This window comes from Sphingomonas sp. JC676, assembly GCF_014489075.1.
GTDB lineage: Bacteria > Pseudomonadota > Alphaproteobacteria > Sphingomonadales > Sphingomonadaceae > Sphingomonas.
Genome location: NZ_JACTGR010000004.1, coordinates 57,672 through 277,577, shown reverse-complemented (window position 1 = coordinate 277,577; position 219,906 = coordinate 57,672). Strand labels below are relative to the sequence as shown.

242 protein-coding genes, 1 tRNA gene, 1 pseudogene and 1 riboswitch (2 of these 245 running past the window's edge) are annotated in these 219,906 nt (G+C 66.0%); of the genes and pseudogenes, 102 read left to right on the top strand and 142 right to left on the bottom strand.

Annotated elements, in window-relative coordinates; all coding sequences use genetic code 11:
* On the bottom strand, nt 1–1,369 hold the 5' portion of the coding sequence (locus IAG41_RS14850; RefSeq protein ID WP_187729433.1) for a M56 family metallopeptidase. It extends 185 nt beyond the left edge of the window; only the first 1,369 of its 1,554 coding nucleotides appear in the window; it begins with the start codon at nt 1,367–1,369; the stop codon falls past the left edge of the window.
* Nucleotides 1,366–1,734: a BlaI/MecI/CopY family transcriptional regulator gene (locus IAG41_RS14845; RefSeq protein WP_187729432.1), complete on the bottom strand. Its 369-nt coding sequence runs from the start codon at nt 1,732–1,734 to the stop codon at nt 1,366–1,368. The genes IAG41_RS14850 and IAG41_RS14845 overlap by 4 nt, the downstream gene beginning before the upstream one ends.
* Nucleotides 1,735–2,014: 280 nt before the next feature.
* Between IAG41_RS14845 and IAG41_RS14840 the strand changes: the two genes are divergently transcribed.
* Nucleotides 2,015–3,418 (top strand): N,N-dimethylformamidase beta subunit family domain-containing protein, encoded by a 1,404-nt coding sequence (locus tag IAG41_RS14840; RefSeq protein ID WP_187729431.1) that lies wholly within the window; start codon nt 2,015–2,017, stop codon nt 3,416–3,418.
* A 260-nt stretch (nt 3,419–3,678) separates the two neighbouring features.
* On the opposite strand, the gene grxD is transcribed toward IAG41_RS14840, so the two are convergent.
* The 15 genes from grxD to IAG41_RS14765 all read right to left on the bottom strand — a co-directional run bounded on the left by grxD (nt 3,679) and on the right by IAG41_RS14765 (nt 14,897).
* Nucleotides 3,679–4,011, bottom strand: coding sequence for a Grx4 family monothiol glutaredoxin (gene grxD, locus IAG41_RS14835; RefSeq protein WP_187729430.1), 333 nt, complete (start codon nt 4,009–4,011; stop codon nt 3,679–3,681).
* Between the two features lie 6 nt (nt 4,012–4,017).
* The gene (locus IAG41_RS14830; protein ID WP_187729429.1) at nt 4,018–4,257 is read right to left on the bottom strand and encodes a BolA family protein; all 240 of its coding nucleotides are present in this window, start codon (nt 4,255–4,257) and stop codon (nt 4,018–4,020) included.
* Nucleotides 4,257–4,580 carry a DUF1476 domain-containing protein gene (locus IAG41_RS14825; RefSeq protein WP_187729428.1) on the bottom strand — a complete coding sequence of 108 codons (324 nt, stop codon included), beginning with the start codon at nt 4,578–4,580 and terminating at the stop codon, nt 4,257–4,259. Before IAG41_RS14825 ends, IAG41_RS14830 begins: the two co-directional genes overlap by 1 nt.
* A gap of 171 nt (nt 4,581–4,751) precedes the next feature.
* The gene (locus IAG41_RS14820) at nt 4,752–5,747 is read right to left on the bottom strand and encodes an NADPH:quinone oxidoreductase family protein (RefSeq protein WP_187729427.1); all 996 of its coding nucleotides are present in this window, start codon (nt 5,745–5,747) and stop codon (nt 4,752–4,754) included.
* The gene (leuD, locus tag IAG41_RS14815; protein ID WP_187729426.1) at nt 5,710–6,339 is read right to left on the bottom strand and encodes a 3-isopropylmalate dehydratase small subunit; all 630 of its coding nucleotides are present in this window, start codon (nt 6,337–6,339) and stop codon (nt 5,710–5,712) included. The genes IAG41_RS14820 and leuD overlap by 38 nt, the downstream gene beginning before the upstream one ends.
* 106 nt (nt 6,340–6,445) lie before the next feature.
* On the bottom strand, nt 6,446–6,583 hold the full coding sequence (locus IAG41_RS14810; protein WP_187729425.1) for a hypothetical protein: 138 nt from the start codon (nt 6,581–6,583) through the stop codon (nt 6,446–6,448).
* 3 nt (nt 6,584–6,586) lie between these two features.
* Nucleotides 6,587–8,038: a 3-isopropylmalate dehydratase large subunit gene (gene leuC, locus IAG41_RS14805; RefSeq protein WP_187729424.1), complete on the bottom strand. Its 1,452-nt coding sequence runs from the start codon at nt 8,036–8,038 to the stop codon at nt 6,587–6,589.
* A 66-nt stretch (nt 8,039–8,104) separates the two neighbouring features.
* Complete coding sequence (locus tag IAG41_RS14800; protein WP_187729423.1) at nt 8,105–8,950, bottom strand: c-type cytochrome; 846 nt, start codon at nt 8,948–8,950, stop codon at nt 8,105–8,107.
* 63 nt (nt 8,951–9,013) lie between these two features.
* Complete coding sequence (locus tag IAG41_RS14795; RefSeq protein WP_187729422.1) at nt 9,014–9,856, bottom strand: c-type cytochrome; 843 nt, start codon at nt 9,854–9,856, stop codon at nt 9,014–9,016.
* A gap of 73 nt (nt 9,857–9,929) precedes the next feature.
* Nucleotides 9,930–10,889, bottom strand: coding sequence for an NAD-dependent epimerase/dehydratase family protein (locus IAG41_RS14790; RefSeq protein ID WP_187729421.1), 960 nt, complete (start codon nt 10,887–10,889; stop codon nt 9,930–9,932).
* A 110-nt stretch (nt 10,890–10,999) separates the two neighbouring features.
* Nucleotides 11,000–11,683, bottom strand: coding sequence for a ferritin-like domain-containing protein (locus IAG41_RS14785; RefSeq protein WP_187729420.1), 684 nt, complete (start codon nt 11,681–11,683; stop codon nt 11,000–11,002).
* 118 nt (nt 11,684–11,801) lie between these two features.
* Nucleotides 11,802–12,449 (bottom strand): CoA transferase subunit B, encoded by a 648-nt coding sequence (locus IAG41_RS14780; protein ID WP_187729419.1) that lies wholly within the window; start codon nt 12,447–12,449, stop codon nt 11,802–11,804.
* Entirely contained in the window at nt 12,449–12,985 is a 537-nt protein-coding gene (locus IAG41_RS14775) for a hypothetical protein (protein ID WP_187729418.1), read from the bottom strand. Before IAG41_RS14775 ends, IAG41_RS14780 begins: the two co-directional genes overlap by 1 nt.
* 77 nt (nt 12,986–13,062) lie before the next feature.
* Nucleotides 13,063–14,178, bottom strand: coding sequence for a 5'-nucleotidase, lipoprotein e(P4) family (locus IAG41_RS14770; RefSeq protein ID WP_262408675.1), 1,116 nt, complete (start codon nt 14,176–14,178; stop codon nt 13,063–13,065).
* Complete coding sequence (locus tag IAG41_RS14765) at nt 14,178–14,897, bottom strand: CoA transferase subunit A (RefSeq protein WP_187729417.1); 720 nt, start codon at nt 14,895–14,897, stop codon at nt 14,178–14,180. The genes IAG41_RS14770 and IAG41_RS14765 overlap by 1 nt, the downstream gene beginning before the upstream one ends.
* Before the next feature lie 243 nt (nt 14,898–15,140).
* Here IAG41_RS14765 and IAG41_RS14760 point away from each other — a divergent pair, with 243 nt between their 5' ends.
* Nucleotides 15,141–15,677 carry an outer membrane protein gene (locus IAG41_RS14760; RefSeq protein WP_187729416.1) on the top strand — a complete coding sequence of 179 codons (537 nt, stop codon included), beginning with the start codon at nt 15,141–15,143 and terminating at the stop codon, nt 15,675–15,677.
* Between the two features lie 122 nt (nt 15,678–15,799).
* Entirely contained in the window at nt 15,800–17,452 is a 1,653-nt protein-coding gene (locus IAG41_RS14755; RefSeq protein ID WP_187729415.1) for a thiamine pyrophosphate-binding protein, read from the top strand.
* On the opposite strand, the gene IAG41_RS14750 is transcribed toward IAG41_RS14755, so the two are convergent.
* A complete protein-coding gene (locus IAG41_RS14750; RefSeq protein WP_316251163.1) occupies nt 17,412–17,861 on the bottom strand; it encodes a helix-turn-helix domain-containing protein in 450 nt (149 codons plus the stop codon). The genes IAG41_RS14755 and IAG41_RS14750 overlap by 41 nt on opposite strands.
* Before the next feature lie 103 nt (nt 17,862–17,964).
* Between IAG41_RS14750 and IAG41_RS14745 the strand changes: the two genes are divergently transcribed.
* Both IAG41_RS14745 and IAG41_RS14740 read left to right on the top strand, forming a co-directional pair.
* Nucleotides 17,965–18,771 (top strand): SDR family NAD(P)-dependent oxidoreductase, encoded by an 807-nt coding sequence (locus IAG41_RS14745; protein ID WP_187729413.1) that lies wholly within the window; start codon nt 17,965–17,967, stop codon nt 18,769–18,771.
* 103 nt (nt 18,772–18,874) lie between these two features.
* Nucleotides 18,875–19,117 carry a hypothetical protein gene (locus IAG41_RS14740; protein ID WP_187729412.1) on the top strand — a complete coding sequence of 81 codons (243 nt, stop codon included), beginning with the start codon at nt 18,875–18,877 and terminating at the stop codon, nt 19,115–19,117.
* A gap of 73 nt (nt 19,118–19,190) precedes the next feature.
* On the opposite strand, the gene IAG41_RS14735 is transcribed toward IAG41_RS14740, so the two are convergent.
* Nucleotides 19,191–19,361, bottom strand: a complete 171-nt coding sequence (locus IAG41_RS14735; protein WP_187729411.1) for a CsbD family protein — start codon at nt 19,359–19,361, stop codon at nt 19,191–19,193.
* A gap of 89 nt (nt 19,362–19,450) precedes the next feature.
* Between IAG41_RS14735 and IAG41_RS14730 the strand changes: the two genes are divergently transcribed.
* Nucleotides 19,451–20,047, top strand: coding sequence for a class I SAM-dependent DNA methyltransferase (locus IAG41_RS14730; RefSeq protein ID WP_187729410.1), 597 nt, complete (start codon nt 19,451–19,453; stop codon nt 20,045–20,047).
* 143 nt (nt 20,048–20,190) lie between these two features.
* Here IAG41_RS14730 and IAG41_RS23495 read toward each other — a convergent pair whose 3' ends face one another.
* The 3 genes from IAG41_RS23495 to thiS form a co-directional block, all read right to left on the bottom strand.
* On the bottom strand, nt 20,191–20,901 hold the full coding sequence (locus IAG41_RS23495) for a PEPxxWA-CTERM sorting domain-containing protein (RefSeq protein ID WP_187729409.1): 711 nt from the start codon (nt 20,899–20,901) through the stop codon (nt 20,191–20,193).
* Nucleotides 20,902–21,165: 264 nt separating this feature from the next.
* Nucleotides 21,166–21,930: a serine aminopeptidase domain-containing protein gene (locus tag IAG41_RS14720; protein ID WP_187729408.1), complete on the bottom strand. Its 765-nt coding sequence runs from the start codon at nt 21,928–21,930 to the stop codon at nt 21,166–21,168.
* Nucleotides 21,930–22,934: a sulfur carrier protein ThiS gene (gene thiS, locus IAG41_RS14715; RefSeq protein WP_187729407.1), complete on the bottom strand. Its 1,005-nt coding sequence runs from the start codon at nt 22,932–22,934 to the stop codon at nt 21,930–21,932. The genes IAG41_RS14720 and thiS overlap by 1 nt, the downstream gene beginning before the upstream one ends.
* 81 nt (nt 22,935–23,015) lie before the next feature.
* On the opposite strand from thiS, the gene aroQ reads away from it, so the two are divergent.
* From aroQ to IAG41_RS14685, 6 genes are all read left to right on the top strand, one after another.
* Complete coding sequence (aroQ, locus tag IAG41_RS14710) at nt 23,016–23,450, top strand: type II 3-dehydroquinate dehydratase (protein ID WP_187729688.1); 435 nt, start codon at nt 23,016–23,018, stop codon at nt 23,448–23,450.
* A 34-nt stretch (nt 23,451–23,484) separates the two neighbouring features.
* Nucleotides 23,485–23,961 carry an acetyl-CoA carboxylase biotin carboxyl carrier protein gene (gene accB / locus IAG41_RS14705; protein WP_187729406.1) on the top strand — a complete coding sequence of 159 codons (477 nt, stop codon included), beginning with the start codon at nt 23,485–23,487 and terminating at the stop codon, nt 23,959–23,961.
* Nucleotides 23,962–23,967: 6 nt separating this feature from the next.
* Complete coding sequence (accC, locus tag IAG41_RS14700; protein WP_187729405.1) at nt 23,968–25,341, top strand: acetyl-CoA carboxylase biotin carboxylase subunit; 1,374 nt, start codon at nt 23,968–23,970, stop codon at nt 25,339–25,341.
* A 109-nt stretch (nt 25,342–25,450) separates the two neighbouring features.
* Entirely contained in the window at nt 25,451–27,394 is a 1,944-nt protein-coding gene (locus IAG41_RS14695) for an alpha/beta hydrolase family protein (RefSeq protein WP_187729404.1), read from the top strand.
* A gap of 25 nt (nt 27,395–27,419) precedes the next feature.
* Nucleotides 27,420–27,758, top strand: a complete 339-nt coding sequence (gene arsC / locus IAG41_RS14690; protein WP_187729403.1) for an arsenate reductase (glutaredoxin) — start codon at nt 27,420–27,422, stop codon at nt 27,756–27,758.
* Between the two features lie 104 nt (nt 27,759–27,862).
* On the top strand, nt 27,863–28,144 hold the full coding sequence (locus IAG41_RS14685; protein WP_187729402.1) for a hypothetical protein: 282 nt from the start codon (nt 27,863–27,865) through the stop codon (nt 28,142–28,144).
* Between the two features lie 40 nt (nt 28,145–28,184).
* Here the strand turns inward: IAG41_RS14685 and IAG41_RS14680 are convergent, their stop codons facing one another.
* Nucleotides 28,185–28,577, bottom strand: a complete 393-nt coding sequence (locus IAG41_RS14680; RefSeq protein ID WP_187729401.1) for a PAS domain-containing protein — start codon at nt 28,575–28,577, stop codon at nt 28,185–28,187.
* A gap of 34 nt (nt 28,578–28,611) precedes the next feature.
* Nucleotides 28,612–29,760: an alpha/beta fold hydrolase gene (locus tag IAG41_RS14675; protein WP_187729400.1), complete on the bottom strand. Its 1,149-nt coding sequence runs from the start codon at nt 29,758–29,760 to the stop codon at nt 28,612–28,614.
* 121 nt (nt 29,761–29,881) lie between these two features.
* On the opposite strand from IAG41_RS14675, the gene purL reads away from it, so the two are divergent.
* A complete protein-coding gene (purL, locus tag IAG41_RS14670) occupies nt 29,882–32,101 on the top strand; it encodes a phosphoribosylformylglycinamidine synthase subunit PurL (protein ID WP_187729399.1) in 2,220 nt (739 codons plus the stop codon).
* Between the two features lie 251 nt (nt 32,102–32,352).
* On the opposite strand, the gene IAG41_RS14665 is transcribed toward purL, so the two are convergent.
* Entirely contained in the window at nt 32,353–32,679 is a 327-nt protein-coding gene (locus IAG41_RS14665; RefSeq protein WP_187729398.1) for a hypothetical protein, read from the bottom strand.
* Nucleotides 32,680–32,763: 84 nt separating this feature from the next.
* On the opposite strand from IAG41_RS14665, the gene IAG41_RS14660 reads away from it, so the two are divergent.
* From IAG41_RS14660 to bfr, 5 genes are all read left to right on the top strand, one after another.
* Nucleotides 32,764–33,165 carry a DUF3052 family protein gene (locus IAG41_RS14660; RefSeq protein WP_187729397.1) on the top strand — a complete coding sequence of 134 codons (402 nt, stop codon included), beginning with the start codon at nt 32,764–32,766 and terminating at the stop codon, nt 33,163–33,165.
* 83 nt (nt 33,166–33,248) lie between these two features.
* Nucleotides 33,249–33,908: a nitroreductase family protein gene (locus IAG41_RS14655; RefSeq protein WP_316251162.1), complete on the top strand. Its 660-nt coding sequence runs from the start codon at nt 33,249–33,251 to the stop codon at nt 33,906–33,908.
* Nucleotides 33,909–33,975: 67 nt separating this feature from the next.
* A complete protein-coding gene (locus IAG41_RS14650; RefSeq protein WP_187729395.1) occupies nt 33,976–35,229 on the top strand; it encodes a DUF418 domain-containing protein in 1,254 nt (417 codons plus the stop codon).
* Between the two features lie 75 nt (nt 35,230–35,304).
* Nucleotides 35,305–35,475 carry a bacterioferritin-associated ferredoxin gene (locus IAG41_RS14645; RefSeq protein WP_187729394.1) on the top strand — a complete coding sequence of 57 codons (171 nt, stop codon included), beginning with the start codon at nt 35,305–35,307 and terminating at the stop codon, nt 35,473–35,475.
* Between the two features lie 89 nt (nt 35,476–35,564).
* Nucleotides 35,565–36,047 carry a bacterioferritin gene (bfr, locus tag IAG41_RS14640; protein WP_187729393.1) on the top strand — a complete coding sequence of 161 codons (483 nt, stop codon included), beginning with the start codon at nt 35,565–35,567 and terminating at the stop codon, nt 36,045–36,047.
* Between the two features lie 129 nt (nt 36,048–36,176).
* Here the strand turns inward: bfr and IAG41_RS14635 are convergent, their stop codons facing one another.
* From IAG41_RS14635 to panB, 5 genes are all read right to left on the bottom strand, one after another.
* Entirely contained in the window at nt 36,177–36,593 is a 417-nt protein-coding gene (locus IAG41_RS14635) for an Hpt domain-containing protein (protein ID WP_316251161.1), read from the bottom strand.
* 97 nt (nt 36,594–36,690) lie between these two features.
* Nucleotides 36,691–38,061 carry a ribosome biogenesis GTPase Der gene (gene der / locus IAG41_RS14630; protein ID WP_187729392.1) on the bottom strand — a complete coding sequence of 457 codons (1,371 nt, stop codon included), beginning with the start codon at nt 38,059–38,061 and terminating at the stop codon, nt 36,691–36,693.
* Nucleotides 38,062–38,240: 179 nt separating this feature from the next.
* Nucleotides 38,241–39,563, bottom strand: a complete 1,323-nt coding sequence (locus IAG41_RS14625; RefSeq protein WP_187729391.1) for a PQQ-like beta-propeller repeat protein — start codon at nt 39,561–39,563, stop codon at nt 38,241–38,243.
* A complete protein-coding gene (locus IAG41_RS14620; RefSeq protein ID WP_187729390.1) occupies nt 39,560–40,270 on the bottom strand; it encodes a tetratricopeptide repeat protein in 711 nt (236 codons plus the stop codon). The genes IAG41_RS14625 and IAG41_RS14620 overlap by 4 nt, the downstream gene beginning before the upstream one ends.
* A gap of 76 nt (nt 40,271–40,346) precedes the next feature.
* Nucleotides 40,347–41,204, bottom strand: a complete 858-nt coding sequence (panB, locus tag IAG41_RS14615) for a 3-methyl-2-oxobutanoate hydroxymethyltransferase (protein ID WP_187729389.1) — start codon at nt 41,202–41,204, stop codon at nt 40,347–40,349.
* A 123-nt stretch (nt 41,205–41,327) separates the two neighbouring features.
* Here panB and IAG41_RS14610 point away from each other — a divergent pair, with 123 nt between their 5' ends.
* From IAG41_RS14610 to IAG41_RS14600, 3 genes are read left to right on the top strand one after another with little or no spacing between them, the layout of a single operon-like run.
* Entirely contained in the window at nt 41,328–41,792 is a 465-nt protein-coding gene (locus IAG41_RS14610; protein WP_187729388.1) for a hypothetical protein, read from the top strand.
* 2 nt (nt 41,793–41,794) lie between these two features.
* Nucleotides 41,795–42,226 carry a hypothetical protein gene (locus IAG41_RS14605; RefSeq protein ID WP_187729387.1) on the top strand — a complete coding sequence of 144 codons (432 nt, stop codon included), beginning with the start codon at nt 41,795–41,797 and terminating at the stop codon, nt 42,224–42,226.
* Nucleotides 42,219–42,431: a helix-turn-helix transcriptional regulator gene (locus IAG41_RS14600; RefSeq protein WP_187729386.1), complete on the top strand. Its 213-nt coding sequence runs from the start codon at nt 42,219–42,221 to the stop codon at nt 42,429–42,431. The genes IAG41_RS14605 and IAG41_RS14600 overlap by 8 nt, the downstream gene beginning before the upstream one ends.
* 214 nt (nt 42,432–42,645) lie before the next feature.
* Here IAG41_RS14600 and IAG41_RS14595 read toward each other — a convergent pair whose 3' ends face one another.
* The 4 genes from IAG41_RS14595 to IAG41_RS14580 all read right to left on the bottom strand — a co-directional run bounded on the left by IAG41_RS14595 (nt 42,646) and on the right by IAG41_RS14580 (nt 44,337).
* Nucleotides 42,646–42,993, bottom strand: a complete 348-nt coding sequence (locus IAG41_RS14595) for a hypothetical protein (RefSeq protein WP_187729385.1) — start codon at nt 42,991–42,993, stop codon at nt 42,646–42,648.
* Nucleotides 42,994–43,044: 51 nt separating this feature from the next.
* The gene (locus IAG41_RS14590; protein WP_187729384.1) at nt 43,045–43,485 is read right to left on the bottom strand and encodes a hypothetical protein; all 441 of its coding nucleotides are present in this window, start codon (nt 43,483–43,485) and stop codon (nt 43,045–43,047) included.
* Nucleotides 43,486–43,575: 90 nt separating this feature from the next.
* On the bottom strand, nt 43,576–43,923 hold the full coding sequence (locus tag IAG41_RS14585) for an ArsC family reductase (protein ID WP_187729383.1): 348 nt from the start codon (nt 43,921–43,923) through the stop codon (nt 43,576–43,578).
* A 6-nt stretch (nt 43,924–43,929) separates the two neighbouring features.
* On the bottom strand, nt 43,930–44,337 hold the full coding sequence (locus tag IAG41_RS14580) for a GNAT family acetyltransferase (protein ID WP_187729382.1): 408 nt from the start codon (nt 44,335–44,337) through the stop codon (nt 43,930–43,932).
* Between the two features lie 71 nt (nt 44,338–44,408).
* Here IAG41_RS14580 and IAG41_RS14575 point away from each other — a divergent pair, with 71 nt between their 5' ends.
* Nucleotides 44,409–46,349 carry an ATP-binding protein gene (locus IAG41_RS14575; RefSeq protein WP_187729381.1) on the top strand — a complete coding sequence of 647 codons (1,941 nt, stop codon included), beginning with the start codon at nt 44,409–44,411 and terminating at the stop codon, nt 46,347–46,349.
* Between the two features lie 147 nt (nt 46,350–46,496).
* On the opposite strand, the gene IAG41_RS14570 is transcribed toward IAG41_RS14575, so the two are convergent.
* The 39 genes from IAG41_RS14570 to rpsL all read right to left on the bottom strand — a co-directional run bounded on the left by IAG41_RS14570 (nt 46,497) and on the right by rpsL (nt 74,788).
* On the bottom strand, nt 46,497–47,075 hold the full coding sequence (locus IAG41_RS14570) for a DNA-3-methyladenine glycosylase I (RefSeq protein WP_316251160.1): 579 nt from the start codon (nt 47,073–47,075) through the stop codon (nt 46,497–46,499).
* Nucleotides 47,072–48,256, bottom strand: coding sequence for a winged helix-turn-helix domain-containing protein (locus tag IAG41_RS14565; protein WP_187729379.1), 1,185 nt, complete (start codon nt 48,254–48,256; stop codon nt 47,072–47,074). The genes IAG41_RS14570 and IAG41_RS14565 overlap by 4 nt, the downstream gene beginning before the upstream one ends.
* Entirely contained in the window at nt 48,253–49,812 is a 1,560-nt protein-coding gene (gene guaA / locus IAG41_RS14560; protein ID WP_187729378.1) for a glutamine-hydrolyzing GMP synthase, read from the bottom strand. The genes IAG41_RS14565 and guaA overlap by 4 nt, the downstream gene beginning before the upstream one ends.
* Before the next feature lie 45 nt (nt 49,813–49,857).
* A complete protein-coding gene (locus IAG41_RS14555) occupies nt 49,858–50,442 on the bottom strand; it encodes a hypothetical protein (protein WP_187729377.1) in 585 nt (194 codons plus the stop codon).
* Nucleotides 50,443–50,522: 80 nt separating this feature from the next.
* On the bottom strand, nt 50,523–52,175 hold the full coding sequence (locus IAG41_RS14550; RefSeq protein WP_187729376.1) for a hypothetical protein: 1,653 nt from the start codon (nt 52,173–52,175) through the stop codon (nt 50,523–50,525).
* A 95-nt stretch (nt 52,176–52,270) separates the two neighbouring features.
* Nucleotides 52,271–54,334, bottom strand: coding sequence for a prolyl oligopeptidase family serine peptidase (locus IAG41_RS14545; RefSeq protein WP_187729375.1), 2,064 nt, complete (start codon nt 54,332–54,334; stop codon nt 52,271–52,273).
* A gap of 58 nt (nt 54,335–54,392) precedes the next feature.
* Complete coding sequence (locus tag IAG41_RS14540) at nt 54,393–54,653, bottom strand: hypothetical protein (protein ID WP_187729374.1); 261 nt, start codon at nt 54,651–54,653, stop codon at nt 54,393–54,395.
* A gap of 32 nt (nt 54,654–54,685) precedes the next feature.
* The gene (gene rplQ / locus IAG41_RS14535; protein ID WP_187729373.1) at nt 54,686–55,108 is read right to left on the bottom strand and encodes a 50S ribosomal protein L17; all 423 of its coding nucleotides are present in this window, start codon (nt 55,106–55,108) and stop codon (nt 54,686–54,688) included.
* A 141-nt stretch (nt 55,109–55,249) separates the two neighbouring features.
* Entirely contained in the window at nt 55,250–56,317 is a 1,068-nt protein-coding gene (locus tag IAG41_RS14530; protein ID WP_187729372.1) for a DNA-directed RNA polymerase subunit alpha, read from the bottom strand.
* 98 nt (nt 56,318–56,415) lie between these two features.
* On the bottom strand, nt 56,416–56,805 hold the full coding sequence (gene rpsK / locus IAG41_RS14525; protein ID WP_187729371.1) for a 30S ribosomal protein S11: 390 nt from the start codon (nt 56,803–56,805) through the stop codon (nt 56,416–56,418).
* A 14-nt stretch (nt 56,806–56,819) separates the two neighbouring features.
* Nucleotides 56,820–57,188, bottom strand: a complete 369-nt coding sequence (gene rpsM, locus IAG41_RS14520; RefSeq protein WP_187729370.1) for a 30S ribosomal protein S13 — start codon at nt 57,186–57,188, stop codon at nt 56,820–56,822.
* 259 nt (nt 57,189–57,447) lie between these two features.
* The gene (locus IAG41_RS14515) at nt 57,448–57,963 is read right to left on the bottom strand and encodes an SRPBCC family protein (protein WP_187729369.1); all 516 of its coding nucleotides are present in this window, start codon (nt 57,961–57,963) and stop codon (nt 57,448–57,450) included.
* 128 nt (nt 57,964–58,091) lie between these two features.
* Nucleotides 58,092–58,754 (bottom strand): adenylate kinase, encoded by a 663-nt coding sequence (locus IAG41_RS14510; RefSeq protein ID WP_187729368.1) that lies wholly within the window; start codon nt 58,752–58,754, stop codon nt 58,092–58,094.
* Nucleotides 58,755–58,780: 26 nt separating this feature from the next.
* A complete protein-coding gene (gene secY / locus IAG41_RS14505; protein WP_187729367.1) occupies nt 58,781–60,142 on the bottom strand; it encodes a preprotein translocase subunit SecY in 1,362 nt (453 codons plus the stop codon).
* Between the two features lie 103 nt (nt 60,143–60,245).
* Nucleotides 60,246–60,803: a 50S ribosomal protein L15 gene (gene rplO, locus IAG41_RS14500; RefSeq protein ID WP_187729366.1), complete on the bottom strand. Its 558-nt coding sequence runs from the start codon at nt 60,801–60,803 to the stop codon at nt 60,246–60,248.
* Nucleotides 60,804–60,902: 99 nt separating this feature from the next.
* Nucleotides 60,903–61,079 (bottom strand): 50S ribosomal protein L30, encoded by a 177-nt coding sequence (gene rpmD, locus IAG41_RS14495; protein ID WP_187729365.1) that lies wholly within the window; start codon nt 61,077–61,079, stop codon nt 60,903–60,905.
* Nucleotides 61,080–61,085: 6 nt separating this feature from the next.
* On the bottom strand, nt 61,086–61,814 hold the full coding sequence (rpsE, locus tag IAG41_RS14490) for a 30S ribosomal protein S5 (protein WP_262408674.1): 729 nt from the start codon (nt 61,812–61,814) through the stop codon (nt 61,086–61,088).
* A 2-nt stretch (nt 61,815–61,816) separates the two neighbouring features.
* Complete coding sequence (rplR, locus tag IAG41_RS14485) at nt 61,817–62,176, bottom strand: 50S ribosomal protein L18 (protein ID WP_187729685.1); 360 nt, start codon at nt 62,174–62,176, stop codon at nt 61,817–61,819.
* Nucleotides 62,176–62,709, bottom strand: a complete 534-nt coding sequence (gene rplF / locus IAG41_RS14480) for a 50S ribosomal protein L6 (RefSeq protein ID WP_187729364.1) — start codon at nt 62,707–62,709, stop codon at nt 62,176–62,178. The genes rplR and rplF overlap by 1 nt, the downstream gene beginning before the upstream one ends.
* The gene (rpsH, locus tag IAG41_RS14475; RefSeq protein ID WP_086128654.1) at nt 62,709–63,104 is read right to left on the bottom strand and encodes a 30S ribosomal protein S8; all 396 of its coding nucleotides are present in this window, start codon (nt 63,102–63,104) and stop codon (nt 62,709–62,711) included. Before rpsH ends, rplF begins: the two co-directional genes overlap by 1 nt.
* A gap of 11 nt (nt 63,105–63,115) precedes the next feature.
* A complete protein-coding gene (gene rpsN / locus IAG41_RS14470; protein WP_187729363.1) occupies nt 63,116–63,421 on the bottom strand; it encodes a 30S ribosomal protein S14 in 306 nt (101 codons plus the stop codon).
* A gap of 19 nt (nt 63,422–63,440) precedes the next feature.
* Nucleotides 63,441–64,025 carry a 50S ribosomal protein L5 gene (rplE, locus tag IAG41_RS14465; RefSeq protein WP_187729362.1) on the bottom strand — a complete coding sequence of 195 codons (585 nt, stop codon included), beginning with the start codon at nt 64,023–64,025 and terminating at the stop codon, nt 63,441–63,443.
* The gene (gene rplX, locus IAG41_RS14460; protein WP_187729361.1) at nt 64,018–64,335 is read right to left on the bottom strand and encodes a 50S ribosomal protein L24; all 318 of its coding nucleotides are present in this window, start codon (nt 64,333–64,335) and stop codon (nt 64,018–64,020) included. Before rplX ends, rplE begins: the two co-directional genes overlap by 8 nt.
* On the bottom strand, nt 64,335–64,703 hold the full coding sequence (rplN, locus tag IAG41_RS14455) for a 50S ribosomal protein L14 (protein WP_187729360.1): 369 nt from the start codon (nt 64,701–64,703) through the stop codon (nt 64,335–64,337). The genes rplX and rplN overlap by 1 nt, the downstream gene beginning before the upstream one ends.
* Before the next feature lie 62 nt (nt 64,704–64,765).
* Entirely contained in the window at nt 64,766–65,032 is a 267-nt protein-coding gene (rpsQ, locus tag IAG41_RS14450; protein ID WP_187729359.1) for a 30S ribosomal protein S17, read from the bottom strand.
* 11 nt (nt 65,033–65,043) lie between these two features.
* Nucleotides 65,044–65,250 (bottom strand): 50S ribosomal protein L29, encoded by a 207-nt coding sequence (gene rpmC, locus IAG41_RS14445; protein WP_187729358.1) that lies wholly within the window; start codon nt 65,248–65,250, stop codon nt 65,044–65,046.
* A gap of 5 nt (nt 65,251–65,255) precedes the next feature.
* The gene (gene rplP, locus IAG41_RS14440) at nt 65,256–65,687 is read right to left on the bottom strand and encodes a 50S ribosomal protein L16 (protein WP_187729357.1); all 432 of its coding nucleotides are present in this window, start codon (nt 65,685–65,687) and stop codon (nt 65,256–65,258) included.
* A 16-nt stretch (nt 65,688–65,703) separates the two neighbouring features.
* Entirely contained in the window at nt 65,704–66,411 is a 708-nt protein-coding gene (rpsC, locus tag IAG41_RS14435) for a 30S ribosomal protein S3 (RefSeq protein ID WP_187729356.1), read from the bottom strand.
* Entirely contained in the window at nt 66,411–66,788 is a 378-nt protein-coding gene (rplV, locus tag IAG41_RS14430; protein WP_187729355.1) for a 50S ribosomal protein L22, read from the bottom strand. The genes rpsC and rplV overlap by 1 nt, the downstream gene beginning before the upstream one ends.
* Nucleotides 66,788–67,063, bottom strand: coding sequence for a 30S ribosomal protein S19 (gene rpsS / locus IAG41_RS14425; RefSeq protein ID WP_029936458.1), 276 nt, complete (start codon nt 67,061–67,063; stop codon nt 66,788–66,790). Before rpsS ends, rplV begins: the two co-directional genes overlap by 1 nt.
* Nucleotides 67,064–67,068: 5 nt before the next feature.
* The gene (gene rplB, locus IAG41_RS14420) at nt 67,069–67,920 is read right to left on the bottom strand and encodes a 50S ribosomal protein L2 (protein ID WP_187729354.1); all 852 of its coding nucleotides are present in this window, start codon (nt 67,918–67,920) and stop codon (nt 67,069–67,071) included.
* 4 nt (nt 67,921–67,924) lie between these two features.
* Nucleotides 67,925–68,239 (bottom strand): 50S ribosomal protein L23, encoded by a 315-nt coding sequence (locus tag IAG41_RS14415; RefSeq protein WP_187729353.1) that lies wholly within the window; start codon nt 68,237–68,239, stop codon nt 67,925–67,927.
* Nucleotides 68,232–68,855, bottom strand: a complete 624-nt coding sequence (rplD, locus tag IAG41_RS14410) for a 50S ribosomal protein L4 (RefSeq protein WP_187729352.1) — start codon at nt 68,853–68,855, stop codon at nt 68,232–68,234. The genes IAG41_RS14415 and rplD overlap by 8 nt, the downstream gene beginning before the upstream one ends.
* Nucleotides 68,856–68,857: 2 nt before the next feature.
* A complete protein-coding gene (rplC, locus tag IAG41_RS14405; RefSeq protein ID WP_187729351.1) occupies nt 68,858–69,724 on the bottom strand; it encodes a 50S ribosomal protein L3 in 867 nt (288 codons plus the stop codon).
* A 272-nt stretch (nt 69,725–69,996) separates the two neighbouring features.
* Nucleotides 69,997–70,308 carry a 30S ribosomal protein S10 gene (gene rpsJ, locus IAG41_RS14400; protein ID WP_034161642.1) on the bottom strand — a complete coding sequence of 104 codons (312 nt, stop codon included), beginning with the start codon at nt 70,306–70,308 and terminating at the stop codon, nt 69,997–69,999.
* A 156-nt stretch (nt 70,309–70,464) separates the two neighbouring features.
* On the bottom strand, nt 70,465–71,655 hold the full coding sequence (gene tuf / locus IAG41_RS14395) for an elongation factor Tu (RefSeq protein ID WP_187729350.1): 1,191 nt from the start codon (nt 71,653–71,655) through the stop codon (nt 70,465–70,467).
* A gap of 78 nt (nt 71,656–71,733) precedes the next feature.
* Nucleotides 71,734–73,809, bottom strand: a complete 2,076-nt coding sequence (fusA, locus tag IAG41_RS14390) for an elongation factor G (RefSeq protein ID WP_187729349.1) — start codon at nt 73,807–73,809, stop codon at nt 71,734–71,736.
* Nucleotides 73,810–73,889: 80 nt separating this feature from the next.
* A complete protein-coding gene (gene rpsG / locus IAG41_RS14385) occupies nt 73,890–74,360 on the bottom strand; it encodes a 30S ribosomal protein S7 (RefSeq protein ID WP_187729348.1) in 471 nt (156 codons plus the stop codon).
* A 56-nt stretch (nt 74,361–74,416) separates the two neighbouring features.
* Entirely contained in the window at nt 74,417–74,788 is a 372-nt protein-coding gene (rpsL, locus tag IAG41_RS14380; protein ID WP_029936467.1) for a 30S ribosomal protein S12, read from the bottom strand.
* A 364-nt stretch (nt 74,789–75,152) separates the two neighbouring features.
* Here rpsL and IAG41_RS14375 point away from each other — a divergent pair, with 364 nt between their 5' ends.
* The gene (locus IAG41_RS14375; RefSeq protein ID WP_187729347.1) at nt 75,153–75,596 is read left to right on the top strand and encodes a polymer-forming cytoskeletal protein; all 444 of its coding nucleotides are present in this window, start codon (nt 75,153–75,155) and stop codon (nt 75,594–75,596) included.
* Between the two features lie 38 nt (nt 75,597–75,634).
* Here IAG41_RS14375 and IAG41_RS14370 read toward each other — a convergent pair whose 3' ends face one another.
* On the bottom strand, nt 75,635–76,228 hold the full coding sequence (locus IAG41_RS14370; RefSeq protein ID WP_187729346.1) for a DUF4142 domain-containing protein: 594 nt from the start codon (nt 76,226–76,228) through the stop codon (nt 75,635–75,637).
* A gap of 55 nt (nt 76,229–76,283) precedes the next feature.
* Complete coding sequence (locus IAG41_RS14365) at nt 76,284–76,709, bottom strand: MAPEG family protein (RefSeq protein ID WP_187729345.1); 426 nt, start codon at nt 76,707–76,709, stop codon at nt 76,284–76,286.
* A gap of 66 nt (nt 76,710–76,775) precedes the next feature.
* Here IAG41_RS14365 and IAG41_RS14360 point away from each other — a divergent pair, with 66 nt between their 5' ends.
* The 7 genes from IAG41_RS14360 to IAG41_RS14330 all read left to right on the top strand — a co-directional run bounded on the left by IAG41_RS14360 (nt 76,776) and on the right by IAG41_RS14330 (nt 83,984).
* The gene (locus IAG41_RS14360) at nt 76,776–77,240 is read left to right on the top strand and encodes a GFA family protein (protein WP_316251159.1); all 465 of its coding nucleotides are present in this window, start codon (nt 76,776–76,778) and stop codon (nt 77,238–77,240) included.
* A gap of 34 nt (nt 77,241–77,274) precedes the next feature.
* Nucleotides 77,275–77,466, top strand: a riboswitch (cobalamin riboswitch).
* A 115-nt stretch (nt 77,467–77,581) separates the two neighbouring features.
* A complete protein-coding gene (locus tag IAG41_RS14355) occupies nt 77,582–79,450 on the top strand; it encodes a TonB-dependent receptor plug domain-containing protein (RefSeq protein WP_187729344.1) in 1,869 nt (622 codons plus the stop codon).
* Nucleotides 79,450–80,271 carry an ABC transporter substrate-binding protein gene (locus IAG41_RS14350; RefSeq protein ID WP_187729343.1) on the top strand — a complete coding sequence of 274 codons (822 nt, stop codon included), beginning with the start codon at nt 79,450–79,452 and terminating at the stop codon, nt 80,269–80,271. The genes IAG41_RS14355 and IAG41_RS14350 overlap by 1 nt, the downstream gene beginning before the upstream one ends.
* Complete coding sequence (locus IAG41_RS14345) at nt 80,268–81,239, top strand: FecCD family ABC transporter permease (RefSeq protein ID WP_187729342.1); 972 nt, start codon at nt 80,268–80,270, stop codon at nt 81,237–81,239. The genes IAG41_RS14350 and IAG41_RS14345 overlap by 4 nt, the downstream gene beginning before the upstream one ends.
* Nucleotides 81,230–82,009 carry an ABC transporter ATP-binding protein gene (locus IAG41_RS14340; RefSeq protein ID WP_187729341.1) on the top strand — a complete coding sequence of 260 codons (780 nt, stop codon included), beginning with the start codon at nt 81,230–81,232 and terminating at the stop codon, nt 82,007–82,009. Before IAG41_RS14345 ends, IAG41_RS14340 begins: the two co-directional genes overlap by 10 nt.
* 84 nt (nt 82,010–82,093) lie before the next feature.
* On the top strand, nt 82,094–83,593 hold the full coding sequence (locus IAG41_RS14335) for a CoA-acylating methylmalonate-semialdehyde dehydrogenase (RefSeq protein WP_187729340.1): 1,500 nt from the start codon (nt 82,094–82,096) through the stop codon (nt 83,591–83,593).
* A gap of 4 nt (nt 83,594–83,597) precedes the next feature.
* Nucleotides 83,598–83,984 (top strand): RidA family protein, encoded by a 387-nt coding sequence (locus IAG41_RS14330; RefSeq protein ID WP_187729339.1) that lies wholly within the window; start codon nt 83,598–83,600, stop codon nt 83,982–83,984.
* Nucleotides 83,985–83,990: 6 nt separating this feature from the next.
* On the opposite strand, the gene IAG41_RS14325 is transcribed toward IAG41_RS14330, so the two are convergent.
* Both IAG41_RS14325 and IAG41_RS14320 read right to left on the bottom strand, forming a co-directional pair.
* On the bottom strand, nt 83,991–84,779 hold the full coding sequence (locus IAG41_RS14325; protein WP_262408673.1) for a sterol desaturase family protein: 789 nt from the start codon (nt 84,777–84,779) through the stop codon (nt 83,991–83,993).
* A 93-nt stretch (nt 84,780–84,872) separates the two neighbouring features.
* A complete protein-coding gene (locus tag IAG41_RS14320) occupies nt 84,873–85,925 on the bottom strand; it encodes an AraC family transcriptional regulator (RefSeq protein ID WP_262408672.1) in 1,053 nt (350 codons plus the stop codon).
* 70 nt (nt 85,926–85,995) lie between these two features.
* Between IAG41_RS14320 and IAG41_RS14315 the strand changes: the two genes are divergently transcribed.
* The 6 genes from IAG41_RS14315 (at nt 85,996) to IAG41_RS14290 (ending at nt 92,079) form a co-directional block, all read left to right on the top strand.
* Nucleotides 85,996–86,943, top strand: a complete 948-nt coding sequence (locus IAG41_RS14315; RefSeq protein ID WP_262408671.1) for a polysaccharide deacetylase family protein — start codon at nt 85,996–85,998, stop codon at nt 86,941–86,943.
* Nucleotides 86,940–88,082: an acyl-CoA dehydrogenase family protein gene (locus IAG41_RS14310; RefSeq protein WP_187729336.1), complete on the top strand. Its 1,143-nt coding sequence runs from the start codon at nt 86,940–86,942 to the stop codon at nt 88,080–88,082. The genes IAG41_RS14315 and IAG41_RS14310 overlap by 4 nt, the downstream gene beginning before the upstream one ends.
* Before the next feature lie 97 nt (nt 88,083–88,179).
* Nucleotides 88,180–89,223 carry an enoyl-CoA hydratase/isomerase family protein gene (locus IAG41_RS14305; protein ID WP_187729335.1) on the top strand — a complete coding sequence of 348 codons (1,044 nt, stop codon included), beginning with the start codon at nt 88,180–88,182 and terminating at the stop codon, nt 89,221–89,223.
* Entirely contained in the window at nt 89,220–89,993 is a 774-nt protein-coding gene (locus IAG41_RS14300; RefSeq protein ID WP_187729334.1) for an enoyl-CoA hydratase, read from the top strand. The genes IAG41_RS14305 and IAG41_RS14300 overlap by 4 nt, the downstream gene beginning before the upstream one ends.
* A gap of 108 nt (nt 89,994–90,101) precedes the next feature.
* On the top strand, nt 90,102–90,977 hold the full coding sequence (mmsB, locus tag IAG41_RS14295; RefSeq protein ID WP_187729333.1) for a 3-hydroxyisobutyrate dehydrogenase: 876 nt from the start codon (nt 90,102–90,104) through the stop codon (nt 90,975–90,977).
* A gap of 169 nt (nt 90,978–91,146) precedes the next feature.
* Entirely contained in the window at nt 91,147–92,079 is a 933-nt protein-coding gene (locus tag IAG41_RS14290) for a right-handed parallel beta-helix repeat-containing protein (protein ID WP_187729332.1), read from the top strand.
* A 104-nt stretch (nt 92,080–92,183) separates the two neighbouring features.
* Here the strand turns inward: IAG41_RS14290 and IAG41_RS14285 are convergent, their stop codons facing one another.
* Entirely contained in the window at nt 92,184–92,525 is a 342-nt protein-coding gene (locus IAG41_RS14285; protein WP_187729331.1) for a VOC family protein, read from the bottom strand.
* Between the two features lie 11 nt (nt 92,526–92,536).
* Nucleotides 92,537–94,174, bottom strand: coding sequence for an alkaline phosphatase family protein (locus IAG41_RS14280; protein ID WP_187729330.1), 1,638 nt, complete (start codon nt 94,172–94,174; stop codon nt 92,537–92,539).
* A 73-nt stretch (nt 94,175–94,247) separates the two neighbouring features.
* Between IAG41_RS14280 and IAG41_RS14275 the strand changes: the two genes are divergently transcribed.
* The 5 genes from IAG41_RS14275 to IAG41_RS14255 all read left to right on the top strand — a co-directional run bounded on the left by IAG41_RS14275 (nt 94,248) and on the right by IAG41_RS14255 (nt 100,361).
* The gene (locus tag IAG41_RS14275) at nt 94,248–96,275 is read left to right on the top strand and encodes a protein-disulfide reductase DsbD family protein (protein ID WP_187729329.1); all 2,028 of its coding nucleotides are present in this window, start codon (nt 94,248–94,250) and stop codon (nt 96,273–96,275) included.
* Nucleotides 96,276–96,290: 15 nt separating this feature from the next.
* On the top strand, nt 96,291–96,905 hold the full coding sequence (locus IAG41_RS14270) for a redoxin family protein (protein WP_262408670.1): 615 nt from the start codon (nt 96,291–96,293) through the stop codon (nt 96,903–96,905).
* An 81-nt stretch (nt 96,906–96,986) separates the two neighbouring features.
* Complete coding sequence (locus IAG41_RS14265) at nt 96,987–98,456, top strand: circularly permuted type 2 ATP-grasp protein (protein ID WP_187729328.1); 1,470 nt, start codon at nt 96,987–96,989, stop codon at nt 98,454–98,456.
* A 160-nt stretch (nt 98,457–98,616) separates the two neighbouring features.
* Complete coding sequence (locus IAG41_RS14260; protein WP_187729681.1) at nt 98,617–99,552, top strand: alpha-E domain-containing protein; 936 nt, start codon at nt 98,617–98,619, stop codon at nt 99,550–99,552.
* Complete coding sequence (locus tag IAG41_RS14255; RefSeq protein WP_187729327.1) at nt 99,552–100,361, top strand: transglutaminase N-terminal domain-containing protein; 810 nt, start codon at nt 99,552–99,554, stop codon at nt 100,359–100,361. The genes IAG41_RS14260 and IAG41_RS14255 overlap by 1 nt, the downstream gene beginning before the upstream one ends.
* Before the next feature lie 3 nt (nt 100,362–100,364).
* Here IAG41_RS14255 and IAG41_RS14250 read toward each other — a convergent pair whose 3' ends face one another.
* Together IAG41_RS14250 and IAG41_RS14245 are read right to left on the bottom strand one after the other, a co-directional pair.
* Entirely contained in the window at nt 100,365–101,150 is a 786-nt protein-coding gene (locus IAG41_RS14250; RefSeq protein WP_187729326.1) for an arginyltransferase, read from the bottom strand.
* A gap of 291 nt (nt 101,151–101,441) precedes the next feature.
* Complete coding sequence (locus IAG41_RS14245; protein WP_187729325.1) at nt 101,442–102,686, bottom strand: threonine ammonia-lyase; 1,245 nt, start codon at nt 102,684–102,686, stop codon at nt 101,442–101,444.
* A 59-nt stretch (nt 102,687–102,745) separates the two neighbouring features.
* On the opposite strand from IAG41_RS14245, the gene IAG41_RS14240 reads away from it, so the two are divergent.
* The gene (locus IAG41_RS14240; RefSeq protein WP_187729324.1) at nt 102,746–104,398 is read left to right on the top strand and encodes an amidohydrolase; all 1,653 of its coding nucleotides are present in this window, start codon (nt 102,746–102,748) and stop codon (nt 104,396–104,398) included.
* Nucleotides 104,399–104,402: 4 nt separating this feature from the next.
* A complete protein-coding gene (locus IAG41_RS14235) occupies nt 104,403–105,065 on the top strand; it encodes an HPP family protein (protein WP_187729323.1) in 663 nt (220 codons plus the stop codon).
* 38 nt (nt 105,066–105,103) lie between these two features.
* On the opposite strand, the gene IAG41_RS14230 is transcribed toward IAG41_RS14235, so the two are convergent.
* On the bottom strand, nt 105,104–105,667 hold the full coding sequence (locus IAG41_RS14230) for an OsmC family protein (RefSeq protein WP_262408669.1): 564 nt from the start codon (nt 105,665–105,667) through the stop codon (nt 105,104–105,106).
* A 31-nt stretch (nt 105,668–105,698) separates the two neighbouring features.
* Complete coding sequence (locus IAG41_RS14225; RefSeq protein WP_187729322.1) at nt 105,699–106,610, bottom strand: diiron oxygenase; 912 nt, start codon at nt 106,608–106,610, stop codon at nt 105,699–105,701.
* A gap of 331 nt (nt 106,611–106,941) precedes the next feature.
* Between IAG41_RS14225 and IAG41_RS14220 the strand changes: the two genes are divergently transcribed.
* Entirely contained in the window at nt 106,942–107,892 is a 951-nt protein-coding gene (locus IAG41_RS14220; protein WP_187729321.1) for an AraC family transcriptional regulator, read from the top strand.
* 60 nt (nt 107,893–107,952) lie between these two features.
* On the opposite strand, the gene ctrA is transcribed toward IAG41_RS14220, so the two are convergent.
* Entirely contained in the window at nt 107,953–108,660 is a 708-nt protein-coding gene (ctrA, locus tag IAG41_RS14215) for a response regulator transcription factor CtrA (RefSeq protein ID WP_187729320.1), read from the bottom strand.
* Between the two features lie 139 nt (nt 108,661–108,799).
* Nucleotides 108,800–109,705 (bottom strand): LysR family transcriptional regulator, encoded by a 906-nt coding sequence (locus IAG41_RS14210; protein ID WP_187729319.1) that lies wholly within the window; start codon nt 109,703–109,705, stop codon nt 108,800–108,802.
* A gap of 111 nt (nt 109,706–109,816) precedes the next feature.
* Here IAG41_RS14210 and IAG41_RS14205 point away from each other — a divergent pair, with 111 nt between their 5' ends.
* From IAG41_RS14205 to arfB, 4 genes are all read left to right on the top strand, one after another.
* Nucleotides 109,817–110,515, top strand: a complete 699-nt coding sequence (locus IAG41_RS14205) for a pirin family protein (RefSeq protein ID WP_187729318.1) — start codon at nt 109,817–109,819, stop codon at nt 110,513–110,515.
* Between the two features lie 60 nt (nt 110,516–110,575).
* Nucleotides 110,576–111,178, top strand: a complete 603-nt coding sequence (gene wrbA, locus IAG41_RS14200; RefSeq protein ID WP_187729317.1) for an NAD(P)H:quinone oxidoreductase — start codon at nt 110,576–110,578, stop codon at nt 111,176–111,178.
* A gap of 162 nt (nt 111,179–111,340) precedes the next feature.
* Nucleotides 111,341–112,003 (top strand): RluA family pseudouridine synthase, encoded by a 663-nt coding sequence (locus tag IAG41_RS14195; RefSeq protein ID WP_187729316.1) that lies wholly within the window; start codon nt 111,341–111,343, stop codon nt 112,001–112,003.
* A 14-nt stretch (nt 112,004–112,017) separates the two neighbouring features.
* The gene (gene arfB, locus IAG41_RS14190) at nt 112,018–112,443 is read left to right on the top strand and encodes an alternative ribosome rescue aminoacyl-tRNA hydrolase ArfB (RefSeq protein WP_187729315.1); all 426 of its coding nucleotides are present in this window, start codon (nt 112,018–112,020) and stop codon (nt 112,441–112,443) included.
* Between the two features lie 18 nt (nt 112,444–112,461).
* Here the strand turns inward: arfB and IAG41_RS14185 are convergent, their stop codons facing one another.
* A complete protein-coding gene (locus IAG41_RS14185) occupies nt 112,462–113,736 on the bottom strand; it encodes a PQQ-dependent sugar dehydrogenase (RefSeq protein WP_187729314.1) in 1,275 nt (424 codons plus the stop codon).
* A 231-nt stretch (nt 113,737–113,967) separates the two neighbouring features.
* Between IAG41_RS14185 and IAG41_RS14180 the strand changes: the two genes are divergently transcribed.
* From IAG41_RS14180 to IAG41_RS14170, 3 genes are all read left to right on the top strand, one after another.
* Nucleotides 113,968–115,038 carry a glycosyltransferase family 2 protein gene (locus IAG41_RS14180; protein WP_187729313.1) on the top strand — a complete coding sequence of 357 codons (1,071 nt, stop codon included), beginning with the start codon at nt 113,968–113,970 and terminating at the stop codon, nt 115,036–115,038.
* 40 nt (nt 115,039–115,078) lie between these two features.
* Entirely contained in the window at nt 115,079–115,561 is a 483-nt protein-coding gene (locus IAG41_RS14175; protein WP_187729312.1) for a GAF domain-containing protein, read from the top strand.
* A gap of 119 nt (nt 115,562–115,680) precedes the next feature.
* Entirely contained in the window at nt 115,681–116,601 is a 921-nt protein-coding gene (locus IAG41_RS14170) for an RcnB family protein (RefSeq protein WP_187729311.1), read from the top strand.
* 161 nt (nt 116,602–116,762) lie between these two features.
* On the opposite strand, the gene IAG41_RS14165 is transcribed toward IAG41_RS14170, so the two are convergent.
* Together IAG41_RS14165 and IAG41_RS14160 are read right to left on the bottom strand one after the other, a co-directional pair.
* Nucleotides 116,763–118,028, bottom strand: coding sequence for a M20/M25/M40 family metallo-hydrolase (locus IAG41_RS14165; protein WP_187729310.1), 1,266 nt, complete (start codon nt 118,026–118,028; stop codon nt 116,763–116,765).
* Nucleotides 118,028–118,483 carry a universal stress protein gene (locus tag IAG41_RS14160; RefSeq protein WP_187729309.1) on the bottom strand — a complete coding sequence of 152 codons (456 nt, stop codon included), beginning with the start codon at nt 118,481–118,483 and terminating at the stop codon, nt 118,028–118,030. Before IAG41_RS14160 ends, IAG41_RS14165 begins: the two co-directional genes overlap by 1 nt.
* Nucleotides 118,484–118,615: 132 nt before the next feature.
* On the opposite strand from IAG41_RS14160, the gene IAG41_RS14155 reads away from it, so the two are divergent.
* The 10 genes from IAG41_RS14155 to IAG41_RS14110 all read left to right on the top strand — a co-directional run bounded on the left by IAG41_RS14155 (nt 118,616) and on the right by IAG41_RS14110 (nt 128,609).
* Nucleotides 118,616–119,926: a pyruvate dehydrogenase complex dihydrolipoamide acetyltransferase gene (locus tag IAG41_RS14155; RefSeq protein WP_187729308.1), complete on the top strand. Its 1,311-nt coding sequence runs from the start codon at nt 118,616–118,618 to the stop codon at nt 119,924–119,926.
* Nucleotides 119,927–119,936: 10 nt separating this feature from the next.
* Nucleotides 119,937–120,164, top strand: coding sequence for a hypothetical protein (locus IAG41_RS14150; RefSeq protein ID WP_187729307.1), 228 nt, complete (start codon nt 119,937–119,939; stop codon nt 120,162–120,164).
* Nucleotides 120,157–120,543, top strand: coding sequence for an acyl-CoA thioesterase (locus tag IAG41_RS14145; protein WP_187729306.1), 387 nt, complete (start codon nt 120,157–120,159; stop codon nt 120,541–120,543). Before IAG41_RS14150 ends, IAG41_RS14145 begins: the two co-directional genes overlap by 8 nt.
* 42 nt (nt 120,544–120,585) lie before the next feature.
* Entirely contained in the window at nt 120,586–121,983 is a 1,398-nt protein-coding gene (lpdA, locus tag IAG41_RS14140; RefSeq protein ID WP_187729305.1) for a dihydrolipoyl dehydrogenase, read from the top strand.
* Between the two features lie 65 nt (nt 121,984–122,048).
* Entirely contained in the window at nt 122,049–122,450 is a 402-nt protein-coding gene (locus tag IAG41_RS14135) for a hypothetical protein (protein ID WP_187729304.1), read from the top strand.
* A gap of 66 nt (nt 122,451–122,516) precedes the next feature.
* Nucleotides 122,517–123,899 (top strand): hypothetical protein, encoded by a 1,383-nt coding sequence (locus IAG41_RS14130; RefSeq protein WP_262408668.1) that lies wholly within the window; start codon nt 122,517–122,519, stop codon nt 123,897–123,899.
* A 73-nt stretch (nt 123,900–123,972) separates the two neighbouring features.
* Complete coding sequence (locus IAG41_RS14125) at nt 123,973–124,317, top strand: DUF3140 domain-containing protein (protein ID WP_187729303.1); 345 nt, start codon at nt 123,973–123,975, stop codon at nt 124,315–124,317.
* Between the two features lie 142 nt (nt 124,318–124,459).
* A complete protein-coding gene (locus IAG41_RS14120) occupies nt 124,460–126,328 on the top strand; it encodes a TonB-dependent receptor plug domain-containing protein (RefSeq protein ID WP_187729302.1) in 1,869 nt (622 codons plus the stop codon).
* A complete protein-coding gene (locus tag IAG41_RS14115) occupies nt 126,328–126,879 on the top strand; it encodes a YfiR family protein (RefSeq protein WP_187729301.1) in 552 nt (183 codons plus the stop codon). The genes IAG41_RS14120 and IAG41_RS14115 overlap by 1 nt, the downstream gene beginning before the upstream one ends.
* Nucleotides 126,876–128,609 carry a response regulator gene (locus tag IAG41_RS14110; RefSeq protein WP_187729300.1) on the top strand — a complete coding sequence of 578 codons (1,734 nt, stop codon included), beginning with the start codon at nt 126,876–126,878 and terminating at the stop codon, nt 128,607–128,609. The genes IAG41_RS14115 and IAG41_RS14110 overlap by 4 nt, the downstream gene beginning before the upstream one ends.
* 168 nt (nt 128,610–128,777) lie before the next feature.
* Here the strand turns inward: IAG41_RS14110 and IAG41_RS14105 are convergent, their stop codons facing one another.
* The 6 genes from IAG41_RS14105 to IAG41_RS14080 all read right to left on the bottom strand — a co-directional run bounded on the left by IAG41_RS14105 (nt 128,778) and on the right by IAG41_RS14080 (nt 139,677).
* Nucleotides 128,778–130,040 (bottom strand): MFS transporter, encoded by a 1,263-nt coding sequence (locus tag IAG41_RS14105; RefSeq protein WP_187729299.1) that lies wholly within the window; start codon nt 130,038–130,040, stop codon nt 128,778–128,780.
* The gene (locus IAG41_RS14100; RefSeq protein WP_187729298.1) at nt 130,037–131,086 is read right to left on the bottom strand and encodes a LacI family DNA-binding transcriptional regulator; all 1,050 of its coding nucleotides are present in this window, start codon (nt 131,084–131,086) and stop codon (nt 130,037–130,039) included. Before IAG41_RS14100 ends, IAG41_RS14105 begins: the two co-directional genes overlap by 4 nt.
* Nucleotides 131,086–132,636 (bottom strand): tryptophan halogenase family protein, encoded by a 1,551-nt coding sequence (locus IAG41_RS14095; protein ID WP_187729297.1) that lies wholly within the window; start codon nt 132,634–132,636, stop codon nt 131,086–131,088. Before IAG41_RS14095 ends, IAG41_RS14100 begins: the two co-directional genes overlap by 1 nt.
* Nucleotides 132,633–134,171, bottom strand: coding sequence for a tryptophan halogenase family protein (locus IAG41_RS14090; RefSeq protein WP_187729296.1), 1,539 nt, complete (start codon nt 134,169–134,171; stop codon nt 132,633–132,635). Before IAG41_RS14090 ends, IAG41_RS14095 begins: the two co-directional genes overlap by 4 nt.
* A 120-nt stretch (nt 134,172–134,291) precedes the next feature.
* Nucleotides 134,292–137,405, bottom strand: a complete 3,114-nt coding sequence (locus IAG41_RS14085) for a TonB-dependent receptor (protein ID WP_222950709.1) — start codon at nt 137,403–137,405, stop codon at nt 134,292–134,294.
* Between the two features lie 49 nt (nt 137,406–137,454).
* Nucleotides 137,455–139,677, bottom strand: coding sequence for a beta-glucosidase (locus IAG41_RS14080; RefSeq protein ID WP_187729677.1), 2,223 nt, complete (start codon nt 139,675–139,677; stop codon nt 137,455–137,457).
* Nucleotides 139,678–140,033: 356 nt separating this feature from the next.
* Here IAG41_RS14080 and radC point away from each other — a divergent pair.
* Together radC and IAG41_RS14070 are read left to right on the top strand one after the other, a co-directional pair.
* Nucleotides 140,034–140,713, top strand: a pseudogene (gene radC, locus IAG41_RS14075) (RadC family protein).
* Nucleotides 140,713–140,805, top strand: coding sequence for a DUF2474 family protein (locus IAG41_RS14070; RefSeq protein ID WP_187729295.1), 93 nt, complete (start codon nt 140,713–140,715; stop codon nt 140,803–140,805). The pseudogene radC and the gene IAG41_RS14070 overlap by 1 nt, the downstream one beginning before the upstream one ends.
* Before the next feature lie 99 nt (nt 140,806–140,904).
* Here IAG41_RS14070 and IAG41_RS14065 read toward each other — a convergent pair whose 3' ends face one another.
* Complete coding sequence (locus tag IAG41_RS14065; RefSeq protein ID WP_187729294.1) at nt 140,905–141,432, bottom strand: calcium-binding protein; 528 nt, start codon at nt 141,430–141,432, stop codon at nt 140,905–140,907.
* A gap of 209 nt (nt 141,433–141,641) precedes the next feature.
* Between IAG41_RS14065 and purB the strand changes: the two genes are divergently transcribed.
* On the top strand, nt 141,642–142,952 hold the full coding sequence (gene purB, locus IAG41_RS14060) for an adenylosuccinate lyase (RefSeq protein WP_187729293.1): 1,311 nt from the start codon (nt 141,642–141,644) through the stop codon (nt 142,950–142,952).
* 115 nt (nt 142,953–143,067) lie between these two features.
* Here the strand turns inward: purB and IAG41_RS14055 are convergent, their stop codons facing one another.
* Nucleotides 143,068–143,628, bottom strand: coding sequence for a hypothetical protein (locus tag IAG41_RS14055; protein WP_187729292.1), 561 nt, complete (start codon nt 143,626–143,628; stop codon nt 143,068–143,070).
* A gap of 89 nt (nt 143,629–143,717) precedes the next feature.
* On the opposite strand from IAG41_RS14055, the gene IAG41_RS14050 reads away from it, so the two are divergent.
* Nucleotides 143,718–144,641: a LysR substrate-binding domain-containing protein gene (locus IAG41_RS14050; protein ID WP_187729291.1), complete on the top strand. Its 924-nt coding sequence runs from the start codon at nt 143,718–143,720 to the stop codon at nt 144,639–144,641.
* A 67-nt stretch (nt 144,642–144,708) separates the two neighbouring features.
* Complete coding sequence (locus IAG41_RS14045) at nt 144,709–145,515, top strand: hypothetical protein (protein WP_187729290.1); 807 nt, start codon at nt 144,709–144,711, stop codon at nt 145,513–145,515.
* Between the two features lie 218 nt (nt 145,516–145,733).
* Here the strand turns inward: IAG41_RS14045 and IAG41_RS14040 are convergent, their stop codons facing one another.
* Nucleotides 145,734–146,108 carry a winged helix-turn-helix transcriptional regulator gene (locus IAG41_RS14040; protein ID WP_262408667.1) on the bottom strand — a complete coding sequence of 125 codons (375 nt, stop codon included), beginning with the start codon at nt 146,106–146,108 and terminating at the stop codon, nt 145,734–145,736.
* Nucleotides 146,109–146,193: 85 nt separating this feature from the next.
* On the opposite strand from IAG41_RS14040, the gene IAG41_RS14035 reads away from it, so the two are divergent.
* Nucleotides 146,194–146,769 (top strand): NADPH-dependent FMN reductase, encoded by a 576-nt coding sequence (locus tag IAG41_RS14035; RefSeq protein WP_187729289.1) that lies wholly within the window; start codon nt 146,194–146,196, stop codon nt 146,767–146,769.
* 59 nt (nt 146,770–146,828) lie between these two features.
* On the opposite strand, the gene IAG41_RS14030 is transcribed toward IAG41_RS14035, so the two are convergent.
* The 3 genes from IAG41_RS14030 to dnaK form a co-directional block, all read right to left on the bottom strand.
* Nucleotides 146,829–147,464, bottom strand: a complete 636-nt coding sequence (locus IAG41_RS14030; protein WP_187729288.1) for a PEPxxWA-CTERM sorting domain-containing protein — start codon at nt 147,462–147,464, stop codon at nt 146,829–146,831.
* Between the two features lie 277 nt (nt 147,465–147,741).
* The gene (gene dnaJ, locus IAG41_RS14025) at nt 147,742–148,854 is read right to left on the bottom strand and encodes a molecular chaperone DnaJ (protein ID WP_187729287.1); all 1,113 of its coding nucleotides are present in this window, start codon (nt 148,852–148,854) and stop codon (nt 147,742–147,744) included.
* Nucleotides 148,855–148,989: 135 nt separating this feature from the next.
* The gene (dnaK, locus tag IAG41_RS14020; protein ID WP_187729286.1) at nt 148,990–150,903 is read right to left on the bottom strand and encodes a molecular chaperone DnaK; all 1,914 of its coding nucleotides are present in this window, start codon (nt 150,901–150,903) and stop codon (nt 148,990–148,992) included.
* A gap of 167 nt (nt 150,904–151,070) precedes the next feature.
* On the opposite strand from dnaK, the gene IAG41_RS14015 reads away from it, so the two are divergent.
* Entirely contained in the window at nt 151,071–151,505 is a 435-nt protein-coding gene (locus IAG41_RS14015) for a copper chaperone PCu(A)C (RefSeq protein ID WP_187729285.1), read from the top strand.
* A gap of 25 nt (nt 151,506–151,530) precedes the next feature.
* Here IAG41_RS14015 and IAG41_RS14010 read toward each other — a convergent pair whose 3' ends face one another.
* Complete coding sequence (locus IAG41_RS14010; RefSeq protein WP_187729284.1) at nt 151,531–152,616, bottom strand: serine hydrolase domain-containing protein; 1,086 nt, start codon at nt 152,614–152,616, stop codon at nt 151,531–151,533.
* A 101-nt stretch (nt 152,617–152,717) separates the two neighbouring features.
* Here IAG41_RS14010 and IAG41_RS14005 point away from each other — a divergent pair, with 101 nt between their 5' ends.
* Nucleotides 152,718–153,173, top strand: a complete 456-nt coding sequence (locus tag IAG41_RS14005) for a PH domain-containing protein (RefSeq protein WP_187729283.1) — start codon at nt 152,718–152,720, stop codon at nt 153,171–153,173.
* Nucleotides 153,170–153,571, top strand: coding sequence for a hypothetical protein (locus tag IAG41_RS14000; RefSeq protein WP_187729282.1), 402 nt, complete (start codon nt 153,170–153,172; stop codon nt 153,569–153,571). The genes IAG41_RS14005 and IAG41_RS14000 overlap by 4 nt, the downstream gene beginning before the upstream one ends.
* A gap of 37 nt (nt 153,572–153,608) precedes the next feature.
* Here IAG41_RS14000 and IAG41_RS13995 read toward each other — a convergent pair whose 3' ends face one another.
* The 4 genes from IAG41_RS13995 to IAG41_RS13980 all read right to left on the bottom strand — a co-directional run bounded on the left by IAG41_RS13995 (nt 153,609) and on the right by IAG41_RS13980 (nt 157,937).
* Nucleotides 153,609–154,433 (bottom strand): SDR family oxidoreductase, encoded by an 825-nt coding sequence (locus tag IAG41_RS13995; protein WP_187729281.1) that lies wholly within the window; start codon nt 154,431–154,433, stop codon nt 153,609–153,611.
* Between the two features lie 53 nt (nt 154,434–154,486).
* Nucleotides 154,487–155,029: a TetR/AcrR family transcriptional regulator gene (locus tag IAG41_RS13990; RefSeq protein ID WP_316251158.1), complete on the bottom strand. Its 543-nt coding sequence runs from the start codon at nt 155,027–155,029 to the stop codon at nt 154,487–154,489.
* Between the two features lie 55 nt (nt 155,030–155,084).
* On the bottom strand, nt 155,085–156,671 hold the full coding sequence (locus IAG41_RS13985; protein ID WP_187729280.1) for an ABC-F family ATP-binding cassette domain-containing protein: 1,587 nt from the start codon (nt 156,669–156,671) through the stop codon (nt 155,085–155,087).
* A 354-nt stretch (nt 156,672–157,025) separates the two neighbouring features.
* Nucleotides 157,026–157,937 carry a CPBP family intramembrane glutamic endopeptidase gene (locus tag IAG41_RS13980; protein WP_187729279.1) on the bottom strand — a complete coding sequence of 304 codons (912 nt, stop codon included), beginning with the start codon at nt 157,935–157,937 and terminating at the stop codon, nt 157,026–157,028.
* A 90-nt stretch (nt 157,938–158,027) separates the two neighbouring features.
* Between IAG41_RS13980 and IAG41_RS13975 the strand changes: the two genes are divergently transcribed.
* Nucleotides 158,028–158,486, top strand: coding sequence for a vgr related protein (locus IAG41_RS13975; protein ID WP_187729278.1), 459 nt, complete (start codon nt 158,028–158,030; stop codon nt 158,484–158,486).
* A 4-nt stretch (nt 158,487–158,490) separates the two neighbouring features.
* Here the strand turns inward: IAG41_RS13975 and IAG41_RS13970 are convergent, their stop codons facing one another.
* Nucleotides 158,491–159,870 carry a hypothetical protein gene (locus IAG41_RS13970; RefSeq protein WP_187729277.1) on the bottom strand — a complete coding sequence of 460 codons (1,380 nt, stop codon included), beginning with the start codon at nt 159,868–159,870 and terminating at the stop codon, nt 158,491–158,493.
* Nucleotides 159,871–160,075: 205 nt separating this feature from the next.
* Between IAG41_RS13970 and IAG41_RS13965 the strand changes: the two genes are divergently transcribed.
* The 3 genes from IAG41_RS13965 to IAG41_RS13955 all read left to right on the top strand — a co-directional run bounded on the left by IAG41_RS13965 (nt 160,076) and on the right by IAG41_RS13955 (nt 166,536).
* Nucleotides 160,076–161,920, top strand: a complete 1,845-nt coding sequence (locus tag IAG41_RS13965; RefSeq protein WP_187729276.1) for a transferrin-binding protein-like solute binding protein — start codon at nt 160,076–160,078, stop codon at nt 161,918–161,920.
* A gap of 28 nt (nt 161,921–161,948) precedes the next feature.
* On the top strand, nt 161,949–163,289 hold the full coding sequence (locus IAG41_RS13960) for a surface lipoprotein assembly modifier (RefSeq protein WP_316251157.1): 1,341 nt from the start codon (nt 161,949–161,951) through the stop codon (nt 163,287–163,289).
* A gap of 223 nt (nt 163,290–163,512) precedes the next feature.
* A complete protein-coding gene (locus tag IAG41_RS13955) occupies nt 163,513–166,536 on the top strand; it encodes a TonB-dependent receptor plug domain-containing protein (RefSeq protein WP_187729275.1) in 3,024 nt (1,007 codons plus the stop codon).
* 81 nt (nt 166,537–166,617) lie between these two features.
* Here IAG41_RS13955 and IAG41_RS13950 read toward each other — a convergent pair whose 3' ends face one another.
* The 6 genes from IAG41_RS13950 to IAG41_RS13925 all read right to left on the bottom strand — a co-directional run bounded on the left by IAG41_RS13950 (nt 166,618) and on the right by IAG41_RS13925 (nt 171,804).
* Entirely contained in the window at nt 166,618–167,007 is a 390-nt protein-coding gene (locus tag IAG41_RS13950; protein WP_187729274.1) for a cupin domain-containing protein, read from the bottom strand.
* A 118-nt stretch (nt 167,008–167,125) separates the two neighbouring features.
* Nucleotides 167,126–167,947 carry an energy transducer TonB gene (locus IAG41_RS13945; protein ID WP_187729273.1) on the bottom strand — a complete coding sequence of 274 codons (822 nt, stop codon included), beginning with the start codon at nt 167,945–167,947 and terminating at the stop codon, nt 167,126–167,128.
* A gap of 91 nt (nt 167,948–168,038) precedes the next feature.
* A complete protein-coding gene (locus tag IAG41_RS13940) occupies nt 168,039–168,716 on the bottom strand; it encodes a class I SAM-dependent methyltransferase (protein ID WP_187729272.1) in 678 nt (225 codons plus the stop codon).
* Complete coding sequence (locus tag IAG41_RS13935; RefSeq protein ID WP_187729271.1) at nt 168,713–169,492, bottom strand: class I SAM-dependent methyltransferase; 780 nt, start codon at nt 169,490–169,492, stop codon at nt 168,713–168,715. Before IAG41_RS13935 ends, IAG41_RS13940 begins: the two co-directional genes overlap by 4 nt.
* The gene (locus tag IAG41_RS13930) at nt 169,493–170,884 is read right to left on the bottom strand and encodes a B12-binding domain-containing radical SAM protein (RefSeq protein WP_187729270.1); all 1,392 of its coding nucleotides are present in this window, start codon (nt 170,882–170,884) and stop codon (nt 169,493–169,495) included.
* 383 nt (nt 170,885–171,267) lie between these two features.
* Nucleotides 171,268–171,804 carry a hypothetical protein gene (locus tag IAG41_RS13925; RefSeq protein WP_187729269.1) on the bottom strand — a complete coding sequence of 179 codons (537 nt, stop codon included), beginning with the start codon at nt 171,802–171,804 and terminating at the stop codon, nt 171,268–171,270.
* Nucleotides 171,805–172,127: 323 nt separating this feature from the next.
* Here IAG41_RS13925 and uvrA point away from each other — a divergent pair, with 323 nt between their 5' ends.
* The gene (uvrA, locus tag IAG41_RS13920; protein ID WP_187729268.1) at nt 172,128–175,082 is read left to right on the top strand and encodes an excinuclease ABC subunit UvrA; all 2,955 of its coding nucleotides are present in this window, start codon (nt 172,128–172,130) and stop codon (nt 175,080–175,082) included.
* 527 nt (nt 175,083–175,609) lie between these two features.
* On the opposite strand, the gene IAG41_RS13915 is transcribed toward uvrA, so the two are convergent.
* Nucleotides 175,610–176,278 carry an AAA family ATPase gene (locus IAG41_RS13915; RefSeq protein ID WP_187729267.1) on the bottom strand — a complete coding sequence of 223 codons (669 nt, stop codon included), beginning with the start codon at nt 176,276–176,278 and terminating at the stop codon, nt 175,610–175,612.
* Between the two features lie 94 nt (nt 176,279–176,372).
* On the opposite strand from IAG41_RS13915, the gene IAG41_RS13910 reads away from it, so the two are divergent.
* The 4 genes from IAG41_RS13910 to IAG41_RS13895 all read left to right on the top strand — a co-directional run bounded on the left by IAG41_RS13910 (nt 176,373) and on the right by IAG41_RS13895 (nt 178,663).
* Nucleotides 176,373–176,759 carry a hypothetical protein gene (locus IAG41_RS13910; RefSeq protein WP_187729266.1) on the top strand — a complete coding sequence of 129 codons (387 nt, stop codon included), beginning with the start codon at nt 176,373–176,375 and terminating at the stop codon, nt 176,757–176,759.
* Nucleotides 176,760–176,882: 123 nt separating this feature from the next.
* Nucleotides 176,883–177,581, top strand: a complete 699-nt coding sequence (locus IAG41_RS13905) for a hypothetical protein (protein WP_187729265.1) — start codon at nt 176,883–176,885, stop codon at nt 177,579–177,581.
* 178 nt (nt 177,582–177,759) lie between these two features.
* Nucleotides 177,760–178,170 (top strand): DUF3597 domain-containing protein, encoded by a 411-nt coding sequence (locus IAG41_RS13900; protein ID WP_187729264.1) that lies wholly within the window; start codon nt 177,760–177,762, stop codon nt 178,168–178,170.
* A 319-nt stretch (nt 178,171–178,489) separates the two neighbouring features.
* Complete coding sequence (locus IAG41_RS13895; protein ID WP_187729263.1) at nt 178,490–178,663, top strand: hypothetical protein; 174 nt, start codon at nt 178,490–178,492, stop codon at nt 178,661–178,663.
* A gap of 14 nt (nt 178,664–178,677) precedes the next feature.
* Here IAG41_RS13895 and IAG41_RS13890 read toward each other — a convergent pair whose 3' ends face one another.
* Nucleotides 178,678–179,244 (bottom strand): hypothetical protein, encoded by a 567-nt coding sequence (locus IAG41_RS13890; protein ID WP_187729262.1) that lies wholly within the window; start codon nt 179,242–179,244, stop codon nt 178,678–178,680.
* 226 nt (nt 179,245–179,470) lie between these two features.
* Between IAG41_RS13890 and IAG41_RS13885 the strand changes: the two genes are divergently transcribed.
* From IAG41_RS13885 to IAG41_RS13860, 6 genes are all read left to right on the top strand, one after another.
* Nucleotides 179,471–179,683, top strand: coding sequence for a cold-shock protein (locus tag IAG41_RS13885; protein WP_187729261.1), 213 nt, complete (start codon nt 179,471–179,473; stop codon nt 179,681–179,683).
* Nucleotides 179,684–179,768: 85 nt separating this feature from the next.
* Nucleotides 179,769–179,957 (top strand): hypothetical protein, encoded by a 189-nt coding sequence (locus tag IAG41_RS13880; RefSeq protein ID WP_187729260.1) that lies wholly within the window; start codon nt 179,769–179,771, stop codon nt 179,955–179,957.
* A gap of 129 nt (nt 179,958–180,086) precedes the next feature.
* On the top strand, nt 180,087–180,572 hold the full coding sequence (locus IAG41_RS13875) for a MarR family transcriptional regulator (RefSeq protein WP_187729259.1): 486 nt from the start codon (nt 180,087–180,089) through the stop codon (nt 180,570–180,572).
* A 66-nt stretch (nt 180,573–180,638) separates the two neighbouring features.
* Nucleotides 180,639–180,968: a hypothetical protein gene (locus tag IAG41_RS13870; protein ID WP_187729258.1), complete on the top strand. Its 330-nt coding sequence runs from the start codon at nt 180,639–180,641 to the stop codon at nt 180,966–180,968.
* Between the two features lie 59 nt (nt 180,969–181,027).
* On the top strand, nt 181,028–181,438 hold the full coding sequence (locus IAG41_RS13865) for a glycine zipper 2TM domain-containing protein (protein WP_187729257.1): 411 nt from the start codon (nt 181,028–181,030) through the stop codon (nt 181,436–181,438).
* 115 nt (nt 181,439–181,553) lie between these two features.
* Nucleotides 181,554–181,982 (top strand): OsmC family protein, encoded by a 429-nt coding sequence (locus IAG41_RS13860; protein WP_187729256.1) that lies wholly within the window; start codon nt 181,554–181,556, stop codon nt 181,980–181,982.
* Between the two features lie 34 nt (nt 181,983–182,016).
* On the opposite strand, the gene IAG41_RS13855 is transcribed toward IAG41_RS13860, so the two are convergent.
* Nucleotides 182,017–182,418 (bottom strand): low affinity iron permease family protein, encoded by a 402-nt coding sequence (locus IAG41_RS13855; protein WP_187729673.1) that lies wholly within the window; start codon nt 182,416–182,418, stop codon nt 182,017–182,019.
* A gap of 61 nt (nt 182,419–182,479) precedes the next feature.
* On the opposite strand from IAG41_RS13855, the gene IAG41_RS13850 reads away from it, so the two are divergent.
* Nucleotides 182,480–183,598 (top strand): DUF3089 domain-containing protein, encoded by a 1,119-nt coding sequence (locus IAG41_RS13850; RefSeq protein WP_187729255.1) that lies wholly within the window; start codon nt 182,480–182,482, stop codon nt 183,596–183,598.
* A gap of 1 nt (nt 183,599) precedes the next feature.
* On the opposite strand, the gene IAG41_RS13845 is transcribed toward IAG41_RS13850, so the two are convergent.
* The 5 genes from IAG41_RS13845 to IAG41_RS13825 are packed head-to-tail and all read right to left on the bottom strand — an operon-like array spanning nt 183,600 to nt 186,710.
* Nucleotides 183,600–184,232, bottom strand: a complete 633-nt coding sequence (locus IAG41_RS13845) for a TMEM175 family protein (RefSeq protein ID WP_187729254.1) — start codon at nt 184,230–184,232, stop codon at nt 183,600–183,602.
* Between the two features lie 42 nt (nt 184,233–184,274).
* Entirely contained in the window at nt 184,275–184,838 is a 564-nt protein-coding gene (locus IAG41_RS13840; RefSeq protein ID WP_187729253.1) for a hypothetical protein, read from the bottom strand.
* 40 nt (nt 184,839–184,878) lie between these two features.
* The gene (locus IAG41_RS13835) at nt 184,879–185,055 is read right to left on the bottom strand and encodes a hypothetical protein (RefSeq protein ID WP_187729252.1); all 177 of its coding nucleotides are present in this window, start codon (nt 185,053–185,055) and stop codon (nt 184,879–184,881) included.
* Nucleotides 185,056–185,114: 59 nt separating this feature from the next.
* Complete coding sequence (locus tag IAG41_RS13830; protein ID WP_187729251.1) at nt 185,115–186,299, bottom strand: glycosyltransferase; 1,185 nt, start codon at nt 186,297–186,299, stop codon at nt 185,115–185,117.
* A 57-nt stretch (nt 186,300–186,356) separates the two neighbouring features.
* Complete coding sequence (locus IAG41_RS13825) at nt 186,357–186,710, bottom strand: glycine zipper 2TM domain-containing protein (RefSeq protein WP_187729250.1); 354 nt, start codon at nt 186,708–186,710, stop codon at nt 186,357–186,359.
* Between the two features lie 114 nt (nt 186,711–186,824).
* On the opposite strand from IAG41_RS13825, the gene IAG41_RS13820 reads away from it, so the two are divergent.
* Nucleotides 186,825–187,256: a cupin domain-containing protein gene (locus IAG41_RS13820; RefSeq protein ID WP_187729249.1), complete on the top strand. Its 432-nt coding sequence runs from the start codon at nt 186,825–186,827 to the stop codon at nt 187,254–187,256.
* 779 nt (nt 187,257–188,035) lie between these two features.
* Nucleotides 188,036–189,316, top strand: a complete 1,281-nt coding sequence (locus IAG41_RS13815) for an NAD(P)/FAD-dependent oxidoreductase (protein ID WP_187729248.1) — start codon at nt 188,036–188,038, stop codon at nt 189,314–189,316.
* A gap of 24 nt (nt 189,317–189,340) precedes the next feature.
* On the opposite strand, the gene IAG41_RS13810 is transcribed toward IAG41_RS13815, so the two are convergent.
* The 4 genes from IAG41_RS13810 to yajC are packed head-to-tail and all read right to left on the bottom strand — an operon-like array spanning nt 189,341 to nt 192,640.
* Nucleotides 189,341–189,712: an Mth938-like domain-containing protein gene (locus IAG41_RS13810; protein WP_187729247.1), complete on the bottom strand. Its 372-nt coding sequence runs from the start codon at nt 189,710–189,712 to the stop codon at nt 189,341–189,343.
* Nucleotides 189,713–189,725: 13 nt separating this feature from the next.
* A complete protein-coding gene (gene secF, locus IAG41_RS13805; protein WP_187729246.1) occupies nt 189,726–190,697 on the bottom strand; it encodes a protein translocase subunit SecF in 972 nt (323 codons plus the stop codon).
* Between the two features lie 15 nt (nt 190,698–190,712).
* A complete protein-coding gene (gene secD, locus IAG41_RS13800; RefSeq protein ID WP_187729245.1) occupies nt 190,713–192,299 on the bottom strand; it encodes a protein translocase subunit SecD in 1,587 nt (528 codons plus the stop codon).
* Nucleotides 192,299–192,640, bottom strand: coding sequence for a preprotein translocase subunit YajC (gene yajC, locus IAG41_RS13795; RefSeq protein WP_187729244.1), 342 nt, complete (start codon nt 192,638–192,640; stop codon nt 192,299–192,301). Before yajC ends, secD begins: the two co-directional genes overlap by 1 nt.
* Before the next feature lie 143 nt (nt 192,641–192,783).
* Here yajC and IAG41_RS13790 point away from each other — a divergent pair.
* Nucleotides 192,784–192,860 (top strand) — tRNA-Pro (locus IAG41_RS13790).
* Nucleotides 192,861–192,921: 61 nt separating this feature from the next.
* Here the strand turns inward: IAG41_RS13790 and IAG41_RS13785 are convergent.
* Complete coding sequence (locus IAG41_RS13785) at nt 192,922–194,238, bottom strand: AAA-associated domain-containing protein (protein ID WP_187729243.1); 1,317 nt, start codon at nt 194,236–194,238, stop codon at nt 192,922–192,924.
* A 23-nt stretch (nt 194,239–194,261) separates the two neighbouring features.
* On the bottom strand, nt 194,262–196,013 hold the full coding sequence (locus IAG41_RS13780; RefSeq protein ID WP_187729242.1) for an ABC transporter permease: 1,752 nt from the start codon (nt 196,011–196,013) through the stop codon (nt 194,262–194,264).
* 288 nt (nt 196,014–196,301) lie between these two features.
* On the opposite strand from IAG41_RS13780, the gene IAG41_RS13775 reads away from it, so the two are divergent.
* Nucleotides 196,302–196,790 (top strand): PilZ domain-containing protein, encoded by a 489-nt coding sequence (locus IAG41_RS13775; RefSeq protein WP_187729241.1) that lies wholly within the window; start codon nt 196,302–196,304, stop codon nt 196,788–196,790.
* 54 nt (nt 196,791–196,844) lie between these two features.
* Here the strand turns inward: IAG41_RS13775 and IAG41_RS13770 are convergent, their stop codons facing one another.
* Nucleotides 196,845–198,038: a Yip1 family protein gene (locus IAG41_RS13770; RefSeq protein ID WP_187729240.1), complete on the bottom strand. Its 1,194-nt coding sequence runs from the start codon at nt 198,036–198,038 to the stop codon at nt 196,845–196,847.
* Nucleotides 198,039–198,289: 251 nt separating this feature from the next.
* On the opposite strand from IAG41_RS13770, the gene hslV reads away from it, so the two are divergent.
* Nucleotides 198,290–198,856: an ATP-dependent protease subunit HslV gene (hslV, locus tag IAG41_RS13765; protein ID WP_187729239.1), complete on the top strand. Its 567-nt coding sequence runs from the start codon at nt 198,290–198,292 to the stop codon at nt 198,854–198,856.
* 116 nt (nt 198,857–198,972) lie between these two features.
* Nucleotides 198,973–200,268: an ATP-dependent protease ATPase subunit HslU gene (gene hslU, locus IAG41_RS13760; RefSeq protein WP_187729238.1), complete on the top strand. Its 1,296-nt coding sequence runs from the start codon at nt 198,973–198,975 to the stop codon at nt 200,266–200,268.
* A gap of 40 nt (nt 200,269–200,308) precedes the next feature.
* Here hslU and IAG41_RS13755 read toward each other — a convergent pair whose 3' ends face one another.
* From IAG41_RS13755 to IAG41_RS13720, 8 genes are all read right to left on the bottom strand, one after another.
* On the bottom strand, nt 200,309–200,716 hold the full coding sequence (locus IAG41_RS13755) for a DUF6491 family protein (RefSeq protein WP_187729237.1): 408 nt from the start codon (nt 200,714–200,716) through the stop codon (nt 200,309–200,311).
* Between the two features lie 10 nt (nt 200,717–200,726).
* Nucleotides 200,727–201,116 (bottom strand): hypothetical protein, encoded by a 390-nt coding sequence (locus IAG41_RS13750; protein ID WP_187729236.1) that lies wholly within the window; start codon nt 201,114–201,116, stop codon nt 200,727–200,729.
* A 38-nt stretch (nt 201,117–201,154) separates the two neighbouring features.
* Nucleotides 201,155–201,889: a hydroxyacylglutathione hydrolase gene (gene gloB, locus IAG41_RS13745; protein WP_187729235.1), complete on the bottom strand. Its 735-nt coding sequence runs from the start codon at nt 201,887–201,889 to the stop codon at nt 201,155–201,157.
* On the bottom strand, nt 201,882–202,928 hold the full coding sequence (locus tag IAG41_RS13740; RefSeq protein WP_222950708.1) for an NAD(P)H-dependent flavin oxidoreductase: 1,047 nt from the start codon (nt 202,926–202,928) through the stop codon (nt 201,882–201,884). The genes gloB and IAG41_RS13740 overlap by 8 nt, the downstream gene beginning before the upstream one ends.
* Nucleotides 202,925–203,335 carry a VOC family protein gene (locus IAG41_RS13735; protein ID WP_187729234.1) on the bottom strand — a complete coding sequence of 137 codons (411 nt, stop codon included), beginning with the start codon at nt 203,333–203,335 and terminating at the stop codon, nt 202,925–202,927. The genes IAG41_RS13740 and IAG41_RS13735 overlap by 4 nt, the downstream gene beginning before the upstream one ends.
* 68 nt (nt 203,336–203,403) lie before the next feature.
* On the bottom strand, nt 203,404–204,189 hold the full coding sequence (locus IAG41_RS13730; RefSeq protein ID WP_187729233.1) for a tetratricopeptide repeat protein: 786 nt from the start codon (nt 204,187–204,189) through the stop codon (nt 203,404–203,406).
* Nucleotides 204,168–204,908 carry an alpha/beta fold hydrolase gene (locus tag IAG41_RS13725; RefSeq protein WP_410468090.1) on the bottom strand — a complete coding sequence of 247 codons (741 nt, stop codon included), beginning with the start codon at nt 204,906–204,908 and terminating at the stop codon, nt 204,168–204,170. Before IAG41_RS13725 ends, IAG41_RS13730 begins: the two co-directional genes overlap by 22 nt.
* A gap of 46 nt (nt 204,909–204,954) precedes the next feature.
* A complete protein-coding gene (locus tag IAG41_RS13720; protein ID WP_187729231.1) occupies nt 204,955–205,851 on the bottom strand; it encodes a neutral zinc metallopeptidase in 897 nt (298 codons plus the stop codon).
* 265 nt (nt 205,852–206,116) lie between these two features.
* On the opposite strand from IAG41_RS13720, the gene IAG41_RS13715 reads away from it, so the two are divergent.
* The 6 genes from IAG41_RS13715 (at nt 206,117) to IAG41_RS13690 (ending at nt 211,727) form a co-directional block, all read left to right on the top strand.
* Nucleotides 206,117–207,259: a patatin-like phospholipase family protein gene (locus tag IAG41_RS13715; protein WP_187729230.1), complete on the top strand. Its 1,143-nt coding sequence runs from the start codon at nt 206,117–206,119 to the stop codon at nt 207,257–207,259.
* 14 nt (nt 207,260–207,273) lie between these two features.
* Nucleotides 207,274–208,059: a 3-hydroxybutyrate dehydrogenase gene (locus tag IAG41_RS13710; RefSeq protein WP_187729229.1), complete on the top strand. Its 786-nt coding sequence runs from the start codon at nt 207,274–207,276 to the stop codon at nt 208,057–208,059.
* 28 nt (nt 208,060–208,087) lie between these two features.
* Nucleotides 208,088–208,711, top strand: a complete 624-nt coding sequence (locus tag IAG41_RS13705; RefSeq protein ID WP_187729228.1) for a DUF4893 domain-containing protein — start codon at nt 208,088–208,090, stop codon at nt 208,709–208,711.
* Between the two features lie 14 nt (nt 208,712–208,725).
* Nucleotides 208,726–208,902: a hypothetical protein gene (locus IAG41_RS13700; RefSeq protein WP_187729227.1), complete on the top strand. Its 177-nt coding sequence runs from the start codon at nt 208,726–208,728 to the stop codon at nt 208,900–208,902.
* Nucleotides 208,903–208,985: 83 nt separating this feature from the next.
* A complete protein-coding gene (locus IAG41_RS13695; RefSeq protein WP_187729226.1) occupies nt 208,986–210,293 on the top strand; it encodes an amidohydrolase in 1,308 nt (435 codons plus the stop codon).
* A 51-nt stretch (nt 210,294–210,344) separates the two neighbouring features.
* Nucleotides 210,345–211,727, top strand: coding sequence for an RNB domain-containing ribonuclease (locus IAG41_RS13690; RefSeq protein WP_187729225.1), 1,383 nt, complete (start codon nt 210,345–210,347; stop codon nt 211,725–211,727).
* Here IAG41_RS13690 and IAG41_RS13685 read toward each other — a convergent pair.
* From IAG41_RS13685 to IAG41_RS13675, 3 genes are all read right to left on the bottom strand, one after another.
* Nucleotides 211,724–212,674: a cation diffusion facilitator family transporter gene (locus IAG41_RS13685; RefSeq protein WP_187729224.1), complete on the bottom strand. Its 951-nt coding sequence runs from the start codon at nt 212,672–212,674 to the stop codon at nt 211,724–211,726. The genes IAG41_RS13690 and IAG41_RS13685 overlap by 4 nt on opposite strands.
* 13 nt (nt 212,675–212,687) lie before the next feature.
* A complete protein-coding gene (locus IAG41_RS13680) occupies nt 212,688–213,035 on the bottom strand; it encodes a hypothetical protein (RefSeq protein ID WP_187729223.1) in 348 nt (115 codons plus the stop codon).
* Nucleotides 213,036–213,176: 141 nt separating this feature from the next.
* The gene (locus tag IAG41_RS13675) at nt 213,177–213,944 is read right to left on the bottom strand and encodes a Bax inhibitor-1 family protein (protein ID WP_187729222.1); all 768 of its coding nucleotides are present in this window, start codon (nt 213,942–213,944) and stop codon (nt 213,177–213,179) included.
* A gap of 117 nt (nt 213,945–214,061) precedes the next feature.
* Between IAG41_RS13675 and thpR the strand changes: the two genes are divergently transcribed.
* Complete coding sequence (gene thpR, locus IAG41_RS13670; RefSeq protein ID WP_187729221.1) at nt 214,062–214,598, top strand: RNA 2',3'-cyclic phosphodiesterase; 537 nt, start codon at nt 214,062–214,064, stop codon at nt 214,596–214,598.
* Nucleotides 214,599–214,604: 6 nt separating this feature from the next.
* Here the strand turns inward: thpR and IAG41_RS13665 are convergent, their stop codons facing one another.
* On the bottom strand, nt 214,605–214,952 hold the full coding sequence (locus tag IAG41_RS13665; protein WP_187729671.1) for a VOC family protein: 348 nt from the start codon (nt 214,950–214,952) through the stop codon (nt 214,605–214,607).
* A 124-nt stretch (nt 214,953–215,076) separates the two neighbouring features.
* Here IAG41_RS13665 and IAG41_RS13660 point away from each other — a divergent pair, with 124 nt between their 5' ends.
* Nucleotides 215,077–215,634, top strand: coding sequence for a TetR/AcrR family transcriptional regulator (locus IAG41_RS13660; protein WP_187729220.1), 558 nt, complete (start codon nt 215,077–215,079; stop codon nt 215,632–215,634).
* Between the two features lie 21 nt (nt 215,635–215,655).
* The gene (locus IAG41_RS13655) at nt 215,656–216,501 is read left to right on the top strand and encodes a DUF2306 domain-containing protein (protein ID WP_187729219.1); all 846 of its coding nucleotides are present in this window, start codon (nt 215,656–215,658) and stop codon (nt 216,499–216,501) included.
* Here the strand turns inward: IAG41_RS13655 and IAG41_RS13650 are convergent.
* The 3 genes from IAG41_RS13650 to IAG41_RS13640 all read right to left on the bottom strand — a co-directional run bounded on the left by IAG41_RS13650 (nt 216,498) and on the right by IAG41_RS13640 (nt 219,493).
* A complete protein-coding gene (locus IAG41_RS13650; RefSeq protein ID WP_187729218.1) occupies nt 216,498–217,643 on the bottom strand; it encodes a hypothetical protein in 1,146 nt (381 codons plus the stop codon). The genes IAG41_RS13655 and IAG41_RS13650 overlap by 4 nt on opposite strands.
* The gene (locus IAG41_RS13645; RefSeq protein ID WP_187729217.1) at nt 217,640–218,737 is read right to left on the bottom strand and encodes a hypothetical protein; all 1,098 of its coding nucleotides are present in this window, start codon (nt 218,735–218,737) and stop codon (nt 217,640–217,642) included. The genes IAG41_RS13650 and IAG41_RS13645 overlap by 4 nt, the downstream gene beginning before the upstream one ends.
* Before the next feature lie 270 nt (nt 218,738–219,007).
* Nucleotides 219,008–219,493, bottom strand: a complete 486-nt coding sequence (locus IAG41_RS13640; RefSeq protein WP_187729216.1) for a low molecular weight protein-tyrosine-phosphatase — start codon at nt 219,491–219,493, stop codon at nt 219,008–219,010.
* A gap of 74 nt (nt 219,494–219,567) precedes the next feature.
* Between IAG41_RS13640 and IAG41_RS13635 the strand changes: the two genes are divergently transcribed.
* On the top strand, nt 219,568–219,906 hold the beginning of the coding sequence (locus IAG41_RS13635) for a spinster family MFS transporter (protein ID WP_187729215.1). Its footprint extends 1,230 nt past the window's final position; 339 of the gene's 1,569 nt are visible here — the first part of the coding sequence; it begins with the start codon at nt 219,568–219,570; the stop codon falls past the right edge of the window.

The window sequence follows — 219,906 nt, the reverse complement described above, 5'->3', positions numbered from 1 at the left end:
CCATGCGGTTGGCATCCGCGGTGACCATCGCGATCCGATCCGAGCAGACGATCATGATCTGCTTCTTGCCCTCGGTGCGATGCTCCACCGTCGGTTTGCCCTGGCCGCACTTGCCGTCGCGGACCTCGGGGATCGAAGCCTCGATCTCCGCCATGTCGGGCATGTCGACCTCTTCCCGGCCGCCGTCGGCGCGGACGATGACGATCTTCTTGACCTGCTTGCCGTCCTTCTTCTCGTCATGGACGTAGCGATAGACGTGCTTCTCGATCTTGTGCGGACCCGCGGCGGCTTCCGGCGCTTCGGGCGGCTCGGGAAGCTCGGGCGCGGCGACCGGTGCGACCGGCGCCGGCGGCGCCGGCACTTCCTGCAGGCCGATCGTCGCCTTGACGTCGTTCTTGATGCGCTCAGCCGCCTGGGTGCCCGAGGCAGTTAGCCCCAGCGCCGCCAGCGAGAGCGCGCTCACGCCCACCAGTCCCGTGGCGATCCGGGTGGGGGATAGTTTCCTGGTCTTCGAAAGCATGCGTAGCCTCCCTTTGACTTCGTTGATCGTGTGCAAGTGACATGCCGCCGAGACCGCACCCCCATGCGCGGACTTGACGATCGCACGGCCATAAGCATGGCGCAGTGCCTGGGCGCGGCCGGCGAGCACGAGGGCGTCGCAAGCCATTTCCTGATCGGCGCGGAAGGCGCGGAAGGCCCTCCAGGCGATCGGATTGAACCAGTGGATGGCGAGGACGATGAGCGCGACCCAGTTCGCGATCAGATCGCCGCGGACATGGTGGCCAAGCTCATGCGCCAGCGCCAGGTCGCGCTCGAGTTCGTCGTAGCGCTCGGAAAAGTCGCGCGGGAAGGCGACATATTTGCGGAAGATGCCGAAGGCGAGCGGACCATGCGCGGCATCGGTCTCGATCACCCGCACCCGGCCCTGCGCCACGGTACGGTCGACGCGCGCGCGGCTGAGCAGATTGTGGCAGAAGCGGCCGTGCGCGATCAGGTGATAGACGAGGAAGCTGAGCGCCCCCAGGCCCCAGACGATCCCGACGATCAGCAGCCAATCGATCGGCGCGGCGTGGACGACAGGGGCCGCCGAGGTTGCCGCAACTGCTACCGGAACCGCCGCCTCATGGCCGCCCGACATCGGCTCGACCACATAATAAGCAATGACCTCGCTCGCCCTGGCGACCGGCGTCACCGCCTGCTCGCGCCAGCTCTCGGGGAGCGGCGGCAGCAGCAGCCGGGCGACCGGCAGCAGCCAAAGCGCATAGGCCATATGCGGGCCAAACGCCTTGCGTACGGGTCCGCGGACGACCAGCACCAGCAGCATCAGCAGCGTGGTGGCGATCAGCGTCTCTACTGCCCAGCCGGTCATTGCTTGAGATCCTTCAGCAGAGCCTCGATCTCGGCGATGTCCTGGTCGGTGATTTCGTCGCGCTCGGCGAGATGCGCGACCAACGGCGTCAGCTTGCCGCCGAACAGCCGGTCCATCAACTTGCGCGATTCACCCGCGACATAGTCGCCGCGCTCGACGAGCGGGCGGTACAGATACCGCCGCCCTTCTTCCTGATGTCCGATGATCGCCTTGGCGAGCAGGCGCCCGAGCAGGGTCTTGACCGTGTTCGCGCTCCAGCCGCGTTCGGCAGGCACGCGCTCGGCGACTTCCTGCGCGGTAAGCGGGGACTCCTCCCAGAGCACCTCCATCACGGCGTGCTCGGCATCGCTGATCCGTTCGGTCATCTCGTCCCTCTTTGACTACTTATGTAATCGCTATGTTTACGTCTGTAGTCAATAGCGCTGAACGCTGGCTGAATGGATTCTGACAGATTGGAGTCGGACACGCCGCGGACGCCCGATGACAGGCTGGTACGGGTAGCGGGGGATGTTCGTGGATCGTCCGGATAATCGTCGGTGCGATAGACGCGACGCATACCGCAGCGAACCGTTACGCGGCATCCAAGGCGATGCCGTCGCCCTATGTAGGGAGAAATGACCATCGGGTGATCTACGGGGAGGATCGATGCAAGTTTATGCGATCGAGTCCAGCTTCGCCGCGGGCCAGGCCTTCACGATCGGCGTGCAACCGAATTCACGCTTTTCGGTGGCACTTTATGTCCAGGGTAGCGAGGCGATGCTGGGCAGGTTCAGCCGGATCTCGCCAATCTCGGCCAGCAACGTCACGCATGACCGGCGTGGCGACGGCTTCGTCTTCCAGTCGGGCGGAAGCAGCGCACCGATGGCGTATGACCAGGATTGGGCCTGGCCCACGATCACGCTTCGGCCGGATTGTCCGGCGGTCCCCAGCGGCGCCTATATCGCTATCGTCTATGAGGTCGATGCCGCCGGTCGGCCGACCACTCCGCTGGGACAGCTTTGCGCGGCCGGTGCGCCCGTCCATGGCTCTCCGCCCGACAGCGACAATATGGCGCTGGTCATGTGCCGCCCGGCGAGACCGGCCGCGCCGATCGCCTATGTGGTCCCCATCGCCACCTATCACGCCTACAACTCCACCGGCGGCGGCTGTTTCTATGACGATCATGTCCATGGGACGAGCCCGCAATGGAAGGTGAGCCTGTTGCGCCCCGGCGGCGGCCTCGGCGCGCAACTCGGCGAGCCGCCTGATCCCTATGATCCGGGCTCGCCGCGCCAGCAATTCACCCATTGGGACGCGAGGTTCATCCGCTGGCTGATCGCCCGGAATATCGATTGCGATTTCTACACCGACCTGGACCTGCACAGCGGCCAGCTCGATCTGACCGCGTACCAGTGCATGCTGAGCGTCGGGCATCACGAATATTGGAGCCACGGGATGCGCGACGCGGTCGCCCATTTCCTGAAGGGCGGCGGTAATGTCGCGGTGTTCAGCGGCAATACCTGTTTCCGGCCGGTCGATTTCGGCGCGCCCGGGACCCCCGAGCATCTGAAGGTCGTCAACAAGCTCGCGGAAAACTGGCCCGGCCATGACGAGTCCGACCTCCTCGGGCTGAGCTACGGCTTTGGCGGCGGCAAATGGGGCGACTGGGAGCCCGGCACCGGCTGGATCAACACCGCACGCGATCCGATCGGCTTCACCGTGCGCAATGCGAACCATTGGGCGTTCGCTGGCTGCGGGCTGGCGGATGGACAGACGTTCGGCGCCGAGGACCGGCTGATTGGCTATGAAGTCGATGGCGTGCCGAGTGCCCCCAATGGCTTCAACATCCTCGCCGATACCGGCAGGCTGGACGGATGGGACATGGGCGGCGCCGGCGCGATGGGGATATACGGCACCGAAAGCGCGTCCGACCCCAGGAAGGGATTGGTCTTCAACGGCGGAACGACCGATTGGGCGCGCGTCCTTACCGACGGTCACGCCTCGGCCCATAGGATCGTGTCGCGCGTCACCGCCGACGTGCTCGAAGCATTCACTGGCGGAAGCCGATGAGATCGCCCGAAGGTCGGAAAACTGTCGGATCGGCTTACAGGTGCGGAGGGTGGTTAATTCTCGCTAACCACTAAACCTGCGGAAAACCGCCACTCGGCAGAGTTGGCACGCCGCCTGCAAAGTAAGAGGCACCCGAGCGTTTCTACGCTTCATAGGGCGGGTCGATGCTTTAACCGGTCTCGCGTCGACCCGCCCGCACCGGGCTTCCCACAGAAAGCGAAACAAGCGGGACGCGCCGAAACGCGTCCAACTCGCACGGGTCACGCCGAGGCGGTGACGCCCTTGTCGGCCAGCAGTTGCGCCAGCTCGCCGCTCTCGTACATCTCCATCATGATGTCCGATCCGCCGACGAATTCGCCCTTCACATAGAGCTGCGGGATCGTCGGCCAGTCCGAAAAGGCCTTGATGCCCTGGCGCACGCCCTGGTCCTGGAGCACGTCGACGCTCTCGAACTCGACGCCGAGATGGTTGAGGATGGCGATCGCACGGCTGGAGAAGCCGCATTGCGGGAATAGCGGGCTGCCCTTCATGAACAGCAGCACATCACTCGCGTCGACCAGACCCTGGATACGGTCCTGCACTTCGTCGGTCACTTGGGTTCACTCCTCGACTGGCGCTTCGGTGGTCAGCTGGAGCGCGTGGAGCACGCCGCCCATCCGCCCACCCAGCGCCGCATATACTGCCTGATGCTGCCGCACGCGCGGCATCCCCCTGAACATGGGGGCGACGACCCGCGCTGCATAGTGGTCGCCGTCGCCGGCAAGGTCGGTAATCTCGACATGGGCATCGGGGATGCCCTCGCGGATCAGCGCCTCGATATCGGCCGCGGCCATCGGCATTATTTGGATTCCATGAGCTGGCGGCGCGCCTCGACCATCTGGTCGCGCAGCGCGTCGCGCACGGTGGCGTCGTCGACTTCGATCCCGGCGGCGAGCAGATCGCCCAGCAGCTTGCGGATCACATCCTCGTCGCCGGCTTCCTCGAAATCGGCCTGGACCACCGCCTTGGCATAGGCGTCGGTCTCTTCGGGGGTGAGGCCCATCTTGGCCGCCGCCCAATGGCCGACCAGCCGATTGCGGCGCGCGGTGACGCGGAACGCCATATCCTCGTCGCGCGCGTACTTCGCCTCGAACGCCTTCTCGCGATCGTCGAATGTGGTCATGTCGTCCTAGCCCCTCGGGTTGCGATACCCGCGAGATAGGTAAGCCGCGCCCCGCTGGCAACGCCTCTTGAGCCCCTCCCCTTCAGGGGAGGGGTTGGGGTGGGGCAGTGTCCACTGAGGTTGGCATCCATGACTCCTCCACCCCCAACCCCTCCCCTGAAGAGGAGGGGCTTAGATTTTTACCACCAGCTTTCCGATCGCGCCGCGCGCCGCCATCTTGGCGATCGCCTTGCCGCCGTCCGCGAGCGAAAACACCTCGGTCACCCTGGGCGCAATCCGCCCCTCGTCCCACAGGCGGAACAGCCGCTCGATATGTGCCTGGTTGGCCCCGGGATCGCGCGCCGCGAAGGCGCCCCAGAAGACGCCGCACACGTCGCAGCTCTTGAGCAGGGTCAGGTTAAGCGGCAGCCTGGGGATGCCCGCCGGGAAGCCGACGACCAGATAGCGCCCCTCCCAGCCGATCGCCCGGAGCGCCGGCTCGGCATAGTCGCCGCCCACCGGATCGTAGATCACATCGGCGCCTGCCGGCCCGACCGCGGTCTTGAACTGTTCGGCCAGCGCCTTGGACTGGTCCTTGTCGAACGGCGCGCGGCCATAGACGATCGTCCGGTCGGCGCCCGCGGCCTTCGCCGCCTCGGCCTTTTGCTCGGACGATACCGCCGCGACCACCGTCGCGCCGAACGCCTTGCCCAGCTCGATCGCCGCCAGCCCGACGCCGCCGGCAGCGCCCAGCACCAGCAGCGTGTGCCCCTCGCGCAGATGCCCGCGATCGAGCAATGCGTGGATCGTCGTGGCATAGGTCAGCAGCAGCGCCGCGCCTTCCTCGAAACTGCGCCCCTCGGGCAGGCGGAACAGCCGCGCCGCCTCGGTCACCAGTTTCTCGGCGAGCCCGCCATGGCCCGTCACCGCGACGACATGGTCCCCGGGCGCCCATTCGGTGACGCCCTCGCCCACCGCCGCGATCACGCCGGCGATCTCGCCACCGGGCGCGAACGGCCGCTGCGGCTTGAACTGGTATTTGTCCTCGATGATCAGCACGTCGGGATAGTTGATCGCGCAGGCCTTCACTGCGATCAGCACCTGGCCCTTGCCCGGTACGGGATCGGCCACTTCCTCGACGCTTAGAGTTTCAGGTCCGCCCGGCGCCTTCGAGAACAGTGCCTTCATTCCCGCCTCCTACAGCGATCCACGGGCGCGCATCGACAACCGCGGATTCATATTTAGAAATCGCGGTATCTCTTGCCAGCGTCATGCCGATCTCGTCCAGCCCTTCGAGCAGGCACTGGCGGCGGAACGGGTCGAGTTCGAAGGCGAAGCGATCCTGGAAGGGCGTTGTGACGGTCATCGTCTCGAGATCGACGGTAATCTCGTCGGTCTTCGCGACCTCGACCAGCCGGTCGACCGCCTCCTGCGGCAGTACCACGGTGACGATGCCGTTCTTGAAGGCGTTGCCCGAGAAGATGTCGGAGAAGCTCGGCGCGATCACGGCCCTGATGCCCAGATCGCCCAGCGCCCAGGCGGCGTGCTCGCGGCTGGAGCCGCAACCGAAATTCTCGCCCGCGATCAGCACCGGCGCGCCGGCATAGCGGGTGTCGTCAAAGATGTTGCCGGGCTGGGCGCGCACCGTCTCGAACGCGCCCTTGCCCATGCCCTCGCGCGTCGTGGTCTTCAGCCAGTGCGCGGGGATGATGATGTCGGTGTCGATATTCTTGGCGCCCCACGGATAGGCGCGCCCTTCCACCTGGCGGACCGGCTCCATCAGCGCGGACTCCCGTTCGAAATGGCGATCTGGACGGAAACAGCGCTCCCGCGGCGCGAAAACATCGCGCCCTTCCCGTCACCCCTCCCGAAGACAATCGCGGCGCTTAACGCGCCTTTGCGAGTATCTTGGCGGTCGGAGCGGTCTTGGCCGGTGCCTCGGCCCGCGGATATGCACTGGCATAAGCCGCCGCGAGCCCGCTCAGCACGGTCGCGGTAATCAACGCAACTAGCGCCCGTTTCATTCTTCATCCCCAGTGGCCGCCGCCGGTCATTAGATCTCTGACGTCGGTAAGCCGCCCGGTGACCGCCGCCGCCGCCGCCATTGCTGGCGATACGAGGTGCGTGCGGGCCCCAGGTCCTTGTCTTCCTACGAAATTTCTATTCGAAGTGGAAGCACAACGTTCACCGCTAGGTACTTTGTCGGGGTTCATGGCCAGGCACATCGAGCAGCCGGGCTCGCGCCATTCGAAGCCGGCCTCCAAAAAGATGCGGTCTAGGCCCTCGGCTTCGGCCTGGCGCTTGACCAGTCCGGAGCCCGGAACGACCAGCGCCTGGCGGATGCGGTCGGCGATGTGACGCCCTTCCACCACCGCCGCGGCGGCGCGCAGATCCTCGATCCGGCTGTTGGTGCACGAGCCGATAAAGACATGCTCGATGCCGATATCCTGCATCGCCGTGCCCGCCGCGAGCCCCATATAATCCAGCGAACGCCGCGCCGCCTCGCGCTTCGATGGGTCGGCGAAGCTGTCGGGATCGGGCACCGCGCCGGTGATCTGGACGACATCCTCGGGGCTGGTGCCCCAGGTCAGCGACGGCGCGATGTCGCTGGCCGAGAGCCTCACCACCGCGTCATAGGTCGCGCCGGCATCGGTCGGCAGCGTCTTCCAATAAGCGACGGCCTTGTCCCAGTCGGCGCCCTGCGGCGCCATCGGGCGGCCCTTGAGATAGGCGAAGGTCGTCTCGTCGGGCGCGATCAGGCCCGAGCGGGCGCCACCCTCGATCGACATGTTGGACACGGTCAGCCGCCCCTCGAGCGACATCGCGCGGATCACCTCGCCGGTGAACTCGATGACATGACCCGTGCCGCCGGCCGCGCCGATCTTGCCGATGATCGCAAGCACCACGTCCTTGGGGCTCACGCCGAAACCGAGCGCCCCGTCGACGCGGACCTCCATCGTCTTCGACGGGGCGAGCAGCAGGGTCTGCGTCGCCAGCACATGCTCGACCTCACTGGTGCCGATGCCGAACGCCAGCGCGCCCAGCGCGCCATGCGCCGAGGTATGGCTGTCGCCGCAGACGAGCGTGGTGCCGGGCAGCGTGAAGCCCTGTTCCGGGCCCACGACATGGACGATTCCCTGCCGCGCATCGAGCGCGTCGATATAGGGCACATGGAATTCGGCGACATTGGCCCGCAGTGCCGAAAGCTGCCCTGCGCTTGCCGGATCGGCGATCGGCAGCGCGTGCCCCTGGGCATCGACGCGCGCCGTGGTCGGCAGGTTGTGGTCGGGCACGGCGAGGGTAAGGTCGGGCCGGCGCACCGGGCGGCCGGCCGCGCGGAGGCCCGCAAACGCCTGGGGGCTGGTCACTTCATGGACGAGGTGACGATCGATATAGATCAGGCAGGTGCCGTCGTCCCGGCGCTCGACGACATGGTCGGCCCAGATCTTTTCATACAGGGTGAGGGGTTTGCTCGCCATGCTGGCGATCTAGGCGAATCTTGCTCAGGTGCAACCCGCTCCGCAATTTTGCGTCGCCAAGTTCGGCTATTGCGTAGCTGCTCGCGTCGCCTCGCCCTTCAGATAGGCCTGGAGCGCATCAACCTCCGCATCGGTAAAGGCATAGGCTCCCTCCACCGCGACATCCTTCATCACGCCCAGGTTGCGGCCGCCCGGCGGCACGCCGGTCTTGAGCAGCTTGTGGAACGTCGCAGAGTCGTAGCTCGCTGCCATCGGCGCCAGCGCTGGCGCTATCTGCTTGCCCCCTTCGAACGGCTTGGGCTTGTGCAGTTCGTGGCACTCCGAGCAGACCGCGTCGTAATAATAGCGGCCGATATCTGCCGGGCGATGCTCGGGCGCGACCTTCTCCACCTGTATACTCGGCGCCATTTCCCCGGTCAGCATCAGGAAGCGCCCCATCGGGCCCCAGCTGCTGCCGACGACCGAATCCTTCGGCGTGAACTTGAGCGTGCGGATCCACGCCGCGATCTTCAGCACGTCGTCGTCCGCGAGATTGCGGTGCGCGTCGGTCGGCATAATGAACAGCGAGCTGCCATCCTTGCGCACTCCGTGCTGGATCAGCCGCACCAGTTCCGGGTCCGAATAGTCCGCGGTCTTGCGCGCGATCGAGGGTGGCGCGGGATGGCCGATGAACCAGGGAATGTCGGTCCACACGGTGCCTTCGCCATTGGGGCCATGGCAGCCGCGGCAGCCGGCGAGCTTCGCCAGCCGCCCGCCTTCCTCGATCGACGCGGCGTCCTTGGGCAAGGTGACCGCGGTCAGCGGCACCGCATGGCTCCGCCGGATCAGCCATTCCGATCCGCCGTAGACCACCGCAGCGAACAGGAGCAAAAGTCCGACGAGCGCAGCGACTGCGCGCCTCACAAACCGCATCGATCATCCCCCCAGAAGTCGTGAAGGGCGTTTACCACAATCGATGCAGATGCGTCACGGCAACTATCGCGGCGGCATCTTCTCCGCCTCACCCTTCAGATAGGACTGGACCGCGGCGATCTCCTGGTCGGTCATCGCCGCGAACCCTGCCTTGGCAACCACGCTCATCAGCCCCAGGTCGCGCTTGCCCATGCCCTCACCGGTGCGCATCAAATGGCGGAACTTGTCGGCGTCGTAGGATGCCGCCATCGGCGCCAGCGCGGGGACCTTCATCTTGCCGTCCTCCATCACGCCTTCCTTGGTGAGCTTGTGGCAGGCGAGGCAGGCGATATCGACATAGTAGCGGCCGATATCGGCGGGACGCGTCTTCTGCGCCACCATCACCGAGGTCGCCATCGTCGGCAGCTTGTCGGCGAGCACCAGCGCGCGGCCCACCGGTCCGAACACAGTACGCGCCTTCGAATCCTCGGGACCTTGCCTGAGCGAGCGGATCCAGGCGATCACGCGGCCCAGATCGTCGTCGGAGATGTGCGACAGCGCATGGGTCGGCATGATGAACAACGAGCTGCCGTCCTTGTGCACGCCGTAGCGGACCGCGCGCGCCAGTTCGGCATCGGTCATGTCCAGGGCAGCCGCCGCGAGCGGCGGCGGCGCGACTCGCCCGACCATCGGCACTTCGAACAGCACTTTCCCTTCGCCGTTCGCGCCATGACATTCGCGGCAACTGGCGATGCGGGCGATACGGGCGCCCTCGGCGATCGACGCCGCGTCATGCGGCACCGTCACCGCCACCGTCGGCACCGTATGACTCTTGCGCAGGATCCATTCGGAGCCTGCATAGACGATCACGACCACCAGCAAGATGATGCCGACCAGCACGGCCAGCCCTCGAACGATCCAACGCATTCCGCTCTCCCTTAAGGAGTGCGCGACTAAAGGCGGGACCGGGAAATGCGCGGCGGCCGCGACGACAATTCGACTAAGCGACGAAACCGATCGCAGGCGAGACATAGTCCGCGTCATGCGCGAACGGCAGCTCGGCGCCTTCGGCAAGTGCGGTCAGCACCGCGGCGAAGTCGGTCTCGCAGCGAAAGCCCAGCATCCGTTCGGCCAGCCCAGCGTCGTAGACGCGCCCGATGCGCGCCGGCAATTGCCAGCCGCGTCGCGCGTAGAGCGCCGCGGCTTCAGGGAAATGCCGTGCGATCACCGCGGGCGCGTCATGCTTGAGCGCCGCGCATTCCTCACGCGCGAACGGTGTGGGCGCCGAGACGATGAACGTTCCGAACCCGACCTCCGGCGCCTTCTCCAGTGCCGCAATATGCGCTCGCGCCGCATCCTCCACCGTCAACCGGCGGTGGAGCAACTCGTTCGCCTTCATATTCTCGCCCGATAGCGTGCGATGCGTATCGTCATCCTCGGGGAAGAAGCGGCTGGTGCGCAGCACGACGCAGTTCAGCCCGTCGTTCAGATGCGCCAGCCGGCAGAGCTGCTCGGCGGCGAACTTGGTCACGCCATAGATGTTGCGCGGCTCGATGGGCCCGCTCGCCTCGTCGAGCCACACCGCCGCGTCGCCCGCCTCGTCGCGGATCGACTGGCTGATCATCAGCGAGGTGGTAGAGGTAAACACGAACCGGTCGTGCCCCCCCGCCAGAGCCGCTTCGAGCAGGTTGAGCGTGCCGCTCACATTGACGTCGACGAACGCCTGCGCGGGATAGCGGACGATGTCGGGCTTGTGCAGCGCGCCGCCATGGATCACCGCATCGATGCCGTGCTCGCCGAACAGGCGGTCGACCGTATCGCGGTCCGCCACCGATCCGATCACCTGAGTTTCCGCGCCCGGGGCGACGTCGAGCCCGACCACGACATGCCCCCGGTCCCGCAGCATCGGCACGAGGAACCGGCCCAGCCAGCCGGAAGAGCCCGTCAGAAGAATTCGCATGTCCGCGTCTATGCCTCAGTCGTCGCTCCGGCGAAAGCCGAGGTCCGGGAGTCGCAGCGCGGACCTTGAAGCCCTGGATCCCGGCTTTCGCCGGGATGACGGAGAAGGAATCAGGCTGCGGCGGCCACCGGCGAGGCGAGGCTCTCTGCCGGGTCGTGCGCGTCCTGCCATTCGGTCCGGCGCTTGACCCAGGGATTGAGGAACAATGCCGGCAGCTTGAGGAACAGCAGCTCCGAATGGATGAAGGTGTCGATCGCGTGCTCCCACCATTTGGGGTCGCGCTTGCCGTTCGCCTTCAGCCAGCCGTCATAGGGCGCCCAGTGGCTCGGCTCATCCTTCTCGATGATCTGGAAGATCTTGATCAGCGTCCGGTCGTGCTTCACCAGCGGATGCTTGAGCAGGATGTCGACCTGCTTGTAGCCGCGCTTCTCGGTGAGCGAAATCACCCGGCAGAGCTTCTCGAACTCGTTGTCCTCGGCGATGATCCTGTTCGTGTCGAGATTGTCGATGGTGCGCCGGAACATGATCTCGACGAAGCGGTCGATATGCCCGCAGGTGCGGTCGACCCGGAGCGGCATCTTGCCCTGCAGTTCGAACCAGCGTTTGAACATCACATAGTGCTTGCGCTCGTCGGCGCGGTGCTTCTCGATGTCGGCGATGAGCTGGTGATCGTCGGGCGCGCGGGCGCGCACCGCCTCCAGCACGCGGTCGATGCTCGTATACCCCCGGTGCTCGTTGTAGATGTAGATCGAACCCAGCAGGTCCAGATAGCGGGTACGAAACCAGGTCAACATTGCCGGACGCTACGCCTCGCTCGGAGTAGCGTCAACTTGCGGCACTGCAACACACCGGATACGCGGCGGAAATTCTCAGGCGTCATGCGGAGTTAGTGCCCGGATGACGCGTTTCGGTTCAAGCCGCGGCGCGCGCCTCGTACTTCGCCGTGGTCTTCGCCGCGACTTCCTCCTCGGTGACGCCCGGCGCCAGCTCGATCAGCCTGAACGGCGACTGGTGATCGGAGCGCTGGAACACCGCCAGATCGGTGATGATCATATCGACCACGTTCTTGCCGGTCAGCGGCAGCGTGCATTGCGGGATGAACTTCGGATCGCCGTTCTTGCTGGTATGCTCCATCACCACGATGATCTTCTTCACCCCGGCGACCAGATCCATCGCGCCGCCCATGCCCTTGATCATCTTGCCGGGGATCATCCAGTTGGCGATGTCGCCCTGCTCGCTGACCTCCATCGCGCCGAGCACGGTCAGGTCGATATGCCCGCCGCGGATCATCGCGAAGCTCTGCTCGGAGCCGAAATAGGCCGATTGGGGCAGTTCGCTGATCGTCTGCTTGCCGGCATTGATCAGGTCGGGATCGACCTCGTCGTCATAGGGAAACGGCCCGATGCCGAGCATGCCGTTCTCGGACTGAAGCGTCACTTCCACGCCGTCCGGGATATGGTTCGCCACCAGCGTCGGGATGCCGATACCCAGATTGACGTAATAGCCGTCCTCGAGCTCGCGCGCGGCACGCGCCGCCATTTCGTCACGGGTCCAGGGCATCAGTGCATTTCCTTGCGTTGATAGAATTGGTCGAAGGGCCGCTTGGCCATGACCGGATCCGAAAGCTGGTACAGCATGCAAGCGGTACGAACGGCGTTGGTCCTGGACAGGTCCCAATCCGCGAATATGTCCGCCCAGGACCCGGCAACGGCGGCTGCGATTGCGGTCTCACGTTGGAAACGGGTCAGGGCAAGCGCGCGAACGCCTTCATAGACCGGCGCTGCGTCGCGGAGCAGCGCATCCTCCACCCGCCCCCGATAGGCCGCCAGCGCGCCCTGCAACGAAAGCCAGCGCCTGGCATCGAAGCGGTCGGCGGGAATCTGGCTCCGCATCGCCGCGACCAGCGCCGGCCGGAAGGCATCGATACGATCGCTCACCGCCAGCTTTACCGCTTCGTTGGCGATGGCGCACGTCCTCGCCAGGCCGATCCGCTCGAGATGCGCGCGCATCACCGGCGATTCATAGATCGCTTGCTCCGCCCAATTGCTCAGCAGCAGCGTTCCGTCGCCGGCCTGGAACAGCCTCTCGTCGCTCAAGGGAGTACCCTGCGCCACGGCAGGCGCCGGCGGGAAAAGCGCCGCCGTGATACCGAAGGCCCAGATGCGCCATATGCTCACGGAGCGGCATCGATCGACAGCCGAGCCGGCGCCGCGGATGCGTCCCCCGGATCGTTCCAGCGCTTGTCCGCCGGGAAAACCTCGTCGAAGCTGCCCTTGAGGCCGCTGCCATAGACGGGATTGGGCAGCATGAACCAGCCCGCGCCCCATAGCGGCGCGATCATCGTCTCGGTCGCCGCGTTGCGCCGCATCACCGGGTTCGGGTCCTTGTTGAACAGATCGGTGAAGTCGCCGAGCTGGTCGCCAACCAGTGCGATCACGCAATAGCGCTCGGCGATCTGCCAGCGGCGTTCGTCCTTGGCGCTCGACGTCGTGCCGTCGTCGCCGCGCAGCCAGAGCGTCTTGCCATGCTCGGCCGGGCCCAGCCCCGCGCCGTTGAGCGCCGCCTCGGTCTGCGCGGCATTGGCCGCCAGCCGGTTGGAATTGAAGACCACCGTCACGCCCTCGCGCCGCGCCGCCTGGAGCGCATCGACCGCGCCCGGCACCGCGCTCACCTTGCCAGCGCCGGTCTGCTCCCAGCGATCCCAGCGTTTTTCGTCATAGGCGCCCTGGCGCTGTGCGTCGGAGGCCTCATAGCCCAGGTTGAGCAAGGCAGTCTCGTCCACGTCGAGCACAACGGCGAGCGGCTTCTGCTCACACGCCGTGAACTTCGGCGCCGCCAGCGTGCCGTCGCGCGAAAGCACGACCGACCAGGCGGAACTGCCTGTCTTCCGGTCGAGCGCCCGGTTGCGGACATAGGCCCACAACGCCTGATAAGCCTGCACGCTCAGCGCCGCCGCCTCGCCCGATCCGTAGAGATATTGCATCCCTGGCGGCACGGCGACGCCCGCGGCCGGCGTGGCTGTCACCGGCGGCTGGTCCGGTACACCGCTGGGCGACGGCAATTGCTTGAGCTGCGTGACCTGCCACTGTCCCTCCGGCGTCTGCACGGTCGCACTCGGCGCGGGCTGCGGGGCTTCCTGTCGCCCCCGGTTCCGCTTGCGCTTCTTCGCATCCTGCGACGACTTGTAGATTCCGCCCGCCGCCACGACCGGTACCGCCGCAGCGACACAGCCGGACAGCAGCGCCATCGCGACCGTCCCGCCCAGCAATCGCCCGGAGGCGCTCGGCATCATGCCGCCCCAACGACTTCTGGGCGCTGCCGCGTCGTGCGGAACTCGATCTTCTTGTCGTAGGGGCTGCCGATGATCATCCGCTTCACATAGATGCCAGGCAGATGGATGCAGTCCGGATCGAGGCTGCCAACCGGCACCACTTCCTCCACCTCGGCTACGCAGACGCGCCCCGCGGTCGCCATCGGCTGGTTGAAGTTGCGCGCGGTCTTGCGGAAGATGAGGTTGCCGCTCTCGTCGGCCTTCCAGCCCTTGATGATCGAGACGTCGCTGCGGATGCCGCGCTCGAGGATATAATCCTCGCCGTCAAAGGTCTTCACTTCCTTGCCCTCGGCCACCTGGGTGCCGACGCCGGTCTTGGTATAGAAGCCCGGTATCCCTGCCCCGCCCGCGCGGCAGCGCTCCGCGAGCGTGCCCTGGGGGCAGAATTCCACCTCGAGCTCGCCGGCGAGATATTGCCGCTCGAACTCCTTGTTCTCGCCGACATAGGAGGAAATCATCTTCTTCACCTGGCGGCTGCGCAGCAGCTTGCCCAGCCCCTCATTGTCGATGCCCGCATTGTTGGAGGCGATGGTGAGCCCGGTGACGCCCGAGGCCTGGATCGCGTCGATCAGCCGCTCAGGGATGCCGCACAGGCCGAAACCGCCGGCGCACAGAGTCATGCCGTCGAACAGCAGCCCTTCCAGCGCTGCTTCGGCGTTGGGATAGAGCTTGTTCATCGCTGCGATTCTCTCCTGATCTGGCGCGGCGATAATCCCCCGGCCAAGCCCCGGTCAAGCAAACCTGAACCGGCTTTCAACTTCGCGACCGTTCGCAATTGCACAAAGGTATAGGTGAGGCCGAAAGGCAACACCTACCAGTGTAGTTAATTTGCCATATTGCAGCTGCGAGATGGAGACCTACGTAGTCCCCCGGATGGCCATCCGAAGCTAGAGTACAAAGTCCAAAGAGTAGGAAAAACAATGCGAATTCTCGCAACGGCGGCGCTCGCCCTGACGGCAGCCGCAACCCCCGCTTTCGCCCAGGATGAAGCCAAGCCCTTCCAGGGCCCGCGCGCCGAAATCGTCGGCGGCTGGGACCGTGTGGAAACCAATAACGCAGGCGCGTCGGGCTTCACCTATGGCGGTGCGCTTGGCTACGACCTGCAGCGCGGCAAGGCCGTGTTCGGCGTCGAGGGTGAAGTCACCGGTTCGACCGCGAAGGAAACCGACGCGGGCGTCACCGTCAAGGCTGGCCGCGACCTCTATGCGGGCGTGCGCGCCGGCTATGTCGTCATCCCGAACACGCTGCTCTATGTGAAGGGCGGCTACACCAATGCGCGCGTGATCGGCGAGACCGCCAATGTCCGCGCCGCCGACAATCTCGACGGCTTCCGTCTGGGTGCCGGCGTGGAGCGCCAGTTCGGCCGCTTCTACGGCAAGGTCGAGTATCGCTACTCGAACTACAGCCAGGACGTGGAGCGCCATCAGGTGCTCGCCGGCCTCGGCGTTCGCTTCTGATCGCCTGACGATCATGAAGGGCCGCGCGGTTCGCCGCGCGGCCTTTTTCGTGCCCGGCGCATTCGGCCGCCGCACGGCAAGGGGGGTTACCCAAGCAGCCCTGCCCGGTCTAGACAGGCACGATGACCGCGAAACGAACCGGGGGCCGGATCCTCGTCGACAATCTGGTCGCACAGGGCTGCGACCGTATCTTCCACGTGCCGGGCGAGAGCTTCCTCGCCGTGCTCGACGCGCTGCACGACACGCCACAGATCGACTTGGTGACATGTCGCCAGGAGGGCGGCGTCGGCTTCATGGCGTGCGCGGACGGCGCGATGACTGGGCGGCCGGGCGTGGCCTTCGTGACGCGCGGGCCGGGCGCGACCAACGCTTCGATCGGCGTGCATGTCGCGATGCAGGATTCGCAGCCGATGATCCTGTTCATCGGCGATGTCGACCGCGGCATGCGCGACCGCGAAGGCTTCCAGGAAGTCGATTTCCCTGCAATGTTCGCCCCGCTCGCCAAATGGGCGACGCGGATCGAGGATGCGCGGCGGATTCCCGAATATGTCGCGCGGGCCTATGCGACCGCGATGAACGGACGGCCCGGCCCGGTGGTGATCGCGCTGCCCGAGGACATGTTGTGCGACGTGGTCGATGCGGTGGACCGGCCGCGCATCGAACGCGTGTGGCAAGCAGACAACAGCGAACAGGCTGATGCAGCGCTGACCCTGCTGCGCAACGCCAAGCGTCCCGTCGCGATCGTGGGCGGAGCGGGCTGGGACAAGGCGACGACCGGCGCATTCGATTGCTTCGCGAGCAACTGGGGTATCCCAGTCGCCGGAGCGTTCCGCCGGCAGGACGCGATTCCGAACTGGTCCAAGGCATGGGCCGGTAATCTGGGCTACGGCCCCAATCCGAAACTGGTCGCGCGGATCAAGGCGGCGGATGTGATCCTCGCAATCGGAGCGCGGCTCGGCGAAGCGACGACGGATGGCTACACCCTCATCACGCCGGATCACCCGGGCCAGTCGCTAATCCATGTCCATCCCGATCCCACCGAGCTCAACCGGGTCTATCGCGCTGACATCGCGGCCTGCTGCGACACCTTCTCCTTCGCGGATGCGCTAGCCAGCGCCGAATATCCACCGACACCGCACGCCTCCGGCGCCGAAGCCCATGCCGAATGGCTCGAATGGTCCACGCCCAAGCCCCGCGAGGGCGTAGCGCTCGATCTCGGCCAGTGCGTGCTGGCGATGCGCGAGGCGATGCCGGTGGACACGATCATCTGCAACGGCGCGGGCAACTTCTCGGGCTGGTGGCACCGTTACTGGCGCTATGGCCCGCAGCCTTCGCAGCTCGCCCCAACCGCCGGCGCGATGGGCTATGGCGTCCCCGCCGCGGTCGCTGCGGCGATCCGCTTCCCCGATCGCCAGGTCGTCGCGGTCGCCGGCGACGGCGATTTCCTGATGAACGGCCAGGAGCTCGCCACTGCGATCCAGCATGACGCGAACATGCTCGTCATCGTCGTAGACAACTCCACCTACGGCACGATCCGCATGCACCAGGAGCGCGAATATCCCGCGCGCCTCTCCGGGACCGCGCTCAGGAACCCCGATTTCGCCGCGCTCGGCCGCGCCTATGGCGCCTGGGCGGAGACGGTCGAGACGACCGAACAATTCGCCCCTGCGCTCGACCGCGCGCTGGAGCAGCCGGGTCTGAAGCTGCTCCACCTCAAGACCGAGGTGGAGTTCATCACTCCAGCAACCACGATCTCCGCGATCCGGAACCGCTGACCAAAGGATCGTCGGGCAGAGCGACGCGCAGCGCCCGGCCCTCCAACGGCACGCCGGTCAGCCGGTCGATCACCATCGGCTCGACCAGCTTGCCGGTCTCTTCGTCGACGAGCCGGCTCGTGCCGCCCTTGCCATTATACGTCCGGCCCCATTCGCCGATGACGTGCAGCACAGGCAGGAAATCGCGCCCCGCCGCCGTCAGCACATATTCGTCGCGCGGCGGCCGCTCGCTGTAGCGGCGCTTCTCCAGCACCCCCGCCTCAGTCAGCGCGCGCAGGCGCTGCGTGAGGATGTTCGGCGCGATCTTCAGGCTGGTGCGCAGCTGGTCGAACCGGGTCATCCCCAGGCTCACGTCGCGCAGGATCAGCATGCTCCAGGCGTCGCCGACCCGCGCCAATCCGCGGGCCACCGGGCAAGGAGTCAAATTTTCTTCTCTCGTATCCATTGCATAATGATAGTGAGTTACTATTAAAATGCAAGCGACTCGCTTCAGGGCCGCATGGAGACACGAAATGAGCAATTCTTCCCTCGGCACCGCCCTGATCACCGGCGCATCGACCGGCATCGGCGCGGTCTATGCCGATCGCCTGGCCCGCCGTGGCCATGACCTGATCCTCGTTGCCCGCGACGCCGCCCGCATGGGTGCGCTCGCCGAAAAGCTGCGCGCCGAAACCGGCCGCACGGTCGAAGTCCTCCCCGCCGACCTGACCGACGGCGACGATCTCGATCGCATCTCGAAGCGCCTCGAAAGCGACCCTGCGATCACCCTGCTGGTCAACAATGCCGGCATGTCGCTGAATGGTGGCCTGCTCGAAAACGAAGCGTCGCAGCTCGAGCGCATCATCACGCTCAACATCACCGCGCCGACCCTGCTCGCCTCGGCCGCCGGCAAGGCGTTCAAGGCACGCGACAAGGGCGCGATCATCAACATCGCCTCGGTGCTGGCGCTCGCTCCCGAAGCGTATGATGGCGTCTATAGTGGCACCAAGGCCTATCTGCTCAACCTGTCGCTCTCGCTGTCGCGGCAGTTCGCCGGGAGCGGCGTGCAGGTCCAGGCCGTCCTTCCCGGCGCCACGCGCACCGAGATCTGGGAGCGGTCGGGCAAGGATGTCGACAGCTTCCCCCCCGAGATAGTGATGGGCGTGGACGACTTGGTCGACGCATCGCTGCTCGGCTTCGATCGCGGCGAGGCCGTCACCATCCCGCCGCTCGCCGACGAAGGACTGTGGGAGACCTATCACCAGGCGCGCCTCGCGCTGGGGCCGAACCTTTCGCGCCGCGACGTCGCGCCGCGCTACCGCGAGACCGCCGACGCGTGAACCTATCGCGGCGAGGGAAGTTGGTTGCCGGGGTGGCGACCAATTTCCCGCGGGTGCAGCCGATTGCCCTTGGTTATATCATGCCGGGAGCAGGAGGAGCGCGGTGCCGCACTGGCGATCGGTACATCTCGGCAAGCGCGGAGATCGTCTCCGCATCGAAGGCGTGCATGTGTGGGAGGAGCCGTGGCGCTGGGTCGAGCGCCGCACCGTCTATCTCCCCCACCCGCTTCATACCACCGAGAGCTTCTCGTTCATGATCTGCGAGGTTGGCAGCACGCGCAATCCAGTGCGTTTCGCCGCCGGGCAGGTCGGCCCCGATCTCTGGGCATTCTACGTCGAAGACTGACCCTATCGCGCCAAATGGAAAGGGCCGCCCCGGTTTCCCGGAGCGGCCCTATTTCATTGTCGGACAGCTGGCGTCAGATGTCGTCGCCGAGCGCGCCCTTGACCTTGCCGATGGTCTGCTGGGCCTTGCCCTTGATCTCCTGGGCGGCACCTTCATCGCGGGTATCGGGGTTGTCGCTCTGCTGCTTTACCTTGCCGATCGCCTCGTTGACGTTGCCCTTGATCTTGTCGGTAAGCTCACCCATGACACTAGTCTCCTGGCCGCGAGCCGGTGCTTGGTCGCACCCGGTTCGTTCAATGAAAACAACGGTTCGCGCCGGGCGGGGTTCCACAAATGCCCGATATCATTGCCGAACATTATGAGCGCAACGCGCACGCATTCGATTCCGCACGGCGCGGACAGTTCACCGAAAAGCCGTGGCTCGACCGCTTCTTGCTGGGCGTTCCCAAGGGCAGCCGGATCCTCGATCTCGGCTGCGGCGGCGGCGAACCGATCGACCGATACCTGATCGATCGCGGCCATACGCTGACCGGCGTGGACGTGTCCGAAACCATGGCCGGTCTCGCCCGCACTCGATTCGCCAGGCACCATTGGCTGAAGGCGGATATGCGCGCGGTGGCGGTGGACGGCCCTTTCCAGGGCGTGCTCGCCTGGGACAGCCTGTTCCATCTTACGCATCCCGATCAGGCCGCAATGATCGCCCGCGCCGCCGCATGGCTCGCGCCCGGTGGCATGTTCCTGTTCAACACCGGCCCTGCGCACGGCGAAGTCACCAGCTGCCAGTTCGGCGAGCCGCTCTATCACGCGAGCCTCGACCCCGCCGAGTATCGCGAGCACTTTGCCGCATTCAAGCTGATGGAAATCGCCTTTGCGCCGGACGACCATATGACCGGCGGCCGCTCGGTCTGGCTGGCGCGCAAGGCGGATTAGTGTCGCATTCGTGAATCGAGACATCCGCTGTTGATGGAAAGCGGACGTCCCCACACCGCACCAAGCCGACCGCCATCTCCATGCGACGAAAAAGCCGCCGGCCTTTCGACCGGCGGCTTTCCGCTATTCGGTGCGGCGCCTGTTTAGGCGAAGCTGACCTTGGTGCTTCGACGGCGGCGCATCGCCGCGCCGGCAAGACCGAAGCCGCCGACCATCATCGCCCAGCTGACGGGCTCCGGAACCGGCGTCACGACGAGCGAGACATTGTCGAAATATTGCGAGGCAACGCCGCGCGCCGGTGCGAAGAGGCGCGTCGCCTGCAGCGTGATCGTGTGCTGGCCCGCCGCGAGGTTGGTGGTGAAACCCAGTACGCCGCGAAGCGTGGCCGGGCCGCTGTTCACGCCGCCGAAATCATAGGTGTCCATCACGACGCCGTCGAGCAGGACACTCATCAGGCCAAGGCCGGAAGCGCCGCTGGTGCGGGTGTAGAGCGCCGCGACATCGGCCGAGAAGCTCGCCAGACCGTCGGTCGTCGTCGTGAACATCTGGAAGACGCCGCCGCCTTCGCCCGGGTTCGAATTGTACGGGCCGTTTATCTTGCCCGCGTTGAGGAACAGCGCGTTCGAGGCGCCCGAGCCGGTCACGTTGAATGAGACCACCGATGCGCTCTGCGACGCCGGCGCGCCCGGCAAGCTCGGCAGCTCGGCGATCGTGCCGTTCGGCGTGGCATACGAAGTCCAGCCCGTCAGACCCGACTCGAAATTACCGTTGGTGAGAACTTCCTGTGCATGGGCCGAGAAAGCCGAGAAAGTAAATACTGCGGCGCACGCAAGCTTAGTGATAGTAGCGACCACTTGTGATTCCCCTCATTTTTGGACATCGACGCGCACATGCCAAGCCATCTACTCCGCCTCTCGGAGAAATAGGTACGGACCTCGCATGGCTGATCACCTAGACTTCGGCGATCGTCCCGATTTGGACTATTCGTCCAAAATGACAGGTTAATGATATTTTCATGTTTCTTGCGAGACGTCCCGTTCCGGGACATGCTGCGTCTGCAGAAACAACGCCAATTGGCTGGAATTACGAAGGAGAACAGGCAGCGTCGGCCGGTCCGATCAGCCCTTGGTCACGCCTGCCAGGAACGCCAGCACGGCCTTCCACGCATCCTCCGCACCGCCGGGATTCTTGGTCCGGAGCAATGTCGAGGAACCGTGGACGCCGCCCAGCTTGGGCACGAACTGCTCCTTGCCCGCCACCGGCACGGCCTTGAGGATGTCGCGCGCCGCGTCGATCTCCTCGCCGTCCTGCGCCGAAGTGACGAACACGGGCGCCTTCACGCCCGCGGCCGCCTTGGCGATCATCTGCTTGTCGTCGAAATATTCGCCCGGCGAGAAGGCGAGCACCGCCTTCACCGGATGCTCGGCGGCGAGGACGAACACCAACGACGAGGAATAGCTGCTGCCCCACAGGATGATCGGCAGCTTCTGCGCCCTGGCCCAGTCGAACGCCGCTTCAAGGTCCGGCTTAGCCGCCAAATAGTCGTCCGACTTGCCGAGCGCCTTGACCGTCTCGTTGACGCCGAACAATTCTCCGCCCGCGCGCTGGTCGATGCGCAGCGACGAATAGCCCGACTCCGCCAGCCGTGGGGCAATCAGCGCATATTCGTCCTTGCCCGATCCGGCCTGGTGGAAGAGCAGGATCAGCGCCTTCGGGTTCGCCGCGCGGGTATAGACGCCTGCGACCTTCACCCCGTCCTTCGCAGTGAGGCTCACCGGTTCGGCCGAGATCGGTCCCTCATTGACCAGGGGCTGGTGCGGCTGACGCGGATGGCACGCCACCAGCGTGAGGAACGCCGCCGCCACGAACAGGCCCGCGCGCATCAGATCAGTCCCGCGAGCGGGCTCGACGGATCGGCATACATCCGCTTGCCCATCCGCCCGGCGCGATAGGAGAGCCGCCCGGCCTCCACCGCCGCCTTCATCGCTGCAGCCATCAGGATCGGATCCTTGGCCTCGGCGATCGCGGTGTTCATCAGCACGCCGTCACAGCCCAGCTCCATCGCCACCGCCGCGTCCGATGCGCTGCCCACGCCGGCATCGACCAGCACCGGCACCCTGGCGCCCTCGACGATCAGGCGGATCGTCACGCGGTTCTGGATGCCCAGCCCCGAACCGATCGGCGCGCCCAGCGGCATGATCGCCACGGCGCCGACATCCTCCAGCCGCTTCGCCGCGATCGGATCGTCGACGCAATAGACCATCGGCTTGAAGCCATCCTTGGCAAGGATCTCGGTCGCGCGCAGCGTCTCCACCATGTCCGGATAGAGCGTCCGCGCCTCGCCCAGCACTTCGAGCTTCACCAGCTCCCAGCCGCCCGCCTCGCGCGCCAGGCGAAGCGTGCGGATCGCCGATTCGGCATCGAAGCAGCCCGCCGTGTTGGGGAGGTAGGTGATCTTCTTGGGGTCGATATAGTCCGTGAGCATCGGCGCATTGGGATCGCTGACGTTCACGCGACGCACCGCCACCGTGACGATCTCGGCGCCCGAGGCCGCGACCGCCGCGGCATTCTGCTCGAAATCCTTGTACTTGCCGGTGCCGACGATGAGCCGTGAGCGAAAGGTCTTGCCTGCGACGCTCCAGCTGTCGTCGTCGATCGGCCGACCATGATCGCCGCCGCCAACGAAATGGACGATCTCGAGCTCGTCGCCGTCATCGACGATCACCTGGCCCAAGCTCGAGCGCGGCACGACCTCCAGATTGCGCTCCACTGCGATCTTCTCGGGCACCAGGCCCAGCGTCTCGGCAAGCTGCGCGATGCTCAGCCCGGCGGAGACGCGCTTGTGCTCGCCGTTGACGGTGATGGAGACGGTGCCGTCGATATGCATAAGCCTGCCTTGGGAATTTGATCGGGGACGCGCGCTCATATAGGGAGGGCGGCGCTCCGCCCGCAACCGAAAGGCTTGGCTTTGGCCGACACGATCTACGTCCTGAACGGCCCGAACCTCAATCTGCTGGGCCTGCGCGAGCCCGAAATCTATGGGCACGACACACTGGACGACATTGCCGGCCAATTGGAAGACCGCGCCCGCGCGCTCGATCTGGAGATCGACATGCGCCAGTCGAATCACGAAGGGCATCTGATCGACTGGCTGCACGAAGCCCAGGCCTATGGCGCCAAGGCGGTGATTCTCAATCCGGGCGGCTACACCCACACCTCGGTCGCGTTGCACGATGCCGTGAAGAGCATCACGACGCCGGTGATCGAGGTCCATCTCTCCAACCCACACGCCCGCGAGGAATTCCGCCACACCTCCTTTGTGGGGCGTGCCGCGCGGGGCACCGTGGCCGGGTTCGGGGCGCTTTCCTATATGCTTGCGCTTGAAGCTGCCGCGCGCTTCTGACACAGGGCGCGGTTTCATCCAGAAGAAGGGTCGCATGGCCGACAAGAACGACAAGACGGGAGCGATGCAGGTCGATATCGACCTGGTGCGTCAGCTCGCCGCCGTACTCGACGATACGCAGCTCACCGAAATCGAAGTGGAGGACGGTGAGCGCCGCGTCCGCGTCGCGCGCACAGTGACGGCCGCGCCGATGCAGTACGCCACGCCCGCTTATTCCCAGGCGCCCGTCGCCGCGGCGCCCGCGGTCATCGAAGCCGCCCCCGCCGCGCCTTCGGCCGCAAACGCGGTCAAGTCGCCGATGGTCGGCACCGCCTATCTCGCCGCCAATCCCGAGGCGAAGAACTTCGTCGCGGTCGGCCAGAAGGTGGCTGCAGGCGATACGCTGCTGATCATCGAAGCGATGAAGGTGATGAATCCGATCCACGCGCCCGCTCCGGGCACGGTGAAGGCGATTCTCATCGAAAACGGGCAACCGGTCGAGTTCGACCAGCCACTCGTCGTGGTCGAGTAGAACCAAATGCCCGAGATCAAGAAGCTCCTGATCGCCAATCGCGGCGAAATAGCGTTGCGCATCCATCGCGCATGCCATGAGATGGGCATCAAGACGGTGGCGGTGCACTCCACGGCCGACAGCGATGCGATGCATGTGCGGCTGGCGGACGAGGCGATCTGCATCGGACCGCCAGCGGCGAGCGAGAGCTATCTCAACATCCCCAACATCATCTCGGCCGCCGAGATCTCGGGCGCGGACGCGATTCATCCCGGCTATGGCTTTCTCTCGGAGAACGCCCAGTTCGCCGAGATCGTCGAGGCGCACGGCATCATCTTCGTCGGGCCCAAGCCCGAGCATATCCGCACGATGGGCGACAAGGTCGAAGCCAAGCGCACCGCAGGCGCGCTTGGCCTGCCGCTCGTTCCGGGCTCGGACGGCGCGATCAGCGACGTGAACGAGGCCAAGGCGATCGCCAAGCGCATCGGCTATCCGGTGATCATCAAGGCGGCTTCGGGCGGCGGCGGCCGCGGCATGAAGGTCTGCGCTTCCGAGGATCAGCTTGAGACTTTGATGCAGCAGGCCGGCAGCGAGGCGAAGGCCGCATTCGGCGATGCCACCGTCTATCTCGAGAAATATCTCGGCAATCCGCGCCACATCGAGTTCCAGGTGTTCGGCGACGGCAACGGCCACGCCATCCATCTCGGCGAGCGCGACTGCTCGCTCCAGCGCCGCCACCAGAAAGTGCTCGAGGAAGCCCCCTCCCCCGTGCTCGGCCCCGAGGACCGCGCGCGGATGGGCGGAATTGTCAGCAAGGCGATGGCCGACATGGGCTATCGCGGCGCCGGCACGATCGAATTCCTGTGGGAAGATGGCGAGTTCTATTTCATCGAGATGAACACCCGCCTCCAGGTCGAGCATCCGGTGACCGAGATGATCACCGGCATCGATCTGGTCCGCGAGCAGATCCGCGTCGCCGAGGGCTGCGGCCTGTCATGCCGCCAGGAGGACGTCCAGTTCCGCGGCCACGCGATCGAATGCCGCATCAATGCCGAGGATCCGCGCACCTTCGCGCCCTCGCCAGGCACGGTGAAGCAGTTCCACGCGCCGGGCGGCATGCATGTGCGCGTCGATTCGGGGCTCTATGCCGGCTACAAGGTGCCGCCTTATTACGACAGCATGATCGCCAAGCTGATCGTCTATGGCTCGACCCGCGAACGCTGCATCATGCGCCTGCGCCGCGCGCTCGAAGAGTTCGTGATCGAGGGGATGAAGACCACAATTCCCCTGCACCAGGCATTGCTAGAGGACCCCGACTTCCAGGCCGGGAACTACACGATCAAGTGGCTGGAAGAGTGGCTGGCGAAGCAGGACGACACGGTCCTGATCGGCGGGCGCTGAGCCCCCTCTCCGTCGCTCCGGAACAAGTCCGGGGTGACGGGCGGGAGCGCGAACCTTCCCCAACCTCGCTCACTCTGGCAAGCTCCCCACACACAGGGGAGAAAATCACATGACGCGCTTGCTCGCCGCCACCGCCGTCGCGCTCGTCCTTGCCCTTCCGGTCACCGCGCAGGTCAAGACGCCGGACCGGCCGGCCACCGATCCCAAAAGCGTCACTTCCCCTGTCAATCCGGACGCCCGCGCCGTACCGATCGAGGATATCGGCGCGTCGCGCAGCCTGGGCAGCTCGGCCTGGAGCGTCGATGGCAAGCAGATCTTCGTCGCGACCAATCTCACCGGGCGCACCAATATCTGGCGCACCGATGCCGCGGGCAGTTGGCCGGTCCAGCTCACCCAGTCCGAAGACACGCAGAGCGGCCTCGCCGCCTCCGCCGACGGCAAATATGTTTATTTCCAGCAGGATGTCGGCGGTAATGAATATACCGACATCTATCGCGTGCCGGTGAACGGCGGCGCGGTAGAAAACCTCACCAACACGCCCGATCGCCGCGAGAACGGTATGCTCGTCGGCCCCAGCGGCGGGCTGGTCGCGCTTTCGACCAAGCTCAAGTCCGAGGGCCAGGCGAATATCGCGGTGATGGACGCGAACGGCCAGGTCCGTGTGCTGACCAAGGAGGCCGATCCGCAATATAGCTGGACCGCGGTCGCCTGGATCGACGGCGGCAAGGCGCTGATCGCCGACCGCGACCGAGTCGATTCGAAGGTGGGGGAGGTCTGGCGGATCGATGTCGCCACCGGCGCCGCGACCAAACTGATCGGTAAGGCCGACACCGTCTATGACGCCGTCGACATCACACCCGACGGCAAATGGCTTGCGGTCAACACCGATGAAGGCACCGGCCAGAGCCATGCCGGCCTGTACGAAATCGCGACCAAGCAGTGGAAATGGCTCAAGCCCACACCGTGGGAACAGATGGCGAGCAACTTCACCCGCGACGGCAAGACGCTGATCTTCGGCACCAACGCCGATACGCGCAGCACGCTGTACAAATATGATCTGGCGACCGGGGCGGAGACCGCTTTGTCGATCCCGCCCGGCGTCAACTATCTCACCGGCAACGATCCGCGCTCGCCCGACGGCCGCACATTGCTGGTCAACCATTCCGGGGCGGATTCGCCGACCAACCTCTATCTTTATGATCTCGCCACCGGCGCGGCGCGCCCGGCCACCCAGCTGGCGATCGCCAGCTTGACCCCCGCGGCGCTGCCCAAGTCCGACGTGGTGACCTATAAGAGCTTCGACGGCACGCTGATCAGCGCGATCGTCACCATGCCGGCCAATCTGAAGCGCGACGGCAGCAATCCAGCGATCGTCCTGCCGCATGGCGGACCCACCGGCCAGGCGCAGGACGGCTATAGCCGCTATGCCACCGCCTTCGCCAGCCGCGGCTATGTCGTGATCCAGCCCAATTTCCGCGGCTCGACCGGCTATGGCCGGGCCTTCCAGGACGCCAATTTCAAGGATCTCGGCGGCGGCGACCTCAAGGACACCGTCGCAGCCAAGGCCTTTCTCGTCGCCACCGGCTATGTCGATCCCAAGCGCGTCGGCATCTTCGGTGGCAGCTATGGCGGGTTCATGACGCTGATGGCGATCGGCCGCGCGCCCGACGAGTTCGCCGCCGCCGTCCAATGGTTCGGCATCATCAACTGGCGGACGATGTACCGCGATCAGGACGAGCTGCTGAAGGCCTATCAGCGCGGCCTGCTCGGCACGCCGGAGAGCGATCCCAAGGTCTATGACGCCGCCTCGCCGCTCACCTATATCCGCAACGCCAAGGCGCCTCTGCTGACGATCCAGGGCGAGAACGACATCCGCGTGCCGCGCGGCCAGGCGCAGGAGGTCAACGACATCCTCAAGGCCAAGGGCAATGTCGTCGAAACCGTCTTCTATCCGGCCGAAGGACATGGCTTTCAGAAGCGCGAGAACCAGCTCGATTCGCTCAAGCGGACCGTCGCCTGGTTCGACAAATATCTGAAGCCGGCGGCGAAGTGATGCCGGCCCCGCAAGGAACCGAAGCGTGAAGGCCATCATCTACCACAACCCGCGCTGTTCGAAATCGCGCGAGGCGCTGGCGATCTTGAACGAGACGCCCGGCGTCGAGGTTGAGATCGTCGAATATCTGAAGGCCCCGCCCAGTCGCGACAAGCTGGCCGAACTCTATGCCCGCGCCGGTATCACCCCGCGCGAGGGGCTGCGCAAAGCCGAGGATGGGGCCAAGGCGCTGAAGGACGCGTCCGACGATGCGATCCTCGACGCGATGGCAGCCGATCCAATCCTGATAGAACGCCCGCTGGTCGAGACCGAAAAGGGCGTGCGGCTGGGTCGGCCGCCGGAAAAAGTGCGTGAGATCCTCTAAAAACGCGGTCCGGCGATGCTTCCAACTTGGGACAAACAAGTAACTTCCCAACTGCGAGGACGATGCTACCATGCCACGTTCTGCGAACGGGGAGTCGAAATCTTATGTCATCGCCTTTACTTGCAGCCATTACCGCAGGATTTCTGATCGCGTCCACTGCCGAGGCGCAGGACACTGCTACGGTCACACCCGCGAGCGCTGCCGCGCCGGCGCAGCCGGTCAAGGAAAAGAAAATCTGCCGTGGCATCATCCCGACAGGGTCGATGATGGCCAAGCGCTTCTGCCTGACCAAGACGGAATGGGCGGAATTCAATCGGCTGAACGACGAAGATCAGGACAAGGCTTTGTCCAAGCGCATCAACGTCGTGCCGCCCACGACCCCCTGATCCTCCTCCCGGCAAGCTCCGCCGCGCGACGGAGGGTCGGTTAGCGCGCGATCTCGGCGGTGATATCCTGCTTGGTGCCGTAGAGCCGGACCGCTCGGCCATTCTGCGCCAGCACGTCGGCGGTCAGCCGCATCCAGCGCAGCTCGCCGTCGATCCGCCGGATCTGCGCGTCGAAGGTGAAGCTGCCGCAGGTCGCGATCGCATCGGCGCGCAGCCTATCGAGCAGCACCCGCGATTCGCCGACATACATCTCGACGATCTCGCGCCGGTCGAGCCGGGCGCCCAGGGGCAGGCCGAACAGCTCGAACACGCCGGGCGCCCAGCGCAGGCCGTCATTCGCAAGATCGCATTCCCAGGACGCGGCGAGCGGCGCGACGTCGCCCGTGCCCAATTGGCGTTCCTGAAACGCCTCGATCCATTGATGCGCAGCCATGATTCCCGTTTAGGCCCCGCAGGTTAACCAGGTGTTAGATCCGCCCGCAATCGACCGGTGCCGGTCTGCCAGCAAAGCGATCAGCCAGCCAATCCACGACTTCCGCCGACGCTCGCTTGCCAACGGAGACGTGATCGCCTTTCTCGATCGGCAGGAAACGCAGCGCAGCGCCGCGCGTGCACAGCCGGTCGACGAACGCGCGGGTCACCGCCGGCGCGACAATCGCATCGGCCGATCCTTGCGCGATGAAGAGCGGCATGGTGAGCCCCGAGGGCGTCACCGAATTCTGTTGCATCAATGCCGCCCAGCGCGGCGACGCGGCGAGATCCACCTTCCGCAATTGATAGGCCAGCCGCATCATGCCGATCTTGGTGCGCAGCGCGAACCCGTCCAGCGTCACGCAGTTGCGCGCGATGGCCCCGATCAGCTTGGCGGTGGCGGGCTTGACCACGCTGGTCAGCGGAACGCCGTAGACCTTGGACCAGCTTTCGGCGGCATAAGCGGTGAGGAAGGCGCGCACGGCGGCATTGGTGCCGCCGGTGAGGTTCGCCTTGAGATCGGTCGGGGGCGCGGCCGCCGCGACACCGGCCAGCCGCAGCTCGGGCGCATAGCGCGCCGCCAGCTTGCCTGCCCACAGCACCGAATAGGCCCCCTGCGATTCGCCCCATAGCGCATATCGGTTCGACGCCCGCGCCACTGACATGCTCCGCACCGCGCGCACCGAATCAAGCACGCTGTGCGCGCTCGCTGCGCCGACCAGGAACGGATGCGGTCCCGGAGTGCCGAGTCCCTGATAGTCCGGCGCGACGACGACATAGCCCGCCGCCAGCAGTGCGTTCAGCCCAGCGATCTGATTGTACAGCCCCGGCTTGTCGGAAAGCCCGCAGCCCTCGGCAATGCCCGAGGCGCCGTGCGCCCAGACCACCACCGGGCGTCCGCCCGCCGGCCCCGTCCCGATCGGCACGATCACCGCGCCGCTGACAATGATCGCCCGCCCGTCCTTGTCGGTGGAGCGATAGCGGATGCGGTACGCTGCGGAGCCATCCGGCGCTCCGCCGATCGGCATTGACGACACGACGTCCCCGGGCGCTGCGCGTGCGACGACCGGGTCCGCCAGCATCGCGACCATCATGACGGCGACGCAAGCCGCGACACGCCTTGCGAGAGTGAGAAGTCCGGCCATGTGGCTCTCCCTTGGTGGCGCCCCCGCCCGGCCGGCGCGATCCTATCCCAACGCCCGCGACGCGCAAACACGGCACGCGCCGGGGTGACGAAGCGCGTCACCCCCGCTAAGGGCTCGCCTCATGACTCAGATCACGCCCGAAGTCGTTGCCGAGCACGGCCTGTCGCCCGAAGAATATGCGCGCGTCCTGCACGCGATGGGTCGCGAGCCCAATATCACCGAGCTTGGCATCTTCTCGGTGATGTGGTCCGAGCATTGCAGCTACAAATCGAGCCGCATCCATCTGAAGAAGCTCCCCACCGAAGGCCCCCAGGTGATCTGCGGCCCCGGCGAGAATGCCGGTGTGATCGACATCGGCGACGGCCAGGCGGCGATCTTCAAGATGGAGAGCCACAACCACCCCTCGTACATCGAGCCCTATCAGGGCGCGGCGACAGGCGTGGGCGGCATCCTGCGCGACGTCTTCACCATGGGCGCGCGTCCGGTCGCGAACATGAACGCACTGCGCTTCGGCCGGCCCGATCATCCCAAGATGCGCCACCTCATCGCGGGCGTCGTCCACGGCATTGGCGGCTACGGCAATTGCGTCGGCGTTCCTACCGTCGGCGGCGAAGTCAATTTCCACCCGGCCTATGATGGCAACATCCTGGTCAACGCGATGACCGTCGGCGTCGCCGATCAGGACAAGATCTTCTATTCGGCCGCGAGCGGCGTGGGCAATTCGATCGTCTATGTCGGCTCCAAGACCGGCCGCGACGGCATCCACGGCGCTACCATGGCCTCGGCCGATTTCGGCGAGGATTCGGAGGAGAAGCGCCCCACCGTCCAGGTCGGCGATCCCTTCACCGAGAAATTGCTGATCGAGGCCTGCCTCGAGCTGATGGCATCCGACGCGATCGTCGCGATCCAGGACATGGGTGCGGCCGGTCTCACCTCCTCCTCGGTCGAGATGGCCAGCAAGGGCGGCGTCGGCATCGAACTGATCATGGACGACGTCCCCCAGCGCGAAACCGGCATGACGCCGTACGAGATGATGCTCTCGGAGAGCCAGGAGCGCATGCTTATGGTGCTAAAGCCAGGCCGCGAGGATTTCGCCCAGGCGATCTTCGAGAAGTGGGAGCTCGATTTCGCCGTCATCGGCCATGTCACCGACACCGGCCGCATGGTGCTCAAATGGAAGGGCGACACCGTCGCCGACATCCCGCTCGCGCCGCTGGCCGACGATGCGCCGCTCTACGATCGCCCGCACGTGCCGACGCCCAAGCGGCCCGAGCTGACCGACGTGCCCGAGAGCAGCGACATCGCCGCCGACCTGCTCAAGTTGATGGCATCGCCCGACATCGCGTCGCGCCGCTGGATCTGGGAACAATATGACCACATGGTCGGCGCCGATACGGTCCAGCGCCCCGGCGGCGATGCCGCGGTGGTCCGCGTCCACGGCACCGACAAGGGTCTGGCGATCACCACCGACTGCACGCCGCGCTATTGCTTCGCCGATCCCGTCGAGGGCGGGAAGCAGGCCATTGCAGAGGCCTGGCGCAATCTCTGCGCGGTCGGCGCGACACCGCTCGCGGTCACCAATTGCCTCAACTTCGCCAATCCGCAGCGCCCGGAGATCATGGGCCAGTTCGTCGGCTGCCTCGAGGGCATGGGCGAAGCCTGCCGCGCGCTCGACTTCCCGATCGTCTCGGGCAACGTCTCGCTCTACAATGAGAGCAAGGCCACTGGCGGCGGATCGGCGATCCTCCCCACCCCAGCGATCGGCGGCGTCGGCCTGCTCAAGGACTGGACCAAGAGCTGCACCATCGCCTTCAAGGGCACCGGCGACATCATCATTGCCCTGGGCGAACGCTCCGGGCACCTCGGCCAATCGATCTGGCTGCGCGAGGTTCATGGCCGCGAAGAGGGCCCGCCCCCGCCCGTCGACCTGATGATGGAGCGCCGCACCGGCGCCTTTGTCCGCTCGGCGATCTCGACCGGCTGCATCACTGCCTGCCATGACGTGGCAGATGGCGGCCTGGCCGTCGCGCTCGCCGAGATGGCGCTCGCCTCGAACATCGGCGCGATCATCGATCAGCCGCAGCCCTTCGGCGTCGCGGGCTCGTTCTTCGGTGAAGACCAGGGCTTGTACGTCGTCACCGTGAAGGACGAGGCGCTCGCCGACTTCCTCGTCGCCGCCGACAAGGCCGGCCTAGCCGCCGATCCGATCGGCCGCACCATCGCCGGCCGGCTGATCTTCGAGCTGGAGGACGGCGATTTCTGCGTCGGCCTGGACGACCTCAGGGCCGCGCACGAAGGCTTCTTCCCGGCGCTGATGGGCGAGGACGCGGCGCTGGCCTGAGCTCGGCGGGGAGGTCGACCGTCCGCTTTTGATTGGGAGCGGACATAGCCTTCCACCGTCACCCCGGCCTTGTGCCGGGGCCCGCTGCGCGACTTCGTGAGACACTCGAGGCTCTAGCGGTTCTCTCGCGGATGGGGGGACCCCGGCACAAGGCCGGGGTGACGGGTGGGTAAAAGGGCATCAGTTGGAGTCCGCAATTGGGTCGTTAGCGGCCATTCCGGCCCGCAGCCTCAACCGCAGTGCCCCTCCCCCTATTTCGCCCGATACGCCTGGAACGTGCAGTCGCGAATGTCCGCCAGCACATACACCGTGTCGCGCCTGGCACCGCCCGTCCCGGCAAAGACCGTCGCCGCGCCGAAGCGCGCGAACGCCTCCACCTCGACCGGCGACATCCCGCGCACGGAGCCGGATTTGACGTAGCGCCGCTTGCCGAGCGTCATCGGCGTTCCTCGCACGAACCACGCCTCTCCGCGCGCCTCGATACTCGCCGCGGTCATGCCCGCCGGCACCTCCACGCACTGCACCATCTGCGTCGGCGCGCTCGCCAACATGACCGCGATCAAGGTGCTGGCGAACATTTCGGTTTCTCCTGGATTCTGCGACTCGTTCGCCATGCTAGTCGATGCGCGGCGCATGCGTTACTCTGCAGCAGGGAGACCGCCATGACCGCAGGCTATTCGGGTACGCCGCTCGCCGACAAGCTCGGGCTCAAGCGCGGCATGCGCGTGTGGTTCCACAACATGCCCGCCAGCGTTCGCGACGAGATCGCCGATGCCGAGGTCGACGAACAGCCCGCTGCTTCCGACGGCCTCCAGGGCGCCCATCTTTTCGTCACCGAGCGCGCGCATCTCGAACGCGAGCTCGCTGCGCTCCGTCCGCTGCTCGCCACCAACGGCTTCATCTGGGTCTCCTGGCCCAAGAAAGCGGCGCGGGTGGAGACCGACATCACCGAGAATGTCGTGCGCGATGTGGCACTTCCGACGGGTCTTGTAGACATCAAGGTGTGCGCGGTGGATGAAATTTGGTCAGGTCTCAAGCTGATGATTCGCAAGGAGAACCGCTAAGGCACTACGCATAAACGCTAGGTATAATCCACTATGGACCTATGCGATGCAGGCATAGGACGAATATGCCACAGCATGACGCAGTGCCTTGGGACCCATATCCTGACCTCGCCGACGCGGAGCGGATCGAGCGCGCACGCGCCTTTTACGAGGTGATGCGTTCGCGCCGGAGCTGCCGCGCTTTCAGCGACGCCCCGGTTCCGCGCGAAGTGATCGAGTCGGCGCTGCTCGCCGCCGGATCGGCGCCCAACGGCGCCAATCGCCAGCCCTGGCATTTCTGCGCCATCGCCTCGCCCGAGGCCAAGGCGACGATCCGCGTGGCCGTGGAAGAGGAGGAGCGCGCTTTCTACGGCGGGAAGGCGGGCCGCCAATGGCTCGAGGCGGTGTGGCCGCTCGGCACCGATGCAAACAAGCCTTATCTCGAAGTCGCGCCCTGGCTGATCGTCGCCTTCGCCGAGCGCCCGGCGGGCGAGTTGCCCGACGATGACACGCAGCAAAACTATCATGTCACCGAAAGCGTCGGTATCGCCTGCGGCCTGCTGCTCGCGGCGCTCCACAAGGCCGGCATCGCCACCCTGGTGCACACCCCCGCGCCAATGGCCTTCCTCAATCGCGTGTGCCGCCGCCCGGCTTATGAAAGGCCGCTGATGCTGATCGTCGCCGGCCATGCCGCGCAGAACGCCACCGTCCCGGTCCATGCGCTGGCCAAGAAGTCGCTGGAGGAGATCACGACCTGGCTGTAACCTTCTCCCAACAGGGAGGGGTTTCCGTGACACGCGTGACAGAGCAGCGCCCGCGGTGCGGCGCAGAATGACCGCCCTTGGCGCATCGACGCGCGTCCAGTCGCTCGACATTGTCCGCGGCGTTGCGGTGCTAGGCATCTTGCTGCTCAACATCGTCAGTTTCAGCATGCCCGAGGCGGCTTATATGAATCCGCGTGCCTATGGCGGCGCGCACGGCGCCGATCTGGCCGTCTATCTGATCAACTTCGTGCTGTTCGACGGCAAGATGCGCGGGCTCTTCTCGTTCCTGTTCGGCGCGTCGATGCTGCTGGTGATCGAGCGCGCCGAGGCGAACGGAAGGAATCCGGTAAAGGTTCATTTCGCGCGGATGGGCTGGCTGCTCGGCTTCGGGCTCGCACATCTGTGGCTGGTGTGGCGCGGCGACATATTGGCGCACTACGCCCTTGTCGGCATGCTCGCCTTCACGCTGAGAGGAATGCGCCCCACGCAGATGCTGCCCCTCGCGGTGATGCTCGTCCTCGCCAACACGCTGGTCTTTACCGCGCTGCCGATGATGGTGCTCGACGTCCAGCAGCCCGCCGCGAACGCGGCCGAGACGGCGGACAATGCCCGGCAGCTCCACGATCTGGTCTCGGGCTTCGGCATCCCCGCTCCCGCCGACATCGCGCGCGAGCTCGCACTCTATCGCGGCGGCTATGGCGGAATCGTCCGCGAGCGCTTCGCCGAGATGGCCTACAGCCCGCTGGTGATCCTCGGCCTCTATGGCTGCGAGACGCTGGCGTACATGCTGTTCGGCATGGTCGCGTTCCGCACCGGCATGCTCACCGGGGCATGGGAGCGCCGCCGCTATCTGCGCTGGCTGCTCGTCTGCTGGGGCATCGCGCTGCCCGCCTACATCGCGCTCGCCGCTTATGTCGTACATGCCGATTTCGGCCTGTTCGCGGTCACGCTCGCGGTGATGGCGCTCGCCACGCCGATACGCCCGCTGATGATCGCCGGCTGGATTTGCCTGATCCTCCTGCTGGTCAGATCGGGCGGCGCGCTCACCGCGCGCCTCGCCGCCGCCGGCCGGATGGCGTTCACCAATTATTTGGCGACCAGCCTGATATGCTCGACCTTGTTCAACGGCTATGGCCTGGGCTGGTTCGGATATCTGTCACGCTGGCAGCTCTATCTGGTCGTAGTAGCCGTTTGGGTGCTGATCCTGCTCTGGTCGAAGCCCTGGCTCGCCCGGTTCCGCTATGGGCCGTTCGAATGGTTGTGGCGCAGCCTCGCCCGCGGGCGGCTCCAGCCGCTTCGCGGCGGCGCGGAAAATACCTAATGCGAACGCCTCGCATTACCCTTGCGAATCAGTCTCAATAACCGTACATCCGCTTCCAGAGAGCGTGAGGAAGCAATGGTCGTCTGCGTTTGCAATGCAATTCGGGAGCGGGAAGTGCGCGGAGCTGCGCGTGCTGGGGCGACCAGCGCCTGCCAGGCCTATCGTGCGCTCGGAAAGGCGGCCAAGTGCGGCCAGTGCGTTCCCTTCGCACGCGAAATCATCGCCGACGAACGCGCGGCTGCGTGACATTCGCAATTAGAAAACCGCGGATTTCTGCGGTTTTCGTGGCGTTCTTTTACCGCTAGAATAGCCCCTTCTTTACAGGGGTGCAGGCGATGAAGGGCGACGCAAAAGTTCTCGAGTATCTCAACGAGGTTCTCAAGAACGAGCTGACCGCGATCAACCAATATTGGTTGCACTACCGCATGTTCGATCACTGGGGGGTCAAGAAGCTCGCCGAGTTCGAACGCCACGAATCGATCGACGAGATGAAGCATGCCGACATGGTGTCGGAGCGCATCCTGTTCCTCGAAGGCCTGCCCAATTTCCAGCTGCTCGGCCGCCTGCGCATCGGCGAGACGGTGGAGGAAGCGCTACGCGCCGACCTGGCGCTGGAGATGGAGGCGCTCGTCGTGCTGCGCGACGCGATCCAGCATAGCGAGACGGTGCGCGACTATGTCAGCCGCGACCTGTTCCGTCGGATCCTGGATAGCGAAGAAGAGCATGTCGACACGCTCGAGCGCCAGTTCGACATGATCGAGCGGATGGGGCTGGAGAATTATATCCAACTCAATGCAAAGCCTGAAGAAGGCGAATAAGCGAGTTCTGTGAAACGTGGCTCGTGCTCCTGCGAAGGCAGGAGCCCAGAGTTACGGAAGGAAACGCTGTGGCCCTGGGCTCCTGCTTTCGCAGGAGCACGGACGTGCCTTTCTTTAGTCAGGCCCCGATCAGTTCGCGAACGCCCGGCGTCCGAAAGCGGCCGGCTTGCGCTCTACCAGCGGGTTGGCCTCGCGCTCGAGCAGCCCCAGCGTCGTCTCGAACAGCGGGCGAAGCTGCACGACAAATTCCAGCGCCTGGGTCGGCGTATCGTGCCGCTCGATACAGGCGCGCGCGGTCATCTCGATCGTCTCGGCAAGCTCGGCGAGCGGGTCGGCGCCGAACTGGCGCGCCTCGCCCTTTAGCGTGTGCGCCGGAATCACCATCGCCGTGGCATTGTGGGCCCGCATGGCTTCCTCGATCTGCGACACCGATTTCACGCCATCCTCGCGGAAATAGCCGAGAATGCGCACGAAATTGGCACCAAGCTCCGCTCGTGCCTGCGCGAAGGCATCCCAGTTTACCAGCGGATCGTTTGCGGTCGTCACGTCCATCCCCTGACTGTTCACCCAATGGGGCATGGCACCCGTTCTAGGGCGTCGGGGTAAACAGGCCGTTGATTTTCCGGAGCTTTGCGAACGGATTTCAGCGCTTGTCGTGGTCGAACGGGTTCTTGGGGGCACGCAAGGTGAGACGCACCGGCACCGCGCCGAAATCGAATTCGCGACGCAGGCTGTTGATCAGATAGCGCTGATAGCTGACCGGCAGCTGGTCGACTCGCGTGCCGAACAGCACGAAGCTGGGCGGGCGCGACTTGTTCTGCGTGACATAGCGCGGCTTGATTCGCTTGCCGCCGGGCGCGGGCGGCGGGTTCGCCTCGATCGCCTTTTCGAACCAGCGGTTGAGCTGGCCGGTCGAGATGCGGCGCGACCAAGCCTCGCGCGTCTCGAACGCTACCTTCATCAGCACGTCGAGCCCCTTGCCCGTCGCCGCCGATACAGTGAGCAAAGGCACGCCCTTCACCTGCGCCAGCCCCTCGTCCAGCGCGCCCTTGACGCCATTGAACAGGCTCGAGGCGTTCTCGGCGACATCCCATTTGTTGAGCGCGATGATCAGCGCGCGGCCCTCCTGGAGCACGCGGTCGGCGATCTTGAGGTCCTGCACTTCCAGCCCGCGCGTCGCGTCGAGCAGCAGCACTACCACCTCGGCGAAGTCGATCGCTCGCAGCGCATCGGCGACGGAGAGCTTCTCCAATTTCTCCTCGACCTTCGCCCTTTTGCGCATGCCGGCGGTGTCGATCAGCCGCACCGGGCGCTTGTTGCCCTCGAAATCCTCCCACTGCCAGTCGATCGCGATCGAATCGCGGGTGATCCCCGCCTCCGGTCCGGTGATCAGGCGATCCTCTTCCAGCAGCCGGTTGATCAATGTCGACTTGCCCGCGTTCGGCCGGCCGACGATCGCCAGCTTGAGTATCGCATCGGGGCAGTCCGGATCCTCCTCGTCCTCGTCCTCCTCCTCGCGATCGACATGCGGCAGCAGCGCCTCGAACAAGTCGACCTGACCGTCGCCATGCTCGGCCGAGAAGGGAATCGGATCGCCGAAGCCCAACGCCATCGCCTCGATCACGCCGGCCTCGCCCGCCTTGCCCTCGGCCTTGTTGGCCATGACGATCACGGGCTTGTCGGTGCTGCGCAGCCAGCGGGCGATCTCCTGGTCGAGCGGCACCACACCGGCGCGCGAATCGATCAGGAACAGCGAGACATCGGCATCGCGCACCGCCGCCTCGGTCTGCGCGCGCATGCGACCTGGGAGCGTCGCCGCGTCCTCGTCCTCATAGCCCGCGGTGTCGATCACGCGGAATTCGAGCCCGAGCAGGTTCGCGTCGCCCTCGCGCCGGTCGCGCGTCACGCCGGGCTGGTCGTCGACCAGCGCCAGGCGCTTGCCGACCAGCCGGTTGAACAGCGTCGATTTGCCGACATTGGGCCGTCCGATGATGGCAACGGTGGGAAGGGGCATCTGAAATTACCTCTCCCCTCCCTGGCAAGGGAGGGGCTGGGGGGTGGGTGCGCGCGTCTGCGCGCTCAATAGACTCAATACGGGGCAGGTACAAAAGGGACAGGCGGGGCATCGAGCCCCGCCTGTCCCTGAACCCACCCCTTGGATCCCCTCCCTGCAAGCAGGGAGGGGAGAAACAATCAACGATAGGCGGTCAGCCGCCCCTTGTCGTCGAGGATGAAGAGCATGTTGTTGGCGACCACCGGCTGCAGCGAGATCGGGCTCTTGGTCTCCACCGTCGAGAGCACCGCACCGTCCTTGGGTGACACCGAGACGATCTCACCCCGCGAATTACCCAGGATCAACCGGCCGCCGGCGAGCACTGGGCCTTCCCAGCTTATCGGGTTCTTGGGCTTTTTCGGGTTCTTGTAATGCTTGAGCTGCACGATCCAGCGCGCCTTGCCGTTACCCCGCGACAGGCACATCAGGCGGGCATCGTCGGTCACCACGAACAGCCACTCGCCCGCCGCCCAGGGCGACGAGATGCCGGCGATGTTCTGCTCCCAGATCGGATTGCCGGTGGCGATATCCATCGCGACCATGCGTCCGCCCTGGCCCACAGCATAGACGCGGCCCTGGTCGATCACTGGCTCGGCGTCGATGTCGGACAGCGACGAGACCGAGGTCGACATGCTGGAGCGGCTGAGGACATCGCCCCACAGCGAACGGCCATTCTCGTAGCGATAGGCATTGAGTTCACCCGAGGAGAAGCCGGCGATCACCGTTCCCTGCGCCGAAGCCGGCGCCGCGACGCCGAACACGCCCTGCGATTCCAGGCTGCCCGATACCGTCCACTTCACCTCGCCCTTGTCCTGCGACAGCGCGAAGAGCTGGTTGTCCTGCGTCACCACATAGACCTGCTCGTTGGCGAGCGTCGGCGATCCGCGCAGCGGGCCGCCCGGGCGCACGCGCCAGATTTGAGCACCGTCAGCGGCATTGAGCGCGACAACGTCGCCCAGCCCGTTGCTGGCGAACACGCGGTCGCCCTCAACGCTGACGCCGCCGCCGAACAAGGCAGGGGCATTCTTCTTCTCGGTCGAGGTCTTGGCGGTCCACAGCTCGGCGCCGGTATCGGCTGCCAGCGCATGCACGGCACCGTTGGTATCCATCACATAGAGCTTGTTGCCGTCGACCACGGGCGACGCGGCCAGCCGCTCGCGCTTGGACGACTTGGCGACATTCTTCGACCAGGCGCGGCTCAGCGTGTCCCCGAGCGCAAGATGGCCCATTGCCTTGGATGCGTTGCCGCCGGGCTGGCGCCAGCCGTCGTTCACCGCCGCTTCGGGCAGCAGCACGTCGACGCCGGCCAGGTTCTTGTCTGCCGCGATGTCGCTTTCGGAGACCAGGATCGGCACGCGCTCACCGAGCACCGGGGTCTTCTTGCCCCCGCCCTTAAATACTCCGCAACCGCTCACCAGCGCTAGCGCGCCAAGGGCGGCGACCACCCTCACCTTGTTGTTCATTGAACCTTGGCTTCCTTGGATTGAGCAGCGGCATCGACGCCCAACACGCCGGCCAGCTGCACCGCGCGCTGGCGGATCGATTCGGGAACAGAGGCGCCGCCCTGGGCGATCTGAGCGAAAAGCTTGCCGGCCGCGGCGCGGTTGCCCGCCTTGAGATAGGCAGCGGCGACCATCTCGCCCGCGGTGCCAAACCAAGGCGAATCGGGATTGGCCAGCGTGCCCAAGCGCTGGATCACCACTTCGGGCTTGAGCGCGTCGAATTCGGCGGCGGTCTGGCGAATGAGCGCGAGATCGCGATAGGGCTGGCCCACGGACTGGTCGTTCACCACCGCGGCGAATTTGGCCACCGCGCCCTTGGCGTCGTTGCGGTCGAGCATCAGATTGCCCTCGGAGATCCGCGCCAGCGCCGCATAGCCGTCGCTGTTGCCCCCGGCGACCTTGTCCAGCGCCGGCAGTGCCTGGGCCGGTTGGTTCTGCTGCAGAAACTGCAGCGCGGCGTCATATTCCTCGCCGCGCTTGCCCGCCATGCCCGCGGTGTGATTCTGGTAATAGAGCCAGCCGGCGAGCGCCAGCAGGCCGACCACGACCACGCCGATAATCACGCGGCCATAGCGCTGCCAGATGCTCAGCATCTGGTCGCGGCGATATTCCTCGTCGACTTCGCGAAGGAAAGCCTCGTCGGTGGTGCCGGAAGGAGGAAGCGCCAATATCTACTCCATGGGTGTCTTGCGGGCGCGGACCTTAGCCGCGGGCTGCAACAAGGGAAAGCCGCTCAAATCGTCCTTAGTCGCGTGCCGCATAGACCTGTTCCGCTCCGGGAAAAGCCCGGGACCGGACGTCGGCGGCATAGGTCTCAACCGCGGCGGAAATGCGGCCAGCCAGGTCGTCGAACTTCTTCACGAATCGCGGCGTGCGCTCGAACATGCCCAGCATGTCGTCGATCACCAGCACCTGGCCATCGCACTGCGCCGAAGCGCCGATGCCGATCACCGGCACCGAGACTGCGGCGGTGATTTCGTTGGCCAGCGTCTCGACAACGCCCTCGGCGACCATGCTGAACGCGCCTGCTTCGGCAATCGCGCGGGCATCGTCGATGATCTTGGCATGCTCGGCATTGCTGCGGCCGCGCGCACCATAGCCGCCCAGCGCGTTCACCGACTGCGGCGTCAGGCCAACATGGCCCATCACCGGGATGCCGCGCTGCGTGAGGAACTCGACCACGGGCGCCATCGTCTGCCCGCCCTCCAGCTTCACCGCCGCGGCACCCGTCTCCGATAGCACGCGCGAAGCCGATTCGAATGCCTGTGCCGGGCTCGCCTCGTAGCTGCCGAACGGCAGGTCGACGATCACTAGCGCGTGATGGCTGCCGCGCACCACCGCCGCGCCGTGCGCGATCATCATGTCCAGCGTCACCGGCAGGGTCGACGGCAGGCCGTAGATCACCTGCCCCAGACTGTCGCCGACCAGCAGCGCGTCGCAGTGCAGGTCGAGAAGCTGCGCCATCCGCGTCGTATAGGCGGTGAGCATCACGATCGGCTCCTGGCCCTTGCGATTGCGGATCGCAGGGATGGTGAGCCGCTTCATCGGCGCGGGGGTCGGGGTCGCGCGGCTGGTCGCGGTGTCGATCGTGACGTGAGACATGGCCGCCCCTTAGCGCCCTGCACTCGGCGGCGCCAGCAGACCGCACATTAATGGCAATGATATTTGACTCAATGTTATATATCTTTTACATGGAGTCGCATTGAGTTGACATGGAGGAGGCGTATGGCCTTTCGGGAAAAGATGCTGTGGGCGTCCGCTTCGGCGACGCTGCTGCTATGGGGATGGTATTTCGCGCGCTTCGTGACGCAGCTTCAGGCGGGGCGGTTCGATCAGGGCGTGGCGGTCGGCAATTTCATCACGACGATCGCACTGCTGGTCGCGGTCCAGATCGTCGCCGCGATCGTCCTCGCGATCATGTCCGGCCGCGAAGCGAGCGCTCCGGCCGACGATCGCGAAAGGGCGTTCGCGCTCGGCGGCTATCGCGTCGCCTATTTCGTGCTCGCCGCGCTGGTAGTGACGCTGATGCTCGCCGGCCCGATCCTGCTGCGCATCGCCAATGAATGGACCCCCGCCCCGCCCCCGGGCATGGCGCCGGTGCTGCTCGGCAACGCGTTGCTCTTCGCGCTCGTCGCCGCCGAGCTGGCCCATTCGGGCTATCAGCTCTTCCGCTATCGCCGGGGAGGTTGACCATGGCCTATCGTGAGAAGACCGCATGGCTGACGCTGGTGGCGATGCTGATCGCCTATGGCATCTATTTTGCGCTCATCGGCGTCGCATCGCGGCTCGGCGAGCCCGGGTTGGTCGAAATGCTCTGGTGGTTCGGCGGGATCACCATGGTCCAGTTGATCGTGGTGATCCTCGGCAGCGTCCTGATCGCGATGCAGGTCGGCGGCGAGGCGCGTATTCCCGCCGACGAGCGCGACCGTGCGATTGCCCGGCGCGGCGCGAACACCGCCTATTTTGTCCTGATGATCGGCGTGATCCTGGTCGGCGTGGTGATGCCGCTCGAGAACTTGCCCGCCTGGAGGATCGTCAACGCCGCATTGCTTGCGCTCGTCGTTGCCGAAACGGTCCGCTACACGATCATCGTCGTCAGCTATCGCCGAGGCTGGCATGGCTAAGTTTCATATCGCCAACCAGATCCGCACGCTGCGCTTCCTCGCCGGCGAGATGACCCAGGCCGAGCTGGGCTTGGCGGTAGGCGTCACGCGCCAGACGATCGCCGCGATCGAGGCGGGCAAATATTCGCCCACACTCGAGGCCGCCTTCCGCATCGCGCGTGTCTTCGGCAAGCCGCTGGAGGAGGTGTTCCAGTGGGAGGAGTGAACTTCCCTCCACCTTTCCGTCACCCCGGACTTGTTCCGGGGTGACGGTTTGGGAATGTAGCTGACCCTTCCAATGTAAGATTTGGCGTGCTTCCGTGCCGCGATACGCCAAACCCGCCTTTCCTCGTGCAAATTCAGCCCGGCAGCGGGAAGCGCGGGTCCTCGAGATACAGCTCGCCGCCGCCGCCCGGTGTCGCGACATAATAGACCGCAGCCTAGAGCACGCCGGGATGCGCGTGGCTCATGTTGAGCGCGCCCGGCGGCGAGACATTGGCCCACATCCTGACGTCCCACTCGACCGAGGCGGGATCGCGCCCGTCGAAATGCAACATCCGCTTGGCCAGCCGCACCGACAGATCGGAAAGCTTCGCCGCGGCCACGCCGCCCGAGTCCAGCATGTCGGTCTTCGAATGCCGTCCACCGACATTCGAGCGCTCGAGCCCGGCATCGCCGGCATGCCTGGCACGGATGGCTGCCTCCAGCGCCTGCGTCATCGGCTCGGCGTCCGAAAGCTTGCCGTGCAGCGCCATCGTCTCGAACAGCCCGAGCTGTTCGGCGCGCACGCGGATCTGGTCGAGTTCGGAAGCCGTGTACCGCGCCCTATGGCGGCGGCGTCAGGAAATCCAGCCGCGCCGCTCGGCGCGCTTCGCGAACCAGATCTGGAAGACAGCTATCGCCGCGATGACCACCGGGAACGGCACCGCGGTCGCCACGCCCTTGTGCGCGATCAGGTCGGTCCCGACGAAGAGATAGCCGAACTGCACGATGACCGCGATCAGCGACAGGATGTAGAGCAATGTCGCCTGCTTCGACCGCATCAGCAGCGCGATCGACCCGAGCAGGCCCGCGCCCACCGCTACGGCAAAGACGATGTTGAGCCAGCCCGGGAGCGCCGCGAAAAAGGCGCGATCCCAGTCGGTCGCCTTGGGATCCATGTCCGCACCATAGGCGACGTGGAAATAGAAGGAGGCGCACCCTGCCAGCCCCCACAAGATAAGCAAGATTGCGATTGCTACGAACCAGCTTGGCGGCTTCTGCCGAACATAGGATGCCATGCGACCCCTCTCCCGGGATTATCGTTGCCCGGAGGCAACTTATCGCAAAAGCATCGAATCCGCCACTATGCCGTGACAAGCCCGTCAAGCTCAGAGGAACGCGCGTGCGTACCGCTCCGGCGCAAAACCGATCAGCAGCCCGCCGGGATATTCGAGCACCGGCCGCTTGATCATCGAAGGCTGCTCGATCATCAGCGCCATCGCCTTGGCGGCATCCAGATCGGCTTTGGCCGCATCGGGCAATTTGCGGAAGGTCGTGCCCGCGCGATTGAGCACGGTTTCCCAGCCCACGCTCTCGACCCAGCGTGCCAGCCGCGCCGGATCGATGCCCTCCACCTTATAGTCGTGGAAGACAGTGGCCACGCCATTGGCATCCAGCCAGGCGCGCGCCTTCTTCATCGTGTCGCAGTTCTTTATGCCGTAGATCGCGGTGCTCATGCCGCCCTACTTAAGGAAACGGCCGAGCGTCACAACCTCTTGCCGGTCCAATCCGAGCGCTTCGTAGAATCCGATCGCGTCATGGTTGCTCGTCCGCACCATGAGCTGGATCTTGGGACAGCCGCGCGCGCGCAGCCATTCTTCCGCGGCTGTCATCAGTTTGCGGCCGAGCCCGGTTCCGCGCTGCGCCTCGGCAACCGCGACATAATAGACCCAGCCGCGATGCCCGTCGAAGCCGATCATGGCGCTGCCGGCCAGGACCTCCCCCGCCCGGGCAATCAGGATCGTCGAGCTTCCGCTCTCCAGCGCCAGGTGGAAATCGGCCATCGGATCGTTCCACGGCCGCACCAGCCCGCACGCGCGCCACAGCGCGATCGTTTCCCCGGCGTCCGCGATGCTGGCTTCGGCGATCATGGCCGTTCGTTAGGGCGGCGTGGACAAAGAAGTCCATCCAATTTAGTTCTATCTCCCGCGGGAGAAGCGCAATGACGCGGCTGCAGCAAGGTCTTGAAGCATTGCTACTCGGCGGCCCGGCCAGTGCGCCAGGTCGAGAGCGCGGGCTGTTTCTGGGATTTGCGGGCCTCGCCGCGCTTGCACTGGTCACCGCCGCAGCAGTTGCCGCGGACGTTGGCTATGGCACCGCGGTTCTCGGCTATCTGCTGGTCGTGCTGCTCTTTTCGCTGGCCGCCAATTTCCTGCTCTCCGCGTGCCTGTCCGCCGTCGCGCTGGCCTGCCTCGATTTCTTCTTCGTCGAGCCGCGTTTCACTTTCCAGATCGACTATGCCCGCGATCTCACCTCGCTGCTCTTCTTCGTCGCCGCGGCGCTGGTGGTGACCTCGCTCGTCAGCAGGATTCGCGCGCTCGCGCTCGCCCAGGCCGAGCAGGCGCGCCTGCTCGATCTCACCCATGACTGCATCCTGGTGCGCGACTGCGACGATACGATCACCTATTGGAACCCGGCCGCCGAGCAGCTTTATGGCTGGTCGCGCCAGGAGGCGCTGGGCCGAAAGACGCATGAGTTGCTCAAGACGCGCTTTCCCGCGCCGCTCAAGGACATTCAGGCGATCGTCCAGGAGACCGGGCGCTGGGAAGGCGAACTCGTCCATTTCCACCGCGACGGCACAGCACTCCACGTCGCAAGCCGCTGGTCGCTCCACCGCGATGCCACGGGCCGGATCGCGGGCACGCTCGAGACCAACAACAACATTACCGAGCGCCTGGCCGCCGAGCAGGCGCTCCGGCAGATCGAGGCCGCGCAATATGACGAGGCCCAGCGGCTGAGCGCGACGGGAAGTTTTGTCTGGCACGCGGGCACCGGTGAGACCTTCTGGTCTGACGAGGCGCGCCGCATCTACGGGATCGTCGGGTCGGCGAGCCCCGAAATGGCAACGTTGCTGATCGGCGTAGCGCCCGAAGATGTCACCGTGCTTCGAGAGTGGATCGAGCGCGCGGGCGTGTCGCGCGGCGCGATCGATTTCGAGTATCGCCGCCTCCCGTCGCAGCACCTTCACCTCGTCGCCCATGTGATCTCGGGCGACGACGCGCCGATCTTCGTTGGTGCACTGCGCGACGTCACCTGCTCCCGTCACGCAGAGCAGCAACTCGACCGGGCACGGTCGGAGCTCGCGCATGCCTCGCGCCTCTCGACCCTGGGTGAACTCTCCGCGTCGATCGCCCATGAGGTGAACCAGCCGATCACCGCCGTAATCAGCAGTGCCGCCGCGGGCGGGCGCTTCCTCAAGCTGGATCCGCCCGCGCTTGATGAAGTCGAAGCGATCCTGACCCGGATCGGCGCCGACGGCGCCCGCGCCGGCAACATCCTGCACGGTATCCGCGCGCTCGCCCGCAAGGTCGATCCGACTCCGGTTCCGCTCGACTTGAATTCGCTCGTCGAAGAAGCGCTGGCGATCCTGCGCGGCGAAATCGGTGCCGGCGAGGTCGCAGTCGAAGTCCAGCTGGCGCCACAGGCACTCGACGTGGTCGGCGACCGTGTCCAATTGCAGCAGGTGATCCTCAACCTGGCGATCAACGCCGCGCAGGCGATGGCCGGCATCGAGGGCCCCCGTCAGCTCCGCATCATATCGGCGATCGACGGCGAGTGCGCGACGCTAGCGGTCCGTGATTCGGGACCTGGCCTCGCGCCCGAGGCGCGCGAACGCGTGTTCGACGCCTTCTTCACCACCAAATCGAGCGGGATGGGAATGGGCCTGTCGGTCTGCCGCACGATCATCGAGGCACATGGCGGCCGCATCTGGGTCGATGATCAGCCCGGCCCCGGCGCCACCTTCATGTTCAGCCTGCCGCTCGCCGAGCAGCCCGGCCGTGACCGAGCGCCCGAAGACCCGCCACTATCGAACGGGATGGACACGCAAGCCGCCAATCAAGGCAATCCCGTCGGCGCGGCACCGCAGGCCCGCGCGGCCTAGAGCGGATCGCTATCCAACGCTCGCAAATGTAGGATTTCGGCTGCTTGGCTCTCACAGCCGCCTGGTACGCGGGAGCGCTTCAAGCGCCGCCTTGAGAGGTGGCAAAGTACACGAATAAGCCTCGACTCCGTGAACTTTGCCGGGAGCCTAGGCCAGCCGGGCTACTTCCTCTCGGCGGAAGCACTCCACAGAATGGTCATTCACGATCCCCACCGCCTGCATCCAGGCATAGACGATCGTCGGCCCGACGAACTTGAAGCCGCGCCGCTTCATTTCCTTGGAGATCTGCTCGGAAAGCGGCGTCGACGCCACCCAGCCATGGCCTTCGCCGGTCAGCACTTTGCCGCCGGTGAACGACCAACAGAAATCGGCGAAATCCTCGCCGTTCGCCGCCATCTCGCAATAGATTTGCGCGCCGCGGATCGTCGCCTCGATCTTGGCGCGGGCGCGGACGATGCCGGCATCGCCCATCAACCTTTCGACATCGGCTTCGCCGAACTTCGCGACCTTGGCTGGATCGAAGCCCGCGAATGCCTCTCGGAACGCCTCACGCTTGCGCAGGATGATGATCCAGGCGAGCCCTGCCTGGAAGCCCTCCAGCATCAGCATCTCCCACAGCATCCGCCCGTCGCGCTGGGGCGCGCCCCATTCGGCGTCGTGATAGGTCCGGTTGAGCGGATCACCCAGCGCCCAGCTGCACCGTGGCAGTGAAAGGTCGTCGCTCACTCCGGCTCTCCCGTCACGATTGTGCCGATCTTCACCTCGGCAAGCCCCAGCCATTCAGCCATCCGCGCCAATTCGCCCTCCAGCCGTTCGAGCGTCTCCGCCGGCGCGCCGGGCTCCAGCGTGACGCGATGCGCAAGCAACCGGCCCGCCTGGCGATCGGCCTTCAGATCGACCCGCGCAACCAGCGCATCGTCCATCAGGAACGGCAGGACATAATAGCCATGGGTGCGCTTGTCCTGCGGCACATAGATCTCGATGCGGTAGCGAAAGCCGAAAAGCCGCTCGGTCCGGGCGCGTTCCCATACCAGCGGATCGAAGGGCGCCAGCAGTGCCGCACCGGCGATCTTCCGTGGCCGCCGCGCGTCGCGGTGCAGCCAGGCGGGCTGGCGCCAGCCCTTCACTTCGGCCGGAACCAGCACGCCCTCCTCCGCCAGCGCCTCGATCGCCGCGCGACCTTCCTCGGGCTTTAGCCGGAAATAGTCGCGCAGATCGCTCGCGGTGGCGACACCGAGCGCCCGCGCGCTCCGCTCGACCAGCGCGCGCTGCGCCGTCATGGCGTCCAGGGTGGGCAGATCCAGCACGGCCGAGGGAATCACGCGTTCGGTGAGGTCATAGATGCGCTCGAAGCTGGCTCGGCGCGTCGCGGTGGTAATCCTGCCCGCCCAGAACAGATATTCGAGCGCGAGCTTGGTGTCGCTCCAGCCCCACCAGCCGCCCTGCCCCTTGCCGTTCTCGAAGTCCGATGCCGCCAGCGGCCCTTCCGCGCTGATCCGGTCGAGCACGGTCTGCGCCTCGGCCTGCCGATCGACCGCGAAGCGCCGCAGCGAGGTCCAGCCGGTCTCGCCGCGCTCGGCTCGCGCCATCCGCCAGCGCAGCAACGGGTGCAGCTCCAGCGGCAGCAGCGACGCCTCGTGCGCCCAATATTCGAAGAGTTTCCGGCCGGGCTTCGGGCCCCAGGCGTCGCGCTCGATCAATCCGCGATCGTAGCAGCCAAGCCGGGAAAAGGCCGGCAGATAGTGCGCGCGCACCAGCACATTGACGCTGTCGATCTGATGCAGCGCGAGCCGGTCGATAGTCCGCCGCAACTGCGCCGCGCGCACGGTGGCGGGATGCGCGGCACCAAAGCCCTGCGCCGCCAGCGCGATCCGCCGCGCCTCTCTAAGGGAGAGGCGCTCGGTCACTCCCACTCAATGGTGCCGGGTGGCTTCGAAGTATAGTCGTAGGTCACCCGGTTGACGCCGCGCACCTCGTTGACGATCCGCGTCGCACACCGCGCGAGGAAATCGCCCGGGAACTGGAAGGCGACCGCGGTCATGCCGTCGGTGGACGTCACCGCCCGGAGCGCCAAGACGTAATCATAGGTCCGCCCGTCACCCATCACGCCTACGGTGCGCACCGGCAGCAGCACCGCGAATGCCTGCCAGATCGCATCGTAGAGCCCCGCGTTGCGGATCTCCTCGAGATAGATCGCATCGGCCTTGCGCAATATGTCGCAGCGTTCCTTGGTGACTTCGCCGGGGATCCGGATCGCCAAGCCCGGGCCCGGAAACGGATGCCGGCCCACGAATATCTCGGGCAGCCCCAGCTCGCGGCCGAGCGCGCGGACCTCGTCCTTGAACAGCTCGCGCAGCGGTTCGACGAGCTTCATGTTCATCCGCTCGGGCAGCCCGCCGACATTGTGGTGGCTCTTGATCGTCACCGAAGGCCCGCCGGTGAAGCTGACGCTCTCGATCACGTCGGGATAGAGCGTGCCCTGCGCCAGGAACTCGGCGCCACCGATCTTGCGGGCCTCGTCCTCGAAGATGTCGATGAAGGTCTTGCCGATGAATTTGCGCTTGGCCTCGGGATCGGTGACCCCGGCCAGCCCGTTCAGGAACAAGGTCTCGGCGTTCACATGGACGAGCGGGATATTATAGTGGCCGCGGAACAGGCTGACGACCTGGTCGGCCTCGCCCGAGCGCATCAGCCCATGATCGACGAACACGCAGGTCAGCTGCTCGCCGATCGCCTCATGGATCAGCACCGCCGCCACCGCGGAATCGACGCCGCCCGAAAGCCCGCAGATCACCCGGCCGGTACCAACCTGCTCGCGGATTTCCTTGATCTTGGCGTTGCGGAACTCCGCCATCGTCCAGTCGCCCTGCAGCCCGCAGACGTGCCGCACGAAATTGGCGAGCAGCTTGGCGCCGTCGGGAGTGTGGACCACCTCCATGTGGAACTGGGTGGCGTAGTAGCGCCGCGCGTCGTCGGCGACGACCGCATAGGGCGAGCCGGGGCTAACCGCGACCGGGCGGAAGCCGGGGGCGAGCTCGGTCACCTTGTCGCCATGGCTCATCCACACCTGATGGCTCTCGCCTTCGTGCCAGACCCCGTCGAACAGCACGCAGCTATCCTCGATCTCGATGAAGGCGAGCCCGAACTCGCCCGAGTCGCCGAGCTGCACGGTGCCGCCCAGCTGGTGCATCATCACCTGCTGGCCATAGCAGATCCCCAGGATCGGCAGGCCCGAATCGAAGATCGCCTGCGGCACCCGCGGCGATCCCTCGTCCAGTACCGATGCCGGTGACCCAGAGAGGATGATCCCCTTGGGCTTCATCCGCTCGAATGCTTCGGCGGCGGTCGTGAAGGGTGCGATTTCGCTGTACACGCCGGCCTCGCGGACGCGGCGTGCGATGAGCTGGGTCACCTGGCTGCCGAAATCGACGATCAGGATGGATTCGTTGTGCTCGGTCGTCATGGCGGGGCGATACGGAGCCCGTCCCGCGCTGTAAAGCTCAGACCCCTAGGCGGCGGGCGCGAGGCCCGGGATCGACACTTCGGGCTCACTACCGGCCTTCAGTGCGCAGCGGAAGTTGAAGCTCCGCTTGGCCTCATCGCGATAGCTTTCAGCGAGCTCGACATTGCCCTTCACCACCCAGCTCTTGCCGTTCCAGACCGTGCTGGAGATCGACGTCACGCGCGAGAGCCGGGCGAACTTCTGAGCGTCGACTTCGGCGGCCACCGCGCAGCGGTCCGCCGCGGCGTCGGGATCATACAGGCCGTCATATTCGGCCGAGCCAGGCGCGGGGATGTCGGCTACCGGCGAGCTCGCCGACCGTGGGGGCGCGCTGCCCTCTTCGCCCTCTACCGGCGGGGCTTCATAGTCTTCCTGATAGACAGCCTCGCGCTCGCGACGTTTCTTCTCACCCGAAGCCAGCGCGGCGATTCCGCCAACGAACAGAGCGCCAAGGATGAAGCCGCCGACGCCGTCATTGTCGCCGCGATGATGATGGCGCGAGCCATGATAGCGCTGCGCCTCGGCGGGCACCGCCATCGACATTGCCGCGAACGTCGCCGCGGCGCCGCCCGCCAAACGAAGAAATCCCATATCCGCCTCCCATTCCACAAGCGAAACGAGTCTAGAAAATCCCGCCTGTCGGGCACCTGAACCACATCGCCGGCCGAACTTCAGTAGCCGGTCGGGAACTTGCCGTTCAGCGCCGCCTGCACGTCGCGCACCTTCACGATCCGCCAGCGCGACGATTCGAGGTCGGTGGCCGGCGCCGCGGTGTCGACCGGGCGAAGCAGCAGCCGCAACTCATATCCGCTCGGCGTCGAATAGTTGCCGATATACATGCCGCTCACATGCATGGTGCGCACGATGAGCTGGCTGGCCTCGATGATGAAGCCGTCCTTGCCCAGCGATGCGACATGATTGGCGGCCGCGAGGAATGCCGCTTCCTCGACCAGCGCGCTGCTGCCCACGGCATCACCAAAGCGGACATTGACCAGCGCCGGGTCGTCTGCCTTGCGGACTGCCCAGCCATTGAGGTTGCTCCGCAGGATGTTGCCGCCCTCGCGTTGCATCTTGGGCACCATCTGCGCGGTCTCGGGGCGCGGCAGCTGCTTGACCAACTGGTTGAAACTGATCGTCAGCGCCTTTTGCCGGAACTCTTCCTGGCGCTTGCGGAGCATGTCGATCACTTGGTTGAGCGTATCCGCCTGCTTGAAATCCGACGCCTTCACCTGTGCGAAGAAATCGGCGGCTACCATCAGGGCCTCGCCGGTGGGCCGATCCTTGAACTCCAGCAGCTCGGCCACCGTCATTCCCGACGCCTGGCGGCGCAGCGCGATCGCGCGGCCCCAGTCCTGCAGCGCGCTCCGCGCCTCGAGGCCGGAGGCCTTGCGCAGGTCATAGTCGCGCATCGCCTGCTTCCCGGGCGGGCGACCGCGCGCGTCGGGCGGCGGCGGCTGGGTCGCATCTTCGATTTCATCGAGCCCGCGCTGATATTCGCGCGCCGAAGCCTCAACCTTGCCGGTCGCGGCGAGCGCATAGGCCGTCGCCCCAGCGACCGAGGCGCGCTCGCGGATCAGCGCATAGGCACGAACCTCCGCACTCTCGGTCGACCATTCCCGGCGGGAGCGCGGAATGTCGAAGCTCAGCGCGTGTGCGTCGGCAACCGCCTCCTCGAACTCGCCGCGCGACATAGCGAGCCAGAAGAGCACGTGCAGCTTGCGTGGATCAATCCGCGCCTGCTCGTGAAGCACTGCCTTCTGCGTCTCATAGTCCCCCTCATAGGTGGTGCGGATGGCCGTCGTCATCTGGCGCAGGCTGACCGACCAGGGCCTGGCCTCGGTGACCGCCTTCAGCGCGGCGCGGGCGTCTTCCTTCCGGTCGAGCCGGTAATAGGCGATCGCGCGCAGCGCCAGATTGGCGAGCTTGATCGAATTGTTGAACTGCGGATCGGCGTGCGCTGCGCCAATCGCATCGGACTGGTCGAGCGTCGTCAGCGCCTCCTTGAACGCATTGCCCGACATCTGGTGCAGCGCCTTGGACTGCAGCAGATGCGCGCGGCGCACCCAGAAGGCATCGACAAGCAGCGGATCGACGAGCGCTGCGTCGCACGCGGCGATGCCGCGGGCGCCAACGATCACCGTTCCCCTGCGGAAATCGGCATTCGCGCTCGCCAGCCCCCAGAGCCAGGTGCCCTTGGTAATGCCGTCGGACTTCTTCTTCGGCGCCGAATAGCCGTCGCATGCGGTGAAGTCGGCCGCCGTCGCCTGCGCCGCAAGCGGCGTCATCATCAGCGGCAGCGCCGCCAACCATATCCTGGATCGCATATACCCCCTGCCCCCTTGGCGACCGAGCCGCCGGAGGTGATGCTAATGCGACGATATCGATTGGAAAAGTGTCAGAATCGACCCGTAACGGCACGTCAGCGCGGTACGATTTCCAGCCCCGTCCACTGTGCCGCGAAAGCCCAGATGTCGGCCGCCTCCTCGATGATCTTGTCGGTCGGCTTGCCCGAACCATGTCCTGCCCGGGTCTCGATACGGACGAGGTGCGGCTTGTCACCGATCTCGGCCGCCTGGATCGCCGCGGTATATTTGAAGGTGTGCCCAGGAACGACGCGATCGTCAGTGTCAGCGGTGGTCGCGAGGATCGCCGGATAATCCTGGCCGCTCTTCACATTGTGATAGGGCGAATAGGTCAGCAGGTTATGGAAATCGGCTTCCTTCGACGGATGGCCATAGTCGTCGACCCAATAGCGGCCCGCGGTCCAGCGATCGAAGCGCAGCATGTCCATCACGCCGACAGCCGGCAGCGCTGCCGTGAACAGGTCCGGCCGCTGATTGACCACCGCGCCGACCAGCAGCCCGCCGTTCGACCCGCCCTGGATCGCGAGTTGACCGGAACCGGTAATGCCCTCCTTGATGAGATACTCGCCGGCGGCGATGAAATCGTCGAAACTGTTCTGCTTGTTGGCGAGCCGCCCGCCGTCGTGCCACGCCTTGCCATATTCGCCGCCGCCGCGGATGTTGGCGAGGACGAACACCCCGCCCTGCTCCATCCAGGCGAGCCGTGAGGCCGAGAAGGCCGGTGTGTTCGAGATGTTGAACCCGCCATAGGCGTATAGCAGAGTCGGCGCCGGGCCGGTCACATCCTTGCGGCGGACGATGAACATCGGCACGCGCGTGCCGTCCTTCGACGCATAGAAGCGCTGCTCAACCTGATATTCGGACGGATCAAACAGCAGCTTCGGCACCGCCCAGGGCGTGCTCTCACCGGTGCTGACATTGTGGCGATAGATCGTCGTCGGTGCGTTGAAGCTGGTGAAGGCGAAGAAGGTCTCGGGATCATTCTGGCGACCGCCGAACCCCGCCGCGGTGCCGATCCCCGGCAGCGCAACCGGCTCCAGCACCGTGCCGTCCAGCGCATAGCGACGGATCTCGGTGCGCGCATCGACCAGATAGCTCGCGACCAGCGTCTCGCCGATGATCGCCGCACCCTCCAGCGTCGCCTTGTCCTCGGCCACCAGCGGATGCGCTTCGGGATGCTCGCCGATCACGTCCATCGTCACGATCCGCATCCGCGGCGCGTGGCTGTTGGTCGTCCAGAAGAAGCGCGTGCCGTGATTGCCCGCCAGCGACCAGTGATGGTTGAGGCCATGGATGATCGTCCGCGTCGGCCAGGCCGGATCGTTCAGATCGGCGAGCGTGATCTCGTAGCGGTCGTCGGTACCCTCGCTGGTGGTGATGACCAGCCAGTGCCCGTCATCGGTCACCTGGGGATAATGGCTGTGGGTGGGAGCCGCCGGCGTCTCGTAGACCAGCCGGTCCGCCGATTGCGGTGTGCCCAGCCGGTGGAAATAGATTTTGTGGTTCTGGTTGAGCGCCTGAAACTTCTCCTGCTCGGCGACCTTGGGGTAGCGCGAATAGTAAAAGCCGCTGCCGTCCTTGGCCCAGGATGCGGCGAGGGTGAACTTCATCCCCTCAATCACATCGTGGGTGTCCTTGCCGGTCGCGACGTCGAGCACCTTCGCCACGCGCCAGTCGCTGCCGCCGTCCTGGATCGAGTAAAGCAGGTACCGGCCATCGTCCGAGGGCGCCCATTCGGCGAGCGCCGTAGCACCATCAGCCGACCAGTCATTGGGGTCGATCAGCGCCCGCCCCTCGCCGCCCAGGCTCTCCCGGACGAACAGCACAGCCTGGTTCTGCAGGCCGCTATTGTGCATGTAGAAATAGCGGCTTCCCGCCTTTTGCGGCACGCCGAAGCGCTCATAATCGAAGAGCTGCTTGATCCGGGTGCGGAAAGTGTCGCGGCCCGGCAGCGTCGCCAGATAGGAGTCGGTGACCCGGTTCTGCGCCCCTACCCATGCCGCAACCTCGGCGTCGTTCCGGACGTCATTCTCGAGCCAGCGATAGGGATCGGCTATCCGTACCCCGAATTGCTCCTCGACCAGATCGGTGCGGCGCGTCTCGGGATAGGCAATGGTCATGGCTGGGCTCGTCCTGGCAGGAAACTGGAACAGCCTCCTACCAGTTGCACGGCCCGGCTCAAGCGATGCCGATGCCTGTCGTCTGAACAGCGTAGAACAGCGCCGAGAGCGGCGCCAAAGCCAACGCGGCAGCGATCCATGAACCGATCGGCGTAGACGGTGCGCCGCGGCGCGAATTCGAATGGGACCTCATCTCAACCTCCGGCACCGGCCAAGCCGATGCAATAACCTTGGTGCTGGAGTTGGGAGTTCGCCGCGCGATTTCACCCCATACCAATGGTTGAGTGGTTGAAACAAAAAGAGCGACGGGGCTATCCACCCTCGTCGCTCCTTTGCAGCTTGGTCGCCGGATCAGGCGGCTTCGTCGAAATCCTCGTCGGTCATGACCGGACCCGAGTCCTGGCCCTTGGCCGAAACGTCGCGGTCGACGAATTCGATGATCGCCATCGGCGAGGCGTCCGAGGCGCGAATACCGGCCTTGACGATGCGGGTATAGCCGCCGTTGCGATCGGCGTAGCGCACCGCCAGCACGTCGAACAGCTTCACCAGCTGTGCGTCGTCGAGCAGACGGCCGTGCGCCAGGCGGCGGTTCGAAAGGCCGCCCTTCTTGGCGAGCGTGATCAGCTTCTCGACATAGGGGCGAAGCTCCTTCGCCTTGGCGACGGTGGTGGTGATCTGCTCGTGCTTGATGAGCGCTGCCGACATGTTGCGGAACAGGGCAATGCGGTGGGCCGAGGTCCGCTGAAGCTTACGGCCGCCTACGCGATGGCGCATGATTTCTTCCTTCGTTCGTTAAGGGGCCGTCTGACGGAACCCCAGACCAGGCGGTGATAAGGGCCACCGCCAACAGCCCGTCAAAGGTAACAAAGGTAACGGCACTGCCCGCCGAATGCGGCGAACGGTGCCGTTATCCCTTTACCCCATGATTTCCTGCTCGAGCTTCTTGGCCATCTCTTCGATATTCTCAGGCGGCCAGCCCGGGATTTCCATGCCGAGGCGGAGACCCATCGACGACAGGACTTCCTTGATCTCGTTGAGCGACTTGCGGCCGAAGTTCGGCGTGCGCAGCATCTCGGCTTCGGTCTTCTGGACCAGATCGCCGATATAGATGATGTTGTCGTTCTTGAGGCAGTTGGCCGAACGCACCGACAGTTCGAGCTCGTCGACCTTCTTGAGAAGGTAACGATTGATCTGCGCGGTATCGCCGACAGCGCCTTCCGCGGGAGCGGAGGTCGCAGCCATGCCGACCGGAGCCTGACGGGTCACGGCCGAATCGTCGAAGTGGACGAACAGCGCGAGCTGGTCCTGGAGGATGCGTGCGGCATAGGCCACGGCGTCTTCCGGGGTGATCGTGCCGTCGGTCTCGATCGACAGCGTGAGCTTGTCGTAGTCGAGCTCCTGGCCGACGCGGGTGTTCTCGACCTTGTACGAAACCTGGCGGACCGGGCTGTACAGGGCATCGACCGGGATCAGGCCGATCGGCGCATCCGCCGGACGGTTCGACTGGGCGGGGACATAGCCCTTACCCGTGTCGGCGGTCAGCTCCATGTTGAGCGTCGCACCGTCGTCGAGATGGCAGATCACCAGCTCGGGGTTCATCACTTCGATGTCGCCCGAGACCGCGATGTCGCCAGCCTTCACCTCTGCCGGGCCGGTGGCCGAAAGCTGGAGACGCTTCGGGCCTTCGCCCTGCATCTTGAGCGCGATCTGCTTCACGTTCAGGACGATGTCCGTCACGTCTTCACGGACGCCGGCGAGCGACGAGAATTCGTGAAGGACGTTCTCGATCTTGATCGAGGTGACTGCCGCGCCCTGGAGCGACGAAAGCAGCACGCGACGCAGGGCATTGCCCAGCGTCAGACCGAAGCCACGCTCGAGCGGCTCGGCGACGAAGGTAAGCTTGCGCTTGGAGTCGCCGGTGGGCTTCTTCTCGAGGCCGTTGGGCTTTTTGAGTTCCTGCCAGTTCTTAGCGTTGACCGACACGGGCTTTCCTCATGTTGGGCAGAATGGAGCCATCCTGCCGAAGTAACCGGCCCGGCCCGAGGCGCTTCCGCGCCCCGCGACCAGGACAGAAGGTTAGATCAGACGCGACGACGCTTCGACGGACGAACGCCGTTGTGCGGGATCGGCGTCACGTCACGAATCGACGTGATCTGGAAACCGACCGCCTGCAGCGCACGAAGCGCCGATTCGCGGCCCGAACCGGGGCCCTTGACCTCGACTTCGAGCGTGCGCACGCCGTGCTCGGCAGCCTTGCGGCCTGCGTCCTCGGCGGCAACCTGGGCGGCGTACGGGGTCGACTTGCGCGATCCCTTGAAGCCCATCATGCCGGCCGACGACCACGAAATCGCGTTGCCCTGGGCATCGGTGATCGTGATCATCGTGTTGTTGAAGCTGGCGTTCACATGGGCGACGCCTGCGGTGATGTTCTTGCGTTCGCGCCGCTTAATGCGCTGTGGTTCACGTGCCATTGTTCAGCGCCCCCTTACTTCTTCTTGCCGGCGATGGGCTTGGCCTTGCCCTTGCGGGTGCGCGCATTGGTATGCGTGCGCTGGCCACGGACCGGGAGGCCCTTGCGATGGCGCAGACCGCGATAGCAGGCCAGGTCCATCAGGCGCTTGATGTTCATCGCCACCGTGCGGCGAAGATCGCCTTCAACGGTGTAGCTTGCGTCGATCGTCTCGCGGATCTGCAGCACTTCCTGGTCCGACAGGTCCTGCACGCGACGCTCGGGCGTGATGCCGAGCTTGGCGGTGATTTCCTTGGCCTTGGCTGGGCCGATACCGTGGATATACTGCAGCGCGATAACGACGCGCTTGTTGGTCGGGATATTTACACCCGCAATACGTGCCATGGAATTTATTCTCCCAGCTCCACGGGACATGGCATGGCAGCTCACGTCCCATCTCGTAGCGTTGCTCCGAAAATGCAGTGGCACGACAAGCGCATGGAGCGCCGCCGTGACAACCGTTGTTTCGGAAGATGCGCGACATATGCACCCGAAGGGACGCTGTCAAGCGCTCCTCGGTCAAGCCGTTGCCGGAATGCGGAGCATATACGATCGCGGGCGCCGCGCCAAGCGGGCTGGCAATGGCATGACCCTGCCCGTCCCGCTACGGCCGCTTCTCTGCCGCCGCCTTGAGCTGGGCCCATTGGAGGCCGAGCACGCCATCCACCGGCGCGGCGACCTGTGCGAGGCCGCCCGGCCCGGCGACCGCATAGGTCAGGGTCGCTTCGGTGCCTGCGCCCTGGGGCTTGAGCTCGATCGTCATCACGCCGGTTACCGGCATCGCCTGAAGAGGTCCGAGCGCCCCGGTCAGCCGGAGCATCGCGGGCGCCGCGACATAGACCACGCGCATATGCTCGACCCCGCCATTCACGGTCTTCTCGCACCAGCAGCCGCCGGCGCGGGGATCAAGACTGATATTGTTGGCGTCGCCACTATAGGTATGCCCGCCTTGCCACCAGAGGCTGGGCCGGATCACCGCCTGCCAGACCCGCTCAGGCGGTGCGGCGATGGTTAGCTTATGCGAGACGCTGAAGCTGGTGTCGGACGATTGGACGACTTCCGCGGCCGCCGGGGTGGCAAAGAGCGCCAGCAACAGCCCGAATGGGATCGCACGCTTCATCGCAACCACTCCCTTCGTCACCCCGGCCGAAGGGCCGGGGTCCACTCCACCGCTCGCAAGCCGCTAGAGGCTCGATCGCCTCTCGTTGCCGCACGGTGGTCCCCGGCACTTTGGCCGGGTGACGAATATTAGGCTTCGGCTTCGCTGCCGTCGAGGATCGCATCGATCTGCTCGCCCACCACGGCGATGTCCGCCATGCCGTCGACGCGGCGGACCAGGCCCTTGGCCTCGTAGATCGGCAGGATCGGCGCGGTCTTGGCGCGATATTCGGCCATGCGCGTCCGGACCGTCTCTTCATTGTCGTCGGGACGGCGCTTGAACTCGTGATGGCCGCACACGTCGCAAATGCCCTCGACCTTGGGCAGCTTGTAGCGGTCGTGATAGCCCGCGCCGCAATGGGCGCAGGTGAAGCGGCCGGTGATGCGATCGACCAGCGCGTCCTCGTCGACCACCAGCTCGATCACATAATCGAGCTTGCGGCCGCGGTCCGCCAGCAGCGAATCAAGCGATTCGGCCTGGGCCTGGGTGCGCGGATAGCCGTCGAAAATAGCGCCCGTCGCGGTGTCGCCCTGATCGAGCCGCTCGCCGATGATGCCCGAGACGATCTCGTCGGAGACGAGCTCGCCCGCTTCCATCACCGCCTTGGCCTTGAGACCCGTCGGCGTGCCCGCCTTCACCGCGGCACGCAGCATGTCGCCCGTAGAGAGCTGGACCATGCCGCGTTCCGCCTCGAGCCGGCTGGCCTGGGTGCCCTTGCCAGCCCCCGGCGGGCCCAACAGGATGATATTCAAAGCCGTCTCCCCGTTTCGCTGCGCATTCAGCGCATGCGGCCCTTCAGCTTCGCCTTCTTGATCAGGTCGCCATACTGGTGGGCCAGCAAATGCGACTGGATCTGCGTCACCGTGTCCATGGTTACGTTGACGACGATGAGAAGGCTAGTGCCGCCCATCAGGAACGGAATGCCCATCGACAGCACCAGATATTCCGGCACCAGGCAGATGACGGTCAGATACGCCGCACCGATCACGGTGATGCGCGTCAGCACATAGTCGAAATAATTCTCGGTGTTCTTGCCCGGGCGGATGCCGGGGATGAACCCGCCATAGCGCTTGAGATTGTCGGCAGTCTCCTCCGGATTGAACACCACGGCGGTGTAGAAGAAGGAGAAGAAGATGATGCCGGCGGCATAGAGCCCCATGTAGAGCGGCGAGCCGTGGCGCAGATAGGTGTTCAGCGTGATCACCAGATCGCCCCACCAGCTCTCGCCCACCGTCGCCTGGCCGGCGAACTGGGTGATCGTCAGCGGCAGCAGCAGCAGCGACGAGGCGAAGATCGGAGGGATCACGCCGGCGGTATTGAGCTTGAGCGGAAGATGGCTGCGCTCGGCCTGGACGCCGCGCGCGGTCTGGCGCTTGGGATACTGGATCAGGATCCGCCGCTGCGAGCGCTCCATGAAGCAGATGAACAGCACCAGGATCGCGACGCCGACGATGATCAGGATCAGGCGCAGCGGATCGATCGTGCCGGTGCGGCCGCTCTCGAACAGCTGGACGAGCGTGGTGGGCAGGCGGGCGACGATGCCGGCCATGATGATCAGCGAGATGCCGTTGCCGATACCGCGGCTGGTGATCTGCTCGCCGATCCACATCAGGAACAAGGTGCCGCCGACCAGGCTGATCACCGCGCCGACGCGGAACATCAGGCCCGGCTCGATCACCGCCTGGAGACCTTGCTGCGAGCCGAAACTCTCCAGCCCTACCGCGATGAAATAGCCCTGCACCGCGGTCAGCGCGACCGTGCCGTAGCGGGTGTACTGGTTCAGCCGCTTGCGGCCGCTTTCGCCTTCCTTCTTGATGGCGTTGAGCGTCGGGCTGAGCGACGTCGCCAGCTGGATGACGATCGAGGCGGTGATGTAGGGCATCACGCCCAGCGCCACGACCGACATGCGCTGCAGCGCGCCGCCGGTGAAGTTGTTGAAGAAATCCATCACGCCGCCCTGAGTCTGCTGAGCGAGCAGATTGAGCTGGGTGGGATCCACGCCGGGAAGCGGAACGTAGCTGAGCATCCGGAACACGATCAGCGCGCCGAGGGTGAACCACAGCCGCTTCTTGAGGTCGGTCGCCTGCGAGAATTTCGCTAGGCTGATGCTGGAGGCGAGTTGATCGGCTGCGCTAGCCATCGATTACCATGTCCCGAAAATTGAAAAGGCGGCGGGACCTATCCCTAGCCCCCGCCGCCCATATAGGTGCAACCGCGGGCTTGTCTAAGCCCCCCGGTACGATTCAGGCCTTAGCGGCCTTCGCAACCTTGTCGGCCTTGTCCGCCTTGCGGGCGTTCTGGGCAACGCGGTGCTTCGCCTTGTGCTTGTCGGCGGCGGGCACGAGCTCGGGGATCTCGATCGATCCGCCGGCCTTCTCGACCGCTTCCTTGGCGGTCTTCGACGCGCCGGCGACGTTGAAGCTCAGCTTCGCGGTCAGCTCGCCCTTGGCGAGCAGGCGGACGCCGTCCTTACCGCCACGGGTCAGACCCGCCGCGTTCAAGGCAGCCTGGTCGATCACGGCCTTGGCATCGAGCTTGCCGGCATCGACGGCCTTCTGGATCTGGCCGAGATTCACCTCGGCATAATCCTTGGCGAAGATGTTGTTGAAGCCACGCTTCGGCAGACGCATGTGGAGCGGCATCTGACCGCCCTCGAAGCCGTTGATCGAGACGCCTTCGCGGCTCTTCTGGCCCTTCTGGCCGCGACCCGAAGTCTTGCCCTTGCCCGAGCCGATGCCGCGACCGACGCGCATGCGGCGGTGGCGGGCGCCTTCGTTGTCGTTGAGTTCGTTGAGCTTCATGATGTGCACTCGCTTTCGCTTTTGTCGCGCTGAATAAAATCGGAAAGGGGGCGCTTAGCCCCCTCCCCTTTGTCTGTCACCTGGAAAAGGCGGAAGGGCTCAGCCCTGCACCTCGACCATGTGCTGCACCTTGCGGATCATGCCCCGAACCTCGGGGGTATCCTCGAGCTCGCTGACCCGGTGCATCTTGTTGAGCCCCAGGCCGATCAGCGTTGCGCGCTGATCGCTGGTGCGGCGGATCGGCGAGCCGGTCTGCTTGATCTTGATGGTTGCCATGATCGATTACTCCGCGATCGCGGCCGCATCGGCCTCGGCGGTGTTCGAACCGCCACGGCCGAGCAGGTCGGCGATCTTCTTGCCGCGCCGCTGAGCGACCGACTTCGGCGAAGTCTGCTCGTTCAGCGCCTCGAAGGTGGCGCGGATCATGTTGTAGGGGTTCGACGTGCCGACCGACTTGGTCACGACGTCCGCAACACCCAGCGACTCGAAGATGGCGCGCATCGGGCCACCTGCGATGATGCCGGTGCCCTGCGGCGCCGAACGCAGCGTCACGCGGCCTGCGCCGAAGTGACCGTTGCCGTCATGGTGCAGCGTGCGGCCTTCCTTGAGCGGAATGCGGACCATCGCCTTCTTGGCAGCCGCGGTCGCCTTCGAAATGGCTTCCGGCACTTCGCGCGCCTTGCCATGGCCGAAGCCGACACGGCCCTTGCCGTCGCCCACGACAACGAGTGCCGCGAAGCCGAAGCGCTTGCCGCCCTTCACCGTCTTCGAGACGCGGTTGATGTGAACCAGCTTCTCGATCAGCTCTTCGCCGCCGTCGTCCGGACCACCGCGACGATCGTCGCGACGGCCGCCACGGTTGCCGTCACGGCCGCCGCGGTTCTGACCGCCGCCGCCCGGGCCGCCACGGCCACGGCCGCCACGCGGACCACGACCCTGCTGCTCGGGAGCTGGCTGACCGGCGTCCTGCGCCTCGACCGGTGCGTCGGTCGTGTTGATTTCATCGGCCATTCTTAGAACTCCAATCCGCTCTCGCGCGCGGCATCCGCCAGCGCCTTGACGCGACCATGGTAGAGGAAGCCGCCGCGATCGAAGACGACCTGCGTGATGCCGGCGGCCTTGGCGGCCTCGGCGACGCGCTTGCCGACGTCCTGCGCGGCCTCGACGGTCGCGCCGGCCTTGCCGCGCACGTCCTTGTCGAGCGTGGAGGCGGCGGCGACGGTCTTGCCTGCGGCATCGTCGATCACCTGGGCATAGATATGCTTGCCCGAGCGATGGATCGAAAGACGCGGACGACCGGCGCCACGGCTACGCAGCGCAGTGCGGTTGCGGCGACGACGCTTCTCGAAAAGCGAGAGACCCTTGGTGCTGATCACTTCTTCTTCCCTTCCTTACGGAAGATGAACTCGCCGTCGTACTTGATACCCTTGCCCTTATAGGGCTCGGGCTTGCGCCAACGGCGAATTTCCGCGGCCACCTGGCCGACCTTCTGCTTGTCGATGCCCGAAATCTCGACCGTGGTCTGATCGGGCGTCTTGATTTCGATACCCTCGGGGATGTCGAAATTGACGTCGTGCGAATAGCCGAGCTGGAGCTTGAGCACCTTGCCCTGCGAGTTCGCGCGATAACCGACGCCGGTGATGAGCAGCTTCTTCGAGAAGCCCTCGGTCACGCCGGTGATCAGGTTCTGCACCATGGTGCGCTGCATGCCCCAAAAGGCACGCGCAGCCTTGGTCTCGTTGGCCGGCTGCACCGAAATGCCGCCGTCCTCAAGCGTGTAGCTGATCTCGCTGCGCAGCGGGAGCGAAAGGGCACCCTTCGGGCCCTTCACGTTCAGCACGCCGCCGTCGATCGTCGCGGTGACGCCGCTCGGAATCGACACTGGCTTTTTACCAATGCGGCTCATCAGAACACCTCCGCGAGCACTTCGCCGCCGACATTCTGCTCGCGCGCTTCCGCGTCGGACAGAACGCCGCGAGGCGTCGAGACGATCGTGATGCCCAGGCCGTTGCGGACCCGCGGCAGCTCCTGGCTGCCCGAATAAACGCGGCGGCCGGGCTTCGAGATGCGCGCGACATGCTTGATCGCAGGCTGGCCCTCGAAATATTTCAGCTCGATGCGGATGCCCGCGGCGGGGCCCATCTGCTCTTCGCTATAGCCACGGATATAGCCTTCGCGCTGGAGCACATCGAGAACACGGGCACGCAACTTCGAAGCGGGCGTGAGGACGGAGTCCTTGCGCGCACGCTGGCCGTTGCGGATGCGGGTGAGCATATCACCCAGGGGATCGGTCACTGCCATTGTCGTGATCCTTACCAGCTCGACTTCGTGAGACCCGGAATCAGGCCCTTGTTGGCCAGATCGCGCAGCATCACACGTGCGAGACGGAACTTGCGGTAATAGGCGCGCGGACGGCCGGTGAGCTCGCAACGATTGCGAATGCGGGTCGGGTTACCGTTCCGCGGGATCTCAGCCATCTTCAGACGCGCCATGAGACGCTCGGTCTCATCGACGCTCTCATCGTTCGCGATCGCCTTCAGCTTCGCATACTTGCCTGCATACTTCTTCGTAAGCAGCTTGCGACGCTCGTTCTTGTTGATCGAACTCAGTTTCGCCATGACTTAAGTTCTTCCTTCCTTACGCCGCCTGCTTCGCTTCGCCGTCCGCATCCTGCGGGAACGGGAAGCCGAAGAGACGGAGAAGCTCGCGAGCCTCGTCGTCGGTCTTTGCGGTGGTGGTCACAATGATGTCCATGCCGCGCACCTTATCGATGCGGTCATAGTTGATCTCGGGGAACACGATCTGTTCCTTGATGCCGCAGGCATAATTGCCACGGCCGTCGAAGGACTTCGGGTTCAGGCCACGAAAATCGCGGACGCGCGGGAGCGCGATAGTCACGAAGCGATCGAGGAACTCGTACATGCGCTCGCGGCGAAGGGTAACCTTGCAACCGATCGGCATGCCCTCGCGCAGCTTGAACTGTGCGATCGACTTCTTCGCCTTGGTGACGACAGGCTTCTGGCCGGCGATCAGCTCCATTTCCTGGGCTGCCTGCTCGACCTTCTTCTTGTCCTGGGTCGCTTCACCAACGCCCATGTTCAGCGTGATCTTGTCGATCCGCGGAATTTCCATCACGTTCTTGTAGCCGAACTTCTCGGTCATCGCCTTGGCGATTTCCGTGTCGTACTTCGACTTCATGCGCGGGATATAATTATCAGCCATTGATGACCTCCCCGGTCTTGACGGCGACGCGAACCTTCTTGCCGTCACGGGTCTCGAAACGAACGCGGGTCGCCTTGCCGTCCTTGGTCACGTGCGCGACCTTGGAGACATGCATCGGCGCTTCCGAACGCTCGAGGCCACCCTGCGGGTTGCCCTGGCTCGGCTTCTTGTGGCGGACCGCCACGTTCACGCCGGAGACGACGACCTTGTCGGCCTTCGGCAGCGACTGGATGACATCACCGGTCTTGCCCTTGTCCTTGCCGGACAGGACGACGACCCGGTCACCCTTCTTGATCTTCGCGGTAGCCATCACAGCACCTCGGGAGCGAGCGAAATGATCTTCATGAAGCCGCGCGTACGCAGCTCGCGAACCACCGGCCCGAAGATACGGGTGCCGATCGGCTCCTCGTTCTTGTTGACCAGCACGGCGGCATTGCCGTCGAAACGGATCACCGAGCCATCGGCGCGGCGAATGTCCTTGGCGGTGCGGACGATGACGGCACGATGGACGTCACCCTTCTTCACGCGGCCACGGGGAGCAGCTTCCTTGATGCTGACGACAATGACGTCGCCCACACCGGCAAAGCGGCGCTTCGAGCCGCCCAGCACCTTGATGCACTGCACCCGCTTCGCGCCGCTGTTGTCAGCGACGTCGAGATTGGACTGCATCTGGATCATCGATCCGGTTCCTTCTCGTTCGGCCTACCGGGACTTGTCGCCCGGCGGTTCCAGTTAAAAGTTCAGGCTTCCGCCTTCGCCGGCGTCGCGTGGGTGTTGACCCGCTCGACAACCTTCCAGGTCTTCAGCTTGGAAATCGGCGCAGTCTCTTCGATGCGCACGGTCTCGCCGGCCTTATACTCGTTGCCCTCGTCATGGGCGTGATACTTCTTCGAGCGACGGATGATCTTGCCATAGAGCGGGTGCTTAACCTTACGCTCCACGAGCACGACGACCGTCTTGTCGCCCTTGTCGGAAACCACGTTCCCGGTCAGCACGCGCTTCGGCATGGTCTCGTTCCTTACTTCGCAGCCGAGCGCGAGCGCTCGTTCTGCAGCGTCTTGATGCGGGCGATGTCGCGACGGACTTCCTTGACCCGGCTCGGCTTCTCAAGCTGGCTCGTGGCAGCCTGGAAACGCAGGTTGAACGCCTCGCGCTTCAGGTTGCCGAGCTGCTCGCCCAGCTGATCCTCGGTCTTCGTCCGTAGGTCTTCGATCTTCTTTGCCATGACCCTTAACCCTCCAGGTGCGAGGTATCGCCGAGGCGAGCCACGACCTTGACCTTGATCGGCAGCTTCATCGCCGCGCGGCTGAACGCTTCCGCCGCGAGCGGGCCGGGAACGCCGTCCAGCTCGAACAGGATGCGGCCGGGCTTGACGCGGGCTGCCCAATATTCCGGCGAACCCTTGCCCGAGCCCATGCGGACTTCGGCCGGCTTCGACGAGATCGGAACGTCCGGGAAGATGCGGATCCACAAGCGACCCTGGCGCTTGATGTGGCGCGTGATCGCGCGGCGAGCCGCTTCGATCTGGCGTGCGGTGATCCGCTCCGGCTCCATCGCCTTCAGGCCATAGGACCCGAAGTTCAGCGTAGTGCCACCCTTGGCGTCGCCATGGATGCGGCCCTTGAAGGCCTTGCGGAACTTGGTGCGCTTCGGTTGCAACATTGTTCTGTCCTAACCCTTAGCGGCGGTCGTCGCGCGCCGGGCGAACGCCCGAGGTCTGCGATTCCATATTGAGCCGGTCCTGCGACATCGGATCATGGCCGAGAATCTCGCCCTTGAAGATCCAGACCTTCACACCGCACACGCCATAGGCGGTGTGGGCTTCGGCCGTCGCGTGATCGATGTTCGCGCGCAGCGTGTGGAGCGGAACGCGGCCTTCGCGATACCATTCCGAGCGGGCGATCTCGGCGCCGCCGAGACGGCCGCCGCAGTTGATCCGGATGCCCTCGGCACCGAGGCGCATGGCCGACTGCACCGCGCGCTTCATGGCGCGGCGGAAGGCGATGCGGCGCTCCAGCTGATCGGCGATGCCCTGGGCGACGAGCTTGGCGTCGACTTCCGGCTTGCGGATCTCGACGATGTTCAGGCTCACATCCGAGCTGGTCATCGAAGCCAGCGTCTTGCGCAGCTTCTCGATGTCCGTGCCCTTCTTGCCGATGATCACGCCGGGGCGCGCGGCATAGATGGAGATGCGGCACAGCTTGGCCGGGCGCTCGATCACCACCTTCGAGATCGCAGCCTGGGGCAGCGTCTTGATGATGTACTGGCGGATCTTCAGATCCTCCAGCAGAAGGCGGCCATAGTCGGCGCCCTCGGCGTACCAGCGGCTGTCCCAGGTGCGGTTGATCTGCAGCCGAAGCCCGATCGCGTTGCTCTTGTGACCCATTATGCTTCTTCCTGCTCGCGGACGACGATGCGAAGACGGCTGAATGGCTTCAGAATGCGGGTGGACTTGCCACGGCCGCGGGTCGCGAAGCGCTTCATCGTGATCGACTTGCCGACCGACGCCTCGGCGACGACGAGCGCGTCGACATCGAGGTTGTGGTTGTTTTCCGCATTGGCGATGGCCGAAGCCAGAACCTTGCGCGCGTCCACAGCCATCGCCTTCTTCGAGAAAGCGAGGATGTTCATCGCGTCGCCGGCCTTCTTGCCGCGGATCAGGCCCGCGACGAGATTGAGCTTCTGCGCCGAACCGCGGATCTGCGTGCCGACCGAGAGAGCCTCGTTATCAGCGACGCGGCGGGGTGCCTTATCCTTCGACATTAGCGCTTACCCTTCTTGTCGGCAGCGTGGCCGGGGAAGAAGCGCGTGGGCGCGAACTCGCCGAGCTTCATGCCGACCATGTCCTCGTTGACCGACACCGGCACGAACTTGCGGCCGTTGTAGACGCTGAAAGTCAGGCCGACGAAGTCCGGCAGGATCGTCGAGCGGCGCGACCAGGTCTTGATCGGCGCACGCGCGTTGGTTTCCTGCGCGGTCTGCGCCTTCTTGAGCAGATGGAGGTCCACGAACGGACCCTTCCAGACGGAGCGAGCCATGGCGGTTAGCCCTTCTTCTTGGCGTGGCGCGAACGGATGATCATCTTGTCCGTCGCCTTGTTGTGGCGGGTGCGCGCACCCTTGGTCGGCTTGCCCCACGGGGTGACCGGATGACGGCCGCCCGAGGTCCGGCCTTCACCACCGCCGTGCGGATGGTCGACCGGGTTCTTGGCGACGCCGCGGGTCAGCGGACGCTTGCCCAGCCAGCGATTACGGCCGGCCTTTGCGAGGTTGGTGTTCTGGTTGTCCGGGTTGGACACCGCACCGATCGTCGCCATGCAGTTCGAGTGGATGTAGCGCTGCTCGCCCGAGTTCAGGCGGACGATCACCATGCCGCGATCGCGGCCGACGACCTGCACATAGGTGCCCGCCGAACGTGCGATCTGACCACCCTTGCCCGGCTTCATTTCCACATTGTGGACGATAGTGCCGACCGGCATCGAGCCCAGCTCCATGGCGTTGCCCGGCTTCACGTCGGTCTTCTTCGACGCGATCACCTTGTCGCCGACAGCAAGGCGCTGCGGCGCGATGATGTACGCGACGTTGGCCTTGCCCTCGGGGGTGTCGCCATAGTTGATCAGCGCGATGAACGCGGTGCGGTTGGGATCATATTCGATCCGCTCGACCGTGCCCTCGACATCCCACAGGCGGCGCTTGAAATCGACGATGCGATAGCGCTGCTTGTGGCCGCCGGCGATGCCGCGCGACGTCACATGACCCTTGTTGTTGCGGCCACCGGTCTTGCGCTTGCCTTCGGTAAGCGCCTTGACCGGACCGCCCTTGTGGAGGCCCGAACGGTCGACGAGGATCAGGCCGCGGCGGGCCGGAGACGTCGGATTATAATTCTTGAGTGCCATCGCCTCAGATTCCCGTCGTCACGTCGATCTGGTCGCCATCGGCGAGCGTCACGATCGCTTTCTTGATGTCCGAGCGCTTGTAGGGAGCACCCTTCCACTTCTTGGTCTTGCCCTTCTGGACGATCGTGTTGACGCCAGTGACCTTGACCGAGAACAGCGCCTCGACGGCGGCCTTGATCTCGGGCTTGGTGGCGTCGCCGGCGACCTTGAACACAACCGCGTTGTGCTCGGAGACGAGCGTCGACTTCTCGGTGATGTGCGGCGCGACGATCACGTCATAGTGACGGTTGTCGACTACCTTGGTGGGCTTCTTAGCCATTGAAGCGCGCCTCCAGCTTCTCGACGGCAGCGCGGGTGAGAACCAGCGTGTCGTGCTTCAGGATGTCGTAGACGTTGGCGCCCTGGGCCGGCAGCACGTTGATCGTGTGCAGGTTGCCGGCGGCCAATGCGAAGCTGTTCTCGACGGTGTCGCCGTCGATCACCAGGGTCTTGCCCAGGCCAAGCTTCTCGAAGTTGCCCTTCAGAGCCTTGGTCTTGGCGCCGTCGACCGTCAGATTGTCCATGACGATCAGCGAACCGGCCTTGGCATGGCTGCTGAGAGCCATCTTGAGGCCGAGCGCGCGGATCTTCTTGTTCAGCGACGGATTGAAGTCGCGGACGCGGGCACCGTGAGCCTTACCACCGCCGATGAAGACGGGAGCGCGGCGATCGCCGTGACGTGCGGTACCGCCGCCCTTCTGGCGACCGAACTTCTTGCCGGTGCGGGCGACATCGGCACGCTCGCGGGTGCCACGAGCGGTCTCGCGGCGCTTCTCGAGCTGCCACGTGACGACGCGGTGCAGGATATCGGCACGCGGCTCGACGGCGAAAACCGCGTCGTTGAGCTCGATGTCGCCGCTAGCCTTGGCGTCGAGGGTTTGAACCTTGATCTTCACGCTCAGCCCTCCTGGCCGGTTGCAGCGGCGTCGCCGTTCGTGGCGCCGCTGATTTCGGCATCGCTCTGACCGGCGCCGTGGGCGTCGGCTTCGGCAACGCCAGCTGCGACTTCTGCTGCGCTCGGCAGCGGAGCCAGCTCGTGCACTGCACCTTCCTCGACTTCAGCGATGTGATGCTCTTCGCCAGCATGCTTCGGATCGCGGATGCCGGCCGGGAACGGCGCATCGGCGGGACGATCGATCTTTATCGAGTCCTTGACGAACAGCCAGCCGCCCTTCGAGCCAGGGACCGAGCCCTTGACGAAGATCAGGCCGCGCTCGACGTCGGTGCCGACGATCTCGAGATTCTGCTGGGTGCGGAACTTGTCACCCATGTGACCGGCCATCTTCTTGTTCTTGAAGACCTTGCCCGGATCCTGGCGCTGACCGGTCGAACCGAGCGAACGGTGCGAGACCGAGACGCCGTGGGTGGCGCGCAGACCGCCGAAGCCCCAGCGCTTCATGCCGCCCTGGAAGCCCTTGCCCTGGGTCTTGCCCTGGATGTCGACATACTGGCCAGCGACATAATGCGCGGCCGAGATCTCGGCGCCCACTTCGAGCAGGCCGTCCGCGTCGACGCGGAATTCGTGCACCACGGCCTTGGGCTCCACTTCGGCCTTGCCGAAATGGCCGCGCTGCGGCTTGGCGACATTCTTGCTCTTCGCCGTGCCGGCGCCGAGCTGGACGGCAGTATAGCCGTCACGATCTTGTTCGCGGATGGAGACGACCTGCAGGCCTTCGAGGCTCAGGACTGTGACCGGCACGTGGCGGCCATCGTCCTGGAACAGGCGGGTCATCCCCAACTTCTTCGCGATCACGCCAGTGCGCATGATCAAATGCTCCCATACAGAGGCACCCTCGGGACTATTCCCTCGGGTGCGTGCCTCAGCCCAAAATATGATGCGAGCCCCCGTCTGGGCTGAACCCTGCCGAAGCGGGGTGACGGGGGACGCAGACCCGGTTCTCCGTGAGGAGGCCGGCGGTATCCCTATCTCGTGTGAGCCTCTGGCTCAGCGCCCTTGCGTTGGATCGGGATGATCCGGTCGAGGGACGATGCGAATCTCTTAGAAGAGCGTCGCGAATCTCGTGTGGAGGCGGCGCATTACGCCAGCTTTATCTCCACGTCAACGCCAGCAGCAAGGTCCAGCTTCATCAGCGCGTCGACCGTCTGCGGGGTCGGCTGAACGATATCCAGCATACGCTTGTACGTGCGGACCTCGAACTGCTCGCGCGACTTCTTGTCGATGTGCGGACCACGGTTGACCGTGAACTTCTCGATGCGCGTCGGCAACGGGATGGGACCACGGATCAGGGCGCCGGTACGTCGGGCGGTGTCGGCGATGTCGCCGGTCGCCTGATCGAGCACGCGGTGATCGAACGCCTTCAGGCGAATGCGGATATTCTGCGTTTCCATGGTACCTGCCGATGCGAAAGAGCGGGCCTCGTACGCGAGGCTCTTGCTGTTCAAACCCAAAACTGGAGGCGCGCCATTACAGGCGCCCTCATAAAAAAGCAACCGCCCGACACCCCTTTTTCTTCGGGGTGCCGGGCGGCTGTTTTCTTACTTAGCTTACTTGTCGATGCCGCTGACGACGCCGGCGCCGACGGTGCGGCCGCCTTCGCGGATCGTGAAGCGCTGGCCGACGTCCATGGCGATCGGCGCGATGAGCTTGATGCCCAGCGCGACGTTGTCGCCCGGCATCACCATCTCGGTGCCGGCCGGCAGCTCAACGGTGCCCGTCACGTCGGTCGTGCGGAAGTAGAACTGCGGACGATAGTTGGCGAAGAACGGCGTGTGACGGCCACCTTCGTCCTTCGACAGCACGTACACTTCCGACTGGAAGTCGGTGTGCGGCTTGATCGAGCCCGGCTTGCAGAGAACCTGGCCACGCTCGACTTCGTCGCGAGCGACGCCGCGGATCAGCGCGCCGACGTTATCGCCAGCCTGGCCCTGGTCGAGCAGCTTGCGGAACATCTCGACGCCCGTGACGGTCGTCTTGCGGGTGTCGTGGATGCCGACGATCTCGACTTCCTCGCCAACCTTGATGATGCCGGTCTCGACGCGGCCGGTGACGACCGTGCCGCGACCCGAGATCGAGAACACGTCTTCGATCGGCATCATGAACGGCTTGTCGAGCGGACGCTCGGGCTGCGGGATGTACTCGTCGACCGCCTTCATCAGCGCGAGCACCGATTCGGCGCCCAGCTTGGTGTCGGAGCCGTCAAGCGCCTTCACGGCCGAACCCTGGATGACGGGGATGTCGTCGCCCGGGAAGTCGTACGAGCTGAGCAGCTCGCGGATTTCCAGCTCAACGAGCTCGAGGATCTCGGCGTCGTCGACCAGATCGACCTTGTTCATGAACACAACCATCGCCGGCACGCCGACCTGACGGGCGAGCAGGATGTGCTCGCGAGTCTGCGGCATCGGGCCGTCGGTGGCCGAAACGACCAGGATCGCGCCGTCCATCTGGGCGGCACCGGTGATCATGTTCTTCACATAGTCGGCGTGGCCCGGGCAGTCGACGTGCGCATAGTGGCGGTTGACCGTCTCGTACTCGACGTGCGCGGTCGAGATCGTGATGCCGCGCTCGCGCTCTTCCGGAGCCTTGTCGATGTTGGCGAAGTCAACGGCGACACCGCCGCTGGTCTCGGCCAGAACCTTCGTGATGGCGGCCGTCAGCGACGTCTTGCCATGGTCGACGTGACCGATGGTGCCGATGTTGAGATGCGGCTTGTTCCGCTCGAATTTTGCCTTCGCCATTGTTTCCTACCTTCTAGATCAATTTCGCGGCCGGTCAGGGCGCCACGCGAACGCGGCCCCTTAGCGACTCATTTCGGATTACGCCAGCTTCGCCTTCACTTCGTCGGCCACATTCGCGGGCACTTCGTCGTAATGCGAAAACTGCATGCTGTACTGCGCGCGGCCCTGGGTGAACGAGCGGAGCTGGTTCACATAGCCGAACATGTTCGCCAACGGCACCATGGCTTCCACCGTCTGCGCATTGCCGCGCGTATCGGTGCCCTGGATCTGGCCACGACGGCTGTTCATGTCGCCGATGACGTCGCCCAGATAATCCTCCGGAGTGACGACCTCGACCTTCATGATCGGCTCGAGCAGCTTGATGCCGGCCTTCTGCGCCACTTCGCGCATGCAGCCACGGGCGCAGATTTCGAACGCGAGAGCGGACGAGTCGACGTCGTGGTACTTGCCGTCGACCAGCTCGACCGAGAAATCGATGATCGGGAAGCCGATCAGCGATCCGGTTTCCGCCGTCTCGCGCATGCCCTTCTCGACCGAAGGAATATATTCCTTCGGGACGTTGCCGCCCTTGACCGAATCGATGAACACGAAGCCCGAGCCACGCTCGCCCGGAGCCACCTTCACCTTGATTTCGGCGAACTGGCCCGAACCACCCGACTGCTTCTTGTGGGTGTAGGTGTGCTCGACCGGCTTGGCGAGATATTCGCGATACGCCACCTGCGGCGCGCCGACATTCGCCTCGACCTTGAACTCGCGCTTCATGCGATCGACCAGGATCTCGAGATGGAGCTCGCCCATGCCCTTGATGATGGTCTGGCCGCTTTCGGCGTCCGAAGACACGCGGAACGACGGATCCTCGCGCGCCAGGCGATTGAGCGCGACGCCCATCTTCTCCTGGTCGGCCTTGGTCTTCGGCTCCACCGACAGCTCGATCACAGGCTCGGGGAATTCCATCCGCTCGAGAATGATCGGCGCGTTGGCGGCGCAGAGCGTGTCACCGGTCGTGGTGTCCTTGAGGCCCGCCAGAGCGACGATGTCGCCGGCATAGGCTTCCTGGATGTCCTCGCGGCTGTTCGCATGCATCAGCAGCATGCGGCCGACCTTCTCCTTCTTGTCCTTCACCGAATTGGTGACGATCGAAGCGGCCTCGAGCTTGCCCGAATAGATGCGCGCGAAGGTCAGCGTGCCGACGAACGGATCGTTCATGATCTTGAACGCCAGCGCCGAGAACGGCGCTTCGTCCGAAGACGGGCGCTCGTCCGGGGTCACGCCATCGAGCTTGAGGCCCTGGATGGCGGGAACGTCGAGCGGGCTCGGCAGATAATCGACGACGGCATCGAGCAGGGGCTGGACGCCCTTGTTCTTGAACGCCGAGCCGCACAGCACGGGCACGAACGAGAAGTTCAGCGTACCCTTGCGGATCAGCTTCTTGAGGTCGGCCGAGCTCGGCTCGTTGCCCTCGAGATACGCTTCCATCAGGTCGTCGTCCTGCTCGACGGCCATTTCGATCAGTTCGGAACGCGCCTTCGCGGCCTTGTCGGCCAGCTCGGCGGGGATGTCCTGATATTCGAACTTCGCGCCCAGCGACTCTTCGAGCCAGATGATCGCGCGATTCTCGACCAGATCGACCAGGCCCTTGAAGCCGCCCTCGATGCCGATCGGGAGATACAGCACCGCCGGACGCGCACCGAGGCGGTCCTTGATCATGTCGACGCACATCTCGAAGTTCGCGCCGGTGCGGTCGAGCTTGTTGACGAAGCACATGCGCGGCACGTGATACTTCTCGGCCTGGCGCCACACGGTCTCGGACTGCGGCTCCACGCCGGCGACGCCGTCGAAGCACGCAACCGCGCCGTCGAGCACGCGCAGCGAACGCTCGACTTCGATGGTGAAGTCGACGTGGCCGGGGGTGTCGATGATGTTGATGCGGTGATCGTTCCAGAAGCACGTCGTGGCAGCCGACGTGATCGTGATCCCGCGCTCCTGCTCCTGCTCCATCCAGTCCATCGTCGCGGTGCCTTCATGCACTTCGCCGATCTTGTAGGACTTGCCGGTGTAATAGAGGATGCGCTCGGTCGTGGTCGTCTTACCGGCATCGATGTGGGCCATGATGCCGATGTTGCGATACATCGAGAGCGGATGGCTGCGGGCCATGACGTAGGTTCCTTAGCGATGTGGGGAGCCGTTTGCGGCGGCTCCCCAGGATATAGGTACGAAAGTTACCGGCGCCAGCGTTACCAGCGGTAGTGGCTGAATGCGCGGTTCGCTTCGGCCATGCGGTGCGTGTCTTCGCGCTTCTTCACGGCGTTGCCGCGATTGTTCGCCGCATCCATCAGCTCGCCCGAGAGGCGGGCCGACATGGTGTGCTCCGAGCGATTGCGCGCCGACGTGATCAGCCAGCGAATCGCCAGTGCCTGGGCGCGCTCCGGACGGACTTCGACCGGAACCTGGTAGGTCGCACCGCCGACGCGGCGGCTGCGGACCTCGATGCCCGGCTTGATGTTGTTCAGCGCATCGTGGAACACGCCGAGCGGTTCGCGCTTGGCGCGCTGCTCGACGGTTTCGAGAGCCGAGTAGACGATGCCTTCGGCGACGGACTTCTTGCCGTCCATCATGACCGAATTCATGAATTTGGTGAGAACCTCATCCCCGTAAACGGGATCAGGCAGGATTTCCCGCTTTTCGGGACGACGACGACGAGCCATTGGATCTTCCTTCTAAACTTCAGCCATTCGAGGGTCGGCTATGAAAGCCGACCGGCTTACTTCGGACGCTTAGCGCCGTACTTGGAACGCGACTGGCGGCGATCCTTGACACCCTGCGTATCGAGCACGCCGCGCAGGACGTGATAACGAACGCCGGGAAGATCGCGAACGCGGCCGCCGCGGATGAGCACAACCGAGTGCTCCTGCAGATTGTGGCCTTCGCCCGGAATATAGCTGATGACTTCGCGCTGGTTGGTCAGGCGGACCTTGGCAACCTTGCGCAGCGCCGAGTTCGGCTTCTTCGGGGTCGTGGTATAGACACGGGTGCAAACACCGCGCTTCTGCGGGTTCTGCTCCATCGCAGGGACCTTGGACTTGGCCTTCTGCGGTTCGCGGCCCTTGCGGACCAGCTGGTTAATCGTTGGCATGAAGCCCTTCACCTTATGTTACCGGAATTTTCCGGCGGTTACTTTGCTGGAGCCCAGACTCTACAGAATACGAAAAGGCCCCGGGTGTCTGCGACCCCCCGGGCCATTGCGTCTCCAGCAACGTTCAGCTCTTTGTTCCACAGGCGTTTTGCGGCCATAGGCCCGTCGCGGAACGGGGGCGCCTATAGCGTCGGGCCGGCCGCCGGTCAACCGCCCGGCAAGCGCATACGCCTCGACTCGGAACAGGCGTCCCGGACTTTCCCGCAATAGCAGTTGCGCACGGCTTTTTGGAGTCTGCCGCGGGCCTGCCCGCTATGCTAATCGGCGGTCAGGGATTCGGGACAGCCGATCGGGGAGCGCAACGATGTTCAACAGCAATCGCAGCCGCGACGACCGCAGCGCCGCGCCGGCGCCGCAAGCCGGGCCCAACGGCAAGCGCGGCATGTTCTCGGTGGTCGGCGCCGATGTGGTCGTCACCGGCAACGTTACCGCCACCGCGGACCTGCATATCGACGGGCGGATCGAAGGCGACGTCAATTGCGGCAACCTTGCCCAGGGCGCGGACAGCCAGATCTTCGGCAGCGTCACTGCCGAGACCGCGCGGATCGCCGGCACGATCGAGGGCGCAGTACGCGCCAAGCAGCTCACCGTCGAGCGGAGCGCGCGGATCATCGGCGACGTCGAGTATCAGTCGATCACGATCGAGAATGGCGGCCATGTCGAAGGCCGCATGAAGCATATCGGCGGCGGCGATTCGGCCACCGGCCCCCGCGCGGTTCCCACCGCCGCGAACGAAGAAGCCGCCTGAGACAATGAGGACGCCCCCGGACGGGCGCCCTCTCGCGGTCACATCGCCTTGATCTTGGCGAGGTGTGTCTCGACGACCTTCACGGTATCGCCGGCGAACTTGGCGAGCTCGAGCACGCCACCGTTGGCAGCATAGTCCTTCATCGCGGCCAGCGCCGTTTCGTGCGCGGCGATCTGCTGCGCCTTGTACTTGGCGTCGAAATCGGCGCCCTTGGCCTCCTTCAGCGCCGCAAGATTGGCTTCCTGTTCGGCGTTGAGCACCGGATTGGGCGTGACCGCCGGCTTTGCCTTGGCGGCCGCAGCCTTGAGCTTCGCCGTCGATTCGGTGTGGGCCGCGACCATCATCTTGCCGAAGTCCTTGAGGCCCTGGCTGGTCGCCTTGTCCTCGGCCAGCTTGCCGGCCTCGACCTCGTAATAGTCGCTGGCACCGGCGGCGTCGGCGAACTTCTGCGCGGGCGACGCCATAGTCATATGGTCCATCGCATTGTCGCTCACATTCTCGTCGGCGGGCATGTTCATCATGCTGTCGTCGGGCGTCGCATTGGTCACCGGACTTTCGGTGTTGTCGGCGCCACCGCATGCGGCGAGCGCGAGCGCTGGGGCCAGCCCCAACATCCATAAGTGCTTGTTCATGCAGGCATCCTCCTCGGGCCACTTGAACGCGCCGAGTCGCCCGCCGTTCCGCAGCTCACCGCGCGGCGGCAATATCCGCGGCGAAGCCGATCCACATCGCCATCAGCACCACGCAGGATCCGAGATAGAGCATGAAGCGCAGATTCACGTTCCGGACGACGATATGGATGAAGCTGTGCAGCGCCCGGAGCGCGACATAGATCCAGGCGAGCGTCACCTGGATATGGTTGCCGTGATGGGTAATCAGCAGCAGCGGCACCAGCGCGAAGAACAGCACCGGCATCTCGAACAGGTTGCGGAAATTATTCGCCGGCATCTCGACCGGCTGGAAATAGCGCAAGGCCGCCTCGCCGCTGGCGAAATCGCCCGCGCCCGGCGGGTTGCGCCGGATATGCCCGATCCGCTGGACGAACATCGTGAGCATCACCACCGCCACCAGCGCGACAAGCGCGAAGGTCGGCCACAATATATCGATCGGCATGACCCCTCCCCCGTTCTTGGCATTATGCTAGGCCGAGCGGCGATCATGTCCAGCGGGAGAGCGTAGGTGGAAGACTGGAAGCTGCCCTGGGAAGGCGGGTGCCGCTGTGGCGCGGTGCGCGTGCGGGTGACCCAGCCGCCGATGCTCACCTCCGCCTGCCATTGCACTGGCTGCCAGCGTATGACCGCGAGCGCCTTCTCGCTCACGCTCAACCTGCCCGCCCAGGGCTTCGAAGTGACCCAGGGCGAAACCGTGATCGGCGGGATCCACGGCGAACAGATCCACCACCATCATTGCGACAACTGCAAGAGCTGGGTGTTCACCCGCGTCGACGGGCTCGATTTCCTGGTGAACCTGCGCGCGACGATACTCGACGATGCCGGCTGGTTCAGGCCTTTCGCCGAATTCTGGACCAGCGAGAAGCTGCCTGGCGTCGAGACGGGCGCGGTGCACGGCCACCCGACCATACCGGAAATGGACGGATTCCAGCCCCTCATCGCTGCCTTTGCCGAGCATCCGATCCGTCCGTGAACCGTCGGGCTTGCCGCGGTGCGGCAAACGGGATTAGTGCGGACGCGTGATGGGTGTCCCCGCAAGGGGATGAAAAAGGGAACTCGGTTGAAACCCGAGGCTGCCCCCGCAACTGTAACCGGATAGCCGGCGTGCAACGATGCCACTGAAGCACCTGCTTCGGGAAGGCGGCACGTCCGGCAGCGACCCGGGAGCCAGGAGACCTGCCCGCCACAGTCGATTCCTTCGCGCGGGCGGGGTGCACCGGGCGGACGGGGAGAGGCGTGCCTTTTCCCGCGCGAGCGACACCAACCGGGTCGTCGCGCTTCCAGCATGGCGGCCCTTGAAAAGGGTGTCTTGCAATGAAGAAGCTGAAATTCCTCCTGATCGCGTCGGCAGCGTTGCTGCCGCCCACGATTGCCCATGCCCAGAACACATCCGAGCCGGTTGCGGCGAGTGACGACGATGACATCGTCGTGGTCGCCAGCGGCGTGCCCCAGCGGCTCGACCAGATCGCGCGCTCGGTTACCGTCTTCCAGCAAGCCGAGATCGAACAGCGCCAGACGGTCGTGCTCTCCGATCTCCTCGCCACCGTCCCCGGCGTAAACGTCGCGCGCAACGGCGGGCTGGGCACCACCACCGCGGTGCGCATCCGCGGCGCCGAGGCCGAGCAGACGCTCGTCCTGATCGACGGCGTGCGCGTCAACGATCCCTCCTCGCCCGGCGGCGCGTTCGACTTCGCCAATCTGCTCGCGGGATCGGCCGAGCGCGTCGAAGTGCTGCGCGGGCCGAACTCGGTGGTGTGGGGCAGCCAGGCGATCGGCGGCGTGGTCAACGTCGTGACGCAGGACGGCAGCGAGGGACTTCGCTTCCGCAGCAATGCCGAGGGCGGATCGTTCGGCACGTTCAACGGCACCGCGGGCGTTTCCGCGGGCAACGAGCGCATCTCGGGTGCGCTGACCGCGGGTTATCTCACCACCGACGGCATCTCGATCGCGGCGAACGGCACCGAGCCCGACGGCTATCGCCAGTTCGGCGCGACCGGGCGGCTGAACATCAAGCTGGTCGACAATGTCTCGCTCGACCTGCGCGGCTACTACGCCCATAGCAAGGTCGATCTCGATGGTTTCCCGCCGCCCGATTTCTCGCTGGCCGACACGCCCGAATATGCCAAGACGCAGGAGCTGTACGGCTATGCCGGCCTCATGGCCGATCTGCTGGGCGGCAAGTTCCGCAACCGGCTCGCCTTCACCATTGCCGACATCAACCGCGACAATTTCGACCCCACCCTCGCCAATCCGGTGACCTTTTTCGGGCGCGGGCGCAGCGAGCGCTACGAATATCAGGGCGATGCCCAGCTGGTGCAGGGCCTGCGCACCGTGTTCGGCGCGGAGCATGAGGAGAGCCGCTATTTCGACGGGGCGCTGCGCAAATCGACCGGCATCACCAGCTTCTACGGCCAGCTGATCGCCAATCCGGTTTCCTGGGCGAGCATCAATGCCGGCGTCCGCCACGACGATCACCGCGACTTCGGCAGCCGCACCACCTTTGGCGCGAGCGCGCTGATCGAGCCGATCGACGGCACACGCATCCATGGCAGCTATGGCGAGGGCTTCAAGGCACCGACGCTCTACCAGCTCTACAGCGATTTCGGCACGGCTACGCTGCACCCCGAAACCTCCAAGAGCTATGAGTTCGGCGCCGAGCAGCGCATCCTCCGGGGGGTGACCGCCAAGGCGACCTGGTTCCATCGCGATACGAACAACCAGATCGATTTCGACCTGGGCACCTTCACCTACGCCAATATCGCCAAGACCCGCGCCGAAGGCGTGGAGCTCGAATTGGTCGCCAATCCTGTCACCGGACTGTCGCTTCGCGGCGCCTATACGCACACCGATGCGCAGAACCGCTCGCCCGGCGCCAATTTCGGCAACGACCTCGCCCGGCGCCCACAAGACGCCGGCAGCTTCTCGGCCGACTATCGCTTCGGCTTCGGCCTGAGCCTGGGCGGCACCGTGCTGGCAGTGGGCGACAGCTTCGACGATGCGGGCAACTTCACCCGGCTGAAGGGCTATACGATCGTCGGCGTCCGCGCCTCGTATCCGGTCACCGACCAGATCGAGGTCTATGGCCGGGTCGAGAATCTGTTCGACAGGAAATACCAGACCGTCGCGAACTACGGCACGATGGGCCGCGCGGCCTATGGTGGCGTGCGGCTGAAGTTCGACTGATGCGGGGCGCCGCGCTCCTTTGCCTGATGGCCGCTGGATGCGCGGCGCCTCCGTCGCAGGGCGGCGGGGGCATCGTATCGATGAACCCCTGCGCCGACGCCGCTTTGATCGAGCTGGTGCCGCCGGCGCGGATCGCCTCGATCAGCCATTATTCGCAGGACCCGATGGCAACTTCGATCCCGCTCGATGTGGCCCGCCGCTTCCACGCCAATCGCGGCACCGCGGAGGAGATCATCGCGATGCAGCCCGATCTGGTTGTCGCCAGCAGCTTCACCTCGCCTTCGACCCGCGAGGCCTTCGCGCGGGCGGGTCTCAAGACGCTTTATCTCGACATGCCGGTGACTGCCGAACGCAGCAAGGAGCAGATGACCGAGCTTGCCGCCGCCGTGGGTGCGGTGGAGGCGGGCAAGGCAATCAACGCGCGGATCGACCAGGCGCTGGCCACCACGACCTGGCACGGCGCCAAGACCCCTGCCCTGCTGTGGATCGGCGGCAACCTGGTTTCGGGGAGCGGCACTCTGCTCGACGACATGATGACCCGCGCCGGCTTCTCCAACCATGCCGCGCACTACGGCCTCAAGTTCACCGGCTATCTCCCGATCGAGCATGTCGTCGCCGATCCGCCGCGGGCGATGCTCGTTCCCGACGAAGCCGGCCGCGACCAAAGCTCCCGCGCCAACCAGCTGCGGAGCGAGGCGCTCAAGCATATCGGCAGCAAGGTGACCCAGGCCGCCTTCCCACGCGCGCTGGTCAATTGCGGCGGACCGGTTATTCCAAGGGCGATGGCGCGCCTCGCCGCAATCCGCCGGAGCATCCAGTGAACCGCGCCCTTCTCCTTTCCGGCCTGACCCTGCTCGTCGCCTTGCTGTTCGCCGGGTCGCTGATGGCGGGCAAGGTGTGGGTGCCGTTCGATGCCTGGTTCTCGGACGATCCGCGCTGGTGGATCATCGCCGAATTGCGCCTGCCCCGTGCGATTCTCGGCCTCACCATCGGCGCCGGGCTCGGACTGACCGGCGCGGTACTCCAGGGCTATCTGCGCAATCCGCTTGCCGACCCTGCGGTAGTCGGCGTCTCAGCAAGCGCGGCGCTGGGCGCGGTGGCGGCGATCGTCCTGCTGGCCGCCAGCGCCCCGCTGGTGATCTTCGGCGCAGCAATGCTTGCCGCCGCCGGATCGATGCTTTTGCTGATCGGGCTCGCCTGGCGAGCCGAGAGCGCGGTGACCTTCATTCTCGCCGGGACGGTGCTCTCCAGCCTCGCGGCGGCGCTCACCGCCTTCCTGATCTCGATCGCGCCTAACCCGTTCGCCGTCGCCGAGATCATCGACTGGATCATGGGGGCGCTCACCGATCGCAGCTTCGCGGAGGCGAAACTCGCGGTGCCCTTCGTCGCGCTGGGATGTGTCATCCTGCTCTTCACCGGCCGCGCGCTCGACGCGCTGACATTGGGCGAAGACGCCGCGCGCTCGCTCGGCCTCAAGCTCCAGCGCACGCAACTGCTGATCGTGCTGGGCACCGGGCTGACCGTCGGTGCCAGCGTCGCGGTGACCGGCGTGGTCGGGTTCGTCGGGCTGATCGTGCCGCATCTGATGCGCCCGCTCACCGGCGCACGGCCTTCAGCGCTGCTGCTGCCGAGCGCGCTGGGCGGGGCGGCGCTGGTCCTTGCGGCCGACAGCCTGGTTCGCGTCGGCCCCGGCGCGACCGAGATCCGCCTCGGCGTCGCGATGGCGATGCTCGGCACGCCGTTCTTCTTCTTCCTTCTCCTCCGGATGCGGCGATCGGCATGGATCTGAGCTTTACCGATCTCGCCGTCAGCCTGGGCAACCGCGAGGTGCTGCAGGGCGTCAGCGCGGTCTTCCGGCCCGGCCGGGTGACCGCGATCCTGGGTCCCAATGGCTCGGGCAAGTCGACTTTGGTCAAGACGCTCGCGGGCCTGCTCGATCCGGATGCGGGAAAGGTCCAGCTCGGCACCCGGCTGCTCGGCCGCACCACGCCCGCCGAGCGCGCCCGCGCGATCGGTTATCTGCCGCAGGACCCGATGGTGCACTGGGACCTGCGCGTCGAGGATGTCGTCGCGCTGGGGCGGCTCCCGCACCGTGCGCCCTTTGCCGGCACGTCGGCAGCGGACCAGGAGGCGGTCGCCGCCGCGCTCGCCGCGACCGAGACGCAGAAGTTTCGGGATCGCACGATCACCCAGCTCTCGGGCGGCGAGCGCGCCCGCGTGCTGCTTGCCCGCGTGCTCGCCGGCCAGCCCGAATGGCTGCTGGCGGACGAACCGCTCGCCAGCCTCGATCCGGTCCACCAGCTCACTTTACTCGAGCAACTCCGCTTGCTCGCCGGCCAGGGCATGGGCGTGGTGATCGTGCTCCATGACCTCGTCCAGGCCGCCCGCGCCGCCGATGACGTGCTGCTCCTGAAGGACGGCAAGGTCGTCGCGTTCGGCCCCGCGAACGAGGCGCTGGCGCACCAGCCGCTGCGCGAGGCGTTCGGTGTCGAGGTGATGGTGATCGGCGACGATTCGGGCCGGCTGCTCCCCGTGCCGATCGGGCGCACCAAGGGCTGACAGCCGGCCACGGCTGTGCCATTGCGCAATTTAATTACAACGCGAGTCGGCGCCCGGGCGAGCGCCACCGCCAGGAGAGAGCGCATGCGTACCATCGATCATTTCATCGTCGGCCATTCGGGCGGCGGGGCGAGCCGGACCTCGGACGTGTTCGATCCGAACACCGGCCAGGTCCAGGCGCAGGTGCAGCTTGGCACCCAGGCCGAACTGGATCGCGCGGTGGCTGCCGCGCAGGCCGCGCAGCCGGCCTGGGCGGCGACCAACCCGCAGCGCCGCGCCCGCGTGATGTTCAACTTCAAGGCGCTGGTCGAGAAGAACATGGACGAGCTGGCGCACCTGCTGTCGTCCGAACATGGCAAGGTGATCGCGGACTCGAAGGGCGACATCCAGCGCGGCCTTGAGGTGATCGAATTCGCCTGCGGCATCCCGCACGTGCTGAAAGGCGAGTATACGCAAGGCGCGGGCCCCGGCATCGACGTCTATTCGATGCGCCAGCCGCTCGGCATCGGCGCGGGCATCACTCCGTTCAATTTCCCGGCGATGATCCCCTTGTGGATGTCGGGCGTCGCGATCGCCTGCGGCAACGCCTTCCTCCTCAAGCCCTCGGAGCGCGACCCCAGCGTACCCGTCCGCCTCGCCGAGCTGTTCCGCGAAGCCGGACTGCCGGAGGGCATCCTCCAGGTCGTGCACGGCGACAAGGAGATGGTCGACGCGATCCTCGATCATCCGGCGATCTCTGCGGTGAGCTTCGTCGGCTCGTCCGACATCGCGCATTATGTCTATCGCCGCGGCGTAGAGGCCGGAAAGCGCGTCCAGGCGATGGGCGGCGCCAAGAATCACGGCATCGTCATGCCCGATGCCGATCTCGACCAAGTGGTGGCCGATCTCTCGGGCGCCGCGTTCGGTTCGGCCGGCGAGCGCTGCATGGCGCTGCCGGTGGTGGTGCCGGTCGGCGACAAGACCGCCGATGCGCTCCGCGCAAAGCTGATCCCCGCGATCGAGAAGCTGCGGGTCGGCGTCTCGACGGACAATGATGCGCATTACGGCCCGGTGGTGAACGCCGCGCACAAGCAGCGGGTGGAGAACTGGATCCAGACTGGCGTCGACGAAGGCGCCGAGCTGGTGGTCGACGGACGCGGCTTCCAGCTCCAGGGCCATGAGCAGGGCTTCTTCATCGGGCCGAGCCTGTTCGACCGTGTCACCCCTGACATGCAGGCGTACAAGGAAGAGATTTTCGGGCCGGTCCTGCAGATCGTCCGCGCCCCCGATTTCGAGACCGCGCTGCGGCTTCCGAGCGAGCATCAGTACGGCAACGGCGTCGCGATCTTCACCCGCAATGGCCATGCCGCGCGCGAGTTCGCCGCGCGGGTCAATGTCGGGATGGTCGGCATCAACGTGCCGATCCCGGTGCCTGTCGCCTATCATACCTTTGGCGGCTGGAAGCGCTCGGCGTTCGGCGACACCAACCAGCACGGCATGGAAGGCGTGAAGTTCTGGACCAAGGTCAAGACCATCACCCAGCGCTGGCCCGACGGCGGAGTCGGCGATGCCGCCAACGCCTTCGTCATCCCGACCATGGGGTGAGCCGGTGGAGCTAATCCCGCGCAATCCGACCGAGGGCGTCTACGCCACCGATTCGGACTGGATCCATGCGATGGAGGTCCGTGGCGCCGAGCGCTGGCTGTTCGTCAGCGGCACCATGGGCCTCGATTCCGCCGGGGTGCCGGGCAAGACGATCGACGAGCAGCTCGAGCTGGTCTGGAACAATATCCGCGCGATCCTGGCGAGCGCGGGCATGACCACCGACAATATCGTCCGGCTGACCAGCTATATGCGCGACGCCGCTTATGCCGATGCCAATGCTCGGGCGCGGTGTTCCGCGTTGGGCGAGCGCCGCATCCCGACGATCGCGCTGGTGGCGCAGACGCTGGACCCGGACTGGCTGATCGAGATCGAACTGGTGGCCGCTGCCTGAGGTTGCTCAGGCCTTGGCGGGCCCACGTTCGCCCCGCCATGCCACCGCCGCCGTCTCGAACGCCTCGTGATAGCGCGGATGCTCGGTGCCCATCCACCGGTCCCACCAGGTGAAGTAGAGGCCGAAATTATAGCTGCCCTGGCTGTGATGCAGGTCGTGATGCGTGGTCGTGGTCAGCCAGCCGGTGAACGGGCTGCGGGTGAAGCCTGGCCAGGCCAGTTCGTGCCCCGAATGGCCGATCACGTTGCGCGCGATCTGGTGGATGAGGAAGGCGAGCACGACGATGCCGTGCATCGGTACGAAGAGCAGGAAGAGCGGCAGGAACATGCCTTCGAAGACCCCCTCGATCGGCGCGAAGCTGTACGCCGCCCAGGGCGTCGGCGTGCGCGAAAGATGGTGAGTCAGATGCGCCCGGCGGAACATCGCGCGGCTATGGAGCCCGCGATGCATCCAGTAGAAATAAGCGTCGTGGACCAGCACGATGCCGATGAACTCGAGCGCCGCCAACCAGAGCGGCGGCGCGGCAAAGGCGAGATGGATGATACCGGCCTTGTTGAGCGCCAGCGTCACCATGCCCCACACCGCGAAGATCGCGACGGACATCAGCGAATTAAGCATCTCGCGCCGGCGATCGGGCAGGCCAGGCTTGCGATTCTGGATACGGCGCGACGCGGTCCAGCGCGCGCCGGCCCACAGCACGAGCGTCATCACGCCGGCCGCGATCAGATAGCGCGACAATTCCATCGTGAAGGCATGCGCGCCATGCGCGGCCAGCATCTCGATCCAGTCCAGCATCTAGAATCCTCACTCGGTTGCGGGAGGAACTTCTTCGAGACCGCCCACGCCGTCTCGCCGCGCCTGCAAAACTCCAAGCGATTCCGGAATCGATCAGCCTTTTTCGGGATCGAGGATCGCGGAGCGGCGATATTCGCTAGGGGTCTGTCCCGTGGCGTCACGGAAGGCGCGGTTGAACGGCGCAAGGCTGCCATAGCCCAGATCCATCGCGATGGTGAGCACCGGCAGAGCGACCTTGGCGGGATCGCCCAGCCAGGCGCGCGCGTCGGCTATACGGTGTGCGTTGAGGAAGGCCGAGAAGTTGCGATAGCCCATCCGTTGGTTGATCAGCGCGCGCAGGCGATGCTCCGGCACGCCCAATTTCTCCGCCAGCACGCCGATAGTCAGGCCGGAACTGCGGTGCAGCCCGCCGGCCATCGCCGCATCGAGCTTGAGCTTGAGGACATGCTCGCCCGGAGACAGTCCCGATCTCGCGGCGGGCGAGGCCTGGGCATCGAACAGCAATTCGGCGTTGGCGGAGAGCATCACCGCGCCAAACGCCATCACCGTGATCAGCGTCGTCCCCGACTGCAGCAGCATCAGCCAAGTGAACCCGCGCTCCGCGCCGTACCAGGTCTCCGCCACGACGATTCCCAGCGTCTGGAAACCGACGAGCACGACGAATCCGGTGCGGAACATGCGTCGTTTCTCGAGCAGGTCGTCGCCACGCTCGGCAATGGCGATGACGATCGCGTGGCAGGCGAGCAACAGCGAGGTCAGGTGCATCGCGCCGTCGGCGATCGCCGGCCATGCATGGCTCACATATTGGGAATAGACGAACGCGCCCCAGCAGAGCAGCGAGACGGCCACCGCGGCCAGGCCCAACCGCCGGTCGATCGGCCGCTCGAAGATGCGGTGTGCGAACAGCCAGAGCGCCAGAGGCGCCGATTGCGAGGCGAGCTGAATCACCGGCCACAGCCGCGATTGCTGCATGTGCAGCGTCGGCGCGACATTGGCGAGATAGGCGGCGACGCAGACCAGCAGCAGCACCGTCGCGCTGCGGATTCTCGCCGGCGCCATGCTGCGCCCGACCACCAGCGCGATCAGCAGAAGCTGCCCCGCCGAGAGCAGGCGAAACGCCGTGTCGAATAGCAGCAGCCACGTCATCGTGCGCGGTTATGGCGCTCCGCCGCGCCAGCGTCTATTGGCGCGATCGAGAGGCCCCGAGGAGACAAACTTGTCCCGACTATTCTGGATCCTGGCGCGGCTGCTGCCGGCGCTGCTGCTGCTCGCGGTGCCCGTGGCGCAAGCGCAGAAGCGAATCGCGCTGACCTTCGACGATGTCCCGCGTAGCCGCGGTCCGTTCCTCACGCCCGACGAGCGCACCGAGAAGCTGATCGCGGGCCTGCAGAAGGCCGGGGTCAAACAGGCCGCCTTCTTCGTCAATCCGGGCCAGATCGGCAGCGGCGACGGCGTGAACGGGGTTGCGCACATCGATGCCTATGTCCGCGCGGGGCATGTGATCGGCGATCACAGCTATGCACACAAAGGCCTTGAGACGATCGACGCGAATGCGTTCGTCGCCGAGATCGACAAAGCGGAGACCTGGCTCAAGGGCCGGCCCGGATACCGCCCGTGGTTCCGCTATCCCTATCTGCACGAAGGCGGCACCGACGAGGTGAAGCGCGACGCGGTACGTGCCGCGCTCAAGGCGCGCGGGCTGCAGGACGGCTATGTCACCGCTTCGGGCTCCGACTGGAACACGGAGGACCTCGCGATCGCGGCGGTAAAGGCCGGCAAGGCGGTCGACATGGACGCGCTGCGCAAATTCTACATCATGACGCATCTGGAGGCCGCCGATTTCGCCGACGCGCTGATGGTCAAGGCGATCGGCCGCTCGCCGATCCATGTCATGCTGATGCACGAGACCGATCTCGCCTCTCTGTTCCTGCCCGATCTGGTCGAGGCGCTGCGCAAGGACGGCTGGGAGATCGTCACCGCCGACGAAGCCTTTGCCGATCCGATCCACACCGCCCAACCCGACACGCCTTCGGCCGACGGCACGCTCACCGAGCTGCTCGCCCAGGAAAAGCACGCCGACCCGCCCTTTTCCGATCCGCGCGGCAACCTGACTTACACCAACGCGCTCTTCGCCCAGCGCGTCCTCCACGAGAAGAATCGATGACCCAGTTCGAACTCACCGACGACCAGCTCGCCATCCAGGAGATGGCGCGCAAATTCACCGCGGATGCGATCACGCCTCATGCCGGCGAGTGGGACGAGAAGCACATCTTCCCGCGCGACACGATCCGCGCCGCGGCGGAGCTGGGCTTCGCCTCGATCTACGTCTCGGAAGAGAGTGGTGGCATCGGCCTGGGGCGGCTCGAATCGGCGCTGATCATGGAGGCGATGGCCTATGGCTGCCCGTCGACCAGCGCGTTCATCTCGATCCACAACATGGCGAGCTGGATGATCGACCGGTTCGGCAGCAAAGCAGTGAAGGACAAGTATCTGCCGTCGCTGATCACGATGGACCGGATCGCCAGCTATTGCCTCACCGAGCCTAGCTCCGGCTCGGACGCCGCCGCGCTCAAGACGCGCGCGATCAGGGACGGCGACCATTATGTTGTCACCGGCTCCAAGCAGTTTATCTCGGGCGGTGGCGAGAACGAAGTCTATGTCGTGATGGTCCGCACCGGCGAGGAAGGCCCCAAGGGCATTTCGTGCCTGGTGATCGAGAAGGACATGCCCGGGGTCAGCTTCGGCGCACAGGAGAAGAAGCTCGGCTGGCATTCGCAGCCGACCGCGGCAGTGATCCTCGAGGACGTACGCGTGCCGGTGGAGAATCTGGTGGGCGCCGAGGGCGAGGGCTTCCGCATCGCGATGATGGGTCTCGACGGCGGGCGGCTCAACATCGGCGCCTGCTCGCTGGGCGGCGCGCAGCGCTGCCTCGACGAGGCGATCCAATACACCAAGGACCGCAAACAGTTCGGCACCGCGATCGCCGATTTCCAGAACACTCAGTTCACGCTGGCCGACATGGATACCGAACTCCAGGCCGCGCGCGCTTTGCTCTATCTCGCCGCGGCCAAGGTGACCGCCAACGCGCCCGACAAGACGCGCTTCGCCGCAATGGCAAAGCGCTTCGCCACGGACACGGGATCGAAAGTGGTCGATCAGGCGCTCCAGCTCCATGGTGGCTATGGCTATCTGCAGGATTATCCAATCGAGCGCTTCTGGCGGGACCTGCGCGTCCATTCGATCCTAGAGGGCACCAACCAGGTGATGCGCATGATTGTCGGCCGGGAGCTGACCCGCCAGTGACCCTGAACCGTTTAAGCGTTCCTGCGAAAGCAGGAGCCCAGAGCCACAAGCGACGCGCCCGCGACCCTGGGCTCCTGCTTTCGCAGGAGCACGGCGCATGACGGACGACGTGCTGACTTTTGCGGAAGGTCGCGTGGGCCGCATCCGGCTCAACCGCCCCAAGGCCCTCCACGCGCTCAACACCGCCATGTGCGCGGCGATGCTCGACGCGCTCGGCAAATGGCGCGCCGATCCTGCAGTCGAAGCGGTGCTGATCGACCACGCCGAGGGTCGCGGCTTCTGCGCCGGCGGCGATATCCGCATGATCGCGGAAAGCGGCGCCACCGACGGCAAGGCCGCTCGGGAATTCTTCCGCGTCGAGTACCAGATGAACCACCGGCTGTTCACGTGTGCCAAGCCGGTGGTCGCGTTCATGGACGGCATCACGATGGGCGGCGGGGTCGGCATCTCGATGCCGGCGAAATGCCGCGTCGCGACCGAGAATACCCGCTTCGCCATGCCCGAGACGGGGATCGGCCTGTTCCCGGACGTCGGCGGCGGCTGGTACCTTTCACGCCTGCCCGGCCATCTCGGCGAATTTATCGCGCTCACCGGCGCGCGGCTCGATGGCGGCGAATGCCTGGCGCTCGGCCTCGCCACGCATTTCCTGTCGACAGAGAAACTCGACGAAGCCAAGGCGCGGATTGCCGCCCAGCCCCAGACGATCGAATCGATCCTCGTCTCGCTTTCCGCCCCTACGCCGGGCGCGAAGATCGCCGCGCATCGCGACGATATCGATCGCCTTTTCGCAGGCGACACGCTGGAGGAAATCCTTGCCGCGCTCGAAGCCGATGGCGGCGACTGGGCGAACGAGCAACGCGCAACGCTCCGCACCAAATCGCCCCAGGCGATGAAGGTATCGCTCCATCTCGTCCGCCAGGGCCGGCGCATGCCAAGCTTCGAGGACGAGATGCGCCAGGAGTTCGCCGTTGCCAGCCGCGTCGTCCAGCGCCCTGATTTCGCCGAGGGCGTCCGAGCGGTGATCGTCGACAAGGACAATGCGCCACGCTGGTCGCCCGCGGCACCCGAAAGCGTTACGGACCACGTGATCGACCAGATTTTCGCACCGCTGCCGGATGGCCAGCAATGGGAGCCAGCATGACCTACGAAACCATTCTCGTCGAACAGCGCGGTGCCGTCACGCTGGTAACGCTGAACCGGCCCCAGGCGCTCAACGCGCTCAACAGCCAGGTGCTGGGCGAACTGCTCGACGCGATGGCCGCGTTCGACGCCGATCCGAGCCAGGGCTGCGCGGTGCTGACCGGCAGCGAGAAGGCGTTCGCCGCCGGTGCCGACATCAAGGAGATGCAGGCGCAGGGCTTTGCCAGCATGTATGCCAGCAACTTCTTCGCCGGGTGGGAGCGGTTCACTGGGACGCGCAAGCCGATCATCGCCGCGGTCTCCGGCTATGCGCTGGGCGGCGGCTGCGAGCTGGCGATGATGTGCGACTTCATCCTGGCGGCGGACAGCGCCAAGTTCGGCCAACCCGAGATCAAGCTCGGCGTCTCGCCGGGCATGGGCGGTTCGCAGCGGCTTACCCGCGCGGTGGGCAAGGCCAAGGCGATGGAGATGTGCCTGACCGGCCGGATGATGGACGCCGAGGAAGCCGAGCGCGCCGGCCTGGTCAGCCGCATCGTTCCCGCCACCGATCTGGTCGAGGAAGCGATCAAGACGGCGACCCAGATCGCCGGCATGGCGCCGCTCGCGGTGCTGGCCAACAAGGAGATGGTCAACGCCGCCTTCGAGACCATGCTCGGGCAGGGCGTGACCTTCGAGCGGCGGCTGTTCCACGGCCTGTTTGGCACCGAGGACCAGAAGGAAGGCATGGCCGCCTTTGTCGAGAAACGCCCGGGAAACTGGACGGGCAAATAGTCTCGTCACCCCGGCGAAAGCCGGGGCCCAGGGTTTCTCGGCCGTGTCGCTTCGGACTCTGGATCCCGGCCTTCGCTGGGATGACGTATTTAGGAAGAGGACAGCACAGTGGCACGCGTAGCATTTATCGGGCTCGGCAATATGGGCGGCGGCATGGCCGCGAACCTGGCCAAGAATGGTCATGACGTCCGCGCCTTCGATCTGTCGGCCGAAGCGCTCGACAAGGCGAAGAAGGCCGGCTGCCTGCCCGCCGCCACCGCCGAAGAGGCGATCGCTGGCGCCGAGGCGATCGTGACAATGCTGCCCGCCGGCCGCCACGTCGAGGCGGTCTATACCGACAGCGTGTTCGACCATGCCGAGCCGGGTGCGATCCTGATCGACTGCTCGACGATCGACGTCGATACCGCGCGACGTGTCGCCGAGGCGGCCGCCGCGCGGGGGCTGATGGCGGTCGACGCGCCGGTCTCAGGCGGGATCGCTGCGGCCAATGCAGGCACGCTCACCTTCATGGTCGGCGGCAGCGTCGCAGCGTTCGAACGCGCCGAGCCTTTTCTGTCCGACATGGGCAAGACCGTGATCCATGCCGGCGCGGGCGGCGCGGGCCAGGCCGCGAAGATCTGCAACAACATGCTGCTCGGCGCCGAGATGATCGCGACCTGCGAGGCCTTCGTGCTCGCCGAGAAGCTCGGGCTCGATCTTCAGAAATTCTACGACATCTCCTCGGTCAGTTCGGGCCAGAGTTGGTCGATGACGAGCTATTGCCCGGTCCCCGGCGTGGGCCCCGAGACGCCGGCGGATCGCGACTATCAGGGCGGGTTCGCCGCGCCGCTGATGCTCAAGGACCTCAAGCTGGCGATGGAAGCGGCGGAGAGCGTCGGCGCCGACACGCCGATGGGCAAGCGCGCGGCCGAGCTCTATCAAGCGTTCGTCGATGGCGAGGGCGCCGGGCTCGATTTCTCGGGGATCATCAAGACGCTGCGCTGATCAATCCTTCCCCAGCTTGCTGGGGGAGGGGGACCATCCGAAGAATGGTGGAGAAGCCCGTCGCAGACGGCGGTGCTCCACCGCCGCCCCTCCACCACTCGCTTTGCGAGCGGTCTCCCCGAGACAAGCTCGGGGAGGATTTTTAACGCCGATCGTGCATATCCAAGCAATGCGCCTGCCCATCCTATTGATCGCCCTCGCCGCCACGCCCGCTGCCGCACAGCAGCGCGCTCCCTTCACCGTCGCCGAGACCGGTCAGACCTATGCCCATCTCGACGACGCGGTGACCGCGATCCGCGACGGCACCGCGACGATCCTGATCGCCCCGGGCGTCTATCACGACTGCACGGTCCAGACCGGGGGCAAGATCACCTACAAGGCGGTCCAGCCCGGCACCGCGGTGTTCGAGAAGGAGACCTGCGAGGGCAAGGCGGCGTTCGTGCTGCGCGGGCGCGGGTCGGTGGTCGACGGTATCGTCTTCCGCGGGATGCGCGTCGACGACGGCAACGGCGCGGGCATCCGCATCGAGATGGGCGACCTCACCGTCACCAACTCGATGTTCCTCGACAGCCAGGAAGGCATCCTCGGCGGCGGACATGAGACGGTGCGCAACATCACGATCGATCGATCGACCTTTGCCGGGCTCGGCCAGTGCGACGAGACGCCGGACTGCGCCCATTCGATCTATCTCGGGCTCGACGGCCAGGTGACGATCACCCGCTCGCGGTTCGAGCGCGGCAATGGCGGCCATTACGTCAAGCTGCGCGCGCCGCGCGTGACGATCACCGGCAACAGCTTCGACGACAGCAAGGGCCGCAAGACCAACTATATGATCGACCTGTCCGAGGGCGGCACCGGGCTGATCGCCCGCAACACCTTCGTCCAGGGCAAGGGCAAGGAGAATTATTCCGGCCTGATCGTGGTCGCAGCCGAGGGCCGTACCTATTCCGCCGAAGGGCTGCGAGTGGAGGACAATTCCGCCACCATGGGGCCCGGCGCGCCGGGCAATCCTGCGTTCGTCGCCGACCTGAGCGGCAGCAACATCGTGCTGTCGAACAACAAGCTGGGGCCCGGCATCCGCCCCTTCGAGCGCCGGCGCTGAACCAGCACCGTGCTCCTGCGAAAGCAGGAGCCTAGGATGGCGAGCGAACCGTTTGGGACCCTGGGCTCCTGCTTCCGCAGGAGCCCCCTAGGCGCTGCGGGCTTTCAGGGTCGATTCGACAGCTGGAACCAGTTGCCGTCGGGATCCTGCCCGTCGCACAGCTGCAAGTCGCCGAAGATGTGGATCTTGCCCATCGTCGTGACGCCCTTCGCGACAAGCGCTTCGCGCGCGGCGGCGACATCCTCCGCATAGAAGGCGATCTTGTGCGGCCCCTCGGCCGAGTCGATCCTTGCCTCGTGCAGCGCGAGACGGCATCCGCCCGCATCGAAATCGGCCCAGCCGTCGCTCTGCTCGCGCAGGGCGAGGCCCAGCCGGTCGCGGTAGAAGGCCAGCATCGGCTCAAAGTTGGGCGTGAACAGGATCACGCGCCGGATTGCGAGGTCCACCGGCCCGACCCTTACTTGCAGGTGTCGCCCGTGCCCGCGTCGAGATCGAGGCAGCGGCCGTCGATCTCCACTGGCACCGGCACATGGATCAGCGCCGCGAGCGTCGGCGCGATGTCGACCGTCTCCACCGACAGCGGCTGCTCGAACCCAGTCATGCCCTTCTGCCAGAACAGGATCGGCACGCGGCGGTCATAGTCCCAGAAGCTGCCATGCGTCGCGACCGTTCCCTTGGTGGGATCGGCGATCGGCGTGATGCGGGGCTTGAGCGCCGCAACCAGATCGCCCGAATGCTGCGGATCATAGGAAGCGCGCGCGCGCTCGAGCAAGGTCCAGGTCTCGGGCGGGGTTTTCGCGGGTGCAGTCGCCGCGATTTGGGCGCGGGTAAAGATCGCCTGCACCTGCGGGTGCGCCGAATAGCGCTTGATCACCTCGGCCTGCACCGCGTCGCGCTGCGCCTTGGTGAGCTTGGGATCGATATAGATGTCGCCCGCTGCGCTGCCGCCGAGCACCCGCCCGGGCAGCCCCATCTTCGCGCCGATATCCTTGCCCATCGCGAAAGGGTTGAGCGCCGGATCGATCCGCTCGGCCATCGGCGCGGCATGCTCGCGGTTGCGCTCGGGCAAATCGTGGCCGCCATGATCGGCGGTCAGCACAACCGCATAGTCCACCCCGGTCCTGTCGAGCACGGCGAACAGCCGGCCCAGGGTCTGGTCGAGCGAATACATCTGGAGGCACATCTCGCTGCCCTCGGTGCCATAGGTATGGCCAACATAGTCGGTGGCCGAGGCGCCGAGGATCAGCAGGTCGGTATGCGCGCCCTGGCCCAGCTTCATGTCGGTGGCGATGCCCGCGCCGAGCGCGAGGATGGCGTCGTCGAACTCGGGCGAAGCGCGGAACAGCCGCGTATCGCCGGCGGGACGCGCGAAGCGGCCGTCGCCCACGGTCTTGCCGCCGCCGATCGGAATCGCCCGGCTGCGCGCCTGGCAGAAGGCCGGGAGATCGAGCGGCTCCTGCGCCTCGGCGATGCGCGCCGTGGTGTTCGCGTTCATCTTGGTGACCATCGCCGGCTCGGCGCGGCCGGCATAGGAGACGAACGCCTTGCCGTTCCACCACCAGAGCTCGTCGACCTTGTGGCCGCCCATCATCACCGCAGCGCGGTCCTTGCCCGCGACCGAGACGACGCGCGACTGGGGATCGGCGAGCTTCATCCACTCACCCAACGTCGGCACCTTCAGATGCTTGTCGGAGACGGTGAAGTTGTTCGAGTCGCTGCCCGGGACGCTCTCGTCCTCGGCACAATAGACCGTCTTGTCGGTGCGCGCGGTGTTGAAGTCGGTCCAGTCATTGGCGATGATGCCGGTGCGCGAGGGATGGTCGCCGGTCAGGATCGTCGAATGGCCCGGGCAGGTCTCGGTCGCGGCATGGCTCTGATAGCCAGCCGGGAACACCGCGCCCGACAGCAGCCGCGCAAAGCCCTGGGTGTAGCGCGCGCGATATTCGGCGAAGAGATCGGCCGAGAACTGGTCGACCGAGATCACCACCACCAGCTTGGGCGCCGGGCGCGGGGCGGGCGGCGCGCTTTCCTGCGCGAACGACGGCGCGGCGGCGAACAGGGCGATTGCAGCGGCGAAAGTGGACGCGAACTTCATGGAGCCGGCTCCGGCGCGAGGAAAGAATGCACCCAGCTATTGTCCAACGACGCAAGCTGAGCAAGGAGGCCCCATGGCTTGGCTTCGTTTCGCTTTGATGTCGATTCTCCTCGCATTGGGGATCGCATCCGCCGCCGCACAACCGGTTGGACCGGGTCCGCACGTCCGCATCGCGCTGATCGCCGAGACCGATCACCCTGCGCCCGGCAGCGATGTCACGCTCGCCTTCGCCTCGGTGCCCGAAAAGGGCTGGCACGCCTATTGGCTCAATCCCGGCGATGCGGGCCTGCCCGCACGTGCCGCATGGACGCTGCCCCAAGGCGCGATCGCCGGGCCGCTGCGCTATCCCGTCCCGCAGCGGTTGCTGATCGCCGGCCTCATGAACTATGTCTATGAAGGTCCCTTCGCACCTTTGGTGACGCTCAAGGTGCCGACGGACGCGAAGGGCGCGCTGCCGGTCAGGGTGAAGCTCGACTATCTGGTCTGCACCGATGCGATCTGCGTGCCCGAAAAGGCCGAGCTCGCGCTCACGCTGCAGATCGGCGACGGGAGCGTCACCGCCACGCGCCGCGCGCAGTTCGACGGTTGGCGCTCTGCGCTGCCGAAACCGCTGGGGAGCCAGGGCACCTATCAGGTCGAGAACAAAAGCTTCCGCATCGCCGTGCCCTATCCGGCGAGCGCCGCCGCGGAAGGCGATGGCTATTTCTTCACCGCGACCGATGGCGTCCTCGACTATGCCGCGCCGCAAAAGGTGATGCGCGACGGCGATCGGGTGGTGATCGAGACCGTCGGCAAGCGCGCCGTAGGACCGATTGAGGGCGTGCTCGCCTTTGGCACGCGCGGCTTCTCGGTGAGCGCGGTTCCCGGCAAGGTGGCGGCCGCCAAGGAGGCGCCGGCGGGTGTTCCCTGGAGCGCGGCGCTGATCGCATTCGCGGGCGCCGTGCTCGGCGGGCTGATCCTCAACATCATGCCCTGCGTCTTCCCGATCCTGAGCCTCAAGGCACTCAGCCTCGCCAAGGCCAATCACGGCGAGGGCAATCCGCGCGGCGAGGCTTTGGCCTATACCGCCGGGGTCGTCGCAGTCTGCCTGGCGCTGGGCGGCATATTGCTGGCGGTGCGCGCGGGCGGCGCGACCGTCGGCTGGGCGTTCCAGCTCCAAGACCCGCGCGTGATCCTGATCCTGCTGCTGCTCGTCACCGCGATCGCGCTCAACCTCGCCGGACTGTTCGAGATCAACGCGCCCGGCTTCGTCAACCGTGCCGCATCGAAGGGCACCGGCGGCGCCTTCGCGACGGGTGCGCTCGCGGCATTCATCGCGACGCCGTGCACCGGCCCGTTCATGGCATCGGCGCTGGGCGCGGCGCTGATCCTGCCCTGGCCCGCCGCGCTGGCGGTGTTCGGAGGCCTGGGGCTGGGCATCGCCCTTCCCTTCCTGCTGCTCGGCTTCGTTCCCGCCTTCCGCCGCATGCTGCCCAAGCCCGGCGCGTGGATGGCGACGCTCCGCCGCGTGCTTTCGGTGCCGATGTTCCTGACCGCGCTGGCGCTCGCCTGGGTGCTCGGGCGCCAGGCCGGGGTCGACGGCATGGCGATCGGGCTCGCCGCATCGCTGCTCGCATCCTTCGGGCTGTGGTGGTGGGGCATGCGGCAGATGCGCGGCCTTGCGCGCGCGTGGCTGCCGGCCGTGCCGCTCGCCCTGATCGCGCTTGGCGCGACGGCGCTGGTCCACCCCGCTCCCGCCGACGCCGGGCCCAAGACCGTCTCGGGCGCGGAGCCGTTCAGCGAAGCCCGCCTCGCCGAACTCACGGCGCAGGGCCGCCCGGTCTTCGCCTATTTCACCGCCGACTGGTGCCTCACCTGCAAGGTCAACGAGAAGGGCGTAATCGAGACCGAGGCGGTGACGAAGGCGTTGGCCGACGGCAAGGTCGCGGTGCTCGTTGGCGACTGGACCAACGGCGATCCCGCGCTCGGCCGGTTCATCGAACGGCACAATCGTGCAGGCGTTCCGCTCTATCTATGGTACAAACCGGGCGAGGCGGCGCCGCGAGTCCTGCCCCAGATCCTGACCCAGGCGATGCTGCGCGACCTTGCTAACGGAGGCTGAGAAAGGAGACGTCGGATGAAGCGCTGGATGTTGGCCGGCCTGGCAACGGCCGCTGTAATCGCCGCCGCGGCATCGCTCGCCGCCGAGCCAGAGATCGCGAGCGCGGTCCCCAATTTCCGCGCGATGGACATGCACGGCAAGGTGGTCGACCTCTCGCAATATCGCGGCAAGACCGTCGTGCTCGAATGGAACAATCCCGGCTGCCCCTTCGTGCAGAAGCACTATAACAGCGGCAACATGCAGAAGACCCAGGCCGCCGCCGCCGCACAGGGCGTGGTATGGCTGACGGTCAACTCGGGCGCGCCGGGCAAGCAGGGCTACATGACCGGAGCCGAGGCGCAGAAGTTCGTCGCCGGCCAGAAGGCGAAGCCCGCGACCTATGTGCTCGATCCCAAGGGGCTGATCGGCAAGGTCTATGGCGCGAAGACCACGCCGCACATGTATATCATCGATGCGAGTGGCCGGCTGGTCTACAAGGGCGGGATCGACGACCGCGCGACGGCGGACACGGCCGATATCGCCAAGGCGCGCAATCATGTTCTCGCAGCGCTCGGCGAGATCAAAGCCGGCAAGCCCGTCTCGGTGACCGAAACGCGGCCCTATGGCTGCAGCGTAAAATACGCGAGCTGACACCTTAGCGCCCCCCTTGTGCGACGCAGCAAAGCGTTGCAGCATGGAACCAGCCGGGCACTCCGGCGCTTGGGAGCGTTGATGGCAGCAGGGGCGTTCGACGAGATCTGGGGACATGGCGGGCCCGAAGACCCCCGTCCCGAATTTGCGGCACTATCGCAGTGGGTGGCCGACACGCCTTCGGCCGAACTCCATCGCCGCCAGCAATCCGCCGAAGCCGCGTTCCGCCAATTGGGCATCACCTTCGCCGTCTATGGCGACAGCGACGCCGCCGAGCGCATCATCCCGTTCGACATCGTCCCGCGCATCTTCCTGCAAAGCGAATGGCAGCGGCTGAGCGAAGGGCTGGTCCAGCGCGTCGAGGCGATCAACGCCTTCCTCGAGGATATCTACGGCAAGCGCCGCATCCTCGCCGAGGGAATCATCCCTCCCGAGCTGGTCTACAACAACGACCAGTTCCGCCCCGAAGTCGACGGCATCCGCCCGCCGCACGGAGTGTGGGCGCATATCTGCGGCATCGACCTGGTCCGTGTCGGCCCCGACGAATTCTATGTGCTCGAGGACAATGCCCGCACGCCCTCCGGCGTGTCGTACATGCTCGAAAATCGCGAGGCGATGATCCGCCTGTGCCCCGAGCTGTTCCGCGATTTTCGGGTCGCGCCGGTGGACAGCTATCCGGACATGCTGCTGGCGACGATGCGGTCGGTAGCGCCGGGCAACAAGGCCAAGCCGGTCTGCGTCGTACTGACCCCCGGCCATTTCAACTCGGCCTATTACGAGCACAGCTTCCTCGCGGATTCGATGGGCGTCGAGCTGGTCGAGGCGGCCGACCTGGTCGTCGACGATGACATCGTCTGGATGCAGACGATCGGCGGGCGCGTCCGCGTCGACGTGATCTATCGCCGGATCGACGACGACTATCTGGATCCGCTCACCTTCCGCCCGGATTCGATGCTGGGCGTGCCCGGGCTGATCGCCGCCTATCGCGCCGGCAATGTCGCGATCCTCAACGCGCCGGGCAACGGCATTGCCGACGACAAGGCGATCTACAGCTATATGCCCGAGATCGTTCGCTTTTATTCGGGGGGCGAAGCCAAGCTACCCAATGTCGAGACCTTCCGCTGTCGCGAGCCGCAGTCGCTCAAATATGTGCTCGATCATCTGCCCGAGCTGGTGGTCAAGCTCGTCGACGGATCGGGCGGCTACGGCATGTTGGTCGGCCCCACCGCGACCCGACAGCAGATCGAGGATTTCCGCGCGGCGCTGATCGCCAAGCCGCATTGCTACATCGCTCAGCCGACGTTGGCGCTGTCCACCGTGCCGACGCTGACCGAGGCCGGGCTCGCCCCGCGCCATGTCGATTTCCGCCCGTTCGTGCTGACCGGCAGCGACGGTGTCCGCGTCGCCCCCGGCGGCCTGACCCGCGTCGCGCTCCAAGCGGGTTCGCTCGTGGTCAATTCCAGTCAGGGCGGCGGCACCAAGGACAGCTTCGTGCTGATGGACGACGGGACCGCCCAGTCCCAGTCCCAGAGCCAGGGAATGACGTCGTGATGGCGGTCCGCAAAAATCCTCCCCGAGCTCGCTCAGGTAGGGGGACCGACCGCACAGCGGACGGTGGCGGCCTTCGCCCGTCGTCCCTCCACCACCGCTTTCAGCGGCGATCCCCCTCCCCGAGCCAAGCTCGGGGAGGATTGGGAGTGCCGTCATGCTAATGCTCTCGCGCACCGCATCGGCGCTCTACTGGCTCGGCCGCTATGTCGAGCGTGCCGATTTCGTCGCCCGCCTGGTCGAAGCGACGATCCGCCTCGACGCGCTTTCCGCCCGCCCCGCCGGTGAGGCCGCGTGGCAGAGCGCGCTCGCGGTCAGCTATACAGAGGAAGCGTTCGCGGCGACCGGTCAGAGCGTCACCCAGCAGCATGTCGCGCGCTTCCTGACGCTCGACGCTACGAACCCGGGCTCGATCGTCCGCTGCCTTGAAAAGGCGCGCAACAACGCCCGCGCGGTGCGCACCGCGCTCACCCGCGAGGCCTGGACCGCGATCAACCGCGCCTGGTGGCTGTTCCAGAACCGCGCCTCGACCGGCGGCGCCACGCAGACGCTGAACCTGCTCGAACAGATCAAGGGCGAGACCCGCGGCTTCGAAGGCGCGACGCACCGGATGATGCGCAACGAGGCGACCCTGCTGATCCAGCTCGGCGCCGCGGTCGAGCGCGCGGACAACACCGCGCGGCTGGTCGACGTCAAATATCACTTGCTCCTCCCCGCGGGCGAGCCGGTGGGCGGCGTCGTCGATCGCGACCAGTGGACGACGATCCTCCAGACCGTCTCGGCGGTCACCGCCTATCGTTGGCTCTATTCGGAGGGCCTCCAGCCGGCCAATGTCATCGACCTGCTGATCAGCCGGTTCGAACTGCCGCGCAGCCTTGCCGCCTGTGTCGAGGAGGCCGTCGGTCTGCTCAGCCAGCTCGCCAAACGCACCGGGCTCCAGGGCGAGGCCGATCGCATGGCGCGGGCTCGCATGGCACGGATGCAGAAGACGCGGACGTCCGAAGTGATCGTCAGCGGGCTGCACGAATATCTGGAAGCATTCATCGCCGAGAACGAGATGCTCAACGACGCCGTCGCGCGCCAGTTCAGGTTTATCTGATGCGCATCGCGGTCGATCATCGCAGTCACTACCGCTTCAGCCAGCCCCAGGCACGGATCGTCCAGATGCTGCGGCTCACGCCGTGCGACACGCAGGATCAGACGGTAGTGAGCTGGATGGTCGGGGTCGATTGCGACGCGCGGCTGCGCGACGCGGTGGATGGCTTCGGCAATGCCGTGACGATGCTCTACGCCGAGGGGCCGATTGAGGCGCTCGACGTGACGGTAACGGGGGAAGTGCTGACCAACGACGCAAGCGGACTGGTGCGCGGATCGAGCGAACCACTGCCGCCGATGCTCTATTTGCGCACCACGCCGCGCACGCTGCCGAGCGAAGCGATCACCGCCTTCGCGCAGGAAAGCGCCGCCAATGCCCGCGACGCACTTGATCGGCTGCACCGGCTCAATGCCGCGCTCCACGTCCGCTTCCCGCGCGTCGACGATCTGCCGGACAGCGGCGCTACCGCCGCGGCGGCGTTCGTCGGCAAGGCCAAGACCTCGCGCGACGTCGCGCAGATTTTCATCGCCGCCGCGCGCAGCCTGGGCGCGCCGGCACGCTACATCTCGGGCTATCATGGCGACGGCACCACGCACCACGCGCCGCATGGCTGGGCGGAAGCGCATGTTGAGCGGATCGGCTGGGTCGGCTTCGATCCCGTCACTGGCCTTTCGCCGGACGAGAGTTATGTACGCGTCGCGGTGGGGCTGGATGCCGATGGCGCCGCGTCGATCGCGGGCACCCGGATCGGATCGGGCGAGGAAGAACTCGACATCGATCTCAGCGTCGAGCAGCTCGGCGGAGAAGAGTAAGCGTCAGGCCAATTCGCGGATACGAACGGGGCTCGGCATCGACACGTCCTGGTCGTCATCGGCGAGCAGCGCCCAGCCATGCGGGCCCAGCACTTCGATCGGCCGGAAGCGCGTCTTGTACGCCATCCGCTCGCTGCCCTTCACCCAATAGCCGAGATAGACATAGGGCAGGCCCGCGTTCCGCGCGCGCAGGATGTGATCCATGATGATGAAATTGCCCAGCCCCGGCCGGCCTTCCTCGTCGGCCAGGAAGAAGCTGTAGATCATCGAAAGACCATCGGCCTGCTGATCGGTGATGCACGCGCCGACCAGGCGGCCGGGCTTTCCGTCGACCGAAGGCTCGCGATATTCGATGACATAGGAGCTGACCGGCGACTGTTCGACCATGTCGGCATAGTCGTTCTCGTCCATCGCGGCCATGCCGCCGCCCGGGTGGCGGGCAGAGAGATAGCGGTGGAGCAGCGCATATTGCTCCTCGGTCGCCCAAGGCTTGCAGGCGGTCACTTCAAGGTCGGAATGGCGCTTGAGCAGCTTGCGCTGCGTGGCGTTGGGCTTGAATTCGTCGCCGACGACCCGGACCGAGACGCAGGCGGTGCAGCCCGCGCAGCTGGGGCGATACGCGACCGACTGGCTGCGGCGAAAGCCGATGCGGCCCAGCGCGTCGTTGAGCTCGCCCGCGTGCTGGCCCGAAAGCTCGGTGAAGATTTTCCGCTCCTGGCGCCCGGGCAGATACGGGCAAGGCGAGGGGCTGGTGACGAAGAATCTCGGGAAACGGGAAAGTGCAGTCACCGCTTGTCCATCCCTTGCTCGCAACTGGCCCGAACTGGCCTTCGAACACGACTATGAAGCGGTAATATGATGATGAAAAGCCGCTTTACCATGAAAGAGAGTTAACGGCCGGCTGGAAATATTCAGTGGCGCATGCAGCACTTAGCCGCGGCCGCAAGCGGCGCGCCGCGAGGAAAAATCCCTCGATCGGACAACAGTATAGGCGCTGGGCGCGAAAAGGTGAATCGCACGCTGACTCCGTTCGTCGCGCGTGCGATTCGCTTCGGCTCGCAACTGTGGAAAACTTAGGCCTCAGGCGAGTTCGACCTGGCTCACTTCATATTGCGCGCGCCTGAGCGCCGTGATCAGCCGGTCGAGATGATTGCGGTCGCGCGTCTCGCATTCGATGTCGGTGATCAGGCCCTTGGCCGGCAGCGTCGTAAAGACGCGCTGGTGATAGACCTCGATGATGTTGACGCCCTGTTCGTGGAAGATGCGTGCGACATTGTAGAGCGCGCCCGGCCGGTCCTGCAGCCGGATGCGCAGCCGCGCCAGCCGGCCCGACCGGGCGAGGTCGCGCAGCAGCACGTTGGCGAGCAGGCGCGTGTCGATATTGCCGCCGCACAGTACCGTGCCGACCACCTTGCCGCGGAAGCGCTCGGGCTCTGAGAGCAAGGCGGCCAGGCCGGCGGAGCCCGCGCCCTCGACCACGGTCTTCTCGATCTGCAGGAGCAAGCTCACCGCCTCCTCCAGCCGCCGCTCGCTCACCAGCACAATGTCGTCGACCAAAGCCTCGACCATCTTCGAGGTGATCGCACCGGGCTCCTTCACCGCGATGCCTTCGGCGAGCGTGTCGCCCGCGCACGGCATATTGGTATGGTGGATGCGGTTGTACATCGAGGGGAAGAGCTCCGCCTCGACCCCGACGATTTCGATCGGATGCCCGGCCGCCTTGGCGACAACCGCGCAGCCCGAGATCAGCCCGCCGCCGCCGATCGGGATCACCAGCGTGTCGATCTCCGGCACGTCCTCGAGCATCTCGAGCGCCGCGGTCCCCTGTCCCGCGATGATTCGCGGATCGTCGAACGGATGGACGAAGGTATAGCCATGCTCGGCCTCGAGCAGTCGCGAATGGGCATAGGCCGCGTCGAAGGTCTCGCCTTCGAGGATCACATTGGCGCCATGCCCTTCGGTCTGGGTGATCTTCACCGTCGGCGTGTTCTTCGGCATCACGATCGTGCTCGGGATGCCCAGCCGCGTCGCGTGATAGGCGAGGCCCTGTGCGTGATTGCCCGCCGATGCCGCGATGACGCCCTTCGAGCGCGCTTCCTGGTCGAGCTGGAGCAGGGTGTTGAGCGCGCCGCGCTCCTTATAGGCCGCGGTGAACTGGAGGTTCTCGAACTTGAGATAGACCGTCGCGCCGGTCAGCTCCGACAGCGTCTTGCTCACCAGCGTGGGGGTGCGGACCACCGCGCCTCTAATCCGCTTCGCAGCCTCGCGCACATCCTGGATGGACACGGGGAGCGGAGCGGTCGCTGGGACGGTCTTGGTAGCCATGGTGCGAGCGGCCTAGACTATCTGGCGCGGCGTTGGAACAGGCCCTATGCCCCAAATCCATGCTGAACCTCACCAAGCGGCTGCTGATCGCCGCCGCCTTGCTCCTCGCCCCTGCCGCATATGCCGATGGGCTGGTCGAAAACGTCAACGGCGAGACGCTGACCACGAGCGGCGAAGTGATCCGCTTCACCGGGCTGCTGATCGCCCGCGACGGCAAGGTGACGCAGTTGCTCAAGAGCGGCGAGAAGCGCCCCAAGAAGCTCGACTGGAAGATCGACATGGGCGGCAAGACGCTGCTGCCCGGCATGATCGACGCGCATGGCCATGTCATGGGCCTGGGCGAACAGCTCGAATTGCTCGATCTCAGCGCCACGACCTCGCTCCAGGAAGCACTGGGCAAGATCCGCGAATACGCCACCGCGTATCCAAACAAGTGGGTGATCGGTCGCGGCTGGAACCAGGAGAAATGGAAGCTCGGCCGCTTCCCAACCGCCGCCGAGCTCGATTCCGCCGTCGCAGATCGCCCAGTCTGGCTCGCGCGGGTCGACGGCCATGCCGGCTGGGCCAATAGCCGTGCGATCGAGCTGGCCGGCGTCACCGCCGCGACCAAGGATCCCGCAGGCGGGCGCATCGAACGCAGCGCGGGCGGCAAGCCCGAAGGCGTGTTCGTCGACGGCGCCACCAAGCTGATCGACAAGGTCGTCCCCGGCGCAACGCCGCGCGAGCGCAATGCCGCGTTCCTCGCCGCGCAGGACAGGCTGCTCTCGCTCGGTATCACCGCCACCACCGACATGGGCACCTCGGTCGACGACTGGAACACCTATCGCCGCATGGGCGACCTGGGTCTCCTGAAGGTCCGCATCATGAGCTATGCGAGCGGCGTCGAGACCGCGCTCGCCGTAGCCGGCCAGGGACCGACGCCGTGGCTGTATGGCGATCGCCTGCGGATGGGCGGGATCAAGCTCTATGACGACGGCGCGCTCGGCTCGCGCGGCGCATGGCTCAAGGCCGACTATGCCGACGCACCCGGGCAGAAGGGGCTGGGATTCCTTAGCGACGACCAGCTGCTCAACATGATGACGCGCGGGAGCATGGACGGCTTCCAGATCGCGGTCCATGCGATTGGCGACCGCGCCAACCAGCAGGTGCTCGACGCGATCGAGGTGCTGTCGGACACGTACAAGGACGATCGCCGCTGGCGGATCGAGCATGCCCAGATCGTCGATCCCAAGGATCTGCCACGCTTCGGCAAATACGGCATCATCGCCTCGATGCAGCCGGTCCACCAGACCAGCGACCGCCTGATGGCGGAGGCACGACTGGGTTCCGATCGCCTGGGCGGCGCCTATGCCTGGCGCTCGATGCTTCGCAACGGCGCCAAGCTCGCTTTCGGTTCGGACTATCCAGTCGAAAGCCCCGATCCCTGGGCCGGCTGGGCGGCGTCGTTCACCCGGCAGGACGCCGACATGCAGCCGTTCGGAGGCTGGCGCCCCGAAGAGGCGGTGACGCGCGAACAGGGCTGGGCCGGCTTCACCACCGGTGCCGCTTTTGCCGGGTTTGCCGAGGACAAGATCGGCCATCTCGCGCCGGGCATGCGCGCGGACTTCGTGATCGTCGATCGCGATCCGCTACTCGCTGGCCCCAGCGAGCTGCGCGGCACCCAGGTGATCGAGACCTGGGTCGGCGGCCAGCGGGCGTGGCAGAAGAAATAAAGTGATGCGCAACCCGTTCCGGCTCGCTCTGCTGGCGGGCGCAAACTGGCGCGAGCGCAGTATTGCCTCGATCGGCGCCCTGCTCGGCATCGGCCTGGCCGCATTAATCAGCACGATGGTCGCGGGCTCGCCCGGCACAGCCGCGCTGCTGGCCGCACCGATCGGCGCTTCGGCCGTGCTGCTGTTCGCGGTGCCGACCAGCCCGCTCGCGCAGCCCTGGCCGATCATCGGCGGCAATATCGTGTCGATGCTGGTGGGAGTCGCGGTGGCGCATGTGCTGGGGCATGGTGCCTTTGCGGCCGGAATGGCGGTCGGGCTCGCGATACTGGCGATGTCGGCGCTGCGCTGCCTGCATGCGCCCGGCGGCGGCACGGTGCTGTTACCGGTGCTGGGCGGGCCTGCGATCCTCGCCCATGGCTATGCCTTCGCGTTAGTGCCGGTCGGGCTAAACGCCGCGCTGCTCGTCCTGGTAGGACTGGTCTTCCACCGCTTCTCGGGCCACAGCTATCCACACCGCGCCGCGCAACTGACCGGCCGCCCGCGGCTGCTTGCCGAGGATATCGATGCCGCATTGGCCGAAACCGGCGAGGCGTTCGACGTCAGTGTCGAGGATTTGCAAGCGCTGCTCGAGCGCGCCGAGCGCCACGCCGAAGCGCGGCGCAAATAGGCGGCCACGGCCCTTTCGAACCGCGGCCGCCTTCTCGATCAAACCAGGGCGAGCTCGCCGTTCATGCGGATCGGGCGCGCCATGTTGAAGTAGTTGGGCGAAGTCGCCATCACAGTGCGGTGGATCTCCTCGAACTGGTCGGGCGTCCCATTGCCGGCGATCCGCACAACATAGTCGATCTGCTCGTACCCGGGCGGTACACCGTCATCGAGTCCCAGGAATCCGCGCAGGTCGAGCTGGCCGGTGGTCTCGATCTCGAGCGTGTCCAGCGTGATCCCGTGCAGTGCCGCACCGGCGACATAACCCACGGTCATGCAGGCATTGACCGCCGCCATCAGCAGTTCCTGCGGATTGGGTGCCTTGTTGAGACCGAGCAGTTCCTCGGGCTCGTCGGCGACGATCTCGAAGTCGCGGGCGATCTTCTCGCCGCCGAGCACGATCTCGGACACCTTGCTGCGGCTGCCGGTCTGGCCCGTCCAGCGGGTCGAGACCGCGAAGCGCACCAGCGCCTTGCTCGGATCGGCGCCGATCTCGCCGACGACCTGGCCAAGCGCATCGAGATCGATGCCGTTCACGACATTGCGGGTCATCACGTCTTGCATGTTCATTCTCCCATTATTGATTGGGTGTTGATCAGAAAAAGGCGGGGGCGACGGCGTCGATGCGGTCGCGCGCCGCGGGCGAGATCGCGCCGAGCGTGGCGCGGAACCTGGGGTGGACCATGCCGCTGCCGAGATAGGTCCAGCGCGCGGCCTGGTGCTGTGCGGCCAGGAACGCATCGCGCTCGTCGGGGCCCAGCGTACGCCCTGTGACGCGCTCGAACGCCGCCAGGTTAAGCTCGGTCTGGCTGGCGAGCCCGTTGTCGAGGAAGCTCCCGATCTCGAGATAGCCGTCGAGCGCAGCATCGATCTCCGCCGGGCTCCGGCCCTCGGCCAGCGCCTCGACGATCAGCGTGTCGAGCTTGGCGTGCTGCGCCTCCTCCATCCAGTGGTGCCGGAGCAGGCTCTTGAACAGCGGATCGAGGCCACGGTCGTCGCGGACGCTCTCGAGATAATGATCCTGAGTCATCCACTCGATCTGCAGGACCACCAGCGCCACGCTCAGCGGATCGTGGCGCAATATCTCGTTGGCGATCGCCTCACCCGGGCCGATCACCGCGCATTCCACCGGGAAGCCGCGCACGAACGCTTGGTGGAAGCGTTTGAACAGATGGATGTGCTTGGCTTCTTCCGACGCGAACTGGAGCAGCGCGCGAACGCGGTGATCATCGTCGCGCAACGAGGGCCGCGCATGATCGAGCAGGAACGGCAGGATCATCTCCTCGACCAGCCCGAAGATGCAGAGATATTCGTGCCCGCGAATCTGGTTGAGCAGCCGGCGTTCGTCGACGCTCAGTCCGGTCACCGCGCCGCTGCGGGCGAGCGCTTCGGGCATGAAGGGCCTGGTGAAGTCCAGCTCGGCGTCGACAGGCATGACGTCGTCGAGTTGCCAGGCGGCGCGGGCGGAGACCGCTAGCACGCCAGGATAAGTGAAATCATGATACATGGTTGGATGCCTCTCCTGTCACGCGATAGGAAGTAGAGTAATGGTCAGGGCCAACGTGGTACCCAAGCAGGCACCGGCAATCGATATGAGCTGCTGAGCTCGATAGGCTTTAGGTTCAGACATGGCTTCATCCTCAAATAACAAAGGCATGCGGCCCCACGTTCGCAACACAGGCCTTCAGTGTACTGGTTGATCGCCAGACGAATTATCTTTGGTCGATTCTTCGTCGTCGTTATGGCGATGCGACAACTGTGAAGTAGGATAGTGCCGCCTCGCACGATATGATCGAGCGAGTGAAAGACTTGATCGAGCGACCGGAAGGAGAGCGATCATGGATGTGTTGCAGGAAATGTTGACTGCGCTGCGCTTGTCGGGCGGCGTCTTCGTTGCGTCCGACTTCCGGGCGCCCTGGTCGGTCTTCTCCCATTTCGGGCCCGAGGATTGCGCGCGCTTCTTCCCCGTGCCGCGCCAGCTGATCGCCTATCACTATGTCCGCGAGGGTCGCATGACCTGCGACCTGGGCGACGGCATGACCATGGACGTGCACGAGGGCGAGATCGTGCTGCTCCCCCAGAATGTGCCGCATTATCTGCACGGCCCCTGGCCCCGGCCGGCGCCGATCGACGCGCACGAGATGCTGGTGCATATCGGCGACGACGGCATCATGCGGCTGCGCGGCGGCGGCAACGGCACGCGCGTGTCGCTCTATTGCGGCTATCTGGGCACGACCACGCCCGACAACATGCTGCTGCAGAGCCTGCCGCCGATGATGGTGATCAGCGCGGATGCGGCAGGCAGCGATTGGGTCGCCAAGACGCTCGACTTCGCCGCGCAGAGCGTCGCCACCAACTCGCCCGAGATGGTCGGCAAGCTTGCCGAAGGCCTGTTCGCCGAAGCCGTGCGGCGCTACGTCGCCGCGCTGCCCGACGATCATCGTGGCTGGCTGGCGGGCCTGCGCGATGCGGTAGTGGGTAAGTCGCTGGCGCTCATCCACCAGCGCTATGCCGAGAACTGGACGCTCGACAGTCTGGCACGCCAGGCCGCGGTATCGAAGTCGGTGCTGACCGACCGGTTCCGTGCCGTTATCGGCGAATCGCCGATGCAATATTGTGCGCGCTGGCGGATGAAGATCGCCGCCGACATGCTGCGCGACCAGCGGCAGAACGCCTGCAGCGTCGCCTATTCGGTGGGGTTCAGTTCGGAAGCCGCGTTCAATCGGGCGTTCAAGCGCGAATATGGCGCCCCCCCGGCGACCTGGGCGCGTGAGGCCCTGGCAGCCTGAAAGGAAAAGGCCGCGGTCCTTGCGAACCGCGGCCTATTCAGCCCCCGCTGTTTCCCCTGATCAGGCGACCTGCGTGTCCGCCGTGACGACTTCGTCGGCCTCGCGCAGCACATAGCCGCGACCCCAGACCGTCTCGATATAATTCTCGCCTTCGGTCGCCATGCTGAGCTTCTTGCGCAGCTTGCAGATGAAGACGTCGATGATCTTGAGCTCGGGTTCGTCCATGCCGCCATACAGGTGGTTGAGGAACATTTCCTTGGTGAGCGTCGTGCCCTTGCGGAGCGAAAGCAGCTCCAGCATCGCATATTCCTTGCCGGTCAGATGGACACGGGCGCCATCGACTTCGACCGTCTTCGCGTCGAGATTGACTGCCAGCTTGCCGGTGCGGATGACCGACTGCGAATGGCCCTTCGAACGGCGGACCACGGCGTGGATGCGCGCGACCAGCTCTTCGCGGTGGAACGGCTTGGTGACGTAATCGTCGGCACCGAAGCCGAACGAACGCACCTTCGAATCCATTTCGTTGATGCCCGACAGGATCAGCACCGGCGTTTGCACGCGGGCGACCCGGACCTTCTTCAGAACGTCGTACCCGTGCATGTCGGGCAGGTTCAGGTCGAGCAGGATGATGTCGTAGTCATAGAGCTTGGCGAGGTCCAAGCCCTCTTCGCCCAGATCGGTAGTATAGACGTTGAAGCCCTCGGTCGTGAGCATCAGCTCAATCGCCTTGGCAGTGCTAGGCTCGTCTTCGATCAACAGCACGCGCATCGCCGGTTCCCCTGTCTACAACACGCTCGGAGCCCCGTTGCCCGAACACGCTGGACGATTCATTAACCTAAGCTTGTCTGAAGGCAAAAGGTTAATTTCCCCCTAACCGGCCTGAATCCACGAGTCGTAGGGAATCTACCTAGGTTGGGCAGATGCTGCGGAATCGTACCGTCAAAAAGTCAATCAAAGCTTCCACGCGCGCGGGACGCAGCGTGCCAGGCGGCGTGAGCAGGTGCAGCGCTACCGGCGAGGCAGACCAGTCCTCCAGCACCGGCACCAGCAACCCGGCTTCCATATCCGCACCGACCAGGAATTCGGGCAGCCGTGAAATGCCCAGCCCTGCACGGAGCGCCGGCAGCATCGCATCGCCATTGTCGGTCATCAGCGGCCCGTCGATCCGCACCACCGCTTCCTCACCGCCGGCGCGGCGAAAGCGCCAGACGTCGGGATTAGCGGTATTGGTGTAGCCGAAGCAGGCGTGCGTCGCGAGATCGGCGGGATGGCGCGGCCGGCCATGTTTCTCGAAATAGGCGGGCGAACCGATCACGTGCGTCGGCACCGCGCCCAGCCGTCTCGCGCGCAGCGAGGAGTCCGGCAGGTCGGCGATGCGCAGCGCGATGTCGAACCCCTCGGCGACGATATCGACCCGCGCGTCCGACAGCCGCAGATCGATCTTGATCCCCGGATGCGCGGCCAGGAACTCGGCAATCACCGGCGCCACCTTGGTGGCCCCGAAAGTGAGCGGCGCTGCAACGCGGACCAGCCCCGCCGGCGCGCTCGCGGATTCCCGAGCCGCCTCCTCGGCACCCTCGCCCTCGGCCAGGATACGCTGGGCATTCTTGGACAGCGCGCGTCCGCTCTCGGTCAGCGTCAGCCGGCGTGAGGTGCGATGGAACAGCGTCGTGCCCAGCCGCGCCTCCAGCCGCGTGATCGCCTTGGATACCGTCGCCTTGGATACGCCCAGCGCCGCTGCCGCGCCACTGAACGAGCGATGCTCCACCACGCTGGCAAACACCGCCCAGGCTTCGAAATCGGGTAGTTTCATGCCCTGCTCCTGTTCGCCGCATCGCTAGCATAGGAAACAATCCGTTTCCAAGGTTTCCATTTACGCGCCAATCCGAACTCCTATCTTGGCGGCAACCAAGGGAGATCAGCGATGATCGAGAAACGCAGTTTTGAAAGCCTGGGCCATGCCGATCACGGCTGGCTCAATGCACGCCACCATTTCAGCTTCGCCAATTATTACGAGCCGGCCCGGATGGGCTGGGGCGCGATCCGGGTGTGGAACGACGACGAGATCGCCTCCAATTCGGGCTTCCCGCCGCATCCGCACGAGAACATGGAGATCATCACCTATGTTCGCCAGGGTGCGATCACGCACCAGGATTCGATGGGCAACAAGGGTCGCACCGAAGCGGGCGACGTCCAGGTGATGAGCGCCGGCAAGGGCATCCGCCACGCCGAATATAACCTCGAGCCGGAGATGACCCGGATCTTCCAGATCTGGATCATGCCGCGCGAGACCGGCGGCCAGCCGAGCTGGGGCGCCAAGCCTTTCCCCAAGGGCGATCGCTCGGGCAAGTTCGTGACGTTGGCTTCGGGCTTTGCCGAGGATGACGACGCGCTGCCGATCCGGGCCGATGCCCGGGTGCTCGGCGCGACGATCAAGGCCGGAGAGAGCGTCGAGCACAGCGTGGGCAATGGGCGTCACGCCTATCTCGTCCTCGCCGCCGGTACGGTCGAGATCGACGGCCAGCGCTTCGATGCCCGCGACGGTGCGGCCCTGACGGGCGGCCAGACGGTCACGATCAAGGCGCTTGAAGACGCCGAAATCGTCCTCGTCGACTCCGAATAACCCAACTCCCCCTCCCCAAACCCCTCCCCAGCCAGGAGGGGGACTTTGAAGGATAGTGAAATGTCGAAGATTCTCGTTCTCTATTACTCGTCTTATGGTCACCTCGCGAAGATGGCCGACGCCGTTGCCGAAGGCGCCCGCAGCGCCGGCGCCGAAGTTGATGTCCGCCGCGTTCCCGAGACCGCGCCGGCCGAAGTCGTCGCCGCTGCCGGCTTCGTCGCCGATCACAGCCATCCGGTGCTCGAGGACGTCAACGATCTCGCCAATTATGACGGCATCATCGTCGGCGCGCCGACCCGTTTCGGCCGCATGTCGAGCCAGATGGCGAGCTTCTGGGATCGGGCCGGCGGCCTGTGGTTCCAGGGCAAGCTGCACGGCAAGGTTGGCGGCGCGTTCACGTCTACCGCCACCCAGCATGGCGGTCAGGAGCAGACGCTCTTCTCGATCATCACCAATCTGATGCACTTTGGCCTGACCATCGTCGGCCTCGATTACGGCCATGCCGGCCAGATGGGCGTCGACGAAGTCCGGGGCGGCTCGCCTTATGGCGCGACGACGGTCGCCGACGGCGACGGCAGCCGCATGCCGAGCGAAATCGATCTCGACGGCGCCCGCTACCAGGGCCGTCGGATCGCCGAGGTGGCGAACAAGATCGCGGGCTAAGCTTGCGAAACGAGCTCCGCGGTTTTTCCCCTGAACCGCAGAGCCGAGACCGCGCGATCCCCTCCCCTGTCGCGGTCCCGAGGCGGCGGCTCATGGCACAAGCCATGGCCGCCGTTTTCGCATCCACTGGCGGCGGCGGCGCGTCCCTGTATATGCGGGTCCATGTTCAAGGACCGGGTTCTCTTCATCGACGGCGAAGCTCTGGTGATCGACAAGCCCGCGGGCCTGCCGGTCGATCGCCCGCGCGACCGCTCGCAGAGCCTGGAGGACATGCTCGGCGAACTGACCTTCGGCTTCCAGCGCCTGCCCTGGCCGGTCCACCGGCTCGACCGCGATACCAGCGGCTGCCTGCTGCTCGCGCGCAATCCCAAGTCGCTCAAGAAATTCGGCCAGGCATTCGAGGCGGGGATCGTCGCCAAGCGTTATGTCGCGATCCTCGATGGCATCCCCACGGAGACGAGCGGCACGATCGACCTGCCGCTGAGCAAGATATCGACCGCCGAGACCGGCTGGCGAATGGTCGGGGATCCCAAGGGCAAGTCGGCGCGCACCCGCTGGGAACTGATCGAGGTCGCCCGCGACAAGGCGCTGATCGCCTTCTTCCCCGAGACCGGCCGCACCCACCAGATCCGCGTCCACGCCGCCGAAGGCCTCGGCCTGCCGATCGTCGGCGACCCCGTCTATGGCAAGGGTGGCCCTGCCGTGATGCTCCATGCCGCGGAGCTCACCGTCCCGCGCGAGGGCAAGGACCCGGTCCATGCCGAGGCGCCGCTTCCGGTGCGCTTCCACAATGCCGGTTTCGGCCGCACGGCAAGCGAAAGCTAGATCTCGCGGGCACCATGGTCGCCATCCCCGTCACCCGCAGCATCAGCATCGATTCCGACGAGATCGAGGAATCCTTCACGCGAGCGGGCGGGCCAGGCGGCCAGGGCGTGAACACCACCGATTCGGCGGTGCTGCTCCGCTTCAATGTATGGCAATCGCCGAATTTGCCCGATCTGGTGAAACATCGCCTCATGGATCTCGCCGGGTCGCGGATGACGAAGGACGGCGTGCTCGTTCTCCGATCCGAGGGCGCGCGATCCCAGTTGCTCAACCGGCAGGAAGTCCGCGAACGCCTGATCGAGATGATCAAGGAAGCGACATTCGTCCCTCGCAAGCGCAAGCCGACCAAACCCTCCAAGGCGGCCAAGGCGCGCCGGGTCGATGGCAAGGTCAAGCGATCGACGGTAAAGGCCGGTCGCGGGCGGGTGAAGTTGGACTAGTCCCCGCCCGCTCCCGCCTTACTTCTTCGGGCTCAGCCGCATCAGCCAGCCGCCATCGCCCTTCGCGCCATCCTCCAGCAGCCACACCGATCCGTCCGGGCCCTGCGCCACGTCACGGATGCGCATTCCCATGTCCCATTGGTCCGCCTTGGTGGCGGCGGTGCCGTTCAGCGCGATCCGGATCAGCGCCTGGCCGGACATCGCGCCCATCAACAACGAACCCTTCCACTGCGGGAACTGGTCGCCGCTGTAATAGATCAGGCCCGCCGGGGAGATCGAGGGTACCCAATAGAGCTTGGGCATCTCATAGCCGTCGCCCTGCTTCGGCTTGGGAATCGGCTTGTCGTTGTAATTCTCGCCGAACGAGACGTTGGGCCAGCCGTAATTCTTGCCCGGCAGGATCAGGTTGAGCTCGTCGCCTCCCTGCGGCCCCATCTCATGCTCCCAAAGATTGCCGGCGGGGTCGAACACCAGGCCATAGGGATTGCGATGCCCAGTGCTCCACGTCTCGGCCGGCGTCAGGTTGGGGCCTTCGAAAGTGAAGTCGCGCGTCGGCGCGGTCCTGGCGGCGATCGTGTCCTCGGGCGGATCGGTGACCTTGACGGTGGCGGCGCCCGTCTTGCCGGCACTGGGATTGCCGGGGAACGGCTTGCCGTCGAGCGTCAGGTGGAGGATCTTGCCGACCGCCTGGTCGGGATCCTGCGCCGGTGTGAAGCGCTGGCGCTCGCCCGAGGAGAGGAACAGCGACTTGCCGTCGGGGGCGAAGGCGATGGTCGCGCCGAACTGGCCGCCATCGCCGTCCGATCCCGATCGGAACAGCACTTCGACATTGTCGAGCCGTGGTGCCATCGCCCGGCCGCGCGTCAGGGTGGCACGTGCCATGGCGAGCGCGCTGCCGGTCGGGCGCGGCTCGGAATAGGTGAAGTAGATCGTGCCGCTCGTCGCGAAATCGGGCGCGATCGCCACGTCGAGCAGGCCGCCCTGGCTGGGCGTCGCCACCTTGGGCACGCCGGTGACTTCGGCCACTTTCTGGTCGGTCTGCCAGAGCTGGAGATGTCCGGCCTTCTCGGTGATCAGCGCCGATCCATCGGGCAGGAAGGCCAGGCCGAAGGGCGAGTCGAAATCGGCGATGCGCGTGACGTTGAAGGGAAGGCCATCGGGGACCGGCGCGGGCGTGCCCGTCGGCACCGGGATCGGCACCGCCGTGGCGGCCTGAGACTGGCCGGACTTCGAATCCTGCGGCGAACAGGCGGCGGTGAGCAGGAGCACGACAAACAAGGGGGAGCGGGGCATCGGCAGATCTCCGGAACAGGCTGCGGGGCGCGCGCAACGCAGCTTCTTTTCGGGGCGGGTGCAAGCCTTTCTTGGCATCGGCCGCACAACCGTCCGTGCAAATCGATCCGCTCACCTCGACGCCCAGGACGGCGCCTCGCGTCCTATAATGCTCCTGAGGGAGCTTCGATCGCCGTGGTGCGGCTTCCCGCCCCGGAACGGCCGGCAACGTATAAGGTGGATGGTGTAGGAATGACCCGGCTGGCGCTTGTCATGATCGTGCGGGACGAGGCGCGGTGCCTCGCGCGCTGCCTCGAAAGCGTGCGGCCGCATGTCGACAAGATGATCGTCCTCGATACGGGCTCGACCGACGACACCGTCCAGATCGCAGAGCGATGCGGCGCGATCGTCCACCATTATACCTGGACCGACGATTTCGCCGCCGCGCGAAACGTCGCGCTCGGTCACTCGGACGCCGATTGGAATCTCGTTCTCGACGCCGACGACTGGCTTGTGGGCGATCCGGCGGCGCTCGGCAGCCGGACGCTTCCGCCCGCGGACGTGACGCCGCCGCGGTTCGTCGGCTGCGTGAAGATCACCAACCAAGGCACCGCCAGCGACGCGGTGGCGCGAAAGTTCATCCCGCGCATTCTACCACGCGGCGTGCGCTACGAGGGCAAGATCCACGAGCAGCCCGTCTCGTCGCTGCCGCTGGTCGTGCTTCCGCTGCAGCTCCACCATGATGGCTATGAGGAAGCGCAACTGCATCGCAAGGCCGGCCGCAACGAGGCACTGCTGCGTTCGGAGCTCGAGGCGAATCCCGGCGATTCCTATCTCTGGTACCAGCTCGGTCGCGAACAGCTCGTGCGCGGACATGCAAGCGCAGCCGCCGACTCCTTGATGATCGCCCATCGCGCCAGCGAGCCCGGCGCGCCCTTCCGGCACGGGATCGTCCTCTCCGCGATGCAGGCGCTCAAGCAGGCCGAGCGATTCCCCGAGGCGCTGTCGCTCGCCGATGCCGAGCACCGCAACTGGCCGGGTTCGCCGGACTTCTTCTTCGCTGTTGCCGATCTCTATCTCGAATGGGCCGGCCGCAATCCGGCGATCGCCATGGACGAGCTCCTGCCTGTCGTCGAAGGCGCCTGGAAGCGCTGCCTCCAGATCGGCGAGCGGCCGGACCTCGACGGATCGGTCGAGGGATGCGGCAGCTATCTCGCGGCGGGGAATCTGGCGATGTTCTACGAGAAGCTCGGCATCGCAGACGAGGCCGAGCGCTATGCGAAGGAAGAGGCCGAGATGCGGGCGCGTTACGCGGCGGCATAGCCCCCTCCCCATCCTCCCCGCCAGCGCCTACATGGCTTCCATGTACGACTTCGCCATCGCCGCCGATTCCAAGACCGAGCTCTATCGCGACCTTGCCGCCGCGCTCGATTCCCTCACCGCCGACGAGCCCGATCCGATCGCCAACATGGCGAATGTGTCGGCGCTGATCGGCCAGTATCTGCCCGATCTCAACTGGGCCGGCTTCTACCGCAACCTCGACGACGAGCTCGTGCTCGGCCCGTTCCAGGGCAAGGCGGCATGCATCCGCATCCCGTTCGGCAAGGGCGTGTGCGGCGCCGCCGCGGCGACGCGCGAAACGCAGCTGGTCGAGGACGTCCATGCCTTTCCCGGGCACATCGCCTGCGATGCCGCGAGCCGTTCCGAGCTGGTCGTGCCGATCGTCCACCAGGGCGAATTGCTCGGCGTGCTCGACCTCGACAGTCCGCTTCCCGGCCGTTTCGATTCGGGAGACGCGGCGGGCTGCGAGGCGCTGATGCGGATCCTCGCCCCGCGCCTGGCCTGAGGATAGCTGCCCCGCATTGGGACGGCCATTAAGCATCCTCTTCGATTTCATCGCCCGGCGGAGAGAGTTACTTTCCCGTTAAGAGTACGCGCATGCGTGCGGCAGGGAGTGATTCGAAAATGCGCAAGCTTTGGATAGCAGCGGCGACCGTGCTGGCGGGACTTTCGCTCGCAACGCCCGCCGCAGCCCAGCGCGTATGGCAGAATGGCCGCTGGGTGGTGATGCCGCACAGCCAGAACCGCCCGCAGATGCAGCCGCGCGCCAATCGCTGGGGTCCGGTGGTCAATGGCCGCTGGGATGCCGGCAATCGCGCGCCGGGCGGCTGGTCCTCCTATCGCCGCCCCGTCCGCGGCTGGACGCTCCCGGGCTATTGGCGCGATTCGCGCTTCCGCGTGAACGACTATCTGAACTTCGGCCTCTCGGCCCCGCCGCGCGGCTATTACTGGGTCCGCTATTATGACGACGCCGTGCTCGTCGACGATGGCGGCCGTGTGTGGGATTCGACGGGCGGCATCGGCTGGGGGACCAGCGCCGAGGCGTCGTACGGCGACAGCTATGCCTATGCGGAGAGCAGCTCCAGCGGCTCGGCCGGCGCGGACTATCCGCCGCCGCCGCGCCGCCCGATCGAAAGCGTCGATCCCAACGCCTATTATCGTGAGCCCGGCGCCTATCTCGCGCCCGAGCCTGGTTATGACGCGGAGCCGATCCCGGCACCGTATCCCAGCTATCCCGAGGGGGGGTACGCGCCGCCGGTGGTTCAGGGGCCGCCGGCGGTGCAAGTGCAGACCGTCCGGGCCCCGGGCTATGGTTATGGCATGCAGGGCGGCTACGGCGTCACCACCTATTCCAGCGGCGGCTATGCCTATGGCGGCGGCGCGACCACGACCGTGGTGGTAATCCCTGCGGTCGCGACAACGACCACCACGACGACCGAGACCTACACGACCACTTATGTCAGCAAAGCCAGGCGCGTCGTCCGCCGCGCGGCGGTCCGCAAATGGCGTCCGAAGCCCAAGTGCTGCGTCTGCGTCTGCCGCTGAACTAATCCAGGTCGTCACCCCGGACTTGTTCCGGGGTCCACGTCTGCGTCAGACACAGGTGTTTGCGGCGCTGCGCGGCGCCCACCTTATCGCATCATTTCATAGTCAGCGCTTCTTCGCACGGTGGGCCCCGGAACAAGTCCGGGGTGAGGCGTGGGGTCCTAACCCCCGCGCCCGCCAAAGGTGACCAGGCTTTCCGATCCGTCCGCCGCCAGCGCCGAGACGCCGATGAAATTGTCGTCGACCACCACGCCTTTCAGCACTGCTTCGGTACCCGTCACGTCGCGCTGGCCGGTCCAGTCCTGCGCGTCGGCGCGGCGCCAGCGGATGCGGTAGCCCGCCGCTCCGGGCACAGCAGCCCATTTGACCGAGGTGTCGGTCGAAAGCGCCCCGCCGATCGTCACCTGGGCCGGCGCCGCGGGCGCGCTGGCGAGCCGGCGGATCGTCGCGACGTTGATCGCGGTCACCTTGGCCAGATAGGGAAAGTCCATCTTATCGGGCGTGTCGCCATAGCCCTGACGCAGAGTCTGGTGCTGCGCGTCGTAATTCTCGATCCCCACTGTAAAACGCACCGCGGGATAGCCGAGCTTCAGGAAGGGCGAATGATCGCCGCCGCGCCCGAAACGGTCGGGCCGGCGCACCAGGAACACGTCGAGCCCGCCGGGCAATTTCGCCGCGACGCCGTCGATCACCTTGGCAAGCGCGCGCGACGGCCCGTCATCCTCGCTTCCGTCGTTGCGCTTCGCCATCTGCGCCTCGATCGAATCGGCTTCGCTCAGGCTCTCGGAGAAGACTCGCACCCGATCGGCGACACGCGTGCCGTCGGTTCCCACTGTATTACCGACAATGTCGTTGTTGAGCACCGCGCTCACCGTCCAGCCGCGCGCCTTAGCAGTCTCGGCAAGCAATTGCCCGCCGAACAGCCCCTGCTCCTCGCCCGAAAGCGCGGCGTAGACGATCGTCGCGGCGAACTTCTCCTTCGAGAGGATCCGTGCCGCCTCGAGCACCAGCGCGACACCCGATGCATCGTCATTGGCACCTGGCGCGTCCGACGTCGCGTCCATCACGTCGGTGACGCGGCTGTCGATATGCCCCATCACGATCACCACGCGCTTGGGATCGGTGCCCGCCTGGAAGCCTAGCACATCGACGATCTCGACACCGTTCGGCGCGCGCGGCCCCGTGAAGCCGCGCCCGATATTGGCGACTTCGATGCAGCCGCATTGGTCGCCCATCTTGGCCAGCTCGGCGCCGACCCAGCGCCGCGCCGCGCCGATCCCCCGCTTGGGATCGTCCGCCGACGAGAGCGTATGCCGCGTGCCGAAGCTCACCAGCTTCTCGACGCTGGCCTTCAATTTCTCCGGATCGGGCTTCTCCTGCGCGGCCGCGGGGACGGCGAGGAGGAGGAACGGCAGTGCGCGTAGCATCAGCTCAGCCGGTCGATCGCTTCGGCGTCGAGCGCGCCGGGGATGATCATCACCGGCACGCTCATCGATCCCGCGTCCGCCCCGGTGAAGTGCGTGACGAGCACCCCCGGCGCGCCGCTGGCAGCGGCACCCAGCACCAGCGCCGCGATCTCGCGATTGGCGGCGATCATCTCGCGGACGATGCGCGGTCCCTCACCCTGGCGCACCGTGATCGACGGGGTCAGACCCGATTCGGTGAGCAAGGTGCCCGCCGCGCGCGCCACCAGCGCCTCGGCGCGCTGCCGCGCTTCCTCCTCGATCGTCGCCATCACGCCGCCCCACTGGACGAATTCCTGGGGCGGAATCATCGCCAGTATCTCGACATTGCCGCCGGTCTTCGCGGCCCGCCGCGCAGCGAAGCGGAGTGCAATCTCGGCCTCGGGAGTCTCGTCGATCACCACCAGATAGGTGCGCATGGATGTTTTCCTCGGGTCATGCGTTAGGTGCCGTGCGATTGCCTGTCATGCAAGCTGGTCTTGACCGGGGCGCGGTCGGGCGCAAAGGAGGGGCCAATCCTCCCCCCAAGGGCTCCAACGACGGGAACCTCCATGTCGATCGAAATCAAGATGCCGGCGCTTTCTCCCACCATGGAAGAGGGCACCCTCGCCAAGTGGCTGGTCAAGGAAGGCGACACCGTGAAGTCCGGCGATCTGCTCGCCGAGATCGAGACCGACAAGGCGACGATGGAATTCGAAGCGGTCGACGAGGGCGTGATCGGCAAGATCCTGGTCGCCGAGGGCACCGACGGCGTGAAGGTCGGCACCGTCATCGCGACGATGGCCGGCGACGGCGAGGATGCCGCGGCACCGGCTCCGGCGCCCGCCGCCAAGGCAGAAGCTGCCCCTGCGCCGACTCCCGCACCCGCCGCTGCTCCGGCTCCCACGCCGGCCCCGACTCCGGCGCCTGCCCCCGCTAAGGCCGCCGATAGCGAGCGCGTGAAGGCCAGCCCTCTCGCCCGCCGCATCGCTGCCGAAAAGGGTGTTGACCTGTCCGGCGTCGCAGGCTCGGGCCCGAACGGCCGCATCGTCAAGGCGGACATCGACGGCGCCAAGCCCGGCGCCGCTCCCGCAGCCCAGCCGAGCGCGGCAGCGCCTGCCGCCGCCCCGGCAACTGCTCCGGCCGCCGCTGCGCCTGCCGCCGAGCACAAGCCCGTCTGGTTCGACGACACGATTCCGCACGAGGAAGAGAAGCTCTCCAACATCCGCAAGACCATCGCGCGCCGCCTCACCGAGTCGAAGCAGACGATCCCGCACATCTATCTCACGGTCGATATCCGCCTCGACGCGCTGCTCAAGCTGCGCGGCGAGCTCAACAAGGCACTCGAGCCGCGCGGCATCAAGCTCTCGGTCAACGATCTGCTGATCAAGGCGCTCGGCGTGGCGCTCATCCAGAGCCCCAAGTGCAATGTCACCTACACCGGCGACAAGCTGATCAAATATAGCCGCGCCGACGTTTCGGTGGCGGTCTCGACCCCCACCGGACTGATCACCCCGATCATCCGCGATGCCGCGGCCAAGAGCGTCTCCGCCATCTCGAATGAGATGAAGGACCTCGCCGGCCGCGCCCGCGAGGGCAAGCTCCAGCCACAGGAATACCAGGGCGGCACCGCCAGCCTGTCCAACATGGGCATGTACGGGATCAAGCAGTTCGAGGCGGTGATCAATCCGCCCCAAGGCATGATCATGGCGATCGGCGCGGGCGAGAAGCGCCCGTACATCATCGACGATGCGCTCGGCGTCGCGACGGTGATGAGCGCCACCGGCAGCTTCGACCACCGCGCGATCGACGGTGCCGACGGCGCCGCGCTGATGAAGCTGTTCAAGGAGCTGGTCGAATCGCCCATGGGCATGATCGCCTGAGGGCCGCGGCATGCGCGTCCTCATCGAGACCATCCATATCGCGGTCGGGCTGATCGCGGCGGCAGCGATCGCCTGGGCTGCCGCCTGGTCCTATCCGCGCGCGACCAACGACATCTGGCTGGTCGCCTATGCCTGCATGGTCGCGGTGGTGGCGATGGGGATCGGCCCGCTCCGCAAGGCCTATGCGATCGACCGCCGCCACATGACCCCCACGCCCGGCCCGCGCGACGATGGCTGAGGAGCCGCCCGACGCCAAGCCGGCGATCCGCGTCAGCGCGATGCCGGCCGATTCCAATGCCTATGGCGACATTTTCGGCGGTTGGCTGATGGGCCAGATGGATCTGGCCGCCGGGCTGGTCGCCGCCCGCCACGCCAAGGGCCGCGCCGTCACCATCGCGATGGATGGCATGAAGTTCCACGCGCCGGTGTTCATCGGCGACGAGGTCTCGGTCTATGCCAAGCTGGTCGAGGTCGGCCGCACCTCGATGCAGATCGAAGTCGAAGCCTGGCGCCGCGGCCGCCACGGCGACGAACGCCAGAAGGTCACCCAGGCCCGCTTCACCTTCGTCGCCATCGACGAGGCGCGAAGGCCACGGCCGGTGGGGATCGTCGCGTGACGCACTATCTATACCAAGACACAGACCAGAAGGATTCCTCCCTTGGCTGATACCTACGACCTCATCGTTCTCGGCTCGGGCCCCGGCGGCTACGTCGCCGCGATCCGCGCCGCGCAGCTTGGCCTCAAGACCGCGATCGTCGAGCGCGAGCTGCTGGGTGGCATCTGCCTCAACTGGGGCTGCATCCCCACCAAGGCGCTGCTCCGCTCGGCTGAGATCTTCCACTACATGCAGCATGCCAAGGATTACGGCCTGGCCGCGGAGAAGATCACCGCGGACATCGAAGCCGTGGTCAAGCGCTCGCGCGGCGTCGCCAAGCAGCTCAATCAGGGCGTCACGCACCTGATGAAGAAGAACAAGGTGACCGTCCACATGGGCACCGGTGTGCTGAGCGGAAAGAACAAGCTCACTGTCACCGGCTCCGACGGCAAGGCCGAGGAGCTCGGCTACAAGAACCTCATCGTCGCGACCGGCGCCCGCGCCCGCGACCTGCCCTTCGCCCAGACCGACGGCAAGCGGGTCTGGACCTATCGCCATGCGATGACTCCGCCTGAGGTGCCCACCAAGCTGCTCGTCATCGGTTCGGGCGCGATCGGCATCGAGTTCGCCAGCTTCTACAACGACATGGGCGCCGACGTGACCGTGGTCGAAATGCTCGACCGGGTCGTGCCGGTCGAGGACAAGGACATCTCCGCGCATCTCGAGAAAGCACTCAAGAAGCAGGGCATGACGATCCAGACCAGCGCCGGCGTCGACAAGCTCGACGTGTCGGGCACCGGTGTGAAGGCGGCGATCAAGGCGAAGGACGGCACGGTCACGACCAGCGAGTTCAGCCATGTCATCGTCGCGATCGGCATCGTCCCCAACACCGAGAATATCGGCCTAGAGGCGCTGGGCGTGAAGACCGAGCGCGGCCACATCGTCACCGATGCGGCGTGCAAGACCAATGTCGACGGCATCTACGCGATCGGCGACGTCACCGCGCCGCCCTGGCTCGCGCACAAGGCCAGCCATGAGGGCATCATCGCCGTCGAGGCGATCGCCGGCCTCCATCCGCATGCGATGGACGTGCGCAACATCCCGGGCTGCACCTATTGCCACCCCCAGATCGCGTCGGTCGGCCTGACCGAGGCCAAGGCCAAAGAGGCCGGCTACGAGGTTCGCGTCGGCAACTTCCCCTTCATCGGCAACGGCAAGGCGATCGCACTCGGCGAGCCCGAGGGCTTCGTGAAGACGGTGTTCGACGCCAAGACCGGCGAGCTGCTCGGCGCGCACATGATCGGCGCCGAGGTCACCGAGCTGATCCAGGGCTATACGATCGGCAAGACGCTGGAGACCACCGAGGCCGAACTGATCGAAACGGTCTTCCCGCATCCGACGATCAGCGAGACGATGCACGAAAGCGTGCTCGCCGCGTACGGCCGCGTGATTCACATCTAGCCAGGGCTTTTACCCTTTGGTGCCTATCTCCCGCCATGATGCACCATGTTGGCGGGAGAGTCGGCATGCGTGCATTCAAGTTGATCCTGGCGTTCCTGCCCGTGGTTTACTGCGGATGGCTGCTCTTTTATTTCCTCGATCAGCGCGGCGGGAACGATGGTCCGGTGGTGGAAGGCCTTGGTCCCACGGTGATCGGTCTGGGCGTTGTCGGGCTACTCTTCTGCATCCCGCTCGTCTTCAAGCTGATCCGGCTGGTCGTCACCCCGCGCGGGCCCGAGTCCGACGCGCGCCACCCGGACACAGCCGCGCCGAACGAGGAATCATCCTTCGACGCCGATGCCGCGCTCGCCCGCTATCTGGCGCGCAAGCAGGCAGAGGCGCAGGGCCCGTCATCCTCCCCTGCTTCGTTTTCCCCGCAGCAAGACGGCGCCCCGCAACGTCCGAGCTTCGGCCGCAAGATCGGGTGATCCATCGCTGAGGCTGCGCCAGCCGAGCCCGCGCGGCTGGTTTGGCGCGCCGGCGCAGCGGCGGTATTGCTCTGCGCGGCGACGCTGGCATTCTTCTGGCCCGGCGTCGCGATGTACGATAGCGTCGCGCAATATGGCCAGGTGCTGAGCGGCGCCTATGACGACTGGCACCCGCCGGTCATGGCGCGGCTCTGGGCGCTCATCCATCACGCTTGGGCAGGCCAGGCGCCGATGTTCGCGCTCCAGATCCTCCTCTATTGGGTCGGGCTCGGGCTGCTCGCGGCGGCGCTCGCGCGTCGCGGTGCGTGCCTTGCCGCAATCGCCGCGCTGGCGCTCGGGCTATGGCCACCCTTCGCCGGCTGGGAAGTCGCGGTCCTCAAGGACGGGCAGATGGCCGGCGCGCTGCTCGCGGCGACCGGGCTCGCTTCGTGGTGGCGGCTCGATGGGCGACGCCTGCCCTATTGGGCCGCGGCGCTGGTCGCGCTGCTCCTCGTCTATGCCACCTTGCTGCGCTTCAACGCGATGTTCGCGACCGTCCCGCTCGCGATCGGGCTATTTGGCGGCGCGCGCTGGCATCGCCCGGTGCCCCGCGTCGCCGCGATCTTGGTGGGGTTCGCGCTGGTCGTAGCGCTCGGCCCGGCGATCAACCACAGCCTGCTCGGCGCCACGCCCAGCGGAATCGAACGCGCGCTGCCGATCTACGATCTCGCCGGCATCGCCCGCCATGCCGGTCCCGAGGCCGTGCCCGTGCTCCCCGCGCAGGTCTGGCGTGAGGCAGAGAAGCGCCGCTGCATCACGCCGCTGCTATGGGATCCGCTCGCCGATTCCGATCATTGCGGCTTCGTCTCCGACGGGCTCGACGAGACCGCCCCCGGCCGCATGCTGTTTGCGGCCTGGGGCGGCGCGGTGCTGCATCATCCCTTCGCCTATGCCGCGCATCGGCTGGCGCATTGGAACAGTACGATGCGCTTCTGGGTGCCCTGGCATATGCCCTTCGCCGAGCCGCAATGGACATCGGAGCCCAACACGTTCGGCCTCGGCTCCCCGTCGCGGCGGATCGAGCCCTTCCAGAAGCTGGCCGGCTGGCTGACGCAAGGACCGTTCGGATCGCCGATGCTCTGGTTCTCCGGTGCGCTCGCCATACTCACCCTCGCCCGGCCGAGCGCCGGGCCGCGTCACCAGCTCGCCAACACGCTCGCGCTCTCCGCGGTGGCAACCGAGCTCGGCTTCCTGCTCGTCAGCATCGCGTCGGACATCCGCTACCATCTCTGGGCGATGCTCGCGGCGGGGCTCGCCGGGCTGCTGCTCGTCGGCACGCCCCTCCCCCGGCGGCGCGCCCAGGCGGCGCTCGCGGCGATGCTGCTGGTGCTCGGCACCTGCCTGCTCGCCCGTGCGATCCTGCCCGCGGTCGGCGATACCTACGCCGCAGCGCTCGGCCCGAACGGCTGACCGCGCGCCGTGCAACCTTCTCTGGTCGCGGTGATTGTCGGCAGCAGGCGAACGTCGATCTGGAGAGCTGCTGATGCCCGCCCGCGACGACCCTGACGAGATCTACGCCCGCTTCCACGACGCGGTGAACATGGCGCCGGCCGAAATCGAAGCGTGGCTCGAAACCTCGGAAAGCCGCAAGGTCGGCGTCAAGCGCGATGGGGGCGAGAGCGTCGGCCATGCCTCGGGCCGCCGCATCGTCGGGATCCTGCGTACGAAGCGGGCCGATCTCGACGGCGGCGACTATGCCCATATGCGCAAGGTCGTCGGCTTCGTCCGTCGCCATTTGGCGCAGGGCCCGCACGAGGAACACCGCATCCCGGGCTCCCGCTGGCGTTACTCGTTAATGAATTGGGGGCACGATCCGCTCAAGGATTGACGCACCGTCGCGGAACCGTCGCCGCCATTGATCGTTACGCGGCCGTTGCGGGATTTCCTTTGCATGCTAGGCGCTTGACCGGAAGCGCTGGAAGAACAACAAAGCCGTCGTGCCCGGGGTGACGGACGCATATCGGAGGACCATGCCGAGCCACTGGTGGGTACTTCCACTCCTGCTGACGCCCTGCGCCGCGGCTGCCTCGGATCAGGAGCCCCAGGACCTTTCGAACCTGTCGATCGAGGAACTGGCGCAGATCCCGGTGCGCTCCGCCTCGAAGCAGGAGGAGCCGCTGAGTGGCGTGCCCACCGCGCTCTATGTGATCACCAGCGACGATATCGCGCGCTCGGCCGCGCTTTCGCTGCCCGAAGTGCTGCGCGAGGCGCCCAATCTCCAGGTCGAGCGCATCAACGCCAGCCAATATGCGATCACCGCGCGCGGCTTCAACGGCTATGAGAGTGCCAACAAGCTGCTCGTCCTGATCGACGGGCGCAGCATCTATTCGACGATCCACTCGGGCGTGTTCTGGGATCTCCACGCGCCTTTGCTCGAAGATGTCGACCAGATCGAAGTGATCAGCGGCCCCGGTGGCACGCTCTACGGCCCCAACGCGGTCAACGGCGTAATCAACATCTCGAGCAAAGACGCGTTCGACGCGCAAGGCCTGCTCGTGCGCGGCACCGCCGGCGATAGGGACCGCACCGCCGGCGCGCGCTATGGCTTCAAGCTCGGCGATAACGCGGCGATGCGCGTCTATGCCAATTGGTACGATCGCGAGGACATGCCGAATGCCAGCTTCGGCCCCGCGGCCGATGACGGCATCCGCGGCTGGCAGGCGGGCTTCCGCGCCGATGCACATCAGGAAGCCGACAAACTCACCGTCCAGGGCGACATCTTCGGCAGCGACCGTTTCCTGGTGCCAGGCGACGGCGATCGCGGGCAGAATCTGCTCGCACGCTGGCAGCACGAACTCACCCCCGGCAGCTCCTTCCAGCTCCAGGCCTATTACGACTATTTCCAGCGGCGCGAGCTGCTGACAGTCGATCGGCTCGAAACCGTGGATGTCGAGGCGCAATACAATCTCAAAGCCGGCGCGCACAATCTGGTGGCGGGTGCCGGGGTGCGCACGACGCGCGATCAGTTCATCAACAATCTCAACATCTTCCAGCTCGACCCCCAGCGAGCGCGGCTCTGGGTCGGCAACGGCTTCGTCCAGGATCGCTTTGCCATCTCCCGCCGACTGTCGGTGATCGCGGGCGTCAAGCTGGAGGGCTCGACCTTCTCCGGCGTCCAGGTGCTGCCCAATCTCCGGATCGCCTGGCAGCCGAGCAACCGCGCGACATTGTGGGCTGCCATCTCGCGCGCGGTGCGCACGCCTTCGCGGATCGACCGCGATCTGACGGCGCCCGGCCTCCTCGCCGCTGCGCCCGATTTCACTTCGGAAAAGCTGACCGCGTTCGAAGCCGGCTATCGCGGCCAGCCGACGTCGACGACGACCTTGTCGCTCTCTACCTATTACAACGTCTATCGCGACCTCCGCTCGGCAACGATCCTGCTCAACCCGCTGGCCGTGCAATTGGGCAACGATCTGCGCGGGCACACTTATGGGGCCGAGGCCTGGGCGACGCAGCAGGTTACGCCCTGGTGGCGGCTGAGTGCCGGCGCGTCCTGGATCGGCAAGAAGTTCGAGGTGCGCCCGGGCGGTACCGATCTTACCGCCGGCGCGTCGCTGGGCCACGATCCGGACTATCAATTGTCGCTTCGCTCGCAGGTCTCGCTGCCGGGGAGCGTGCGTTTCGACATGGGGTTGCGCGCGGTCGACGGGCTCGAGGGCCCCAATATCCAGGGCTATGCCGAAGCCGATGCCCGGATCGGCTGGGACGTCAGCAAGCGCGTCGAGCTCTATCTCGCGGGCGAGAACCTACTCCACGACAGCCATCTGGAGAGCAACGACGTCCAGCGCGCCCAGCGCGTCCCACGCACGATCTACGCCGGGTCGCGGCTGCGCTTTTGATGCCCATCCGCGTCCTCAGGCTCGCGATTTGCGCGGCAGCGGCAGCCTTGGCGCTTGCCGCCGGGACGGCGCATGCCCAGGCGAGCGAGGACGCGGTCAAGGCGGCGTTCCTGCCCAAGTTCGCGCGCTATATCGCGCTGCCCGCCGCGGCGCAGCCTGCGGAAGGCCAGCCTTATTATCTCTGCGTGATCGGGCGCGATCCGTTCGGCGCGCTGATTGATCAGGCGGCGGCAAGCGAGACGATCGACGGCCATGCCGTCGCGGTCCGCCGCTTCCCCAGCGCGGACATACCCGCCGTGGCCGGCTGCCATCTCGCGTTTTTGGCAGGCACCGAGCAGCAGACGACGCTGATGCTGACGGCGCTGCGGCGCCAACCGACGCTGACCATCACCGATGCCCGTTGGGGCACGCCGCGCGGGATGATCCATTTCGTCGTCGATGGCGGGCGGGTGCGTTTCCATATCGACCAGGCGGCGGCGTCCGATCGCGGCATCACGATCAGCTCGCGGTTGCTCGCGCTCGCCGTCGATGTCAGGCAGGGGGGACGATGACGCCACTGGATCGCATCACCGGACGCTGGCGCCACTTCCCGCTCGCCATCGCGGCGGTGCTGGTCGCGCTGCTGCTGATCGGCGGCATCGCCGTCATCGTCCAGGGCGAATCGAGCTATATCGCGCAGAAGCGCCAGGAAACCCGCGCCCAGGCCGAGATCCTGGGCGCCAGCGTCGTCGCCGCGCTCGATTTCGGCGATGCCGCGGCGGCGCACGAGTCGGTCGATGCGCTGCGCGTCAATCGTCAGTTCCGGTTGGTCGCGATCTATGATCGCGGCGGCGCGCTGATCACAGGCTATGCACGGGGCGGCGGCCCCTTGCCCGCCCGAATCGCCGACGCACCGAAGCAAGGCAGCGAGGCGACGGTCGCCGCGGTGCCGGTGATGCGCTCAGGCCAGCAGATCGGCACGGCCTATATCGCCGCCGATCCGCAGCCGCTCGCCACGCGCCTGCGCCGCTATCTGCTGATCGCGCTGCTCGTGACGATGGCCGCACTCGCCGCAGCGGTGCTCGGCATGGCGCAGGCGGCGCTCAGCCGCGCCAATCGCGAGCTCGAGCTACGCGCCGCCGCGCTCGCCGAAACCAATGCCGAGCTCACCCATCAGATCGCCGAGCGCGCCAAGGCCGAAGACCAGCTCCGCCAGGCACAGAAGATGCAGGCGCTCGGCCAGCTGACCGGCGGCATCGCGCATGATTTCAACAATCTGCTGACCGTGATCCAGGGCTCGGCCGACATGCTGATGCGGCCCAACCTGTCCGAGGACCGTCGCCATCGCTATGCCGATGCGATCGTCCAGGCCGGCTCGCGCGCGGCGGCGCTCACCGGCCAGCTCCTCGCCTTTGCGCGCCGCCAGCCGCTCCGGCCCGAAGCGATCGACGTCAACGCGATGATCCGCGGCATGACCGAGCTGCTCGATCGCACGCTGGGCGAACGCGTCGCGATCGAGACCGATCTCTCCGACGACGCATGCACGGTCGAGGCGGATCGCGCGCAGCTGGTTTCCGCCGTGCTCAACATTGCCGTCAACGGCCGCGACGCTATGCCGGACGGCGGCACGCTCCGCATCGGCACCGCGATCACGGATACCGACGACGGCCCGATGGTCGCGGTCTGCGTCTCGGACAGCGGCACCGGCATGGACGCCGAGACGATCGAACGCGCGATGGAGCCCTTCTTCACCACCAAGGATGCCGGCAAGGGCACCGGCCTCGGCCTCAGCCAGGTCTATGGCTTTGCGACCCAGTCGGGCGGCGACTTGCACATCATGAGCCAGCCCGGACAGGGCACGCGTGTAACCATCCTCCTGCCCTGTAGTCACCGCGAACCGGCCGTCGCGACCGACACGATCGCGCCATCGGGCGAGGGCCGCACCGGCGCGGTGCTGCTCGTCGAGGATAATGAGGAAGTCGGCGAATTCGCCGAGGCGCTGCTGCGCGAGATGGGCCATCACGTCACCCGCGCGCGCTCGGGCGCCGAGGCGCTCGACATCGCCGGGGCGCGGACCTTCGACGTCGTGCTCACCGATGTCGTCATGCCGGAGATGAGCGGGCTCGAACTCGCCGAGAAGCTCACCGAGCGCTATCCGAGCCTGCCGATCGTGCTCACTACCGGCTATAGCGGCGAGATCGCGCGCTCGGGCGCAGGCGGCCGCCCGGTACTGCTCAAGCCTTATCGGCTGGAGACTTTGGCGACGTTCCTAGACGACGCACTGCGCGACGGCGCGCGCTGAGCAGCTCCCAATACTTCGTCACCCCGGACTTGTTCCGGGGTCCACCGGGCGTCCGGACGAAGCGGTCCAGCCTCGTGACCAGCGCTGGCGGCAGCCTGGACTCCGGAACAAGTCCGAGGTGACAATGAGGAGGCGCGATTGACCGTAGGCCGTAAATCTCGATCCGCCCTAGTCCTGCGTCCGTACCGCCATCGCGATCCCGCCGCCGGCCAGCGTCCCCAGCGCGAGCGCGATCAGCCACACCGTGTATCCCGTCTTCTCGGGCGCGAGCGCGAGCGCCAGCAGCGGCGCGACCATCGCCGGCAGCGTGTTGGTCAGGTTGAGGATGCCCAGGTCACGCCCGCGATGCTCGGGCGAAGGGAGCAGCTGCATCGCCAGTGCCGAATGCATCGCCAGGAATACCGATAGGCCTGAAAGCGCCGCGGCATGGCCGAGTGCCGCCACGCCCCAGGAGTGCGCGAACGCCATCGTCACCAGTCCCCCCGCCATCACGCATGCCGCCGCGGCGAGGAAAGGCTTGCGCCGCATCACCCGGTCGGAAAGCCGCCCGGCGACGAGGGTCAGTACCACCGCGACCAAGGTCGACACCGTCATTGTCGCGACGATCGGGTTGGCCTCGACGCTACTCTTGCTCAGGTCCTCGCGGTCGAGCACCCACAGGAAATAGAAGAAGCCATAGGTGGCGATGCCGTTGCCAGCGACCTGGAGCAGCATTCGCGAGGTCCAGGCCAGCGCGAAGTCGCGGCGGCGGCGTTCCTGCAGCGGCTCGGGCGGCGGCGGCGGAAGCGGCGCGGCCTCGCGCATCAGCGGCGCGGCCTCGCGCATCAGCGCCGCGAACGGCGCGATCATCCCGACGAACAACAAGCAGAGCAAGGCATAGCGGGTGCCCTCCCCGCCCAGTCCGGGCGCTGTCAGTAATACCGCCGAGAACGCCCCGATCGGATGCGCCACGCCCAGCAGTCCGGCGACCACACCCTTCTGCGCATCGGGCACTTCGTCGGCCATGATCGTGGTCAGCGGTGCGAAGCTCATGTTGATGCCCACCTGGATCAGCGCCACCGCCGCGAGCAAGGTCACCGAGCTCGAGCTGAAATGCAGCGCGGCATAGCCGAGCGCGAGCACACCCAGCCCGCCAATGATCCAGCCCCGGCGCGATCCGCCCCGCCGATAGCTGCGGTCGCTCAGCGCGCCGAACAGGATATTGGCGACGCTCGCCACCGCAGCGCCGCCCAGCGCACCGGCGCTCAGCAGTGCGACCGCGTTCTCGCCGCCCACCGCCGTCACCTTGAGCGGCAGCAGCACCATGATGAAGGGCATGAAGCTGACGAACATCCCCGCATATGCCAGCGCATAAAGCAGCACGAAGCCGCGGCTGGGCGAGGAAAAGCGCATCGAGGACGCGAGCATCGCCCTGGCCGGTGCCCGCGTCAACGCGGTCGCGCAGTCGATTCCCGGGCGACAAAATCGAACGGCAACAGATGGCCGCGATCGGGCTGCACGCCGGTCGCCTTGGCCTTGATCAGCAGGTCGGCGGCCTTGGCGGTCATCGCCGCAATCGGCTGGCGGATCGCAGTCAGCGCGGGCACCGCCATGCGCACCGTCGGCGTGTCGTCGAAGCTGACCACGGAGAGGTCGCCCGGCACGCTCAGTCCGAGCTTGCCGGCGGTATGGAGCACGCCCAGCGCCATCTCGTCGCTGCTCGCCAGCACGGCGGTGGGCGGCGGATCGAGCTTGGACAGCGCGATCATCGCCGCCTGCCCCGCCTCATAAGTGAAGTCGCCGGGCTGGAGATAGCGCTCGTCCACCGCGACGCCCCGCGCTTCGATCGCCTCGCGAAAGCCGCGTAGCCGGTCGGGGCTCATCGCATATTCGGGATGCCCCTGGACATACGCGATGCGGGTATGGCCCAGGTCCAGCAGGTGCTCGGTCGCGCTGCGCGCCGCCGCCTCGTCGTCCATATAGACCGCGAAGCCGTCGCCCGGCCGCCGCGATCCGAGCCGCGCGAAGGTCAGCCCGTTGCGCTGGAGCAATTGGGTGATCGTGTCGTTCTCGCTGTGCGGCGGGGTCAGGATCACGCCGTCGGGATGCAGCGCCGAAAGCGCCGCCTGCACCTGGCTCTCGAGCCGGTCCGAATGCGAATCGACCAGCTCGAACAGCATGCGATAGCCATGCTCGGCGCATTTGAGCATGCCGCCATAGAGCATCTGGTCGACCCAATCGTTGCCGCGCCGCGACTGCCAGCCCTCCAGCGTCGGCCGCTCGTCGTTGAACGCCAGGATCAGATAGGAGCGCGATCCGCCCAGCCGCCGCGCGGCTAGGCTGGGGACATAGCCGAGCTTCTCAATCGCCGCAGTCACGCGCTGGTACATGCCCGGCGTGACGTTCGGCCCCTTGTTGATCACCCGCGACACGGTCTGGAACGACACGCCCGCCTCGGCGGCGACGTCCTTGATCGTGATCGCCCGCTTGCGCTGCATCAGCGGCCCGCCATTTCTGGGACGGCTGGCCGCGCGAGATCGACTGCTTCGGCCCGGCAATGCGCGTCGATGAATTCCTGGTGCGTCGGCAACCGCCGCACGATATCGACGAGCTGGCCGCGCGCGCGGTCCATCGCCGAGAACAGCTTGGCCTCGTCGATCCGGTCGACCAGCGGATGATAGGTGCCCGGATGGACGCCCATGCCCTCCAGCACCGAGAACCAGCTCGCGCTGCGGAACAATTCGTCCAGCCCTTCCCTGAGCGTGCCGTTGACGCGGAACAGTTCGATGCGCGCGTTCAGGCTGTCGGGCAGTACCATGTCGCGGCAGCGCCGCCAGAACTCGGTGTCGTCGCGCGCGGTGGCGCAATAATGGAGCACGATGAAATCGCGGATCTCGGCATAGTCCGCGGTCATCCGCCGGTTATACTCCGCCGCCAGCCGCGGATCGCAGTTCCGGTCGGGCAGGAAGCGGAAGAAGAAGTCCATGCCGCGATAGATGAGATGGATCGCGGTCGATTCCAGCGGCTCGATAAAGCCCGAGGACAGCCCGATCGCCAGCACGTTCTTGTACCAGATCTGCTGGCGCACCCCGGTCTTGAACGGCACCACCATCGGTCCGGCGACCACCTTGCCCTCCACTTGCGCGAGCAGGCTGTCGGTCGCCTCCTGGTCGGTCAGGTGATCGCTGCAGAAGACATGGCCATTGCCGGTGCGGTGCTGGAGCGGAATCCGCCAGCGCCATCCGGCGTCCTGCGCATGCGCCAGAGTGTATGGTCGCGGCGGTCCGACATTCTCGGTCTGCGCGGCGATCGCCCGATCACAGAACAGCCACTGCGACCAATCCTCATAGCCGACACCCAGCGCCTTCTCGCTCAGCAGCGCGCGGAAGCCTGAGCAATCGATGAAGAAATCGGCGGTGACTTCGCGCCCATCCTTCAAGGTCAGCCGCTCGACGAACCCCCGATCGTCCACGCCCACGTCGGAAACGATCCCCTCGGTCCGCTTGACCCCGCGCGCCTCGGCATGGCCGCGCAGATATTGCGCGACGCGCTTGGCATCGACATGAAGCGCATAGGAAGAGGACGCGATCGGCGTGTTCTGCGCCTTGAACGGCAGCATGAACCGTCCCTCGCGCGCCATCACGCTGGCCGGCGCATAGTCCTGCAGCCCACCCGCCTGGGCCGCCATCCGCGCCTTCAGCCAGCATTGGTAGAATTCGCTCAGCTCGATCCGCGCACCGATCTCGCCGAACGGGTGGAAATAGCTCTCGTCCTTCCGGTGCCAGTCCTTGAACTCGATGCCGAGCTTGAAGCTCGCCTGGACCGATTTGATGAATTCCTGTTCGTTGATGTCGAGCTTGGCGATCAGCTCCAGGAAAGGGGGGATCGTGCTCTCGCCCACCCCAATCGTACCGATATCGTCGCTCTCGACCAATTCGATCTCGAACAACTTGCCCTTGAAATGGTGCGCCATCAGCGCCGCCGCGATCCAGCCCGCGGTACCGCCGCCGACAATGCAGACTTTCCGGAGCGCGTCGGGCGCGTTCATGCGCGCGCTCCCGCCGGCATCTTCGCCGCGTCGTCGATCATCGCGAGGAATTCCGCATGGCTGGGCGTGTCCGCCACCGTCTCGCGGATCGATCCGCGCATCTTCCCCAGCACCGTCACCAACTCGCTGCCGTCCACCGCGGCCAGCCCCGGATCGATCGTGCCGGGCAATTCCTCGAAGCCGCCATAGATCGCCAGCCAGGATGCGGGGGAGAACATTTCCCACCGATAGCGAAGGAATGCGCCGCGCGCACGCCATAGCGCGATCTTGGCATCCAGCGTCTCGGGCAGTTCCATGTCACGACATTCCTGCCAGAACGCGCCCTCGCGGCGGTTGAGCCGATAGTGCAGCAGGATGAAGTCGCGGACGCGCTCCATCTCCTCGGCGCTCTGCTCGTTATATTCGGCGATCACCGCAGGATCGAAGGCCTTGGTCGGGAAGAGCTGCTTCAGCCGCTCGATTCCGGTCTCGATCAGCGCGATGCTCGTCGATTCGAGCGGCTCAAGGAAGCCCGAGGCGAGGCCCAGCGCCACGCAGTTCTTCGCCCAGGCCGCTTCGCGTCGCCCCGGCGTGAAGCGCAGCCGCCGCGGCTCCATCATCGGCTTGCCAGGAACATTCGCCATCAATTCTTCACGCGCTTCGTCGTCGCTCTGAAAGCGGCTGGAAAAGACCAGGCCGTTGCCCTCGCGGGTGCGCAGCGGAATGCGCCACTGCCATCCGGCGCTCCGCGCCGTCACCGTGGTGCACGAAGGGGGATCGCCCGCCAGCTCGCTCTGCACCGCGAAGGCACCGTCACACAGCAGCCAGTGCGACCAGTCGCGATAGCCCACGCCCAGCGCCTCGCCGATCAACAGCCCGCGAAACCCCGAGCAATCGACGAACAGGTCGCCGTCCACCGTCATGCCGCTGTCCAGCGTCACGCTCTCGATAAAGCCGTCCTCGCCGCGCAGCGTCACGTCGACGATCTTGGCGTCGATCCGCCGCACGCCCATTCGTTCGGCAAAGCCGCGCATATGGGCAGCGAACAGCGCCGCATCGAAATGCAGCGCCCAGTCGAACACCGAAAGCTGCGACGGCGGGTTGGGCACTGGGATCGACGCATGCCCCTCGCGCGCCAACATCGCGCCCAGCGAGAAACGATCGAGCGGCACGTTCAGCCCGGCCGTCCGCGCCTTCAGCCAGTAATGATGGAAGTCGATCCCGCGCTGGGCCTGTCCGAACAGCCCAAAGGGATGGATGAAGTCGCTGTCCACGCCGCCCCAGCCGAGGAAACGGATGCCCAGCTTGGCGGTCGCCTGGCACGCCTGCATCACCTGCGCGTCGGTCATGCCGAGCTGCGCATAGAAGCGGCGGATCGTCGGGATCGTCGCCTCGCCCACGCCGATCGTGCCGATCTCGGAGCTTTCGATCAGCGTGATCCCCACGCCCGTCCCGCGCAGATAGGCGCTCAGCGCCGCGGCGGCCATCCAGCCGGCGGTGCCTCCGCCGACGATCACCACCCGCTCGATCGCCGTTGCCGTGCCTCCGTCCGCCATATCGATATCTGATCTGCTCAAATCCGGCGCCGCAAGCAAAACATGGTGCGCCGAAGGAATCCGAAAGAAAAATGAGCCGGCAGCCTCATGCGAGACCACCGGCCCAGGAGGGTTGGCTCTTTAGAAGCGGACCCGCACGCCCGCCGAATACCGCGGCTCGAAACGGTTCTGCGAATGGTACTGCTTCGAATCGTCGTCGAACTGGAAGTAGTAACGCTCCCTTTCGCCCAACACGTTCGATCCGTTCACGTAGAACGCGAACATATCGTTGATGTTGTACGTCAGGTTCGCGTCGACATACTGGGCGGTATCCTGGAAGATCGCGATCCCGCCAAAGGTAGAGGACAGGCGCGGCGTGCGGTAATTATACGCCACGCGAAGCTGCAGGTGATCGTCCTGGTACCAGCCGACCAGGTTGACTTGGCTCTTGGAGTTGTCCGGGAACGGGAGGCGGCTGCCGTCCAGCGCCAGGCTGTTCTGCTTGCTGTCCGAATAGGTGTAGTTCGCGTCGATACCGAAGTTGCGGAAGAAGCCGTCAGAGAGGAAATCGCTGAACGCGATCTTCGCTCCCACTTCCGCGCCCTGCAGCGAGCCGCCCGTGCCCTGTTCGGGCTGCGAGATCGGCACGCAGCGCCGGATGACGCCGTCGCCATCCGGGAAGCGCCCGGCGCACGGCGTCGTCTTGTTCTGGACGAAGCTGTTGATGTCGAGCTTGAACAGGCCGACGTTGAACAAGGTCGCCCGGCCCACATAATATTCCAGGCTCAGATCGTAATTGTTCGAACGCCACGGGTTCAGGTTCGGGTTGCCGCTCGAGCTTGCGCCCGTCACCTGGCGCACGCCGCATGGCGCGTCCGTCGGTCCGGGCGTGCCGGAGCAGGGCGAGTCCGCGGTCGAGATCGTCAGGCCGCCCCCATAATTGCCGAGATCCAACGGGATCATCGTCTTGGCGAAAGCCGCACGCGCGCGAAGATTGGGCGTGATGTCGTACGACAAAGTCACCGTCGGCAACCAATCCAGATAGGAGCGGCGCGAGACCACGTCGCCGATATCCAGGTTGGTATCGCCATAGGCACGCGTGGCGCCGGTCAGGTTCTGCTTCACCGTAAGCTTGGTGTTGATCACCTTGAGCCCCAGATTCGCCTTGAACCCGCCGGTGGCGAACGCGGTGTTGAAGTACGCGCTCTCCTCGATCAGATCGACGTCATAGGTGTTGCCCGGAATGGTCACTTCGGTCGACGGACCGAACACCTTCTCCTGGAACGCCTTCACATCGTCGAAGTCCTTGGGATCGACCACCCAGAGCCCTGGCATGCCGTTCACCACGCCGCCCCAGTTGGTCTGGAACTTGACGTTGTTATAGGCATTGAGCTTGGTCGGCCGGTTGACCGTATAGCCTTGGAACACGGTTTGCGGATTGGTCGCGCTCACCGGCTGGGTGGGATCGAACGCCGCGTTCGGCACCATTTCGCCGGCCGAGCACTGCGCCGCGTCCATGACGACGTCGATCGCCTTCCACTGCGCCAGGCAGCCATCCGCCTCGCTCGCGCCGTTGCCGGCGTAGAAGTTCGAAAACAGATGGAAGTTGCGGATCTGGGTCGACCGGTCCGAACGCCGCACACCCGCATCGACGCGGCTGAGCAGGCCGAACAGCCCATCGCCCTCGAACTCGTAGCTGCCATCGGCACGGAAGACGCCCAGGTCGGAAGTATTCTCCTGGTCGCCTTCGGACGAGAAGGCCGCGACAGCATAGCTGTCGAGATTGGCCATATAGTCCTTGAGCGTCTTGCCGGCGCCCAGCCCGCCCGAGATCGGACGGTCGAATCCGCTGATCACCGGATTGCCGCCACGCAGGTCGAGATGGAGCAGCGGATCCTCGCCGTAACCCAGCGGGTTCGGGTTGATGTAGCGCCCGCCGTTCGAGCCGACGACATTGTTCGAATATTGCGACGCCGGATATTGCGACGCGATGCTCGCCGGGAAGAATGGCCCGCGCGTGCGGTCCGCGGGATTGCGGAACAGCGTGAAGGCACGGTCCGGCCCATACTGCCAATTGCTCAGATCGCCCTGGACCTGGCCGTTCATGCTGCGCAGCTTGGCGTTCGAGCGCAGCGCCCGCGCGGTGAACTTGAAGTTCTCCTTGTTGTCGTAATCCATCTGCAAATTGTAGTTGGTCGAATGCTCGTGCGCGGTGCGGTTCACCGAGAACGAGTTGAACCACCACACGTCGAGATCGTACTGCGTCACGTCGAGCCAGGGCTGGCCATTGCCCGCGGTCTGGCCCGAGGGCGTCGACTCGGTCGGCGTGGTCCAGCCCAGGCCATTCCAGCGGTTCGAGATGTTGATGCCGGAGGCGCGGTTATGCTCGACCAGTTCGGTGTGGAACACCTCGCCGGTCAGCATCCAGTCCTCGTCGATCTTGAGCTGGACGGCGCCGTTGATGCCGAAACGGTCGCGCTCGACCTCGCGGTTGAAGAATTCATAGCCGTGTGGGCTAATCCAGTTGGCGCCCGAGCCGCCCCAGTCGTTGTTGCCGAACACGCCGCCGCCGATGCCCGAATAGCTGTTGCCCAGCACGGCCCGGCTCTTGGTCGCGCCCACCATCACGCCGATCGTGTCGTTGCGCCAGCTCACCAGTCCGCTGAACAGATAGTCGTTGTTCTTGGTGTTGTTGCCGCGCGAATATTCGCCCTGCGCCGAGACGACGAGACCATGCGCGAGATCGAACGGACGCCGCGTGCGCAGGTCGATCGTGCCCGAGATGCCCGAAAGCGCGTTGCGCAGGTCCTGCGACTTGTAGACGACCACGGCGTTCATCAATTGCGCCGGAATGTCGTTCAGGTTCGGCTGCGCGGTGCCCAGATTGCCGGCGCTCAGATATTGCTCGCCGTTGAGCAAGGTGATCACCTGCGGCAGGCCGCGGATATTGACGGTCGAACCCTCGCCCGCGCTGCGCTGGATCTGCACCCCCGAGATGCGCTGGAGCGCGTCGACGATGGTGACGTCGGGCAGCTTGCCGATGTCTTCCGCCGAGATCGCGTCGACGATCGAAATGCTGTCGCGCTTGATGTCGATCGACTTGGCCTGCGACACGCGGATGCCGGTGACGACGATGTCCTGGCTGTCGTCCGCCGCGACCTGATCTGGCGCCGGTGATGTGTCCTGCGCCAATGCCGGTACGACCAGACAGGTCGTCGCCAGCAGGCCGGCCATCACGCTTGAAATACCCCTCATGCTCTTCCTCCCATTCTACCCTTGCGACGCATGTGCCCGCGTCCTTCCTTCAGGGCGCCAGTCGGCGTTCCTGCAGCTCTGTCTGTCCCGTGAGCACCGGCTGGGCGGCGTCCCGCGAGATTGAAATCCGATAGGTTCCGCCCGCGACCCGGAATCCGGGCTGGGCGAGGTCGTAATCCGCGACGATGCGCGGTTCGGCGGTGATGGTGACGCGGCGTTTCTCGCCGGGCTTGAGCGTCACGCGCTCCCAGCCCGCCAGCCGCAGCGGCCGCGTGCCCGAAGCGGGTGTCACGTAAAGCTGCGGTACGTCGCTTCCGGCGCGCTCGCCGCGATTGACCACGTCGAAGCTCACCTTGAGCTGGGCGCCGCCCTCGACCTTGAGGCTCGAATAGCCGAAGCGCGTATAGGAAAGCCCGTATCCGAACGGGAACAGGGGCGCCTGCCCCTGCCGCGCATACCAGCGATAGCCGACGTCGGAGCCTTCCCTGTACTCGACCGTGAACGGCTTGATCGCCCGCGCGTCGGTGCCCCGGTCGGGGCTGGCGCGGATCTGGTCATAGCCCGGCACCTGCGCGCGCGGTGCCTGGTCGATGCTCTTCGGGAAGGTGATCGGCAGGCGACCCGAGGGATTCACCTCCCCGAAGAGCACGCGCGCGATCGCCTCGCCACCGCGCTGCCCGGGATACCAAGCGGCGACCACCACCGGCACCTTGGAAAGCCACGGCATCAGCACCGGCCCGCCCGTGTTCAGCACCACCGCGGTCTTCGGATTTGCCGCGGCAACCGCGTCGATCAGCGCATCCTGCCCGCCGGGCAGCGCGATCGTCTCGACATCCTCGGCCTCGGTCGTCCACTGGGTCGCAAAGACGATCGCCATGTCCGCGCCTTTCGCGGCTGCGGCGGCCGCGACGCGATCGTTCCCATCGACGAACTTCACCTTCGCCTCGGGCGCCAGCGCGCGGATCGCGGCGAGCGGCGAGGAGGCATGCCAGGTCTTGCGCACGAACGACACCGCCGGCCCGTCCTTGAGCGGAATCTCCACCGGTGCGCCGCCCACCGAGCGGACTTGGCTCGATCCGCCACCCGAAAGCACGCCAACATCGGCATGGCCGCCGATCACAACGATGCGCTTCGCCGACTTGGCCAGCGGCAGCGCCTGCCCCTCGTTCTTTAGCAGCACGATCCCGGCTTCCGCCGCGCGCTGCGCGACTTCGGCATTCTTCGCATAGTCGATCGGCTGCGCGGTGGTGACCACCGGTGCATCCATCACCCCGGCGGCAAACATGCCGTGCAGCACGCGGCGCGCCATGTCGTCGAGCCGCGCCATCGGCAGCGCGCTGCTTTCGAACGCCTTGCGCAGATCCTCGCGGTAGAAGGGATGCGTATCCAGCTCGCCGCCCGATTGCTGGTCGAGCCCATTGCGCGCCGCCTTCACCGTGGAATGCACCGCGCCCCAGTCGGACATCACCCAGCCGCGATAGCCCCAATCGCCCTTCAGCACCGTATTCAGCAGGAAGGCATTCTCGCAGGCGAAGTCGCCGTTGATGCTGTTGTACGCGCACATCACCGAGCCCGGCTGGCCGCGCTCGATCGCGATCTCGAAGGCCAGCAGGTCGCTCTCCCTGAGCGCCGCCTCACCGATCCGCGCGTCCATCACGAAGCGCCCGGTCTCCTGCGCGTTGAGCGCGTAATGCTTGATCGTCGACACGATCTTGTTCGACTGGACGCCGCGGATCGATTCGCCCGCCATCGTCCCGGCGAGCAGCGGATCCTCGCCCAGATATTCGAAGTTGCGCCCGCCCCAGGGATCGCGGGTCAGGTTGATGCCGCCTGAAAGCAGCACGTTGAAGGTCTTGGCCCGCGCCTCGCCGCCGATCATCGCGCCGGTCTCATAGGCAAGCTCGGGGTCGAAGGTGGCGGCCAGCGCCAGCCCCGAAGGCAGTGCGGTGGCAACATCGCCCTTGCGCTGCTCGACCTGGTTGGCAACGCCCAGGCTGGCATCGGATTCGCGGAGCGCCGGGATGCCCAGCCGCGGTATGGCGGGCACCTGCCCGGCCGAAGGGATCATGTCGGTGGGAACGCCCTCGCCCTTGGCTAGCGGCGGGAAGAAGCCGTAAACCAGCGCCAGCTTCTCCCGGGGAGTCATCGCGGCGAGCAGCAGGTCCGCGCGCTTCGCAACGGGAAGCGACGCGTCCTTCCACGGCTGCGATGCCGGGGCGGCGGTCTCGGGATCATTGGCAGGGGAAGCCGGCTCACACGCCTGCACGGCCATAGCCGCCGCACTTGCGACGAAGGCCAGCGGCCAAGCCACCTGATTCAGACGAGAAACCACTCCCCTACGTCTCCCTGCACGGCACGCCCATGCCGTCGTGCCGAAGCACCAGTTCGTAGCTCAGGGGAACGATCGGTACTGACAACGCTGTCCAGTCGATCGAAAACAGAATCGGCACGGCGCTTCAGCGCTCGAAAACCGGCCCTTCCAACCACCCCTGATCCCGGAGTCTATCGCTCCATGATCTGCGTATAAGCATAGATTGAGAGCGTTCTCAAGAACGTTCTCAACTGTTAGCGCTCCCATTCGAAATTAGGCACTTTGCGTCCCCCCGCGCGCCACGCTACGCCATCTCCATGTCCACCTCGCCCGACAACAACGGACACCGCGCGCGCTTGCGCCAGCGCCGGTTCGAGGGCGGACCCGACGCATTGCTCGATCACGAGCTGATCGAATATCTCCTCGCGCTCGCCATCCCCCGCCGCGACACCAAGCCGCTGGCCAACGCGCTGCTCACCGAATTCGGCGGCATCGCCGGCCTCCTCACCGCCGATGCCGAGGCACTCGCCCGCGTCCCCGGCATGGGCGAGACCAGCGCCGCGGCGCTCAAGACCGCGCACGCCGCCGCACTGCGGCTGCTGCGCGCCCAGGTCGCCGAGCGCCGATCCTTGCCAACTGGCAGGCGCTGCTCGACTATCTACGTGCCGACATGGCGCACCACGCGATCGAGCGCGTTCGCGTGCTCCACCTCAACGCGCGCAACATGCTGATCCGCGACGAGCTCATGTCGGAAGGCTCGGTCGACGAAGCCGCGCTCTATGTCCGCGAGGTCATCCGCCGCGCGATCGATCTGGGATCCGCCGCGATCATCCTCGTCCACAACCATCCCTCGGGCGATCCCTCGCCCAGCCGCGCCGATATCGAGATCACCCGCGCGGTTGCCGAGGCCGGCAAGCGCCTCGGCATCACCGTCCATGATCACATCATCCTGGGAACCGACGGCCACACCAGCCTTCGCGCGCAGGGGCTGATCTGATGGCGAAGCAATGGGCCTGGTTCATCGGCATCTGGATCGCCAGCGTGCTGGCGCTGGCCGCGGTCGCCTACGCGATCAGGTCGTTCTTCTAACTTCGTGCTCCTGCGAAAGCGCGAAACGTCGAACGCCCGCCGGAGGGAGAGCCGGCGGGCGTCGGAGTCGCGCCATGCGTAGTGGCGCAGAGGGGCCTTTTACGACGCCTTGGGCGTCAGGAAGCTCGTCAGCTCGGTCTTGTCGACGGTCTTGTTCTTGTCGACGTCCGTGGCGGCAAACGCCTGGCCGACCCATTTGTTGGCGTCCGGGCTGCCCGGCGTGAAGGTCGGTTCGGCCGCCTTGCGGAGCGTGCTGATCCAGCTGCCGAATTCGGCCTGGCTCAACGTGCCATTGGCATCCTTGTCATAGGTGCCGAAGTCGCGGTTGACGGCCTGGGCGACCTGGTCCTGGGTTGCGGCCGGCTGTGCTGCGGGCTGCGCCGAAGCCTGGGCCGCAGGCTGCGACGGAGTCGGCTGTGCGGTCTCGGTTGCGGGCGCCGGAGTCGCCTGGGCGGTCGTTGCCGGATCGGCCGGCGTAGCGGCTGCCGGATCGGCAGGTGCCGGCGCGGTCTGGTCGGGAGTGGCGGCCTGCGGCTGATTCTGAGTAGTATCTGCTGCCGGCTTGTCCTGCGCAAAGGCAGGTGCAGCAACAAGAACAGACGTTGCTAAAAGGATAGCTTTCAACATTTTATCAATCTCCTGTGTTTTGCTTCACCTGTTCTTCAACGGCGAAGCATGAAATCTTTGCTTGTTCACGGCTATTAACCACCTATCTGGGTATCTTGTTCCACATTTCACCCGTTGCAGCCTCGGCTCACCCCTGCTAGGTGGCGCCTCATCGCATTTCGTTTGCCGTGTGGCCCCTGCGCAACGCGGCCCCAGTCTCGAGGAAGCCCATGGTCCCCCGCTATTCCCGCCCCGAAATGACCGCGATCTGGTCGCCCGAGACGCGCTTCCGCATCTGGTTCGAGATCGAGGCGCACGCCACCGAGGCGCTGGCCGAGCTCGGCGTGGTGCCCAAGGCGGCCGCCAAGGCCCTGTGGGACTGGTGGGCGACCAACCCGGCGATCGACGTCGCCGCGATCGACGCGATCGAGGCGGTGACCAAGCACGACGTCATCGCCTTCCTCACCTGGGTTGCCGAAAATGTCGGCGATGAGGCCCGCTTCATGCACCAGGGCATGACCAGCTCGGATGTGCTCGACACCTGCCTCGCGGTCCAGCTCGCCCGCGCCTCGGACATATTGCTCGCCGACATCGATCAGCTGCTGCTCGTGCTCAAGCGCCGCGCTTTTGAGCACAAGCTCACCCCGACGATCGGCCGCAGCCACGGCATCCATGCCGAGCCGGTCACGTTCGGCCTCAAGATGGCCGAGGCCTATGCCGAGTTCAAAAGGAACCGGGAACGCCTGGTCGCCGCCCGCGCCGATATCGCCACCTGCGCCATCTCAGGCGCGGTCGGCACCTTCGCCAATATCGACCCCCGCGTCGAAGCGCATGTCGCCGAGAAGCTCGGCCTCGCGATCGAGCCCGTCTCGACCCAGGTCATCCCGCGCGATCGCCACGCGATGTTCTTCGCGACCCTCGGCGTTGTCGCCAGCTCGATCGAGCGCCTCGCGGTCGAGGTCCGCCACCTCCAGCGCACCGAAGTCCTGGAAGCCGAGGAATATTTCTCGCCCGGCCAGAAGGGCTCGTCGGCCATGCCGCACAAGCGCAACCCGGTGCTGACCGAGAACCTCACCGGCCTCGCCCGCATGGTCCGCAGCGCCGTGACCCCCGCGATGGAGAATGTCGCTTTGTGGCACGAGCGCGACATCTCGCACTCCTCGGTCGAGCGTTATATCGGGCCCGACGCGACGATCACCCTCGATTTCGCCCTGGCGCGCCTCACCGGCGTGATGGACAAATTGCTCGTCTATCCCGAGCGCATGCAGAAGAATCTCGATCGCATGGGCGGCCTCGTCCATTCGCAGCGCGTCCTCCTCGCGCTCACCCAGGCGGGCGTCAGCCGCGAAGACAGCTATCGCATGGTCCAGCGCAACGCGATGAAGGTCTGGCAATCGGACGGCCAGCTCTCGCTGCTCGATCTGCTCAAGGCCGATCCGGAGGTCACTGCTGCGCTTTCCGTGCAGGAGCTCGAGGATAAGTTCGACCTCGGCTATCACTTCAAGCAGGTCGACACGATCTTCGAACGCGTGTTCGGGTAGGCTCATTTTTTCCGTCCCCCGGCGAAAGCCGGGGCCCAGGGTCACGGGCGATGCCCTGCTTGGCTCTGGGTCCCGGCTTTCGCCAGGATGACGAACAAATGAAAGCCGTCCGCCGCTACCGGCTCAACTCGCAGATCCAGTTCACTTCCCAGGTCTTGCCGCCATCGTCGGAAAAGGCCTGCTCCATCCGCGCCGATTTGGGCGAGATGTTGAGCCACATATAGCGGACCAGGATCGCGCGGCCCTTCCAGACCTCCTGGTCGTAGAATTCACCGCGATTGCCAGTGAAGCCGCCTACGACCGGCGGCAGGCCCAGCGTCCCCTTGTCGAGATCGACCAGATAGATCGACCATTGCCGCGATTCCGGATTGTAGAGCCGGAGTGTCTGCGCCTTCAGATGCCCGGCGGCGCCACGCACCTCGAACTCCTCGAAGTTCGCATTGCTGTCGAGTAGCTTCTTGTGGTTCGAGATACCGTCATATTCGACCCACACCTTCGATCCGACCAGCCGCTCGGGCAGCCGCCGGACATGCGCCTTCCAGTCACCGATCAGGAAATCGAAGTCGTGCGCGCCATCGCGCTCCTCGCTCGCCGCAACCGCGCCTGATGGCGTCGCCACGGTCGAAATCGGCGTTGCCGCCAGCAGCAGCGCCATGCCTAGATAAGGTCCGAACATCCCGCCTCTCCCTAAATTACATCGCGATGGTGACGGGCCCTAGGCATTTTGAGGACGCGACAAAGCACGCTAGAGGCTAAGCCAGCCTTATGCTCGAGCCCGCGTCCCTCCCCTCGCTGCCCGCGATCCGCGCGTTCGAAGCTGCGGCGCGCACCGGCAGTTTCGCCGGCGCCGCGCGCGAGCTCGGCACCACCGCCGCCTCGGTCAGCTATCATGTCCGCCAGCTCGAGCGTCAGACCGGCGTCGCCTTGTTCCACCGTCATCCGCACCGCGTCGAGCTCACTGCCGCGGGCCAGATCGTCGCGGCGGAAGCCAGCCAGGCCTTCGCCGCGCTCCGCGCCAGTTTCGCGCGCGCGGTCGAGCTCGACGAGACCCGCCTCTCGATCACTGCGCTGCCCACCTTCGGCACCAGCTGGCTCACGCCACGCCTCGGCGATTTCCGCGCCCGCCATCCGCGCATCCAGCTCGACATCGACCTCTCCCACGATGCGCGCGACCTGGCAGGCGGCGGCTTCGACGCGGCGATCCGCAACGGCCATGGCCGCTGGCCCGGGCTGCGCACCGTCTTGCTCTTCCCGAGCTGCTTCACCCCGCTCTGCGCGCCCGTACTGGCCGAGCGCGCCGCGAAGAGCCTGACCGATCTTCCCCTGCTCGGCCGGCAGGACTGGTGGCGTCTCTGGTTCGCCGCGCGCGGCGACCCACACATGCCGTCCCCCGAGCAGTTCGGCATCCACCTCGCCGACGAGTATCTCGACGCCGCTGCCGCCGCTGCTGGGCATGGCGTGACGATCGGCTCCCCAATCCTCTTCGCCCGCGAGATCGAGGCGGGGCGGCTCGTCCGCATCGACGATCTCGTGGTGAGCGACTGCCGCGCCTTCTGGCTCGCCTGGCCGGTCGCCCGCCAGCACAGCGCGAAGATCAAGCTTCTGCGCGACTGGCTCGACGCCGAAGCCTCGGCCGAGCGCGCCCGGCTGCAAGCCATGCTCGACGGCATCGTCATCGTCGCCGCCTAGTCGCGGGCCCCTTGCGATGTCGGATTTCGCCCGACACGGTCACGTCGGGCATTCGGGAGAGCGGGCCATGGGCATCGGCGCATCGGTGGGGAAAGGCGGAGTCAACGATCTCGCCGACGTGCTCGTCGTCCAGCATCTGCTCAACGCCTGGCTCGGCGCCACCGGCCAGTCGCTCCTCCCCACCAGCGGCAGCTGCGGCACGCTGACCATCGCCGCCATCACCGCCTATCAGGGCAAGGCGCTGAGCATGCCCAAGCCTAACGGCCTCATCACGCCCGGCGGCAAGACCTGGACCGCGCTCGCCGCCGGCCAGGGCATCCCGCCCCTCCTCTCCGGCGCCGCCTGGTGGAACGCCAACCAGGCCCGGTCCCCGAACAGCGCTGCGGTCGCCGATCTGGTCCAGCCATTCCGCGGCAACGTCACCGCCTTCCTCAAGGCGATGAAGGACGCCGGCGCCAGCGTCACCATCTCGGCCACCCGCCGCAACGCCACCCGCGCCCATCTGATGCACTACAGCTGGTGCGTCGCGAACGGCGCGGTCGCGCCCAACAAGGTCCCCGCCCTTCCCGGCCTCAGGATCCAATGGGACCATGGCGACCTCGCCAGATCGCGAAAGGGCGCGCAGGAAATGGTCGATCTCTTCCAGATCGCCTTCGAGCCCTCGCTCACCTCGCGCCATATCGAGGGCCGCGCGATCGACATGACGATCGGCTGGAACGGCACCCTCAAGATCCAGGACAAGGCCGGCAAGACCCGCAAGCTCGACGCGCCCCGCACCGGCGACGCCAATCGCGATCTCCACGCAGTCGGCGCGACCTATGGGGTAATCAAGCTGCTTAGCGACCCACCGCACTGGAGCGACGACGGGCGCTAGGATCTCTAGGGAAATGTCCGCTAACGACCCAATTGCGGACTCCAACTGATACCCTTTTACCTACCTGTCACCCCGGCCTTGTGCCGGGGTCCACCCATCCGCGAGAGAGCCGCTAGAGCCTTGGGTGTCTCACGAAGTCGCGCAGTGGATCCCGGCACAAGGCCGGGGTGACGGAAGGCTATGTCCGCTCCCCACCAATCTCGGACACCAAGACTCCCCTAATCCCCCGTATCCTCCGCCGCCGCATCGAACCGCCGCCGCGCCGCGTCGATCTCGGGCAGGTTCTGCACGATCCACCCGCCGAGCGCGTTGACCGGCTCGCGCATCGATTGGCCGAGCGGGGTCAGCGTATATTCCACCCGCGGCGGGATCGTCGGGAATATCTCGCGCGTCACCAGCCCGTCGCGCTCCAGCCCACGCAAGGTCAGCGTCAGCATCCGCTGCGAGATGCCCTCGATCCCGCGCTGCAATTCGCTGAACCTTTTGGTGCCGTCGCTGAGCGTCATGATCGTCAGCAGGCTCCACTTGTCCGCGATCCGCGCCATGACGGTGCGGACCGGCGTGCAGCTATCATCGGTGTGCGTCGGTACCAAAAAAGTGCCTCCTTGCGGGCGGTCTGCCACCGCATCATTTGAGCGTCGGTTACGCTTAGTAACTGAATATAGGATCTATACCGTAATGCTCAAGCTTGCACTCATCATCGGCAGCACCCGCCCCCAGCGTTTCGCCGATACGCCCGCAAACTGGATTGTCGAAGGCGCCGCCGCGCGCGACGATTTCAGCCTCGAAGTCCTCGATCTGCGCGACCAGAACCTGCCTTTCTTCGAAGAACCTATGTCGCCTTTGTTCACCGGCGGCGCCTTTTCCCATCCCGCCGCCGAAGCCTGGCGCCACAAGCTGGCCAAGTATGACGGCTTCATCGTCACCGCCGCCGAATATAATCACGGCCCCACCGCGGCGCTCAAGAATGCATTCGATTCCGCGTTCAACGAGTGGCGGCGCAAGCCGGTCGCGTTCGTCGGCTATGGCGGCGTCGGCGGCGCCCGCGCGATCGAGCAGCTCCGCGGCACCGCGATCGAGCTCCACATGGCCCCGATCAAGGCCGAAGTGAACATCTCGATGGAGCCGTTCCTCGGCATCCTGATGCAGGGCAAGAAGCTCGACGATTACGACTATCTGGTCGCGTCGCGCGGTACGCTGTTCGACGAGATCGCCTGGTGGGCCAACGCGCTGAAGGCCGCACGGGAGGCCTGAAAAGCAACCAGCCCGGGCGTTTGCACGCCCGGGCTGCCGCAATTCGAAATGTCGAACGCTTAAACGAAGGCAACCTTGCGCGCGCGGACGCGCATCGCGCCGCCGATCGCACCGAAGCCCAGGATGAACATGCCCCAGGCCGCGGGCTCGGGAACCGCGCCGGCGCCGGTCGCATAGGTGATCGAGCCGTTGAAGTTGCGCGGCTGGAAGGTCGACGCGAACTGATAGTCCTTGCCGTAGCCGGTCAGGATCGAGAGGTTCGCGTCGCTGGCGATCACGTCGCCCACGGCGTTGCCGTTGGTGTAGTTCATCGGGAAGCCGCCGGCGCCGGTCAGGTAGATGCCCAACGTGCTGTTGGCGTTCACCAGGAAATCGCTGATGTCGAAGCTGGTGAGGTTGTTGAGGCCCGCGCCCGCGACATTCGAGAAGCTGTTACGCAGCGTCCAGCCGGTCATATCCTGGTCATGGCCGACGACCGTGCCGTCGCGCGTCCAGAACTCGAAATTGTAGGTGCCGCCGCTGATATTCGCGGCGATCGACTGGAAGGTCAGCGCGCTGCCGGCAGTCTGCACGTCGAACATGATGCCGTTCTGGTTGTTGTTCGCGCCGATCGGCGTGGTCAGCGTCTGCGCGCCGGCGATGCCGGGAGCCAGGAAGAGCGCGGCCGCGGCCACGGTCGAAAGAAACTTGGACATGAAGACCCCTCTAAGATCACACTTCGTCGAATAGCGGTATGCGCTGTCCGGCCGCCGGCACCGTGCCGGTCACGAAGCGGCTAACAAGCACCTGTTGGGGCAGCAACGTCCTGTAGTCGTAGTTAACGTCTCAATCCTGGAATTTAACCAATTAAGCCGCGCCGGCGACGCGTATTCACTATAATGCATCAGGAATCGCACCAAATAAACAAGGGCCTCGCAAGATGACTTGCGAGGCCCTTGTTTATTTCACCGCGTGATCGCGATTGAGGCTATATCAGCCCAGCGCGGACTTGATCTTCGCGAAGAAGCCCTGGCTCTGCGGGCATTCGTCACCCGTCTCCAGGCAGCGGAATTCCTCGAGCAGTTCCTTCTGTTTCGCCGAAAGCCGGGTCGGCGTCTCCACCGTCAACTGCACGACCAGGTCGCCGCGCCCGCGCCCCTGCAGCACCGGCATGCCCGCGCCGCGCTGGCGCACCTCGCGGCCCGATTGGGTGCCCGGCGTGATGCGGATGACGTGATGGTCGCCGTCGAGACCGGGCAGCGTGATCTCGCCGCCCAAGGCCGCAGTGGTGAAGCTGATCGGCGCGGTCGCGTAGAGCGTCGTGCCCTGCCGCTCGAAGATCTGATGCTTGGTCACGTGCAGGAAGATGTAGAGGTCGCCCGCCGGCGCCCCGCGCGCGCCCGCCTCGCCTTCGCCGGCCAGGCGGATCCGCGTGCCTTCGTCCACGCCGGGCGGCACGTTGATCGAGAGCGTCTTGGTCTTGTCGGTGCGGCCCTCGCCCCGGCAATGCTTGCACGGCTCGGCGATCACTTCGCCCGCGCCGTGGCAGACCGGGCAGGTCCGCTCGACCATGAAGAAGCCTTGCTGCGCGCGCACCTTGCCCTGGCCACCGCACTGGGCGCAGGTCTTGGCCTGGGTGCCCGGGGTCGCGCCGCTGCCATGGCAGGGATCGCACACGCCCGATACGTCGACGGTGATCTCGCTCACCCGCCCGTGGAACGCATCCTCCAGGCTGATCTCCATGTCGTAGCGCAAGTCAGCGCCGCGGCGCTGCGGCCGGCCACCGCCGCGTCCGCCCATGAACTCGCCGAACACGCTTTCGAAGATGTCGCTGAACGCGCCGAAATCGGGACCCTGCTGCCCGCCGCCCATCCCGCCCTTGAATGCGGCATGGCCGAACCGGTCATAGGCCGCGCGCTTCTGCGGATCCTTCAGGCAGTCATAGGCCTCGCTGATCGCCTTGAACTTGGCTTCGGAGTCCTTGCACCCGTCATTCTTGTCCGGATGGTATTTGATCGCGAGCTTGCGATACGCCGCCTTCAGCGTTGCGTCGTCGGCGGTGCGCTCGACCTCGAGCAGCTCGTAAAAATCGACTTCGGTGGTCATCTAAAAAGCCCTCTCCCCTCCGGGGGAGAGGGTTGGGAGAGGGGCTGACATTTCCATGCGAAAAGCCACCACCATCACCCCAAGCCCCCTCTCCCCGACCCTCTCCCCGCAAGCGGGGAGGGAGGGAAGTTTCAGTTACGCCTTGTTGTCGTCCACTTCCGAGAACTCGGCGTCGACCACTTCCTCGCCACCGGCCTCGGAGCCCGCCGCTGCGCCATCGGCGCTGGGCGAAGCCTCGGCCGCGGCCTGCTTCTCGTAGATCGCCTGACCCAGCTTCATCGCCACCTGGGCAAGATTCTGCGCCTTGGCCTGCATGTCGTCGGCGTCGCCGCCCTCGACTGCAGCCTTGGTCTCGGCAACCGCGGCCTCGATCTCGGCCTTCAGCGATGCATCGACCTTGTCGCCATTCTCCTGGAGCTGGCGCTCGGTCGTGTGGATCAGGCTCTCGGCGTTGTTCTTCGCCTCGGCGCCCGCACGCCTTTTCTTGTCCTCGTCGGCGAACTGCTCGGCGTCACGGACCATCTGGTCGATATCGGCGTCCGAGAGACCACCCGAGGCCTGGATGCGGATCTGCTGCTCCTTGCCGGTGCCCTTGTCCTTGGCGGACACGTTGACGATGCCGTTGGCGTCGATGTCGAAGGTGACCTCGATCTGCGGCACGCCGCGCGGCGCCGGCGGGATGCCGACCAGGTCGAACTGGCCGAGGATCTTGTTGTCCGCCGCCATTTCGCGCTCGCCCTGGAAGACGCGGATCGTCACGGCCTGCTGATTGTCGTCAGCGGTCGAATAGGTCTGCGACTTCTTGGTCGGGATCGTCGTGTTGCGGTCGATCATCCGGGTGAACACGCCACCCAGCGTCTCGATGCCCAGCGACAGCGGGGTCACGTCGAGCAGCAGCACGTCCTTGACGTCGCCCTGCAGCACGCCCGCCTGGATGGCGGCACCGATCGCAACCACCTCATCGGGGTTCACGCCGGTGTGCGGCTCCTTGCCGAAGAAATCCTTCACGACCTGGCGGACGCGCGGCATGCGGGTCATGCCGCCGACCAGCACGACCTCGTCGATCGCGCTCGCCTTGACGCCGGCATCGGCCAGCGCCTTGCGGCACGGCTCCAGCGTGCGCTGGATCAGGTCGTCGACCAGACGCTCCAGTTCGGCGCGGTTGATCGTCTTCACCAAATGCTTCGGGCCGTTCTGGTCCGCGGTGATGAAGGGCAGATTGACTTCGGTCTGCTGGGCCGAGCTCAGCTCGATCTTGGCCTTCTCGGCGGCTTCCTTCAGCCGCTGGAGGGCCAGCTTGTCCTTGGTCAGGTCGATGCCCTCGGCCTTTTTGAACTCGTCGGCCAGGAACTGGACGATCTTGGAGTCGAAGTCCTCGCCGCCCAGGAAGGTGTCACCGTTGGTGGCCTTCACCTCGAACACGCCGTCGCCGATCTCGAGCACCGAGATGTCGAAAGTGCCGCCGCCAAGGTCATAGACCGCGATCGTCTTGCCGTCGTTCTTCTCCAGCCCGTAAGCAAGAGCAGCCGCCGTCGGCTCGTTGATGATGCGGAGAACCTCAAGACCCGCGATCTTGCCGGCGTCCTTGGTCGCCTGGCGCTGCGCGTCGTTGAAGTAAGCCGGCACGGTGATGACGGCCTGCGAGACGGTCTCGCCGAGATAGGATTCGGCAGTTTCCTTCATCTTCTGCAGGATGAAAGCCGAGATCTGCGAAGGCGAATAATCCTCGCCGCCCGCCTTGACCCACGCGTCGCCATTCGAACCGCGAACGATCGAATAGGGCACCAGCTCGGTGTCCTTCTTGGTGACGGGATCGTCGAAGCGGCGGCCGATCAGGCGCTTCACCGCGAAGATCGTGTTGTCGCCGTTGGTCACCGCCTGGCGCTTGGCGGGCTGACCGATCAGGCGCTCGCCATCCTTGGCGAAGGCGACGATCGAAGGGGTGGTGCGCGCACCTTCCGCATTCTCGATCACCTTGGGCTTGCCACCTTCCATCACAGCGACGCAGCTGTTGGTGGTGCCCAGATCAATTCCGATAACTTTAGCCATGGTCCCTCGTTGGCCCCCAGATTCAAAACAGTTTCAACAATTTGCCCGCCCGAAGCCCCAGCATAGGCGACTTGGGTTCGGGCTCACCTCCGGGCATATAGGTGCGCTTCCGCTTGCCGCAAGAAGCTGCGGTTCCTAGGGGATTTCCCGAAACGGGAGTCTGTGGAATGCGCATAGTTGCAGGGATCGTTGCGGTGGCGTTTCTTTCCGCCTGCCAGCCGGCCGAAACCACGGTCGACGGCGCATGGGTCCGCCTGCCCGCGGTGACCGGCCAGCCCGGCGCCGCTTATTTCAAGGTCCAGGGCGGCAAGCAGGCCGACACGCTGGTCGCGGTCTCGGCCCCCTTCGCGATTCGGGCCGAGATGCACGAGAGCATGAAGGGCGATCACGGCATGATTTCGATGGCCCCGGTCGAGGATATCCCCGTCCCCGCCGGCGGCGCCGTGGCCTTCGAGCCCGGCGGCAAGCACGTCATGCTCTTCTCGGTCGGCCCCAATGTGAAGCCGGGCGACACCGTGCCGGTCACCCTCGCCTTCGCCAGCGGGAAGAAGATCGAGGCGCCGGCGAAAGTGGTCGGCGCAGGCGATCCGGCGCCCAAATAATTACGGCCGTCCCAACGGCGTCCGCTCACTTCCCCTCGGCCGCCAGCGCGTCCGCCAGTTGCGTCGCGATCCCGCTAAGCTTGTCCTGCGCGGTATCGCTCGCATTGTTCGCCATCAGCACCACGCCCAGCTTGCGCTCGGGATAGAGCATCATCACGCTGGCAAAGCCCCAGGTGCCGCCCGAATAGCGCAGCTGACGACCGCCGCCGGGCAGTTCGCTTACGATCCAGGTGAGCCCGACATAGGTCTTGCGGTCGAGCGTGAACCAGGTCCCCTTGTGGCTGAGCGCAACGGCGGCGTCGGCTTCGTTCAGCTGCAGCGCGGCGTAGCGCAGCATGTCCGCGGTCGAATAACGATAGCCGAACTTGTCGCGCGGCAGCACCGCCGCTGCTGCCCCGCTCGCTTCATACCCCATCGCTTCACCGCGCGCCGCGAAGCCCAGCGGCCCCTCGATCTCGCGCTTCAGGATCGCGTCGTAGGGCGCGCCATAGATCCGCTCGAGGACATGGGTCAGCAGCTGCGCCGCGACGTTCGAATGCGCCACATTCTCTCCTGGCTTCGCGCTCGGGGCGACGCCGCGCAGATCCTCCAGGAACCGGTCCTTGCCATAGGCGGCAAGCGCCGCCGCATGCTCGATATGCCCGGGATCGGGATCGAGCCCGGACAGGTCCGGCAGATTGTCGGGCAGCGCCGAGGTCATGTTGGCAAGGTGCAGCAGCCGGATCGGCGCGCCCTCGTAGGCGAGCTTGGGATAGGCGCCGTCCAGATATTTGCGGACATCGTCGTCCAGGCTCGCCTTGCCGGCGATCACCGCCCGCGCCAGCAGCAGCCCGCTGATCGTCTTCGATATCGACCCGATCTCATAGGCTGTATCGCGCGTCGACGCAGCACCGCCCTTCGTCGCCGTTCCAAAATCATAGTAATGGGATCGGCCGTCACGGAGGACGCCGATTGACAGGCCGACACCCTTTTCAGCCGCGAGATAGGTCTCGCCCGCGGCGCGGACCTTCGCCTCGAAGCCCGCGTCCTGCGCGAGCGCCGGCAGAGGCAAGAGGAAGAACCCAACGATCGACAGCGCCCCGCACTTCAGCATCAGCAAGCCTCGCGTCATGACCGTTGCTCGCTATCATCAACTCGACAATCGCCGCAACGAGGCTGGCGCCCTCGCGCGGCTGCGCTATCCTGCCCGCGTTATCGGCGGGAGACAGCATAGTGACCCAAGTGATCGACCGTTTCCGTTCCTCCACCTGGGGTTGGCTGCGCGGCACGCTCGCCGGCTGGGGCACGCTGCTGCTCTGCCTGGTCGGGGTGGGGCTGATCATCATCCTGGTCAAATGGATCGCCAATCTCGCGACCACCTATGAGGTCACCAGCGACCGGCTGATCCTCCACAAGGGCATATTCTCCAAGTCGATCGACGAGATCGAGCTCTACCGGGTCAAGGATGTCCGGATCGACTTCACCATCATCAACCAGATGGCGGACATCGGCACGATCACCATCACCTCGTCCGACGAGACGACGCGCGACGCCCCGCTGATCATCCGCGACGTCGACCACGCCCGCGCCCGCCGCGAAAACCTGCGCGACCTCGTCAACACCGCCCGCCGCGCGCGCGGCGTCCGCGAGTTCGACATGGTGCACGAGGATTTCGGCGAGCCGGCATGAGCTATGCCGACGCGCCGAAGTTCGATGCGCGGATAGCCATTTGGTTAGCCGCAGGTCTGCCTTTGCTCGGCCTCTTACTTCTGTTGCCGCTTCCGTCGAAGCCGACCACGATCGTGCATACACCGAAGAATCCCGATGAGGTCGCGGCATGCCTGGTGGGTGAGCCGGAGGGCAAATTGCCCCATATGGCGGCTTCCGCCGACGCCGACTGGCACGGCATGGCGATCGAGACACTGGGCGATGGCGGTATCCGCGTGCTCGTTCGGAATGGCCGGCGGGCCATTCTTCAGACGCTTACCGTCCTGCCCGAGGGGACGGGGAGTCTGGTGGAAGACAGGAGCAAGGGCGGCATTCTCGGCACCGACACCTGGAAAAGGTGTGCCCCCTCAGGCCCCTAGTCGATCTCCACCGCCACTCGCCGCCCGACAGCTCGGCCTACAGCCCGAACTGCGCCGCGATCGTGTCGAGATAGTCCTCGATCGGCATCGAATTCCGCATCGCCATCAGCGCATTCCCGTCCGCGCCAATTACCGTGCGGAACCTGGCATCCTCGCGCGTCGCGGCGGCGTGGATCGCATCGACGATCGTCTGCGCGTCATCGAGGCGCGTCTCGTCGACCTCCGCGAACCTGCGCTCCACATTCGTGATCACCGCGGCATAGTCGCCGCCGTCGCCGGCGCGGCTGAACACCATGTTGTCGAGGAAGCTGTTGCCCTTGAACCCGCCGGACTCGATCAGCCGCAACCGGATGCCGAACGGGCGCAGCTCGTAGCTCAGCCCCTCGGTCAGGCCCTCCAGCGCGAATTTGGACATGTTGTAGAGCGATCCGGTCGGCACCGCGCTGGTCAGGCCCATATAGGAGCTGACATTGACGAATGTCCCGGCGCGGTTGGCGCGGAAATGCGGAAGCATCGCCCGGATCACGTTGATCGGGCCCCGCACATTGACCGCGAACTGCCAGTCGATCGTCGCCTCTTCGGCCAGCTCGAGCGGACCATAGGCGCCGACCCCGGCATTGTTCACCACCACGTCGATCCGGCCGAAGCGCTCGATCGCTGCCGCCACCCCGGCCCGCACCGAATCCACATCGGTAACGTCAAGAGGAATCACTGCGATGCGGTCATGCCCCCGCAGCATGGTATCGCGCTCCGGCGTGCGCATCGTCGCGGCGACGTTCCAACCCTGCTCGGCGAAATGGAGCGCGGTCTTCTGGCCCAAGCCGCTGCTGGTGCCGGTGATGAGAATGGTCGGATTCGACATCGGATTGGGTCCTTAGGTTATTTGAACGATCGTTCCATTAAAGGGCAAAAAACTCAGCGCAGGGCGCGCATTGCGAGATCGCCGAGCATACGAAGCTGCGCCGGATCGCCGCCGCCCCGAGCGGCGATGCGGATGCCTGAGAAGCTGGCCTCCAGGAACGCGGCAACGGACTCGGGGACGAGATCGGCAGAAACGTCTCCTTGGGCCTGTGCCTCGCGCACCCGTTCGCAGATCGCGCCGTGCAGCACGCGCCCTGCAGCGACCTTGATCTCTTCGAGATCCGGGCGGCTCGCCCCGAACTCGCACGTCGAATTGACGCCGAGACAGGCATTGCCGGCATCATCGATCACGCGGTCGATCATCGCGCGGATGCCGTCCAGCGCCCGCTCCCGGCTGCGCAGCGCGATGACATGGGCATGGGTTTCGACAGTCGCGTACCGGCGCAGCGCATCGCGGTAGAGCTGCCATTTGTCGCCGAACGTATCGTAGAGGCTCTGCCGGCCGATACCCATTGCCCGCACCAGCATTTCGGCTGACGTGCCTTCGAAGCCGTGTTCGCGGAACACGTCCACGGCGTTGTCCAGCGCCAGGTCCACATCGAATGCCTTTGGTCTCGCCATGGCCAGCAAATAGGAATTATGGAATGATCAGTCAATAACCCGATGAGCCGCCGACCACCACATCCCGCGTCACTCCGATCGCCTCCAGAAACGCCGCGTCGTGGCTCACCACCAGCAGCGCGCCATCATACCCCGCCAGCGCCGCCTCCAGCACCTCCACCGACTCCATGTCGAGATGGTTGGTCGGTTCGTCGAGCAGCAGCAGTTGCGGCGGCGCCGAGCCCGCCAGCACGCAGGCCAGTCCGGCGCGCAGCCTCTCGCCTCCACTCAAATCGTGCACCAGCTTGAGCGCATCCCGATTGCGGAACGCGAAGCGCGCGCACGCCGCATAAGCCTCGCGTTCGCCGAGCTCGGCATGCAGCCGCCGGAAATTGTCGAGGATCGACAGCGCCGGATCGAGCAGCCCGACATGCTGGTCCAGCATCGCCAACCGTCCCTCGGCACGCCGTACCGTCCCGCCGCTAGGCGCCGTCCAGCCCATCGCGATCCGCAACAGGCTGGTCTTGCCCGCGCCGTTCGGCCCCGCCACCGCCACCCGCTCGGGCCCGATAATCTCGAACCGCCACGGCCCGAGCACCCGTCCGCCCAGCGCCAGCGTGACCTCCTCGAACGCAAGCAGGCGCCGGTGGACCGGCAGCCCCGTCGCCGGCAGCTCGATCGTCAGCGGCGTCACCACCTCGATCTGCGCCTTTGCCGCGCCCAGCCGCTCGCCCGCCTCGCCTAGCACGCGCTCGGCGAGCCGCTCGCCGCGCCCGCCCGAATTCTCGGCGCGCTCGGCCTGGCGCCCCAGCAATATCTTCGGCTCGGATCGCTTGGCGGCGAAGGCCCGTCCCGCTCTGTCGCGCCGCGCCTGGCGCTCGCGCTGCTGCCGCGCCGCCGTCTCCACCCCGCGCAGGTCGCCGCGCGCGCGCTCCAGCTCCGCCTCGGCTCGCGCCCGCTCCCCCGTGCGCGCCTCGGCAAAGGCCGACCAGCCGCCGCCGAACACCCGCGTGCCCAGCCGCGTAAGCTCGACGATCCGGTCCATAAGCTCGAGCAGCGTCCGGTCATGGCTCGCGACCAGCACGCCGCCCTTCCACCCGGCCACCAGCGCGCCGATCGCCGCGCGCCCCTCGACGTCGAGATTGTTGGTCGGCTCGTCGAGCAGCAGCAAGTCGGGCGCCTCGATCCGGAGCCGGGCGATGCCGATCCGCGTCCGTTCGCCGCCCGAGAAGGTCGCCAGCTTCCGGTCGAGCGCCACGCCGCCCAGCCCCGTCTCGGCCAGTGCCTCCGCGATCCGCGCCTCCAGCGTCCAGTCCGCTTCCGCAAAGTCGGTCTCGTCGCCCGCACCCGCCGCGATCCGCGCCAGCCGATCGAGCGCGTCGCGCACGCCCAGCGCCTCGTCGGCGCGCCAGTCTTCAGGCCAGTCCTGCCGCAGCACGCCGAGGCTGCCCCCCAGCGTCACGCTGCCGCCCGCGAGCACGGCCTCGCCCGCGACGATACGCAGCAAGGTCGACTTGCCCGATCCGTTGCGCCCCACCAGCCCGACGCGCTCGCGCCCGACCGACAGGGTCAGAGTGTCGAAGAGCCGGACGCCCTCAGGCGTTGCGGCGGAAAGCGAGTCCAGGGTGAGAAGAGACATGAGGCACCAGCGCGCGGGAGGAGAGGATCGTTCGAGCGATGTCCTGTCCGTTCCGCATGATGCCGCACTCCTTGCCTGGGCCGTTGAAGCCCGCCTAACTGGCCGCGGATGCGCCGAATGGCAAGCCCGTCCTATGCTCGGACGGGCCGCTTACGTCTCACTGGCGGGCAGTAATGGAGCCTTTGCACCCACCCGTCACCGCGGCCTTGTGTCGGGGTCCACTGCGCAATTTGGTGAGACGCCCAAGGCGCTAGCGACTCGCTTGCGGATAGGTGGACCCCGGCACAAGACCCGGGTGACGGTGAGGAGAATGGCCGCTTTCCACCAACAGCAGACGCTGAACTTCGGTAGCCCCTAGTCCGCCGGCACCGTCTTCCCCCGGCGCCACGCCAGCCACAGCACGCCAGCGCCCGCGCCGGTGCAGATCAGCAAGGCCGGCAGCGAACCCTCGGGCCCGAACGCGCCGCCCGAGAATATCGCCGGCACGCCCGCCACCGGCTGCGTCGCCAGCGGTCCGCCCGAAAAGCCGCCCGGCGATCCCGAGACCGCCGCGCCGAAGATCCAGCCCTGGGTGAAGTTCCACGCCGCATGCACGCCGATCGGCGCCCATGCCCGCCCGGTTAGCACGTAGAAGGCCGCAAGCAGGATCCCCGCCTCGAACGCGATGCAGATCGCCGCGAAGATCGTCGCGTTGGGGTTGCCCAGGTGCAGCCCGCCGAACAAGGCCGCCGAAAGCGCCAATGCCCACCACACGCCGAACGCGCGCCACAGCAGCCGGAACGCCACCAGCCGGAACAGCAATTCCTCGAGCACGCCCGACTGGAACATCTCGCGCACCGCTGGCATCAAGCGCGTCACCGGCTGCGGATGGATCGTCACCCAGCCCGTTGCCCAGAGCGTCCCCAAAGTCGCCGCCATCAGCGCGCCGCCCACCGCAAGCCCCGCGGGCAACTCGATCGGCAATGCCCGCATCGCCAGTTCCACCGGCCGCCTTTTCTCGCCCAGCCGGACGGCGAGCACATAGAGCGCGATCACGATCGCCAGTCCGGCGAGGATCATCGCCAGCTTGATATCCTGCGGCGCCGCTTTCGGCGTCGTGAAGGTGCCTCCCGTCGCCTCGACAGCGGGCTTCAACCCGAAATTCGTAAAGAGGGCGAACACCGCGGTCAGCCCGACGAACAGCAGCAGCATCCATCCGATCGCGCGCAGCCAGCGCAGCTTGCCCGGACGCAACACGCCCGCATTGCCCAATTCGATACCGCCCATGTGCACTCCCCGTTCCAGGCGGCACCCTAGCAGTGTATTACACATATGCAACACTGGCGGTCCCGGGAGCGATCCGCCATAGTCGCCGCAATGGCTGCGCGCTCCCTCACCGAAGGCGAAACCCGGCTCTGTGCCTCGGTGTTCGGCGCCGCGATCGACTATGCGCGCGCGCGCATCGCCAATTCGAAGTTCATCTTCTTCCAGCCCTCGAACACCACGATGGCACCGCTCGGCACGATCCATTTCCATCCGAAGAGCGGCATCTATTTCGACGATTTCAGCACCGCGCCGCTCGGCGTCCAGGGGCTGTTCGTCCATGAGATGGTGCATATCTGGCAGCACCAGAAGGGCATCTTCCTGCCGCTGAAGCGCCACCCCTTCTGCCGCTACGACTATGCGCTCAAGCCCGGACAGGCGTTCGAGAAATATGGGCTCGAGCAGCAGGCGGAGATTGTCCGCCACGCTTTCCTGCTGCGCCACGGCGCGGCGATCTCCGCCGCGCCGCCGCTCGCGCAATATCAATCGCTGCTCCCCTTTCGCCCGGCCTGAGGCGTCAGGGCTTGTCGGTATCGCCGCGGTCGAGCTTGGCCGGCCGCGGCGGCGGCGCGGACCGGGGCGCCGGAGGCCGCGGCGCGGGCGCCGACGCCGGCCGCTGCTGCGGCGGGGGCGTATAAGCGGGCCGCTGCGGTGACGCTGCGGCCGGCGCCGCCGAAACCGGCCGTTCGCGCGGTGTGAACGCCGGACGCGGCGGACGCTGGAACCCCGCGCCCTGCGCGTCCGTCGACGGGCGCGGGCGGAACGCGGGCCGCGGCACCGGCACCGGCCGTGTGGCAGGTGCTGCCGGCGCCACCACGGGCGTCGGAGCGGCAGCTACCGGCTGCGCGCCATCGCCACGATCGCGTCCCGGGCGTCCATCGCCACCGCGCCACTTGCCGCGCCCGGGCCGCGTCGGAGGCGCCCCGGTCACGGCTTCGGCGGGCCCGTCCGAAAGCTTGCCGCGCGGAAGCGGGCCACGCACCGGCCGCTCACCTGTCTCGCGCGGCACATCGTTCGCGGGCCGGGCAGCGGCGATCGGCCCCGAATCCGGGCCGGTGATGGGAACTGCGGGGCGATGCGGCCGCCCGCCCGGGCGGCCCGGCTGTCCGTCGGCGCGGCCAGGCCCATGCGGTCCGTGCGCCCAGCCGCCCGGGCGTCCCGGCGGCTTGCCCTGATACCCGCCCTCGCGCCAGCGGCGGAAGCGCTCGGATGCGTCGGCCCGGCGGCGATGCTCGCTGTCCCAGCGGTTATGCCAGGCGATCACGTTCGGCAGGTCGCGGTGCCGCCGCCAGCCCGGATGCCGCCGCCGTCCCTCGTCCCATTGGTTCTGCAGCCCGATCAGCACCAGGCTCACATCCACCCAGGCGGTGGTGTCGACCGGCTGCCAGTTCCGCTGGCGTACCGCGCGGCGCAGCGCCACGCCGCGGTCGTACAGCGCCTCGCCCTCGTCGAAATGGGCCGCGCCCTCAGCCCGCGGCAGCGCGCCGCCGCCGGCGTCATAGACCATCGCGATTTCGCCATCGTCATAGCCGAAGCTGTAGTCCGCCTCGCGCGCTAGGAACGGGCCCTCGGCGTTCGGCTCGAAATAATAGCTGCGCATGCCCTCGGGCGTATCCTCGACGACGATCCAGTATCCGTCGGCGGTCTCCCAGGCCCAGGGCTCGCCCCGGGATTCGCCATCATCGAAGGCGAAGGAATAATCGGGCGGGGCATCGCCGATCGCGTCCCACAGGGCGTCGGCACGGTCGATCCAGCCATAATCCTCAGGCGCCTCGCGGTCGTCCGGCGACACTTGCTGGGCGTCCTGCGGCACCGGCGCCGCGATCGCCGCGCCCGCCCATAGCACCATCGCCGCGCCCGCAGCGCCGCTTCGTATCGCTCGCATCATGCGCGCCATGAACACCCTCCCATTGTTATTGCACGCAGCATCGCCCCGATCCCGTGAACGCCGCATGACCAGGTCTGCCGCCCGCCCGGTGCGGAAATTGACCTCCGCGATCGACCGAACGTCAGATGGTAAGCGCCGCATTAACGATGTTTTATTGGTCCAGAGGCCATGGTTCTCGCAACTGGTGCAAGCGCATTTCTGCGAGGGATTTGTAATGAAGCGACGGTTCATCCTCCCGACCATGGCGTCGAGCCTGGCACTGCTGGCCTCGTGCGGCGGTGGTGGCGGCGGCGTTGCGAGCACGCCCACGCCTCCGCCCGCCCCGGCTCCGTCGCCCAGCCCGTCTCCATCGCCGAGCCCCACACCGACACCGACACCGACGCCGACGCCGACGCCGACCCCAACGCCGACCCCAACGCCAACGCCGACCCCAACTCCAACTCCGACGCCAACCCCGACGCCGACGCCGACGCCCACACCGGGCCCCACGCCGACCCCGGCGCCGGCCAACGCGTCGCTACTCAATCTCACCCAGAGCGAAAGCTTCACTAACGATGCTGCGGGCTTCGCCGGCAGTTTCTACCAGTTTCCCTTCCAGTGCAGTTGCACTGGCGGCAGCGTGGGTCTGCAGGTCTATTTCGACGTGGCGAGCCATGGCTATACGGTCACCAGCGACGGGGTCAGCCAGACCTTCCTGCCCGGCGATCTCGATCCCTCGAAGAGCTCGGCGGCGATAAGCGTCTATCTGAAATCCGACGCCACCCACCTGGACACGCTTTCGCTCACCAATCCCGGCACCAGCGGCGCGCTGACCTATCAATATGTCGGCGCCGGCTTCTGGCAGCGCCAGACGTTGGTCAGCGATCCGCTCGTCCCGGCCAACGATCATTTCGATCTCGACAACCGCGCCTTCACCTATGGCGTGGAGACCCCCGATTCGGCGCTCCCGCGCACCGGCAGCGCGGGCTACGCGGTCGATCTGATCGGCGCCCTGAATGGTGAGGTTCCATCGATCCTCACCGGCGACGGCACGTTAAGCGTCAATTTCGGATCCGGCGCGATCACCACCACTGGCACGCTGACCGAATATTCGGTCGACACGACGCCGCTGGTCCTGTCGACGGGGACGTTCGACGGCCAGGCCCAGCTCTCGAGCAGCACCAACGCGTTCGGCGGCACCTTCGACCTGACTGCGAGCAGCGCGTTCAACGGCGGACTGCATGGGCGCTTCTACGGCCCGCTCGCCGAGGAAGTCGGCGCCGTCTGGAGCGTCACCAATCCCGATGGCAGCGCCGGCACCGGCACGATCACCGGGCGCGTCGACGACAGCATCAACGCCTCACTGGCAAGCAGCAAGACGCCCGTTGGCGACGATGCCCTCGCGATCAGCTACAACGCCGCCTCGCAGAGCTACACGCTCACCAGCGCCGGCCGCACCGTGTCACTGGACGGCGCCGATCGCGACCTTGCCGGCAGCAGCGCGACCTTTGACCTGTTCCGCAAGACGCTGGCCGATGGCAGCACGCTCGACGCCCGCATCTACAACGCCGCCGGCAGCCCGCTCGCGCTCAGCTATACCAGCTTCGCCGAGATCGTCTTCCGCAAGCCCGACGGCGTGGCCGACACCGGCTACCAGCTTCTCGGCCAGCGCACCGCCGCCAGCCAGATGCCGCGCACCGGCTCGGCCAGCTACAATGGCGCGATCTATGGCCAGGGCTCGGTCCAGGGCGCCGCTTCCAGCGCCTTCTATGCGCTAGGCGGCACCAGCAGGCTGAATGTCGATTTCGGGAGCAACCGCGCCAGCGGCAGCCTCGCGATCACCGGCACCAATGCCGACGGCACCCGCGATTTCGGCAGCTTCGGCTTCCAGTCCTACGCGATGAGCGGGGGCCAATTCTCGGCGACGGCCGGCGGCGCGAACGCCACCGGCTCGGTCAACGGCGCCTTTTTCGGTCCAAATGCGCAGGAATTCGGTGCCGGCTTCACGATCAACCAGGGTTATGCCAATGGCGATGCCGGCACGCTCACCGGCGTGACCATCGGCAAGAAGGCGCCCTAAGGGTCTGTACTCAATACCAGAGGTGGTCGTGACGGTTCGCGCGTTTTCCTTGGCCGCGGCGCTGGCGGTGGCAGCGCTGCACGGCGTACCCGCGCTTGCTCAGCAGCAGGACGGACAGCGGGCCGAGCGGGTCGACAATCTCAAGGCGACCCAGGTCTTCGCGCTCGCCGCGCAGGCCGAGGCCGCCGGCCGGCCGGGCGATGCCGAGACGCTGTATCGCGCGCTCGCCCACGATCCTGATATCGAGATCCGCAGCGAGGCGCGCTTTCGCCTCGGCATGATGCTCTCCCGCCTCGGCCGCAACCGCGACGCCGCGATCGAATTCCGCGCCTTGCTCGACGAGAAGCCCGATGCGGCGCGCGTCCGGCTCGAACTCGCCCGCGTCCTCGCGACGATCGGCGACGAGGCCGCCGCGCGGCGCGAGCTGCGCCAGGCTCAGGCCGGCGGCCTGCCGCCGCAGGTGGCCCAGGTCGTCGATCAGTTCGCCCAGGCGCTGCGCTCACGCAAGCCCTGGGGCGCCAGCGTCGAGTTCGCGCTGGTGCCCGACAGCAACATCAACCGTTCTACCGATGCCGAGACGCTCGACACGATCATCGCCCCGCTCGAGCTCTCGAAGGATGCCCGCCAGAAATCGGGGCTGGGCGCCCGCGCCGCGGGCCAGGTCTATGCGCGCATTCCCGTCGCCACCGATCTTTCGGTCCTGCCGCGCATTTCCGGCCAGGGCGAATTCTATCGCGAGGGCCAGTTCAACGACGTCTCCGCCTCCGCGCTGATCGGCCTCGAATGGTCGCCGGGCCGCGAACGGATCCGCCCTTCGATCGGCGGCACCTTCCGCTGGTATGGCGGCGCGCTCTACGCCGGCACCGCCACCGCGAGCGTCGACTGGCAGCATCCGCTCGGCCGCAAGGCGCAGCTCACCACCAATTTCACGATCGCCGACACCGATTATCGCCAGAACGACCTGCAGGACGGCCTGCTCCTCAACGGCAGCGTCGGCTATGAGCGCGCGTTCAGCGCCCGCGCGGGCGGCAGCGTCACCTTCTCCGCCACCCGCCAGACCGCGCGCGATCCCGGCTATGCTACCGCCGCCGGCGGCGCGAGCCTGCTCTACTGGCGCGAAATGGGCCGCACCACCGCTTACGCCAATGCCGGAATCCGCCGGCTCGAGGCCGATGCGCGGCTGTTCCTCTTCCCCGAACGCCGCCGCGACTGGAACTTCACGCTGGGCGTCGGCGCCACCTTCCGCGCCTTGCAGCTCCAGGGTTTCGCGCCGCTCGTCCGTTTTGAGTATGAGCGCAACAGCTCGACCGTCGGCATCTACGACTATCGCCGCACCGCCGCGACCTTCGGGATCACCCGGGCGTTCTGACACGTCACTCTTCATGATGAAGCGCATTTGTCGCCGGTCGGCGATGCGCTTCCATGATTCCGGAATGACCATGGTGTGACAAGGCAGCAACACACTCTCGGGATTCAATGTTTCTGGTTCTTTACAAAACATGTCCGAACGGACATCCCTCTGCCGGGTGAGCACCGGGGGGTGCTCTGCCTCCAAGCCAAAATGGCCAGGCGTTCAGGGAGAACCTATTCCAATGAGTATTTCGCACCGCAGCAATGTGTCCGGCCTGTTTCGAAGCGCCGCGCCGCTTGCGCTGATCCTCGGCTCGATCGCGAGCCCCGCTTTCGCGCAGGACGCCACGCCGCAGGCCGCGACGCCGCAGGACCAGACCGCGCCTGCGGCCGAAGAGGATCAGGGCATCGTCGTCACCGGCTCGCTGTTCCGCCGCACCGATACCGAGACGCCTTCGCCCGTCACCGTGCTGACCGCGGATTCGCTCCAGAAGTCCGGCATCACCACCATCTCCGAAGCCGTCCGCTCGATCTCGGCCGACAGCGCCGGCTCGATCGGCACCGGCTTCCAGACCGGCTTCTCGGCCGGCGGCTCGGCGGTCTCGCTGCGCGGCCTCGGCGTCTCGTCGACGCTGGTGCTGGTCGATGGCCTGCGTTCGACCAATTTCCCGATCAACGACGACGGCCACAACGCCTATGTCGATCTGAACTCGATTCCGTTCAGCCTGGTCGACCGCGTCGAAGTGCTCAAGGACGGCGCCTCGTCCACCTATGGCGCCGATGCGATCGGCGGCGTGGTCAACCTCATCCTCAAGAAGCAGTTCACCGGCATCGAAGGCCAGGTCGAGGGCGGCGCCGCCGAGCGCGGCGATGCGGGCCATCTGCGCGCCCAGCTCACCGCCGGCTATGGCGACTATGACACTACGGGCTTCAACATCTACATCAACGGCGAGTATCAGCGCGACGACCGCGTCCTCAGCCATGATCGCGGTTTCCCCTACAACACGCAGGACCTGACGCCGATCGGCGGCATCGACAATAACTCGGCCGATCAGTCGCTTACCGTCAACGTCCCGACCGCCTATGTCACCCGCGTCAGCCAGGGCGATCTCAACAATCCGTTGACCGGCCAGACCGGCGCGCCCGCCACAACCCAGTATACCGCACTCGGCCTCGCCAACTGCGCCCGCGGCACCTTCTCGGTGACCACCGGCGCCGCGCAGGGCACCGGCTGCAAATACGACCTGACCGACCTGTACCGGCAGCTCCAGCCCTATCAGGAGCGCTATTCGGTCAATGGCCGCCTCAGCGTCCGCATCGCCGACAATATCGAAGGCTATGTGACCGGCAGCTACAGCCGCTCCTATGTCAGCATCCACGGCCTGCCCTCGGCGATCCGCCAGACCCAGCCGTTCGGCGCCAGCCCGCTGACCGCGACGAGCAACCCCGGCATCGTCCTGCCGGTGTGGATCTGCCCGTCGGGCAATAATTGCGCGAACCCCGCCACGCCGGGCCGCACGCTCAATCCGAACAATCCCTATGCCGCTGCCTATGCGGCCGATCCCGCCAACGGCGCGGCGCGCATCTACTATTTGTTCGGCGACATCGCCGGCGGCAGCGAGCGCACCAACGAGGTCTATCGCTTCACCGGCGGCCTGAACGGCAGCTTTGGCGGCGACTGGAATTGGCGCGTCGAGGGCGTCTATGCCCGTGACGATCTCAGCATCACCCAGCACGGCCTGATCAACATCGCGGCGCTGCGCACGGCGATCAACACCGGCTCGTACAATTTCGTGAACCCGTCGGCGAACAGCGCGGCGGTGCGCTCGGCGCTCGCGCCCGACAAGACCACGCCGTCCTTCTCGGAGATGTACGGGATCGACGCGTCGGTCACCAAGACGTTGTTCGCGCTGCCCGGCGGCGACCTGCAGCTCGCCGTCGGCGGCCAGGTCCGCCACGAGGAGCTGGAGAACAACAACCAGAACGCCGCGCTCGACACCTATGGCCTCACCACCGCCTCGGCGTTCGGCAAGCACACCGTGTCGGCCGCCTATTTCGAGGTCGACGCGCCGATCCTCACCAGCCTCGATGTCAACGTATCGGGCCGCTACGATCATTATTCGGAGGGCTTCAGCCACTTCTCGCCAAAGGTCGGCGTCAAGTTCACCCCGATCAAGCAGCTCGCGGTCCGCGGCACCTTCTCGAAGGGCTTCCGCGCCCCGACCTTCGCCGAATCGGGCCCGCGCAGCCAATATGCCGGCTTCGTCACCACGACGCCGCCCTGCCCCTTCCAGCTCGCCCATGGCGGCACCGGTACCCCCGCCTCGTGCGGCGCCGGCGGCAACCCGTACAACCTGGCCTATTCGCTCGGCCGCGGCGTCGCGGGTAATCCGGACCTCAAGCCGGAAACCTCGCGCAGCTTCACCGGCGGCGTGATCTTCCAGCCGGTCAAGTGGCTGAGCCTCACCGCCGACTATTACAACGTCAAGAAGTCGGACCTGATCGTCGCCGGCCCGGACATCGGCCGCGCGGTGAGCGCCTATTTCGGCGCGGCGAACCTCGCCGCGGCGCAGGCGGCGGTCGCGGCGGTCGGCCCTGGCTATTCGGTCAACACCGTGGACGGCGCCGATCCGCTGTTCCCGAACGCGCTGCCCCGCGTGCTGATCATCAACGTGCCTTATGTGAACGCCAACTACGCGATCACTTCGGGCGTGGACGTGTCGGCGACGGCGACGATCCCGATCGCGCCGGACGTGACCTTCACCAGCCGAATCGAAGGCACGCACACCTTCAAGTACGACCTGCACACCGCAACCGGCGTGCAGCATTATGCCGGCACGTTCGGTCCGTACGACCTGTCGTCGGGCAACGGCACGCCCGATTGGCGGGGCAACTGGCAGAACACGCTCGACTTCGGTGATTTCTCGGTCAGCCTGACCACCTACTATGTCGGCAAGATCAAGGCGGTCGCCACCGATCAGGGCAATCTGTCGACCGATTGCTCGGCATCGCTCTACAAGGCGGCGGGCGACGGCCCGGGCTTCACCAAGTTCTGCTATGTGAAGTCGTTCATCACCAACGACCTCAACATGACGGCGCGGGTGAATGACAGCTTCACCTTCTTCATCAACGTCAAGAACCTGCTCGATGCGCGCGCGCCGGTCGCCCCGGCGGCCTATGCCAGCGCACCGAACTTCCTGACGACCTGGCACTATGCCGGCCTGATCGGCCGCCAGTTCCGCGCAGGCGCGTCGTTCAAGTTCTGACCTGATCCAAAGCTCCCTCGCAGGAGAACGGCGGCTTCCACCCTCTGCGGAAGCCGCCGTTTTTTTGCCCGTCGCCTGCGGTCAGGGCGCCGCGACGACCAGCGGCTTTCCCTTCTCGACGACATAGGTGGCAAGCTCGCTCGCAACTCCCTGCCCGACATTCCTCGCGCGGTGCACGATTCCTGCTGGCACGAACAACACCCCGCCGGCCTTGAGCGTTACCGGAGCGTCGTTCCCCACCTGATATTCGAACGTGCCGGCGAGCACATAGATGATCTCTTCGCCGGGGTGTGAATGGCCGGGAGCCACCGCCCCAGGAGCCAGGTCGACGCGCACCTGGATCGCTTCGCGTCCGGGGATGCCCAGATCGTGACGCTGCAGATCGGTGCGGGTAACGCCGGACTGCTGCGCGTGCGCGCCCGGCAGCGCGGCAAGGCTCGCGGCGAGCCCAAGGGCAATCATCGTCTTCATGGCGGTTCCTTCCGGTCTTCGAACCGGTTCACGATAGGCCGGACCGGCGATCGCCCGTATCGGACGATCGTATTAGGCTGCACATATGTGCGGCGGCGTCCGGCAAGCCAGCCGAAGCCTAGGGTATCTCGAAGCGGAAGCTGCTCGCGAAGATCGATTTGACCGGCTTGCCGTCGGTACCGAGTCCGGGATTGAACCGCGCGCGCTTGGTCAACAGGAAGCAGGCGCGGTGGTCCAGATCGGCCGAGCCGCTGGTCTGCGTCACCGTGCAGGTCTCGACCAGTCCGTTGGTGCCCACCAGCAGCCGGAACCCCACTTCGCCGCCGTCGCTTCGACGCATGGCCTCGGTCGGGTAATCGTCGTTCGTCACCCAGGTCCGGGGCTCGACGCTCGGCTCGGGCGGCTTGACGATCGTTCCCGGCTCGATGCCCCAGCTCTTCATCAGCAGCGACTCGCACTGGTCGAGCGTCTTGCGTGCTCGGTCGAGCCCGGGGACCGAAAGCTCGAATGCCGGTTGATCCTCCAAGCGGAACGCGATCGCCTGGGCGCCATCCAGCGGCGCCAGTTCCTCGCGCTTGAGCCGGATCTGGGTGATCCGCCGGGTCTTGTCGGCGTCGAGCACGGTCTCGAAGTCATGAGACAGCTTGGCGCCGGTCGTCGCATTCACCAGCGTCGCGCCGCCGCGTCGCTCGCGCTTGGCGAGATCCTGCGTCACCAGGATCAGCCGCGTGCCGCTCCCGCCGGTCAGCGGGCGGATCGCAAGCGATACCGTGCCGCCCGGACCGAAGCTGCGCGAGAGCAGGCACCCGCCATCGCTGGAGGAGACCGCCCATTTGCCCGCGGGCGCGAGCGGCGCGGTGTCCGCTTGCTGCGCCGCCGCGGGCATGCCCAGCCCGGCCATGGACAATAGGAAGGTGCTGCGCCAAGTCCCCGAATGCATTGGATGTCCCCTCAGGGCCAATCTATCCGGCGCCGCCCGACGCGGTCAATCGACGACCGCTCCGGAACAGCTGCTTCGATCCGCGCCCGCCTCAGCCCTCCTTCGTGAACGCCAGCGCGAGCACGAACGGCAGGCCGAGCTGTGCCTCGTACCACGCCAGCTTGCCCGCCCGCTCGTAGCTGGGGCGAACCTGCGGACCGACGCGCGCCTCTCGGACCTGGTCGCAGCGAAGGCCGGCCTGTGTCGCCGCGTACCGGTGGATCGCGACGTTGTGGAGATAATGCTCGACCTCGTGCACCTCGCCGTCGTGGCGAAACGTCCTGCGAAAGTCGGCGAGATGGGCATCGGGATGGAAGTCGCTGACGATCACCCGTCCGCCCGGCCTGCAGACACGGGAGAGTTCGGCATAGACGGCCTCGCATTCGGGCACATGGCCGATGGCGAGGCGGCACCAGACGACGTCGAAGGCGCGATCCGCGACCGGCAACGCACGGAGATCGCCGACAAGGGTCGGGATGGTGTCGGGCAGTCCGGCCGCCCGTCCGGCCGCGAGCATCTCGGGAGAGAGATCGATCCCGATCGCGGTAGCCGCGCCGCAATCGCGCAAGCGCCGCCCCGTGCCGCAGCCGGCATCGAGCAGATCGAGGCCGGCGAGCGGCGGCGTCATGTCCGCGACCAGTTCGTCGTCGAGCAAGGTGACGACGGTCTCCTCGGCATAGCTGGGCGCCCAGAGCCGATAGGCTTCGCGCGCGGCCAGTGGCGCGCTCATGGCTTTCGCTCCAGCTCGATCAGGTAATGATCCGCCAGCGACGGCAGCGGAGGGAAGGTCTCGACACGACGTTCCCAGCGGTCCAGCGTCGCCAGGACGCGCGGGTGACGCATGGCCCAGGCTTCGGCGTAGGACGGCGGGACGAGCGCACCGATCGCCGCGACGCGCCGTTCCGCGAAGTACGGAGCGAACGCCCGCCGCACTGCGCCGATCGACGGGTAGCGGATCGTCAGCCCGCGCCAGCGGGTGCCGCCGCGGCGCAGCCGGCGCAGCGCCTTGCGCGGCTGTCCATGGGCCAAATACCAGCCCCACTCCCACGGCACCGCGGGCCCCATCACGCACAACAGCGCCGGCGCGCCGGTGCGCAACATTTCCGCCAGCCCGCGCGCCACGGCGGGCAGGTCGTCCACGCAGTTCAGGCCGCCGAAATTCGAGATCGCCCCATCGAACCAGCGGGGTGCGGAGAGCGGAAGCTCCTCGATCGCGACCCGCGCCAGGTCGACCATTCCCGTCAGCCCCGCGCGCTCGACCCGCGCGCGCGCCACATCGAGCATGGTCTCCGAGATATCGGTGGCGAGCACATGCACCCCGCGCCCGCCCAGATGGATCGCGTCCTCGCCGGTGCCGCAGTTCAGCTCCAGGATCCTTTCGCCGGGCTGGAATGCCGCGTCGAACCGTCGCCAGACCGCCGCGCGCAAGTGCCGGCCGATGGCGCTCGTGGTGAACGTGCGGTCATAGTCGACTGCCATGCCGTCGAAGGGCGTCGCCTGGTCCATCTACGCCTCGACCTCGTGCGAGGTCGCGAGCAGCGACTGGCGCGCGCGTACCGCCTCCGCGCGGCGCACCGCCGCTTCGGCGGGATCTTGCTGCGCGAGCCGGAACGCCGCCATCTCGCTGTTCAGCCAGGTGTCGGCGTGCTTGTAATAGGTGCGCGAGTGCCGGTCCCTGATCACGAAGTCGCGATCCGTAGCGGCGCTCCACTCCTTCGTCAGGATCGTCTTGTCCGCAACCCGCTCGAAATAGGGCGTGTTCTTGATCGGGTAGGCGACGGTCGTCAGGAAGATGTCGGGGCTCCATTTCTTGAGCTGCTCGATGGTCGCCTCGATGTCCTCCAACTCCTCGCCATCATATCCCCACATCAGGAACATGCCGACCTGGATGCCGTGGCGCTGCGCCGCCTTGGTCGCCCATTCGACCTGCTCGACGGTCACGCCGCGCTGCATCGAATCGAGGATGCGCTGGCTGCCGCTCTCGGCGCCGATCCAGATGCGGTAGCACCCCATCTCCGCCAGCGTCGCGAGCACGTCCTCCTTCATCATCCGGTCGGCGCGCGAGATCGTCTCGAACGGCAGCTTGAGGTCGCGGCGCTTGAGCTCGGCCGCATAGCCGTAAAGCCAGCGATGGTTGATCGTGAAGACGTCGTCGGAATACCAGACCTGGTCGGGCCGATAGATCTCGCGGATATGCTGCAGCTCATCGGCGCAGTCGACGAAGCTGCGGCGGCGATAAGAGTAGCCGAACACCGCGTGCGAGCACCATTTGCACTTGTAGGGGCAGCCGCGGGCGGTGATCATGTTGACGCTGCCCATGCCGTGGTGGGTGCGCCATGCTTCGACATATTTGGGCAGGTCGATCCGCTCGCGGTCCGGCCATGGCAGGCTGTCGAGATCGGCGATCTGTGGGCGCGGCATGTTGACGACCAGCTGCCCGGCCTCATCACGGAAGGTCGTGCCGGCGATGCCGTGCAGCCGGTGCGTTCCCTTGCTCGCCAGCTCGGACAGCAGCTCGGCGAGCGTCTCCTCGCCCTCGCCGACCACGACGACATCCGCGCCGTGCGCGATATATTGCTCGGCGTGGTTGGCGCTCTCCGGCCCGCCCAGCAGCACGGTCCAGCCGTGGCGCTTGGCCTCGGCGATGATCGCGAGCACGTTTCCGCGCGTGATGAGGTTGGTGTAGAGTCCCAGCACGCCGCCTGGCTCACTGGCGAGGCGTCCAAACAGCCCCGGCTTGCTGCCCCAGGTGCTGTCATAGATCTCGACGTCGAAGCCGGCGCGGCGGAGATAGCCCGAGATATAGAGCAGCCCGAGCGGCGGGTAGGGCTTCATGATCTGCCGCTCTTTCTCGTCTTCCTCGAGAAAGTAGCCGTGCGCCAGGAGAATATCCGGCACCTCAGGCGCCCGGTTCGACGGAGGCCGCCGCAGCGAGCGGGTGCAGCAATGCCATCACCGCCGGCCCGGCCCGGTCCGATTGGCCGTTGCGCCGCGGGAGGAAGGCCCGGCGCGGGAAGGACGAATGCGCATGCAGAATCAGGGGCACCCTTTTCATTGTCCGGTTAGTGCCGGCCTCCGGGGCCCCGGTTCAAAGCGAACGCCAATTTGCGCTGGGCGGAAGGCGTTGAACCCTCTCGCGCGCGGCGCCTGTCGCGCGGACGGGACTAGGCGCGCTCCTTGCGATCCCTACCTTCGCAGACTGACCGTGGGCGACTTGACGGATCAAGCAGTGGCGGTGCTGTTGCCGGGCCTGCGCAACGCGCCGGTCGGCGCCCTACCTCTCAGCCGCGCTCCAATTCCGCATATAGCGCCATCCAGCGCGGCTCGATCGCGCCCAGCCTTGCCTGGTCCGCGGGCGTGATCGGGTGCTCCACCCCCGGCTCGCCATAGCCGTTCAGGATCGCCGCGCGCGCGCGCGCCAGTTCGACATATTCCGCCGCCACGGCGCTGCCCGCCTCCGCGCCCAACAGGTTCGGCCGGTAGCGCCCAGGATCGAACACCGCCTGCGGATCGCTCAAGAACAGAATCCGCGTCTGGCCATAGAGCATCGGCGTTACGTCGAGCAGCTTCCTCTCGGGGCTGCGCCAGATGCCATGATGCTCGGCCTCGAAATAGCGGCCCGGCCAGCGCCAGATCGCCCAGCCATAGGCGATCGATCCGCCCGCGCGCGCCACCTGCGCCGCCGCATTGTCGAAGCAATAAGCGATCCCCGCGCCCTCGCCGGGCACCACGTCGACATATTCGGGCATCCCCGGCGCGATGGTCGCGCAGAATGCCAGCACCGCCTCGTCGATTTCGGCTGGCGTATCCGTACCCATATCGAAACTATTTCCCGCTGAAATGAAATACGTGGGCGCCGAAACAGATCGCGCGCCCCAACGGTTGCAACCCCGCAGCCCGCCGAGCCGGAACCGCCCTAAATTCGGACGATAGCAGCCGGCGGAGCGCAGGTCGCTGGGGAATCCGGGGGCGGAATCGCCGTGAGGACCTTCAGGCAGCATGAAATCATTGGGCCGGGGAAGCGTGGTTGTCCGCGCCGACCTCTGCAACACCTTCCGAATGGCAGCAACTGGCAGGAGTGTTCGCCCGTTCCTATCTCTAGCTCTGGAATCCAATTCAGAACAAAGCTAGAACCACCGGCATGGCACTTACCACCATTTCCGTCCGCGGCGCGCGTGAGCACAACCTCAAGGGGGTCGATATCGACATTCCGCGTGACACCCTGACGGTGATCACCGGCCTGTCCGGCTCAGGCAAATCCTCGCTCGCCTTCGACACCATCTATGCCGAGGGTCAGCGCCGCTATGTCGAGTCGCTCTCGGCCTATGCCCGCCAGTTCCTCGAGCTGATGCAGAAGCCTGACGTCGATCATATCGACGGCCTCTCGCCCGCCATCTCGATCGAGCAGAAGACGACTTCGCGCAATCCGCGCTCTACGGTCGCCACCGTCACCGAGATCTACGATTATATGCGCCTGCTCTGGGCGCGTGTCGGCATTCCCTATTCGCCCGCCACCGGCCTGCCGATCAGCGCGCAGACCGTGTCGCAGATGGTCGACCGCGTCCTCGCGCTGCCCCAGGGCACGCGCCTGCTCCTCCTCGCTCCCGTCGTGCGCGGCCGCAAGGGCGAGTACCGGAAAGAGCTCGCCGAGTGGCAGAAGGCCGGTTTCCAGCGCGTCCGCATCGACGGCGAGACCTATCTGATCGAGGACGCCCCGGCGCTCGACAAGAAGTACAAGCATGACATCGAAGTGGTGGTCGACCGCCTCGTCGTCGGCGGCGACATCGCCACGCGGCTGGCCGAAAGCTTCGAGACCGCGCTCAAGCTCGCCGAGGGCCTGGCCTATATCGACCTGGTCGACACGACGGTCGCCGAGTTGGCCGCGGACCGCGTCAACGAGGCGCGCCAGGAGTTCGTCGCCGAGGGCGGCGCGATGAAGGGCGCCGGCCTGCCCGAGAACCGCATCGTCTTCTCCGAAAAGTTCGCCTGCCCGGTCAGCGGCTTCACCATCGCAGAGATCGAACCCCGCCTGTTCAGCTTCAACGCCCCCCAGGGCGCCTGCCCGGCCTGCGACGGGCTGGGCGAGAAGCTCGTGTTCGACGAGGATCTCGTCGTCCCCAACCACGATCTCACGATCAAGAAGGGGGCTATAGTCCCCTGGGCCAAGTCCAACCCGCCCTCGCCTTATTACATGCAGGTCCTCGGCAGCCTCGCACGCGAGCTCGGCTTCAGCCTCGAGACCGCCTGGAAGGACCTCCCCGAGGAGATCCACTACGCGATTCTCCACGGCACCCGCGGCAAGCCCGTCACCCTCACCTTCGTCGACGGCCGCAAGTCGTACGACGTCCGCAAACCGTTCGAGGGCGTGATCGGCAATCTCAACCGCCGCATGCTCCAGACGGAGTCCGCCTGGATGCGCGAGGAGCTCTCCAAGTACCAGGCGTCGCACCCCTGCGAGGTCTGCCACGGCGCCCGCCTCAAGCCCGAGGCGCTGGCGGTCAAGATCGCCGGCGAGAACATCTCCCACGCCACCCATCTCTCGGTGGTCGACGCGCTCGCCTGGTTCACCGCCCTTCCCGACCAGCTTACCGGCCAGCAGCGCGAGATCGCCGAGCGCATCCTCAAGGAGATCCTCGAGCGGCTCGGCTTCCTCAACAATGTCGGGCTCGACTATCTCAACCTCGACCGCACCTCGGGCACGCTCTCGGGCGGCGAGAGCCAGCGCATCCGCCTCGCCTCGCAGATCGGCTCGGGCCTGTCGGGCGTGCTCTACGTCCTCGACGAGCCCAGCATCGGCCTCCACCAGCGCGACAACGAGATGCTGCTGAAGACGCTCCGCCGTCTCCGCGATCTCGGCAACACCGTCCTCGTCGTCGAGCATGACGAGGATGCGATCCGCACCGCCGATTATGTCATCGACATGGGCCCCGGCGCCGGCGTCCATGGCGGCGAAATCGTCGCCCAGGGCACGCTCGACCAGGTCCTCAGCACCCCCGGCAGCATCACCGCCGACTATCTCAACGGCACGCGCGAGGTCCCCGTGCCGGCCAAGCGCCGCAAGGGCACCGGCAAGAAGCTCACCGTCCACAATGCCACCGCCAACAACCTCCGCGGCGTCACCGCCAGCATCCCGCTCGGCACCTTCACCTGCATCACCGGCGTCTCGGGCTCGGGCAAGTCGAGCTTCACGATCGACACGCTCTATGCCGCCGCCGCGCGCCAGCTCAACGGCGCCCGCATCCTCGCCGGCAAGCATGACAGCATCACGGGCCTGCAATATCTCGACAAGGTGATCGACATCGATCAGTCGCCGATCGGCCGCACCCCGCGCTCGAACCCCGCGACCTATACCGGCGCCTTCACCCAGATCCGCGACTGGTTCGCCGGCCTGCCCGAGAGCCAGGCGCGCGGCTACAAGCCCGGCCGCTTCAGCTTCAACGTCAAGGGCGGCCGCTGCGAGGCGTGCACCGGCGACGGCCTGCTCAAGATCGAGATGCACTTCCTCCCCGACGTCTACGTCACCTGCGACGTCTGCCACGGCCAGCGCTACAATCGCGAGACCTTGGAGGTGAAGTTCAAGGGCCGCAGCATCGCCGACGTGCTCGACATGACGGTCGAGGACGCGCACGAATTCTTCAAGGCCGTCCCCCCGATCCGCGAGAAGATGGCGATGTTGGCGGAGGTCGGCCTAGGCTATGTCAAGGTCGGCCAGCAGGCGACGACGCTCTCGGGCGGCGAGGCCCAGCGCGTCAAGCTCGCCAAGGAGCTCGCCCGCCGCGCCACCGGCCAGACGCTCTACATCCTCGACGAGCCCACCACCGGCCTCCATTTCGAGGACGTCCGCAAGCTACTGGAAGTGCTCCACGCGCTGGTCGAGCAGGGCAATACCGTGGTGGTGATCGAGCATAATCTCGACGTCATCAAGACTGCCGACTGGATCCTCGACCTGGGCCCCGAGGGCGGCGTCAAGGGCGGCGAGATCGTCGCCGAGGGCACCCCCGAGCAGGTGGCGAAGGAGCCGCGGAGCTTCACGGGGCATTACCTTGCGCCGCTGCTGGAGAAGCGGAAGGTTCGGGAGAGCGTGGCGGCGGAGTAGCTAGGTACTACAAAGCCGATCCATCGCTTGCTTATGCTTTGGAACGACAGCTTCTATTAGCTCCAAAAGGCAACTTGCCGCATCATTCACCTGCGTTAATGTGTAAGCTGAGAAAGTGACAACGTCTCCGATACTCTCAAAATGTGACTCTAGATGCGCCAAGCGCTCCATGGCCTTAATGCGTGCGCCATCTAGGCCATCGTAATCTTTGATTATTTTATCTACTTTCGGCTCTAGACCGGAACCGCCTGGGTCTTTAAAATGCTAAAAATATATCTAGTACTTTGCGGATAGCGTTTGGCATTAAGTACGCAAATCTCTCGGAACTACTCTTATTATCCGCGGGAGATTTCACCAAGCTATAAAGGTAATGATATTCTGATTCGTGTCCGCGAATAAGTTTAGGCATCTTACAATTGTTGATGACCTGTCTCCATTTGAAGATATTGCAGTATTGATAAATAAGAACTCTGCCGCTCCTTTTTCATATTTTTTTGAAAGCCATTTCTTGATTTCTCGCATAAAATCTAAGTTGTGAGTGAGAATAAAAATCTGAATGGGATTTTGAAAAGCCTTCTGATTGTACCGACAACATGAGTCATCGCACGAGCATCCAAGCTCGAAATTGGATCATCTAAGACGACTATCGTATCATCGATATTTCTGCCTTCCGCTGCGAGCGAAGTCAGAAAATAACAAAAGGCAACTGCGGTCTTTTCTCCCTCACCTAGTGGTTTAATCGATTCTTGTTTGTTTCTGCAAACTTTATAACCATTCTCGACGGGTTCGAACGATATATGCGAATGACCCAAGTAGCCTTTTAAAAGCCGATTAAGTTCGGTCGCGGCTGGTCCATGCGTGCGCAATTGCGCGCGAACGTCAGTGATCTGTTCACGAATGCGTTGTAGACTGTTTTGAGACGAAACTAATGCATCCTTGTTTGTCGCCTCCAGAGCCACGGCCGACAAGTGACCACTTTGTTGATCAGTCAGGTAATGTCGCTTCAGTTTATCCCGAGCCGACGCTTGCTCCGATGCAAAGTTATCGATCGCCGCGTTATTTAGGTCGATTTGCGAATTTAGCGCATCTACGTGCGCTTCAAGGTTTCGATCCGCTGGGTCACCGCAAGAAAAAGTGACAGCGCATTGAAGTAAGTCAAGAAATTCCGGAAGCGCAACGAACACGCGTTTCCGCAAGCCTGGCTTCGCCTGCCTGCGCCCACCCCGCTTGACCCCACCCCACCCCCAGGCGCACTCTCTTCCCGCACCGCTATCGGGGGAGGGCCGTCTCATGCGTCGCCTCGTGCTTGCCGTGTTGCCTTGCGTATTGCTCGCTTCACCCGCCGCCGCCCAGTCGCAGACGGAGGCGCTGATCAATGGCCAGGAGCCCGCCGGAGCTTCCGACCAGCTCGTTTCCAACGCCACGCTCGAAGCCTTGAACCGCAACACCGAGGAAGCACTGCTCCGCGAGCTGGATTTGCGCACGCGCGCCGAGCTCGAGGCCGCCCGCCAGGAGCATCCGATGCCGGACAAGCGCGGCTGGTGGCAGCGGCTATGGGACGCGATCCATGATTTCGACGGACCCGCGCTCTGGAACCTGTTCGTCCAGCCGGTGCCGATGCTGTTCGTCCTCGCCGCGATCCTCCTGCTGATCTGGCGCACGCGCCGCCGCGGCTGATCCGCGTCGAGGAGACATAACCATATTGGCACATGATCCGTTCTATAATATTCCAATGTAGGAAATTATGCGATAGCTGGTCCGTCCACCCGCGCGCGCCGCGCGCTCATGAGGAGGACGAAGATGCCACGCGCATGGAGGGCCAGGACGCCCGAGGAATATAGGGCATATATGGAGCGGCAGGAGCGCATCGCCGCCTCCACCGATGCCGCGATCACCGCCTTTTGCGATGCGATCGACCGCGGCGAGGATGAAGAGGCCGCCGTGCGTGCGTTACGCGCCGCATCCGAGCGCACCTTCCCATCGCCGCGTGCCGCGCCGCCGGTCCTCGCTCCCGACGCGATGCCGCGCATCGCCGGAGAGGGCTGGACGGCGGAGAAGCAGCGCGGCTTCCTCGTCCATCTCGCGCAGACAGGCTGCGTCAGCCAGGCCTGTGACACGGTCGGCCTGTCGCGCCAGAGCGCCTATGTGCTCCGGCGCCGCGCACCCAATTCGGTGTTCGCGATCGGCTGGGACGTCGCGATCCACATGGCGCGCCAGGCTTTGCTCGACGAGGCGACCGAGCGCGCCTTTCAGGGGCGCGAGGTGCCGGTCTGGTATCATGGCGAACAGGTCGGCACGCGCATCGTCCACAACGATCGGCTGCTGATGTTCCTGATTGCCCAACGGCATGAGCCGCTCCACCCCGCGCTCGACGCGCGCGAGCTGACCCATCTCTTCCCGGCGATGCTCAAGATGGTCGATACGATCCTGCCCCCCGCGTTCAGCGCGGAGCGCATCGCCGAGCTGACCGGCGGCGAAAAACCCGATGACGATTGGTGAGAAGTTTTTTTCACATAGCAGGTGTCAACCGTGTCAACTGAAAGCCGCGTCATCCCCCTGCAACCCGCGGCGCGCACACTGGCCCCGCCAGGCGCACGGACGTGCCCGAACCCGTTGGCCCGTCCGCGCGTTTGCATGTGCAGCGGCGCACCCCGCGCCGCTTTTCGGGAGAGTCTCCATGGGCATTTTCAGCAGCATCCGTGACGCGATCTTCGGCCATCCCAAGGCCGCCGCCCCCGCCCCCCAGGCAGCGCCGCAGCCCGTGCCGGCCGCAGCCGCCGCCGCTCCCCAGCCCGCGCCCCAGCCCCAGCCCACCGCGCCTGCCCAGCCGGTCGATGTCGAGGCGGTGCTCACCGCGATCGTCGCGGAGAAGGGCAATCCCGATCTCAACTGGCAGACCTCGATCGTCGACCTGATGAAGCTGCTCGGGCTCGATTCCAGCCTCGACAACCGCAAGGAACTCGCCACCGAGCTTGGCTATACCGGCGAGAAGGACGGCAGCGCGGAGATGAACATCTGGCTGCACAAGGCGGTGATGGCCGAGCTCGAGAAGAATGGCGGCAAGGTCCCGGCGAGCATGAAGGACTGATGCACCTTTCCCTTCTTCCTCGTCACCCGGACGCGGTCCGGGGTCCACGGCGCGTCATGGCGATGCGCCCGGAGCCTCTTGCCCAGCGCGGGCGGCACGGTGGATCCCGGACCAGGTCCGGGGTGACGGGAAGAGGGCCCACTCTTGCAACCCGCGACCTACACCCCATATTAACCACCAGGCGCTATCCGCCATATCGGCCGTTCCCTCGGGACCTTGGCGCCTTTCAGCCCTTCCAAAGAAGCACAAGCCGCGCCCCTGGCGCGCCTTTCGTGCATCCCACAGGGCTCTTCAACCAGAACAGAAACAGGAAATAGAATTGAATTTTTTCGACAAGATCCACGAAACGCAGATCACCCGTAAGGCCCGTCAGCCCCGCGCGAACCAGCGCCCCGTGCCGCTCCACCGCCGGCTTTTCCCGGTGGAATTCTGGTCGGCAGGCATGTCTCAGCAAGACATCGCCCGCGCCGCGGTCCGCGAAGTGCTCGGCTGATCTGCTGAGCTGAACTAGGCCGGCAGGTGCATCACCAGGTCGGCCGCATATTCGAGTATCGCCAGGGCCAGCACCAATGTGGTGGCCCGCGTACCCCGCACGAACGCTATGGCGAGCAGCAGTGCGAAATAGAGTGCCAGCATCCAGGCCTCGGTCGAAGCGACCGGCCAGCTGCCGGGCACGAAGCGCATCGTCGCCGCGACGCTCAGTGCGTTGCAGGCGAAGATGCTGAACAGGATGCGGCGCTTGTGCGCGAGCATCCAGCCATTGCCGTCCGCCCAGCCGTCCGAATCCTCGGGCTCGGGCCAGAGCTGGGTGGCGGCGAAGAAATAGAGTCCGGTGATCAGCATACCGAGCGCGATCGCCGGCGTGGTCACCGGCACCACCGCCCGGGCGGTCCAGGCCGAGGCCCAGAAGGTGGCGATGTCGTAGAGCAGGAACAGGCCGAGCATCGGGCTCAGCCAGCCGATCCTCTTGGGGCCGGGGCGCTTGATGCCCCTGCCGAAGCCGCGGAGGATCTCGACGATGGCCAGTCCCAGCACGACGCTGAAAGTGCCGAAAACGAACTCGAAACCGGTCATTGCCGCCCCCCGCTGCCGGTCCGGACCCTCCATGCCGGCAACCGGCCGGTCAAGGCCGCCACGGCGTCCAATTTGCTATTTCGGCCACAATCGCCCATATGCGGTGCCGCTACAGTCGCAAATTGAACGGTCACTGGCGCTTTGCGGCTCCTCTTTCCTTCTATTCGCCCCTCGCAGCACGAGGGCTCCCGACGCTCGGGGTCCCGATCATAGAAGGAAGGCTCGCATGAGCATCACCGGTACCGTAAAATTCTTCAATGCCGACAAGGGCTATGGCTTCATCGCTCCCGACACCGGCGGCCAGGACGCGTTCGTCCACATCACTGCGGTCGAGCGCGCCGGCATGGCGACCCTCAACCAGAACCAGCGCGTCTCGTACGAGCTCGAGCAGGACAAGCGCGGCAAGACCAGCGCCGTCAATCTGCAGGCTGTCGACTAAGCTACCTTAGGCGTCACCGATCGGCTGCCCTCCGCTCCCGCTTTGCGCAGAGTGGGGGGCGCCACTTCCCCCAGGAGACCGCCACATGGCCCAGGCCCCCAATTTCCGCGCCAACGCCGCCCAGTGCCGCGCCGACGCCAATGCCGCCACTCTCGCCAATGTCCGTGACCGGTGCCTCCGCGCCGAAGCCGCCTGGCTCGACATGGCCGAGCGCCAGGAACGCGTCGAAACCGCCCGTGCGGTACGCGAAAACCGCGAACCCGCCGTGGCGTAAGCTCCCCCCGGTGCGCATCATACTCTAGTTTATACTGTAGTAGTACGTAGCCTGCCTCTTCTTGCAATGTAGGAAGCGGGGGCCCAACTGCGCTCAAGTCCCCTGTGTTAACCATATGAGTATGAGTCGATGGGCGAGGAAGTCGCTCTAACTCCCGATCAAATCTCGAGATTACGAGAACTTGTAGAGACGACAGCCGATCGCCTGGGTACCACCCCCGATGCTGCCATCGCCTTTGTCGAGACTGCCGCAACCGATGTCGGAGGCAATAAGACGCCTCACACGCTTGCCCAGTTTGCCGCGCGCTGGCGTGCGCTCCGCATGCGCCGCAACGAGGCTCTCGGCATTCCCGTGTTCCGCGATCCCGCCTGGGACATGCTTCTCGATCTGCTGGTGGCGTCCGAGGAAGGGCGCCGCGTCTCGGTCACCAGCCTGTGCCACGCCTCGGGCGTGCCGACCACCACGGCGCTGCGCCATGTCGAGCGGCTCGACGAACTCGGGCTGATCGACCGCACCGCGGATCCGTCCGACAAGCGCCGCTTCTGGGTCACCGCCCGCCCCGATACGCTGAGACGCGTCCGCGAACTGGTAGCACGGCTTCGCGCGGTGATTTGAGCGGAACACGCCGGGTGTCCGCCCGTTTGAGGCCACGAAACCCCTGACCTCGAACGGAAAACCACCATGGTCACCACCGCCAAGTCGAAGAAACCAAGCACGCCGGCCCGTCGTCGCGCGGCGCCTACCGCCAAGCCCCAACCATCGACGGCGTCGCGGGTCCTCAACGCCTTCTCGATCGGCGCGCTTGCCGTCGCGGCCGGCGCCGTCCTGTACGAGGGTTTCCGCCGCTTCACTCGCCCGGGCGACGCCGAGCATCCGGCACCCGATCTCGCGCTCGAGGCACCCCGCCTCGGCAGCGATGGCGAGCGCGCGCCCGTGGATTTCCGCCCCGATCCCACCGCGTCCGTGCCGGCAAGCGAGCGCGATGCCTTCCGCCCCGCCTTGGTGCCCTGAAGCAACCTTTCTCCGTTCCCAAGCATTGCTCCGTAATCAACAGGGAATGGGAGAGAAGAATGCGCCTTTTCGCAGTCGGCCTCGTCGCCGTGGCAAGCCTCGTCTCGGGTTGCACCGACACTTACGGCACGGAATCGGCCAGCTATTCGGGCTATCGCCAGTATGACTATAACCGGCCAGATCCGTCCTATGGCGGCTATTATGCCGACCGTTATTATCGCGAGGATGGACGCCGCTATCGCGAACGGCGCCTGGCCCGCAACGACCGGGTCTATCGCGGCCAGGACGGCCGCTATTATTGCCGCCGTTCGGACGGCACGACCGGGCTGATCGTCGGCGGCGTCGCAGGCGGCCTGCTCGGCAATCTGATCGCCCCGGGTGGATCCGAGACGCTCGGCACCCTGCTCGGTGCCGCGGCCGGTGCTGCGGTCGGTTCATCGGTGGAGAAGAACGAGGCCCGCTGCCGCTGACCTGGAGCGCGGCGGCGGAGCGTTCCGCCGCCGCGCCAGCTACCCGATGGTATGACTTCGCGGCACCGCCAGGCTGCGCTAGACGCGGGCGCTCAACCCCCGGAGGAGCAAGCCGATGACCACGCGCACCGCAACCGCCCGCTACGAAGGCTTCGGCAAGGAAGGCAAAGGCCAGATCAGCTCAGCCTCCGGCGTGCTAGACGCGACGCCCTACAGCTTCAACACCCGCTTCGGGGACGAGAAGGGCACCAACCCCGAGGAACTAGTCGCCGCTGCACATGCCGGCTGCTTCACCATGGCGCTGAGCTTCGCGCTCGCCCGCGCCGGCTTCAACGAGGGCAGCCTCGAGACCACGGCTGCGGTAAAGCTGGATTCCGATGGCGAGGGCGGCTTCAGCATCACCCGCTCGGATCTCACGCTCAAGGCCAATGTCCCTGGCATCTCCGAGGAACAGTTCGAAGCACTGGCCAAGGGCGCCGAGGCCAACTGCCCGGTCTCCAAGCTGCTCAAGGCCGAGATCACGCTGACCTTCGAGCTCGCCTGAACGATCGCGGCGGGGGCCGTACAGATGGCCCCCGCTAGCGCCGGCCGATGAGCCGCGCGACAGCTTCGTGTCGGCCAGGATCGTCCCGACCGCAATCCCTTTCAAGCTGGTTCCGAATCCCGACCAGCTCCATCTCGCCGAGATGCTCGATGCCGATGAACTCGTTGCGGGCAAGGTCGATCGAACGGATCACCTCGTCGAGCTTTGCCTGGATCGCCGCCGCGTCGCGGTTTTGAGCGTTCTGGATCAGGAACACCATCAGGAAGGTCACGATCGTCGTGCCGGTGTTGATGACCAGCTGCCAGGTATCGGACCATTTGAAGATCGGGCCACTGAGCCCCCACAGGACAATGATCAGAAACGCGATGGCGAAAGCCGGTGGCCTGCCCGCCCAACCGGCGACCGCCTGCGCTAGACGTTCGAACAGACGTCCCATCCCCAATCTCCCCTTTTGCCGAACGGTTTGCTCGTTAGGGTAGCATATAAGGAGATGGACCATGCTCGCTCTTGTTGCGCTCACGCTCGCCACGACTTCGCCGGACTATCGCGACCAAGCCAATTGGCTCTGCCGACCCGATCGCGAGGATGCCTGCACGCAGGAACTTACCACCACGGTGATCGCCGCCAACGGCACGCGGACCGTCGAGAAGTTCGTGCGGGCCAAGAATCCCAAGTTTGACTGTTTCTACGTCTATCCCACCATCTCGCTCGACCAGACCCCAAACAGCGATATGATCGCCGGACCCGAGGAGCGCAGCGTCGTCAAGTTCCAAGCCGAGCGCTTCGCCTCGCAGTGTCGCGTCTTCGCGCCGATCTACCGTCAGGTGACGCTCACCGCACTCCGCCAGCTGATGAGCGGCCAGGCGCCCGCGATCGACCGCGACCTGGCCTATGTCGACGTGAAGGCTGCGTGGGACGATTATCTGGCGCACGACAATCACGGCCGCGGCGTCGTGCTGATCGGGCATAGCCAGGGTTCGTTGATCCTCACCCAGCTCGTCGGCCGCGAGATCGACGGCAAGCCCGTTGCCGATCGCCTGATCTCGGCGATGCTGATTGGCAGCAGCGTGCCCGTGCCGATCGGCAAGGATGTGGGCGGTGTGTTCCAGTCGACACCGCTCTGCCGCAGCGCCCAACAGACCGGCTGCGTGGTCACCTATGCCAGCTTCCGCGCAGATTCGCCGCCACCACCCGACACGCGCTTCGGCAAGGGCGACCGGCCCGGCGTCGAGGCCGGATGCACCAATCCGGCCGCGCTCGGCGGCGGCAAGGCCGTGACCGCGCCCTATCTCGCCGCGGCCGGTACGATCCTGGGCGGCGGCGATGCGCCGCGCTGGACCGCCGACACCGCCCCCGTCACCACGCCGTTCGTGCGCCCGCCCGGGCTGCTCTCCGCGCAGTGCGTCAATGCGAACGGGTTCAACTATTTCGCGGTCACCGTGAACGCCGATCCGGCCGATCCGCGCGCCGATCAGATCGGCGGCGACGTGAAGATCGGCGATGTCGTGCTCAAGCAATGGGGCCTGCACTTGATCGACATGAACCTGGCGCAGGGCGACCTGGTCGCGCTCGCCGCCAGTCAGGCCAAGGCGTGGCGCGCCAGGCACGCGCATTAGATCAACGTGGCGGCGCGATCCTGTTGAGCGCCAGCCGCCACAGCGGGATCGTCGCCAGCGCCATCTGGCCCGCAAAGGGCTGGATCAGGCTGACCACGAACGCACTGCCCGCGCCAAGCAGCACCGCCAGCCCGCGCTGACGGATCATGCCGCGGTGCTGCGAACTTATCCTCTCGCCTACCACCGGCGGCGCGGTAGCGATGCGCTGCACCCAGATGTTGAGCACAGCGATCACCGTCATCCAGCCGGTATAGAAGGCAACCGGCACGCGCTGCCCGTAATATTCGGACGAGAAGGCCGTAAAGAACGGCATCGCCGCGATAGCGCTCAACATGAAGAGGTTGGGCATGATCAGCCTGGGCGACCAGTGCCGCGCGCAATCGAAGGCGCGGTGATGGCCCGCCCAGAAGGCGCCGATCACAAAGAAGGAAATGAAGAAGCTGACGAAATCGGGCGTCAGCCGCGCCAGCGCCGAAAGATAGTCCAAGTCGCTGGCCGGCTGGTGGACCTCCGGCACGTGGATCTCGATGATCAACAGCGTGATCGCAATCGCGAACACGGCGTCGGAAAAGAAGATCAGCCGCTCAAGCGCGTGCCCCGGCCCATGCGCTTCCGGCGCGTGCGTGCTTTCCATCTTTTCCCCCTCGATGCCGCCGGGGCGCAGGCTAGCAGAGGATCAGGCGCTCGTCTTGGGGGCTCGTGGTGCGCGCGGCTTTGCGGTCGCGGCGGTAGGCTTGCGCTTCGCCGCGGGCTTCACGGCGGTTGCAGGCTTTGCCGCAGCGGCTGGCTTGGCCGCGGCGGCGGGCTTAGCCGTAGCGGCCGGCTTGCGCTTCACTAAGGGCTTGGCGGCAACGGTCGACTTTGTCGCAACAGGCTTGCCGGTTGCCGCGGCGGCAGCCGGCTTGCGTACGCGCTTTACCACAGGCTTGGCAGCAGCAGCCGCACCATCAGGGGCAGACTTCACCGCCACGCTGGGCTTGTCGTCCGCCTTGGCGGCCGCGGGCTTCGCTTCGGGTTCGTTCTTGAGCTTGGCGGCCAGCGCGACCAGACCCGCGGCGAGCAGATCGGCGACTATCGGATGCTTGGCCAGGTCGCTCAGCTTGCGCCGCACTTCCTTTGGCAGCTTAATGCCCGCGATGCTTTTCGGAAGCAGCGATCCCTCCGCGCCGTCCTTCTTTTCTTTCTTGCCGGCCATTTGATTTTCTCCACACTTTGTCACGCCAGTGTCATGGAGGATCACCCCTCCTGTCAACGCGTGATGCGAAGATGGGCGCAAGGCCTTAATGTAGGGTCTCTTCGGGCTCTTCGCTTTCGAATTCGATTACCAGTTCGCCGCTCTCGAGCCTTTCGCGAATATTGTCCCGATCTGTCGGGCGCCTCGTGCCGGTGCGGCCGGACGCGGCATCGGCGCCGCGGCCGATGATCGACTCGTCCTTGTCGGTTTTCCGGCTCGTCATGCTCAATCTCCTGCGCCACCCCAAGACCGAACGGGTGGAAGGGACACAGCGTTCCATTGTTACGCCGGTGTATCTTCGCGCGCGGACACCAGCCGCTGGAGGAAACCGTGCAGTCGCATGCTGTTGGCAGCCCAGGTGAAGGGCTCGGCCGCGGTCCGGACGTCCGTCGGCGCGGGCGGATCGGCAAGAAGCGCACCGATTGCATTGCGGAATGCCTCGGGCGTGCGCGGGATAATGCGGCCAGCCGCTTGGCTGGTCACTACCTGGCGCGCGCCGCCGATATCGGGGATCACCACCGGCGTTCCGCTCGCCAGCGCTTCTAGCCAGGCATTGGCCAACCCTTCGGATGAGGACGCCAGCGCCATCGCGTCGGCGGCGGCGAGCATCTTCGGCACATCGTCATGCGGCACCGGGCCCAGCAGCCGGACGCGGTCTCCGAGTCCCAGGGCCGCGATCTGCGCGGTGAGGTGTGCACGCTCCGGGCCCTCCCCAGCAATCCACAGATGGACTTCCGGCATCTTCGCCACTGCGTCGATGACGATGTCATGCCCCTTGAGCGGGATCAGCGCGCCGACCGACAGGACCAGCGGCCCCGAGACGCCAAGCGCCGCCTTGGCCTCTGCCCGGTCGCGCGGCGCGAAGCGCGCTAGGTCGACGCCGGTGACGATGCATTCGATCCGTTCGCCGGGCATGCCCAGCGCGATCATGTCGTCGCGCAGCGGCAGCGAGACCGAGAGCAGACCGTCCGCCGCTTGCCCCGCCGCGACGATCTGGCGGGCGATGCCGGGCTTCCTGGTCCATTGGTGGATGTCCGATCCCCGCGCCTTGATCGACACCGGCACGCCAAAGCGCCGCCCGAGCGCGACCGCGGCGACGCCATCGGGAAAGAAGAATTCGGCGCTGATCACGTCGAACGGGAAATCGCGCCGGATGCGCTCGAGTAGCGGCGTCAGCGCCCGCGCCAGCATCGCGCCGTGGAAGCGCCCGCCGGTGCCGGGAAGATTGAGGAATTTGGGCCGGTCGACCCGCACCCCCTTCCACTGCTCATGGTCGGGAAGCGCGTTCAGCGCAGCATAACGGGGATGCGCGCTCAGCGGCCAGGGCGGCACGCCCAGCGGTGCGACAATGCGCAGCTCAACATCGTCGCGCGTCGCCAGTGACAGCGTCTGGCGTTCGACGAAGATGCCGAAATTGGGGCGCGACGCGTCGGGAAACAGCGTCGAGAGGATCAGCACGCGAAGCATCGCGGGCGCTTATAGCGCGCGCTGGTTAATGCTCCGCGTGCCTTGACCCGACAGGCGTTAGCGGCAGCGACGATTGCTGCTGCTGCGATCAATCTCGCGGCCCGCGAGCGCGCCGGCGACGCCGCCGAGCACGGTGCCCGCGGTGCGGTCACCGCGAGTATCGATCGTGCGGCCGAGCAGCGCGCCGCCGACTGCGCCGACCAGCAGGCCGGTGGTGCCATCGGGCTTGCGGCAATAGGTGCGGCCGTCACGACCGCGCCACTCACGATACGCGTAACGCTTCTTGTGATAGCCGCGGTGCTGGTCCGCCTTGAATTCATAGGACTTGGCCTGGGCCGTCGTGGTCGGCAGGACCATGGCGGCGGGGGCCGCCAGCGACATCGCGCCGAGCGCGAGCATCAGTTTACGCATGTTTTCACTCCCATTTTTTACTTCATTGAATTGCTACCGGCACCGTAACGTCCCGTCGATAGAGCAGGTTGCATGAACCACACACTACGCGCCGTTCAGGTTCGGGAGAGAGGGATGGAAGACTCCAAGGCGATCATCGAGGCGCTCGGTCTGGCGCCGCATCCCGAGGGCGGATGGTATCGCGAGACCTGGCGCGCCGACGCAGCGCCGGGCCAGCGCGCCGGCGGCACCGCGATCCACTTCCTGCTCGAGGCTGGCCAGCGCTCGCACTGGCACCGCGTCGATGCCGATGAGCTTTGGCTCTGGCATGCCGGCGCCCCGCTCGACGTGATGATCGCAGACGAAAATTCGGCGGAAATCCGTAGTTTTCGGCTTGGCGGCGACGTGCTCGCCGGCTATTCGCCCCAGTGCTTGGTGCCGGCGAGTCGCTGGCAATCGACAGAGGCGAACATCGGCTGGGCGCTGGTGAGCTGTATCGTCGTACCGGGCTTCGAATTTGCCCGATTCGAACTCGCCCCGCCGGGCTGGTGGCCTGGCGCGCGATAGGCGTTGTCCCCGTTATCCACGTTATCAACAGGCCCGACGCCCTATTTCGTGCTTTGCGCGACTCGGGTTCGATGACACCATCATAACTGTAAGAAGGCGGTCAGGCAGCGGGAAACCAAAGCAGGATCAAGAGCTTACACCGGATCGAACAGATGCAGGTGCCTTCGGGAAACCACAGAAGGACGGTTCGGGGGATGCGAGGCCTTCGATGCCAGCGAAAACAAGGCGGCGCGCAAGCGACGCGGCGATTTCGGGAAGCGGTCGGAACGCCTGGCTGAGGCGAAAGCGGAGAGGTCGCGCAAGCGACATCGAAGTGGCAGACTCGCCCGATGGAGTTTTCGGAAAGCACTCGCATTGCGCAAGCAATGCGGCGGTGGAAGAAAAATCCGGGCAAATGTATCCCGCAAGGCTTCAGAACTGTCCCCCCGGGTCAGGTCTGGAGCGGGCCGCCGAAGGCCGGAAAGGATAGCCTGTCCTCGGACAGGAACATCATCCGGCCTCGGTGACCGACGCGAAGCTCGCATGCCCTTGCCGGCGCGAGTGGAGCATGCCGCCGAAACCAGGCCGCGAGATCCTTCGGGATCAGGCAGCTGAAGTCCGGTGACATGGGGACTGGCAGCGATGCCGGTCCCCTTTTGCGTTTCGAGCCTGCGACCGCGCGGACGACGAAAGTTCGGCCGGCCGGCCTTTCAAGCGCAGCTATGATTATGCCCGAAGCCATTTCGCGCTAAGAACCGTGGCGACGCGATGCCGGGCCATGGCGTCCCAGGGAGAACGCTATGCCTGCGGACTCGGACATCGTCATTGTCGGCGGCGGAGCTGGAGGGCTCGAACTTGCCGCGCGCCTCGGGCGTCGTTTCGGCCATAGCGAAGGCAAGCGGCGTGTCCTGCTGATCGACCGCTCGATCTTTCATCTCTGGAAGCCCTCCCTGCACGAAGTGGCCGCCGGCTCGCTCGACGCGCATCAGGAAGGCCTTTCTTATCCGATGCTCGCCCGCCGCAATCATTTCAGCTTCGCGCTCGGCGATCTGATCGGCCTGGATCTCGACGCAAAGACGATCGAGCTTGCCGACATACGCGACAAGGACGGGCAGGTCCTGGTCGGCCGCCGCTCGATCCCCTTTCGTACTCTCGTGCTGGCGATAGGCAGCGGCTCCAACCTGTTCGATACGCCGGGCGCCGCCGAGCACGCACATCTGCTGGAAAACGTCGCGGACGCCGAGGCGTTCAACGAGCGCCTGACCGCTGCCTTTCTCGCCGCGGCCTATTCCGACAACCGGACGTTGAACATCGCGATCGTCGGCGCTGGCGCGACCGGCGTCGAGCTCTCGAGCGAACTGATCGAGGGCCATGACGAACTTTCCGCCGGGCTGGCGCCGGACCAGCGCTTCGATTTGCAGGTGACGCTGGTCGAGGCCGCGCCGCATATCCTGGGCGGCCTATCCGAAAAGCTTGCCGCGAAGGCCGCCCGCGCTCTCGAGGCCAAGGGCGTCCGCTTGCTGACTGATGCCAATGTCGTCGCCGTCCATGCTGACCGGCTCGACACCAGCCAGGGCCTGATCCCCTCCGATCTGATCGTCTGGGCGGCAGGAGTGAAGGCATCGGAGCATAATCGCTCCCTCGGCCTGACGATCGGCCGGTTAAACCAGTTTGTCGTCGACGATCATCTGCGCACCTCCGCGCCTGGCGTCTTCGCCATGGGCGATTGCGCCGAAGCGCCCGGCCCAGACGGCAAGCCCGTTCCGGCACGTGCCCAGGCAGCGGCGCAGCAGGCAGCCTATCTGGCCCGCGTTCTCGCCGATCCCTCGCGGGATCGGGGTCCGTATGTCTATCGCGATCGCGGCTCGCTGGTGTCGCTGGGCGAGGGCCAGGGCGTCGGCTCGCTGATGGGCGGCCTGGCCGGGCCGAACTTCCTGATCGAAGGGCTGATCGCCAGATGGGTCTATATGGGGCTGCACCTTGATCATCACCGAGCGATCATCGGCATCCGACGGACTCTCCTGCTGGCCCTGTCGCGACTGTTGCATCGCCGGGTGTCCGGTCGCCTGAAGCTGCACTGACGCGGCGGGCGCGACGGTGTCGTCCTAGTCCAGCGGGTACAACGCTCCGGCGACCCAGCGCAATTCGGCGCGGAGCACGCCCCAGGCGCGCGCCGCGGCACGGCTGTCCATCGCCTCGACGCCAATCCCGCGTTCGCCCAGCGCTCGGGTAAACGCCAGCGGCGGGCGCACCAAAGTGGCGCCGGTACCGAGCAGGAGGAATTCGGGCTGCGGATTCAATGCCAGCAACGGCGCGATATCCGCCTCACTCAGCTCCGTGATCGGCGGGGGCGACCAGCTATCGGCGCGCTCGGGCGTGATCAGCAGCCCTTCGTATACATTCTCGTCGACGCGGAAGCCGCGCCCCGAAAAGCCGGAAATCACCGGCCCCTCCGCGCTGCGGCGTTCCATTTTCATCCGGTCATCTTCCTCAGGGAAGCTCTTTGGCCCGCACGCGCTCGGCGTTCGACTGCTCGGCCCGGTCCTCGCGCACGCCGGGCTTGAGGCCGAGCGTGATCAGCAGCGACGACGAGACGTACACCGACGAATAGGTACCGACGACGATGCCCAGCATCATCGCGGCAGTGAAGCCGCGCAGCACGTGGCCGCCGAAAATCAGCAGCGACGCCAGCGCAAGCATGATCGTCAGCGACGTCATGACGGTGCGCGGCAGCGTCTCGTTGACCGAAAGGTCGATCAGCTCGCTCATGCCCATCTTGCGATATTTGCGCATATTCTCGCGGATACGGTCGTCGATCACCATCTTGTCGTTGATCGAATAGCCGATGATCGTCAGCACCGCGGCGACGATGTTGAGGTCGAAGGTGAACAGCTCGCGGAACAGCGCGAAGAAGCCCAGCGTCATCAGCACGTCGTGGATGATCGCGACCGCAGTCGAGACGCCGAACTGCCATTCGTAGCGGAACCACGAGAAGATCGCGATGCCGATGATCGCCAGGAACACGGCGAGGATGCCGTTCTGGATCAGCTCATCGGAAACCTTACCCGAGACGGTCGAATAGTTGCTGAAGGTCGCACCAGGGAATTTCGTCGCCAGCGCGCTCTTCACCTGCTCCACCATCTTGTCGACCGCGTCCGGCGCGGTCGATTTGGGCAGCGGCAGGCGGATCGACACGATGTTCTTGCCACCGAGCTGCTGCAGCGTCGTCTCGCCGAAGCCGAGGCCGTTGATCGTCGAGCGCACCTTGTCGAGCGGCGGCGGTGTCTCGAACTTCTCCTCGATCGAGACGCCGCCGACAAAGTCGACGCCGAGGTTTAGGCCGCGCGTGGCGAGCAACGCCAATGCGGCGACGGTCAGCAGCGCAGTTACCGCAAACGCGATGTGGCGGATGCGAACGAACGCGATGTTCGTGTTGTCCGGGATGATCTTGAGGAGCCGCATGGTGCCGCGCTTCCGTTAAATGTGGATCTCGCTGGGGCGATTCCTGCGCACCCAGATCGAGACGAGCATGCGGGTGAAGACGACCGCGGTGAACACGGAGGTCGCGATGCCGATCAGCAGAACCACCGCGAATCCGCGGATCGGCCCCGAACCCAGGATCAGCATGATGAACCCGGCGATGGCGTGAGTCACGTTGGCTTCGAAGATGGTGCGGCTGGCTTCCTTGTAGCCGAGCTCGACCGCCTGCGTCACGCTGCGCCCGCGCCGCCGCTCCTCGCGGATGCGCTCGTTGATCAGCACGTTGGCGTCCACCGCGGTGCCGATCGTCAGCACGAAGCCGGCGATGCCCGGCAAGGTCAGCGTCGCGGTGAGCATGCCCATCACCGCCAGGATGACCAGCACGTTGATGACCACCGCCATCGTCGCATAAATGCCGAAGCGGCCATAGGTCAGGATCATGAAGGCGATGACCGCGACGACCGCGATAACCGACGCGGTGATGCCCGCCTTGATCGAATCGGCGCCGAGCTCGGGGCTGACGGTGTTTTCAGAGACGACCTTGAGCGCGATCGGCAGCTTGCCCGAACGCAGCGCGATCGCGAGCTCGTTGGCGCTCTGCACGGTGAAGCCGCCATTGATGACGGCACTGCCGCCCAGGATCGGCTCGTTGATCCGCGGCGCCGAGATGACGGTGCCGTCGACGATGATCGCGAAGGGTTTGCCAGAATTTTCCTGCGTCACCTTGGCGAAGCGCTTGGAGCCCGCGCCGTCGAGCTGCAGCGTCACGCCCGGCGCGCCGGTCTGCGGGTCATAGGTCTGGTTGGCCGTCGTCAGCATGTCGCCGGTGATCATCACCTGGCGCTGCACGGCGATCTGGCCGCCGCCTTCCGCATAGGGCAGCAACACCGAGCCCGGAGGCACGACGCCGCGCGCGGGATCGGCGGTGGTGTCGACCAGGCGGAACTCCAGCTTGGCGGTCTTGCCAAGCAGCTGCTTGAGCGCGCTCGGATCCTGCAGGCCGGGCACCTGGACGACGATGCGGCTATTGCCTTCGCGCACCACGGTAGGCTCGAGCGTGCCGAGCGCGTTGATGCGCTTGTCGACGACTTCGCGCGCGTCGTTCATCGCGGTTTCGATCGACTGATCGATGCCCGCCTTGGTCGGTGTCAGGACGAAGCGCGTCGAATCGACGACGGCGATGTCCCATTCGCGCTGGCCGGTATTGCCCACGCCGCTTCCGGTGATCGTCAGCAGCTTCTCGCGCGCGGCATCCACCTTGCTGGGGTCGCGCACCATGAAGCTCAGCTTGCCGCCCTGGACCGAGATATCGCCGATCTCGACTCGCGGATCACGGCGCATCTCGCTGCGCACTTCGTCGCGCTTGGTTTCCAGCTTGGACTGGGCGACGTCGCTGGTGTCTGCTTCCAGCAGCAGATAGGAGCCGCCGGCCAGATCGAGGCCCAGGTTGATCGCCGGGTGCGGGATCCATTTCGGCCAGGTCTCGCGCATGTCCTTGGGCACGAAGCTCGGCACCGCGAGCAGAATCATGATGGCCAGGCCGATCGTGATCGACAGGACCTTCCAGCGCGGGAAATCGAGCATCAGTCGTTCGCTGGCTTGCCGCCGCCGAGCGGCCGGATTTCGGCGAGCGTGTGCTTGACCGCGCGGACCTTCACCTGCGGCCCAAGCTCGAGCTCGACTTCGGTCTCATCGACCTTGGTGACCTTGCCGATCAGTCCGCCGGCGGTGACGACCGTGTCGCCCTTCTTGACCGACTGGACCGATTCCTGGAGCGCCTTCATCCGCTTTTGCTGCGGACGAATCATCAGGAAATAGAAGACCACGAAGATGAGGACGAGCGGCAGCAGCGAGATGATAGCGCCTGCGCCGCCGGACTGTCCTGCCGCGCCCGCGGCCTGTGCATATGCTGGAGTGGCGAACATGGGTTCCCGAAAAGCCTGAGGGCGGGGCGCGGAAGCCGGCCCCGTTCAAGGCGCGGGCGCTAACATGCGTTCAAACTACGCGCAACTATTGTCGCAGCGTCTTGCATCCCGCGTCCAAGCGGCATAGAGGGCGCACCCTTGGTCGGGGCGTAGCGCAGCCTGGTAGCGCATCACACTGGGGGTGTGGGGGTCGCAGGTTCGAATCCTGTCGCCCCGACCAGTCTTCTCAATAAGGGACAAGTGGATCGCCGTCGCGCAAAAGCGGCGGGCAGTTTCGCACCTCAGCTCGGATCATCCAGACTGAACTGGTCCGCATCCTCGTCATAAGCGAAGATCTCCGCATAGCGGCCCCATTGGGTCACTGCGCGCAGCGTCTCGGCGGCATAGTCCGGCGACATGTGATCCTCCAGCTCGTCGCGGAAGCGGCGCGCGGGTGCAGTGTGGCTCGCGCGCTCGTCGAGGATGCGGCGGATGTGCTGGGCAAGCGGGACGTGCGTGAGCAGCGCCTGGGCGAAGATCGCGGTGCGCTGGTCGACATCGGCCACCGCATAGCGCCGCCCAAGCGGGGTCAGCGCGAGATCGGCGCCCGAGAGATCGGCGAAGCGCATCAGCTGCAGCGTCTCCGCCATCGGGAAGAGCTCATCGATCTCGAGCTGCAGCTCGTCGGCCAGATCGGCCATGCTCGCCCGACCGTCGAACAAGGTGGCGTCGACTTCCTCGATCAGGCCCGAGAGCGCGTCGGTCGGCACCGCGGTCAGCGCCATGGCGATGCCGGGGCCCTGCACCGCGCCGTCGCGCGCCGGCTCGGGTGCGCGCGCGGTCATCCGAGCATAGATGTCGTCGACCAATGCGCGGAACGCCGGATCCAGCCGGTCGCGCGGCTGCGGCAGATCGACCTTGATCTCGGCCGCCACCCGCCCCGGGTTCGACGAGAAGACCAGGATGCGATCGCACATCAGCACCGCTTCCTCGATATTGTGCGTGACGATCAGGATCGACTTGATCGGCATCTTCCCCTCGGACCAGAGATCGAGCAGGTCGGTGCGCAGCGTCTCCGCGGTCAGCACGTCGAGCGCCGAGAACGGCTCGTCCATCAGCAGCAGCGACGGATTGACGACGATCGCGCGCGCCAGCCCGACGCGCTGGCGCATCCCTCCGGAGAGCTCCTTGGGATAGGCGTTCTCGAAGCCGTCTAGGCCGATCAGGTCGATCGCCGCCAGCGCGCGGGTGCGGCGCTCCTCAGCCGGCACGCGCTGCGCCTCGAGCCCGAGCTCGACATTCTGGAGCACGGTCAGCCAGGGGAAGAGCGCGAAGGTCTGGAAGACCATGCTGACGGTCGGCGCCGCGCCGTCCTCGCCCGCCACGAAGCCGATCGAGCCTTCGTCGGGCGTGATCAACCCGGCGATCGAGCGCAGCAGCGTCGACTTGCCCGATCCCGACCGGCCGAGCAGCCCGACCACTTCATTCTCGTTCAAGGTCAGATCGACATCGTCGAGCACCAGCAGGCCGCTGCCGCCGGTCTTGCCGTAGCGGTGGCGCACATGCTCGACATTGACGAGCGGGCGCGTGGGGAAGAGGCGGGCGAGGTCGGTAGCCATAAGACAGCTCCTGGTCGTGAAGGTCAGCCGAGCCGCAGGCGGCGGTCGGCAAAGCGATAGAGCGGTCGCCAAAGCAGCCGATTGAAGCCGATGACGAAGATCGACATGACCGCGATTCCCAAGGTCACGCGCGGATAGTCGCCGGCGGCGGTGGCGCGCGCGATATAGGCGCCCAGCCCGGTCGCCTCGAGCCGCTGGCTGCCCCAGCTCACGGCCTCGGCGACGATGCTCGCGTTCCACGATCCGCCCGAGGCGGTGAGCGCGCCGGTCACGTAATAAGGAAAGATCCCGGGGATCACGAGCGTGCGCCACCATTGCCAGCGCCGCACCCCGAACATCCCCGCCGCTTCGCGCAGATCGTTGGGGATCGCGCTCGCGCCGGCGATCACGTTGAACAATATGTACCATTGGGTGCCGAGCACCATCAGCGGCGACAGCCAGATATCGACGTTCAAATGCCAATGGACGATCGCCAGCACCGCGAAGGGGAACAGCACGTTCGCCGGAAAGGCGGCGAGGAACTGCGCGACCGGCTGGAGCCGCTCAGCCCAGCGCGGGCGCAGTCCGATCCAGACGCCGATCGGCACCCAGACCAGGCTGGCAAGCGCGATCAGCACCAGCACGCGGATCATGGTCACGAAACCCAGGCCCAGTGCCGTCAGCACATCGCTCCAGGCAAGGTTGCGCGCGACATAGCCGATGATCAGCCACGCCGCGGCGGAAAGCGCGATCGCGAGCCCCGCCAGCCACACCCCCTGCCCCAGCCGGCTCGAGCCCGCGCGCCGCGCGCTCCGCGCCTTGCGCGCCGGGCGCCGGTCGAGCGCCATCATCAGCCGCCCCAGGCCGGTCAGCGGCGAGAACAAGACCGGCAGCAGCCGCGTGCGGCGGAACAGGTCATAGGCCCAGCTCTGCGGCGGGTTCTGCGACGCGGTCTGCTCGAAGCGGAAGCGATCGGCCCAGGCGACCACCGGGCGAAACACGAGCTGATCGTAGAGCAGGATGACGATTGCCATCGCCCCCACCGCCCAGGCGATCGCGCGGAAGTCCTGCCGGTCGATCGCCAGCGCCAGCCAGGACCCGATGCCCGGCAGCATGATCCGGGTGTTGCCGACGCTGATCGCTTCGGACGCGACGATGAAGAACCAGCCGCCCGACATCGACATCATCGCGTTCCACACCAGAGCGGGCGTCGCGAAGGGCAGTTCCAGCCGGATGAACTTGCGCCACGGCGACAGCGCGAAGCCGCGCGTCACTTCCTCCAAATCGGTCGGCACCGAGCGCAGCGACTGGAAGAAGCTGAACGCCATGTTCCAGGCCTGGCTGGTGAAGACCGCGAAGATCGCCGCCAGCTCCACCCCGAACTGCTGTCCGGGAAACAACCCCATGAAGAAGGTGACGGTGAAGGTAAGGAAGCCGAGGATCGGCACCGACTGGAGGATGTCGAGCGCGGGCACGATCACCGACTCCGCGCGGCGGCTTTTCGCGGCCAGGGTGGCGATCACGAAGGTGAACAGCAGCGACGCGCCCAGCGCGGCGAACATGCGGAGCGTGGTGCGCAGCGCATAGCCGGGCAGGTTCGCAGGATCGAGCGTCACCGGCGCGATGCGCAGGCGCGACAGCGGCTCGGCCATGCCCTCGGCGCCGCGGATGACAAGGATCGCGATTCCGCCCAGCAACAGGAAGGCGATCGCATCGGCCCAGCTCGGTGCCGGCGTCACGCGCAGGAAGCGCGAGAAGCTTGCCACGCCCCGGCTGGCAGGGGGCATATTGGTCATGTCTCACCTCATGGGCGTGCCGTAGACGGCGCCCGGGCGAGACTGACGGATCAGGCTCGGCGGATCGCCCTCGACGGCGCGTACAATCGACTACTGTCGCTTGGCATTGTGTTCATCGGTTCCTGATCGCCGGCGAGTCGCCAGCTGCGGGCCGCTTGCTCCCGCACTGCAGCATTGTCAATTCACACCCGCGCTGGATCTATAATCCACAGCTTTGCGGCATACCATTTACGGCCCCTAAACCCTTTTATGACCATCGCTATTCCCGGGCAGGAGCGAGTGAGCGACATGGGTTTGGTAGCGTATCTGTACCGGGATACCCGATGGGCGGAACGGCACACGGTCGAGCGCGACGCGACGCTGCGCGATTCCGACTGGTCACCGATCGACGTCACGGTTGAGGATCTGTCCGAAAGCGGATTCAGCGTCACCGCCCCTACCGAGCTCGCGATCGGTACCGAGATCGGCCTTGGCCTTTCGGGCATCGGCATGCGCGAGGCGCGCGTCGTCCGGCGGACGGAGTATCTCTACGGCTGCGAATTCCTTGCGGCCCTGACCGTGCAGGAACTGCGCGCCGCACTGGCGACGCCGCCGATGACGCCGATCGCCCTGCCGCTCGAGACCGGCGCGATTGGCGAGGCGGAAGAGCATCCCGAACGGCTGCCGCTTGGGATGCGCTCGGTCGCGATCGTGGCCGGCGCCATATTGGCATGGGCGGTCGTGATCGGTCTGGGCTGGATCCTCGTCGGGCTCGTGCGGAGCATCCTGTCCGCCTAGGTCCGAATACTCAGGTGAATCGGGGCCGCGCGAACGCAGCCCCGATGCTTGTTGCTATTTCGCCAGCGACTCGAGCTTGGCGGCGTCGACCGCGCCGACCGCGCTCTTCAGCGTCGCCATGTCGGGCGCCTCGCCTTCGGCTTCGACCATGAAGCGGCTGCCGTACAGGACGCCATAGGTGCCGCTGCCGCTCTTCTGCCATTTCTCGGTGGTCATCCGGCCGCCCACCACGCCGACCTTTTCATAGCCGTCGGCATCTTCGCGGTTCGATTGGACGCCCATCGCCTCGCCCATCGCGCCCATGGCTCCGGCGAGCGCGGCATCGGTGATCGACAGGCGGAACTGCTTGTCGCCCGACGTATAGGTCGCCTGGGCGTTCGACCCGCCGATCCCGGCCGCGGCGCCCGAAGAGCTTTCGGTCGCGGTGCGGTTCCAGCCACCGATCGAGGCGGGCAGCATCGCGGCAAGCTGTTCGGGCGGAAGCGCGGGCGCCTTGCCATCGGCGACGGCCGCCTGTTGCTTCTGCATCCGATCGGTGACCGCCTGCATCCGCTGGGCGGCCTCGTCGATCTTGGCGGTGTCGATCGTCCCGACGCCGGGAACGGTCACGCTGCCGCCGGCCGTGGCGGGAAACATCGCGCGCGACGCGAACATCGCCGTCGAGGAGAAGACGATCCAGCCCACGACCAGGTACAGCACCACCGCGCAGAGGATTGTCACCACCGTATAGCCGGCCGCCTTTTCCGCCGGCGCCTTCATCAGGCGCGGCAGGCCGAGATACAGGAGATACAAAGTGTAGAGACCCAATATGCCCAGGATCGCGAGCGGCGGTATGATCTGGAAGATGGCGGCGACATAGGAGGCAGTTGCCGAATAGGCCGCCACCTTCATCGCCTGCACGCGATTCTGGGTGCCGCCGAAGCTGGGCGCCAGCGCGTCGATGATCAGGGCAAGCACGAAGATGCTGATCAGCGCGCAGACATAGGCGACGATCGCGGTGGTCAGCGCGAACATCAGCGACGGGCGGACCGAGACGATGCCGGGAATGCCATAGCCGAACAGCAACGAGCCGATCAGCCCGGCCACCGGCCCGATCGCGGCGAGCGGCACGACCCATCCGGTCATGATCCCGCTTACCGTCGCCGGCTCGGCATCGATGCGCGCCCATTCCGCCTTGGGCTCGAGCAATATCCGCTTGATGCGCGGTCCCGTGCCCGCAGGCGGCGTCTCCGGAAATTCACTGGCCATCTATTCTGCCTCCCTCGTGGATTTCAGTTACTGGGATCGCGCGCGGAGGCTGGCCGGAACGGAAGGTCGAAGCCTCGATTGAGTGTCCGCGGTTGCTCCCCCTGTCGCTCGCCATGAGCGGAAACCAAATGATGCCGGCCTGGCGCCGCACTACCATAATTTTTGCCCGCAAGAATGCGAAAGTCTTGATCTCGGGCGAACGCGGTGCGGGGATATTTGCGTAAGCGAAACGGCTCCCCATATCCGCCTCCATGAGCGGTAATTCCAATGCGTGGCACGGCACGACCATTCTCTCCGTGCGCAAATCGGGCAAAGTCGTGATCGCCGGTGACGGCCAGGTTTCGGCAGGGCCCACCATCATGAAACCCAATGCGCGAAAGGTTCGTCCCCTGGGCGACGGCTCGGTCATCGCCGGCTTTGCCGGTGCGACCGCGGACGCCTTCACCTTGTTCGAGCGACTCGAGACTAAGCTGGAGCGGCACCAGGGCCAGCTTCTGCGCGCTGCGGTGGAGCTCGCCAAGGAATGGCGGACCGACAAATATCTGCGCAACCTCGAGGCGATGCTCCTTGTCGCCGACAAGGAGCTGACGCTGATGATCACCGGCAACGGCGACGTGCTCGAACCCGAAGGCCATCCGGAGGGCATCGTCGCGGCGATCGGATCGGGCGGCAATTTCGCCCTCTCCGCGGCGCGCGCGCTGATCGAATATGAGCAGGATCCCGAAACCATCGCCCGCAAGGCGATGAAGATCGCCGGCGAGCTCTGCGTCTACACCAACGATCGCCTGACCGTGGAGACGCTCGACAGCGTCAATTGAACCCATCTCCCCCGCATGCGGGGGGTGGGCGCCCGTCCTCCTCCAATGAATCGCTTGCGGATAGCGCGAGCCCACCCCTAGCCCCTCCCGCAAGCGGGAGGGGAACAGAGAAGAAAATGAACGACAAGCTTACCCCCAAGACCATCGTCGCAGCGCTTGACGCGCACATCATCGGCCAGAAGGACGCCAAGAAGGCGGTCGCGGTCGCGCTGCGCAATCGCTGGCGCCGCCAGCAGCTCTCGGCCGACCTGCGCGACGAGGTCACGCCGAAGAACATCCTGATGATCGGCCCCACTGGCTGCGGCAAGACCGAGATCAGTCGCCGCCTGGCAAAGCTCGCCGACGCGCCCTTCGTGAAGGTGGAGGCCACCAAGTTCACCGAGGTCGGCTATGTCGGCCGCGACGTCGAGCAGATCGCCCGCGACCTGGTCGAGGAAGCGATCCGGCTCGAGAAGGAACGCCGCCGCTCCGCGGTGAAGGACAAGGCCGAGGAAGCCGCCATGGGCCGCCTGCTCGACGCGCTGACCGGCAAGGATGCCAGCACCGCCACCCGCGAGGCGTTCAAGCAGCGCTTCCAGGACGGCGTGCTCGACAATACCGAGATCGAGATCGAGATCGAGCAGGCCCCGCAAATGCCGTTCGAGATCCCCGGCGGTGGGGCGCAGATGATCAACCTGTCCGAGATGATGGGCAAGGCGTTCGGCGGCGCGCCGCTCAAGCGCCGCAAGCTCAACGTGCGCCGTGCATGGGACAAGCTCGTCGAGGAAGAGGCCGACAAGCGCCTCGACCAGGACGAGGTCAGCCGCGTCGCGCTGGCGGATGCGGAAGCCAATGGCATCGTCTTCCTCGACGAGATCGACAAGATCGCCGTGTCGGACGTGCGCGGCGGCTCGGTGAGCCGCGAGGGCGTGCAGCGCGACCTGCTGCCGCTGATCGAGGGCACCACCGTCGCCACCAAATACGGGCCGATGAAGACCGATCACATCCTCTTCATCGCGAGCGGCGCGTTCCACGTCGCCAAGCCGTCGGACCTGCTCCCCGAGCTCCAGGGCCGCCTGCCGATCCGCGTCGAGCTGAAGGCGCTGACCGAGGAGGATTTCGTCGCGATCCTGTCCGACACCAAGGCGAGCCTGGTGGCGCAATATGCCGCTTTGCTCGGCACTGAGGGCGTGACGATCGACTTCACCGATGACGGCATTCGCGCAGTCGCCAAGATCGCGGCGGAAGTGAATGCCGAGATCGAGAATATCGGCGCCCGCCGCCTCCAGACGGTGATGGAGAAACTGCTCGAAGAAGTCAGCTTCGACGCCGAGGACCGTTCCGGCACCAGCCTGGTGATCGACGCGGCCTATGTCGACAGCCAGCTGGCGAGCATCGCCCGCAACACCGATCTCAGCCGCTACGTGCTGTAAAACAGTCCTCCCCGAGCAAGCTCGGGGAGGACTTATGGCGTCAGTTCTTCGGCTTGGAATAGGGTGTGAACTTGCCGAAGCGGCAATAGGCGCTGGGAATGCTGCTCCCTGGCTCGAGGATCCGGAACTGGTCGTTGCGGCAGATCTGCGATCCGTGCAGCTCGACGATCATCGTGTTGAACGGCTCCAGGCTCGGACATTCGGCCTCGAGGGTGTTGACCCACACCCGCTGGCCCTGGCGGTAGATCACCGTCTTGTGGTCGATGATCTGCGGCCCGTCATTGTTGGTGCTCGAATTGATGCAGTCCGTCGGCTTGCCGGCCGTGCGGTCGCCGATCGCCTTGGCCAGGTCGCGGTCCGCCTCGGCCTGGCGCGAGGCGCTCTGCTCGGCGCTCGCCGTGCATCCCGCGAACAGGAAAGCTCCGATCGTCAATAATGCCCAGCGCATCGCTCTCTCCTTACTTGGAATAGGGGGTGAACTTGCCCAGCGAGCAGCTGCCCGTGAACATGCCCCCGGTCGGCGCCCGTGTCTGGACGATGTCGCCGTCGCAAAGCTGGCCGCTGATGCTCCTGGTCACCACCACGTCGCCCCGCGCCAGCCCGTTGCAATGGCCGACCACGTCGTTGCGCCATGCACGGCTCTTGCCCGCGACATAGAGGATCACGCCGTCGGCGGTCAGAATCTGGTTCGCCTGATCACGGCGCAGGCAGCGTAGCGGTGCGCCAGGGGTCAGGCCCTTCAACTGCTTCTCGATCTTGGCCATGGCGGGATCGGGGCGATGCTGCGCGGCATCGGCTGCGGTCAGCCCGGCGAGAAGCAGGATCGCGGGCACGGCTAGGCGGATCATATTGCTCTCCTCATGCCCCGAAGACGATCATAGCGCCTTCAACCCGCAAATACATCCTTCGCAGCGCGGCGCTCGGCCAGAATTTCAACCGAGCCCGCGCGCATGAACGGATTGGTGGCCAGCTCCTCGCCAATCGTCGTCGGTACTGTCGCCTCGCCCGCCGCGCGCGCCGCGTCGACCTGCGTCATTCGCGCGGCGATCGCCGCATTGTCAGGTTCGGCGACCCGGGCATAGCGGCCGTTCGACTGGGTATATTCATGTGCGCAATAGACGCGCGTCTCGGGCGGCAGTTGGCCGAGCCGCTGCATGTTCCGGAACATCTGCGCCGCCGTCCCTTCGAACAGCCGTCCGCAGCCCATCGCAAACAGCGTGTCGCCGACAAAGACCACGCCGTCCTGCGCGAAGTGATAGGCGATGTGCCCCGCAGTATGCGCCGGCACTTCCATCACGCTGGCTATATGGCTGCCGAGCGCGACCGTATCACCCTCGCCCACCAGCCGATCCGCTGTCGGGATGCGCGCCGCCTCGCCTGCCGGGGCAATCACCTCGCATCCCGTCACCGCCTTGATCCCCGCATTGCCGCCGGTGTGATCGGGATGCCAGTGCGTGTTCCAGATCGCGGTGATCGGCCAGCCGCGCCGGTCGGCCTCGGCGAGGACCGGCTCGGCCTGGGCGGGATCGACCACCATCGTCTCGGCGCTTTCGGGGTCATGGACGAGCCAGATATAATTGTCGCTGAGCGCAGGGATGCGGACGATTTCGAGTTCAGCCATGCGATTCCTCCAGCGCGGCCTGCGCCAATTCGCGCGTCAGTTGCTCGGCGCCCATGCTGCGAACTCTCGCCGCGCCGGCGCCCGCCCACAAGGGCGAATAGTCGCCGCGCCCGTCCGCCTCGGCCGCCTTGTGCAGCGGCAGCAGCGCGTTGGAGGCATAGGGGAAGGCCGGCGCCACCTCACAGATCGGTCCGAGATCGCGCATCAGCCGGTTGCGGATGCCCCGTGCCTGGCGGCCGGAGAAGAGATTGGTGAACGCGGCATCAGCCGCCGCATCAGTGCCGAGCAGCGCGCGATACGGTGCGGAAATCAGGCTTTCGGGCGTCGCCAGATAGGCGGTGCCGACCTGTACCGCGCTCGCTCCCGCCGCCAGCGCGGCAGCGATGCTCGCGCCATCGACGATGCCGCCGGCGGCGATCACCGGCGTATCGATGGGTTCGGCCAGCAGGACGGCCAATGGCGTGGGCATATGGCGATCGAGGAACCAGCCCGCATGGCCGCCCGCCTCGCTGCCCTGCACGATGATCGCGTCGCAGCCCCGCTCGGCCAGCCAATGCAATTCGGCGACGCTGGTCGCATTGCCGAAGACCCGCGTCCCGCTGGCGCGGACCCGTTCGAGCAGCGCCGCCTCGGGCAAGCCGAAATGAAAACTGACGATCTCCGGCCGGACCGCCTCGACCACCGCGCATGCCGCCGCGTCGAAGGGTCGCCGCAGGGGTGGCGCCTCGCCCGGCGAGACGCCTTCTTCGGCATAATAAGGCGCGAGCAGTTCCCGCCATGCCGACTCGTCCGGCACCGGCTCGGGCAGGGTGTGGCAGAAGAAATTGAGGTTGAGCGGCCCTTCGGCCTGCGCCCGCACCTCGGCCACCTGCGCGGCGATCTGTTCCGGCGCGAGCATCGCGCTGGGCAGTGATCCGATCGCCCCGCCCCGCATCGCCGCCACCGCCAGCGCGACGCCGCCCGCCCCCGCCATCGGCGCCTGGACGATCGGTGCGCGCGCGCCGGTCAGCTCCAGGAAACGGGCGGCGCGCGGGTTCACCAGCTGCCAGTATTGGGCATCGAGGCCCAGGGCTCGGCGAGTTCGAGACGGCCGTCCTGCAGCAGCTCGATCGAGATGTCGTCAGGGGTGCGGACGAACGCCATATGGCCGTCGCGCGGCGGGCGGTTGATCGTCACGCCCGCGTCCATCAGCCGCTTGCAGGTCTCGTAGATATTCTCGACGCGATAGGCGAGATGCCCGAAATTGCGCCCGCCGCTATAGTCCTCGGGATCCCAGTTATGGGTGAGCTCCACCTCGGCCTCGTCGCCGGGCGCGGCGAGATAGATCAGCGTGAAGCGGCCCTTCTCGCTCTCGATCCGCCGGGTTTCCTTCAGGCCGAGCAGCTCGAAGAAACGCATCGTCGCGTCGGGATCGGTGACGCGAATCATGGTGTGAAGATAGCGCATGCGGGGGCTCCGGGAACGGTTCGCTGCCCAGATAGTCCCGCAGCCGCGCCGCGGCCAGATGCTGGCAGCTATTTCTCGGTCGCGCCGAACTGGGCGAGCGCCTTGCGCGCCGTCTCGGCCACCGGGCCGCCCGGATCGAGTTCGACCGCGCGCGCCCAGGAGGTGCGCGCATCCGCCTCGTCGCCCGCCGCCGCGGCGATATTGCCCGCTTCGAGATGGACCGAGGCGTCATCGGCCGCGAGACGCAGCGCTTCGGCAATGTCCTTGCTCGCGCGCTTCAGGTCGTTGGTCCGCCGCGCCAGCGTAGCGGAAAGCAGCCAGCCGAGCGGATCCTTGGGCGCGTCGAGCAGCGCCGAATCGAGATCGCTCCGCGCGCTGTCCAGGTCGCCCGCAGCGACCAGCGCACGGGCCCTATCGAGATGCGCCTCGCCCACCGCCAGCCCTTCCAGCGTTCCCGCCGAAAGCGCCGCGTCGAGCGCCGAGCGCGCCTTGGCCGGATCTCCCGCCGCCAGCCAGGCATTGCCCGATTGCTGCCAGTAATTGGCTGCTCGATTGTCCTTCGCCAGCTCGGCGTCGTGCGCCGCTTCCGCGAACGCGCCCGCCGCCGAGGCCCAGCGCTGCTGATTGGCATAAGCGACGCCCAGGCACTGCCGCGCGAGCATGCCGCCACCTTCCAGCCGCCACTTCATCGCCGCCGCCTGCCCCGCCGAGGGATCGCCGGTGGCAAGGTCCATGCATTCGGAGAAGCGCGGCGGCTCCGGGGTCGGCTTTGGCGCGGCGGCGACGGGTGCTTTGGCCGGCGCCGCGACCGGACCCGCGGCGTCCTGGAGGCTCAGGAGGAGGAAGAGGAGCATAGGGCAAGCACATCCTGAACGGCGCGAAGGATCAGCGCGATGTCGTCCTCGCGCGAAAGCCGGTGGTCCCCGTCCTTGACCAGCCAAGTCTGCACCGCGTCTGAACGGAACAGCGCCGCGAGCGCGGTCGCGCGCTCCCATGGCACTTCGGGGTCCTGCTGGCCCTGGAGAAGCCGCACCGGCCCATGGAAATCGATCGGGCGGTCCATCACCCGGTTGCTCTCGCCGGCTTCCCAAAAGGCGTGGGTGGTGATCGTCGGCTGGTCCGAATAGTCGGAGGGCTGCTCGATCCGACTATATTCGACGAGCTGCAGCTTCTCCTCGTGGCTGAAACCCCAATCGGTGAAGTCGGGCGCCGCCGCGATGCCCACCAGCCCCAGCACCTGCTCCGGTCGCGCCCTGGCCACGAGCAGCATGATCCATCCGCCCATCGACGATCCGACCAGCACCACCGGCCCGGGCACCACCTCGTCGAGGATCCGCAGCGCGTCGTCGCGCCAGCCGGCCAGCGTCTGCTCCTCGAAGGTGCCTTCGCTCGCGCCGCATCCGGCATAGTCGAAGCGCAGAAAGGCCCGCTTGTTCGCCTTCGCCCATTCCTCCAGCGCCAGCGCCTTGGTGCCGTTCATGTCGGAGGCATAGCCGCACAGAAAGACGATCGTCGGCCCCTTGCCGAGCGTATGACGATAGGCGAGCTTGGGGCGTTCCTCGGTCATGCGCATCGTTTAGGCGCGCGGCGGGACCGAGGGAAGCACAAGCAATCCCGCTCTATCGCGCCGTGTCGAAGGTGTTGCACTTGGACGGATCGCCGGTCTCCAGCCCGGTCCGCAGCCACTGCATGCGCTGCGCCGAGGTGCCGTGGGTGAAGCTGTCGGGCACCACCGTCCCTTGCGCCTGCTTCTGCAACGTGTCGTCGCCGATCGCGTTCGCCGCGGTCATGCCCTCCTCGATATCGCCCGGCTCCAGCCGGTCCTTGTTGCGCGCCGCCCAAACGCCGGCGAAGCAATCGGCCTGGAGCTCGAGCTGGACCGACAGGCGGTTGCCCTCGGTCTGCGAAGCCCGTGCCTGCGCCCGCGAAACCTCGTCCGACGTGCCGAGCAGATCCTGGATATGGTGCCCCATCTCGTGCGCGATCACATAGTCGCGGGCGAAATCGCCCTTGGCACCGAAGCGCTTCTCCAGCTCGTCGAAAAAGGCGGTGTCGATATACACGCCGTCGTCGCTCGGGCAGTAGAACGGACCGACCGCGGAGGTCGCGGCGCCGCAACCCGTCTGCGCGCCGCCCTGGAAGAAGTTGATCGTCGCTGGCTGGTAGCGCTGGCCCGATTCCTGGAAGATCTTCGCCCAGGTATCGTCGGTGCTCCGCATCACCCGGCACGCCTCGAGGCGGCGCTCGTTAACGCGGCACACGTCGGCGCCCGATTTGCCTGCGGTCGGCGACTGGCCGGTGCTGGAGCCGCCCGTCGTCCCCAGCATCCCGCCACCGCCCGACATCGCCAGATAGACCAGCCCCACGATCACCAGCAGCGCGATCGAGCCGCAGCCCATCCGTCCGCGGCCGAGGAACATCGGCAGCAGTCCCAGCAGCGGAAATCCGCCGCCTCCACCACCGCCCGATCCGAGATCGCGCGCATTGTCGGTGGGATCGATATCGTCGAGCCGCATCGGGCACCCCTTTGTTCGTTCCCCGCAACAATGCGCGAAACACGGCTGCGTTGCATCTCAAAATCCTCCCCGAGCTTGTCTCGGGGAGGGGGACCGCTGCCAAAGGCGGCGGTGGAGGGGCCGGCGCCGCGCACCGGTTCCACCGCCACGCCCCTCCACCCCGCCCTTCGGGCGCGGTCCCCCTCCCCAAGCAAGCTAGGGGAGGAATTTATCACCCTCTCAACTCGCCATTGCCCCGTTCGCTGCGATGCGTCAGAGGACGCGCATGGCCGATGCCGAGTCTCGCCCACGCCACCATCTCCCCTCCGGGCTGCCCCTGCCGGATATGGTCGCGCTGGTGCTTCAGGGCGGCGGCGCGCTGGGCAGCTTCCAGGCCGGGGTGATCGAGGAGATCGCTGCGAACCATATCGAAGTCGATTGGGTCGCCGGCATCTCGATCGGCGCGGTCAACGCCGCGCTGTTCGCCGGCAACCCGCCCGAGAAGCGGCTCGACGCGCTCCGCGCCTTCTGGGATGGCGCCACCGCCGCCCTGCCGGATTTCTCGCTCCCGCTGAGCGACAGCGGACGGGAATTCGCACATGAATGGTCGGCTGGCGCGGTGATGCTCGGCGGTGTGCCGGGGTTCTTCACGCCACGCCTGATCCCGCCCACCTTCGCCGTGCCGGGTTCGCCGGGGGCGCTCAGCTTCTACGATTCCTCGCCGCTCCGCGAGACGCTCGACAGGCTGGTCGACTGGGACCTGCTCAACAACGGACCCGTCCGCCTGTCGGTCGGCGCGGTCGAGCTGTGCAGCGGCAATTTCCGTTACTTCGACACGCGCGACGAGAAGCTCGACGCGCGCCACATCATGGCCTCGGGCGCGCTCCCGCCCGGCCTTCCGCCGATCGAGATCGACGGCCTCTATTATTGGGACGGCGGCCTGATCTCGAACACGCCGCTGACCCATATACTCGACCGGCAGGATGCCGAGACTTTGATCTTCCAGGTCGACCTCTTCCCCGCCGCCGCCGAGCTGCCTCGCAACATCACCGACGTGCTGGCGCGCGAGAAGGAGATCCGCTTCTCCAGCCGCACCCGCGCGGTCTCCGACGAGCGATTGAGGCTCCGCCAGGAGCGCCAGATGGTGTGCAAGCTGCTCAACCGGCTCCCGGCGGACCTCGCGAACGATCCCGAAGTGCTGAAGCTCAAGGCGCGCGTGACCGAATATCCGGTCAGCCTGGTCCAGCTTATCTACCGCGCCAATGCGTGGGAGGGCGGCAGCCGCGACTTCGAATTCTCGGCGCGCTCGATGCACGAGCATTGGCAGGCGGGCCGCACCGCGGTCGCCGAAACGATGGCCAACGCCCAGCTTGTCGCGCAGAACATCCTCGACGGTAACACCGCCGCCTTCGATCTCACCCAGCGCTAGTTCAGGAGTATTGCATGTTCCTCAAGGGCAAGTCCGCGATCGTCACCGGTTCCACCTCGGGTATCGGCCTCGCTTATGCCAAGGCGCTCGCGGGCGAAGGCGCGTCGGTGATGATCAACGGCTTCGGCGACGCGGCCGCGATCGAGAAAGAGCGCGCTGCGCTCGAGGCGACCGCGGGTGCCAAGGCGCTCTACGACGCCGCCGACATGACCAAGCCCGATCAGATCGCGGCGATGGTCGCCCGCGCCCAGGCCGAGCTTGGCGGCGCCGACATCGTCATCTCGAACGCCGGTATCCAGCACGTCTCGCCGATCGAGGATTTCCCGATCGAGAAATGGGATGCGATCATCGCGATCAATTTGAGCTCGACCTTCCACCTGATGCGCGCAGCGATTCCCGCGATGAAGGCCAAGAAATGGGGCCGCATCATCAGCACCGCTTCGGCACACAGCTTGGTCGCCAGCCCCAACAAATCGGCCTATGTCGCCGCCAAGCACGGCATCGCCGGCCTGACCAAGACCGCCGCGCTCGAAGTCGCGACCTTCGGCATCACGGTGAACTGCATCTCGCCGGGCTATGTCTGGACGCCGCTGGTAGAGAACCAGATCCCGGACACGATGAAGGCCCGCAACATGACGCGCGAGCAGGTGCTCAACGACGTGCTGCTCGATGCCCAGCCGACCAAGCAGTTCGTCCAGCCGGAACAAGTTGCCGCGCTCGCGCTCTTTCTCTGCCGTGACGAAGCAGCGGCGATCACCGGTTCGAACTATTCGATCGACGGCGGCTGGACCGCCGAATGAGCCGCGCAGCACAGGGAAGCACGACCGAATGAAGCAGATCGCCGCCGCAGCCGCACTTGCCGTCACGCTGGGAGGCTGCAGCGTCTATCGAGACGCGACGTCGGCGCGGATCGATACCACCGCGAACTGGCGCACGGTGGCGACCGACCGCGGTCGCGACAGCCTGCGCAACTGGCGCCAGGCCTGGGATGACGCATTGCCCGGCGCGCGCGCCGCCAATGCCACCGCGATCGACGCCGATCCGCTCCTGTTTGATCCCGATCGCGCGCTCCCTGATCCGCTGCTGCCCGCCGGCAAATACCGCTGCCGCACCTACAAAATGGGCAAGGGCGGCACCGCCGTATCGGGCTTCATTCCCTATCCCTGGCAGGAATGCACCATCACCGACGAAGGCGAGGCGCGCGGACTGAGCAAGCTTACCGGATCGCAGCGCCCGGCTGGCCTGATCTTCCCCGACACCGCCGCGCGCGCGATCTTCCTGGGCACGCTGATCCTCGGCGACGAATCCGCGCCGCTGCGCTACGGGCTCGACCCCGATCGCGACATGATCGGCTATGTCGAGCATATCGAGCCCCGGCGCTGGCGCCTGGTGATGCCCTATCCCCGCTTCGAATCGACGCTGGACGTGATCGAGCTCGTACCCGCGTCCTGACCCGGGCAGAGCGGATGCGCACAAGGCTGAGCATTTGTGCCAGGAAGGCGCGCTTCCCGTCGGAGCAGGACGCGCTCCTCGCCGCCCAGCGCTCGGGTCTCGTGCTCAGGCCCTATCGCTGCGACCGCTGCCGGCAATTCCATCTGACCAGCCGGACCAAGGGCAAGCGCACGCCTCGATTTCTGGATTGAACGCGAAGGCGGGAGCCGCGCTCGAGGTTTGACAGGCCCCGTTCCCCACGCGACACTCAGCGCTCCATGATGGGGAAAATCCAATGCTTCGGACCGTGCTGGTCGCAACCGCGATGACGCTTGCCGTGCCCGCTTCCGCCGATCCGGTGCACGAGGCGACGCTGAAGGCGCTGCCCCAGCTCATGGATTTCTATCGCGACTTCCATTCGAACCCCGAACTCAGCCTGCACGAGGTGCGCAGCGCCGGCATCCTGGCGGCAGAGGCACGCAAGGCGGGCTTCGAGGTGACCGAGAAGGTCGGCGGCACCGGCGTCGTCGCGGTGATGAAGAACGGCGCCGGCCCCGTCGTGCTGATCCGCGCCGATATGGACGCGCTGCCGGTGATCGAGGCGACAGGCCTGCCCTTCGCCTCCAAGGTGCGCGCCACCACTGACGACGGCATCGAGAGCGGCGTGATGCACGCTTGTGGTCACGACACCCACATGGCGAGCTGGATCGGCACGCTGCGCAACCTCGCGGCGATGAAGTCGCAGTGGCACGGCACGGTCGTGATGATCGCCCAGCCTGCCGAGGAGCGCGGCATGGGCGCGCGGATGATGCTCGAGGACGGGCTGTTCACCCGCTTCCCCAAGCCGCAATACGCGCTCGCCTTCCACGACAGCGCCAGCCAGCCTGCCGGCCAGATCGGCGTCACCGCGGGCTATGCCTTGGCGAACGTCGATTCGGTCAATCTGGTCGTGAAGGGGATCGGCGGCCACGGCGCCTATCCGCAGACGACCAAGGATCCGATCGTCCTCGCCGCGCGCATCGTCACCACGCTTCAGACTTTAGTCAGCCGCGAGGTCGATCCGCAGCAGCCCGCCGTCGTCACCGTCGGCAGCATCCAGGGCGGCTCGAAGCACAACATCATCGGCAGCGAAGTGACGATGCTGCTGACCGTGCGCAGCTTCACGCCGGAGGTCCGCAAGCAGCTGCTCGACGGCATCGCCCGCATCGCCAAGGGCGAGGCGATTGCCGCCGGCGTGCCCGAGGACCGGATGCCGGTGGTGACCATCCAGAACGAGTTCACCCCGGCGACCTACAACACTCAGCCGCTCTCCGGTCGCCTGCTCTCGCTGTTCACCGGCCGCTTCGGCCGCGAACGGGTGATCGAGACGCCATCGGTGATGGGGGGCGAGGATTTCAGCCGCTACTGGCTCGCCGACAAGTCGATCCAGAGCACGATCTTCTGGGTCGGCGGCGTGCCCCAGGACAAATGGGACGCGGCCAAGGCCGGCAAGGCCAGCCTCCCTTCACTCCACAGCGCCTATTGGGCGCCCGACGCCGAAGCCGTGATCGGCACCGCGACCGAGGCGATGACCGCGGCAGCGCTGGATATTCTGAAGAAATAGCCGGACCGACGCGCTTCCCGCCGCCGCTCTCTCCGTGTATCGCTGGGGGCAATGAAGGCGCTCGCCGATCCCGACAATGCCCTCAGCCGCGGCCTCGCCGCGATCCGGGTGAAGTTCCAGGTGCCGGAAAGCTTCCCCCAGGAAGTCCTCGCCGCCGCTGATCAGGCCGCCCAGCGCGCACCCACCGATCACGCCGATCGCACGGCGCTCCCCTTCGTCACGCTCGATCCAGCCGCCTCGACCGATCTCGACCAGGCTTTCGCTATCGAGCGCGCAGGGAATGACATCCTGCTCCACTATGCGATCGCCGATGTCGCCTGGTTCGTCGACGATGGCGGCATCATCGATGCCGAGGCGTGGCGGCGCGGCACCACGCTCTATCTGCCCGATGGCAAGGCCGGCCTTTATCCCCCCGCGCTGAGCGAAGGTGCGGCGAGCCTGCTCCCCGCCGGCCCGCGCCCGGCAGTGGTGTTCACCGTCCGCGTCGCGCCCGATGGCGGCGTGCGGCTCGACGGCGCCGAGCGCGCGATAATCCAGAGCCGCGCCAAGCTCGCTTATGACAGCGTCCGCGATCAGGATCTTCCGCCCGACTTCGCCGAACTCTCCGCGCGCATCCATGCCGCCGAAGCCCGGCGCGGCGCAGTGCGCGTCGATCCGCCCGAGCAGCAGGTCGAGGCGGTGGAAGGCGACGGCTATGCGCTCACCTTCCGCCCGCTCCTTGCCTCGGAAGAGAGCAACGCCGCGCTGTCGCTCGCCTGCAACCTCGCGATCGCCGATGCCCTGTTCGCGCACCAGACCGGCCTGTTCCGCGTCATGGCGGAGCCCAATGCCGGGGCGATCGCCCGCCTCCGGCTCACCGCCCACGCCTTCCGCCTCGACTGGCCGCGCGCGATGAGCCTCAAGGACTATGAGCGCACGCTCGATCCTGCCGATCCGACCCAGGCCGCCTTCATGCTCGCTATCCGCCGCGCCGGGCAGGGCGCGTCCTACACGCCCTACGCAGCGGGCGTGACGCCGTGGCACTCGGCCATGGCCGCGACCTATGCCCATGCCACGGCGCCGCTGCGCCGCCTGGCGGACCGCTACGTCGTGCGCGCCACGCTCGCCATCGCCAACGGCCAGCCGGTGCCGCAGGTCGTGGCCGAAGCCTTTCCGCGCCTCCCCAAGGTCATGGCGCGTGCCGATGCGCTCTCGGGACAGATCGATCGCGCGGTGATCGACTTGGCCGAGGCCGTGATGCTGCAGGGCCGCGCGGGCGAGGATTTCGCCGCGATCGTCACTGATGTCACCGATCGCGACACGCGCTTCCAGCTGCGCGACCTGCCCATCGTCGCGCGCACCCGGATGACGGGCGCTGCCCCGGGCGACGCCGTCCAGCTCCGCCTGACATCGGCCGATACCGAGGCCGGCACGATCGCCTTCGAACCCGCCTAGCCCATCGCCACCGCGTCAACGGCGTCCTCACGCTTCTCGGGCCGGATATAGATCGAGCTCAACTGCGGCAGCTTCGCCTTCAGCCGGTGCTCGATCCGCTCGATCAGGCTCTCGGCCTCACCCATCGGCAGCGTGTCTGAGAAATCGGCGCTGATCGCCACGAACACCCGGTCGGGCGCGGTGTGGACCGTGCGGACATGGTTGACCGCGGTGATGCACGGCTCGGCCTCGAGCATCGCGCGGACTTCGCGGATCAGCTCGGGATTGGCGCGCTCGCCGATCAGCAGCCCCTTGGCCTCGCGCGCCAGCAGCCACGCGACGCCCGCCAGTATCACGCCGATCGCGATCGATGCCCAGCCGTCGATCCGGGGATCGCCCCACGCATGGCTCGCCCACACGCCCACGGCGGCCACGCTCAGTCCGGCCAGCGCCGCCGAATCCTCGAACAGCACGACGAACGTTGCTGGATCCTTCGAGTTGCGCACCGCCTGCCACCAGGACGCATCGCCTTTTGACGCGGCGAACTCGCGCATCGCGATTCCCCACGACGTGCCCTCCAGCGCGAAGGCGATGGCGAGCACGATATAGTTGATGAGCGGGCTGTGGAGCGGTTCGGGCTCGGCGATGTGCCGCCAGCCCTCATAGACGGACACGCCCGCGCCCAGCCCGAAGATCAGGATCGCGACGACGAACGCCCAGAAATAGAGCTCGCGGCCATAGCCGAACGGATGCTCGGCATCCGGCGGCCGCTTGGCGCGGTACTGGCCGTAGAGCAGCAGGCCCTGGTTGCCGGTATCCACCATCGAATGAACGCCCTCGGTAAGCATCGAGGACGAACCGGTGATCGCCGCCGCGATGAACTTCGCGACGGCGATTCCGAGATTGGCCAGCAAGGCCGCATAGATGACGATGTTCGCGCGCCACCCCGATGCGGGACAGGCGGCCACTAAGTGTCAGCCCTCAACCGAGGCCGATCTTGGACAGGATCTTGCCCAATATCCCCTTGTTGCCGGCAGGGCCCGCGGCGAGCTTCTCCTCGGCCTTGGCGTCATAGCCCGAGCTTTCCGGCGGCTCATGAAAATGCACCGGCTGGGTCGATGCGGGCGGGTCCGATGCATCCATCGATTCATCGAGCGCGCGATCGAGCCGCGCCTCCTTGCTCTCCGGATTGCGCTCGAGCCGTTCGAGGATCGATTTGTCGGCACCGGCGTCCTTCGGTGCGACGGGCGGCTTGCTGTCACTGCTTTCGGGTCCGGGTGCCACGGCCATTGCGTCGGGCGCCGGATCGATCGGGTTGGCGTCCATCATGAGTCACTCTCCTGAGCGTTGCCATGCTGTAACGACCGTCCCCTGAGTCGCGTTCCCATTCGGAAACAGTGCGGACGCAAAAGAAAAACGGCCCGGCGATTGTGACCGCCGAGCCGTTGATTTTATTGTCTTTTATCGAACCTAGTTGCGCTGGCTGCCGAACAGGCGAAGCAGGAACAGGAACATATTGATGAAGTCGAGATAGAGGTTCAGCGCCCCCATGATCGCGACCTTGCCCTGCTCCGGCGTGCCGGCGACATAGGCGTAGATGCTCTTGATCTTCTGCGTGTCATAGGCGGTGAGGCCGGCGAAGATCAGCACGCCGATCGCGCTGATCACCAGGCTCATCGTGCCCGACTGCAGGAAGAAGTTGACCACCATCGCGACGAGCAGGCCGACCAGGCCGATCATCAGGAACGTGCCCAAGCCCGAGAGGTTCTTCTTCGTGGTGTAGCCCCACAGGCTCAGCGCGCCGAAACCGGCGGCGGTGCCGAAGAACACCTGCGCGATCGAGGTGTCGGTATAAGCAATGAAGATCGTCGATAGCGACGCGCCGAGCAGGCCCGCATAAGCGAAGAACAGCGTCTTCAGCGTCGATTCCGACATGCGGCTCTGGCCGAAGCTCATCGCGAAGACGATCGCCAGCGGCGAGAGCATCGCGATCCAGCCCAGCGCAGTGAGGCCGATGCCAGGGCCGCGCGAAGTCATCTGCTCGACGAACAGCAACCGCTGCAGGGCGTCGACCTTGCCGAACAGCAGGGCGACTACGCCCGTCAGCAGCACGCCGGAGAGCATGTAGTTGTAGACCGACAGCATATAGGACCTGAGACCCGCATCGTACGAAGCGGCTTGCGCGCCCGCTGTCGCATAGGGCGCGGCGCTCGTCCGGGGATCCGACCAGTTTGCCATTTAAAACTCCTTTGCCCGGCACAGCCGCCGGATAGGCGGAATATCGCCCTCGCCCGGCATGTTTTCAAGTAAAACCGGTTCCCGCTCTAGAGCGCGCGTGGTTAAGGAGATGCCGTCATGCACCGCCTGTTCGTCGGTATCCGGCCCCCGCCCGCCATTCGCGCGCAATTGCTTGCACTTATGGGCGGCGTGCCCGGTGCGCGATGGCAGGAGGACGCCCAGCTCCACTGCACCCTGCGCTTCATTGGCGAGGTCGATCGGCACGCGGCGGAGGACATCGCGATCGCGCTCGGCACCGTGCGCTTTCCCGCCTTCGAAGTCGCGCTCGACGGGGTCGGCCAGTTCGACAGCCGCGGCCGCCCCAACGCGGTCTGGGCAGGGCTGCGCCCACACGACGCGCTCAGCCAGCTCCACTACAAGGTCGACCAGGCGATCGTCCGCGCCGGCCAGGAGCCCGAGCGCCGCGCCTATCTGCCGCATATCACGCTCGCGCGGCTGAACCGGAGCGCCGGACCCACCGATCGCTTCCTCGAGGCGCATGTCGGCCTCGCGAGCACGCCCTTCGCGATCGAGCATTTTCTGCTATTCGAAAGCACACTGGGTGGCGAGGGCGCGATCTACGAGGCGATCGAACGCTACCCGCTGGGCGGCTGATCCGCCCTAGTCGAGAATGCGCCCGATCCGGACCAGCGTCCCGCTTGGATCGCTGACCGCGAACTCATAGGTTCCCCAGGGCTTGCGGCAGGGATCCTCCTTCAGGATGATCAGGTCGCGCATCCTGTCGGCGACGGCATCGACATCCTCGACATAGAGATAGAGCCCGACCGGATTGTCCTCGATGCGTCGGGGCCAGCCGTCCACTTTGTTGAGGTGCAGGTGCCAGCCGCGGCCATCGGCGAGGATGCGGTAATTGCCGTAGTCGCTCACGCACTCGAATCCGAGCCGCCGGTAAAAGGCTTCGCTGGCGTCGAGATCGCTGCTCGGCAGGATCGTCGTTGCTCGATGCATGTCCGTCACGGGCGCTCCTGATGCTCGGGTATCGGCGCAGAGTGTCCCGATTGGCGCAAAATCGCGAGAAACAAATGGGCGCCACGGTCCGCAACCGGACATTTTGCTCGAAAAGTCCGGAACCATGCGCGCCGTATTCCTGTATGCTGGTCCTATGACGCAGGGCGCGACCGACAGACCGGACCGGCGGGTTTCCCGCACCCACGCCGCTATCCTCGACGCATTCGTCCGGCTCCTGTTCGCGCGCCGCTATGCCTCGATCCGCACCGGCGATCTGGTTGCCGAAGCCGACATCGGCCGCTCCACCTTCTACGAGCATTTCCGCAACAAGGACGATGTGCTCCTTGCCGCGCTCGATCCGATCTTCCTGCCCCTCGCCAGTGCCGCAGTGGGGCGCGCCAGCCTGGCCTATCTGCGGATGACGCTGGAGCATATCTGGGAGCAGCGCATGCTCGGCCGCGTCATCTTCGACCCGCCACTGATCCCGAAGCTGCAGCGCAAGCTCGCCACGATGATCGAAGCGCGGCTGGACGAGAGCGCGTCCGGCGCCGTGCCGCCTGCGCTGGTCGCATCGGGCATCGCGGCGGCGCAGCTCGCGATCCTGCGCATGTGGCTTGCGGGCGAGGCCTCATGCACCGTGGATGCTCTCGCCCGGCATCTGCGCGACGCATATAAGGCGTAGGACGACGTTCCGGGGGACGAGATGGCCACGATCGCAGACGCACCCTTCGACCACGCACCGCCACGCCGCGGCTGGGCGCTCCGCGCTGCCGCGATCCTTCTGGTCACCGCCTGCTGGTTCAGCTCGGCGCTGTTCGGCGCCTATATCCTTGCCTTTTACGGCGGCACCGCCGCCAGCGACCCGTCGCGCTGGAACGAATCGCTCCCCCGGCTGCACGAAGCCGCCACCCCGCTCGCCAATCTCGCGATCGGCGCGCATTTCGCGACCGGGGGCATCCTGCTGCTCCTCGGCCCCATCCAGCTGATCGGCGGCGTGCGGCGCGCCATGCCGGCCTTCCACCGCTGGCTGGGGCGGCTTTACGTGCTCGCGGCCGCGATCGCGGGCGCAGCTGGGCTCGCCTTCATCCTGGCCAAGGGCACGGTGGGCGGCACGCCGATGAACCTCGGCTTCGGCCTGTACGGCGCGCTGATGGTGACCGCCGCCGGCCTCACTTTTGTCCATGCCCGCGCGCGCCGGCTCGAGCAGCACCGCGCCTGGGCGATCCGCCTGTTCGCGCTCGCGATCGGCTCGTGGCTCTATCGGATGGAATATGGCTTCTGGTTCCTGGTCGCCGGCAAGATCGGCCATACCAGCGCGTTCAGCGGATGGTTCGACATGGTGATGGCGTTCTTCTTCTATCTGCCCAATCTGGCGGTGGCGGAGTTCTTCATCCGCGCCCGCCGCACCGCACCCGGCACGCCGATCCGCGCCGCCGCTGCGCTCCTGCTGCTCGGCGCGAGCGCCTTCATCCTGCTCGCCACCTGGGTGTTCGCGAAGAATTATTGGCTGCCGGGCATCGCCAGCGGGCTTTCGGGGAGCGTCGGCTAGCTTTTCGGTGGCCTCTTGCGGCCTCGTTTGGCGCTTTGGGCGGGTGCCGCCTCTTCACCCTTCTCACGCTTGAACAGCGCCAGCGCCCAAGGGATCAACAGGCTGCTCAGCAAGGCACCGATCAGGACCTGGACGATCAGATTGGACCGGAGCCAGGTCACATAGCGCGCGCTGTCCGCCTCCTTGTCGACGCCCTTGAAGAACGCATTCGTGCCGGCGAATGTCAGTTGGCCGCTCGGGAAATCGAAGCCGCTCACCTGCAGCGTCTCCGGGCCGCAATCTGAAAGGCTCAGGCTCGGCAGGAGCTTGTACCAGAGGAGGTGTCGCCCGGTGGCGCAGACGATATGATCCGCCGCAAACCCACCGCCCGCTGCTACCGTGCCCGCCGCAATCGAACGGACATTCAGCGATGCCGAGCCGCTTATCATATCGAACTTGACCAGCTGCGAAGCCGTACCCGGAGCCATCGCCGTATCCGGGAATTCCGCGACGAGCGATCCCCCCGGCTTGAGCAGGAACTCGGCGTGGCGGAGCGTGGCGGCCGCGCTCTTGTAGCTCAACATCATCCGTCCGACCGGCGGCGTCATAAGGTTGCGACTGAAGTCGACCGTGATCTTCACGGGCGCGCCTTCGGTCAGCAGGCTGAGCCCGTTTTTTTCGAAGCGCTCGGGTGCCGTCTTCTGCAGCAGGAGCGCGTTCCCCGTCCGGTTTGCCGGAACTCCCCCCGCGAATTCGAGCGTGACGGAAACCTGCTCGTTCGGCGCGGTCTCCGCAACCAGCAGGATCTGTTCGTTGCCATAGCTCGAAAGCGTCGATGCCTCGCGCTTCGCCTTGTCCAGGAACGCGTTCAACTCCGGCGAAAGCAGCTTGGCGTCGCCCGGCAGCGTCAGAACCAGCCGCCTGGCGGACTGGAGCCGAAACGACATCACACCGCCGCTCGCTATTCCGCCGAGGCGGATCGGTCTGTCCTTGGCGACGACAAAGGATGTAGCGTCGCTTTCGGCGGGTTTGCGCGCAACGGGGATGCTTTCGAGATAATTGTAGAGCCAGGACAGAAAAACCAGCGCGGCGACCGCCGTCACCTGGAGCCAATGGCGGCGCCACAAGGGCTTCGTCGCAGTGCTCGAGAGGTTTCCCTTCATTTCGTCAGGATGAGGTCGCCGGTATAGGCGATGGCCCAGTTCGGACTGACCGGGCATGATCTGAGCGTGTCGGCATTTGTCACTCCACGGCAGGACCACCAGCCGGTCACGGACACACGATAACGTCCGGGTCTCTCATTGCTCTGCACAGGCCAGGGCCATCCCAATACGATACCTGACACAGAGCTAACGCTGCGGGGCGGGCCCAGCGGGCGGTCGTATCGATACTCCAGGTCCCGATCCCAATATCGCTCGATCGCTTCTTTCAGCAGGTCGTAGCGGCGATCGATCGCATATTGGTAGTGCAGCACGTTCGCCGGCTGCCCCTGAGCGGGGATCGTGCCCGCGCCATCGAACCCCACATTACGCAGCGAGAGCGATCCGACGACCTCCGGTCCGACCGTGGTTCCGATTACATTGACCGGCACGCGTACCGGCCGCCCTCGGTTCAATTCCATCCTGCCGTCGACCAGGCGATAGGATCGCACCTCGTAGCGCGCGACACGAAGGTCGCTGTCCGCACTCGGATCAGCGTCGCGCGAGAAGCGGATCGTGTCGCGCGGGATCGTCACCGTCCGGTGCCAGGGATTTCCGGTTTCGCTTTCCGCCGGCAACGCGTCGAGATTGGCTTCGTAGGCCACCTCGAAAAAGGGCAGCGGGAAAAAGAGTATCTTGCGATGATGATACAGCTTGATGCGCAGCACCGTGACCGTGTCCGGCTCGGCCTCATATTCGATCGACACCGGCCAGCCCTCGCGCGCAAAGCCGACGACCGCGAACTGGCCGGGAGTGGCCTCGAACGTCGCATAGATTTCCCGCGTGTCGGGCCCGAACTGGATCAGTTTCTCGGCGACCTCGGCTTCGGTGGGCGGGCACCCAACGCCGTCACAGGGCGGCTCTTGATTCTCGGTGGTTTGTGGCCGCTCCGGCTGTTGCGGCGGCGGCGCTGTGTCCGGCTGGATGACCATGGCCTGGTAGGCCGTGGGCGGCAGGCGCGGCTTGCCATAATTCTCCCCCTGTTGGGGTTGGGCGCCGGGAGCGACCTGCGCGTGAGCGCCTGGCACAGCGGTGACCAGCCCCAATACGGAAAACAAGGATAAGTACCGCGGTTGAATAGGATGTTCCCCCAATTGTCGCTGGCCGGGACGTCCGTCTCTGAAGAGAATAGCATGATCCGCGTTCGAGGTTGAGCGCAAATCGATCCAAAGATCTTGCCTTCGTGCGAAAGCAACGACGCCCGGACATACCAAATCCTGTAGTGTAGGATTTCTCATGAGATGCCGGACCGGCTCTTTCTCGTCGCCGGTGTCCAGGAACCATCGATCGCGCCGCGACCGCATACCACCCGTTTTAAGTAAGCTTCATCAACCGATCGGTTGATTCCGCTCCCGGTTCAGCATCGCCACCAGGCCGTCCGCCGCCGCGCTGACATCACGCCAAACTTCGTCGAAATCGGCTTCGTCGCCATAATAGGGATCGCGGACTCCCTGCCCGGCGCGGCCCGGCACATGATCGAGCAGCAGCGAGAGACGCGCGGTCGTGCCAGCGGGCGCGATCGCATGGAGGTCGCGCAGATTCTGCGGATCGAGCGCCAGAATATGGTCGAAGCTGCGGAAATCCTCGCCGCGCACGCGCCGGGCACGCATCCCCGAAATGTCCACGCCATGCCGAACCGCCACCGCCTGCGAGCGCGGATCGGGCGCATGGCCGACATGCCAGTCGCCGGTTCCGGCCGAATTCGCGGTCACTGCAATCCCCGCGCGCTTCGCCGCCTCGACAAACGCCGCCTCGGCCAGCGGCGAACGGCAGATATTGCCGAGGCAGACGAACAGGAAGGATGGCGAACGCATCGGCGAAAACCCTCTTTCGTAAACACGGTATGCTCTGCTAGCCTCCCGCCCAGAACATAAATCGGGAGAGATGGATGGCGTCCGCAACCCTAGCGCCTGCCGAGACCAAGGCGGGCCCCTATGCCTGGTATGTGCTCGGTCTGTTGCTAATCGTCTACATCCTCAATTTCGTCGACCGCCAGATTCTCGCGATCCTCGCCGACGACATCAAGCGCGACCTGGGGCTCAAGGACCAGGATATCGGCTTCCTCTACGGCACTGCGTTCGGCGTCTTCTACGCTTTGTTCGGCATCCCGCTCGGCCGGCTGGCGGACAGCTGGCACCGCGTCCGGCTGATGACGCTCGGGCTGGCGCTCTGGTCGACGATGACCGCGCTTTCGGGCTTCGCCCGCAACGGCACCGCGCTGTCGCTT

Bases quoted from the DNA above. Each gene is read 5' to 3' on its own strand.
- IAG41_RS13665 (WP_187729671.1), bottom strand. From the start codon at position 214,952: ATGCATCGAGCAACGACGATCCTGCCGAGCAGCGATCTCGACGCCAGC.
- leuC (WP_187729424.1), bottom strand. From the start codon at position 8,038: ATGGCGAGCAAACCCCTCACCCTGTATGAAAAGATCTGGGCCGACCAT.
- rpsH (WP_086128654.1), bottom strand. From the start codon at position 63,104: ATGGCAGTGACCGATCCCCTGGGTGATATGCTCACCCGCATCCGCAAC.
- IAG41_RS14695 (WP_187729404.1), top strand. From the start codon at position 25,451: ATGACGCGCTTGCTCGCCGCCACCGCCGTCGCGCTCGTCCTTGCCCTT.
- IAG41_RS14225 (WP_187729322.1), bottom strand. From the start codon at position 106,610: ATGTATCATGATTTCACTTATCCTGGCGTGCTAGCGGTCTCCGCCCGC.
- IAG41_RS13705 (WP_187729228.1), top strand. From the start codon at position 208,088: ATGAAGCAGATCGCCGCCGCAGCCGCACTTGCCGTCACGCTGGGAGGC.
- accC (WP_187729405.1), top strand. From the start codon at position 23,968: ATGCCCGAGATCAAGAAGCTCCTGATCGCCAATCGCGGCGAAATAGCG.
- IAG41_RS13690 (WP_187729225.1), top strand. From the start codon at position 210,345: ATGAAGGCGCTCGCCGATCCCGACAATGCCCTCAGCCGCGGCCTCGCC.
- IAG41_RS13660 (WP_187729220.1), top strand. From the start codon at position 215,077: ATGCGCGCCGTATTCCTGTATGCTGGTCCTATGACGCAGGGCGCGACC.
- IAG41_RS14010 (WP_187729284.1), bottom strand. From the start codon at position 152,616: ATGACGCGAGGCTTGCTGATGCTGAAGTGCGGGGCGCTGTCGATCGTT.
- ctrA (WP_187729320.1), bottom strand. From the start codon at position 108,660: ATGCGCGTGCTGTTGATCGAAGACGAGCCTAGCACTGCCAAGGCGATT.
- IAG41_RS14085 (WP_222950709.1), bottom strand. From the start codon at position 137,405: ATGAGGGGTATTTCAAGCGTGATGGCCGGCCTGCTGGCGACGACCTGT.
- IAG41_RS14050 (WP_187729291.1), top strand. From the start codon at position 143,718: ATGCTCGAGCCCGCGTCCCTCCCCTCGCTGCCCGCGATCCGCGCGTTC.
- IAG41_RS14240 (WP_187729324.1), top strand. From the start codon at position 102,746: ATGCTGAACCTCACCAAGCGGCTGCTGATCGCCGCCGCCTTGCTCCTC.
- IAG41_RS13950 (WP_187729274.1), bottom strand. From the start codon at position 167,007: ATGAAGACGATGATTGCCCTTGGGCTCGCCGCGAGCCTTGCCGCGCTG.
- IAG41_RS14245 (WP_187729325.1), bottom strand. From the start codon at position 102,686: ATGGCTACCAAGACCGTCCCAGCGACCGCTCCGCTCCCCGTGTCCATC.
- IAG41_RS14030 (WP_187729288.1), bottom strand. From the start codon at position 147,464: ATGTCCAAGTTTCTTTCGACCGTGGCCGCGGCCGCGCTCTTCCTGGCT.
- IAG41_RS14645 (WP_187729394.1), top strand. From the start codon at position 35,305: ATGGTCGTCTGCGTTTGCAATGCAATTCGGGAGCGGGAAGTGCGCGGA.
- IAG41_RS13640 (WP_187729216.1), bottom strand. From the start codon at position 219,493: ATGCGTTCGCCATCCTTCCTGTTCGTCTGCCTCGGCAATATCTGCCGT.
- IAG41_RS13755 (WP_187729237.1), bottom strand. From the start codon at position 200,716: ATGCGCTGGGCATTATTGACGATCGGAGCTTTCCTGTTCGCGGGATGC.
- panB (WP_187729389.1), bottom strand. From the start codon at position 41,204: ATGTCTCACGTCACGATCGACACCGCGACCAGCCGCGCGACCCCGACC.
- IAG41_RS13830 (WP_187729251.1), bottom strand. From the start codon at position 186,299: ATGCTTCGCGTGCTGATCCTCTCGACGCTGTTTCCCGACGCGTCGCGC.
- IAG41_RS14375 (WP_187729347.1), top strand. From the start codon at position 75,153: ATGTTCAACAGCAATCGCAGCCGCGACGACCGCAGCGCCGCGCCGGCG.
- IAG41_RS14660 (WP_187729397.1), top strand. From the start codon at position 32,764: ATGACCGCAGGCTATTCGGGTACGCCGCTCGCCGACAAGCTCGGGCTC.
- rpsC (WP_187729356.1), bottom strand. From the start codon at position 66,411: ATGGGTCACAAGAGCAACGCGATCGGGCTTCGGCTGCAGATCAACCGC.
- IAG41_RS13995 (WP_187729281.1), bottom strand. From the start codon at position 154,433: ATGTCGAATCCGACCATTCTCATCACCGGCACCAGCAGCGGCTTGGGC.
- IAG41_RS14610 (WP_187729388.1), top strand. From the start codon at position 41,328: ATGGCCTTTCGGGAAAAGATGCTGTGGGCGTCCGCTTCGGCGACGCTG.
- rpsN (WP_187729363.1), bottom strand. From the start codon at position 63,421: ATGGCGAAACTGAGTTCGATCAACAAGAACGAGCGTCGCAAGCTGCTT.
- IAG41_RS13820 (WP_187729249.1), top strand. From the start codon at position 186,825: ATGGAAGACTCCAAGGCGATCATCGAGGCGCTCGGTCTGGCGCCGCAT.
- IAG41_RS14840 (WP_187729431.1), top strand. From the start codon at position 2,015: ATGCAAGTTTATGCGATCGAGTCCAGCTTCGCCGCGGGCCAGGCCTTC.
- IAG41_RS13870 (WP_187729258.1), top strand. From the start codon at position 180,639: ATGGTCACCACCGCCAAGTCGAAGAAACCAAGCACGCCGGCCCGTCGT.
- IAG41_RS14730 (WP_187729410.1), top strand. From the start codon at position 19,451: ATGCCCGATATCATTGCCGAACATTATGAGCGCAACGCGCACGCATTC.
- IAG41_RS14265 (WP_187729328.1), top strand. From the start codon at position 96,987: ATGGCAGCAGGGGCGTTCGACGAGATCTGGGGACATGGCGGGCCCGAA.
- IAG41_RS14550 (WP_187729376.1), bottom strand. From the start codon at position 52,175: ATGCGATCCAGGATATGGTTGGCGGCGCTGCCGCTGATGATGACGCCG.
- IAG41_RS13810 (WP_187729247.1), bottom strand. From the start codon at position 189,712: ATGAAAATGGAACGCCGCAGCGCGGAGGGGCCGGTGATTTCCGGCTTT.
- IAG41_RS14585 (WP_187729383.1), bottom strand. From the start codon at position 43,923: ATGAGCACCGCGATCTACGGCATAAAGAACTGCGACACGATGAAGAAG.
- IAG41_RS13835 (WP_187729252.1), bottom strand. From the start codon at position 185,055: ATGACGAGCCGGAAAACCGACAAGGACGAGTCGATCATCGGCCGCGGC.
- rpsL (WP_029936467.1), bottom strand. From the start codon at position 74,788: ATGCCAACGATTAACCAGCTGGTCCGCAAGGGCCGCGAACCGCAGAAG.
- IAG41_RS13855 (WP_187729673.1), bottom strand. From the start codon at position 182,418: ATGGGACGTCTGTTCGAACGTCTAGCGCAGGCGGTCGCCGGTTGGGCG.
- IAG41_RS14545 (WP_187729375.1), bottom strand. From the start codon at position 54,334: ATGACCATTGCCTATCCCGAGACGCGCCGCACCGATCTGGTCGAGGAG.
- IAG41_RS14800 (WP_187729423.1), bottom strand. From the start codon at position 8,950: ATGCGGTTTGTGAGGCGCGCAGTCGCTGCGCTCGTCGGACTTTTGCTC.
- IAG41_RS14280 (WP_187729330.1), bottom strand. From the start codon at position 94,174: ATGAAGTTCGCGTCCACTTTCGCCGCTGCAATCGCCCTGTTCGCCGCC.
- IAG41_RS14185 (WP_187729314.1), bottom strand. From the start codon at position 113,736: ATGCCCCGCTCCCCCTTGTTTGTCGTGCTCCTGCTCACCGCCGCCTGT.
- IAG41_RS14735 (WP_187729411.1), bottom strand. From the start codon at position 19,361: ATGGGTGAGCTTACCGACAAGATCAAGGGCAACGTCAACGAGGCGATC.
- rplC (WP_187729351.1), bottom strand. From the start codon at position 69,724: ATGCGCACTGGCGTGATCGCGAAGAAGTTGGGGATGACCCGCCTGTTC.
- IAG41_RS14320 (WP_262408672.1), bottom strand. From the start codon at position 85,925: ATGACGTGGCTGCTGCTATTCGACACGGCGTTTCGCCTGCTCTCGGCG.
- rpsS (WP_029936458.1), bottom strand. From the start codon at position 67,063: ATGGCTCGCTCCGTCTGGAAGGGTCCGTTCGTGGACCTCCATCTGCTC.
- IAG41_RS14095 (WP_187729297.1), bottom strand. From the start codon at position 132,636: ATGAACGCGCCCGACGCGCTCCGGAAAGTCTGCATTGTCGGCGGCGGT.
- IAG41_RS13985 (WP_187729280.1), bottom strand. From the start codon at position 156,671: ATGTCTCTTCTCACCCTGGACTCGCTTTCCGCCGCAACGCCTGAGGGC.
- IAG41_RS13910 (WP_187729266.1), top strand. From the start codon at position 176,373: ATGCGTCGCCTCGTGCTTGCCGTGTTGCCTTGCGTATTGCTCGCTTCA.
- IAG41_RS14745 (WP_187729413.1), top strand. From the start codon at position 17,965: ATGAGCAATTCTTCCCTCGGCACCGCCCTGATCACCGGCGCATCGACC.
- IAG41_RS14720 (WP_187729408.1), bottom strand. From the start codon at position 21,930: ATGCGCGCGGGCCTGTTCGTGGCGGCGGCGTTCCTCACGCTGGTGGCG.
- hslV (WP_187729239.1), top strand. From the start codon at position 198,290: ATGAGCGGTAATTCCAATGCGTGGCACGGCACGACCATTCTCTCCGTG.
- uvrA (WP_187729268.1), top strand. From the start codon at position 172,128: ATGGCACTTACCACCATTTCCGTCCGCGGCGCGCGTGAGCACAACCTC.
- IAG41_RS13845 (WP_187729254.1), bottom strand. From the start codon at position 184,232: ATGGAAAGCACGCACGCGCCGGAAGCGCATGGGCCGGGGCACGCGCTT.
- IAG41_RS13710 (WP_187729229.1), top strand. From the start codon at position 207,274: ATGTTCCTCAAGGGCAAGTCCGCGATCGTCACCGGTTCCACCTCGGGT.
- IAG41_RS14300 (WP_187729334.1), top strand. From the start codon at position 89,220: ATGACCTACGAAACCATTCTCGTCGAACAGCGCGGTGCCGTCACGCTG.
- rpmC (WP_187729358.1), bottom strand. From the start codon at position 65,250: ATGGCAAAGAAGATCGAAGACCTACGGACGAAGACCGAGGATCAGCTG.
- IAG41_RS14325 (WP_262408673.1), bottom strand. From the start codon at position 84,779: ATGCTGGACTGGATCGAGATGCTGGCCGCGCATGGCGCGCATGCCTTC.
- IAG41_RS14845 (WP_187729432.1), bottom strand. From the start codon at position 1,734: ATGACCGAACGGATCAGCGATGCCGAGCACGCCGTGATGGAGGTGCTC.
- IAG41_RS14220 (WP_187729321.1), top strand. From the start codon at position 106,942: ATGGATGTGTTGCAGGAAATGTTGACTGCGCTGCGCTTGTCGGGCGGC.
- thiS (WP_187729407.1), bottom strand. From the start codon at position 22,934: ATGCATATCGACGGCACCGTCTCCATCACCGTCAACGGCGAGCACAAG.
- der (WP_187729392.1), bottom strand. From the start codon at position 38,061: ATGCCCCTTCCCACCGTTGCCATCATCGGACGGCCCAATGTCGGCAAA.
- IAG41_RS13955 (WP_187729275.1), top strand. From the start codon at position 163,513: ATGAGTATTTCGCACCGCAGCAATGTGTCCGGCCTGTTTCGAAGCGCC.
- rplB (WP_187729354.1), bottom strand. From the start codon at position 67,920: ATGGCACTCAAGAATTATAATCCGACGTCTCCGGCCCGCCGCGGCCTG.
- IAG41_RS14120 (WP_187729302.1), top strand. From the start codon at position 124,460: ATGCCGAGCCACTGGTGGGTACTTCCACTCCTGCTGACGCCCTGCGCC.
- IAG41_RS14035 (WP_187729289.1), top strand. From the start codon at position 146,194: ATGCTCAAGCTTGCACTCATCATCGGCAGCACCCGCCCCCAGCGTTTC.
- IAG41_RS13880 (WP_187729260.1), top strand. From the start codon at position 179,769: ATGGCCCAGGCCCCCAATTTCCGCGCCAACGCCGCCCAGTGCCGCGCC.
- IAG41_RS14335 (WP_187729340.1), top strand. From the start codon at position 82,094: ATGCGTACCATCGATCATTTCATCGTCGGCCATTCGGGCGGCGGGGCG.
- thpR (WP_187729221.1), top strand. From the start codon at position 214,062: ATGCACCGCCTGTTCGTCGGTATCCGGCCCCCGCCCGCCATTCGCGCG.
- rpmD (WP_187729365.1), bottom strand. From the start codon at position 61,079: ATGGCAACCATCAAGATCAAGCAGACCGGCTCGCCGATCCGCCGCACC.
- IAG41_RS13825 (WP_187729250.1), bottom strand. From the start codon at position 186,710: ATGCGTAAACTGATGCTCGCGCTCGGCGCGATGTCGCTGGCGGCCCCC.
- IAG41_RS14180 (WP_187729313.1), top strand. From the start codon at position 113,968: ATGACCCGGCTGGCGCTTGTCATGATCGTGCGGGACGAGGCGCGGTGC.
- IAG41_RS14015 (WP_187729285.1), top strand. From the start codon at position 151,071: ATGCGCATAGTTGCAGGGATCGTTGCGGTGGCGTTTCTTTCCGCCTGC.
- IAG41_RS14820 (WP_187729427.1), bottom strand. From the start codon at position 5,747: ATGAAGGCACTGTTCTCGAAGGCGCCGGGCGGACCTGAAACTCTAAGC.
- leuD (WP_187729426.1), bottom strand. From the start codon at position 6,339: ATGGAGCCGGTCCGCCAGGTGGAAGGGCGCGCCTATCCGTGGGGCGCC.
- IAG41_RS14755 (WP_187729415.1), top strand. From the start codon at position 15,800: ATGACCGCGAAACGAACCGGGGGCCGGATCCTCGTCGACAATCTGGTC.
- IAG41_RS13775 (WP_187729241.1), top strand. From the start codon at position 196,302: ATGGGTTTGGTAGCGTATCTGTACCGGGATACCCGATGGGCGGAACGG.
- rpsK (WP_187729371.1), bottom strand. From the start codon at position 56,805: ATGGCACGTGAACCACAGCGCATTAAGCGGCGCGAACGCAAGAACATC.
- IAG41_RS14170 (WP_187729311.1), top strand. From the start codon at position 115,681: ATGCGCAAGCTTTGGATAGCAGCGGCGACCGTGCTGGCGGGACTTTCG.
- secY (WP_187729367.1), bottom strand. From the start codon at position 60,142: ATGGCTAGCGCAGCCGATCAACTCGCCTCCAGCATCAGCCTAGCGAAA.
- gloB (WP_187729235.1), bottom strand. From the start codon at position 201,889: ATGGCTGAACTCGAAATCGTCCGCATCCCTGCGCTCAGCGACAATTAT.
- IAG41_RS14235 (WP_187729323.1), top strand. From the start codon at position 104,403: ATGCGCAACCCGTTCCGGCTCGCTCTGCTGGCGGGCGCAAACTGGCGC.
- IAG41_RS14760 (WP_187729416.1), top strand. From the start codon at position 15,141: ATGCGAATTCTCGCAACGGCGGCGCTCGCCCTGACGGCAGCCGCAACC.
- rpsJ (WP_034161642.1), bottom strand. From the start codon at position 70,308: ATGGAAACGCAGAATATCCGCATTCGCCTGAAGGCGTTCGATCACCGC.
- IAG41_RS14580 (WP_187729382.1), bottom strand. From the start codon at position 44,337: ATGATCGCCGAAGCCAGCATCGCGGACGCCGGGGAAACGATCGCGCTG.
- IAG41_RS13730 (WP_187729233.1), bottom strand. From the start codon at position 204,189: ATGCTCCTCTTCCTCCTCCTGAGCCTCCAGGACGCCGCGGGTCCGGTC.
- rplE (WP_187729362.1), bottom strand. From the start codon at position 64,025: ATGGCTGATAATTATATCCCGCGCATGAAGTCGAAGTACGACACGGAA.
- IAG41_RS13735 (WP_187729234.1), bottom strand. From the start codon at position 203,335: ATGCGCTATCTTCACACCATGATTCGCGTCACCGATCCCGACGCGACG.
- IAG41_RS13860 (WP_187729256.1), top strand. From the start codon at position 181,554: ATGACCACGCGCACCGCAACCGCCCGCTACGAAGGCTTCGGCAAGGAA.
- IAG41_RS14825 (WP_187729428.1), bottom strand. From the start codon at position 4,580: ATGACCACATTCGACGATCGCGAGAAGGCGTTCGAGGCGAAGTACGCG.
- IAG41_RS14160 (WP_187729309.1), bottom strand. From the start codon at position 118,483: ATGCGCACCTATCTGGTGGTGATCGACGAGACTCCCGAGGCCGAGATT.
- IAG41_RS13675 (WP_187729222.1), bottom strand. From the start codon at position 213,944: ATGGCAAACTGGTCGGATCCCCGGACGAGCGCCGCGCCCTATGCGACA.
- IAG41_RS14810 (WP_187729425.1), bottom strand. From the start codon at position 6,583: ATGAAACGGGCGCTAGTTGCGTTGATTACCGCGACCGTGCTGAGCGGG.
- IAG41_RS13785 (WP_187729243.1), bottom strand. From the start codon at position 194,238: ATGGCTACCGACCTCGCCCGCCTCTTCCCCACGCGCCCGCTCGTCAAT.
- IAG41_RS13890 (WP_187729262.1), bottom strand. From the start codon at position 179,244: ATGACCGGTTTCGAGTTCGTTTTCGGCACTTTCAGCGTCGTGCTGGGA.
- IAG41_RS14650 (WP_187729395.1), top strand. From the start codon at position 33,976: ATGACCGCCCTTGGCGCATCGACGCGCGTCCAGTCGCTCGACATTGTC.
- bfr (WP_187729393.1), top strand. From the start codon at position 35,565: ATGAAGGGCGACGCAAAAGTTCTCGAGTATCTCAACGAGGTTCTCAAG.
- IAG41_RS14090 (WP_187729296.1), bottom strand. From the start codon at position 134,171: ATGGCGGACGGAGGCACGGCAACGGCGATCGAGCGGGTGGTGATCGTC.
- IAG41_RS14795 (WP_187729422.1), bottom strand. From the start codon at position 9,856: ATGCGTTGGATCGTTCGAGGGCTGGCCGTGCTGGTCGGCATCATCTTG.
- IAG41_RS13865 (WP_187729257.1), top strand. From the start codon at position 181,028: ATGCGCCTTTTCGCAGTCGGCCTCGTCGCCGTGGCAAGCCTCGTCTCG.
- arfB (WP_187729315.1), top strand. From the start codon at position 112,018: ATGGTCGCCATCCCCGTCACCCGCAGCATCAGCATCGATTCCGACGAG.
- dnaK (WP_187729286.1), bottom strand. From the start codon at position 150,903: ATGGCTAAAGTTATCGGAATTGATCTGGGCACCACCAACAGCTGCGTC.
- IAG41_RS14000 (WP_187729282.1), top strand. From the start codon at position 153,170: ATGAGCTATGCCGACGCGCCGAAGTTCGATGCGCGGATAGCCATTTGG.
- rpsE (WP_262408674.1), bottom strand. From the start codon at position 61,814: ATGGCCGATGAAATCAACACGACCGACGCACCGGTCGAGGCGCAGGAC.
- IAG41_RS13770 (WP_187729240.1), bottom strand. From the start codon at position 198,038: ATGGCCAGTGAATTTCCGGAGACGCCGCCTGCGGGCACGGGACCGCGC.
- IAG41_RS14770 (WP_262408675.1), bottom strand. From the start codon at position 14,178: ATGCCGAGCGCCTCCGGGCGATTGCTGGGCGGGACGGTCGCGATGGCG.
- IAG41_RS14205 (WP_187729318.1), top strand. From the start codon at position 109,817: ATGATCGAGAAACGCAGTTTTGAAAGCCTGGGCCATGCCGATCACGGC.
- IAG41_RS14675 (WP_187729400.1), bottom strand. From the start codon at position 29,760: ATGGCCGGACTTCTCACTCTCGCAAGGCGTGTCGCGGCTTGCGTCGCC.
- IAG41_RS14625 (WP_187729391.1), bottom strand. From the start codon at position 39,563: ATGAACAACAAGGTGAGGGTGGTCGCCGCCCTTGGCGCGCTAGCGCTG.
- rplF (WP_187729364.1), bottom strand. From the start codon at position 62,709: ATGAGCCGCATTGGTAAAAAGCCAGTGTCGATTCCGAGCGGCGTCACC.
- purL (WP_187729399.1), top strand. From the start codon at position 29,882: ATGACTCAGATCACGCCCGAAGTCGTTGCCGAGCACGGCCTGTCGCCC.
- IAG41_RS13980 (WP_187729279.1), bottom strand. From the start codon at position 157,937: ATGGGCGGTATCGAATTGGGCAATGCGGGCGTGTTGCGTCCGGGCAAG.
- IAG41_RS14600 (WP_187729386.1), top strand. From the start codon at position 42,219: ATGGCTAAGTTTCATATCGCCAACCAGATCCGCACGCTGCGCTTCCTC.
- IAG41_RS13935 (WP_187729271.1), bottom strand. From the start codon at position 169,492: ATGGACCAGGCGACGCCCTTCGACGGCATGGCAGTCGACTATGACCGC.
- rplP (WP_187729357.1), bottom strand. From the start codon at position 65,687: ATGTTGCAACCGAAGCGCACCAAGTTCCGCAAGGCCTTCAAGGGCCGC.
- IAG41_RS13750 (WP_187729236.1), bottom strand. From the start codon at position 201,116: ATGATCCGCCTAGCCGTGCCCGCGATCCTGCTTCTCGCCGGGCTGACC.
- IAG41_RS14365 (WP_187729345.1), bottom strand. From the start codon at position 76,709: ATGCCGATCGATATATTGTGGCCGACCTTCGCGCTTGTCGCGCTGGTG.
- IAG41_RS13650 (WP_187729218.1), bottom strand. From the start codon at position 217,643: ATGAAGGGAAACCTCTCGAGCACTGCGACGAAGCCCTTGTGGCGCCGC.
- IAG41_RS14555 (WP_187729377.1), bottom strand. From the start codon at position 50,442: ATGGGATTTCTTCGTTTGGCGGGCGGCGCCGCGGCGACGTTCGCGGCA.
- IAG41_RS14100 (WP_187729298.1), bottom strand. From the start codon at position 131,086: ATGCAGCGCAAGCGGGCGATCACGATCAAGGACGTCGCCGCCGAGGCG.
- IAG41_RS14830 (WP_187729429.1), bottom strand. From the start codon at position 4,257: ATGCCGATGGCCGCGGCCGATATCGAGGCGCTGATCCGCGAGGGCATC.
- IAG41_RS13720 (WP_187729231.1), bottom strand. From the start codon at position 205,851: ATGCGGCTCGACGATATCGATCCCACCGACAATGCGCGCGATCTCGGA.
- IAG41_RS14685 (WP_187729402.1), top strand. From the start codon at position 27,863: ATGTCATCGCCTTTACTTGCAGCCATTACCGCAGGATTTCTGATCGCG.
- IAG41_RS14080 (WP_187729677.1), bottom strand. From the start codon at position 139,677: ATGGCCGTGCAGGCGTGTGAGCCGGCTTCCCCTGCCAATGATCCCGAG.
- IAG41_RS14370 (WP_187729346.1), bottom strand. From the start codon at position 76,228: ATGAACAAGCACTTATGGATGTTGGGGCTGGCCCCAGCGCTCGCGCTC.
- IAG41_RS14350 (WP_187729343.1), top strand. From the start codon at position 79,450: ATGCGGGGCGCCGCGCTCCTTTGCCTGATGGCCGCTGGATGCGCGGCG.
- IAG41_RS14665 (WP_187729398.1), bottom strand. From the start codon at position 32,679: ATGTTCGCCAGCACCTTGATCGCGGTCATGTTGGCGAGCGCGCCGACG.
- IAG41_RS14110 (WP_187729300.1), top strand. From the start codon at position 126,876: ATGACGCCACTGGATCGCATCACCGGACGCTGGCGCCACTTCCCGCTC.
- secD (WP_187729245.1), bottom strand. From the start codon at position 192,299: ATGCTCGATTTCCCGCGCTGGAAGGTCCTGTCGATCACGATCGGCCTG.
- rpsQ (WP_187729359.1), bottom strand. From the start codon at position 65,032: ATGCCGAAGCGCGTGCTGACCGGGAACGTGGTTTCCGACAAGGGCGAC.
- wrbA (WP_187729317.1), top strand. From the start codon at position 110,576: ATGTCGAAGATTCTCGTTCTCTATTACTCGTCTTATGGTCACCTCGCG.
- IAG41_RS14515 (WP_187729369.1), bottom strand. From the start codon at position 57,963: ATGAAGCGTGCGATCCCATTCGGGCTGTTGCTGGCGCTCTTTGCCACC.
- rplX (WP_187729361.1), bottom strand. From the start codon at position 64,335: ATGGCTACCGCGAAGATCAAGAAGGGTGACCGGGTCGTCGTCCTGTCC.
- IAG41_RS14255 (WP_187729327.1), top strand. From the start codon at position 99,552: ATGCGCATCGCGGTCGATCATCGCAGTCACTACCGCTTCAGCCAGCCC.
- IAG41_RS13725 (WP_410468090.1), bottom strand. From the start codon at position 204,908: ATGCGCATGACCGAGGAACGCCCCAAGCTCGCCTATCGTCATACGCTC.
- IAG41_RS14305 (WP_187729335.1), top strand. From the start codon at position 88,180: ATGACGGACGACGTGCTGACTTTTGCGGAAGGTCGCGTGGGCCGCATC.
- IAG41_RS14230 (WP_262408669.1), bottom strand. From the start codon at position 105,667: ATGCAAGACGTGATGACCCGCAATGTCGTGAACGGCATCGATCTCGAT.
- IAG41_RS14260 (WP_187729681.1), top strand. From the start codon at position 98,617: ATGCTCTCGCGCACCGCATCGGCGCTCTACTGGCTCGGCCGCTATGTC.
- IAG41_RS14785 (WP_187729420.1), bottom strand. From the start codon at position 11,683: ATGTTGACCTGGTTTCGTACCCGCTATCTGGACCTGCTGGGTTCGATC.
- guaA (WP_187729378.1), bottom strand. From the start codon at position 49,812: ATGACGACCGAGCACAACGAATCCATCCTGATCGTCGATTTCGGCAGC.
- IAG41_RS14210 (WP_187729319.1), bottom strand. From the start codon at position 109,705: ATGAAACTACCCGATTTCGAAGCCTGGGCGGTGTTTGCCAGCGTGGTG.
- IAG41_RS14765 (WP_187729417.1), bottom strand. From the start codon at position 14,897: ATGAACAAGCTCTATCCCAACGCCGAAGCAGCGCTGGAAGGGCTGCTG.
- yajC (WP_187729244.1), bottom strand. From the start codon at position 192,640: ATGTTCGCCACTCCAGCATATGCACAGGCCGCGGGCGCGGCAGGACAG.
- rplV (WP_187729355.1), bottom strand. From the start codon at position 66,788: ATGTCGAAGGATAAGGCACCCCGCCGCGTCGCTGATAACGAGGCTCTC.
- IAG41_RS14680 (WP_187729401.1), bottom strand. From the start codon at position 28,577: ATGGCTGCGCATCAATGGATCGAGGCGTTTCAGGAACGCCAATTGGGC.
- IAG41_RS13945 (WP_187729273.1), bottom strand. From the start codon at position 167,947: ATGCATTCGGGGACTTGGCGCAGCACCTTCCTATTGTCCATGGCCGGG.
- IAG41_RS13965 (WP_187729276.1), top strand. From the start codon at position 160,076: ATGAAGCGACGGTTCATCCTCCCGACCATGGCGTCGAGCCTGGCACTG.
- tuf (WP_187729350.1), bottom strand. From the start codon at position 71,655: ATGGCGAAGGCAAAATTCGAGCGGAACAAGCCGCATCTCAACATCGGC.
- IAG41_RS14125 (WP_187729303.1), top strand. From the start codon at position 123,973: ATGCCCGCCCGCGACGACCCTGACGAGATCTACGCCCGCTTCCACGAC.
- IAG41_RS13715 (WP_187729230.1), top strand. From the start codon at position 206,117: ATGGCCGATGCCGAGTCTCGCCCACGCCACCATCTCCCCTCCGGGCTG.
- IAG41_RS14275 (WP_187729329.1), top strand. From the start codon at position 94,248: ATGGCTTGGCTTCGTTTCGCTTTGATGTCGATTCTCCTCGCATTGGGG.
- dnaJ (WP_187729287.1), bottom strand. From the start codon at position 148,854: ATGACCACCGAAGTCGATTTTTACGAGCTGCTCGAGGTCGAGCGCACC.
- IAG41_RS13780 (WP_187729242.1), bottom strand. From the start codon at position 196,013: ATGACCAATATGCCCCCTGCCAGCCGGGGCGTGGCAAGCTTCTCGCGC.
- IAG41_RS14590 (WP_187729384.1), bottom strand. From the start codon at position 43,485: ATGGCATCCTATGTTCGGCAGAAGCCGCCAAGCTGGTTCGTAGCAATC.
- IAG41_RS14790 (WP_187729421.1), bottom strand. From the start codon at position 10,889: ATGCGAATTCTTCTGACGGGCTCTTCCGGCTGGCTGGGCCGGTTCCTC.
- IAG41_RS14340 (WP_187729341.1), top strand. From the start codon at position 81,230: ATGGATCTGAGCTTTACCGATCTCGCCGTCAGCCTGGGCAACCGCGAG.
- IAG41_RS13885 (WP_187729261.1), top strand. From the start codon at position 179,471: ATGAGCATCACCGGTACCGTAAAATTCTTCAATGCCGACAAGGGCTAT.
- IAG41_RS13900 (WP_187729264.1), top strand. From the start codon at position 177,760: ATGGGCATTTTCAGCAGCATCCGTGACGCGATCTTCGGCCATCCCAAG.
- IAG41_RS13925 (WP_187729269.1), bottom strand. From the start codon at position 171,804: ATGGGTACGGATACGCCAGCCGAAATCGACGAGGCGGTGCTGGCATTC.
- IAG41_RS13850 (WP_187729255.1), top strand. From the start codon at position 182,480: ATGCTCGCTCTTGTTGCGCTCACGCTCGCCACGACTTCGCCGGACTAT.
- IAG41_RS13815 (WP_187729248.1), top strand. From the start codon at position 188,036: ATGCCTGCGGACTCGGACATCGTCATTGTCGGCGGCGGAGCTGGAGGG.
- rpsG (WP_187729348.1), bottom strand. From the start codon at position 74,360: ATGGCTCGTCGTCGTCGTCCCGAAAAGCGGGAAATCCTGCCTGATCCC.
- IAG41_RS14165 (WP_187729310.1), bottom strand. From the start codon at position 118,028: ATGCTACGCGCACTGCCGTTCCTCCTCCTCGCCGTCCCCGCGGCCGCG.
- rplO (WP_187729366.1), bottom strand. From the start codon at position 60,803: ATGAAGCTCAACGAACTCAACGACAACGAAGGCGCCCGCCACCGCCGC.
- IAG41_RS13905 (WP_187729265.1), top strand. From the start codon at position 176,883: ATGCCACGCGCATGGAGGGCCAGGACGCCCGAGGAATATAGGGCATAT.
- IAG41_RS14310 (WP_187729336.1), top strand. From the start codon at position 86,940: ATGACCCAGTTCGAACTCACCGACGACCAGCTCGCCATCCAGGAGATG.
- IAG41_RS14415 (WP_187729353.1), bottom strand. From the start codon at position 68,239: ATGGCTAAGAAGCCCACCAAGGTAGTCGACAACCGTCACTATGACGTG.
- rpsM (WP_187729370.1), bottom strand. From the start codon at position 57,188: ATGGCACGTATTGCGGGTGTAAATATCCCGACCAACAAGCGCGTCGTT.
- IAG41_RS14135 (WP_187729304.1), top strand. From the start codon at position 122,049: ATGCGTGCATTCAAGTTGATCCTGGCGTTCCTGCCCGTGGTTTACTGC.
- IAG41_RS14115 (WP_187729301.1), top strand. From the start codon at position 126,328: ATGCCCATCCGCGTCCTCAGGCTCGCGATTTGCGCGGCAGCGGCAGCC.
- IAG41_RS14355 (WP_187729344.1), top strand. From the start codon at position 77,582: ATGAAGAAGCTGAAATTCCTCCTGATCGCGTCGGCAGCGTTGCTGCCG.
- accB (WP_187729406.1), top strand. From the start codon at position 23,485: ATGGCCGACAAGAACGACAAGACGGGAGCGATGCAGGTCGATATCGAC.
- secF (WP_187729246.1), bottom strand. From the start codon at position 190,697: ATGCGGCTCCTCAAGATCATCCCGGACAACACGAACATCGCGTTCGTT.
- IAG41_RS13970 (WP_187729277.1), bottom strand. From the start codon at position 159,870: ATGGCGCGCATGATGCGAGCGATACGAAGCGGCGCTGCGGGCGCGGCG.
- fusA (WP_187729349.1), bottom strand. From the start codon at position 73,809: ATGGCCCGCAGCCATCCGCTCTCGATGTATCGCAACATCGGCATCATG.
- IAG41_RS13875 (WP_187729259.1), top strand. From the start codon at position 180,087: ATGGGCGAGGAAGTCGCTCTAACTCCCGATCAAATCTCGAGATTACGA.
- IAG41_RS14780 (WP_187729419.1), bottom strand. From the start codon at position 12,449: ATGCCCTGGACCCGTGACGAAATGGCGGCGCGTGCCGCGCGCGAGCTC.
- IAG41_RS13700 (WP_187729227.1), top strand. From the start codon at position 208,726: ATGCGCACAAGGCTGAGCATTTGTGCCAGGAAGGCGCGCTTCCCGTCG.
- IAG41_RS14070 (WP_187729295.1), top strand. From the start codon at position 140,713: ATGGCGAAGCAATGGGCCTGGTTCATCGGCATCTGGATCGCCAGCGTG.
- IAG41_RS14195 (WP_187729316.1), top strand. From the start codon at position 111,341: ATGTTCAAGGACCGGGTTCTCTTCATCGACGGCGAAGCTCTGGTGATC.
- IAG41_RS14045 (WP_187729290.1), top strand. From the start codon at position 144,709: ATGGGCATCGGCGCATCGGTGGGGAAAGGCGGAGTCAACGATCTCGCC.
- purB (WP_187729293.1), top strand. From the start codon at position 141,642: ATGGTCCCCCGCTATTCCCGCCCCGAAATGACCGCGATCTGGTCGCCC.
- IAG41_RS13695 (WP_187729226.1), top strand. From the start codon at position 208,986: ATGCTTCGGACCGTGCTGGTCGCAACCGCGATGACGCTTGCCGTGCCC.
- IAG41_RS14270 (WP_262408670.1), top strand. From the start codon at position 96,291: ATGAAGCGCTGGATGTTGGCCGGCCTGGCAACGGCCGCTGTAATCGCC.
- IAG41_RS13940 (WP_187729272.1), bottom strand. From the start codon at position 168,716: ATGAGCGCGCCACTGGCCGCGCGCGAAGCCTATCGGCTCTGGGCGCCC.
- hslU (WP_187729238.1), top strand. From the start codon at position 198,973: ATGAACGACAAGCTTACCCCCAAGACCATCGTCGCAGCGCTTGACGCG.
- rplN (WP_187729360.1), bottom strand. From the start codon at position 64,703: ATGATCCAGATGCAGTCCAATCTCGACGTCGCTGACAACAGCGGCGCG.
- IAG41_RS13655 (WP_187729219.1), top strand. From the start codon at position 215,656: ATGGCCACGATCGCAGACGCACCCTTCGACCACGCACCGCCACGCCGC.
- IAG41_RS14575 (WP_187729381.1), top strand. From the start codon at position 44,409: ATGACGCGGCTGCAGCAAGGTCTTGAAGCATTGCTACTCGGCGGCCCG.
- IAG41_RS14605 (WP_187729387.1), top strand. From the start codon at position 41,795: ATGGCCTATCGTGAGAAGACCGCATGGCTGACGCTGGTGGCGATGCTG.
- IAG41_RS14055 (WP_187729292.1), bottom strand. From the start codon at position 143,628: ATGTTCGGACCTTATCTAGGCATGGCGCTGCTGCTGGCGGCAACGCCG.
- IAG41_RS14155 (WP_187729308.1), top strand. From the start codon at position 118,616: ATGTCGATCGAAATCAAGATGCCGGCGCTTTCTCCCACCATGGAAGAG.
- IAG41_RS14290 (WP_187729332.1), top strand. From the start codon at position 91,147: ATGCGCCTGCCCATCCTATTGATCGCCCTCGCCGCCACGCCCGCTGCC.
- IAG41_RS13975 (WP_187729278.1), top strand. From the start codon at position 158,028: ATGGCTGCGCGCTCCCTCACCGAAGGCGAAACCCGGCTCTGTGCCTCG.
- IAG41_RS14145 (WP_187729306.1), top strand. From the start codon at position 120,157: ATGGCTGAGGAGCCGCCCGACGCCAAGCCGGCGATCCGCGTCAGCGCG.
- IAG41_RS14175 (WP_187729312.1), top strand. From the start codon at position 115,079: ATGTACGACTTCGCCATCGCCGCCGATTCCAAGACCGAGCTCTATCGC.
- IAG41_RS14150 (WP_187729307.1), top strand. From the start codon at position 119,937: ATGCGCGTCCTCATCGAGACCATCCATATCGCGGTCGGGCTGATCGCG.
- IAG41_RS13680 (WP_187729223.1), bottom strand. From the start codon at position 213,035: ATGATGGACGCCAACCCGATCGATCCGGCGCCCGACGCAATGGCCGTG.
- rplQ (WP_187729373.1), bottom strand. From the start codon at position 55,108: ATGCGCCATCGCGTAGGCGGCCGTAAGCTTCAGCGGACCTCGGCCCAC.
- IAG41_RS14065 (WP_187729294.1), bottom strand. From the start codon at position 141,432: ATGTTGAAAGCTATCCTTTTAGCAACGTCTGTTCTTGTTGCTGCACCT.